The sequence below is a fragment of the Flavobacterium sp. genome (genome assembly GCF_047602195.1).
Lineage (GTDB): Bacteria > Bacteroidota > Bacteroidia > Flavobacteriales > Flavobacteriaceae > Flavobacterium.
The window spans coordinates 461,373-661,552 of record NZ_JASGHW010000003.1 but is presented as its reverse complement, the minus strand read 5'-3'; the positions used below and the strand labels follow the sequence as shown (position 1 = coordinate 661,552).

Annotated in this window: 200 protein-coding genes and 2 pseudogenes (1 of these 202 only partly in view); 123 read left to right on the top strand and 79 right to left on the bottom strand. The window is 48.3% G+C overall.

Annotated features, from left to right (window positions below; genetic code table 11):
* Positions 1 to 191 precede the first annotated feature (191 nt).
* From QM717_RS06460 to QM717_RS06445, 4 genes are all read left to right on the top strand, one after another.
* Positions 192 to 1,055, top strand: a complete 864-nt coding sequence (locus QM717_RS06460) for a DUF5694 domain-containing protein (protein ID WP_415035993.1) — start codon at positions 192 to 194, stop codon at positions 1,053 to 1,055.
* Between the two features lie 114 nt (positions 1,056 to 1,169).
* Entirely contained in the window at positions 1,170 to 2,000 is an 831-nt protein-coding gene (locus tag QM717_RS06455; RefSeq protein WP_415035991.1) for an NYN domain-containing protein, read from the top strand.
* Between the two features lie 9 nt (positions 2,001 to 2,009).
* Positions 2,010 to 2,498: a hypothetical protein gene (locus QM717_RS06450; RefSeq protein WP_415035989.1), complete on the top strand. Its 489-nt coding sequence runs from the start codon at positions 2,010 to 2,012 to the stop codon at positions 2,496 to 2,498.
* 60 nt (positions 2,499 to 2,558) lie between these two features.
* Positions 2,559 to 4,226, top strand: coding sequence for a CocE/NonD family hydrolase (locus tag QM717_RS06445; protein WP_415035987.1), 1,668 nt, complete (start codon positions 2,559 to 2,561; stop codon positions 4,224 to 4,226).
* A gap of 53 nt (positions 4,227 to 4,279) precedes the next feature.
* Here QM717_RS06445 and QM717_RS06440 read toward each other — a convergent pair whose 3' ends face one another.
* Complete coding sequence (locus QM717_RS06440; RefSeq protein WP_415035985.1) at positions 4,280 to 4,516, bottom strand: hypothetical protein; 237 nt, start codon at positions 4,514 to 4,516, stop codon at positions 4,280 to 4,282.
* 327 nt (positions 4,517 to 4,843) lie between these two features.
* Here QM717_RS06440 and QM717_RS06435 point away from each other — a divergent pair, with 327 nt between their 5' ends.
* A complete protein-coding gene (locus QM717_RS06435; RefSeq protein ID WP_415035983.1) occupies positions 4,844 to 6,529 on the top strand; it encodes a zinc-dependent metalloprotease in 1,686 nt (561 codons plus the stop codon).
* Positions 6,530 to 6,610: 81 nt separating this feature from the next.
* On the opposite strand, the gene QM717_RS06430 is transcribed toward QM717_RS06435, so the two are convergent.
* Together QM717_RS06430 and QM717_RS06425 are read right to left on the bottom strand one after the other, a co-directional pair.
* Positions 6,611 to 6,976, bottom strand: a complete 366-nt coding sequence (locus QM717_RS06430) for a hypothetical protein (RefSeq protein WP_415035981.1) — start codon at positions 6,974 to 6,976, stop codon at positions 6,611 to 6,613.
* Between the two features lie 162 nt (positions 6,977 to 7,138).
* Positions 7,139 to 7,528 carry a hypothetical protein gene (locus tag QM717_RS06425; RefSeq protein WP_415035979.1) on the bottom strand — a complete coding sequence of 130 codons (390 nt, stop codon included), beginning with the start codon at positions 7,526 to 7,528 and terminating at the stop codon, positions 7,139 to 7,141.
* Between the two features lie 9 nt (positions 7,529 to 7,537).
* On the opposite strand from QM717_RS06425, the gene QM717_RS06420 reads away from it, so the two are divergent.
* The 3 genes from QM717_RS06420 (at position 7,538) to QM717_RS06410 (ending at position 11,802) form a co-directional block, all read left to right on the top strand.
* On the top strand, positions 7,538 to 8,359 hold the full coding sequence (locus tag QM717_RS06420; RefSeq protein ID WP_415035977.1) for an SDR family NAD(P)-dependent oxidoreductase: 822 nt from the start codon (positions 7,538 to 7,540) through the stop codon (positions 8,357 to 8,359).
* Between the two features lie 69 nt (positions 8,360 to 8,428).
* Complete coding sequence (locus QM717_RS06415) at positions 8,429 to 9,319, top strand: helix-turn-helix domain-containing protein (RefSeq protein WP_415035975.1); 891 nt, start codon at positions 8,429 to 8,431, stop codon at positions 9,317 to 9,319.
* Positions 9,320 to 9,516: 197 nt separating this feature from the next.
* Positions 9,517 to 11,802, top strand: a complete 2,286-nt coding sequence (locus QM717_RS06410) for a T9SS type B sorting domain-containing protein (protein ID WP_415035973.1) — start codon at positions 9,517 to 9,519, stop codon at positions 11,800 to 11,802.
* Positions 11,803 to 11,862: 60 nt separating this feature from the next.
* On the opposite strand, the gene QM717_RS06405 is transcribed toward QM717_RS06410, so the two are convergent.
* On the bottom strand, positions 11,863 to 12,006 hold the full coding sequence (locus tag QM717_RS06405) for a hypothetical protein (protein ID WP_415035971.1): 144 nt from the start codon (positions 12,004 to 12,006) through the stop codon (positions 11,863 to 11,865).
* A 126-nt stretch (positions 12,007 to 12,132) separates the two neighbouring features.
* On the opposite strand from QM717_RS06405, the gene QM717_RS06400 reads away from it, so the two are divergent.
* From QM717_RS06400 to QM717_RS06370, 7 genes are all read left to right on the top strand, one after another.
* Complete coding sequence (locus tag QM717_RS06400) at positions 12,133 to 12,993, top strand: archaemetzincin (protein ID WP_415035969.1); 861 nt, start codon at positions 12,133 to 12,135, stop codon at positions 12,991 to 12,993.
* A gap of 86 nt (positions 12,994 to 13,079) precedes the next feature.
* The gene (locus tag QM717_RS06395; protein WP_415035967.1) at positions 13,080 to 13,433 is read left to right on the top strand and encodes a hypothetical protein; all 354 of its coding nucleotides are present in this window, start codon (positions 13,080 to 13,082) and stop codon (positions 13,431 to 13,433) included.
* A 10-nt stretch (positions 13,434 to 13,443) separates the two neighbouring features.
* Positions 13,444 to 14,214 carry a class I SAM-dependent methyltransferase gene (locus QM717_RS06390; protein ID WP_415035965.1) on the top strand — a complete coding sequence of 257 codons (771 nt, stop codon included), beginning with the start codon at positions 13,444 to 13,446 and terminating at the stop codon, positions 14,212 to 14,214.
* Positions 14,215 to 14,235: 21 nt separating this feature from the next.
* On the top strand, positions 14,236 to 15,534 hold the full coding sequence (locus QM717_RS06385; protein ID WP_415035963.1) for a hypothetical protein: 1,299 nt from the start codon (positions 14,236 to 14,238) through the stop codon (positions 15,532 to 15,534).
* A gap of 10 nt (positions 15,535 to 15,544) precedes the next feature.
* Positions 15,545 to 15,895: an MmcQ/YjbR family DNA-binding protein gene (locus QM717_RS06380; protein WP_415035961.1), complete on the top strand. Its 351-nt coding sequence runs from the start codon at positions 15,545 to 15,547 to the stop codon at positions 15,893 to 15,895.
* Positions 15,892 to 16,419 carry a DUF4269 domain-containing protein gene (locus QM717_RS06375; protein WP_415035959.1) on the top strand — a complete coding sequence of 176 codons (528 nt, stop codon included), beginning with the start codon at positions 15,892 to 15,894 and terminating at the stop codon, positions 16,417 to 16,419. Before QM717_RS06380 ends, QM717_RS06375 begins: the two co-directional genes overlap by 4 nt.
* Before the next feature lie 21 nt (positions 16,420 to 16,440).
* Entirely contained in the window at positions 16,441 to 16,818 is a 378-nt protein-coding gene (locus QM717_RS06370) for an iron chaperone (protein WP_415035957.1), read from the top strand.
* Positions 16,819 to 17,098: 280 nt separating this feature from the next.
* Here QM717_RS06370 and QM717_RS06365 read toward each other — a convergent pair whose 3' ends face one another.
* A complete protein-coding gene (locus QM717_RS06365) occupies positions 17,099 to 18,025 on the bottom strand; it encodes a DMT family transporter (protein WP_415035955.1) in 927 nt (308 codons plus the stop codon).
* Positions 18,026 to 18,206: 181 nt separating this feature from the next.
* Between QM717_RS06365 and QM717_RS06360 the strand changes: the two genes are divergently transcribed.
* Complete coding sequence (locus tag QM717_RS06360) at positions 18,207 to 19,637, top strand: PLP-dependent aminotransferase family protein (RefSeq protein WP_415035953.1); 1,431 nt, start codon at positions 18,207 to 18,209, stop codon at positions 19,635 to 19,637.
* Positions 19,638 to 19,640: 3 nt separating this feature from the next.
* On the opposite strand, the gene QM717_RS06355 is transcribed toward QM717_RS06360, so the two are convergent.
* The gene (locus QM717_RS06355) at positions 19,641 to 20,123 is read right to left on the bottom strand and encodes a hypothetical protein (protein WP_415035951.1); all 483 of its coding nucleotides are present in this window, start codon (positions 20,121 to 20,123) and stop codon (positions 19,641 to 19,643) included.
* A gap of 69 nt (positions 20,124 to 20,192) precedes the next feature.
* Here QM717_RS06355 and QM717_RS06350 point away from each other — a divergent pair, with 69 nt between their 5' ends.
* Positions 20,193 to 20,732, top strand: a complete 540-nt coding sequence (locus QM717_RS06350) for a hypothetical protein (protein WP_415035949.1) — start codon at positions 20,193 to 20,195, stop codon at positions 20,730 to 20,732.
* A 2-nt stretch (positions 20,733 to 20,734) separates the two neighbouring features.
* Here QM717_RS06350 and QM717_RS06345 read toward each other — a convergent pair whose 3' ends face one another.
* A complete protein-coding gene (locus QM717_RS06345) occupies positions 20,735 to 21,274 on the bottom strand; it encodes a GNAT family N-acetyltransferase (protein WP_415035947.1) in 540 nt (179 codons plus the stop codon).
* A gap of 69 nt (positions 21,275 to 21,343) precedes the next feature.
* Between QM717_RS06345 and QM717_RS06340 the strand changes: the two genes are divergently transcribed.
* The 19 genes from QM717_RS06340 (at position 21,344) to QM717_RS06250 (ending at position 36,178) form a co-directional block, all read left to right on the top strand.
* Positions 21,344 to 21,808 (top strand): nuclear transport factor 2 family protein, encoded by a 465-nt coding sequence (locus QM717_RS06340; protein WP_415035945.1) that lies wholly within the window; start codon positions 21,344 to 21,346, stop codon positions 21,806 to 21,808.
* 372 nt (positions 21,809 to 22,180) lie between these two features.
* The gene (locus tag QM717_RS06335; protein WP_415035943.1) at positions 22,181 to 23,734 is read left to right on the top strand and encodes an SBBP repeat-containing protein; all 1,554 of its coding nucleotides are present in this window, start codon (positions 22,181 to 22,183) and stop codon (positions 23,732 to 23,734) included.
* On the top strand, positions 23,694 to 23,861 hold the full coding sequence (locus tag QM717_RS06330; RefSeq protein WP_415035941.1) for a T9SS type A sorting domain-containing protein: 168 nt from the start codon (positions 23,694 to 23,696) through the stop codon (positions 23,859 to 23,861). Before QM717_RS06335 ends, QM717_RS06330 begins: the two co-directional genes overlap by 41 nt.
* 62 nt (positions 23,862 to 23,923) lie before the next feature.
* Positions 23,924 to 25,123, top strand: a complete 1,200-nt coding sequence (locus QM717_RS06325; RefSeq protein ID WP_415035939.1) for a helix-turn-helix domain-containing protein — start codon at positions 23,924 to 23,926, stop codon at positions 25,121 to 25,123.
* Positions 25,124 to 25,211: 88 nt separating this feature from the next.
* On the top strand, positions 25,212 to 25,766 hold the full coding sequence (locus tag QM717_RS06320; protein WP_415035937.1) for a flavodoxin family protein: 555 nt from the start codon (positions 25,212 to 25,214) through the stop codon (positions 25,764 to 25,766).
* Positions 25,767 to 25,776: 10 nt separating this feature from the next.
* Positions 25,777 to 26,217: a DoxX family protein gene (locus tag QM717_RS06315; protein ID WP_415035935.1), complete on the top strand. Its 441-nt coding sequence runs from the start codon at positions 25,777 to 25,779 to the stop codon at positions 26,215 to 26,217.
* A 71-nt stretch (positions 26,218 to 26,288) separates the two neighbouring features.
* Complete coding sequence (locus QM717_RS06310; protein ID WP_415035933.1) at positions 26,289 to 27,686, top strand: pyridoxal phosphate-dependent decarboxylase family protein; 1,398 nt, start codon at positions 26,289 to 26,291, stop codon at positions 27,684 to 27,686.
* On the top strand, positions 27,674 to 28,096 hold the full coding sequence (locus tag QM717_RS06305; protein ID WP_415035931.1) for a hypothetical protein: 423 nt from the start codon (positions 27,674 to 27,676) through the stop codon (positions 28,094 to 28,096). The genes QM717_RS06310 and QM717_RS06305 overlap by 13 nt, the downstream gene beginning before the upstream one ends.
* A gap of 3 nt (positions 28,097 to 28,099) precedes the next feature.
* Positions 28,100 to 28,957: a PhzF family phenazine biosynthesis protein gene (locus QM717_RS06300; RefSeq protein ID WP_415035929.1), complete on the top strand. Its 858-nt coding sequence runs from the start codon at positions 28,100 to 28,102 to the stop codon at positions 28,955 to 28,957.
* Positions 28,958 to 29,006: 49 nt separating this feature from the next.
* A complete protein-coding gene (locus QM717_RS06295) occupies positions 29,007 to 30,197 on the top strand; it encodes an MFS transporter (protein WP_415035927.1) in 1,191 nt (396 codons plus the stop codon).
* A 25-nt stretch (positions 30,198 to 30,222) separates the two neighbouring features.
* On the top strand, positions 30,223 to 30,693 hold the full coding sequence (locus QM717_RS06290; RefSeq protein WP_415035925.1) for a LemA family protein: 471 nt from the start codon (positions 30,223 to 30,225) through the stop codon (positions 30,691 to 30,693).
* Between the two features lie 11 nt (positions 30,694 to 30,704).
* Positions 30,705 to 31,025, top strand: coding sequence for a hypothetical protein (locus tag QM717_RS06285; protein ID WP_415035923.1), 321 nt, complete (start codon positions 30,705 to 30,707; stop codon positions 31,023 to 31,025).
* On the top strand, positions 31,022 to 31,774 hold the full coding sequence (locus QM717_RS06280) for a hypothetical protein (protein ID WP_415035921.1): 753 nt from the start codon (positions 31,022 to 31,024) through the stop codon (positions 31,772 to 31,774). The genes QM717_RS06285 and QM717_RS06280 overlap by 4 nt, the downstream gene beginning before the upstream one ends.
* A gap of 13 nt (positions 31,775 to 31,787) precedes the next feature.
* The gene (locus tag QM717_RS06275; protein WP_415035919.1) at positions 31,788 to 32,333 is read left to right on the top strand and encodes an RNA polymerase sigma factor; all 546 of its coding nucleotides are present in this window, start codon (positions 31,788 to 31,790) and stop codon (positions 32,331 to 32,333) included.
* 20 nt (positions 32,334 to 32,353) lie between these two features.
* Complete coding sequence (locus QM717_RS06270) at positions 32,354 to 32,623, top strand: hypothetical protein (RefSeq protein ID WP_415035917.1); 270 nt, start codon at positions 32,354 to 32,356, stop codon at positions 32,621 to 32,623.
* Between the two features lie 2 nt (positions 32,624 to 32,625).
* Entirely contained in the window at positions 32,626 to 33,087 is a 462-nt protein-coding gene (locus QM717_RS06265) for a hypothetical protein (RefSeq protein WP_415035915.1), read from the top strand.
* The gene (locus QM717_RS06260; RefSeq protein ID WP_415035913.1) at positions 33,077 to 33,754 is read left to right on the top strand and encodes an MbnP family protein; all 678 of its coding nucleotides are present in this window, start codon (positions 33,077 to 33,079) and stop codon (positions 33,752 to 33,754) included. Before QM717_RS06265 ends, QM717_RS06260 begins: the two co-directional genes overlap by 11 nt.
* A complete protein-coding gene (locus QM717_RS06255) occupies positions 33,751 to 34,794 on the top strand; it encodes a cytochrome-c peroxidase (RefSeq protein ID WP_415035911.1) in 1,044 nt (347 codons plus the stop codon). The genes QM717_RS06260 and QM717_RS06255 overlap by 4 nt, the downstream gene beginning before the upstream one ends.
* A gap of 40 nt (positions 34,795 to 34,834) precedes the next feature.
* Positions 34,835 to 36,178 (top strand): YHYH protein, encoded by a 1,344-nt coding sequence (locus QM717_RS06250; RefSeq protein ID WP_415035909.1) that lies wholly within the window; start codon positions 34,835 to 34,837, stop codon positions 36,176 to 36,178.
* 71 nt (positions 36,179 to 36,249) lie between these two features.
* Here QM717_RS06250 and QM717_RS06245 read toward each other — a convergent pair whose 3' ends face one another.
* The gene (locus QM717_RS06245; RefSeq protein ID WP_415035907.1) at positions 36,250 to 36,783 is read right to left on the bottom strand and encodes a hypothetical protein; all 534 of its coding nucleotides are present in this window, start codon (positions 36,781 to 36,783) and stop codon (positions 36,250 to 36,252) included.
* A 6-nt stretch (positions 36,784 to 36,789) separates the two neighbouring features.
* On the bottom strand, positions 36,790 to 39,063 hold the full coding sequence (locus QM717_RS06240; protein ID WP_415035905.1) for a GH92 family glycosyl hydrolase: 2,274 nt from the start codon (positions 39,061 to 39,063) through the stop codon (positions 36,790 to 36,792).
* Positions 39,064 to 39,134: 71 nt separating this feature from the next.
* Between QM717_RS06240 and QM717_RS06235 the strand changes: the two genes are divergently transcribed.
* From QM717_RS06235 to QM717_RS06220, 4 genes and pseudogenes are all read left to right on the top strand, one after another.
* Positions 39,135 to 39,899, top strand: coding sequence for an enhanced serine sensitivity protein SseB C-terminal domain-containing protein (locus QM717_RS06235; protein WP_415035903.1), 765 nt, complete (start codon positions 39,135 to 39,137; stop codon positions 39,897 to 39,899).
* Positions 39,900 to 40,131: 232 nt separating this feature from the next.
* Positions 40,132 to 40,713, top strand: a complete 582-nt coding sequence (locus QM717_RS06230; protein WP_415035901.1) for a non-canonical purine NTP diphosphatase — start codon at positions 40,132 to 40,134, stop codon at positions 40,711 to 40,713.
* Between the two features lie 172 nt (positions 40,714 to 40,885).
* A pseudogene (locus tag QM717_RS06225) lies at positions 40,886 to 42,747 on the top strand (DEAD/DEAH box helicase).
* An 80-nt stretch (positions 42,748 to 42,827) separates the two neighbouring features.
* A complete protein-coding gene (locus QM717_RS06220; RefSeq protein WP_415035899.1) occupies positions 42,828 to 43,589 on the top strand; it encodes a carboxypeptidase-like regulatory domain-containing protein in 762 nt (253 codons plus the stop codon).
* Between the two features lie 74 nt (positions 43,590 to 43,663).
* Here QM717_RS06220 and QM717_RS06215 read toward each other — a convergent pair whose 3' ends face one another.
* A complete protein-coding gene (locus QM717_RS06215; protein ID WP_415035897.1) occupies positions 43,664 to 44,317 on the bottom strand; it encodes a TrmH family RNA methyltransferase in 654 nt (217 codons plus the stop codon).
* A 97-nt stretch (positions 44,318 to 44,414) separates the two neighbouring features.
* Between QM717_RS06215 and QM717_RS06210 the strand changes: the two genes are divergently transcribed.
* The 3 genes from QM717_RS06210 (at position 44,415) to QM717_RS06200 (ending at position 48,903) form a co-directional block, all read left to right on the top strand.
* Entirely contained in the window at positions 44,415 to 45,104 is a 690-nt protein-coding gene (locus tag QM717_RS06210; RefSeq protein WP_415035895.1) for an SIR2 family NAD-dependent protein deacylase, read from the top strand.
* 97 nt (positions 45,105 to 45,201) lie between these two features.
* A complete protein-coding gene (gene purB, locus QM717_RS06205) occupies positions 45,202 to 46,554 on the top strand; it encodes an adenylosuccinate lyase (RefSeq protein ID WP_415035893.1) in 1,353 nt (450 codons plus the stop codon).
* A gap of 117 nt (positions 46,555 to 46,671) precedes the next feature.
* A complete protein-coding gene (locus QM717_RS06200; protein ID WP_415035891.1) occupies positions 46,672 to 48,903 on the top strand; it encodes a cation:proton antiporter in 2,232 nt (743 codons plus the stop codon).
* 1 nt (position 48,904) lies between these two features.
* Here QM717_RS06200 and QM717_RS06195 read toward each other — a convergent pair whose 3' ends face one another.
* The gene (locus QM717_RS06195; RefSeq protein WP_415035889.1) at positions 48,905 to 49,342 is read right to left on the bottom strand and encodes a DoxX family membrane protein; all 438 of its coding nucleotides are present in this window, start codon (positions 49,340 to 49,342) and stop codon (positions 48,905 to 48,907) included.
* A 117-nt stretch (positions 49,343 to 49,459) separates the two neighbouring features.
* A complete protein-coding gene (guaB, locus tag QM717_RS06190) occupies positions 49,460 to 50,932 on the bottom strand; it encodes an IMP dehydrogenase (protein WP_415035887.1) in 1,473 nt (490 codons plus the stop codon).
* A 154-nt stretch (positions 50,933 to 51,086) separates the two neighbouring features.
* Here guaB and QM717_RS06185 point away from each other — a divergent pair, with 154 nt between their 5' ends.
* A complete protein-coding gene (locus tag QM717_RS06185; protein WP_415035885.1) occupies positions 51,087 to 51,650 on the top strand; it encodes a TetR/AcrR family transcriptional regulator in 564 nt (187 codons plus the stop codon).
* 70 nt (positions 51,651 to 51,720) lie between these two features.
* Positions 51,721 to 52,812 carry an MBL fold metallo-hydrolase gene (locus tag QM717_RS06180; RefSeq protein ID WP_415035883.1) on the top strand — a complete coding sequence of 364 codons (1,092 nt, stop codon included), beginning with the start codon at positions 51,721 to 51,723 and terminating at the stop codon, positions 52,810 to 52,812.
* A gap of 27 nt (positions 52,813 to 52,839) precedes the next feature.
* Here the strand turns inward: QM717_RS06180 and QM717_RS06175 are convergent, their stop codons facing one another.
* Both QM717_RS06175 and QM717_RS06170 read right to left on the bottom strand, forming a co-directional pair.
* A complete protein-coding gene (locus QM717_RS06175) occupies positions 52,840 to 53,154 on the bottom strand; it encodes a nuclear transport factor 2 family protein (RefSeq protein ID WP_415035881.1) in 315 nt (104 codons plus the stop codon).
* Between the two features lie 19 nt (positions 53,155 to 53,173).
* Entirely contained in the window at positions 53,174 to 53,965 is a 792-nt protein-coding gene (locus QM717_RS06170) for an SDR family oxidoreductase (protein WP_415035879.1), read from the bottom strand.
* Between the two features lie 127 nt (positions 53,966 to 54,092).
* Here QM717_RS06170 and QM717_RS06165 point away from each other — a divergent pair, with 127 nt between their 5' ends.
* Positions 54,093 to 54,452, top strand: coding sequence for a winged helix-turn-helix transcriptional regulator (locus tag QM717_RS06165; RefSeq protein ID WP_415035877.1), 360 nt, complete (start codon positions 54,093 to 54,095; stop codon positions 54,450 to 54,452).
* Between the two features lie 17 nt (positions 54,453 to 54,469).
* Here the strand turns inward: QM717_RS06165 and QM717_RS06160 are convergent, their stop codons facing one another.
* Entirely contained in the window at positions 54,470 to 55,333 is an 864-nt protein-coding gene (locus QM717_RS06160; protein ID WP_415035875.1) for a hydroxymethylglutaryl-CoA lyase, read from the bottom strand.
* A gap of 30 nt (positions 55,334 to 55,363) precedes the next feature.
* Complete coding sequence (locus QM717_RS06155) at positions 55,364 to 56,386, bottom strand: quinone-dependent dihydroorotate dehydrogenase (protein WP_415035873.1); 1,023 nt, start codon at positions 56,384 to 56,386, stop codon at positions 55,364 to 55,366.
* 274 nt (positions 56,387 to 56,660) lie between these two features.
* On the opposite strand from QM717_RS06155, the gene pepT reads away from it, so the two are divergent.
* Both pepT and QM717_RS06145 read left to right on the top strand, forming a co-directional pair.
* A complete protein-coding gene (pepT, locus tag QM717_RS06150) occupies positions 56,661 to 57,941 on the top strand; it encodes a peptidase T (RefSeq protein WP_415035871.1) in 1,281 nt (426 codons plus the stop codon).
* A 63-nt stretch (positions 57,942 to 58,004) separates the two neighbouring features.
* Positions 58,005 to 58,586: a YdeI/OmpD-associated family protein gene (locus tag QM717_RS06145; RefSeq protein ID WP_415035869.1), complete on the top strand. Its 582-nt coding sequence runs from the start codon at positions 58,005 to 58,007 to the stop codon at positions 58,584 to 58,586.
* 85 nt (positions 58,587 to 58,671) lie between these two features.
* Here QM717_RS06145 and yajC read toward each other — a convergent pair whose 3' ends face one another.
* The 4 genes from yajC to QM717_RS06125 form a co-directional block, all read right to left on the bottom strand.
* Complete coding sequence (gene yajC, locus QM717_RS06140; protein ID WP_415035867.1) at positions 58,672 to 58,962, bottom strand: preprotein translocase subunit YajC; 291 nt, start codon at positions 58,960 to 58,962, stop codon at positions 58,672 to 58,674.
* Between the two features lie 2 nt (positions 58,963 to 58,964).
* Complete coding sequence (locus QM717_RS06135) at positions 58,965 to 59,516, bottom strand: DUF1573 domain-containing protein (protein WP_415035865.1); 552 nt, start codon at positions 59,514 to 59,516, stop codon at positions 58,965 to 58,967.
* Positions 59,517 to 59,528: 12 nt separating this feature from the next.
* Entirely contained in the window at positions 59,529 to 60,437 is a 909-nt protein-coding gene (nusB, locus tag QM717_RS06130; RefSeq protein ID WP_415036026.1) for a transcription antitermination factor NusB, read from the bottom strand.
* Positions 60,438 to 60,564: 127 nt separating this feature from the next.
* Positions 60,565 to 61,668, bottom strand: a complete 1,104-nt coding sequence (locus QM717_RS06125) for a Glu/Leu/Phe/Val family dehydrogenase (protein WP_415035863.1) — start codon at positions 61,666 to 61,668, stop codon at positions 60,565 to 60,567.
* Between the two features lie 198 nt (positions 61,669 to 61,866).
* Between QM717_RS06125 and QM717_RS06120 the strand changes: the two genes are divergently transcribed.
* Both QM717_RS06120 and QM717_RS06115 read left to right on the top strand, forming a co-directional pair.
* Positions 61,867 to 63,630, top strand: coding sequence for an ABC transporter ATP-binding protein (locus QM717_RS06120; protein WP_415035861.1), 1,764 nt, complete (start codon positions 61,867 to 61,869; stop codon positions 63,628 to 63,630).
* Positions 63,631 to 63,702: 72 nt separating this feature from the next.
* Positions 63,703 to 64,083: a PUR family DNA/RNA-binding protein gene (locus QM717_RS06115; RefSeq protein WP_415035859.1), complete on the top strand. Its 381-nt coding sequence runs from the start codon at positions 63,703 to 63,705 to the stop codon at positions 64,081 to 64,083.
* A gap of 111 nt (positions 64,084 to 64,194) precedes the next feature.
* On the opposite strand, the gene QM717_RS06110 is transcribed toward QM717_RS06115, so the two are convergent.
* Positions 64,195 to 64,530, bottom strand: coding sequence for a tRNA-binding protein (locus QM717_RS06110; protein ID WP_415035857.1), 336 nt, complete (start codon positions 64,528 to 64,530; stop codon positions 64,195 to 64,197).
* A gap of 148 nt (positions 64,531 to 64,678) precedes the next feature.
* Between QM717_RS06110 and QM717_RS06105 the strand changes: the two genes are divergently transcribed.
* The 3 genes from QM717_RS06105 to QM717_RS06095 are packed head-to-tail and all read left to right on the top strand — an operon-like array spanning position 64,679 to position 67,939.
* Positions 64,679 to 65,233 carry a thioredoxin family protein gene (locus QM717_RS06105; RefSeq protein WP_415036024.1) on the top strand — a complete coding sequence of 185 codons (555 nt, stop codon included), beginning with the start codon at positions 64,679 to 64,681 and terminating at the stop codon, positions 65,231 to 65,233.
* A 16-nt stretch (positions 65,234 to 65,249) separates the two neighbouring features.
* Positions 65,250 to 66,665: a glycogen synthase gene (locus QM717_RS06100; protein WP_415035855.1), complete on the top strand. Its 1,416-nt coding sequence runs from the start codon at positions 65,250 to 65,252 to the stop codon at positions 66,663 to 66,665.
* Positions 66,659 to 67,939 carry a glucose-1-phosphate adenylyltransferase gene (locus QM717_RS06095; protein ID WP_415036022.1) on the top strand — a complete coding sequence of 427 codons (1,281 nt, stop codon included), beginning with the start codon at positions 66,659 to 66,661 and terminating at the stop codon, positions 67,937 to 67,939. Before QM717_RS06100 ends, QM717_RS06095 begins: the two co-directional genes overlap by 7 nt.
* A 59-nt stretch (positions 67,940 to 67,998) precedes the next feature.
* Here the strand turns inward: QM717_RS06095 and QM717_RS06090 are convergent, their stop codons facing one another.
* The 3 genes from QM717_RS06090 to QM717_RS06080 form a co-directional block, all read right to left on the bottom strand.
* Positions 67,999 to 68,328 (bottom strand): cytochrome c, encoded by a 330-nt coding sequence (locus QM717_RS06090; protein ID WP_415035853.1) that lies wholly within the window; start codon positions 68,326 to 68,328, stop codon positions 67,999 to 68,001.
* A gap of 76 nt (positions 68,329 to 68,404) precedes the next feature.
* On the bottom strand, positions 68,405 to 69,337 hold the full coding sequence (locus QM717_RS06085) for a peptidylprolyl isomerase (RefSeq protein ID WP_415035851.1): 933 nt from the start codon (positions 69,335 to 69,337) through the stop codon (positions 68,405 to 68,407).
* A 62-nt stretch (positions 69,338 to 69,399) separates the two neighbouring features.
* The gene (locus tag QM717_RS06080; protein WP_415035849.1) at positions 69,400 to 70,557 is read right to left on the bottom strand and encodes an MFS transporter; all 1,158 of its coding nucleotides are present in this window, start codon (positions 70,555 to 70,557) and stop codon (positions 69,400 to 69,402) included.
* A gap of 180 nt (positions 70,558 to 70,737) precedes the next feature.
* Between QM717_RS06080 and trmD the strand changes: the two genes are divergently transcribed.
* The 8 genes from trmD to QM717_RS06040 all read left to right on the top strand — a co-directional run bounded on the left by trmD (position 70,738) and on the right by QM717_RS06040 (position 80,507).
* Complete coding sequence (trmD, locus tag QM717_RS06075; protein WP_415035847.1) at positions 70,738 to 71,415, top strand: tRNA (guanosine(37)-N1)-methyltransferase TrmD; 678 nt, start codon at positions 70,738 to 70,740, stop codon at positions 71,413 to 71,415.
* A gap of 150 nt (positions 71,416 to 71,565) precedes the next feature.
* Positions 71,566 to 71,934, top strand: coding sequence for a hypothetical protein (locus tag QM717_RS06070; protein WP_415035845.1), 369 nt, complete (start codon positions 71,566 to 71,568; stop codon positions 71,932 to 71,934).
* 72 nt (positions 71,935 to 72,006) lie between these two features.
* Positions 72,007 to 72,867 (top strand): HAEPLYID family protein, encoded by an 861-nt coding sequence (locus tag QM717_RS06065; RefSeq protein ID WP_415035843.1) that lies wholly within the window; start codon positions 72,007 to 72,009, stop codon positions 72,865 to 72,867.
* 488 nt (positions 72,868 to 73,355) lie between these two features.
* Positions 73,356 to 73,706, top strand: coding sequence for a 50S ribosomal protein L19 (rplS, locus tag QM717_RS06060; RefSeq protein ID WP_415035841.1), 351 nt, complete (start codon positions 73,356 to 73,358; stop codon positions 73,704 to 73,706).
* 197 nt (positions 73,707 to 73,903) lie between these two features.
* Positions 73,904 to 75,127, top strand: a complete 1,224-nt coding sequence (locus QM717_RS06055) for an NADP-dependent isocitrate dehydrogenase (RefSeq protein WP_415035839.1) — start codon at positions 73,904 to 73,906, stop codon at positions 75,125 to 75,127.
* Positions 75,128 to 75,327: 200 nt separating this feature from the next.
* A complete protein-coding gene (locus QM717_RS06050; protein ID WP_415035837.1) occupies positions 75,328 to 77,220 on the top strand; it encodes a T9SS type B sorting domain-containing protein in 1,893 nt (630 codons plus the stop codon).
* An 86-nt stretch (positions 77,221 to 77,306) separates the two neighbouring features.
* The gene (locus QM717_RS06045; RefSeq protein WP_415035835.1) at positions 77,307 to 79,679 is read left to right on the top strand and encodes a TonB-dependent receptor; all 2,373 of its coding nucleotides are present in this window, start codon (positions 77,307 to 77,309) and stop codon (positions 79,677 to 79,679) included.
* A gap of 3 nt (positions 79,680 to 79,682) precedes the next feature.
* Positions 79,683 to 80,507, top strand: a complete 825-nt coding sequence (locus QM717_RS06040) for a DUF4249 domain-containing protein (RefSeq protein WP_415035833.1) — start codon at positions 79,683 to 79,685, stop codon at positions 80,505 to 80,507.
* A gap of 94 nt (positions 80,508 to 80,601) precedes the next feature.
* Here QM717_RS06040 and QM717_RS06035 read toward each other — a convergent pair whose 3' ends face one another.
* Positions 80,602 to 81,267, bottom strand: a complete 666-nt coding sequence (locus QM717_RS06035) for a hypothetical protein (protein WP_415035831.1) — start codon at positions 81,265 to 81,267, stop codon at positions 80,602 to 80,604.
* A 98-nt stretch (positions 81,268 to 81,365) separates the two neighbouring features.
* Between QM717_RS06035 and nudK the strand changes: the two genes are divergently transcribed.
* The 5 genes from nudK to QM717_RS06010 all read left to right on the top strand — a co-directional run bounded on the left by nudK (position 81,366) and on the right by QM717_RS06010 (position 89,160).
* Positions 81,366 to 81,950, top strand: a complete 585-nt coding sequence (gene nudK, locus QM717_RS06030; RefSeq protein WP_415035829.1) for a GDP-mannose pyrophosphatase NudK — start codon at positions 81,366 to 81,368, stop codon at positions 81,948 to 81,950.
* 335 nt (positions 81,951 to 82,285) lie between these two features.
* A complete protein-coding gene (uvrB, locus tag QM717_RS06025) occupies positions 82,286 to 84,274 on the top strand; it encodes an excinuclease ABC subunit UvrB (RefSeq protein ID WP_415035827.1) in 1,989 nt (662 codons plus the stop codon).
* Between the two features lie 89 nt (positions 84,275 to 84,363).
* A complete protein-coding gene (locus tag QM717_RS06020) occupies positions 84,364 to 87,135 on the top strand; it encodes a response regulator (RefSeq protein WP_415035825.1) in 2,772 nt (923 codons plus the stop codon).
* A gap of 127 nt (positions 87,136 to 87,262) precedes the next feature.
* Positions 87,263 to 87,424 carry a hypothetical protein gene (locus tag QM717_RS06015; RefSeq protein ID WP_415035823.1) on the top strand — a complete coding sequence of 54 codons (162 nt, stop codon included), beginning with the start codon at positions 87,263 to 87,265 and terminating at the stop codon, positions 87,422 to 87,424.
* A 2-nt stretch (positions 87,425 to 87,426) separates the two neighbouring features.
* On the top strand, positions 87,427 to 89,160 hold the full coding sequence (locus QM717_RS06010; protein WP_415035821.1) for a hypothetical protein: 1,734 nt from the start codon (positions 87,427 to 87,429) through the stop codon (positions 89,158 to 89,160).
* Here QM717_RS06010 and QM717_RS06005 read toward each other — a convergent pair.
* Entirely contained in the window at positions 89,157 to 89,558 is a 402-nt protein-coding gene (locus QM717_RS06005) for an excinuclease ABC subunit B (protein WP_415035819.1), read from the bottom strand. The genes QM717_RS06010 and QM717_RS06005 overlap by 4 nt on opposite strands.
* 48 nt (positions 89,559 to 89,606) lie before the next feature.
* Here QM717_RS06005 and QM717_RS06000 point away from each other — a divergent pair, with 48 nt between their 5' ends.
* From QM717_RS06000 to QM717_RS05970, 7 genes are all read left to right on the top strand, one after another.
* Positions 89,607 to 90,410, top strand: coding sequence for an alpha/beta hydrolase (locus tag QM717_RS06000; RefSeq protein WP_415035817.1), 804 nt, complete (start codon positions 89,607 to 89,609; stop codon positions 90,408 to 90,410).
* 105 nt (positions 90,411 to 90,515) lie between these two features.
* Entirely contained in the window at positions 90,516 to 90,959 is a 444-nt protein-coding gene (locus QM717_RS05995; RefSeq protein WP_415035815.1) for a DUF1456 family protein, read from the top strand.
* 1 nt (position 90,960) lies between these two features.
* Positions 90,961 to 91,416 (top strand): YciI family protein, encoded by a 456-nt coding sequence (locus QM717_RS05990; protein WP_415035813.1) that lies wholly within the window; start codon positions 90,961 to 90,963, stop codon positions 91,414 to 91,416.
* Positions 91,417 to 91,538: 122 nt separating this feature from the next.
* A complete protein-coding gene (locus tag QM717_RS05985) occupies positions 91,539 to 91,910 on the top strand; it encodes a nuclear transport factor 2 family protein (protein WP_415035811.1) in 372 nt (123 codons plus the stop codon).
* Between the two features lie 63 nt (positions 91,911 to 91,973).
* The gene (locus QM717_RS05980; RefSeq protein WP_415035809.1) at positions 91,974 to 93,524 is read left to right on the top strand and encodes a hypothetical protein; all 1,551 of its coding nucleotides are present in this window, start codon (positions 91,974 to 91,976) and stop codon (positions 93,522 to 93,524) included.
* 35 nt (positions 93,525 to 93,559) lie between these two features.
* Positions 93,560 to 94,189, top strand: coding sequence for an SGNH/GDSL hydrolase family protein (locus QM717_RS05975; RefSeq protein ID WP_415035807.1), 630 nt, complete (start codon positions 93,560 to 93,562; stop codon positions 94,187 to 94,189).
* Positions 94,190 to 94,195: 6 nt separating this feature from the next.
* Entirely contained in the window at positions 94,196 to 94,666 is a 471-nt protein-coding gene (locus QM717_RS05970; protein ID WP_415035805.1) for an OsmC family protein, read from the top strand.
* Between the two features lie 140 nt (positions 94,667 to 94,806).
* On the opposite strand, the gene sucC is transcribed toward QM717_RS05970, so the two are convergent.
* The gene (gene sucC, locus QM717_RS05965; protein ID WP_415035803.1) at positions 94,807 to 96,000 is read right to left on the bottom strand and encodes an ADP-forming succinate--CoA ligase subunit beta; all 1,194 of its coding nucleotides are present in this window, start codon (positions 95,998 to 96,000) and stop codon (positions 94,807 to 94,809) included.
* 523 nt (positions 96,001 to 96,523) lie between these two features.
* Between sucC and QM717_RS05960 the strand changes: the two genes are divergently transcribed.
* Together QM717_RS05960 and QM717_RS05955 are read left to right on the top strand one after the other, a co-directional pair.
* Positions 96,524 to 96,964 carry a hypothetical protein gene (locus QM717_RS05960; RefSeq protein WP_415035801.1) on the top strand — a complete coding sequence of 147 codons (441 nt, stop codon included), beginning with the start codon at positions 96,524 to 96,526 and terminating at the stop codon, positions 96,962 to 96,964.
* A 24-nt stretch (positions 96,965 to 96,988) separates the two neighbouring features.
* On the top strand, positions 96,989 to 97,441 hold the full coding sequence (locus QM717_RS05955; RefSeq protein WP_415035799.1) for a hypothetical protein: 453 nt from the start codon (positions 96,989 to 96,991) through the stop codon (positions 97,439 to 97,441).
* A gap of 46 nt (positions 97,442 to 97,487) precedes the next feature.
* Here the strand turns inward: QM717_RS05955 and QM717_RS05950 are convergent, their stop codons facing one another.
* Positions 97,488 to 97,865, bottom strand: coding sequence for a T9SS type A sorting domain-containing protein (locus QM717_RS05950; RefSeq protein ID WP_415035797.1), 378 nt, complete (start codon positions 97,863 to 97,865; stop codon positions 97,488 to 97,490).
* A 171-nt stretch (positions 97,866 to 98,036) separates the two neighbouring features.
* Here QM717_RS05950 and lysA point away from each other — a divergent pair, with 171 nt between their 5' ends.
* The gene (gene lysA, locus QM717_RS05945) at positions 98,037 to 99,242 is read left to right on the top strand and encodes a diaminopimelate decarboxylase (protein WP_415035795.1); all 1,206 of its coding nucleotides are present in this window, start codon (positions 98,037 to 98,039) and stop codon (positions 99,240 to 99,242) included.
* A 16-nt stretch (positions 99,243 to 99,258) separates the two neighbouring features.
* Here lysA and QM717_RS05940 read toward each other — a convergent pair whose 3' ends face one another.
* Positions 99,259 to 100,494, bottom strand: a complete 1,236-nt coding sequence (locus QM717_RS05940; RefSeq protein WP_415035793.1) for a T9SS type A sorting domain-containing protein — start codon at positions 100,492 to 100,494, stop codon at positions 99,259 to 99,261.
* A gap of 144 nt (positions 100,495 to 100,638) precedes the next feature.
* Between QM717_RS05940 and QM717_RS05935 the strand changes: the two genes are divergently transcribed.
* Entirely contained in the window at positions 100,639 to 102,054 is a 1,416-nt protein-coding gene (locus QM717_RS05935; protein ID WP_415035791.1) for an alkaline phosphatase, read from the top strand.
* 781 nt (positions 102,055 to 102,835) lie between these two features.
* Here the strand turns inward: QM717_RS05935 and QM717_RS05930 are convergent.
* Genes QM717_RS05930 through QM717_RS05920 form a run of 3 tightly spaced genes read right to left on the bottom strand, consistent with a single transcriptional unit; the run spans position 102,836 to position 112,870 of the window.
* Positions 102,836 to 104,707, bottom strand: coding sequence for an OmpA family protein (locus QM717_RS05930; protein WP_415035789.1), 1,872 nt, complete (start codon positions 104,705 to 104,707; stop codon positions 102,836 to 102,838).
* 12 nt (positions 104,708 to 104,719) lie between these two features.
* The gene (locus QM717_RS05925) at positions 104,720 to 105,670 is read right to left on the bottom strand and encodes a type IX secretion system membrane protein PorP/SprF (protein WP_415035787.1); all 951 of its coding nucleotides are present in this window, start codon (positions 105,668 to 105,670) and stop codon (positions 104,720 to 104,722) included.
* A gap of 12 nt (positions 105,671 to 105,682) precedes the next feature.
* Positions 105,683 to 112,870 carry a gliding motility-associated C-terminal domain-containing protein gene (locus tag QM717_RS05920; RefSeq protein WP_415035785.1) on the bottom strand — a complete coding sequence of 2,396 codons (7,188 nt, stop codon included), beginning with the start codon at positions 112,868 to 112,870 and terminating at the stop codon, positions 105,683 to 105,685.
* Positions 112,871 to 113,178: 308 nt separating this feature from the next.
* On the opposite strand from QM717_RS05920, the gene QM717_RS05915 reads away from it, so the two are divergent.
* On the top strand, positions 113,179 to 114,264 hold the full coding sequence (locus QM717_RS05915) for a hypothetical protein (RefSeq protein ID WP_415035783.1): 1,086 nt from the start codon (positions 113,179 to 113,181) through the stop codon (positions 114,262 to 114,264).
* A 62-nt stretch (positions 114,265 to 114,326) separates the two neighbouring features.
* On the opposite strand, the gene QM717_RS05910 is transcribed toward QM717_RS05915, so the two are convergent.
* From QM717_RS05910 to guaA, 13 genes are all read right to left on the bottom strand, one after another.
* Entirely contained in the window at positions 114,327 to 114,758 is a 432-nt protein-coding gene (locus tag QM717_RS05910) for a hypothetical protein (protein ID WP_415035781.1), read from the bottom strand.
* A 30-nt stretch (positions 114,759 to 114,788) separates the two neighbouring features.
* Complete coding sequence (locus QM717_RS05905; protein WP_415035779.1) at positions 114,789 to 115,733, bottom strand: NAD(P)H-dependent flavin oxidoreductase; 945 nt, start codon at positions 115,731 to 115,733, stop codon at positions 114,789 to 114,791.
* A 21-nt stretch (positions 115,734 to 115,754) separates the two neighbouring features.
* Positions 115,755 to 117,362, bottom strand: a complete 1,608-nt coding sequence (locus tag QM717_RS05900; protein WP_415035777.1) for a S8 family serine peptidase — start codon at positions 117,360 to 117,362, stop codon at positions 115,755 to 115,757.
* A 119-nt stretch (positions 117,363 to 117,481) separates the two neighbouring features.
* A complete protein-coding gene (gene mnmA, locus QM717_RS05895; protein WP_415035775.1) occupies positions 117,482 to 118,669 on the bottom strand; it encodes a tRNA 2-thiouridine(34) synthase MnmA in 1,188 nt (395 codons plus the stop codon).
* A 135-nt stretch (positions 118,670 to 118,804) separates the two neighbouring features.
* Positions 118,805 to 119,500, bottom strand: a complete 696-nt coding sequence (locus QM717_RS05890; protein ID WP_415035773.1) for a hypothetical protein — start codon at positions 119,498 to 119,500, stop codon at positions 118,805 to 118,807.
* Between the two features lie 103 nt (positions 119,501 to 119,603).
* Positions 119,604 to 120,263 carry a toxin-antitoxin system YwqK family antitoxin gene (locus QM717_RS05885; RefSeq protein WP_415035771.1) on the bottom strand — a complete coding sequence of 220 codons (660 nt, stop codon included), beginning with the start codon at positions 120,261 to 120,263 and terminating at the stop codon, positions 119,604 to 119,606.
* A gap of 236 nt (positions 120,264 to 120,499) precedes the next feature.
* Positions 120,500 to 122,413: a membrane protein insertase YidC gene (yidC, locus tag QM717_RS05880; protein WP_415035769.1), complete on the bottom strand. Its 1,914-nt coding sequence runs from the start codon at positions 122,411 to 122,413 to the stop codon at positions 120,500 to 120,502.
* Between the two features lie 32 nt (positions 122,414 to 122,445).
* Complete coding sequence (locus QM717_RS05875) at positions 122,446 to 124,059, bottom strand: CTP synthase (protein ID WP_415035767.1); 1,614 nt, start codon at positions 124,057 to 124,059, stop codon at positions 122,446 to 122,448.
* A 316-nt stretch (positions 124,060 to 124,375) separates the two neighbouring features.
* Positions 124,376 to 124,609, bottom strand: coding sequence for a DUF3820 family protein (locus QM717_RS05870; RefSeq protein WP_415035765.1), 234 nt, complete (start codon positions 124,607 to 124,609; stop codon positions 124,376 to 124,378).
* Positions 124,610 to 124,697: 88 nt separating this feature from the next.
* Positions 124,698 to 125,099 carry an OsmC family protein gene (locus QM717_RS05865; RefSeq protein ID WP_415035763.1) on the bottom strand — a complete coding sequence of 134 codons (402 nt, stop codon included), beginning with the start codon at positions 125,097 to 125,099 and terminating at the stop codon, positions 124,698 to 124,700.
* On the bottom strand, positions 125,099 to 127,180 hold the full coding sequence (locus QM717_RS05860) for a LysM peptidoglycan-binding domain-containing protein (protein WP_415035761.1): 2,082 nt from the start codon (positions 127,178 to 127,180) through the stop codon (positions 125,099 to 125,101). The genes QM717_RS05865 and QM717_RS05860 overlap by 1 nt, the downstream gene beginning before the upstream one ends.
* Positions 127,181 to 127,211: 31 nt before the next feature.
* A complete protein-coding gene (locus QM717_RS05855) occupies positions 127,212 to 128,033 on the bottom strand; it encodes a LysM peptidoglycan-binding domain-containing protein (RefSeq protein WP_415035759.1) in 822 nt (273 codons plus the stop codon).
* 16 nt (positions 128,034 to 128,049) lie between these two features.
* Positions 128,050 to 129,579 carry a glutamine-hydrolyzing GMP synthase gene (gene guaA, locus QM717_RS05850; protein WP_415035757.1) on the bottom strand — a complete coding sequence of 510 codons (1,530 nt, stop codon included), beginning with the start codon at positions 129,577 to 129,579 and terminating at the stop codon, positions 128,050 to 128,052.
* Positions 129,580 to 129,801: 222 nt separating this feature from the next.
* Between guaA and QM717_RS05845 the strand changes: the two genes are divergently transcribed.
* From QM717_RS05845 to QM717_RS05805, 9 genes are all read left to right on the top strand, one after another.
* A complete protein-coding gene (locus QM717_RS05845; RefSeq protein WP_415035755.1) occupies positions 129,802 to 131,466 on the top strand; it encodes a tetratricopeptide repeat protein in 1,665 nt (554 codons plus the stop codon).
* A 121-nt stretch (positions 131,467 to 131,587) separates the two neighbouring features.
* On the top strand, positions 131,588 to 133,198 hold the full coding sequence (locus QM717_RS05840) for a T9SS type A sorting domain-containing protein (RefSeq protein ID WP_415035753.1): 1,611 nt from the start codon (positions 131,588 to 131,590) through the stop codon (positions 133,196 to 133,198).
* A 169-nt stretch (positions 133,199 to 133,367) separates the two neighbouring features.
* The gene (locus tag QM717_RS05835; protein ID WP_415035751.1) at positions 133,368 to 134,096 is read left to right on the top strand and encodes a MotA/TolQ/ExbB proton channel family protein; all 729 of its coding nucleotides are present in this window, start codon (positions 133,368 to 133,370) and stop codon (positions 134,094 to 134,096) included.
* A complete protein-coding gene (locus QM717_RS05830) occupies positions 134,086 to 134,478 on the top strand; it encodes an ExbD/TolR family protein (protein ID WP_415035749.1) in 393 nt (130 codons plus the stop codon). Before QM717_RS05835 ends, QM717_RS05830 begins: the two co-directional genes overlap by 11 nt.
* Before the next feature lie 115 nt (positions 134,479 to 134,593).
* The gene (crcB, locus tag QM717_RS05825) at positions 134,594 to 134,965 is read left to right on the top strand and encodes a fluoride efflux transporter CrcB (RefSeq protein WP_415035747.1); all 372 of its coding nucleotides are present in this window, start codon (positions 134,594 to 134,596) and stop codon (positions 134,963 to 134,965) included.
* Positions 134,966 to 135,026: 61 nt separating this feature from the next.
* On the top strand, positions 135,027 to 136,025 hold the full coding sequence (locus QM717_RS05820; protein ID WP_415035745.1) for a DHH family phosphoesterase: 999 nt from the start codon (positions 135,027 to 135,029) through the stop codon (positions 136,023 to 136,025).
* 7 nt (positions 136,026 to 136,032) lie between these two features.
* Positions 136,033 to 136,608, top strand: a complete 576-nt coding sequence (gene gldI / locus QM717_RS05815) for a gliding motility-associated peptidyl-prolyl isomerase GldI (RefSeq protein WP_415035743.1) — start codon at positions 136,033 to 136,035, stop codon at positions 136,606 to 136,608.
* Positions 136,609 to 136,620: 12 nt separating this feature from the next.
* Positions 136,621 to 137,739, top strand: a complete 1,119-nt coding sequence (locus tag QM717_RS05810; protein WP_415035741.1) for a peptidylprolyl isomerase — start codon at positions 136,621 to 136,623, stop codon at positions 137,737 to 137,739.
* A gap of 89 nt (positions 137,740 to 137,828) precedes the next feature.
* A complete protein-coding gene (locus QM717_RS05805) occupies positions 137,829 to 139,085 on the top strand; it encodes a peptidylprolyl isomerase (RefSeq protein WP_415035739.1) in 1,257 nt (418 codons plus the stop codon).
* Between the two features lie 47 nt (positions 139,086 to 139,132).
* On the opposite strand, the gene QM717_RS05800 is transcribed toward QM717_RS05805, so the two are convergent.
* Entirely contained in the window at positions 139,133 to 139,570 is a 438-nt protein-coding gene (locus tag QM717_RS05800; RefSeq protein ID WP_415035737.1) for a hypothetical protein, read from the bottom strand.
* Between the two features lie 197 nt (positions 139,571 to 139,767).
* Here QM717_RS05800 and QM717_RS05795 point away from each other — a divergent pair, with 197 nt between their 5' ends.
* Positions 139,768 to 140,208, top strand: a complete 441-nt coding sequence (locus QM717_RS05795) for a hypothetical protein (protein ID WP_415035735.1) — start codon at positions 139,768 to 139,770, stop codon at positions 140,206 to 140,208.
* Here the strand turns inward: QM717_RS05795 and QM717_RS05790 are convergent.
* Both QM717_RS05790 and QM717_RS05785 read right to left on the bottom strand, forming a co-directional pair.
* On the bottom strand, positions 140,205 to 140,801 hold the full coding sequence (locus tag QM717_RS05790; RefSeq protein WP_415035733.1) for a GNAT family N-acetyltransferase: 597 nt from the start codon (positions 140,799 to 140,801) through the stop codon (positions 140,205 to 140,207). The genes QM717_RS05795 and QM717_RS05790 overlap by 4 nt on opposite strands.
* A gap of 212 nt (positions 140,802 to 141,013) precedes the next feature.
* Entirely contained in the window at positions 141,014 to 142,192 is a 1,179-nt protein-coding gene (locus tag QM717_RS05785) for an AIR synthase related protein (protein ID WP_415035731.1), read from the bottom strand.
* A 268-nt stretch (positions 142,193 to 142,460) separates the two neighbouring features.
* On the opposite strand from QM717_RS05785, the gene QM717_RS05780 reads away from it, so the two are divergent.
* Complete coding sequence (locus QM717_RS05780) at positions 142,461 to 143,030, top strand: YdeI/OmpD-associated family protein (protein WP_415035729.1); 570 nt, start codon at positions 142,461 to 142,463, stop codon at positions 143,028 to 143,030.
* Positions 143,031 to 143,047: 17 nt separating this feature from the next.
* Here QM717_RS05780 and QM717_RS05775 read toward each other — a convergent pair whose 3' ends face one another.
* From QM717_RS05775 to QM717_RS05765, 3 genes are all read right to left on the bottom strand, one after another.
* The gene (locus QM717_RS05775) at positions 143,048 to 143,902 is read right to left on the bottom strand and encodes a hypothetical protein (RefSeq protein WP_415035727.1); all 855 of its coding nucleotides are present in this window, start codon (positions 143,900 to 143,902) and stop codon (positions 143,048 to 143,050) included.
* 177 nt (positions 143,903 to 144,079) lie between these two features.
* Positions 144,080 to 144,868: an OmpA family protein gene (locus QM717_RS05770; RefSeq protein WP_415035725.1), complete on the bottom strand. Its 789-nt coding sequence runs from the start codon at positions 144,866 to 144,868 to the stop codon at positions 144,080 to 144,082.
* Between the two features lie 5 nt (positions 144,869 to 144,873).
* Positions 144,874 to 145,767, bottom strand: a complete 894-nt coding sequence (locus QM717_RS05765; protein ID WP_415035723.1) for an OmpA family protein — start codon at positions 145,765 to 145,767, stop codon at positions 144,874 to 144,876.
* Between the two features lie 97 nt (positions 145,768 to 145,864).
* On the opposite strand from QM717_RS05765, the gene QM717_RS05760 reads away from it, so the two are divergent.
* On the top strand, positions 145,865 to 146,317 hold the full coding sequence (locus QM717_RS05760) for a T9SS type A sorting domain-containing protein (RefSeq protein ID WP_415035721.1): 453 nt from the start codon (positions 145,865 to 145,867) through the stop codon (positions 146,315 to 146,317).
* A gap of 3 nt (positions 146,318 to 146,320) precedes the next feature.
* Positions 146,321 to 147,439, top strand: a complete 1,119-nt coding sequence (locus QM717_RS05755) for a hypothetical protein (RefSeq protein ID WP_415035719.1) — start codon at positions 146,321 to 146,323, stop codon at positions 147,437 to 147,439.
* Positions 147,440 to 147,506: 67 nt separating this feature from the next.
* Here QM717_RS05755 and QM717_RS05750 read toward each other — a convergent pair whose 3' ends face one another.
* On the bottom strand, positions 147,507 to 149,693 hold the full coding sequence (locus tag QM717_RS05750) for a glutamine synthetase III (protein ID WP_415035717.1): 2,187 nt from the start codon (positions 149,691 to 149,693) through the stop codon (positions 147,507 to 147,509).
* Between the two features lie 203 nt (positions 149,694 to 149,896).
* On the opposite strand from QM717_RS05750, the gene QM717_RS05745 reads away from it, so the two are divergent.
* From QM717_RS05745 to QM717_RS05730, 4 genes are all read left to right on the top strand, one after another.
* On the top strand, positions 149,897 to 150,856 hold the full coding sequence (locus QM717_RS05745; protein ID WP_415035715.1) for a TerC family protein: 960 nt from the start codon (positions 149,897 to 149,899) through the stop codon (positions 150,854 to 150,856).
* A gap of 106 nt (positions 150,857 to 150,962) precedes the next feature.
* Complete coding sequence (locus QM717_RS05740) at positions 150,963 to 151,970, top strand: pesticidal protein Cry7Aa (RefSeq protein WP_415035713.1); 1,008 nt, start codon at positions 150,963 to 150,965, stop codon at positions 151,968 to 151,970.
* A 27-nt stretch (positions 151,971 to 151,997) separates the two neighbouring features.
* A complete protein-coding gene (locus QM717_RS05735; protein WP_415035711.1) occupies positions 151,998 to 154,355 on the top strand; it encodes a glycosyltransferase in 2,358 nt (785 codons plus the stop codon).
* A gap of 97 nt (positions 154,356 to 154,452) precedes the next feature.
* A complete protein-coding gene (locus tag QM717_RS05730; protein ID WP_415035709.1) occupies positions 154,453 to 155,328 on the top strand; it encodes a hypothetical protein in 876 nt (291 codons plus the stop codon).
* Positions 155,329 to 155,354: 26 nt separating this feature from the next.
* Here the strand turns inward: QM717_RS05730 and QM717_RS05725 are convergent, their stop codons facing one another.
* Entirely contained in the window at positions 155,355 to 155,882 is a 528-nt protein-coding gene (locus QM717_RS05725; RefSeq protein WP_415035707.1) for a hypothetical protein, read from the bottom strand.
* 100 nt (positions 155,883 to 155,982) lie between these two features.
* Here QM717_RS05725 and QM717_RS05720 point away from each other — a divergent pair, with 100 nt between their 5' ends.
* The 5 genes from QM717_RS05720 to QM717_RS05700 all read left to right on the top strand — a co-directional run bounded on the left by QM717_RS05720 (position 155,983) and on the right by QM717_RS05700 (position 157,998).
* Entirely contained in the window at positions 155,983 to 156,558 is a 576-nt protein-coding gene (locus QM717_RS05720) for a DUF1543 domain-containing protein (protein WP_415035705.1), read from the top strand.
* A gap of 62 nt (positions 156,559 to 156,620) precedes the next feature.
* Complete coding sequence (locus QM717_RS05715; RefSeq protein WP_415035703.1) at positions 156,621 to 156,995, top strand: SET domain-containing protein; 375 nt, start codon at positions 156,621 to 156,623, stop codon at positions 156,993 to 156,995.
* Positions 156,967 to 157,221, top strand: coding sequence for a hypothetical protein (locus QM717_RS05710; RefSeq protein WP_415036032.1), 255 nt, complete (start codon positions 156,967 to 156,969; stop codon positions 157,219 to 157,221). The genes QM717_RS05715 and QM717_RS05710 overlap by 29 nt, the downstream gene beginning before the upstream one ends.
* Positions 157,222 to 157,239: 18 nt before the next feature.
* Complete coding sequence (locus QM717_RS05705) at positions 157,240 to 157,698, top strand: low affinity iron permease family protein (RefSeq protein WP_415035701.1); 459 nt, start codon at positions 157,240 to 157,242, stop codon at positions 157,696 to 157,698.
* An 81-nt stretch (positions 157,699 to 157,779) separates the two neighbouring features.
* Positions 157,780 to 157,998, top strand: a complete 219-nt coding sequence (locus QM717_RS05700) for a hypothetical protein (protein ID WP_415035699.1) — start codon at positions 157,780 to 157,782, stop codon at positions 157,996 to 157,998.
* Positions 157,999 to 158,028: 30 nt separating this feature from the next.
* Here the strand turns inward: QM717_RS05700 and QM717_RS05695 are convergent, their stop codons facing one another.
* Positions 158,029 to 159,594, bottom strand: coding sequence for a T9SS type A sorting domain-containing protein (locus QM717_RS05695; RefSeq protein ID WP_415035697.1), 1,566 nt, complete (start codon positions 159,592 to 159,594; stop codon positions 158,029 to 158,031).
* A gap of 230 nt (positions 159,595 to 159,824) precedes the next feature.
* Between QM717_RS05695 and QM717_RS05690 the strand changes: the two genes are divergently transcribed.
* Complete coding sequence (locus QM717_RS05690; RefSeq protein WP_415035695.1) at positions 159,825 to 160,415, top strand: TetR/AcrR family transcriptional regulator; 591 nt, start codon at positions 159,825 to 159,827, stop codon at positions 160,413 to 160,415.
* A 5-nt stretch (positions 160,416 to 160,420) separates the two neighbouring features.
* Positions 160,421 to 160,648 (top strand): hypothetical protein, encoded by a 228-nt coding sequence (locus QM717_RS05685; protein WP_415035693.1) that lies wholly within the window; start codon positions 160,421 to 160,423, stop codon positions 160,646 to 160,648.
* 35 nt (positions 160,649 to 160,683) lie between these two features.
* On the opposite strand, the gene QM717_RS05680 is transcribed toward QM717_RS05685, so the two are convergent.
* The gene (locus QM717_RS05680; RefSeq protein ID WP_415036030.1) at positions 160,684 to 160,833 is read right to left on the bottom strand and encodes a hypothetical protein; all 150 of its coding nucleotides are present in this window, start codon (positions 160,831 to 160,833) and stop codon (positions 160,684 to 160,686) included.
* Here QM717_RS05680 and QM717_RS05675 point away from each other — a divergent pair.
* Positions 160,775 to 161,945: pseudogene (locus tag QM717_RS05675) on the top strand (MFS transporter). The gene QM717_RS05680 and the pseudogene QM717_RS05675 overlap by 59 nt on opposite strands.
* 26 nt (positions 161,946 to 161,971) lie before the next feature.
* Here the strand turns inward: QM717_RS05675 and QM717_RS05670 are convergent.
* Positions 161,972 to 162,193, bottom strand: coding sequence for a hypothetical protein (locus tag QM717_RS05670; protein WP_415035691.1), 222 nt, complete (start codon positions 162,191 to 162,193; stop codon positions 161,972 to 161,974).
* A 218-nt stretch (positions 162,194 to 162,411) separates the two neighbouring features.
* Here QM717_RS05670 and QM717_RS05665 point away from each other — a divergent pair, with 218 nt between their 5' ends.
* The 3 genes from QM717_RS05665 (at position 162,412) to trhA (ending at position 164,330) form a co-directional block, all read left to right on the top strand.
* Positions 162,412 to 163,092: a hypothetical protein gene (locus QM717_RS05665; RefSeq protein WP_415035689.1), complete on the top strand. Its 681-nt coding sequence runs from the start codon at positions 162,412 to 162,414 to the stop codon at positions 163,090 to 163,092.
* Positions 163,093 to 163,176: 84 nt separating this feature from the next.
* Positions 163,177 to 163,560 carry a nuclear transport factor 2 family protein gene (locus QM717_RS05660; protein WP_415035687.1) on the top strand — a complete coding sequence of 128 codons (384 nt, stop codon included), beginning with the start codon at positions 163,177 to 163,179 and terminating at the stop codon, positions 163,558 to 163,560.
* A gap of 134 nt (positions 163,561 to 163,694) precedes the next feature.
* Positions 163,695 to 164,330, top strand: coding sequence for a PAQR family membrane homeostasis protein TrhA (gene trhA, locus QM717_RS05655; RefSeq protein ID WP_415035685.1), 636 nt, complete (start codon positions 163,695 to 163,697; stop codon positions 164,328 to 164,330).
* Here the strand turns inward: trhA and QM717_RS05650 are convergent.
* The 3 genes from QM717_RS05650 to QM717_RS05640 are packed head-to-tail and all read right to left on the bottom strand — an operon-like array spanning position 164,327 to position 165,342.
* Positions 164,327 to 164,533, bottom strand: a complete 207-nt coding sequence (locus tag QM717_RS05650; RefSeq protein ID WP_415035683.1) for a DUF4287 domain-containing protein — start codon at positions 164,531 to 164,533, stop codon at positions 164,327 to 164,329. The genes trhA and QM717_RS05650 overlap by 4 nt on opposite strands.
* Positions 164,534 to 164,578: 45 nt before the next feature.
* Entirely contained in the window at positions 164,579 to 164,908 is a 330-nt protein-coding gene (locus tag QM717_RS05645; protein ID WP_415035681.1) for an ArsR/SmtB family transcription factor, read from the bottom strand.
* Between the two features lie 2 nt (positions 164,909 to 164,910).
* Positions 164,911 to 165,342, bottom strand: a complete 432-nt coding sequence (locus tag QM717_RS05640) for an SRPBCC family protein (RefSeq protein WP_415035679.1) — start codon at positions 165,340 to 165,342, stop codon at positions 164,911 to 164,913.
* A 102-nt stretch (positions 165,343 to 165,444) separates the two neighbouring features.
* Here QM717_RS05640 and QM717_RS05635 point away from each other — a divergent pair, with 102 nt between their 5' ends.
* The gene (locus QM717_RS05635; RefSeq protein ID WP_415035677.1) at positions 165,445 to 165,933 is read left to right on the top strand and encodes a GyrI-like domain-containing protein; all 489 of its coding nucleotides are present in this window, start codon (positions 165,445 to 165,447) and stop codon (positions 165,931 to 165,933) included.
* A 39-nt stretch (positions 165,934 to 165,972) separates the two neighbouring features.
* Positions 165,973 to 166,794, top strand: a complete 822-nt coding sequence (locus tag QM717_RS05630; protein ID WP_415035675.1) for a hypothetical protein — start codon at positions 165,973 to 165,975, stop codon at positions 166,792 to 166,794.
* Here QM717_RS05630 and QM717_RS05625 read toward each other — a convergent pair.
* Entirely contained in the window at positions 166,739 to 169,738 is a 3,000-nt protein-coding gene (locus QM717_RS05625) for a COR domain-containing protein (RefSeq protein ID WP_415035673.1), read from the bottom strand. The two genes, QM717_RS05630 and QM717_RS05625, sit on opposite strands and share 56 nt — an antisense overlap.
* A gap of 434 nt (positions 169,739 to 170,172) precedes the next feature.
* Here QM717_RS05625 and QM717_RS05620 point away from each other — a divergent pair, with 434 nt between their 5' ends.
* The 3 genes from QM717_RS05620 to QM717_RS05610 are packed head-to-tail and all read left to right on the top strand — an operon-like array spanning position 170,173 to position 171,602.
* Complete coding sequence (locus tag QM717_RS05620; RefSeq protein ID WP_415035671.1) at positions 170,173 to 170,541, top strand: hypothetical protein; 369 nt, start codon at positions 170,173 to 170,175, stop codon at positions 170,539 to 170,541.
* Position 170,542: 1 nt separating this feature from the next.
* Positions 170,543 to 171,088, top strand: coding sequence for a hypothetical protein (locus QM717_RS05615; RefSeq protein ID WP_415035669.1), 546 nt, complete (start codon positions 170,543 to 170,545; stop codon positions 171,086 to 171,088).
* 13 nt (positions 171,089 to 171,101) lie between these two features.
* Positions 171,102 to 171,602 (top strand): hypothetical protein, encoded by a 501-nt coding sequence (locus QM717_RS05610; RefSeq protein ID WP_415035667.1) that lies wholly within the window; start codon positions 171,102 to 171,104, stop codon positions 171,600 to 171,602.
* A gap of 56 nt (positions 171,603 to 171,658) precedes the next feature.
* Here QM717_RS05610 and QM717_RS05605 read toward each other — a convergent pair whose 3' ends face one another.
* On the bottom strand, positions 171,659 to 171,961 hold the full coding sequence (locus QM717_RS05605) for a hypothetical protein (protein WP_415035665.1): 303 nt from the start codon (positions 171,959 to 171,961) through the stop codon (positions 171,659 to 171,661).
* 93 nt (positions 171,962 to 172,054) lie between these two features.
* Here QM717_RS05605 and QM717_RS05600 point away from each other — a divergent pair, with 93 nt between their 5' ends.
* From QM717_RS05600 to QM717_RS05585, 4 genes are all read left to right on the top strand, one after another.
* Positions 172,055 to 172,453 carry an energy transducer TonB gene (locus QM717_RS05600; RefSeq protein WP_415035663.1) on the top strand — a complete coding sequence of 133 codons (399 nt, stop codon included), beginning with the start codon at positions 172,055 to 172,057 and terminating at the stop codon, positions 172,451 to 172,453.
* A gap of 1 nt (position 172,454) precedes the next feature.
* The gene (locus tag QM717_RS05595; protein WP_415035661.1) at positions 172,455 to 172,853 is read left to right on the top strand and encodes a DUF4348 domain-containing protein; all 399 of its coding nucleotides are present in this window, start codon (positions 172,455 to 172,457) and stop codon (positions 172,851 to 172,853) included.
* A gap of 91 nt (positions 172,854 to 172,944) precedes the next feature.
* A complete protein-coding gene (locus QM717_RS05590) occupies positions 172,945 to 174,300 on the top strand; it encodes a PQQ-dependent sugar dehydrogenase (RefSeq protein ID WP_415035659.1) in 1,356 nt (451 codons plus the stop codon).
* A 104-nt stretch (positions 174,301 to 174,404) separates the two neighbouring features.
* A complete protein-coding gene (locus QM717_RS05585; RefSeq protein WP_415035657.1) occupies positions 174,405 to 174,920 on the top strand; it encodes an SRPBCC family protein in 516 nt (171 codons plus the stop codon).
* Between the two features lie 23 nt (positions 174,921 to 174,943).
* On the opposite strand, the gene QM717_RS05580 is transcribed toward QM717_RS05585, so the two are convergent.
* The 11 genes from QM717_RS05580 to QM717_RS05530 form a co-directional block, all read right to left on the bottom strand.
* Entirely contained in the window at positions 174,944 to 175,291 is a 348-nt protein-coding gene (locus QM717_RS05580) for a hypothetical protein (protein WP_415035655.1), read from the bottom strand.
* A gap of 15 nt (positions 175,292 to 175,306) precedes the next feature.
* On the bottom strand, positions 175,307 to 175,777 hold the full coding sequence (locus QM717_RS05575; RefSeq protein ID WP_415035653.1) for a hypothetical protein: 471 nt from the start codon (positions 175,775 to 175,777) through the stop codon (positions 175,307 to 175,309).
* Between the two features lie 54 nt (positions 175,778 to 175,831).
* Positions 175,832 to 176,164 carry a hypothetical protein gene (locus QM717_RS05570; protein WP_415035651.1) on the bottom strand — a complete coding sequence of 111 codons (333 nt, stop codon included), beginning with the start codon at positions 176,162 to 176,164 and terminating at the stop codon, positions 175,832 to 175,834.
* Positions 176,165 to 176,186: 22 nt separating this feature from the next.
* Complete coding sequence (locus tag QM717_RS05565; RefSeq protein WP_415035649.1) at positions 176,187 to 176,672, bottom strand: hypothetical protein; 486 nt, start codon at positions 176,670 to 176,672, stop codon at positions 176,187 to 176,189.
* 41 nt (positions 176,673 to 176,713) lie between these two features.
* On the bottom strand, positions 176,714 to 177,058 hold the full coding sequence (locus tag QM717_RS05560) for a hypothetical protein (RefSeq protein WP_415035647.1): 345 nt from the start codon (positions 177,056 to 177,058) through the stop codon (positions 176,714 to 176,716).
* A 21-nt stretch (positions 177,059 to 177,079) separates the two neighbouring features.
* Positions 177,080 to 177,559, bottom strand: a complete 480-nt coding sequence (locus QM717_RS05555) for a hypothetical protein (protein ID WP_415035645.1) — start codon at positions 177,557 to 177,559, stop codon at positions 177,080 to 177,082.
* Between the two features lies 1 nt (position 177,560).
* On the bottom strand, positions 177,561 to 178,628 hold the full coding sequence (locus QM717_RS05550) for a hypothetical protein (protein ID WP_415035643.1): 1,068 nt from the start codon (positions 178,626 to 178,628) through the stop codon (positions 177,561 to 177,563).
* The gene (locus QM717_RS05545; protein WP_415035641.1) at positions 178,582 to 179,679 is read right to left on the bottom strand and encodes a hypothetical protein; all 1,098 of its coding nucleotides are present in this window, start codon (positions 179,677 to 179,679) and stop codon (positions 178,582 to 178,584) included. Before QM717_RS05545 ends, QM717_RS05550 begins: the two co-directional genes overlap by 47 nt.
* Before the next feature lie 122 nt (positions 179,680 to 179,801).
* Positions 179,802 to 183,287 carry a hypothetical protein gene (locus QM717_RS05540; protein ID WP_415035639.1) on the bottom strand — a complete coding sequence of 1,162 codons (3,486 nt, stop codon included), beginning with the start codon at positions 183,285 to 183,287 and terminating at the stop codon, positions 179,802 to 179,804.
* 77 nt (positions 183,288 to 183,364) lie between these two features.
* The gene (locus tag QM717_RS05535; protein ID WP_415035637.1) at positions 183,365 to 184,063 is read right to left on the bottom strand and encodes a response regulator; all 699 of its coding nucleotides are present in this window, start codon (positions 184,061 to 184,063) and stop codon (positions 183,365 to 183,367) included.
* A gap of 459 nt (positions 184,064 to 184,522) precedes the next feature.
* A complete protein-coding gene (locus QM717_RS05530; protein WP_415035635.1) occupies positions 184,523 to 185,122 on the bottom strand; it encodes an FMN-dependent NADH-azoreductase in 600 nt (199 codons plus the stop codon).
* A 106-nt stretch (positions 185,123 to 185,228) separates the two neighbouring features.
* Between QM717_RS05530 and QM717_RS05525 the strand changes: the two genes are divergently transcribed.
* The 8 genes from QM717_RS05525 (at position 185,229) to QM717_RS05490 (ending at position 191,623) form a co-directional block, all read left to right on the top strand.
* On the top strand, positions 185,229 to 185,579 hold the full coding sequence (locus QM717_RS05525; RefSeq protein WP_415035633.1) for a winged helix-turn-helix transcriptional regulator: 351 nt from the start codon (positions 185,229 to 185,231) through the stop codon (positions 185,577 to 185,579).
* A gap of 100 nt (positions 185,580 to 185,679) precedes the next feature.
* Positions 185,680 to 185,955: a hypothetical protein gene (locus QM717_RS05520; protein ID WP_415035631.1), complete on the top strand. Its 276-nt coding sequence runs from the start codon at positions 185,680 to 185,682 to the stop codon at positions 185,953 to 185,955.
* Positions 185,956 to 186,156: 201 nt separating this feature from the next.
* Entirely contained in the window at positions 186,157 to 186,846 is a 690-nt protein-coding gene (locus QM717_RS05515) for a hydrolase (protein ID WP_415035629.1), read from the top strand.
* 135 nt (positions 186,847 to 186,981) lie between these two features.
* Positions 186,982 to 187,920 (top strand): ring-cleaving dioxygenase, encoded by a 939-nt coding sequence (locus QM717_RS05510; protein ID WP_415035627.1) that lies wholly within the window; start codon positions 186,982 to 186,984, stop codon positions 187,918 to 187,920.
* 1 nt (position 187,921) lies between these two features.
* A complete protein-coding gene (locus tag QM717_RS05505; RefSeq protein ID WP_415035625.1) occupies positions 187,922 to 188,563 on the top strand; it encodes an alpha/beta hydrolase in 642 nt (213 codons plus the stop codon).
* Positions 188,564 to 188,749: 186 nt separating this feature from the next.
* Positions 188,750 to 189,829, top strand: coding sequence for an alpha/beta hydrolase (locus QM717_RS05500; RefSeq protein WP_415035623.1), 1,080 nt, complete (start codon positions 188,750 to 188,752; stop codon positions 189,827 to 189,829).
* 61 nt (positions 189,830 to 189,890) lie between these two features.
* Positions 189,891 to 190,799: an alpha/beta fold hydrolase gene (locus tag QM717_RS05495; protein WP_415035621.1), complete on the top strand. Its 909-nt coding sequence runs from the start codon at positions 189,891 to 189,893 to the stop codon at positions 190,797 to 190,799.
* An 11-nt stretch (positions 190,800 to 190,810) separates the two neighbouring features.
* On the top strand, positions 190,811 to 191,623 hold the full coding sequence (locus tag QM717_RS05490) for an alpha/beta hydrolase (RefSeq protein ID WP_415035619.1): 813 nt from the start codon (positions 190,811 to 190,813) through the stop codon (positions 191,621 to 191,623).
* Between the two features lie 43 nt (positions 191,624 to 191,666).
* On the opposite strand, the gene QM717_RS05485 is transcribed toward QM717_RS05490, so the two are convergent.
* The 7 genes from QM717_RS05485 to QM717_RS05455 all read right to left on the bottom strand — a co-directional run.
* Complete coding sequence (locus QM717_RS05485; RefSeq protein ID WP_415035617.1) at positions 191,667 to 192,581, bottom strand: sigma-54 interaction domain-containing protein; 915 nt, start codon at positions 192,579 to 192,581, stop codon at positions 191,667 to 191,669.
* Positions 192,499 to 193,608 carry a response regulator gene (locus tag QM717_RS05480; RefSeq protein ID WP_415035615.1) on the bottom strand — a complete coding sequence of 370 codons (1,110 nt, stop codon included), beginning with the start codon at positions 193,606 to 193,608 and terminating at the stop codon, positions 192,499 to 192,501. Before QM717_RS05480 ends, QM717_RS05485 begins: the two co-directional genes overlap by 83 nt.
* A 23-nt stretch (positions 193,609 to 193,631) precedes the next feature.
* Entirely contained in the window at positions 193,632 to 194,162 is a 531-nt protein-coding gene (locus QM717_RS05475; protein WP_415035613.1) for a hypothetical protein, read from the bottom strand.
* Between the two features lie 10 nt (positions 194,163 to 194,172).
* Positions 194,173 to 196,470 (bottom strand): histidine kinase dimerization/phosphoacceptor domain -containing protein, encoded by a 2,298-nt coding sequence (locus QM717_RS05470; protein ID WP_415035611.1) that lies wholly within the window; start codon positions 196,468 to 196,470, stop codon positions 194,173 to 194,175.
* Between the two features lie 279 nt (positions 196,471 to 196,749).
* Positions 196,750 to 197,433, bottom strand: coding sequence for an alpha/beta fold hydrolase (locus QM717_RS05465; protein ID WP_415035609.1), 684 nt, complete (start codon positions 197,431 to 197,433; stop codon positions 196,750 to 196,752).
* Positions 197,434 to 197,435: 2 nt separating this feature from the next.
* Entirely contained in the window at positions 197,436 to 197,615 is a 180-nt protein-coding gene (locus QM717_RS05460; RefSeq protein ID WP_415035607.1) for a hypothetical protein, read from the bottom strand.
* A gap of 91 nt (positions 197,616 to 197,706) precedes the next feature.
* A protein-coding gene (locus QM717_RS05455; protein ID WP_415035605.1) for a methylmalonyl-CoA mutase family protein crosses the window boundary here: on the bottom strand, positions 197,707 to 200,180 show its 3' portion. The gene runs 955 nt beyond the window's last position; 2,474 of the gene's 3,429 nt are visible here — the last part of the coding sequence; its start codon lies off the right edge, out of view; it ends in the stop codon at positions 197,707 to 197,709.

The following is a 200,180-nucleotide window of genomic DNA, read 5'->3' as shown; positions in this document are numbered from 1 at the left end:
CTTTTTTTAGGAGCAATTTCCCGCTTTCTGCTGCAATCTTTTTTCGCCTTGCTGATCGCAGGCGATAAAAAGGATTTTCGCGACAATCGGGGCTAGGCTTTGGCAATAAAAACAAACCATTTTACCTCCAATTGTAACACTGCCAAACAATCGCAGTCCTTGAACCATCATCATCATCAAAAAATCAAATCATGAAGAAAATGCTATTGCTGTGCCTCCTGGCTTCAGCGGGCCTTACCGCCCAAAACAATCCCACTCGAGGCAAGGCCGAACAGGGCGAAGCTAAACCCGCCTCCGATTTTTTCCCCAAACAAAAAGCCCAAATTTTGGTCGTTGGCACCTTCCATTTCGATTATCCGGGTCTCGACGTGCACAAAACCTCCGATGACAATAAAATTGACGTATTGCGCGAACCCAAAAAATCTGAGGTCAGCGAATTGGTCGCCTACATCAAAAAATTCAAACCCACCAAAATTGTGCTAGAAGCCATGCCCGAATGGAAAGCGGGCGAAAAACTCGCACGTTACAAAAAGGGCGAATTCCGAAACGAACGCGACGAACGGTACCAACTCGGCCTACGCATCGCCACCGAAATGAACCTCGACACCGTGTACAGCATCGACGCGATTCCGTTCGACGATGAACTCTCGAAGCAAAACCCGGCGTACTTTGAAAAATTTTTCGACGGTTTCGACTTCAAGACCGATGATCCGTACGCTGCCAAGATTTTCGAGTGGTACAATTATGAGGAAAGCCTGTTGCCCAAAACCAATCTGCTGCAGTATTTCAAACGCTTCAATTCGCGCGAATCCCACCAGCTCACCTATGGCGCTTACCTCGTGGGCGATTTCAAACTCGACGACACGCGCGGCGCCGACATCCTTTCGATCTGGTGGTACAACCGCAACCTCCGGATTTTTAGGAAAGTGCAGCAAATCACCACGCCGCAGGACCGCATCCTGATGATTTACGGCAATGGCCACGCCGCCGTTTTGCGGCAATTGTTCGAATGCTCGCCTGAATATCAATTTGTGGAATTCGACAGCTTGAAATAATTCGAATAAACCACATTTCATCGAAAGTTCCTGCCGCGATTTCGATTGCATTTTCGTACATTTGAGCAAATCCAAGGTGCCCCGTTACTTAGGCACTCAGCTACTCAAAATAAAATGCAAAACAAAGAACTCAAACTCGCCGTACTCATCGATGCCGACAATGTGCCATATTCGAATGTCAAAGGCATGATGGAAGAAATCGCCAAATACGGCACCCCGACCACCAAGCGCATCTATGCCGACTGGACACGGCCCAACGCCAACGGCTGGAAAACCGTACTGGCCGAGCATGCCATCACGCCGGTGCAGCAATACGCCTACACCACGGGGAAAAATTCCTCCGATTCGGCGCTGATCATCGACGCGATGGACCTGTTGTATTCGGGCAAACTCGACGGTTTCTGTATCGTTTCCTCGGACAGCGATTTTACGAGACTGGCCGTACGCCTGCGCGAATCGGGCATGAAAGTGATCGGCATCGGCGAGAAGAAAACCCCGAAGGCATTCATCGCGGCCTGCGACCGTTTCATCTTCATCGAGGTGCTCGAAGGCGCCAAGAAAAAGAAACCGGCCAAGGAAGTGCCGGTACAGGGCGTTTCGATTCCCGAGCCGGTAGCCGTCGAAATGGAAAACAAGGCCAAACAAAAAGCGACCAAGAAGGCGACCGAAAAAGCCCCGCAGAAAGCACTCAACACCATCGACCTCAAGACCATCGAACTGATCGAATCGACGATCGAAGCTTTGGGAGACGACGACGGCTGGGCATTCCTGGGCGACGTGGGCAGTTTGATTTCGCGCAAGAAACCCGAATTCGATCCGCGCAATTACGGTTTTTCGAAACTCACGCCGATGCTCAAATCGATGAACGATATTTTGGAAATCGACGAGCGCGATTCGGAAAAAAGAGGCATCAAGCATGTGTTTGTGCGCATGCGGTTCAGTTAAATTCGGCTTATGAAAACGCTGCTGTTTTGTCTGTTGTGCATCCCAACCGGCTGGGGCCAAACCCATCCGGGTAAATTGAAAACGGCCATTTATGCCGGTATTTACACGTTCGGCAACGACACCGAAGCACCCAACGGCAGCATCATCATTTATCCCGAAACCGACACGAGCGTGTTGTTTTACATCGATTTGGCCAACGGTGCGCCGGCTTACCATGTGGGCGCGTTGTACGGTCGTGCCGAAGTCGAAAAAGGCAAGGGCGAATTCTTCCAGAAATCGGATGGAGCCGAAAACAACTGCCGATGGAAAATGGCGTTCGACAAGGACAAACTAACCATTGAAACAGTTGAAGGACAATACGATTGCGGTTTTGGACAGGCGGTTTACGCGGACGAAATTTACCTTCGGAAGAAACAGCAGATCATCGAATACTTCAATTCGGGGAAAAGCCGCAAAGTGTATTTTGCAAAGACCAGCCCGGAGTCGTACAAGCAATAAACCAAGGTTGGTAACATTCGGCAATGAGGCTCGTCATGCCAGCTAAACCACACGACCACCATGAAGAACATCTTGCTTTTCCTGCTTTTTATTGTGTTTTCGTCCCATGCGCAGACCATTCCTGACGATGACTTCCTTTATGACATTGCCGACAGTGTCTGGATTCCGCTTCCCGATGGTCAAAAAATATCGGCTACCGTTGTCAAAAAAAACAATGTTGATGCGGCTTTGCCCGTTGTCCTTTTTTACACGACCTATTCCCAAGGCCGGAATGACCGAAAAATCGCCAAACGGTTGGCCGACAGGGATTATGTAGGTGTCATTGCCTACACACGCGGCATCAGGGGAAACCTGGCTGAATATGTGCCTTACGAAAACGAGGCAACCGACAGCTATGAAATCATCGATTGGATCAGCAAACAAAAGTGGTGCAACGGAAAAGTCGGCATGTACGGCGGCAGCTATACCGGCTATTCGCAATGGGCGGCTGCCCGAAAACTACATCCCGCGCTCCAGACAATTGTGCCGCAGGTGGCCGTGATGCCGGGCTACGATTTCCCGATGGAAAACGATGTCCCGATTGCAAACATCCTGCAATGGCCCAACGACATCCTCAAATTTCCACCGTTGGATCGCGGCCTGGTATTCCAATATTTCGACAACGGTGTGGCCTTCCAAAAACTGGACAGCCTGGCCGGACAGCCCAACCGGTTGTTCCAGAAATGGCTCCGGCATCCGGCTTACGATTCGTATTGGCAATCCTTGGCGCCGACCCCGAAAGAATACGCCGAAATCGACATCCCGGTGCTTACGACGACCGGTTATTACGACGGTTGTCAAATCAGTGCCCTGCGGTATTTCAAACAGCACATGCGGTACAACAGGAATGCGAACCATTATCTGGTCATCGGGCCTTATGACCATTGGAGCGGCCAACGCCACGCCGCACCCGAATTGATGGGCTACAAAATCGACCCCGTCGCCCAGATCAGCATGCAGCAATTGGCATTCGACTGGCTCGATTACATCCTCAAGGATGGAAAAAAACCGGCATTGCTCAAGGACAAAGTCAACTATGAAGTCATGGGAAGCAATCAGTGGAAAAGTGCGCCCTCGATCGAAAAAATGAGCAACCGCAGCTTGACTTTTTACTTCGACAACGGTTTGCTTTCGCAGAAAAAACCCAGAAAAAACAGCCCGTCTTTGCAAAAAGTCGATTTCAAAAACCGCGAAGATCAAAATGCCTATTACACCCCAAACATTGTATTCGATACGCTCGATGTGAGCAACGGATTGGTTTTTAGATCGGACATTTTTGAAAAGGAATTTTCGATCAACGGTGCTTTCGAAGGAAAACTTTACGCCACCCTCAACAAAAAAGACCTCGACGTTTCGATGGCGCTTTACGAGCAGACGCCAGATGGCCGTTACTTTTTCCTGACCCGTTACGTGGGCCGCGCGAGTTATGCCCGAAATCCATCGAAGCGACAATTGCTCAAGCCCGGCAAAAAAGAAACAATTCCTTTCAGCAATACGCGTTTGGTGAGCAAGCAAATCAGCAAAGGCAGCCGGTTGGTGATACTACTCAATGTGAACAAACATCCGTTCGAAATCATCAACTACGGTTCGGGTAAAGAACCTGCCGTAGAAACCGTCAAAGATGCCGGGGAACCGTTGCAAATCCAGTGGCACAACGACAGCCGCGTCCAGATCCCCATTTGGGAATAAAAAAACGCCGGGGCAATTGCATACCCCGGCGTCCTGAATATAAAAACTAAACGTTATATAAACATCGCGTCGCTGTCATCGGCGTGGCGGTTGGGCGCACGGAACCAGCTCGGGTTGATGTGTTCGGGAATGTCTAGGTTGAGTTTTTTCGAACCCGGGATGAAATCGGAATCGAAAACCAGCTCGTCATCGTTGGCTGCGGCATCGCGTTCGACGTTGATGAGACGTTTGGCGATGACCATCAGAGCAGCTCCTGCAAATCCGAGCAACAAAAGTTTGGAAATTTTCATAATGATTGATGTTTGTGTATTTATACTGCGATTTCGATAATTTGAACGCCGAAATCTGGTATAAAATTACACTTTATATCGCAATCAGAATCGCCTTTAATAGAACTTTAATACAACGATAACAGCGATTTAACAGAATCAAAATTTCGTTACAAAATTCTGCTGTTTCACTTCAAATTGACAGTCGGTGTGGCGTTTCCAGGTCATGCCCTGAGCCTATTTACAAAAATAGTGTACATTAGCCAAAAACAAGGATTTAATATGAAGACCTTCCTAACGTTAGCGGCTTATCTATTGGTTTTGGGAAATCTTTACGCCCAAAATAAAATGTCTTTTACAGCGATCACCCAACCAGAAGTGGATCTAAAAGAACGCTTTCTCGACTATAAAATTTTTGCGCTCGATGACGACAACCTGTCGATTGCCGACGGGCAGCAAATCCAGATAGACTGTCAGGGTTCCTATCGTTTTGTATTGGATGAAAGCCGTTTATTGGCCGATCGGTACAAGACCATCATCAAAACAAGTAAAGATACCGAAATGGAAGGCCCCAACGCCCAGGAATTTGAAGGAAAGTATTACCTCAATAAAAACTTGGCGCCCGATCATCAAGTGGCATTTTCGGTATTCAAAAAGCAATACCTGATCTACATCAAAGAAAATGGTAAAGCGTTTTTTCTGGAACCGCTCAACAGGTTCCAGAAAAATTTGGGCGATGACCTGTATGTATATTATGAAGAAAAGGACATCATTGACAATGGATCCAGCATTTGCGGTACCGATGAAAAAAACATAAACGGAAAGACGTCGGAAGAAAATAAGCGGGCGTCAACAACAATACCCAACGCCTGCAAAACGTGGTACCTCAACTTTGCGATGGACTATTCATTTTATACACAGTACAATTCGCCGGATGTGGCACTTAACCGTACACTGGAAATTTTAAATTTATCGAGGCTTAACTACAAAATAGCCAACGGACTGGCATATGATGTGGATTTTCAGGTATTGCAAAGCTTCATCCTGACCTGTGAAAACTGCAATTATTGGCCGACGACCAATGATATGTCGATAAATGGAACCCAAATGCAATATTCTCACCAATACACCAAGATGTTTTCGGAGGTTTCGGACTCGCATGTTTTCTGGCAGGGTAATGTGGGGGCAGCAGATTTCGACGGGCTTGGACAATTGCCGATCCCCCATGTGTGTCCCAGCGAGTACCAGGATTTTAAGTCGCGTATGGCGATTCTAAAAAATTTCACGGATAATACCAATAGAACCCGGTTTGTTTTATCGCATGAATTGGGCCACAACATGAGTTGCAGCCATAGAGTAGGTACGAACATCATGGCCGCAGGGTCACCCCCAACTACGACCAACTGGCATTCTATTTCCATTAATGAACTCAACACTTTTCTGGGTACCTATACCTGTATCTATGACTGTATCGACATCGCCTGCCACAGTGTGCCGGTCCAAAACTTTAATTATGCTGTCGACACCACCGATTTTACCGTTAACCTGTCGTGGGTTCCGGAAGAAAACCTAACCTACAAAACCCGGTTGTACAACTACACCACCAACCTTTGGTCTGACTATTTAACGCATGAAAATACTGTGGACCATGTCAATTATAGTTTGGATGCCACCCCGTCGTCTACTTGCAGTACAAAATATAAAATCCAGATCGTTCCTTATTGCGACGACGTAAGCGGAATCGTGCAGACTACCGTAATCAATGTCCCGGAGGCGTGCAACCTGTCAACGGATCATTTTTCTGTTCCGACAGTAAAATATTACCCTAACCCTGTTGGACAATTATTTCACGTCAGCGCACCAAGTTTGATGGACAAAATCTGCATATACAATATCGTTGGGCAGAAATTATTGGAACTGGAAGTCAAGGACAACAACTACACGGTAGATTTTTCAAGATTTGAGGCAGCGACCTATTTCTTGAGAATAGACTTTCCGGGCGGCACGAGGAATATTAAAGTTGTAAAAGATTAGCATTAGGCGAAACGCGATTCAAACGGGCCGCTTTCTTTCTGCCAAGATATTGACTTTCCGATCAAGAACCAATAAATGAACTCAGCGGCGGATGCTGTTGCCTTCATTACGCCAATCGAGTCCGCAAAACCTGCATTGCTTTGCCGATGGAGTTCTCGCCAATTTACCGCATTTGGGACAAACATTGAGGAAAACTTCTTCAGGGAAATTTTGGAGTATTCTTTGGGCCGTGCTGCGTTCAAAATGATCATATCCATTTTCCAATAAGACTAAAATTTCCCGGTCTTCGCTTATCCAGCCTTTTCTTTTACACATTTCGAGCAATTCGGGATTGTTGCTTTCTGCAAGCTTGCTTGTTGTTGAGAAATGTTTCCAAGCCATTTTCTCCTTATCAGACATCAGATTAGGATAGTAAGTGATAATATAATGTGCGGTTTGCTGGTCCATAAATTTTGCCAAATGATGCGTTTCTTAGACAGGTCGTTCTGTAATTGCATAGCTACGAATTTTCACGCAATCGACCATTGTTACAGCGCTTCAAAAACAGATTGTTTCACTATATTTGAATCGAGCACGCAGGGATTGCCAATGCCGTGTCGACAAAATCTATTATTCGATGGATGAAGGCGATCTGTACAAAGCCACCGAACGCATCAAGTGCAGCCCACTCAAGTTGTCCAAAAAATAACCCTTTGATTTGAATTTATGCCTCTTGCCGCCTTGATTAATTTTATTTTCGACTTGGGTTGCCTGTTTTTGGTCGCCTTTCTGCTGATGAAAATTTTCCAAAAACCGGACAAGTTTTCCTTCTCCGGATTTCTCGGTTATCTGGTTGGCACCGGATTGGTACTGTTTTGCCTCTACTGGATTAACGGCCCAATCGATTGGTTTGCCATTTTTATTTCCCGCTGACCTTCGTAAATCCGTATCAGCATTCCACACTTTTGTATAAGACGCAACGCTTGTACCCGGCCTAACTTTGTCCTGTAATTTAATCATCACACCATCATGTCTAAAACCATTTTTATTACAGGAGCCTCCCGCGGATTTGGGAGAATTTGGGCCGAAGCCTTCTTGAAACGCGGCGATAAAGTGGCGGCCACCGCCAGAAATCCAAAAGATTTGGAAGCACTCACCCAGCAATACGGCGATGCAGTGCTGCCGATCAAACTCGATGTCAACAACCGCAGCGAAGCGTTCTCGGCGATCCAAAAAGCCAAAGACCATTTCGGTACCATCGATGTTGTCATCAACAATGCCGGCTACGGCGTATTCGGTACCATCGAGGAAACCAGCGAAACACAGGCGCGCGAACAGATCGAAACCAACGTATTCGGTTTGCTTTGGGTAACCCAGGCCGCGCTTCCGGTCATGCGCCAGCAAGGCCACGGCCACATCATCCAGGTATCGAGTGTTTTGGGTATCGCGACGCTTCCGGTGCTTGGGGTGTATAATGCCTCTAAATTTGCCGTGGAAGGACTCAGCGAAACACTTTCACAGGAAGTCAAGGATTTCGGCATCAATGTAACCCTCGTCGAACCGAACGGTTTTGCCACCGAATGGGCCAGCGTATCAGCACAGCACGCCGATCCGATTGCCGCCTACGACCAAGTCAAGGCTAACTTCCAGGAAGGATTGAAAGATCCGGATGTTTTTGGCGTACCCGAAGCGACCGCCCATGCGATCCTCCAATTGGTCGATGCCCAAAATCCGCCATTGCGCCTGTTCCTCGGGAAAGTCGCCTTGCCGTGGACACAACAAGTCTATGCCGACCGACTCCAAACCTGGGAAGACTGGAAAGAAATTTCAGCCGACGCCCATGGTAAATAATCCTTATCTTTGGGTATCATTTTCAATAGCCCTGCGCCTTCAAAAGCGCAGGCTACTTTTCTAGAAACCATGCTACATTTCAACAGCCTGGCCGATATGCATCGCGCCAACAATTATCCAGCCCCCGAAATTCCTTTGCTGAGCCTGATGCGCTGCACGCAGAGCTGTCCTTCGGGCGCCACCGAATTTACGGGCGATTTTTATATGGTGTCTTTCAAGAAAATGAAATCGGGCACCATCACCTATGGCCGAACCCGCTATGACCACCAAAGCGGCTCGATGTTTTTTACGCGTCCGAGGCAAACGCTCGAGATGCGCAACATCGAACTCGAGGAGGAAGGTTTCGGGATTTATTTCCACGACGATTACCTGAGCGGACATCCTTTGCATGCCGAAATCAAGAAGTATGGCTTTTTTGATTATGAAACCAACGAGGCGCTGCATCTGTCGCCCAAGGAGGAACAGACCATCTGGGAACTGTACGCCAAGATCGAAAACGAATACCACAACAATCCCGACGAATTCAGCCGCGGCATTATTCTCGGCCACCTCGATTCGATACTCAAATATTCCCAACGGTTCTACAAACGCCAGTTCCTGAACCGCATTCCGATGGCGGGAACCACCGTCACGCGTTTCAACGATGCGCTTTCGGCCTATGCCAAGGATGGAAACCTCAGCGAAAAGGGATTGCCCAGTGTGGCATCGATTTCGAAAGAAATGCAGATGTCCCCGCGCTACCTGAGCGATTTGCTCAAACAGGAAACCGGAAAGACGGCCATCGACCTGATCCATATTTTTCTGGTATCGGAAGCCAAGAACCTGCTCGCGGGCGAAAACCAGACGGTTGCAGAAATAGCCTACCGGCTCGGGTTCGAAAATCCGCCGTACTTTTCGAGGCTGTTCAAGAAAGAAACGGGGCTGAGCCCGAATCAATTCAAGCGCGAAATCCTCAATTAAAGCCCAAAAGTTTTTACGCAACCCAATTCATGGTTTGGCATCATAGGATAACCAACTGACATCCAATGATTCCAAGCCATTTGTTTTATCATTCCCCAAAACGATTCCGCTGCGAAAGAACGGCTTTCATACGCCTAAAAAGCACCTTCATTACATTGCTTTCCACATACAGGAGCAACCACTGTTATTTTTGGGTGATGAAATTCATTTCCCTTTTTTCCTTTCGGATGGTGTTGCTCGTGTTGTTGGGCTTTTCAGTTGCTGCCCATGCACAACACGACCACCTGTGGTATTTCGGCAACCGCGCAGGGCTCGACTTTGTCTCTGGCGTACCGACCGCACTGACCGACAGCCAGCTCAACAGCATGGAAGGCACGTCGACTGTTTGCGATCAAACCGGCCAACTGTTGTTTTACACCAACGGCATACGCGTCATGAACCGCAACCACCAACCCATGCCCAACGGAGGCGATCTGCACGGCGGTAGTTCCAGTACACAGCCTGCCGTCTCGTTCCCCGATCCAGGGAACCCCAACCGGTATTATCTCTTTACGGCCGACCAATTTGCGGGACCGGCCGGCATCAAATATTCGATTGTGGACCAAACCGCCGACGGTGGTCTCGGTGATGTGGTCATCAGGAATATTCCGCTCATGACACCTGCCTGCGAAAAGCTCGCGGCTGTTTCGCATGCCAATGGCAATGATGTCTGGGTCATCGGGCATCAATGGGACAACAATGCGTTCTACGCTTGGCGGATCACCGCTTCTGGGGTAAATGCTCCCGTGGTCAGTACTGTTGGCAGTGCCATTACCGGTATGGAGATGCGGTCTTTTGGCGAAATGAAGGTTTCGCCGGACGGAACGCGTTTGGCCATGGCCAACAACGACATGAACCTCCAACTGTTCGATTTCGATGCGGCCACCGGAACAGTCAGCAACCCGATTACGCTGTCGAGCAACAGCAATTTCGGAACCCAATTTTCGCATACGAGCAATGTACTCTACGGTACTGAAATCAACCGGGTGTACCAATACGACCTGACAGCCACCGACATCCCTGGATCGCGTACCTTGATCAGCGACATGGGTTTTCCGGTCGGCAGCATGGCATTGGGCCCCGATTCTAAAATTTACCTCACTTCTTATGCCGCGACCCGGCTCTCGGTCATCAACAAGCCCGAGATCGTCGGCACCGGTTGCGACCTGGTTCCGCTGACAGCAGACCTGATGGGCCGCCGGACTTTCTGGGGCCTTCCGGTCATTTTCCAAAGTGCGCTTTACATCACCGGTGTGACGGCGCAGGACGACTGTACGGGCAATCCCATTTCCTTTGCGATGCAAACGACGATTGCGCCCGACAGCGTGCACTGGGATTTTGGCGACGGCGGTTTTTCGGACCAACCCAATCCACAGCATACCTACACGATTCCGGGATCGTATCGGGTTTTGGCCAAGGCGCGCAAGGGCGGCTACGAGCGGTATTTCCTCAAGGAAATCACCGTTATGGAAACCCCAGTTGCGGTCCAGCCACCCGATATGATGGCCTGTGATGAAGCCGAAAATGGCCAGCAGGTTTTCGATTTGTCTTCGCAGGACAACGCCATCCTGGGCGGATTGGCCTCTACGCTTTTTACGGTGAGTTACCACCTGTCTTTGGCCGAGGCACAAGCCAACAGCAATGCGCTTGCTTCAAATTATACCAATGCGACAAATCCGCAGGCGATTTATGCGCGGTTGACTTCGCCCCAGGGCTGCCATTCGGAAACCTTTTTCAACCTTCATGTGGTTCCGAAACCCCAAATCGATATGCCGCTCGACCATTGGATCTGCAGCGGGGCTACGCTTACGTTGACCGCTCCTGCTGGTTTCAGCAGTTATTTGTGGTCGACTTCAGAAACCACGCGATCGATTGCAATCACCACAGCGGGTGTGTATACCTTGACCATAACCGAGTCCATGGGTGCGCTGAATTGCGAAAAAACCTTGACCTTTGTGGTGCGCCAATCGGTTGCACCGGTTATCAAACAGCTTCAAGTGCAAGACTGGAGCGACGCACACAATTCGATTGCCATACTGATGCAAGATGAAGGCAACTATGAATTTTCGATCGACGGGATCCATTACCAGGACAGCGCGGTATTCACCGGATTATTTCCGGGAAAATATACCGTATTTGTTCGGGACAAAAATGGTTGCGGCCAGACTTCACAGGAAGCCGTATTGCTCATGTACCCGAAATTTTTCAGCCCGAATGGCGACGGTTACAATGACCGTTGGGCGATTGAATTCGGTGCCTTCGAACCCGAAATAAAAGTGGCCGTTTTTGACCGCTACGGCAAATTATTGGCTTCATTTACCGGAAACTCACCGGGATGGGACGGACAACACAACGGCCGCCCCTTGCCTTCTACCGATTATTGGTTTGTCGTTACACGCCGTGACGGCAAACAGTACAAAGGCCATTTTTCGATGGTTCGCTAAATCAAAAAGCCCGGCAAAAAACCGGGCTTCCTATATGGATTGGAATACTCGTTTGAATAATCAAGCCTGTGGTTGCAAGACTTCGGTTGTGGGCTGCTGGTAGACGAACCTGGCCGTCCGCCAACTCTTGTTGCCGCAGTGCGACGCGCAGGATTGCAGCAGCACCGTCAGGGCAAGGACCAATAAGGTGATTTTGGCTTTCATAGGATTATCGATTGAACATACAGAACGCCACCGTTTTGCGATTATTGGCCCCAATCCTTTATTTAACAGAAGTTTGTGACCCGATTCTATCTGCAATAAATAAAACCAGGCCCGCGTTATTTTTTTATGAAAAGATATTTACTGTTACTGGCCATTGTATGTTTGAGTTGCCAACCGCAACCAAGGGATTATTTCGACCATGTCGCCCCAAACGACCTGAAGATGCCCAAACCCAAACCGGGCGAATGGCTCGATTCGCATCACGAAAGTGGGCAAAACCTGATGATGTTCAAATTGTCGAACCCATTGGTTCCTAACGACAGTGTCAACATGATTCACATCAAACCCATCGGCATTTTTAATGCACTCCAGCAAAAGCAACTCGATCTGACGTGCGAATATCTTTCGCTTTTTTTCCAGCTCAATACCGAAATAGGAAGCGAAATTCCCGAATCGGCCATCCCTGAATCGGCACGCCGCATAGGATTGGAAGGCCACGAACAAATGCTGGCCGGTTATATTCTCGACAGCCTCTTGAAGAAGGAGAAACCGCCCAAAGCCATTGCCGTCATGGGACTTTCCAAATTCGACTTGTATCCCAAACCCGAATGGAATTATGTGTTCGGATTGGCGTCTTACCAAGACCATGTGGGCGTGAGTTCGATTTTCAGGTTTCAGGACGGCCAACTCACCGAAGCCAATTTCAATCTTTGCCTGTTGCGACTGATCAAGGTCAGTTCGCACGAGATTGGACACATGTTCGGCCTGCACCATTGCATCGACGCGCAATGTGTGATGAACGGCACGAACAACATTAACGAAACCGACCAAAATCCCGTACGGCTGTGCTCCTATTGCCAAAGAAAACTGCATTCGTCACTGCAATACGACCACCGCAAAAGGCTGCTCGATCTGGAGGCTTTTTTCAAACGCAATAAACTTGAGGAAGCGGCCGATTTGATGCGAAAGGATTTGGACGCGATTTGATAAATAGCTATTTTCGGGAATCGAAAAATGTATTTTCTGACGATAACAAAATGAGGGTCAATTTCCGCAAACCATAATCCAAAAAAATGAAGAACACCTTTTCCCTGCTCCTGCTGCTTTGTTTGTTTTCCTGCCAAAAGGAAGGCGATTTGAAACAAACCCTTACCGGCCACCAATGGGGCTTTGTCAATGGTCCGACGGTACCCAAAAGCATGGATTTTGTCTCCGGGCTCATTTTTGAAACCGATGGAAAATGCTACAATCAAACTTTGAATTCGAAAGAAAAAACGGGATTGGGCGATTGGTCCTACACCGAGAAAGACAGCACACTGACGCTCTACGGACAGGTTTTCAAGATCGATTCGGTAAAAACAGACCGCATCCTGATGCACGGCAAGCAAAACTCGAATCGCGCCCTGTTGTTGCAGATCAATCCTTAAATCCTCTGATATGGAAATCAAAAATCCGGCTTTCAATTATGACCAGTTTGGCCAGACGTATTCGGGCCATCGGCAGACCGACCCGCGCATTGCGGCCCAGGTCAACCATTTTTTAAGCCCTGCCCAAACCATACTCAATGTCGGGGCCGGCGCCGGTTCCTACGAACCCTCAGACAAATATGTCGTTGCGGTCGAGCCGTCCTCGGTCATGCGCGCGCAACGCCTGCAAAATGGCAAAGTGCCGGCCATCGATGCCAAAGCGGGAAACCTTCCGTTTGACGACCAAACATTCGATGCCTCGATGGCGATGGTCACCGTACACCATTGGCCCGATATTGCCCAAGGGCTTTCGGAATTGCGTCGCGTGACCAAAGGACCGGTCATTGTCATGACGTTCGATCCCGATGCGCTCGACGATTTTTGGAATGCGGCTTATTTTCCCGAACTCATTGCGGTGGAGAAAGCGCGTTACCCGAAAATCGATACGATTGCAAATGCCTTGGGCGGAAATTGCGAAGTGGTCGCGGTTCCGATTCCGCTTGATTGTGTCGACGGTTTCCAGGAAGCCTTTTACGGCCGACCCGAAGCTTTCCTGCAAAAACAGGTGCGGCTTTCGCAATCGGCCTGGGGATTTTTGCCCGATGGATTGGAAGCCGAATTGGTCGGTCGCTTGCAATCGGATTTGGATTCCGGGGAATGGGACCGCAAATATGGCCATTTCAGGCAACTGCCGACCTTTACTTGTGCACTTCGGCTGATTGTCTCCAACCCAAATAAATGATCAACAACCGAAAGAAAACACGTGGATACAACCAACAGCATCGATCGCTTGGCCGATAAGGTCGACGAATTAAAAGCGCATCCGAATTTCTCGGTAGAACTCGATTTTATCGATCCGCCGAAAACCGACAAGGAATTGGCCAAGCTCCTTAAAAAAACTGCTTTACCCCAAGAATTGCTTGCGTTCTATGCCTTGAGCGATGGGATTTTCATTACGACCGAAACCAAAGGATTGCCTCAAAAAATGGCTTATGCTTTCGAATTGCGGTCGGCTGATTTGGTTGGAAATCCCGAAGTTGGACTCAGTGACGACCTGTCGGATTTGGATCTGCCTTACGGGAATTTTTGGGTCATCGATATTTTAAACACGCCCGGAAATTACGTCATCGCCCATGAAGTGGACGGTTTGCTCGAATTGCAACTGATTACGTTCAGCAAATACTACAACAAATTGAACCTTTCTTTTGCCGATTACCTCGAGAAATCGATCCAATATTTGGGCATCGATTTATGGCAGCAATTTTACATCGATGATCCCGCCAAAATTTCGGATCATTACATTTACGATCCGTTGTATGACTATTTCATGGCGCAAGGCATCGCCGGTTTCCCTTTGGATAAAATCGCCCTGGCCAAAAAATCTTGCCCATTGGTTGCCACCAGGGAAAAATTCGATTTTAAAAATCGGTTGGGCCAAAAACTTAAGCACCTCAAGGAAAAAGGCGCCGTGGTGCAAACCGAGGGCGCTGTGGCGGGTGCTTCTGCCGGTCTTTTGATCAAAGCGCGCGAAACATTGGGATTCCAACTTTCAGATTTCGTGCTGGCCTTTTATCAGCAAATCGACGGCCTTGAAATCGACTGGTCGCATCCCGATGGCCCCACCGGGCAAATCAACCTGGCCCCGATCACGGTAATGTTGGGCGGCGCCGATGGGGCGTTTAGCCAAAAATGGGGCGGCCCGGACATCCACAAAAAAGTCATCTGGACGGGCGAAGAAGACAACCTGGCCTTTTTGAAACAAAACTTCCTGCTGGAAAAATACAGCGGCGACTCGGGATTTACTTCCTTTTGTATCGATGGCCAGGACAAAGCATTGGTCAACTATGCCACCGGACGTTCTATGATCAACCGGACGGCGATGACTTTGGAGGCATACCTGCAAACCCACCTCGAACTGATGGGTTGCTGGCATTGGCTCAGCATTGTTGGTGAGGGCAAAGAGGCAAAAGTAGGCCGCAATCGGGTCGCCGCTGAAATCAACACGGTGTTCCCTGACTTTGATACCGACAGCCTGTTGTCCGATTCCATTTCGATTCCTTAAATTTCAAGATATGACCATCGAAAAACTCCGCGAATTTGCCCTTTCGCTTCCCGGTGCCACCGAAGACATCAAATGGGAAAACCATCTTTGTTTCAATGTGGGCGGCAAAATGTTTCTCGTGACCAGCCCCGACAGCGTCCCCATTACGGCTTCGTTCAAAACCGACGATGACAATTTTGATGCGCTCACCACGCGCGACGGCATCATCCCTGCCCCCTATATGGCACGCAACAAATGGGTTTTGGTAGACGATCTCAAACGATTTTCTGAGGCCGAGTGGAAGCAACTTGCGAGGCATTCCTATGAACTCGTCTTTTCTAGGCTGACCAAGAAACTGCAAAATGAAATCAGCGGACGATGATTGACTTTTCCAATACCGATTACCTCAAAACCGGCAACGACAAACAACGCCGGGCGCATGCGGTGTTGGGAAAAATCCTGCCGTTGCTCTCGGATTATTCGCCTGTACTGGTCGGGACCATACCGATTGCCATCGACATCGATTCGAGCGACCTGGACCTTGCGTGTTGTTACCGCGACAAATCTGAATTTGTGAACACCTTGATTGCGGCATTCAACCATCGGGACGGATTCCATTTGCAGCAGACCACAACCAATGGACACCAAACAATCGTATCGGCTTTTTCGATCGGCGGATTTGAAGTTGAAATCTTTGGCCAACCGATTCCCGTGCAACAGCAAAATGGTTACCGGCACATGCTCATCGAATACAAAATACTGCAACGCAAAGGTGAAACGTTTAGACGGCAGGTCATTGCACTCAAGGAATCGGGATATAAAACCGAGCCCGCGTTTGCACATCTGCTCGGTCTCGAAGGCGACCCGTACCAAAAACTGCTTGATTATGAATCGGTTTTGGAGTAACTTAGCGTCAAACGCCTGACCATGACTGCCAAACCTGAAAATATTGATGCCTACATCGCTTTTTTCCCCGAAGCGACACAAAAAATCCTGCAACAGGTTCGCCAAACCATCCAGAAAGCGGCGCCCGGGGCCAAGGAAAAAATCAGCTATGCGATGCCGGCTTTCGAGCTGAACGGCAACCTGGTTTATTTTGCGGCCTATGACAAACACATCGGGTTTTATGCGCTGCCTTCGGGAAATGCGGCATTCCAGAAAGAACTTTCCCGATACAAAATGGGGAAAGGCTCGATCCAATTTCCGATAGACCAACCGATGCCGCTCGCGTTGATTGCCAAAATCGTCGCATTCCGTGTACAGGAAAATCTCGAAAAGGCAAAATCGAAGAAGAAACAAGGATAAATGGGAATCTTGAAACCTTTGGGCCAAATCCTATAAACCGATGCCTTCAAATACATACTAAGTTTGCCAATGTTGTTTCTGTTGAAGCAACAGCTACACACCAATTTTTTTCATAAAGAAGTGTCTGGATGCACAGGGATGATACAGGTTCAATGGAGTTTTCCAAAGCAAAGTAATCCTTTACCGGTAAGGCGCAACACAAAACCGGATGCGCACGAGACACGAAAGAGAAGCTTTTACACAAAGCTTCTCTTTTTTTATGGTTGATCCCAAATTGCCGTTAGGCTTCGGCGGGTGCTATTTTCGATTTCACGGGTGCCGACCGATAGCCCGCATTGATCAGGAACACGCCGTATAAAGTCGTCGCAAGCGCGAGCACCGTGAACCAAGTAATTTTTTCGTTCAAAATCGCCACACCTAGTAAAATGGCGATTACGGGATTGACATAGGCATAAGTCGATACGACCACAATCGGCAAATGCTTGATCGCATAAAGGTAGCTCATGTACGCGAGCAATGACCCGATCAAGGTGAGGTACAACAAGGCCCACAGGCTTTCGGAGGTGATGAATTCGAGCCTGCTGTAATCGTCAAAACACAACGAGAACAGGAAACAGCCGATACCGCCGCTCGTAAACTGAATAGCCGCATTCGAGTAATCGTTCGTATGGAACGTATTGCTCTTGATGTAAATGCTGCCGATTGCCCAAAAGAAACAGGCCGCAAAAGACGCGAGCACGCCCCAAAGGTATTCGGGTTTGCCCAGATCGCCCAGGTTGTCCTTGAAAATGAGCACAATCCCGATGCAGCCCAGCGCAAAACCCGCAATGGTCTTGGCATTGAACTTTTTCTGCTCCTTGCCCGAAATGAGATTGATGACCACGATATAAATCGGCATGACCGAAACGATCAGCGCAGCCAGTCCGCTCGGGATGTACAATTCGGCCCAACCGATGATGCCGTTGCCCAAGGTGATGAGCAATATTCCCGGCAAGGCTTGGCGCAGCACATCCTTGACCGACATTTTCTCGAGTTTTCCGAAAAAATACATCCCGATAAACAATAGTAAACCGGCCGAAAATTGGCGAATGCCCGAAAACAAGAACGGTGGAAAGTCTTTGACGCCGATGCGCAGCGCAAGGTAAGTCGTACCCCAGAAGAAACAGACGATGAACAGGGCAAGGTAGGCTTTTGGATTTGATTTCATTGGATTGGATGTGATTGAATGTGATTGATTGATTTTCTACGCTGCGCTCCGAACAGTTCGGCTGCGCCTCGAGTGATGATTAAAACTCCTGATTTGGATTTTCAGGACAAATTTCCATAAAAAAAACAAACCAATACAGATACAATTTTATTAATTTTGACCAATACAATTTTAAACGGTTATGCAAGATTTAAAATCGGAATACATTTATTGTTCGATTGCCGGAAACATTGAAAAGCAAATCATCAGCGGTGTGCTCAAGATGGGCGACAAATTGCCGTCGGTACGCCTGATCAGCCGTGAGAACGGCGCGAGCATCAGCACCATTTTGCAGGCTTATTATGTTTTGGAAAGCAAGGGATTGATCGAGGCGCGTCCGCAATCGGGCTATTATGTCACGCATTGCAGCCGGTTGTTGCCAAGCATGCCCTCCACGAGCCAGCCCAACAACAATTCGCGTGACAACGACATCGACAGCATCATCGCACGCGTCTATGCTGAAATGGGCGGCAGCGACAATCTGATTTTCTCGCTTGGCGTGCCTTCGCGCGATTTGCTCCCGACCGCCAAACTGAGCAAGGCCATAACCCAAGCCGTACGCGAACTCGACGATTGCGGCACGGGTTACGAACCCGTCGCGGGAAACAAGCGGTTGCGCCGCCAGATTGCGCGTCATTCGTACACTTGGGGCGGAAACCTGACTGAAGACGATATTGTAACGACCGCGGGCTGCATGAACGCCTTGGCCAACTGTATGGTTTCGCTGGCCTCGAAAGGCGATACGATTGCGGTGGAAAGCCCGGTGTATTTCGGCATACTGCAATTGGCCAAAAGCCTCGGACTCAACATCCTTGAACTACCGACCAATGCGCGTACCGGGATCGAAATCGAGGCGCTCGAAAAAGAACTGCAAAACAACAAAATCAAATTGTGTTTGCTCGTGAGCAATTTCAGCAATCCGCTCGGTAGCTGCATGCCCGATGAGCACAAGAAAAAAGTGGTCGACCTGATGGAATTCTACAATGTGCCGCTCATCGAGGACGACCTGTACGGCGATGTCTATTTTGGCAGCCACCGCCCCAAATCGTGCAAGAGTTTCGACGAAAGCGGCAACGTATTGTGGTGCAGTTCTTTTTCGAAGACACTCGCACCGGGTTACCGTGTGGGTTGGGTCGCACCGGGCAAATTCAAGGACCAGATCATCAAAACGAAACTGTTTCACAACATCACCTCGACGACAATCACGCAGGAAGCGATCGGCAGTTTTCTCGAGAACGGACGTTACGAAAACCACTTGCGCAAAATGCGGCATACCTTGCACGCCAACTGCCTCAATTTCCTGCGCACGATCAGCGAACATTTTCCCGAAGGCACCAAAGTGAGCCGTCCGCAAGGGGGTTTCATCCTGTGGGTCGAATTGCCGCACTCGGTCAATACGATGGAACTCTATGAGCTGGCCTTGCGGCATAAGATCAGCATCGGGCCGGGCCGCATGTTCACCTCGAAACAGCAATACAACAATTGCCTGCGGCTCAGTTTCGGAATGGATTGGAACGATACGGTTCGCAGCGGTCTTGAGAAATTGGGTTTTCTGGCCAAGACATTGGTTTAAAACCTACATTTCGCCCGCATCGAATATTCTGGTGTAATTGCCGAATTCGGTGGCTTTGAGGTTTTCTTCGATCACGCGTTTGGCCGTATCGAAATCGACGACGAGGCAGCAGATTTCCATGGTCCCGGAGCCCATGCTTCCGCCATCGCAATGGCCCAATCCGGTCCAGCCCAGGGTTTCGTTGAGCCGGCTTTCGAGTCGGTTTCGCTTTTCCAGATCTGCGGCATTTCCCATTGCGTCGACGGCATATTCGATCAGCAGCAAGTGGTGGTCATCGGGGTCGATTTCATAAAAACCATCTTGGCAGGCCCGGTCGACTTCTTTTTGGATCTGTTTGTGAAAACTCGAAAACAATCCCGATTTGACTTCTTTGTAATTGCCTTTCTGACCAACGATTCCGCTATGGACGGCGCCCGTTTTTTGGTTGACCTCCCAGGTTTCCCAGTAAAAAATCTGATGGTCGACGCGTTTGTATAATTTGAGCATAGCAGGTTAATTTTTATGCACGCGAAGATAATTTTAAAGCCCCTAATTTGAAAATTTTTATATTCGCCTATGCCAAGAATCCAGCGATCCATTTCAAAAGAAAATTACGACTACCATTTCGTGGGCAAACGCAATTCATTGCGGCGCTACGATGCCATCATATGGTTGTTGCTCCTCGTTGTAATTTTGGTCAGCTTCAGTGCCACAACCTATAATTATTGGATCATTGCCGGTTATATTTTGGTTCCGGTGCTGGCCATTGTCCTGTTGCGCAAATTCAATCCAGAGGAAGATTTGCTGCTGTTTACCGCTGATAAAATCATCCACCTGCGCAAGAAATCGGTCGCCGAATACGACTATGCCGACATGGTCAAAAATGAATTCTTCCACCAATCCGAATGGCCCAATTTTGCACGGCTGACGCTCAAAGGAAAAAAATTCACTTACATTCCGGAAGCCAAGGACCAGCATGGTTTCGATCTGCCGGCATTCGTCGATTTACTGCTGACCAAAAACGAAAAGGTGCTCGTGACCAAACGCGAAAGTCTTTTCGAAACCTATAAATATTTCAAATTGCATGGCGAAGTGAAACGCGTACTGATGAAGTAAATCTATTGCCCGTATTCGGTTTTGAGCAATGAGAACACCAGCGAATCCTCATATTTTCCGTCCTTGAAATAATGGCTGCGCAAATGGCCTTCCCGGGTAAAACCGAATTTTTCGACCAACTTTAACGAAGGTACATTCTCGGGCGAAATCATCGCCTCGATGCGGTTCAATTGCATTTCGGCAAAACCATAATCGATGATTTTGGCCAGCGCCTCGGTCATGAAACCCTTGGCCTTGACCGCCTCGTTGCTCATCCCGTAACCGATTTCGGCGCGATTGTGGTCACGGTACCAAGTGTGGTAACCGCACCAGCCGATGACCGCATCGCTTTGTTTATCGATCAATTGGAAAATGAGCAGCGATTTGTTGAACGTGCCGAATCCCTTTTTTGCTTTGGCCCTTTCCTTGCCCAAATCTTCGGGTCGGATGGCCAGGATTTGCACGACGATTTCGTCTGAAGCATTTTTGAGCAATGCCTCAAAGGTTTCGTCGGTCAATTTCCGGAGGTAAAGTCGGTCGGTGGTAATGATTTCGAAATCCATCGGTTACGTTTTCGGATTGTGTGCGACCAATATACGTTTTTTGGTTCACTCATTCCAATCCTGACCGTCATGAAATCCATCAAAATCCTATTTCTTTCGTTTCCGTTTTGGGCATTTTCTTGCCAACATACCACAGAGTTCAACCCCGAAACCGAGAAAGCGCAAATCTTGCGGCTCGAAGCCCAGGCGCGCCAGCACCATTTCCGCAAAAACGCCAAGGGTTTGGTGGACGGATTCTCCAACGACTTCCTGTCGATTAACCGTGGTATGATCGAACAGCCGCCGTATGACAAAAGCCTCCAGAAATTCGACGCCTATTTCCACAGCGTCCATTTTGTCAAATGGGACGATGCCGCACCGCCGATCGTGCGTTTTTCAAAAGACGGATCGGTGGCCTATGTTGCCGTCGATAAATGGGTCGTTGTTGAAAGTGCCGAAAAAACTTTAGACACGACGCACTTCGCCTGGCTTTCGGTCTATAAAAAAGAAAACGGCAAATGGTCGTTGGATGCGATCGCTTCGACCAACAGATGATCCATTCCTCATAAATTGTGTACGCAATTTCATTGCAACTGTAACTTTTCTTTGGGTATGCAGACCAATGGCGCAATCATCACTCGAGGCACAACCGAACTGTTCGGAGCGCAGCGTAGAAAATCACCCGAGGCATTTGATATTAAGGGGAGATTGTCCAGTGGACATTCTGAAAATTAAGTCAAACGCAGCGGAAAAAAAATCATCAATCAATCAATCAATCAATCAATCAATCAATCATGTCTTCCAATCATTTCCCTGAGCCTTAAAAACGCCTCGACTTTCCAAATTAACAGGTCTCAACGGACGCAATAAGCCGTTTGGGCGCCTTTTTTATCCTTATTTCGCATCAATAATTTAATCAATCAAAAAATGATCAAGAAAATCTACTGTACCACTGTACTCTTGTGTTCCATCGCACTGGCTTCGGCCCAGTCGACCCAATGGAGCGGAAAATTTGGCGGCGATGGCGAAGACGTCGTGCTCGCCATGCATACCGACGCCAACGGAAATACCTACACCACGGGCTATTTCTCGCTGAGCTGCGATTTCGACATCGACGCGACCAGCGAAGTTTTCCTGCACACCAACTCCGATTTTGAATGCTTTGTCCAAAAAACCGGGCCCGATGGCAATTTCCTTTGGGCCAGAGGTATGGGCGGCGTATTGGGCGATTACGGCACCAAGATCACAACCGATGCCGAAGGCAATGTTTATGTGACAGGCGTTTTCCAGGACGTCGCCGATTTCGATCCGAGCGATGGCATCGTAACGCTGACCTCAGCCGGAAGCCTTGATATTTTTGTGGTCAAACTCAACGAGTACGGCGATTTCGTATGGGCCAGGAGTTTCGAGGGAACCGAATACGAAGAATCGAACGGCATCGGTGTGGATTCCGACGGCAACGTTTATGTATCGGGCTATTTCTACGCCCCACTCGATTTCGATCCGGGCGAAGGCGAACACATCCTGACTGCCGTTAGCGGTGACGGATTCCTTGTAAAACTCAATGCCAACGGAAGTTTTATCTGGGCCAAGCAATTCGGCGGAAGCGATTTCGACCTCGCCACCGGGATGAAAACACTGCCCAACGGCGATGTATACATTTCGGGGAACTTTACGGATACGGCCGACTTCGATCCTTCCCCAACCGAAACCTATAACCTGACCGCCGATGCCGGAACAGGCGGTATTTATCTCATGCAGCTCAAAGCCAACGGCGATTTTGTCAAGGCGGTGAAAATCGGACAGGTCGTCAATGGCGGCTATGGGTTGTCGGTCGATCTGGACAGCACCGGTGCGGCCTATGTGACTGGTTACCTGACCGGAGTCGGGACTTTTGTGACCGATGGCGGCACCGTTACGATGACCCCATCCGAATACCTCAACGGTTATGTGGCCAAGATCACCAACGAAGGAACGGTTGCCTGGGCCAAACAACTCACGAGCGACATGCTGTCTACCGGATATGCCGTGGCGGTCAACAACAACGATGAAGTGTTTGTTTCGGGTTATTTCAACGGCAACCTTTCATTGGGCGACACGACGCTGACCGAAGTGAGCGAACTCGATTCGGAGAATTTCGTCACCAAAATGGACACCAACGGCAACTTCATCTGGGCGCGTCAATTCGGCGGCATCAATACGGTAGATCGTTTTACGATGTCGGTCGACAACGACAGCAACGTTTATCTTTCGGGCGCTTTTGAAGGAACGGTCGATATCGATCCGGATGTTACCGGTGTCAATACGGTCACGCCATCTGCCTTCAGGGACAATTTCCTGATCAAGATGAACGGAACCAACCTGTCGGTAACCGATCACGGAACGAAAAATGCGATCGCACTGTATCCGAATCCGGTCAAGAATGTTTTGTCTATTTCGGGTGCAAAATCTTTTCGAAGGTCAGCCGTTCCGCGTCTATGATTTGGCCGGACGTGAAGTGAAAAGCGGCAAAATCGCCACGGGCAATGCGATCGACCTTTCGCCATTGCAGACCGGTTTGTACAATATTGCGATCGACGGCCAGAATTTCAAGATCGTCAAAGAATAAAGCCTGACATTTTTCCGGCGATTGGATTTGTGTTTCTTCAAATTATGTTCTATTTTCCGCTCATGGAAGCATGGACCATGTTTGTCGATTTCATCCTGATCGCCGGAATCTCTTTTCTGGCGCTGGTCATCTTTTTTCTGGCCAAATCCAAATCGGCTTTTTCGCAAAAAATGCTAATCGTATTTTTCGCGAATGCCATTTTTTTCCTGCTCTATTACTACTCTTTTGTGCACCGTTCGCGCATTTTGGGGGCGATTGCGGTGTTTTTCGGACACGGTGTCGGGTTTCTGCTCGGACCGATGTTGTATTTCCTGCTCAAATCGCTGATCCTGCCCAAGGCGCAATTCATCCGTTCATTGTACAAACAACTGATCCCGTTCGGGTTGGTTTGGTTTTTTATTTCGATTCCGTTGGCCTTGAGCATCGCGACGCCTTATTTCAGCGCGTTCGGCGACTGGTATGCGGCGCACGATTATGTGGTGAACCTGCCCGAAAATCTGTTCTTTATGGTGTATGCGGTGCTGTCGCTGCGTTTGCATCGCAAAATCAAGACCGCGATCCAGGAAAGTTCATCGGCCGACAAGAACAACTTGAATTGGTACAAGCATTTATTGATCGGCTTGGCTATGATCGTGATTTTTGATACGCTGTGTACGATTTACGAATTGATTTTTCCGGTCTTGTCGTGGAATATCGGTACACTGATTGCCTTCAGCATGGTCTTCATGTACATTTACCTTGGCTACAAGGGTTTGTTCCAATCCCATATTTTGATTCCCGATTTTCTGTTGGCCAAATTTGAAATCGCCCCAATGGCCGAAACGGTTGAACCCGAGGAACTGCCCATCGCCAAAACTGCCTTGCGCGCGCTCGACAATTATACCGAGGATGAAATCGAAACACTCAAACAAAAGCTGTTCGACACCTTGGAAAACCGCAAACTGTACCTCAACGATTCATTGGGACTTGGCGATCTAGCCGACGAAATGGGCATCAGCACCAAAAAACTGTCGGAATTGCTCAACCAGCACCTCAACACCAATTTCTACAACTTCATCAACCAGTACCGCGTCAACGAAGTCATCGCGCGACTGGCCACGCCCGAAGCACAAAAGTATACTTTGCTCGCCGTGGCCTACGATTGCGGTTTCCAATCGAAGGCGAGTTTCAACCGTATCTTCAAGCAAAAGACAGGACAGTCGCCATCGGATTACCGCAAGAAAATCGTCGGTGTCGCTGAATGGGCCGAAGTCGAGGACTAATTTTCACCCCGAAAGACTTTATTAAACTACTTTAATTTTTATCGTTTTCATTCGCTGTTACTTTGCCCCGTCATCCAGTAATCAGCAAATGAAAATCGTCATCATTTACCACAGCGGTTACGGCCATACGAAAATCGTAGCCGAACACATCCAGCAAGGCGCCCTTACCGTGGTTCCCGACGTGGCTTTGCTTTCTACCCTGCAGGCCGAGGACAATTTCAGTGTTTTGCACCAAGCCGATGCGCTCATATTCGGTTGCCCGACCTTGATGGGCGGCGTCTCGGTAGGCTTCAAGAAATTCATGGAGGCGACGGGAAAATTCTGGTATGCCCAACCGTGGAAAGACAAATGGGCCGCGGGTTTTACGGTTTCCTCGACCTTGAACGGCGACAAACTCAATACCCTGCAGCAACTTTCAATTTTTGCCGCACAGCACAGCATGCTTTGGATCTCGACCGGAATTTTACCAAAATTCTCTAACGATGTCCAAACCACCGAACCCAATGGACTGGCCTCCTATCTCGGGCTCATGGCACTTTCCGACAACAGTACCAGCAAACTCAATCCACCGAAAGGGTTGGAAACCGCGGTACTTTTTGGTCAACGCATCGCACAACTCACGAAACAATTTAATAATCAATAAATCAATCAAAATGAAAAACAACATCTTTCAAACAAACAACGACTGGGCGGGATTCATCACCCGCGTCACGGCAGGAATCGTACTTTTTCCGCACGGAGCCCAAAAATTGCTGGGCTGGTTTGGCGGTTATGGATTCAGCGGAAGCATGGATTATCTGACCGGAACCGTACAGCTTCCGTGGCTCATTGCCTTTGTGGTGATTGCCATTGAATTTTTTGGCGCACTGGCTTTGATCTTAGGGTTCGCGAGCCGGATTTGGGCGGCATTGTCCATTGTGCTCATGCTCGGGATCATTTTTACGACCCATGGCCACAACGGCTTTTTCATGAACTGGTTTGGCAACCAAGCCGGCGAAGGATTCGAGTACCACCTGTTGTTCATCGGGCTTGCCATGGCCACCTTGGTCAACGGCAGCGGAAAGTTTTCCATTGATAGCGCGCTGTCAAAGTAAATCGAAAGGAGGTTTTATTCGATCCAAAACCTCCTTAACTTTAGCATCATTAATCATCAATCATCATCCAAATGCATCCATCACTCCAACACGACTCGGATCACATCGGGCACCTGCTCGAAAATATCCGCCAATATGCGGTCCATTATCTTGAAAACCTCGATGCGCAACCGGCTTCCAGGAATCTTCCCGAAATCGATCATTCAGGGCTTCCTGCAAACGGGCTTGGGCTCGAACGAACCTTTCAAACTTTTCTCGACAGGCATTCCGATAAAATGGTGGCCTCCTCTGGCCCACGCTATTGGGGCTATGTGACGGGCGGTACCACGCCTGCGGCGATTGCGGGCGATTGGCTTGCGAGCGTATTCGACCAAAACACACAGGCAATCAACAACGGCGGCGATATTTCTGCCCTTGTTGAAATCGAAACCATCAACATGCTTGTGCAAATGTTGCAACTCGGCGAAGGCTTCGCGGGCGGTTTTGTCACCGGAGCGACGATGGCCAATTTTACCAGCCTGGCCGTGGCGCGCCAATGGGCCGGAAGAAAGCAGCAATACGACATCGCAACCGAAGGCTTTCATTCTGAAATCATCGTACTGAGTGCCAATCCGCATTCGTCTGCCCTCAAATCGCTCGCGATGCTCGGCATGGGCAGCCAATCGGTGGTTCCGGTCGCGACAATAGCCAATCGGGAAGCCGTCGATACCGATGACCTTATCGCCAAACTCGAACAATACAAAGGCGTTCCCGTGATTTACATCGGCAGTGCCGGAACGGTCAATACAGGTGATTTCGACGACATGCAGGCCATCCGAAAATTACGCGAGCAATACAATTTCTGGTGGCATATCGATGCGGCCTTTGGTGGTTTCGTGGCCTGTTCACCCGATCACCACCATCTGGTCAAGGGCTGGGAATCGGCCGACAGCATCGCGCTAGACGGACACAAATGGCTCAACGTACCCTACGACAGCGGCATTTACCTGATCAGACAACAGCACGCACAGTTGCAATTTGAAAGCTTCCGAAACGGCAATGCGCCTTACCTGGGTTCGGCAGAAAATTTCAATTACCTCAATATGGGACCCGAAAACTCGAGGCGTTTCCGTGCGCTTCCGGCCTGGTTTACGCTGATGGCCTACGGAAGCGAGGGTTACCGCGATATCGTAGCATCGAACATCCGCAATGCACAACAGTTTGCTGAACTTCTCGAAAAAAGTGCAGCATTTAAACTTGCCGCCCCGACTTTACTCAATGTGGTTTGCTTTACGCTTTCGGAAAAACCCGAACAACTGCCGGATCTCCTGGAAGCCATCCGAAATGAAGGATATTTTTTTGTAACACCTACCGTTTTTAAAGGACAAATGGCTTTGCGTGCGGCCTTCGTCAATTGGCGTACGACCGAACACGACATTCAATTATCAATCGAAAAATTAATCAACTGTTACCACAAATGCATCGTTTAAAATCAATCTTCATCGTTTTGGTGTCCGGCTTATGGATGACGGCCTGTTCCAAAAGCAATTCTTTTGAATTCCGTAAAAGCCAATCGGAAACCATCTTAGAGCTCCGAAAAGACGGCTATCTCGAATACAGCACGCCGTTCAATGCCCAAGCCCAATCTGTTTTGGACGCCACGGTATTTCCAAAAATCCTCTCCGAAAATGACCGACGTGAAATCGACAAAATCGCCGAAGCACTTTCAGAATCTGAATTCCCGATGTCGTGTTTCCGCAAATCCGCGCACCATATGGGCGACAACCAGCACATCGATTACGTCATCGTGATGGACCAAAATCCGGAGCACGGCACGATTATTCGGTTTTTCTCACGCGACGAAAAATTCATCCAACTGTTTCCCAACCAGTCTTTTTAAAACATGGAAGTCAAAGTCACCATCGTCAATGCCTTTACCCAAAACGGTACGGGCGGCAATCCCGCAGCCATTGTTACCGATGCGGGCCGGTTCACATCGGCACAGAAACAACAAATCGCCAAACAGGTCGGTCTGTCGGAAACGGCTTTCATCAGTGATTCAGATGCAGCCGATTTCAAGTTCGAATTCTTTACGCCCACGCGCCAGATTGCACATTGCGGGCACGCGACGATCGCGGCATTTGCCCATCTGAAGCAACAAGGAAAAATTACGGGCGACCGTTCGAGCAAGGAAACGATAGACGGCAACCGACAGATTATTTTCATCGGCGAAAAACCGTTTATGGAACAATTGGCTCCGAAATTCACCGCTCCAGATCCCGAAGATGTACGGCTGATCGAAAAATCCTTGGGGCTTTCGAAAACCGATTTGGCCCATCCGATTTCGATTGTCAATACCGGAAATTCATTCCTGATCGTCCCGCTCAAAAAGGCCCAAACCTTGCAAAACCTCGAACCCGATTTCGAAACCATCCACCAACTTTCGGAGCAATACAACCTGATCGGCTACTATGCCTTTGCGACCGACACCGATTATGACGCCACGGCCCGCATGTTTGCGCCTTTGTACGGCATCGAGGAAGAATCGGCGACGGGAATGGCGGCCGGGCCTTTGGCCTGTTACCTGTACGAATTTGTGCAGCCGGGCCATCGTTATGTGATTGAGCAAGGCCGTTTCATGAAAGCCCCTTCGGCGAGCTTGATCGAAGTGGAATTGGAATTGAACCAAGGCCAAATCGGTTCGTTGATGGCGGGCGGCAATGCCACTTTTGCCAGCGAACAATGGATCCGCATCGACTGAGTCATTTCGGTTGAAGAAACAAAAATAATTGCCTAATTTTGCAGCCGAAATGCAATCCACCACTCAGCCCAAACACCCCATCTACAACCTCCAGTTCGGATTGTTGTGCCTGAGTTCGCTGCTTTTTTCGGCCAGTTTCAACATGCTCATTCCCGAACTACCGGCCTATTTGAGCAGCATGGGCGGCAGCGAATACAAAGGGTTGATCATCGCGCTTTTTACATTGACCGCGGGGATTTCGCGTCCGTTCAGCGGCAAACTGACCGATTCTTTGGGGCGCGTTCCGGTCATGGCCATCGGCTCGATCGTGTGTTTCGTCTGTGGTTTTTTGTATCCTGTTTTGGGTACCGTCGCCGGATTTTTGTTCCTGCGGCTCATCCACGGATTTTCGACCGGTTTCAAACCTACGGCTACGGCGGCTTATGTTGCCGATATTATTCCACGCGAACGCTGGGGCGAGGCGCTTGGTCTGCACGGCATCTGTTTCAGTACAGGCATGGCGATTGGACCGGCGATCGGCAGTACCATTACGCTGTATTATTCGATTGACATTTTGTTTTATGTTTCTTCGTTGTTCGCGCTGCTTTCGATCGCCATTTTGATGAACATGAAGGAAACGCTAGCGACACCGCAACGGTTTACGATGTCGGTCTTCAAACTCTCGCGTTCTGATATTTTTGCGGTGGAAGTCTTGCCTTCGGCCATCGTGACTTTTCTGTCCTACCTGCCCTACGGCATCATCCTGACATTGATTCCCGATTTCAGCGTCCATCTCGGTATCGCCAACAAAGGACTGTTTTTTATGGTGTTTACCTTGGCTTCCTTGCTCGTGCGTTTTGTCGCCGGGAAGGCATCTGACCGCTATGGAAGGGTCAATGTGATCAAAACCGGGTTGGTGCTCATGGTCCTCTCGTTGGGCCTGACGGGCTATGCCCAAAATTTCGCCGGACTCATGGCCGGAGCTGCCGCAATCGGGATTGCCACGGGCGTACTGTCGCCTGCGGTCAATGCCTGGACGATCGATTTGAGTTTGCCCGAACACCGCGGCAAGGCCATGGCCACGATGTATATTGCATTGGAAGCGGGCATCGGGCTCGGCGCGCTTGTGGCGGGTTGGTACTACCAGGATGTGGTCACACGGATTCCGGTGACTTTGTACGCTTCGGCGGGAATTGTACTTTTGGCGTTGATTTATATGCTGTTGCGTCGTCGGTCGGAACGAAATTTTGATTTATCTTAGCCAAACGCTATATAAATCAAACCACATGAATCTGTCTTTCAAAATCAAAACCGTACTTTCTTCTTTGCTATTATTCGTGTCCATTTCGTTGGCGGCACAAGACCAATCCGTTGCAAATCCGGAATGGGGCAACCTCAAAAAATCACTTTCTGCGCGTGTGGTGCTCATCCAGCAACTGACGCTCGAACTCCAAAAATCGGAAGCCATCGACCGGGTAGATGCCAAAACCACGCAGGTCAAGTCGGAGGCGTTGCAATCGCTGCTCAAAAAATCGGAGGTGTTGACGCCCGAAATCAAGACCACGAACCGAGATATGACCCAATCGTTTACACGGCTTTTGGTCCAGATGGAACAAGATCCGATGCTCAAGGCCAACCAGGACTTTGGTCGATCGGTCAAGGAACTGAACCAATTCGAAGAAAAATTCACTTCGGTCGTCAAAGCCTACAATGACGAATGCACCAAGATGAAACGCGAAGATTTGCGTTTTGAATAACACTTTCGACCATGTGGATTAATTTTTTGATTCCCATCCTGCTGTTTCTTTTCCAAGGTGAGCCCCAAAAAATAACGGTCTCTTATGCCGCGCTTTCGTGCAGTTGCGCACAGTGGAAAATGCCGGACGGCGAGCACATCTACCTCGAAAGAGCCAATGCCAAGCTGCCCGATGCCCATACGCTTTGGGATGGCGAAAATTTGCCGCTCGTTGTTGCCGTTACGGGCACTTTCAGGAACAAACCCGGATGGCCCAAGGGATTAAAGTTCAAGGGAAATCCAGAGCCGGCCAAAGTGTTTGTGTACGACAAAATTGAAACCCTACAGCCATGATGCGGCGGTTGCTGTTTGCATTGTGCATCGCGGGGTTGCTGGTGGCTTGCCAAAAACAGCGCATGCCCAAATCGTACCTCTATGTTTACAATTCCAAGAATCAGGTGGTCGATTCCATTGCGTCGGTCGATGGCACTTTGGATGGCGTCTTGCCGTTTTATGAAGACCAGGACTCCATCAGCCGCATGATTGCCAACGCAGGCTATTTTTGTATTTTCACCTTGCATGAGGAAAAGTTTGCGGTGGTCATCGATTCGGTTACGAAAGTGTACCGATATACCGCCGATGGATTTAAAAAATCACTGCAACTGCCCTATTCTATCGGTACTTCAAAGGTTAGTTTGCGTACGGTCGATGTGAACCGCGACCACCGCAGGGATGTCTTGTTTAAAATTCCAAGCGGCGGTTCGGCGGGCGATTTGCACCTGTGTCTGTTTTATGATCCAGACCAGAAAGAATTGGTTTATGATGCCCGGCATGAATTGTGGAACGCGCAATGGGAATTCAAGGAAAAGATCGTACATACCCAAAACCGTTGGTCATCGGCGCTTTACTGCATCGACCGTTATGGATTTACCAAATTGCAACAGATGAATCCGTTGAAATATACTTCGACCGACCAGCGACAGCACGACCTCGTGGAAATCATCACCTACGATCCGAAGGACGGCCATATCGTGCGCAAGGATACGTCGACAACCCAAAACTGCACCGTAGCCGTAGACTTTAGCGCAATCCGAAAAAAATAATTACTTTTCCGCCATGCAAAACCGGCAGGCTTTCGAGGAAATCTACAAGCAATACCATTTGATGGTCTACAACCTGTCGCTGCATTACTTGCAGAATGTGGAAGATGCCGAAGAAATTACGCAGGATGTCTTTGTCAAACTGCACCATTCGCTGGACAAGTTCGAACAAAAATCGGCGCTAAAGACCTGGATTTACCGCATCACGATCAACGCTTGCCTCGATAGCCTCAAACGCAGGAAAAGCAAGAAACATTTTTTTGTCTTTGGTCAACGAAGCGGTGATGAAAACCAGGCCGAACGCATTGCCACGTTTGAACATCCCGGCATTTTACTCGAGAACAAGGAAAAAGCCGAGTTGCTTTTCGCCCAAATCAATACGCTTCCCGAAAACCAGAAAACCGCCTTCATCCTGTCGAAACTCGACGGGCTCAGCAATCCCGAAATCGCGGCGGTCATGGACACCAGTGTTTCGGCGGTCGAATCGTTGGTTTTCAGGGCCAAGTCGGCGCTGCGGGAAAAACTCGCGCAAAAATTCGAACAACAGCACAAGAAAAAATAACCCTTATCGTCTAACCCATTATGGAAAAAGAAAACTGGATCAACGAGATTTTAGACAGCACCGACGGCCTGCAACCTGCCACGCCCGATGCTGCGCTTTTTTCGCGAATCGAAATGAAAATCGGCAACCGCTTGGTATCGACCCAAACGATTTGGCTCGCCGCCGCCTCGATTGCCGCGTTGGTCGCCCTGAACCTGGCCGTCATAAATCAATCGTCCCAGAAAGTCCAACCCGATGCGGCCGCTACACTCGCCGCCTCGATCGATCATTCGAACCAATTCTACCGATAGCCATGGAAAAAACAAGATTACTGACGCTGTGTGTCATCGGATTGATCCTGCTCAACCTGGGTTTGCTCGGCTTTATGTTTACGCGCAAACACGGTCCTCACCACATCCGCAAACGCGACATCGTGATTGAAAAATTGCATTTCGATCCAAAGCAAGTCCAGCAATACGACCTGTTGATTGCGACCCATCAACAACAAATCAGGCAAATTGAAAGCAAGATGCATACGGTCAAGAACAAATTGTACCTGCAATTGCTGGGGGATCATCCCAATGAAAAAGTCAAGGACAGCCTTATTGGCGTGCTCGCCGATTACCAGGCATTGGCCGAGCAGACGCATTTCAACCATTTCGAAGGCATCCGCGGGCTGTGCCGCAAAGACCAGATGCAGGATTTCTATGCGCTGACCGAGGAACTTGCCCGCTTGTTTTCCAAACCGCCCGGACCGCCGCCGCATGAACGTTAAGGCTACATATTGCTGGGGCTTGCTGCTATTGGCTTCGGTTGTTTTCGGACAGGCCGATTCGACGCGGATTGGTTTTGATTTGAAATTCGGCAAGCAACCTTTGCGGTTGCATCAAAAATACATTTCGGGCAAAGATACTTTGGAGATCGGCGCATTCCGGTTCTACATCGGCCACTTCGAATGCCAGCTTGAAGACGGCAGCACCATCAAAGATTCGCGTGATTACCATCTGCTCGATGCCGAAAAACCCGAATCGCTGCAAATTGCACTTCCTCTGTCTTCCCAAAAAATAAAGGAAGTATCGTTTTGCATCGGTGTCGACAGTACGGCCAGTGTTTCGGGCGCACTTTCGGGCGCACTCGATCCGGCCAATGGCATGTATTGGGCTTGGCAAAGCGGATACATCAACCTAAAAATCGAAGGCCAGAGCAAAAGTTGCCCGACGCGTAAAAACGAATTCCAGTTTCACATCGGTGGCTATTTACCGCCGCATTACGCCATCCGTCAAGTAAAACTTCCCATGGTTGGGCAAAATCCAGTGATTGCGGTCGATCTTGCGCATTTCTTTTCCCCAATCGCACTCTCCAAAACCAACCAGGTCATGGTTCCGGGGAAAAATGCGATGGCTTTGGCCGATCTCAGTACCGAAATGTTCCGAACAGAATGAAGCCAACTGTTAAAATCGTTCTTTCGATCATAGCCTTGTCGCTGTTGGATTTTTCCGTCCGAAAAACGACTCCGGTTTATTTCGACATTCCCAAAGGCTGGCCCAAACCGCAATATGATTTTACCCAAAACCCGCTTACCGAAGAAGGCTTTGCACTCGGGCGCGAATTGTTTTACGACCCGATTTTGTCGCGCGACAACACCATTTCATGTGCGAGTTGCCATTTACAGGCGAGCGCCTTTACACACATCGACCACGATTTGAGCCACGGCATCGACGGCCGCATCGGTACACGGAATTCGAAAGCGCTCATGAACCTGGCCTGGCGCAAGACTTTGATGTGGGATGGCGGCGTGAACCATCTCGACGTGCAACCGCTCAACCCGATCGAAAACCCGAATGAAATGGACGAAAAACTCGAAAATGTCGTCCGGAAATTACAGCAAACCGACCCATATCCCGCGCTGTTTGCGGCAGCCTTTGGCGATGAGAAAGTGACCGGACAACGCATTTTGAAAGCCTTGTCGCAATTCGAATTGCAACTGGTTTCGGCCAATGCCAAATACGACCAGGTCATGCGCGGTGAAACGACCTTCAACACAAGCGAGCAAAATGGCTACCGTCTTTTCAAAACCCATTGCGCTTCCTGCCACAGCGAACCCTTGTTTGAAAGCGAACGTTACGCATACAACGGTCTCGAACCCGATCCGACGCTGGCCGAAAACGGTCGCCTGCGCATTTCGGGAAATGCAGATGATTACTATAAGTTTAAAGTGCCGACGCTGCGCAACAGCCAATACAGTTTTCCGTACATGCACGACGGTCGGTTCAAGACGTTGACCGAAGTCGTGCGCCATTACAATTCCGGGCTTTCGAATCGACAGCCACTTCCCAAAGAATTGGCCCAGCCGATGAATCTTTCCGATGACAACCGCGTCGATCTGGTCGCTTTTCTCAAAACCTTGAGCGACAAAAGTTTTGTCACCGATCCGCGTTTCGCCTATCCGCGAAAAAAATTACAATCCGAGCGCAAGAATTAAAAAAAAGGAGCGTCTAAGCACAAAACCAATCCAAACCACTATGAGAAAACTGGTCCCGTTGGCGCTTTCGCTTTGCGCTTTTTCGAGTTTCGCCCAAAATCCCGCCATCAGTTCGTGGCTCATCAACAACACCAACATTATGGGCCGCCATTACGTCAACGGCAATTCTACGCCGATCAATGATGCGGTGCTGGCCAATGTACAGACGGTGCAGTATTCGGCCAATTGGGTGTATGTTTCGACCAAAGGCATCCCGGCCTATGTGACCGGGCCGTTCCTCGACGGCAATCCTTCGCAAGCCACGAACCAAAATGCGATTTTCAAATTTCCATTGAATCCGACCCCGAATACAGGAACACCGACGACAACAACCTTGGGCAACATCGGCGTATTCAAGAATGGTGTGGCACTTTTTGATTACCGCGATGGGGTTTCGTATAAATCCTCAACTGGGCAAAATGCCGGCGGACCGCTTGGCGGCATGGGCGACGGGGTTTGGAACCGCGATGCCGTGGTGGCCGAGCGCATCGGATTCGACTGTTCGAAAGGGCATCCGGCCATGGGGAATTACCACCACCATCAGAACCCGAGCGCATTCAATCTGGATCTGGTCGTGATTTCGAATGTATGTAACCTGTATCTGTCGGATGGATTGTATGTGATCAACCCCAATGAACATTCGCCTTTGATCGGTTTTGCCTATGACGGTTACCCGATTTATGGGGCTTACGGCTATGCCAATGCCGATGGAAGCGGCGGCATCACACGCATGAAATCGAGCTATGCGCTGCGCAACATCACCGTCCGGACGCATTATGCCGATGGCTCGAATGTGACCGACGGCCCGGCAGTTTCGACAACCTTTCCGCTCGGGATGTACCGCGAGGATTACCAATACAACCCAACATCGGCGGCGACACCCGATTATTTGGACGAACACAACGGCCGCTTTTGCGTGACGCCCGAATATCCGCAAGGAACGTATGCGTATTTTGCGACGGTCGATGCGAACCACAATTCGGCTTATCCGTATGTCGTTGCCCCTACTTTCTATGGCGTAAAGACCGCGGCCAAAGTGACCTCGATTACCGAGCCGACGACCATTTTCCTGGCGTCCCAATCGTTCACCTTCGACAAACTCCAATTCAAGGTATATCCAAATCCGGCGGCTGAATTGATTGCGATCCAAGCCAGCGAAATGATCAGCCACAATTTAACCGCAGATTTGATCGACGCCCAGGGAAGATTGGTCGAAAGCAAAACGTTTGTGCAAGGTACGACGATTTGTTATTTCGAGACCGATACGGTGTACAACGGCGTCTATTTCCTCAAGATTTCGGACGGAAAAAACACGCAGACCTTCAAGGTCGTCATCGATAAATAAAGCATTGATGTCGGGCGTTGGCCAAGGTTTTGAGACACCTAACCGGCGCCTGCACATCGCTTTCATACTTTTTACCGGATTTCGATCTTGACCAGTGAATCGTTTTGGATCAGCAGCGAATCCTTTTCGATGCGCAAGTAGCTATTTTTGAAAGAAATATCCTCCTGAATGTAGACCTTGCCGATTCTCTTTTCAAAAAACAGCCACTTGGGTGCCGTCAATTCGTAAAGACAGCAGGCGGACAGCATACCTTGGTAAGTCTCGCGTACGCTTATTTTTTCGTTTTTGTATTGGGTTGTATTGGGGTAAATCGGAAACACCAAAATAGCCGTCATCATCCCGAATATAAAATTGGAAAAAAGCCCAAACAAACCCAATGACAACGACGTCAACAGATAATAGAAGTAGTAAACGGCCGCTTTTTTAAAGGGTTTGAGGCTAACGAAAAACAGAAAAATTCCGGTCGTGTAAATGACAATTTTGAATCCAAAAATCAGATCATAATTCAGTCCATAGCCGGTGACCGAGCGCAGCAAAAAATTAACCATCACCGTCAAAAACAGTCCGAAATGCAAACGGGTTGCGTATATCTTTAGGCGTTCCATGACCAATTAACGCGAAGGCGAAGCCGACAGATAAAACACCAATTTTCCCCCATTGACAATATCGCTGTGCCTGATCGTGAAATCGGTAATGGGTTTTCCATTGAGCAATACCTTTTTGACGTAGACATTCTTGTCGCCTTGGTTGACCGTTTCGACCGAAAATGTCTTGCCGTTCTCCAAATGGATTTGTGCATTTTTGACCGCTGGGCTTCCGAGCGAATACATATCCGAACCCGGTGCCACGGGATAAAATCCAAGCGACGAGAAAATATACCACGCGCTCATTTGACCGCAATCATCGTTGCCGCCCAAACCATCGGGGGCATTTTTGTACTGCATTTTGAGGATCCTGCGGATTTGCGCCTGCGTTTTCCAAGGCGTATCGCTCCAGTTGTACAGATAAGCGACGTGGTGCGCGGGCTCATTGCCGTGCACATAACCACCGATGATGCCGTCGCGCGTGATGTCTTCGGTTTCGGCAAAAAAGGCGTCGGGCAGGTGCATCGTGAACAAGGTGTCGAGTCGTTCGCCGAATTTTTTCCTGCCGCCCATTGCATCAGCCAAAGCCGCAGGATTTTGCGGTACGAAGAAACTGTAATTCCATGAATTGCCTTCGATGAAGCCCTGTCCGTGCGTGCTCATCACATCGGCCTTGGGTTTGAAATCGCCGTTGTCCAACCGTTCCTGCATGAATCCGGTTTGCGGATTGAACTGGTTTTTCCAGTTTTCGGAACGTTTCAAAAACTGGGCAGCGAGGTCTTTTTTCCCCAGTTTGTCCGCCAATTGCGCAATCGCCCAATCGTCGTACGCGTATTCCAAGGTATTCGAAACCGAAATCCCGCTCTTTTCGGCAGGAATAAACCCTTTGTCGATGTACGATCCGATACCTTCATAATTGCGTTTGTTGGCCGTAGCGACGCAGGCTTCGAGTGCCTTATTGGCATCGCCGGTATAAACGCCCTTGACCGCGGCATCGGCAATCACCGAAACGGCGTGGTATCCGCTCATGCACCAATTGTCGTTGGCATAGTGCGACCAGATCGGCAGCATCTTCAAGGCACTTTGGTCGTAATGCGCGAGCATCGACTGTACCATGTCGGCGTTGCGTTTGGGCTGCACGAGGTTGAAGAACGGATGCAGTGCGCGGTAGGTGTCCCAAAGCGAGAAGGTTGTGTAATTGGTGAATCCATTGGCCTGGTGCACATTCTGGTCGAGTCCTTTGTACTGGCCGTTGATGTCGGTATAAATCGTCGGGCCGAGGAAGGTGTGGTACATCGAGGTGTAAAAATTGACCTTGTCGTCCTCGGAGGCGTCGATGTTGATTTTGGAAAGTTCCTTGTTCCACGAAGCCTGGGCATCGTTTTTGACTTTTTCGAAATCCCAATGCGCAATTTCGGCTTGCATGTTTTCGAGCGCATTGTCCTGACTCACGGGCGAAAGGGCGAATTTGATCTTGATTTTTTCATTTTCGGAAGTCGCAAAATCGAAATGCATGCGGATTTGCTTACCGGCTATCTCCGGGAAATTATCATCTTGGTTGAACTTGCGCCAAAATCCGCGGTAGGTTTGCTTGGCATCGAAGTTCTTTTGCCCATAAGACCGAAACGGTTTCGAAAAGGACATCGCAAAATACACCGTACGCGTACGCGCCCAACCATTGGTCTGCCGGTAACCCGTGATCAAGGTATCGTTGACCACACGCACATAGGTCCAGACATTCTTATCCGAATAATTGTAAATCCCGCTCATCAGATCGAGAATAATATGCGATTGTTCCGACTTTGGAAAAGTATATTGGTGCATGCCGACGCGTTGCGATGCTGTCATTTCGGCCCATATTTTATCATCATCCAACAGCACTTTGTAGTAACCTGCCTCGGCAGTTTCATTCGCATGCGAAAATGCCGAACGGAAGCCGCCTTTGGGATTAGTTGCGACACCCGGATTCATCTGTAACGCACCAACGGTCGGCATCACAAGAAAATCCCCGAGATCGGAATGCCCGGTCCCGCTGAAATGCGTGTGGCTGAACCCAACAATGGTTTTGTCGTCATATTGGTAACCCGCGCAATATTTATACACTTCGCCGTTGTATTTGCCGTTGCGTTCGTACGGAATCGTATCGGTGTCAGGGCTCAATTGTACCGCACCGAAAGGCACCGTCGCTCCCGGAAACGTATGCCCCATTTTTTGGGTACCGATGATGGGTTTGACATATTTGACCGGGTTTTGTGAAACGGAAATCAGCGGAAACAGTAGGAAAAGTGCAATTTTTCTCATCGGGAAATTTTAAAGCACGAAGATAACATTTTGATCGCTCTGAATTGTATATCTTAGCACAAAACAACCACATGAGTTTTTTCGATTTTTTCAAAAAGAAACCCGAGACGCAACCTTCCGAACCACTTTCGCTCGAGGCGTTGCTGCAAAAAGCCGCCACCGAACCCGCATTCCGGGCTGAATTTTCCAAACGCCTGCCCAATGAACAGCTCATCATCATCACCGAAGGTTCCGATCGGCAAGGCGAACACACGCTCGAGGCTGATACTACGGTCAACATCTTGAGCTTAAACGACGGTCGGTTACCGGTATTTACCTCGAACGACCGCATTTTCGACCAAAACGTCATCAAGGAAGAAGTGCACATGGTGCAGATCAAGGCTTCGGATTTGTTTGTGATGACAAAAGGCGCGACATTGGTCATCAATCCTTTTTCGCAATGCGGAAAGGATTTGTTGCCGCATGAAATCGAACAGATGCTCGACGGAGGTCTGCGCACCTCCAAGAAAATCACCATCGAGAAAGAGACCCAGGTCCAGATCGGGCAACCGGCCAAATACCCTGATGCATTGATCGCCTCGCTGCAGAAACTGTTTGCCGAAAGACCCAATGTGAGCAAGGCTTATATCGGCTGGCTGTACAATCCAAAAAGTAGCGACCCGCCGCATTATCTTTTCTCGATTGAGGTAAATGGCGACTTTCAATCCCTTTTCGATGAAGTCGGTTTTACCGCCGAAGAATACCTCGAACCAAAGGAAGTAATCGATATTGTGCGCTTTGGCGTGGGCACGCTTGATGATTATTTCGAAAGTACAGAACCGTTTTACAAACGCTGATCGAATCGTTTGCTTTTAGAAGAATACAATAAGTTGATTTTTTTCTAAAATACAGTTTATCTGTAAGTGCCGTACGTTTAAAAAATGTATTTTCGCTTCATAAGGGAAGGGGGCAATGAAGGTATTCCCTACTGAATAGTTGGAACACTTGGTTACAGAAAATCTGTACTTTTTGTTAAACTTTAATTGGACTTCGACAATTTTTTAATCTTTCAATCTTTCAATTCCACCCATGCAACTCGTCTTCGCCTCCAACAACAAAAATAAAATCCTCGAAATCCAAAATATGCTTCCCGAAAGCATCCGAATTTTAAGTCTCGGGGACATCGGTTGCCACGAAGACATTCCCGAAACAGCCGATACCATTGAAGGCAATGCAATCCTCAAAGCCGATTACGTCGCCCAAAATTACGGCTACGATTGTTTTGCCGATGATACGGGATTGGAAGTTACCGCCTTGAATGGCGCACCCGGCGTCATTTCGGCGCGTTATGCGGGCGAGCACAAAAATGCCGATGACAATATGGCCAAACTGTTGTCGGAGCTCGAAAACAAATCCGACCGCAGCGCGCAATTCAAAACGGTCATCGCCTTGAACCTGAAAGGCCAGCAGCATTTGTTTACCGGAATCGTCAAGGGCGAAATCATCCGCGAAAAAATTGGCGACCAAGGTTTTGGTTACGACCCGGTTTTTAAATCGCAAGGACACGAGCGTACTTTTGCCCAACTGTCGCTCGAAGAAAAAGCAGCAATTAGTCATCGTGGTATTGCTGTCCAAAAATTAATCGGATTCTTACTTTCTGACGCAAAATAATCAGCCTCAGACGGTTCTGCCAGCCGTTTTTTTCACATGCAAAATCCGGCGTACAAAACCAACATTTTGCAATCGATTGATTTTCAATTAATAATAAAATCCCAAATCTTCTAAAGCGATTAGGTTTAACGGTTTATTCACCGTACTTTTGCACCAAATTTTTAAAACCTATATGAATAAATTTGAACAATTGGGTCTGAATGAATCGCTACTGCTGGCGGTAAAGGACCTCGGATTTGAGAATCCATCGGAAGTACAGGAAAAAGCGATTCCACTCTTATTAGAAGAAGACACAGACCTGGTTGCACTCGCGCAGACCGGAACCGGAAAAACAGCCGCCTTCGGCTTTCCGCTGATCCAAAAAATCGACGCGGGCAACAGAAACACACAAGCACTCGTCTTGTCGCCGACGCGCGAATTGTGTTTGCAGATTACCAACGAATTACGCAATTATTCCAAATACGAAAAAGGAATCAATGTCGTGGCCGTTTATGGCGGCGCGAGCATCAACGAACAGGCCCGCGAAGTCAAGCGTGGTGCGCAGATCATCGTCGCTACTCCGGGAAGGATGCAGGACATGATCAACCGCGGATTGGTCAACATTACACAGATCGATTATTGCATCTTGGACGAAGCCGATGAAATGCTCAACATGGGCTTCTACGATGACATCGTTTCGATCTTGTCGGATACCCCGGATGAGAAAAACACCTGGTTGTTTTCGGCAACGATGCCCGCCGAAGTGGCGCGTATCGCCAAGAAATTCATGGAAGCGCCGAAAGAAATCACCGTCGGGGCGAAAAACTCGGGTTCGGCTACCGTATCGCACGAATTCTATCTCGTACAGGCGCGTGACCGTTACGAAGCCTTGAAACGTTTGGCCGATGCCAACCCAGACATTTTCTCGGTGGTATTTTGCCGTACGAAAAGAGACACCCAGCACGTAGCTGAAAAATTGATTGAGGACGGCTACAACGCCGCGGCCTTACATGGCGATTTGTCGCAGGCACAGCGTGATTCGGTGATGAAATCGTTCCGTGGACGCCAGATCCAGATGCTCGTGGCAACCGACGTGGCCGCTCGTGGAATTGACGTGGACAACATCACACACGTAGTGAATTACCAATTGCCCGATGAGATCGAAACCTACAACCACCGTTCTGGTCGTACCGGACGCGCTGGACGTTTGGGAACTTCGATTGTGATCGTAACCAAGAGTGAAATCCGCAAAATCCACGCGATCGAGAAAATCATCAAGCAACAATTCGAGGAGAAAACAATCCCATCGGGAATTGAAATCTGCGAAATCCAGTTGTTGCACTTGGCCAATAAAATCAAGGACACCGAAGTTGACCACGAAATCGACAACTATTTGCCGGCAATCAACAACGTGCTCGAAAGGTTTGTCCAAGGAAGAACTCATCAAGAAAATGGTATCGGTCGAATTCAACCGATTCATCAATTATTACAAAAAGACACGCGATTTGTCGGCCCAATCGTCGAAAGGCGAAAAAGGCGAACGCGAATTCAAGGAATTCAACGGCAGCGCGGTGCGTTATTTCGTCAACATCGGTTCGCGCGACGATTTCGATTGGATGTCTTTGAAAGACTTCCTGCGCGACACACTCGAACTCGGCAAGGAAGACGTGTACAAGGTCGATGTCAAGGAAGGTTTCTCTTTCTTCAACACCGATCCTGAGCACACCGACAAGGTCATGGAAACGCTCAACAACATCACGCTCGAAAGGACGCCGCATCAATGTCGAGATTTCGAAAAACGACGGTGGCGGACGACGCGACCACAACAACCGCCACGGCGACCGTGACCGCGGTTTCAAGGGCGGATTCAAGAAAGAAGGCGGATTCCGCAAAGACCGTGATTTCAAGGAGGGCGGTTTTGGCGGCAAAAGAAGAAGCGAAGGTTTTTCTTCGGATCGCCCAGCCAGACGCAGCGAAAGCTTTTCGGAAAGAGCCCCGAGGCGTTCGGAAAACTTCGGTGACCAATCGAGGCCAAGACGTCCGAGAAAAGGTTAACCGTTAATTTTCTTATAATTTATCACAGACTGCAAAATATCTTACTGCGTTTTACTACTTTTAGCCCAACAAAACGCGCCATGAGATATTTTGCAGTCTTCTTTTTTGTCTTGGTTTCCACTTTGGTTTCGGCCCAAGAGCTGTCGCAGACCGTATCGGGAACCATCACCAACAACGACACCCAGGCGCTGCTTTCCAATGTCAACATCATCAACCTCAACAAAGTGCGCGGCACCATTTCGGATGAGAAAGGAAGATTTGAAATCGAGGTAACGACGGGCGACACCTTACACATTTCCCTGATTGGTTTCCAGTCGATCCGCATCCGCGTGACCAACGACTGGATCAAGAACAAGACCACCGCAATCAAGCTCACCGAAAAGGCGATTGCACTCGAAGAAGTCAACATCATGCCTTATCAACTCACGGGTTATCTCGAAGTCGATTCGAAACTGATCCCGATCCGTGAAAATTACCGCTACAGCATTTCGGGATTGTCCACCGGTTATGAAGCGGGTGAATATTCGCCGAATGCGTTCGGACGTGTGTTGGGCTCGATTTTCAACCCCGCCGACATGCTTTACAACTTCTTCTCCAAGAAACCCAAGGAACTCAAGAAACTCAAACAATTGCGCAAGGACGACACCGTCCGCAATTTGCTCGAATCGAAATACGACCGCGAAACCGTTTGTGTTTTATTGGGCATCGAGAAAAACGAAATTCCAGAAATCTTGCAACGCTGCAACTACTCCGAAGCGTTTGTCAGGACCGCGAACGATTTGCAGATTTTGGATGCAATCAGCCAGTGTTATGAGGAATACAAGGTGTTGAAAAGGAATTGATTTTCAGATTATCGGATTCTCAGATTTTCAGATTTTCCATCCAAAGGCGCAGCCATTTCTAAAGCGAAGCGTTTCTAAGAATAATACCGCGCCTCAATCCGCTTAATGTCCTTAATCGAATTCCGCGCCCAATCCAAGCGTTTTTCCAAAATCTCCTCCTCCGACAACTGCCAAAGAATCTCAGATTTATGGAGTCGGTTCATCAAATTCTGGATGATGATCGCCGCCGAAACCGAAATGTTCAAGCTTTCGGTAAAACCCACCATCGGGATTTTCAGGAATCCGTCGGCCTGCGCAATGACTTCTTCCGACAAACCGTTGCGTTCAGTCCCGAAAAACAACGCACTTCGTTGTGAAATATCAAAATCGTCAAGCAAGCAATCGTCGTGGTGCGGTGTCGTCGCGATGATTTTATAGCCTTTGCTTTTGACACTCGCGATACAATCAGAAATGCTCTCGAAGCGGTTCACATCGACCCACTTTTGCGCACCCATCGCAATTTCCTTGTCGATGCGCTTGCCGAATTTTTCCTCAACCACATTGAGTTGCTGCACGCCAAAAACTTCACAACTGCGCATCACCGCACTGGTATTGTGCAATTGGTACACGTCTTCGATCGCCACCGTAAAATGGTTGGTGCGTTGGGCCAAAATCTGTAAAAACTTGGCCTTGCGGTTTTCGGTCAGGAATTGGCTTTCGAGGTAATGCAGGTAATCGAGGTCGACCATGGGAATTTCAGATTTGTGATTTCAGATTTTAGATTGTTTTAGAAATTGTAAATTTATCGAAGTTTTTCAATCTGAAATCTAAATTCTAAAATCTGAAATGAAAAAACTCGTAGTCCTTACCGGCGCCGGCATTTCCGCCGAAAGCGGCATCAAAACCTTCCGCGATTCCGATGGACTTTGGGAAGGCCATGACGTACAGGAAGTCGCCACGCCCGAAGGTTTTCGCAAGAATCCCGCGCTCGTGCTCGAATTCTACAACCAACGCCGACGCCAGTTGCACGATGTCGAACCCAACGCCGGACATTTCATTTTGGCCGAACTCGAAAACCATTTCGACGTGCACATCGTCACGCAAAACGTCGATAATCTGCACGAACGCGCCGGAAGCACCAAAGTATTGCACTTGCATGGCGAACTGCTCAAGGTGCGCAGCACGCGCGATGAACACCACATCCTCGACTGGACCACCGATCTGGTTCTCGGCGACACCGACAAAAATGGCCACCAACTGCGTCCGCACATCGTGTGGTTTGGCGAGGCCGTTCCCGCTTTGGAAGAAGCCATCGATCTTGCCGAGCAGGCCGACTTTTTTGCGGTCGTTGGAACGTCATTACAGGTTTATCCCGCGGCCGGATTGTTGCATTACGCCCAACCGAATGTGCCTGTGTTTTATATCGATCCCAAACCAGCCATCATTTACGATTTGCGCAATCCGCTTGAGGTGATTTCGGAGCCGGCTTCGACGGGAATGGTGGTTTTAAAAGAACGCTTGTTAGCCAAAAGCTGATGTTTTAGGATAAAATTATGATTTAATGAAATGAATCGTTTTCATTTTTAAATCGTAAGGGCTATATTTGCTTTTATCCCGAAAACAACACACAAACATGCAAAATCTGACCGAACTAAACGCCATTTCCCCCATCGACGGACGCTACCGCAACAAGACCGTTTCGCTCTCCAAATTTTTCTCCGAGGAGGCGCTGATCCGCTACCGCGTACTGGTCGAAGTCGAATATTTTATTGCGCTTTGCGAGATTCCGCTGCCGCAATTGCAAGGCGTTGATGCTTCACTTTTCAAACCAATGCGCGCCCTTTACGAGAATTTTTCCGCCCAAGACGCGCAATGGATCAAAGACACCGAAAAAACCACGAACCACGATGTCAAGGCCGTCGAGTATTTCATCAAGGACAAATTCGACCAACTCGGGTTGTCGCAATACAAGGAATTCATCCATTTTGGGTTGACCTCGCAGGACATCAACAATACCGCGATTCCGTTATCGACCAAAGACGCTTTCCAGGAAGTGTATCTCAAATTGTTGGTCGAATTGGTCGCCCGATTAAAAGAACTCAGCATCGAATGGAAAGATGTGCCGATGCTTGCGCGTACCCACGGCCAACCCGCTTCCCCTACCCGACTCGGAAAGGAAATCGGGGTTTTTGTGGAACGCCTCGAGGAACAGATGCGCTTGTTGTTCAACATTCCATTCGCGGCCAAATTTGGTGGTGCGACGGGCAATTACAACGCGCATTTCGTGGCTTATCCGCAAACCGACTGGAGACAATTCGGGAAACATTTCGTCGAGGACATTTTGGGATTGCAGCATTCGTTTCCGACGACGCAGATTGAACATTATGACCATTTTGCCGCGTTTTTCGACGCGCTCAAACGCATCAACACCATCATCATTGACCTCGACCGCGACATCTGGACGTATGTGTCGATGGATTATTTCAAGCAGAAAATCAAGGCCGGGGAAATCGGTTCGTCTGCGATGCCGCATAAAGTAAACCCGATCGATTTTGAGAATTCGGAAGGGAATTTGGGCATTGCCAATGCAGTTTTCGAACATTTGGCCGCGAAATTGCCCGTGTCAAGATTGCAGCGCGATTTGACCGACAGTACGGTTCTCAGAAATATTGGTGTACCGATCGGGCATACGCTGATTGGTTTTGAAGCGACCTTGAAAGGATTGAACAAATTGCTGCTCAATGCCGACAAATTCGCCGAAGACCTTGAAAAGAACTGGGCCGTCGTAGCCGAAGCGATCCAAACGATCCTGCGCCGCGAAGCTTACCCGAATCCGTACGAAGCACTCAAGGGATTGACGCGTACCAACACGACGATCGACAAAAAAGCCATCCATGATTTCATCGGAACGTTGGAGGTTTCGGATGCAATCAAAACGGAATTGTTGGCCATCACCCCATCGAATTACCTTGGAATCTCTATTTAACCCCGGAGCGTTTTTAGCCCCGATTGAAGCAAAGTAGCTGCGCAGCACTACTGCGGAAAGCGGGACCCGAGCGTCAGCGAACTGGCGCAGCAAACAGCTCCTCAAAAAATACAAGCCATGTCACCCGCAGAAACCGCAACACACCATTTGTATCCGCTGATTAGCGACCTAGGTCTGATTCTCATGACCGCGGCCGTCGCCGTATTATTGTTTAAGGCCATCAGGCAGCCGCTCGTTTTGGGTTACCTCATTGCAGGCTTTCTCGCGGGCAACCATTTCGATTTTTTCCCATCGGTGCAGGACCACAAGAGTGTGGAGGTTTGGGCCGAGATTGGCGTGATATTCCTCTTGTTCAGCCTTGGGCTCGAATTCAGTTTCAAGAAGCTCATGAAAGTGGGCGGAACGGCTTCCATTACGGCCATTACGCAAATCGTCTCGATGGTTTTCATTGGGTTTTGGGTGGGCCAATGGATGGGTTGGGCCAAGATGGACAGTATTTTCCTGGGCGTAATCCTGTCGATTTCGTCGACGACGATCATCCTGCGCGCCTTCGATGAATTGGGCGTCAAGGGCAAGAAATTCGCGGGCATCGTTTTTGGGGCGCTCATTGTGGAAGACATCGTCGCGATTGTGATGATGGTACTCTTGTCGACCATTGCGGTGAGCCAGCAATTTTCGGGTTACCAGTTGATTGAATCGGTGCTCAAATTGTGTTTCTTTTTGACATTATGGTTCTTGGGCGGGATCTTTTTCATCCCGACTTTGCTCAAGAAAGCCAAAAATTTACTCTCGGACGAAATGCTCTTGATTACCTCGTTGGCCTTGTGCCTGATGATGGTGATCCTGGCATCGAATGTAGGGTTTTCGCCTGCGCTCGGGGCTTTCATCATGGGCTCGATCATCGCCGAGACGACCCAGGCCGAACACATCGAGCATTTGGTCAAACCTGTCAAGGATTTGTTCGGCGCGGTGTTCTTCGTATCGGTCGGGATGCTGATCAACCTCGATACCTTGGTCGAATACGCGATTCCGGTGGCGATTATTACGCTGGTGACGATCTTCGGAAAATCGATCAGCTCGACGATTGGCGCGCTGCTTTCGGGCCAACCGCTCAAACAGTCGGTACAAACGGGGATGAGTTTGGCGCAGATCGGGGAATTCTCGTTCATCATCGCCACGCTTGGCATGACGCTCAAGGTGACGAGCGATTTTTTGTATCCGATCGTTGTGGCGGTTTCGGCTGTGACGACTTTTACGACGCCGTTCCTGATTAAATTTGCGACGCCTTTTGCCGAAAAACTCGAACAGAAATTGCCGCGCAAATGGATCAAACGCATCGAGAAATACAGTTCGAATGCGCAGGCGATCAAGACCGCGAGCAACTGGCAGATCGTGCTTCGCGCGTACATTCTGCAAATCATCATCCACTCGGTGATCATTACGGCGATTATTTTGCTGTCGGCGCGTTATGTGTTGCCGATGACCGAGGGCTCGAAATTCGGGAACATCCTGGCCGCTTTGGGCACACTCATCGTATTGTCGCCATTTCTTTGGGCATTGTCGCTGCGCCGGGTCGCCGTCGAACAGGTCAAGGCGCTCATGGTCGAGCGCAGGCACCGTGGCCCGATCGTGATGATGGTGTTGTTCCGATTTGTGTTGACGTTGTTTTTCCTCGGATTTTTGCTCGACAATTTCTTCTCGGCCGAAGTGGCCTACATTACCTTCTTTGTATCGGTGATTCTGTATGCGTTGTTTCCGCGGAAACTCAACCGACAATACCACCGCATCGAGACCCATTTCATGCGCAATTTCAACGCGCGCGAAATCCTCAAGAGCAAGAGCCAGCGCAGCGACCTGACGCCTTGGGAAGGCCACATGACGATTTTTGACATCGCCAAGGAATCGAACATCGCGGGCAAAACCTTGAAGGAGCTCAAGCTACGCGAAAAGATGGGAATCAACATTGCGTTCATCAAGCGCGGCGACGTTTCGATCAACATCCCGAACCGAAACGAACGCCTGTTCCCGGGTGATGAGATCTGCGTCATCGGTACCGACGACCAGGTATTGGCGTTCCAAAAATACCTTGACCAGAACGAAATCGAGCCGTCTGAAAATGTAACCGAAGCCGAAATCGTATTGCAGCAATTCGAATTGCGCGATGAGGATTATATCGGGAAAAGCATCCGCGAATCGCAGTTGCGCGAGAAAACCAATGGATTGGTCGTGGGCATCGAACGCGGCGGCAAACGCATCCTCAATCCCGATTCGCTTTTGGTGCTTGAGCCTTACGATATTTTGTGGATCGTGGGCGAGAAGAAACTACTGACGAATTTGAACACCAAATAAATTACGGCAATCTTTCATCGAGGCTGTACGCATAACGGTCGATTCCAGCCAATACAAAGGCCGCGGCCGCAGCGGTAAAAACCGAATAATCGAGCGGTGACTTGACGCCAAAACTGATGGTCATCGCCAAACCGAATCCGGACAATAAACAACCGGAAATCCATGCCGCCATCTTGGTTTTGTATCCAAACAGCAAAAAAACAGGCAAAACTATTTCCAATATTGTCGCGGCAATTGCCAATGGTTCGGCTAATGCGGCAGGAATAAAACTGTTGACCTGGTTCGAATAATCGAGAAAATTTTGCCAATTTCCCCAGACGACATTCGGACTTCCGGGATTTCCCCAGAAACCGAAACGGTCGGCCACCGCCGAAAGAAACGAAACCGAAAGCGCGATACGCAAAAACAATTGCGCCAGTTGTAAAGTATTTGATTTCATGATGAAAAATTTGTTGCTCAAATTTCGAGTGAAAAACCAACAAAAAACTTGAAGTAGTTCAAGAAAACAAAAAAAGCAGCCCCGAAAGACTGCTTGTTATTTCATTTTTTTTAAAGATTAACGCGAGTAATTCGGTGCTTCCTTGGTAATGGTCACATTGTGCGGATGGCTTTCGGTGATGCCGCTCGAGGTGATACGGACAAACCTGCCGTTTTCCTGTAAGGTCGGGATGTCTTTGGCTCCGCAATAGCCCATTCCGGCACGCAATCCGCCGATGAACTGTTGCATGCTTTCGTTGAGTTCGCCTTTGTATGGTACGCGGCCCACGATTCCTTCGGGAACAAGCTTTTTGATGTCGTCTTCGACATCCTGGAAATAGCGGTCTTTCGAACCTTCCTGCATCGCTTCTACCGAACCCATGCCGCGGTAGGATTTGAATTTCCTGCCTTCGAAAATGATCGTTTCACCCGGCGATTCTTTGGTTCCGGCGAGCAACGAGCCCATCATGACACAGTCGGCTCCGGCAGCGATGGCTTTCGGGATGTCGCCCGTGTAACGGATTCCACCATCGGCGATGACCGGGATTCCGGTGCCTTTGATCGCAGCGGCTACTTCGAGTACGGCCGAAAATTGCGGGAAACCTACACCGGCTACGACACGTGTGGTGCAGATGGAACCCGGACCGATTCCGACTTTGACACCATCGGCGCCATTTTCGACAAGGTATTTTGCCGCTTCAGCGGTGGCAATATTTCCGACGATGACGTCGATTTTAGAAAATTTTGACTTGACTTCTTTGAGGACATTGACCACGCCTTCGGTATGGCCGTGGGCTGTATCGATGATGATCGCATCAACCCCGGCATTGACCAAGGCTTCTGCCCTTTTGACCGCATCATGCGTTACGCCAATCGCAGCCGCCACGCGCAAACGTCCGAATACGTCCTTGTTGGCAATGGGTTTTTGGGTCAGTTTGGTGATGTCGCGGAAAGTGATGAGCCCGACCAAAACATTATCTGAATTGACGACGGGCAGTTTTTCGATTTTATTGCCCTGCAAAATGACTTCGGCTTCTTGGAGCGAAGTGCCTTCGGCTACAGTCACGAGGTTGGCGCCGGTCATGACTTCGACGATTGGGCGGGTGTTGTTCTTTTCGAAACGCAAATCGCGGTTGGTCACGATCCCCTTGAGCTTCTTATTTTCGTCTACAATCGGGATGCCGCCGATGCCGAATTCTTTCATCACGCTTTTCGCATCGGCTACGGTCGCCGTCATCGGCAGGGTCACCGGATCGATGATCATGCCCGATTCGGCACGCTTGACTTTCCTGACCTTGGCCGCCTGTTGATCGATCGTCATGTTCTTGTGCAACACGCCGATGCCGCCTTCCTGGGCCATCGCAATCGCCATGGCGCTTTCGGTTACGGTATCCATGGCCGCAGAGACAATCGGCACATTGAGCGTGATGTTTTTGGAGAATTTAGATTGGATGCTGACTTCGCGTGGAAGTACGTTGGAATAGTTTGGGACGAGCAGCACGTCGTCGTATGTTAAACCTTCGCCTATAATCTTGGAGTTGTGTGCAATCATTACAAAAGGTGTTGTAGTTAAATTGCGTGCAAATATAATGAAAATTAACGACGCATGAAACCAATCGGCCATCAGAAATTTAAGTTAAAAAAATGCGAACCGTTTTGCGGGTCCAAAAAACAGTTTACCTTTGCTGACTGATTAGTCAATCTAAATGATGGATAAGCAAAAAGAACTCCTTTCCGCAGCACTCAAACTGTTTGTCGAAAACGGTTTCCACGGCACGCCCACGAGCAAGATTGCCAAGGAAGCCGGCGTGGCCAACGGGACGTTGTTTCATTATTATCCGACCAAGGACGATTTGATCGTGTCGCTGTATATTTCGATTAAATTGGAAATGGCGGCTTTTGTGGAAAGCCAGACCGATACCGAAGGTGATTTCAAAATCCGTTTTAGGAATTATTTTGTCTATGCCTTGCATTGGGCGCTCGACCATCCGGATGAGTTCCAGTATTTGCAACAGTTTTACGCCTCACCTTTCGCTTCGCAAATGCAATCGGAGGTTTTGCAAAAGCAGCTTGAGAAAACCTGCATCGAAATCCAAGAGGCCATCGATGCCAAAATCATTAAAAATCTACCTGTCGATTATATTTTCACGATGATCAGCAGCCACCTCAACGGCATCAACCAGTATTTACGCAAAGCCAATTTGAGCCAGACCAAACAAAAAGAAGTGATTTCGGAGACCTTCGATTTGCTATGGGACATGCTTTCTTAATTTTTTTAAATCAAATAGAGTGATTAGTCAATCAATATATACAATCTTTCAAATCCTAAAACGCATTACCATGTATTTTTTAATCGCAATCGCATCGTTGACGCTTATCGTTTATTTATTCATGCTTCAACCTGTATTTGGTCGTCAACCATCGGGTGAGCGGCTCGAACGGATCCAAAAATCACCGCACTACAAAGACGGCAGTTTCCAGAATTTGAGCCCGACGCCAAGCTTGGCAGAAGGCCATAGCCTGTATTCGGTGATGAAAAAATTCCTGTTCGAAAAGAAAGAACGCAACAAGCCCATCGACAGCCTGCCTTCGCAAAAAACCAATTTGCTGCACCTGAACCCTTGGGAAGACGTACTCGTTTGGTTCGGGCATTCCTCCTATTTCATGCAGATTGACGGAAAGAAAATCCTCGTCGATCCGGTGCTCAGCGGTGCGGCCTCACCGATTAAAATGACGACGCGCAGTTACACCGGAAGCGACGTTTACACTCCCGACGATTTCCCAGAAATTGATTATTTGTTCATTTCGCACGACCACTACGACCATCTTGATTATGAAACGGTTGTCGCATTGAAATCCAAAATCAAACGGATCATTACCGGCTTGGGCACGGGCGAACATTTCGAGCGTTGGGGGTTTCCACAGTCGCAAATCATCGAGAAAGATTGGTACGAAAAAGTCGATTTGGGTGACGGTTTTGAAGTCAACCTGGTGCCGACACGCCATTTCTCGGGCCGTGGTTTCTCCAGAAATAAAGCGCTGTGGACGGCATTTGCCTTTAAAACCCCTACCAAAAACATCTACATCGGTGGTGATTCGGGTTACGATACCCATTTTGCCCAAACCGGCGAAAAATTCGGTCCGTTTGACTTGGCGATCCTCGAATGCGGACAATACGACGAAGCCTGGAAGTACATCCATACTTTACCCAATGAAATTGTCCCGGCGGCCAAAGATTTAAAGGCAAAGGCGCTGATGCCGGTGCATTGGGGGAAGTTTTCGCTGGCCAACCATGCCTGGGACGAATCGATTTCGAAGGTGGCTGAATTCGCCAAAGCCGAAAACCTGCCATTGGTGACGCCGATGATCGGGGAAAAAGTCAACCTTAATTCGACTAAAATCTACGAAGGTTGGTGGAAAGTCTTGCAGTAAACCATGCACTGTTTCCACCAACTTTTATCAGACAATTTTGAGCGATTGGATTAATCCATCCTCGAATTCATAATGATACGTCATTGTGATCGGACTTCCGGGAAAGTTTCCTGAGACTTCTGTTGTCAATGTCTGTTCGGTCTCTGAATATCCAAGCGGTTTCATCGTTGCCTGATATGCCTTGTTTGCTTTTTCGATCCAATTTTCTATTTCCTTTCGTCCGTTGTGCGTTTTGCCTTCGTCAAAAACCACGGCGGTTTCGGTAAAACAATTGGCATAGGCGACGCTGTCAAAGTTGTTTTGTGTTTGTACTAATGCTGCTACTACTTTCGGTAAGTCCATTGTATATTTTTTAAGATTATTAAATGGTTGGCACGGTACCGCCATCTATTACATAATTGGTCCCCGTTAAATAATTGGCCCTTGGCGATACCAAAAAACCAACGAATTCGGCCACTTCTTTCGGGTCGGCGGGCCTGCCGTAAGGTATTCCGCCCAATGCATCCATCACACTTTGCTGGGCTTCTTCTACAGTACTGTTTGCATTTCTTGCAATCTCACCCAACCAAGCTTCCGATGCGGTTGTATTGATCCATCCTGGTGAAACAGTCAGCACGCGAACCCCTTTTGGCGTCACTTCATTGGACAAACTTTTGCTGTAATTGATCAATGCCGCTTTGGCAGCAGCATAGGGTAAAGTAGAATCGTACAGCGGCAATTTGCCTTGGATGGAAGCGATGTGAATGATAACCCCGCTTTTTTGCGCAATCATCTGCGGTAAAAATCCGCGGTCTAAACGAACCGGGGCCAGCAGATTGGCTTGCAAGGTCGATTCCCAATCTTGATCGGTTAATGCGACAAAACCACCGGCAGGCGTTACTGAAGAACCCAGGTTGTTTACCAGAATGTCTAGTCTTCCATGCGTCGATAGTACTTCACTGACTACTTTTTGTGCCTCATCTGCCTTGCTCAAATCGGAAGGAATGAAATGCAGTTTGCTGTTTTGTTCTTCCGGTGCGTTTCGGGCGGTAACGATGACTGTAGCACCAGCTTGAATGAGTCGTTCTGCAATCGCTTTCCCTGCCCCTTTTGTACCTCCGGTTACCAAGGCAATCTTACCCGATAACTCATTGTTGAAATTAAATTGTTCCATTTGTTCAAATTATTTTAGGCAAAGTTGAAGCATATGTACGCTTCTCACAAGTACGGAAATACGAATTGCATAGGGCTAAATTTTTCCCCTATTGCGCAATTTGGAACATAGCCCTAAATTTGCTTTTATGTATGAAAGAAAGATTTTACCGAACCTGAATTGCGGATTGGATTTGATTGGCGAAGTGCTCTATGGAAAATGGAAAATCCGCCTGCTGTGGTTCATCAACCAAGGCCACCAACGCCCCAGCGAATTGCAACGAAAAATCCCCGATGCCTCGCGAAGGGTTTTGAATATTCAATTGAAAGAGCTGGAAGAACACGACCTAATCAAACGAAAAGTCTATGCCGTTGTACCGCCAAAAGTGGAGTACAGCCTGACTGAATTCGGAAAGACTTTAATTCCCGTGATTTCGGTTTTGGGAAATTGGGGCGATGACAACCAAGAAAAGCTGCGTTCGGTTATTTTAAAACGCTTGACGCCCTAAAGTAGTATTTTTTCTCATCAATGAAATTCCCCAAATAATTTCGAAGCCTCATTGTAAGCACTTTCGAAACTCATCGGGCTCGTGGAAGTCGATTCTTTTTGTGCGGTGAAATACGACAGCAATCTTTCGGTCGGCATATTTCCGGTCAAATCATCCTTGGCCATCGGGCAACCGCCAAAACCTTGGATCGCACCGTCGAACCTGCGGCAACCGGCTTTGTAGGCCGCATCGATTTTCTCGTGCCATTTGTCGGGCGTCGTATGCAGATGCGCACCGAATTCGATGTTGGGATATTTCGGAATCAGGTTCGAAAACAAATACGTAATCACATCGGGCGTCGAACTGCCGATCGTATCGGAAAGCGACAAGATCTTGACGCCCATCGAAGCCAATTTTTCGGTCCATTCGCCTACGATTTCCACATTCCATGGATCGCCATACGGATTGCCGAATCCCATCGACAAATAGGCCACGACTTCCTTATTGGAATTGTTAGCAATATCGAGGATTTCCTGCAAGGTCACCAAAGATTCCGCAATCGTTTTGTGCGTGTTGCGCATCTGGAAGTTTTCTGAAATCGAGAACGGAAACCCGAGGTATTGGATTTCCTTGTACTGCGAAGCCGAAACCGCACCCTGCGTATTAGCAATGATCGCGAGCAATTTACTCGTCGTTTTTGACAAGTCGAGCCCGGCCAAAACTTCAGCCGTGTCCTGCATCTGCGGAATCGCTTTCGGGGAAACGAAACTGCCAAAATCGATTGTGTCAAAACCCACGCGCAACAGCGATTGGATGTAGGTAATCTTGCGGTCGGTCGGGATGAAAGGCTTGATGCCCTGCATGGCGTCGCGCGGACATTCGATGATTTTGATTGGCTCCATAGAACGCCAAATATAAGAAAGTATTGGTTTTTACGAAATCGTTTTCAGCAACTTTTTGTTGATGTCGCGAACCAGTGCCGGCCCTTCGTAGATAAAGCCCGTATACAGTTGAACGAGACTCGCGCCCGCCTTCAATTTTTCGATCGCATCCTCAGCCGTATGGATGCCGCCTACACCAATGATCGGGAACGATTGATTGCTTTTTTCGGACAGGAAACGGATTACTTCGGTCGAACGTTTCGTGAGTGGTTTTCCGGATAATCCGCCCATTTCGGCTTTATTTTCGGATTGCAGACCGTCGCGTGAAATGGTCGTATTGGTGGCGATGACGCCCGCGATTTTGGTTTCGTTGACGATGTCGATGATGTCGAGCAATTGCGAATCGGTCAAGTCGGGCGCGATTTTTAAAAGAATCGGTTTTTGTTTGGGTTTTGCGGCGTTTTTATTCTGTAATGTTTGCAGCAAATTCGTGAGCGGTTCTTTGTCCTGGAGTTCGCGTAAGTTTGGCGTATTGGGTGAACTCACATTGACCACAAAATAATCGACGTGCTCGTACAACGCCTCGAAACAGATTTCATAATCGGAAACCGCTTCTTCGTTAGGCGTGACTTTGTTCTTGCCGATGTTGCCGCCGATCAATACATTTTTGTTTTTCTTCAAACGCTCGACCGCTGCATCAACGCCGCCATTGTTGAAACCCATTCGATTGATGATGGCCGAATCTTCGCGCAAACGGAACAGTCTTTTCTTCGGATTGCCATCCTGTGGCTTGGGCGTCAGCGTGCCAATTTCGATAAACCCGAAACCGAAATCAGACAATTCCTGGTACAGTTTGGCATCTTTGTCGAAACCCGCGGCGAGCCCGACCGGGTTCTTGAATTTCAAGCCGAAAACCTCGCGTTCCAATCGTTGGTCTTTGACTTCATACAGCGAGCGAAACAAGGCCGAAAATCCTGGGATTTTAGACAAATTCCGAATCAATGAAAATGTAAAGTAATGGATTTCTTCGGGGTCGAACCAGAAGAAGATGGGACGAATGAGGAGTTTGTACATGGTTGTTGTGTTGTTGGTGCAAAAGTAATTCTTTGCACACAAACTTCAAAGTTCGGTATTCGTTAATCGACATTCTGCGGTTCGAAAAATTGAATGTCGATTAACGAATTCCCAATATTGAAGGGGAAGCCCTAGCCCCGATTGCAGCAAGTAGCTGCGCAGCACTACTGCGAAAAGCGGGAACAAGCTCCTAAAAAACCTTCCCAACTTTGCGAAATCCTTTGCAAACTTTGCGGTAAAATCAACTTATATTTGTGTCTCAAAATTTAAAATCATGCAACACCTCATTGACCGCTTTATTTCCTACGTGACGATCGACACCGAATCGGATGCGAATTCCAATACCACGCCGAGCACCAAAAAACAACTCGTGCTGGCCAACAAACTGGCCGAAGAACTCAAGACCATTGGCCTGACCGAAGTGACCATCGACCAAAACGGTTACGTGATGGGCACGCTGCCATCGAATGTGGAAGGAAATGTTCCGACGATCGGATTTGTCTCGCATTACGATACTTCGCCTGATTTCACCGGGGCGAACGTCAAACCGCGCGTCGTCCCGAATTACGACGGCGGCGACATTGTGCTCAATGAAAAGCAGAACATCGTTTTGTCGCCTTCTTATTTCAAGGATTTATTGTTGTACAAAGGCCAGACGTTGATCGTGACCGACGGAACGACTTTGCTCGGCGCGGACGATAAAGCGGGACTCACCGAAATCGTTTCGGCGATGGAATACCTCGTCAAAAATCCGCAGATCAAGCACGGAAAGATTCGCGTAGGATTTACGCCCGATGAGGAAATCGGACGTGGCGCGGATTTGTTCGATGTCGAACAATTTGGCGCGGACTGGGCCTACACAATGGATGGCAGTCAAGTGGGCGAACTCGAATATGAGAACTTCAATGCGGCCGGCGCGAAGATTACCTTCAAAGGGAAAAGCGTGCATCCGGGTTATGCCAAAGGCAAGATGATCAATTCGATGTTGATCGCGCAGCAGTTCCTGAACAAATTGCCGAAGGGCGAAACGCCACAGGAAACCAAAGGCTATGAAGGATTTTTCCACGTCGTGGGATTGTCGGGCAGCATCGAGGAATCGAAAGTCGAGTTGATCATCCGCGACCACGACATGAAATTGTTCGAGAAGCGCAAGAAACGCATCCACAAAATCGTCAAGAAAATCAACAAGCAATACGCCGAACAATTTGGCGAAGACATCGCAATTGCAGAAGTCAAGGACCAATATTACAACATGAAGGAAAAGGTCGAGCCCGTGATGTACATCGTCGATCTGGCCGAAAAAGCGATGAAAGATTTGGGCATCAAACCTTTGATTAAACCGATCCGCGGCGGAACGGACGGCTGTCGTCTGTCGTACATGGGATTGCCGTGTCCGAATATTTTTGCGGGCGGACACAACTTCCACGGCAAATACGAATACGTTCCGGTGGAAAGCATCCAGAAAGCCGTAGACGTGATCGTGCGTATCGCCGAATTGACCGCGACGACCGATTTTTCGAAACCGGTTGCGGAAAAGAAGAAAAAAAAGAAATAATTTGGAGCAAAGACCGCTGCGTTGTTAGAACCAAGAGCCAAGACTTTCTAAAACCGTATGATCATGGAAAAAGAGAAGAAAAATTGGAACAGCAATGATCTCTGGGAAAAGGAAATCGAAATGCTCAAAGACATCGTTGCCCAAACCGAACTGGTGGAAACCGTCAAATGGGGTGGCATCGTCTATACAGTTGGCAATAAGAATGTACTCGGGATCGGCGGCTTCAAGAACTTTTTTACCTTGTGGTTTTTCAACGGCGTGTTCCTGACCGATCCGAAAAAAGTGCTCGTCAATGCCAATGAAGGCGTGACCAAATCGCTGCGCCAATGGCGTTTTTCCTCGATCGATGAGATTGATGAAAAGGCAATTTTACTTTACGTCAACGAGGCGATCACGAACGAAAAAGCGGGAAAATCGATCAAGCCCGAAGCCAAATCGAAGAATTTTGAAGTGCCCGAAATTTTGATTTTGGCGCTCAAGGAAGCAAAACTCGAAAGTCGGTTTTTTGAATTTACGCCTTTCAAACAACGTGAATTCTCGGAATACATTTCGGAAGCGAAACAGGAAAAAACCAAACGCACGCGCATTGAAAAAATCCTGCCGATGATCAAGGACGGCATCGGACTCAACGACAAATACCGATAAAAAGTTTAGCCACGATTCACAAATTAAATTCGTGAATTCGTGGCCAATAAAAATTAGAAAGCTTCCTAAAATTGGAGGCTTTTTTTTATTTGTCTTTCTTTTCTTCTTTCTTGTTGAGCGCAAGCGTCATTTCGCGAGAGATCGACGAGCGTTCCATCTTGAGTTTGCCCGACATCGTTTCGATGACAATCGTCGTTTCGCCGAGTTCTACAAGCTTGCCGTGCAATCCGCCTTTGGTGATGACGCGGTCGCCAACTTTAAGCTGCGCTTCGAATTCCTTTTCCTGTTTGGCCCTTTTCTGTGCCGGCATGATCATGAATACAAACATGACCACGATGATCAATCCGATTTGGAGTATCAGTGTGCTATTTCCCATAATTATTTTGAAATGATATTTGCTTTAATGGTCAAGGTTTCCTTGCCGCTTTCGGTGTTGGCCGCGACGGTTACCGTTTTTTGTTGGTTGCCGAATTTGCCCGCCGAATTGAACGATACTTTCATATCGGCCGATTCACCCGGTTTGATCGGCGTTTTTGGATATTCGGGAACCGTACAGCCGCAAGAACCGACGGCGTTCGAGATGATCAAATCGGAACCGCCCGTATTCTTGAACTTGAAGGTGTACGTCACCACATCGCCTTGCTTGATCGTACCGAAATTGTGCTCCTTTTTGTCGAAAGTCAAAATCGCATATTTCCCGTTGGCCGGTTTCTCGGTTTTGGTTTCGGGCATCGGCGCGGTCGCCCCGATGGTGACCATTCCCGGATCTTCTTCGGGTTGCTGTGGCGCAGCGGCCTGTTGGCGCGGTACCGGAAGTACGGCATCGGCGCCTCCGCTCGATGGATCGCTGTTCGACAATTCCTCGGTTTTCTTACAGGACACCGTCAGGGCCAGTGTCCCCATTAGGCTGAACAAAACTATTTTCTTCATGTGATTGGTTATTTACATCAAACCCCTGCCGGTTTTGAGGAGTTTTTTGTTGGTTTCGAATTCCTTGACAAGGTTGTCGAGGATTCCGTTGATAAAAATGCTGCTTTTTGGGGTCGAATATTCCTTGGCGATTTCCAAATATTCGTTGATCGTTACCTTGACCGGAATCGACGGAAATTTGAGGAACTCGCAAATGGCCATTTTGAGAATGATCGTATCGATTTCGGCAATCCTTTCGGTGTCCCAGTTCGGGGTTTTGTCGATGTATTCCTTTGACAATTCGGCCTCGTTGAGCACGGTCTTGCGGAACAGGTTCGATACGAATTCCTTGTCCTCGGTGTCCTTGTACAATTTCGGCACGCGGAACGAATCGTCTTTCTCCGATTTGATCGCGCGCAATTGCTTGATGATTTGCGTGTTCACGAGCGGAATGTCATCCACGAAAGTGAGGCGGTAATCTTCGAGGTAATCATAGAGTTTATCATTGGCCGCAATCATCTCGAACACATCGGCCACGAAATCGCGGTCTTCCTCGAAAGTGTTTTTGCGGTTGGACATGTACTTTTTATAGAGGTCGCTTTGCTTGAGTTCGCCGAGCAAAATCAGGATGTAATCGTCATTGAGGTGCCAATTGTTGATCTTGCGGTTCTCGAGTGCGATGCTGAGCGAATTGTTCTCAGACAACATGTCAAGAACAACGTTATTGACGAACTTGCGGTTGGGATTTTTGTCTTCGGAGGTGGCGATGTGTTTCTTGGCCGAAATGTCGAGGAAATCGATTTCCTTCTTGCGCATCTCGATCAGCGCCGACAACATAATCAGGTACAGATCCTGGATATTTTCTATACTGAACAACAGGAATTTTTCTTCTTTTTCCAGGCTGTCAGACCCATTTTGGTGCATCGCATAGATCGATTGCATCACTTTTACACGGATATGTCTTCTGTTTAACACTCGTAAGAACTTTTAAAAATTAAAGGAGCGAAAAGATGACCCTTTCGCTCCGCAAAAATAAAAATATTATTTTGAAACCTTTGTTATTTCAAAGTTATTTCGACATTTCTTTTTTCCTGTCGGCGATGCGCTTCTCGGCCAGGGCCAATGCCGCCTGATAGGTGGTCAATCCTTGGCTGTCGGCCAGGTTGAAGATGTCGAGTGTCGTGTTGTAGATGTTTTCGGTTCTGCGCATCGCCTCGGCTTTGTCGTATTTCACGATTTCTCCGTATACGTTGATGATGCCACCGGCGTTGATCAAGAAATCGGGTGCATACAAGATGCCTTTTTGCTGCAGGATTTTTCCGTGAACCTGTTCGTTGGCCAATTGGTTGTTCGCGGCCCCGGCGATTACTTTGGCTTTCAGTCTGTCGATGGTTTCGTCGTTGACGGTCGCCCCGAGTGCACATGGTGCGTAGATGTCAACCTCGGCGCTGTACAAATCTGAACCAGTATAAACGGTTGCGCCGTATTTTTTGGCGACTTCTTCCATACGACTTTGACTCAAATCGGCAATCTGCACGAGCGCACCTTCTTCGGTCAAATATTTCACCAAAGTCTCGCCCACGTGGCCGATGCCTTGTACCATGACTTTCTTGCCCGAAAGGTTGTCGCTTCCGAATTGGTATTTTGCCGCAGCTTTCATTCCCATGTACACGCCATAAGCCGTTACCGGCGATGGATTGCCCGATCCGCCAAGCGATTCAGAAATCCCGGTTACTGAGCTGGTCACTTTGTGGATGCGGTCCATGTCTTCGGTGGTTGTGCCCACGTCTTCGGCCGTGATGTATTTGCCGCTCAACGAACCGACGAATTCACCGAACTTGGTGATCATCTCCGGTGTCTTGTCCACTTTGGAATCACCGATGATGACGGCTTTTCCGCCACCGAGGTTCAAACCCGAAATCGCTGACTTGTAAGTCATTCCGCGTGACAAACGCAACACGTCGTTGAGCGCTTCCCATTCGTTGGCATATTTCCACATACGCGTACCGCCGAGTGCAGGTCCTAAAACTGTGTTATGGATTCCTATTATTGCTTTTAAACCAGTATCTTTGTCGTTGCAAAAAACGATTTGTTCGTGATTGTCGAAAGACAGTTGTCCAAAAACAGGATCGATTTTGTGGAGCTCTGCTGCGGTGGTGATTTCTGTAGTCATACTTTTTAAAATTTTAGTTTGTCACTTTATCAAAAAAGACTTCGCAAAAGTAAGATTAAATTTAAATTATAGTGCTAAATTTATGTTTAATTACAGATTTGTTAATAAATCGTGGATATGCTGAGAAATCAGCAAATTAATATTTCAAGCACATTTTAACCGAATCACTCATTTTTAAGCGCACATTTTCCCAATAAAATGAAAGAATTACAATATTTGAATAAATATTTCATCAAATACAAATACCACTTCCTTCTCGGTATTGTCATCACCATAATCGCACAAATCTTCTCTTTGTATACGCCCAAGCTGATCAAGGATTCGATCGAGTCGATTGAAGCCTACACCGCCGCTGGCAAAACAGTCGATGCCGCGGTCGTCAAAACCCAATTGATCCACAACATTTTACTCATTATCGGTACGACAATCGTTGCCGGTTTCCTGACGTTCCTGATGCGACAAACCCTGATCGTGATGTCGCGCCACATCGAATTCGACCTCAAAAACGAAGTCTTCCGCCAATACGAAAATCTCTCGCAGAATTTCTACAAACAAAACCGCACCGGCGACTTGATGAACCGCATCAGCGAGGATGTCGGCAAAGTACGGATGTATGTCGGACCGGCGGTGATGTATGCAATCAACACCTTTATTACGTTTGTCGTGGTCATCGGTTATATGTGGGCCGTTTCGAAACCGCTGACGATTTATACGTTGTTGCCATTGCCGATTCTGTCGTATGCTATTTTCAAACTGAGCACCGAAATCAACAAGCGCAGTACGGTTTTCCAACAGAACTTATCGAAAGTATCGAGCTTTACGCAGGAGATTTTCTCGGGAATCCGCGTCATCAAAGCCTATTCGCTCGAGGAGCAGCACCAGAAAAACATGGCCGACCTGTCCGAAGAAAGCAAAACCAAAAGCATGAAACTGGCCAAGGTACAGTCGCTTTTCGGGCCGCTCATGATTGCGCTCATTGGTGTCAGCAACCTCGTCGTTATTTATGTCGGCGGTGTGATGTACATCAACGGACAAATCAAAAGCCTCGGTACGATTGCCGAATTCATTTTATACGTGAACCGATTGACCTGGCCGGTCGCCTCGTTGGGCTGGGTATCGTCGATGGTACAGGAAGCCGAAGCCTCGCAAAAACGCATCAACGAATTCCTTAAAATATTACCCGAAATCGTCAACAAACACCCCGAGCCTTCCGAAATCAACGGCGAGATTACTTTCGAAAATGTCACTTTTACCTATGACGACACCAACATCACCGCGCTCAAGGATGTTTCGTTTACGATCCACAAAGGCCAGACCTTGGCGATTTTGGGCAAGACCGGTTCGGGAAAATCGACCGTGTTGTCATTGATCAGCCGATTGTATGACGTGAGCAGCGGGCACATTCAAATCGATCGCAGGGAGATTTCCCAGGTCAATTTATATGATCTGCGCAACAGCATAGGGATTGTGCCGCAGGATGCGTTTTTGTTTTCGGATACGATCAAGAACAACATCAAATTCGGCAAGGAAGACGCGACCGACGAGGAAGTCATCGACGCAGCCAAGAAAGCGGTCGTGCACGACAATATCGTCAATTTCAATTTGCAGTACGAAACCATTTTGGGCGAGCGCGGCATTACTTTATCGGGCGGACAAAAACAACGCGTTTCGATTGCACGCGCCATCATCAAAGACCCCGAAATCCTGTTGCTCGATGACTGTCTTTCGGCCGTTGACACGGAAACCGAAGAAACGATCCTCAATAATTTGCTCGAATTCTGCAAGGACAAAACGACAATTATTGTGAGCCATCGCGTCTCCTCGGCACGCAACGCCGACCAGATTATTATCCTCGACGAAGGCCGTATCATCCAGCAAGGTTCTCACAATCAGCTTGTAAATCAGGACGGTTATTACAAAGAATTGTACCTCAAACAACTTTCGGAAAAAGAATTAAGTTAACTGTTGTTTTATAATACTTTTTTTACCATTTTTGGAAGGTATTTAAACCAAAAAAACTAACCGAGAAGGATTATGAGAGAAAACGACATGCTGGAAAAAGAGGAAATTTTTTCCAAAGTTTTAAGAGCCGGAAGAAGGACTTACTTCTTCGACGTAAGAGCCACGAAAGCCGACGATTACTACATTACCATCACCGAAAGCAAGAAATTTACCGAAGAAGACGGGTCGTTCCATTTCAAGAAACACAAGATTTATCTGTACAAGGAAGACTTCGCCGCTTTCTCGGAAATCCTCGAAGACATGACCTCGTATGTCCTCAACCACAAAGGCGAGGAAGTGATCTCGGAAAGACACCAAAAAGACTTCAAGAAAGAATACCATACCTCGGAAAGAACACAGGAAACCGAAGCGCCGGTCAGCAGTTTTACCGATGTTGATTTTGATGATATTTGATCGGAACGATTATAAATTTGAAGAACGGAAATCGAAAGGTTTCCGTTTTTTATTTCCCAAAGTCTTGGCTCTTGCAGCGCAGCGGTCTTTCCTCTATCAGCGAAGCGTTCTCTACGCAATCCGCAAACCATTTTCAACCTTAAAATCAGGCGACAACAAAACCACATCGCCTTCCGCACCTACCGCGCCGAGCACGAGGCATTCGCTCATGAATTTACCGATTTGTTTCTTCGGGAAATTGACCACGGCCACAATTTGGCGGTCCAACAAATCTTCTTTGGTGTAGCGCTTGGTGATTTGCGCCGATGATTTTCGGATGCCGATCGCATCGCCGAAATCGATCGTCAATTGGTAAGCAGGTTTGCGCGCTTCGGGAAAGTCGTTGACTTCGATGATCGTGCCCACACGCATGTCGGTTTTTTCAAATTCTGCCCAGGTCAGTTCCATAGTGTATTGATAAAATGAGAACACAAATTTAAAAAAAAGAAAAGTTTGCATTTACAGCGGCTTGGCGTGTGTTTTTGTTAATTTTATTTGCTATTTTAGATTTTGAATGTTGAACGCCGAACGTCCAACAACGAATCTTGAACCGATCATGGCGCAAACCCCATCGAATATGTTAGCACTCGGAACGCTCGCACCGGCATTCCGGCTCAAGGACACAAATTCCAATTACCATTATTCCTTCGACGACCTCAAAGGCAGCAAGGGAACGCTTGTAATGTTCCTCTGCAACCATTGCCCGTTCGTACACCATGTGCTCAGTGAGATTTTGATGATCGTGAACGATTACCGCGTACAAGGCATCGGTATTATTGCGATATCGAGCAACGACGTGGTCAAATATCCGCAGGACGGCCCCGAGGAAATGACCGAATTTGCGTTCCGGAACAAAATCGATTTCCCGTATTTGTATGATGAAAGCCAGGAAGTCGCCAAGGCGTTCGACGCGGCCTGTACGCCCGATTTTTATTTGTTCGACAACAACGACAAACTGTTTTACCGCGGCCAACTCGACGATTCGCGTCCAGGCAACAACATCCCGCTCAGCGGAAGCGATCTGCGCAGCGCCATCGATGCCGTGATCTACAACCGCGTATTGGCCTGGCCTCAGAAACCGAGTCTGGGCTGCAACATCAAATGGAAATAACTTTTAAGAAACTACGATGAACCTATTTCATATCAGTGCCGAATGTTACCCGGTCGCCAAAGTGGGTGGTCTTGCTGACGTTGTTGGCGCTTTGCCCAAATACCAGAACGAACTCGGCCATGACGCCAAAGTGGTCGTGCCGGGTTACGACAATAAGTTCACCAACGAAAATGTGTTCGACACGGTGCACCAAGGCAAGTTGCGGCTCGGGCAGTTTATTTTCGATTACACGGTGCTTCGGGAACAGACCAACAAACTCGGGTTTGAATTGTACCTGATTGCGATTCCCGATTTGTTCAACCGACCGAATGTATATTCATACGATGATGATACGGAACGATTTACCGCGTTCCAGATCGCTTTCCTGAATTGGCTCACCGAAACCCAACAGCGTCCTGATGTATTGCATTGCCATGACCACCACACGGGACTCATTCCGTTTATGGTTGCCAATTGCTACAATTACCAGCAACTGCAAGGTACGCCGACGGTTTTGACGATTCATAATGGCCAATACCAAGGCTGGTTCGGGTTTGACAAATTGCATTATGTACCCGACTTCGATCGTTCGCGCACCGGGTTTCTCGAATGGAACGGCATCATCAATCCGCTGGCTTCGGCGATCAAATGCGCCTGGAAAATCACGACGGTTTCGCCGAGTTACCTCGATGAGATCAGCGAAAATGCCAATGGTTTGGAAAATTTATTAAGATACGAGCGTCCAAAATCCATCGGAATCTTAAATGGAATCGACACGATCGTCTGGAACCCAAAAACCGACCCGATGCTCGACCACCATTACGATCTCAAGAATTTCAAGGCCGGAAAAGCCAAGAGCAAAAAATTCCTGTGCGAGCAATTCGATCTCAATCCGGACAAACCCTTGTTTACGTTTATCGGCAGATTGGTCGGTGAAAAAGGCGCCGATTTATTGCCGCAGATTTGCAGCGTCGCGCTCAACTACAACCCGGGCGAAATCAACATCCTGATTTTGGGCTCGGGCGATACCGGAGTCGAAAACGCGCTCAACGGGCTCAAGCATTTCTATCCCGGTTATTACAATTGCTACATCGGCTACAACGAAAAACTCGCGCATATTTTCTATGCCGGTGCCGATTTCCTGCTCATGCCTTCGCGTGTCGAACCTTGCGGTTTGAACCAGATGTACGCCTTGCGTTATGGCACGGTCCCGATTGTACGACGGACAGGCGGACTCAAGGACACCGTCCTCGACATCGGCGACGGCGGATTTGGGATTTGCCACGACCAGACGAGCGTGCACGACGTGAATTATTCAATCACACGCGGCATCGATTTGTTCAACGACAAGAAACATTTTGACGAAGTGCGCCAGACCGCGATGAAAATAGACCATTCGTGGGACAAGGCCGCCGAGCATTACATACAACTCTATCAATCCCTAACATATTAATTATGAACAACGATATTTTAGCCATTATTTTGGGCGGCGGGCAAGGATCAAGGCTCGCGCCGCTTACCGAAAGCCGTTCGAAACCTGCCGTACCGATTGGCGGGAAATACCGCCTCGTCGACATCCCGATCTCGAACTGTATCAATTCGGACATCAAGCGCATGTTTGTACTGACGCAATTCAACTCGGCCTCGCTCAACCAACACATCAAGAACACCTATTTGTTCAGTACGTTCAGCCGCGCGTTCGTCGATATCCTGGCCGCCGAACAGACACCCGACAACCCGACCTGGTTCCAGGGAACCGCCGATGCCGTACGCCAATGCATGCAGCATTTTATGAACCACCAGTTCGATTATGCGCTGATTCTGTCGGGCGACCAGTTGTACCAGATGAATTTCAACGAAATGATCCAGGCACACAAGGAGAGCGGCGCGTCGATCACGATTGCAACCCTGCCCGTAACGGCCAAGGAAGCGCCTGAATTTGGCATCCTCAAGACCAACGAAGACAGCATCATTACTTCATTTATCGAAAAACCGCACCGTGATTTATTGCCACAGTGGACTTCTGAAACAAGCGAGGAAATGCAACAGGGCGGCCGCAATTATTTGGCCTCGATGGGAATCTACATCTTCAACCGCGATTTGCTCGTCCAACTCATGTCGAATCCCGACACCAAGGATTTTGGCAAGGAAATCATCCCGCAGTCGATCGACAACCAGAAAGTGCTCAGTTTTCAATACGAAGGCTATTGGACCGATATCGGGAACATCGATTCGTTCTTTGAGGCCAACCTCGGCCTGACCGACGAGATCCCGCAGTTCAACCTGTTCGACGACAAGAACCGCGTCTACACGAGATCGCGCATTTTGCCGCCATCGAAAATCACCGGAACCACGACGGTCAAACAATCGATCGTTTCGGAAGGATGTATTCTCGACCATTGCACGATCGAAGATTCGGTGATCGGCATCCGTTCACGTATCGGCAGCGATTCAGTCATCCAGAAATGTTACATCATGGGTAGCGATTTTTACCAGAATATCGACGAATTGACGGCCAATGAAATGAACCAGGTCATCAACATCGGGATCGGCCAGCGTTGTAAAATCAGCTACACGATCGTCGACAAGAATTGCCGCATCGGAAACGATGTCACGCTCAACGGCGGCCCGCATTTACAGGATGTCAACACGCCGTTGTATACGGTCAAGGATGGCATTATCGTCGTCAAGAAAGGCGTGACGATTCCCGACGGATTTACGATTTGATCATTACAGCCATAAAAAAAGCACTCCGATTGAGAGTGCTTTTTTTATCGCTTTTGAAGTTAATTCAAATTGGAAACGATGTAATTGTGGATACTCGCCGTTGTGGCGTCATCGATACGTGCCTTGGGCTGCATGCGTTTGATGATCGGCCCCCATTGTTCCTTGGTGAAATCGGTGGGCGCATACAGGTCATGGCATTTCGCACAATTGTTTTCGTACAGTGATTTTCCGGCGGCCAGGTCGTTGGAAATCGGTTTTTCTTCTTCGAGTGAAGCGACTTTGGGCGGCACCTGGACCGGATCGGGTTTCGTGGCGGAGACGCTGACTTTGGGCGCACAGGCGTAAACCAATATGCCAAAGAAAGCAGCGCAGATTATTTTTGACTTCATATCGTTGTTTTGCGTAAAAATAAAAAAATCCCGGGAACATCGCTGCGCCCGGGACTATAATTTACAATGTTTACAGTTATTTTACATCCATCAATTCGACGTCGAAAATAAGCGTCGCGTCAGGCGGTATTACTCCTCCGGCGCCACGTGAACCGTAGCCCAAATGCGAAGGGATCACGAAACGCGCCTTGTCACCTACCTGCAACAATGCAATGCCTTCGTCCCAGCCTTCGATCACGTGTCCCATGCCGAGCGGGAATTCGATCGGTTTTTTTCTTGAATACGAATTGTCGAATACTTTTCCGTTTTCGAGCGAACCCGAATAATGAACCGAAACGGTACGGCCTTTCTCGGCTTTCTTTCCGTTTCCTTTCTGGATGAATTTGTAGCGCAAACCACTATCGGTCTTATCGAAACCAGCAGCGAGTTCCTCCATTTTCTTTTCGGCGGCCTCGCGGACTGCGGCCTCGCGTTTGGCACGTGAACCTTCGAATGTACGGAAGGCTTCGACCGCATTCCATTTTTGTGCCTCCTCACCTACGCGGAGGATTTCTACCGAATCCATCGTATCGCCCTGCGCCACCGCATCGACCACATCCTGTCCTTCGACCACATTCCCGAAAACGGTATGCTTGTCATCAAGCCAAGGCGTGGCGACATGCGTGATGAAAAACTGCGAACCGTTGCTGCCCGGCCCTGCATTGGCCATCGACAAAACACCCGGGCCATCGTGGCGTAAATCTTGGTGGAATTCGTCGTCGAATTGGTAACCCGGCCCACCTGAACCCGTTCCGTTCGGGTCACCGCCCTGGATCATAAAATCGGGGATGACACGGTGGAATTTGAGTCCGTTGTAATAAGGAGTTCCTTGTGGCTTGGCGCTGTTCTCGAGGTTTCCTTCGGCCAAAGCGACAAAATTACCGACAGTTCCCGGTGTGAGATCGTGCGTGAGTTTGACCAAAATCGAACCTTTTGTGGTGTTGAATTTGGCGTATATTCCGTTTTCCATGGTTGTCTTATTTTAAAGTTTGAAGCTGCAAAGATAGGGATATTTGCCCGATTGCATGCGTCTTATTTGCGTTTGTACGTCAAGGCATAAACCACAAGGGCAAGTACCGCCAAAGTAGCACAACCCAAACTTACGCCATGCCATTTCCCAACACTCCACAACCAAAGCCCAAAAGCCGATCCCGCGGCTGTACCGAGAAAGCTAAACGACATATAGACGGTGTTCATGCGGTTGCGCGCTTCGGGCAAAAGGGCATAGATGCGGGTTTGGTTTGAAATGTGCACGCCCTGCAGCCCAATATCGACCAGGACGATGCCGATGACTACACCAACGACGCTGGCCGCCGAAAAATAAAAAACGACAAAACTGAGCAGCATCAATACAATCCCGTAACCGATGGCCACACGCGGATTGCCGTTGTCGCCCAATTTCCCGACGAGCGGTGCAGCCAAAGCACCAGAGGCACCGATAATCCCAAACATCCCAATCGTGGCGCTGTTGTACTGAAACGGCTGTCCCGAAAGCAGCAACACCATCGTCGTCCAGAACGCACCGAACTGGGCAAAACTGAGCGCATTGATCAGGGTCGCTTCGCGCAATACCGGTTGGGTTTTGATGAGCTGGGTGAGCGAATGCAGCAATTGGCCATAGCTTCCGGCAAAGGAAGGCTGGCTCAATGGAAATATTTTTTTGATCAATAAGGCGATGCCCAGGCAAATCCCGGCGGCGATCCAGAACATGCTGCGCCAACCGAACAGTTCGCCCACGACACCGCTCAGGGTGCGCGAAAGCAAAATACCGACGAGCAGTCCGCTCATAATCGTACCGACCACCTTGCCGCGGTTTTCGGGCTGGGTCAGCGAGGCGGCCAATGGTAAAATGAGTTGCGGCACAATCGAGGTGGCCCCGATGAGCAAAGAGGCAATCTGCAACAACAGAAAGCTCTGGGCTGTGGCGGCCAAAATTAGCGCAACCACCGACGCCAACAACGTCAATAAAATTTGTTTCTTGCGCTCGATTTTGTCGCCGAGCGGCACCATGAAAAACAAACCGATCGCGTAACCGCCCTGTGTAAAATAGGCGATCGTGCCGGCTTGGCTTTCGGGGATTGAAAATTCGTTGGCAATCAAAACAATCAGCGGCTGGCAGTAATACAGGTTGGCTACGATAAGCCCCGTGCAGGCCGACATAAACAGGACGATGGATTTGGAGAGATTCATGCGGCAAAAGTACGGTTTTCTTACACGCTGCCCTAGCCCCGATTGCAGTGAAAATCCTTTTTGTTCTTTAAGAACAAAAAGATTGCAACGGAAAGCGGGAATCAGCTCCTAAAAATAATTATACTTTGTAACTTTGCAACCAAGCTCAGGCACTAAGGCACTCAGCTACTCAGGCACTCCATGAGAATCGACATCATCACCGTACTTCCCGAATTACTGCGCAGCCCGTTCGAGGCTTCGATCATGAAACGCGCCATCGACAAAGGCTTGGTCGAGGTGCATTTCCACAACCTGCGCGATTACACCCTGAACAAGCAGAAAAGCGTGGACGATTACCAATTTGGCGGCGGCGCGGGCATGGTCATGATGATCCAGCCGATCGACGATTGCATCGCCAAACTCAAAAGCGAGCGCGCGTACGACGAAATCATTTACATGACACCCGACGGCGAAACGCTGAACCAACCGATGGCCAACCGCATGTCGTCGTATGAAAATATCATTATTTTGTGCGGCCATTACAAAGGCGTCGACCAGCGCGTGCGCGACCAGTTCATCACGAAAGAGATTTCGATTGGCGATTATGTGCTCAGCGGTGGCGAATTGGGCGCTTTGGTGTTGAGCGATGCGCTGATCCGATTGATTCCGGGGGTTTTGAGCGATGAGACTTCGGCCTTGACCGACTCGTTCCAGGACAATTTATTGGCTCCGCCGGTGTATACCAGACCAGCCGAATACAAGGGCTGGAAAGTCCCCGAGGTTTTGACGAGCGGCCATGCGGCCAAGATTGAAAAATGGCGCGAGGACATGGCGTATGAACATACGAAAAACCGTAGGCCGGATTTGCTGGGAGAATAAACTTGTTTAGACCGCTTCGCTACTAGAACCAAGACCGCTTCGCTGCCAGACGACAGACCACTGTCTTGATTCTGGGCTCTTGGCTCTTGGTTCTTGGCTCTTGATTCTTGGCTCTTGGTTCTTGGCTCTCAAAATCTTTATCTTTACCCCGTGAAATCCTTCTTACTCAAATACACCTGCCTGTTTATGGCGCTGCAGTTGCTCAATTGCAGTGTCGATGCGCCCGATGCCTCGAACATTTGGGCGACTGAAGATTTGGGTTACAACGAACAGGAAAGCGTCGTGGAGATTTTATTGGAACAAGTCGCCGATCTCGGTGATGTGATTGCCGAATACGATGACGACGATGCGAGCGATGAGACGTCGGGTAAAAAAATCGCCGTCGATTATTTTATCCTTCCGCATGATTTTGTTGCCGGGTTGACTTTGGAACCGGTTGCAGGAAATCCCTACTTTTTCAGGCCGACTTCCTGGCCGCAAACCACCAACCGCAACTTTTCGCCCCCACCGGAAGCCTGATTGTCTTTTTGAATTTAAAGTCTTTGCCTTTGGCGAAGCAATCCTTTATTCATTCATTTTAATTCAACAATCATGAAATTCATAATATACGGAATTCTTCCGATGACCTTGCTGTGCTTTGGCGCCAAGGCTTTTTCCCAAACCGAACAACAACAAAATGCGATCGAGGACAGCCTTTACATCGCCGAAGTCCAAGACCAGAAAGAACCGCTCAAGATCCTGCACGCCGAACCGTTGTACATCGACCTGATCCGCGATTTGGGTGCGCGCAAGGGCGAACGCGAATGGAACGTCGGGCTCGGCATCACCGACCACAACGACCATGACGAATACACCGCACTGGTCGAATATGAATGGGCACCAGCCGACCGGCTCGGGCTCGAGGTCGAATTGCCATTTTCGTTGTATTACCCGACGACCCACGGAGCCGAAGCGCCGGGCAGCCGCCTCAACAGTTTGAAGCTTGCGGCGCAGTATACCTTTCTCGTATCGGAGCGATGCAAGACCTCGATGGCTTTGGGTTACATCCAGGAATTCGAGCTCAACGACTTTGACCGATATGGCGATTCGAAGCTTTTTACGGGAAATGTGTACAACCCTTTCTTGGTCGCGGCCAAACGCTGGGGCAGTCATTTCCATAGCTTGTTGTATACAGGCCCACAGTTCATCCAACATTTTGGTCATCATGCGCTGGAAACCGTCTGGCAGATCAACAGCAATTTCCATTACATGATTCCGGGGACACGCAATTTTATCGGGGTGGAATTCAACAAGGAATTGCACAAAAGCGATTTCGATATGACGATTCGGCCGCAGATGCGTGTGGGCGTGACCGAAAAGATGATGATCGGGATTGTGACCGGGATTCCGATCAGCCGCGAAAATGAACGGTTTAGTACGTTTTTGCGTTTGATTTATGAGCCGGGACATTGATAGACCGCTGCGCTGCCAGAACCAAGATCGCTGCGCTGCCAGACGACAGACTACTGTCTTGATTCTTGGCTCTTGATTCTTGGTTCTTGCCTCTTGGTTCTTGGCTCTTGGTTCTTGGTTCTCCAAAATTTGAATGGAACAACAATGCCCTAGCCCCGATTAGGGCCGAGCGTTAAAAATCAGTCCGGTGGACTGATTTAGCGATGGAGCCAGGCGGCGCGTTGGCCTTGTATTGAAATATTTGAATAGTAACGACGAAGCCCTAGCCCCGATTGCAGTGGAAATCCTATTACGGCCACAGCGCAGCGGAGGCTGTAAAAGATTGCAACGAAAAGCGGGATGAGCTCTTGAAAATGAATAATTTAGATTTTTTTCAAATTATCCATTGTTAATTATCAATTATTAATTACATTTGCGCCCACATTTGGACCAACCTCTGACGAGATCCGTGAAAGTTGCTCTATCTTAAAACTTTTAAACCATTAATCATGGCAGATTTAATGAAATTCGTTCAGGACGAATTAATCGTAAAGAAAGATTTCCCGGAGTTTGGAGCCGGAGACACCATCACCGTTTACTACGAAATCAAGGAAGGTGAGAAAACAAGAACGCAGTTTTTCAAAGGCGTTGTCATCCAGAGAAGAGGTTCAGGTGCTACTGAGACTTTTACCATCCGTAAAATGTCGGGTTCAGTTGGCGTGGAGCGTATCTTCCCGATCAATTTGCCTGCCTTGCAGAAAATTGAGATCAACAAGACAGGTCACGTTCGCAGAGCCCGTATTTTCTACTTCAGAGAACTTACTGGTAAGAAAGCGAAAATCAAAGATAAGAGACGTTAATCAATCGCTCTTGAAAATGGAAGTCCCGACATTGTTCGGGACTTTTTTTTGACAAAATTTTTCTTTTAAATTGACAATTTGTTATTTAAAATCGGCTATTTTACGAAATCCGCAAATCAATCGTTATAGTTGATAAAGTGGGTTTGCCAATGCCCTATTTTCTTATCTTTGTTTCCGCAAACAAAAAATATGTAACAATGGCAAAGATCAAAGTAGCCAATCCGGTTGTAGAACTGGACGGCGATGAAATGACGCGCATCATCTGGTCGTTCATCAAAGAAAAACTCATCCTTCCTTATTTAGACCTCGACATCAAATACTACGATTTAGGCATCGAAAGCAGAGAGGCCACCAAAGACCAAATCACGATCGATTCGGCCGAAGCCATCAAGAAATACAACGTCGGCATCAAATGCGCGACGATTACACCTGACGAAGAACGCGTCAAGGAATTCAACCTTTCCGAAATGTGGAAATCACCCAACGGCACCATCCGCAACATCGTGGGCGGAACCGTTTTCCGCGAACCGATCATCATGAGCAACGTACCGCGTTATGTACAGGGCTGGACCAAACCGATCGTCATCGGACGTCACGCGTTCGGCGACCAATACAAGGCGACCGATAAAGTGATCAAAGGCAAAGGAACGCTCACGATGTCGTTCACGAACGAAGCCGGCGAAACCACCGAGTGGAAAGTGTACGATTTCAAGGGCGACGGCGTGGCCATGTCGATGTACAACACCGATGAGAGCATCTACGGATTTGCGCATTCTTCATTCCAGATGGCACTCACCAAAAAATGGCCTTTGTACCTTTCTACGAAAAACACCATCCTGAAAGCCTACGACGGACGTTTCAAGGACATTTTCGAAGAAGTATACCAGCAGCATTACAAAGCCGATTTCGACAAGAACGGCATGGTATACGAACACCGACTCATCGACGACATGGTCGCTTCGGCGATGAAATGGAGCGGTGGATTCGTTTGGGCTTGTAAGAATTATGACGGCGACGTACAGTCGGATACCGTAGCGCAAGGATTCGGTTCTTTGGGACTGATGACATCTGTTTTGGTGACGCCTGACGGAAAAACGGTCGAGGCCGAAGCGGCCCACGGAACCGTAACACGCCACTACCGCGAACACCAGAAAGGACGTGCGACGTCGACCAATCCGATTGCGTCGATTTTCGCCTGGACCAGAGGTTTGGAACACCGCGGCAAATTGGACGGCAACAACGAACTGATCCAATTCTGCAACACCTTGGAGCAGGTCTGCATCGATACCGTCGAAAGCGGCAAAATGACCAAGGATTTGGCCATGCTTGTCAAACCAGAAGGATTGACCGCAGATGATTATTTGACCACCGAGAATTTCCTCGCGGCCATCAAGGAAAACCTTGACAAGAAGCTCGCTTAAAATTTAGAATCCGAATAAATAAGCTGCCAATATTAGTATTGGCAGCTTTTTTTATTTACAAAAGCCAGTTTGAACATTACAGTTTTGAACCAGACAGCCAAGAAATTCGGCCGATTTTAGTTTTTAACTATAATTTAACTATATTTGACTGCTGTTAGCGTTGATACTGGCGGCATTTTCGAACATTAAAGCTGGCATAAATGAAAAAAATATTCCCCATATTTTTGTTGTTTTTAACCTACGCAACTTATGGCCAATTGAGCTTTTGCCCTGGCAGCAAAGGCATCCCGATTTTTATGGAAAATTTCGGAAGCGGCAATACCCAAGGACCTGCGCTCCCCGCAGGAACCATTACCTATACTTACACGACGGGAATGCCGCACGATGGCGAATACAATTTGTATTACCATACCAACCTGAGCAGCTCGTGGCACAACTCGCTTGACCATACGCCCGATACCGAACCGGATGGTTTCGAAGGCAAATCACTGATCATCAATGCCGGTTTGACGCCCGGACAGTTCTACCGCAGGGTGGTCAACGGCCTGTGTGTCAACACGACGTTCGAATTTTCGGCCTGGATCATGAACTTATTGGACATCACCGCCGGTTCATGCGGCGGAACGGGACGTCCGGTAGACGTGACCTTCGAAATCTGGAATTCCACCGAAACGGCGCTCATCGCCTCCGGAAGCACCGGCCCGATCAACGGAACGGCCACCGCCATCTGGACCCAATACGCGATCACCTTTACGATGCCCGCGGGACAAACCGGCGTCGTACTCCGCATGCGCAACAACGGCGTGGGCGGTTGCGGGAATGATCTCGCACTCGACGACATCAGCTTTTCGGCCTGCGGCGATGTGGTAACGATTACCTCTCCATCGGTGGTCGGAAGCACGTATACTTCGCTTTGCGTCGACAACAATCCGGTCAACATTGTGCTCAACGCGAATTCGGTCAGCACCCTGCCGCATGTCTATCAATGGCAGCAAAGTACCGATAATGTCAACTGGGCCGATATTCCTGGCGCAGTCGGGCCATCCTACACCACTCCAAACATCATCAGTACCCGATATTACAGGACCCGCGTGGCCGAAGATGCAGCGAATCTGTCGAATCCGTTGTGTTCGACGCTTTCGGATGTATTTACCGTAAATTTTCTTCCGAAACCACAACCGCCGGTCAGCAATGGCGACATCTCGATTTGCAACAACCAACCGATTCCAGCCCTGGTGGTCACCGTCGGCACAGGCGAACACGTAAATTGGTACAGCGCGCCGACAGGAGGTACCTTATTGGCCGCCAATACCACTACATACGCTCCAGCGACAACCGGAACTTATTATGCCGAAGCCTATACCGCACCGGGTTGTACCAGTGACACCCGCACACCGGTGATGCTGGACATCAAAACCTCGGTGACACTTCCGGCGGACGAAACCATACATCTTTGCTCCGGGCAAACCGCCATACTCGATGCGGGCGTTGCCGGATTGACGTACAATTGGTCTCCGGGTGGCGAAACCACACAAACCATTACGGTTTCGGGAACCGGAAATTATTCGGTGACGGCCACTACAGCAGACGGTTGCAGCGACACGAGAAATTTCTATGTGTATTCGCATGAAGTACCAGTCATTGCAGGGGTTCAGATTGACGGTACAATCGTAACGGTCTTGACACAAGGCGACAGTTTTTACCAATATTCCTTGGACGGAGCGAATTTCCAGGATTCGAACATATTCTACAATGTCCATGGCGGAATGTATACCGTCTATGTCAAGGACATCAACAATTGCGGCGAGGACGAATATGAATTCCTGCTTATTTTCATCCCGAAATTCTTTACGCCGAATACCGATGGCTACCACGATTTGTTCGAAATTGAAGGCATGGCGTTTCTCGATGATCCGAAAGTGGCGATTTTTGACCGCTATGGCAAATTGATCACGATGCTGACCCCGGCCAGACCGACCTGGGACGGCAATTACCACGGCCGACAATTGCCCTCAAGCGACTACTGGTACCTGTTCACAAGCAAAACGGCTGAATACAAAGAAGTAAAAGGCCATTTTTCTTTGAAAAGATAATTGACTTATTCGTAAAATAAAACTTACTTTGCACCGTTAACTTTTTCGTTAACGGTATTTTTTTACTAATCATCAATCAATTATCAATGAACAAATTGCAGCTTACCCTGCTGATGTTCCTGATTGTCATATCGTCAGGATTCTCGCAGGAACGGTTTACCTTAAGTGGTACCATCACCGACCTAAAAAGCAATGAAACCCTAATCGGCGTCAATGTCTTTATCCCGGAAATCAACGCCGGAACCACCACCAACGAGTACGGCTTCTACTCCATCACCATTCCGAAAGGGACGTACAAAGTCCAAATCAGCTACCTCGGCTACCTCACTTCGGAACAGGAAATCACGCTCGACAAAAACATCAAGAACAACTTCAGCCTGTCTTCGGAAGAAGAAAAAATCGAAGAAGTGACCATCAACGACGACCGCAAGGCGACCAACATCCGCAAGGCCGAAATGAGCGTCAACAAACTCTCGATGGCCACGATCAAGAAAATGCCGGTCGTATTGGGCGAAACCGACGTGCTCAAATCGATCCTGTTGTTGCCCGGCGTGACCAATGCGGGCGAAGGTTCTTCGGGGTTCAACGTACGCGGCGGGGCGGCCGACCAGAATTTGATCTTGCTCGATGAGGCTTCGATCTTCAATTCTTCTCACGTATTTGGGTTCTTTTCGGTGTTCAATTCGGATGCGATCAAGGACATGAAACTGTACAAGGGCGGCATCCCGGCGCGTTACGGCGGTCGTGCTTCCTCGGTACTCGACATCTACCAGAAAGACGGCAACAGCAAGGAATTCCACATGAATGGCGGAATCGGATTGATCTCGAGCCGCTTGCTCGCCGAAGGCCCGATCGTCAAGGACCGCGGTTCGTTCCTGATTGGCGGACGCGCGTCCTACATGCATCTGTTCATGAAACTGTCCGACAACAAGAACAGCGCGTATTTCTATGACCTCAATGCCAAGGCGAGCTACAAACTCAATGAAAATAACAGTTTGTATCTGAGCGGTTATTTTGGGCGCGACGTGTTCAGCATCGATGGCAGTTTTGAAAACATCTATGGCAATTCAACGCTCAATTTGCGTTGGAACCATTTGTTCTCGGACCGTTTGTTCTCGAACCTTTCGTTGATTTACAGCGATTATTATTATGGTTTGGATTTGGATTTCATCGGATTCACCTGGGATTCGGGGATCAAGAATTACAACATCAAATACGATTTCAAATACTACGCGACCGACGATTTCAAGCTCAATTATGGCGTCAATGGGATTTACTACGATTTCAATCCCGGAACGATCAAACCTTCGGACGCCAATTCGGGCATCAATTACGACCAGCTCGAAAAGAAAAAGGCTTTCGAACCGGCGCTCTATCTCGACGCCGAACACGATTTGGGCAAGCGCATCTCGATTTCCTACGGCATGCGTTACAGCCTGTTCTACCGACTCGGGCGTTCGACCGTAAACACCTATGCGAACGACCAGGCCGTGGTGTTCAACCCCGAATTGCAGATTTACGAAAAGGCCAAGCCGACCGGAACCGTTACTTACGACAAAAATGAAACGGTGGCCGATTTCAGCAACCTCGAACCGCGTGCGGCGATTTCGTTCCAATTGAATGAAAACCAATCGATCAAGGCAAGCTACAACCGACTCGTGCAGTATTTGCAGTTGATTTCGAACACGGCCTCGCCAACGCCGCTCGACATCTGGACGCCGAGCGACAATTTCATCAAGCCGCAGAAAATGGACCAGGTCGCCTTGGGGTATTTCCGCAATTTCAAGGACAACGAATATTCGCTCGAGGCCGAAACGTTCTACAAGAAAGTCAAGAACCGTCTCGATTACATCGACGGCGCCGATTTGATTGCCAACGACGCCATCGAGCAAGTGGTGCTCAACGGCGAAATGCGCGCCTACGGACTCGAGATTTTGTTCCGCAAAAACGAAGGCCGACTCAACGGTTGGGTATCGTATACGTTGTCGAAATCACAGCAACGCACCAAAGGCCGCAACGAGTTTGAGACAGGAATCAACGATGGCCAATGGTACAATTCAGGTTACGACAAGACGCACAACGTAGCGGTAACCGGTTCGTACAAATATACCGACAAATGGACTTTCGGCGCCAACTTTGCCTTGCAGACCGGCCAACCGGTGACCTATCCGAACGGATCGTACCAATACCAAGGACTGACAATCGTCAATTACGGATTGCGCAACCAAGACCGATTGCCGCTCTACCACCACTTGGATGTCTCGGCCACTTTTACCCCAAAACCGAAATCCAAAAGACGTTGGCAAAGCGAATGGGTGTTCAGCATCTACAACCTGTACAACCGCCAGAACGCGGCCTCGATCAGTTTCCGCCAGAATGTGGACAACGGTTCGAACGAAGCGATCCGCTTGTCGATTTTCGGGATTGTCCCGGGCGTAAGTTATAATTTCAAATTTTAAGACATGAAAAAATTACCTCTATACCTCATGATTTTGCTTTCGGTAATCTTTACCGGATGCGAGGAAGCGGTCGATATCGATACCGATACGGCACCGCCAAAATTGGTCGTGGACGCTTCGATCGTCTGGCAAAAAGGAACCACCGGCAACGAACAGAAAATCAAGCTGACCACGACGACCAGTTACCAGAACACGAATCCGCCGCATGTTTCAGGTGCGACGGTTTCCATCAAGAACAGCGCGAATACGGTTTTTGATTTTACCGAAACACCGGGCACGGGCGAATACATCTGTACGACATTTGTCCCCGAGGCCAATGAAACGTACACGCTCACGATCGTTTACAACGGCCAGACCTACACCGCCACCGAATCGCTCAAAATGACGCCACCGATCGATTATGTGACACAAGAATTGGCAGCCGGTGTCGGCGAGGAAGAAGACCGGATTGACGTCAAGGCTTATTTTACCGATCCCGGGAATACGCGCGATTATTACCTGTTCCGTTTCCAGTCGACCACCAGGGCCGTACCTGAATATGGCGTAACCGATGACGAATTCTTCAATGGCAACCAGGTGTTTGGTTTGTACTTCAATGAAGACCAGAAACCGGGCGATTTGGTTGAAATCAAGCTTTATGGCATTTCTGAACGCTACTATTATTACATGGAAAAACTCATGAACATCGTGGGCGGCAACGGTCCGTTTGGTGTGCCAGCAGGTGTTTTGCGCGGCAATGTGGTCAATACGACCAATCCGGCCGATTATCCGTTGGGGTATTTCAATGTGTCGGAAATCGATACACAGGTGTATACGATTACACCTTAAAAATAGTCTGTCGCTAACCGTAAAATAAAAATGATTGGCATGTTCATGTGAAAATGCCAATCATTCTATTTTTATCAAGTCCCTTTCGAAAAGGTTATTTTTTGTCAATATTGATGACCGCTTTATAGCCTACATCCAAAGCCCACATGCTTTCAGTGAGTACATTTCCAAACTCGTCTTTGACATAAAATGCTGCCGTGTTGGGTGCGCTAGTTCCGATATTCATTGCTTCCATTGCGATAACATTCCTGCCTTTGTGCAGATAAATCCGCAACCCTTTGCCGTATACATCACCCAAAAGTATGGCATCGTCGATCACAAACTCATCATGCCAGGCCCTGACATAATCACCATCAACAGCTTCGTAATCTCTTGAATACACAGTAACATATTCAGAGGTGGTTTCAAATGTACCCAAATCCATATTGCGCTGGTATTGCACCAAAAGATCCTTTAAATCTGCTTTGATTTTGTCATTGAGCTTGTCCTTGTAGATATCATTGCCCGGGCTCTCGAATTGATTATGGGCAGTCATATCGACCTTCTTTTCTGGAATTACACTGCTTTTTGACGTCTCGGTTTTGGGCGTATTGAAGACATTCGGTGTATAAACAGACGGAGAACTGCTGCCCGAACTCGGATTCATGCTGCCTGCTGAGTTCAAAGGCTTGATCGAATTGTTCTTATTGAGGAATTCGTTCTGTGCCGATATTTTCACAGAAACCAACAACAACAAAAGCAAATAAAAAGCGTTCTTCATGCGGAAGTATTCGATTGATGCGATAAATTTAAGGCATTTAACGAGACACCGACCCATTTTATTATTTTTTTATCAATTCTGAAATTCCAATCATCCACATGAACGACAGCCGAATCAAGATCACCCAATCTGAACTTTTATCCGACAACTGGTACATCCTCAAAAAAATCACCTACGACTACACCAAAAAAGATGGCAGCGTCGAATCGCAGGTGCGCGAAGTCTACGACCGTGGCAACGGGGCGACGATTTTGCTGTACAACAAAACCGGCCAAACCGTTATCCTGACACGCCAATTGCGCATCCCGACTTACCTCAATGGCAACGAAACCGGCATGATGATAGAAGCCTGTGCGGGGCTGCTCGATGCCGAAAACGCCGAGGAATGCATCCGCCGCGAAACCGAGGAAGAAACCGGCTACCAGATTTCCGAGGTCAAGAAAATTTTCAAGGTTTATATGTCTCCGGGTTCTGTGACGGAAACGATTGACTTTTTCGTCGCCGAATATTCCAAAGACATGAAAGTCAACGAAGGCGGCGGGCTCGACCACGAACAGGAAAATATTGAAGTGCTCGAACTGGGTTTTGACCAGGCAATGCAGATGATTGAGACGGGCGAAATCCGTGATGCGAAAACGATCATGTTGTTGCAATATGCCAAAATCCATGGGCTGCTGGGCTAAGCCTGTCACATCCTGAAATCAGGCTTGTAATTTTGCAGTCTTCGAGTAGATTTATAGTTTTTCTGTAAAGCCTATGGGATAAAAAAATGTAGCTTCGCTTTAGGGAAGGGGGCAATGAAGTTATATCCCAACGGATTCCCAGTGACACTTCAATACAGAAAATCTGTAGATTTTGTTAAAGTTTTCAGTAGAGATCAATCGCGCAACGAATCCAATTTTGTATAAAGTACAAACTTGAAACGGCATTGCCTACGACCAAATCTTAAGACATTTTTACAATTTCAGGCATGGGCATCAACCCATTATCGCGTATATTTGTGTAGCAAATCCGCACTATGAAATTCCAAGTCATTTCCGAATACCTGCCCAAAGGCGACCAGCCACAAGCCATCGAAAAACTCGCCCAGGGCGTGAAAGACGGCGAAAGATTCCAGACCTTGCTCGGTGTGACCGGTTCGGGAAAAACGTTTACCGCCGCCAATGTGATCCAGGAAGTGCAGCGCCCGACCCTCGTTCTGGCGCACAACAAAACGTTGGCCGCGCAATTGTATGCCGAGTTCAAGGAATTTTTCCCGAACAATGCCGTCGAATATTTCGTGTCCTACTACGACTACTACCAGCCCGAGGCGTTCATGCCCGTGACCGGCGTCTACATCGAAAAGGATTTGGCAATCAACGACGAGCTCGAAAAAATGCGACTCAGCACCACCTCTGCCCTGCTTTCTGGACGTCGCGATGTGTTGGTCGTGGCTTCGGTGTCGTGTCTGTACGGTATCGGGAACCCGGTCGAATTCCAGAAAAATGTGATTTCGCTCAAAAAGGGCCAGGTCATTTCACGCACCAAATTGCTGCACCAGCTCGTGCAGAGTTTGTATGCGCGTACCGAAGCCGAATTTACGGCCGGAACCTTCCGCATCAAGGGCGACACCGTCGAAGTATTCCCGAGCTATGGCGATGAGCCGTTCCGCATTCATTTCTTCGGGGACGAAATCGAGGAAATCGAGGCGTTCGATGCGACGACGGCACGTGTGATCGAAAAATACAATTTGCTCAACATCTATCCGGCCAATATGTTTGTGACTTCGCCCGAAGTCTTGCAGAATGCCATTTGGGAAATCCAGCAGGACCTGGTCAAGCAGGTCGATTATTTCAAGTCGATCGGCAAACATTTAGAAGCCAAACGCTTGGAGGAACGCACCAATTTCGATCTCGAGATGATCCGCGAACTGGGTTATTGCTCCGGGATTGAAAATTATTCGCGTTACCTCGACCGAAGATTGCCCGGTACGCGCCCGTTCTGCCTGCTCGATTATTTTCCGAAAGATTACCTGATGATTGTCGACGAAAGCCATGTGACCGTTTCCCAGGTTTCGGCCATGTACGGCGGCGACAGAAGCCGAAAGGAAAACCTCGTCGAATATGGTTTCAGATTGCCAGCGGCGATGGACAACCGTCCGCTCAAGTTCGAGGAATTCGAGTCGATGCAGAACCAGGTCATCTATGTTTCGGCGACCCCGGCCGATTATGAACTCGAAAAATCGGACGGTATTTATGTCGAGCAGATCATCCGCCCGACGGGACTCATCGACCCGGTCATCGAAATCCGTCCGAGCCTGAACCAGATCGACGACCTCATCGATGAAATCCAGCAACGCGCCGAAATCGACGAACGCGTCTTGGTGACGACACTGACCAAGCGTATGGCCGAGGAACTTGCCAAGTATTTGACCAAAGTCGCGATCCGCTGCCGCTACATCCATTCGGAAGTCGACACGCTCGAACGCATCGAGATCATGCAGGATTTGCGCAAGGGCATTTTTGACGTGTTGATTGGTGTGAACCTTTTGCGCGAAGGATTGGATTTGCCCGAAGTCTCACTCGTTGCCATCCTCGATGCCGACAAGGAAGGTTTCCTGCGAAGCAACCGTTCGCTCACGCAAACCATCGGTCGTGCCGCTCGTAACCTCAATGGAAAGGCAATCATGTATGCCGACAAGATTACGGCGAGCATGCAGAAGACCATCGACGAAACGAATTACCGCCGCGAGAAACAACTCAAATACAACGCCGACCACAATGTAATTCCGCAGGCACTCAACAAAAAAATCGACAATGTGTTCACGCGCTACAAACTGGTGGACGAGGAACTGAGCCTGATCGAGAAAAAAACCGCAGAACCCGATACGACTTACATGGCCAAGGTAGACATCGAGAAAATCATCCGAGACAAACGCAAGGCGATGGAGAAAGCGGCCAAGGATCTCGACTTCATGCAGGCGGCCAAATTGCGTGACGAAATCAAGGTTTTACAGGAAAAAATCTAAAAAGATGTAACACATCGATGTTACAATCCTTATAACGAAAGTTTTTCCGGATTTGTAAAAATTGCTTTACTTTTAGCAAAAGCTTACGCATGAAAAACGCAATACTCCTCTTTTTACTCGGAACCTTATTCTGTATTGCACAGCCAACCCAAAAAGGCGCCACCGAAAAAGCGCTCGAAACTTCAAAAGTCCTGCTCGAAAAACTGCAGTACGACAGTGCTTATGTCTATGCCGACAAGGCGCTTTGGCTCGCCAACCAATCGAAGGACAAGAAAATGCAAACCCGCGCCAATTTGAGCGTGGCCGAAGCCCTGTACAAGCAAGGCAAAAAAGTGAACGGGATTCCGTTTGCCCAAAAGGCACTCCAATTCGCGCAACAGACCGCAGACAAGGAAGGAATCACCGAAGCCTGGCTGATGCTCGGCAACATCCACCACTCCCAATATGAGGACGACCAATCGATTGCGTACTACCAAAAAATCGATGCGTTTTGCACCAAAAATAAATTCGAAAATGCGGCTTTGGTCAAGTCGATCATGGCTACCGGACTGATGTTCCTCAGGGGCTATGAAGACGGCAGCAAACCACCGATGGAACGTGCCGCCGAATACTTTACCCGCGCTTCCGAAATCGCCAAAAGAATCAACCTGAAAACCGAAGGTTTTATCGCCGACAGCTACCTGGGCGCTGTGCTCATCAGCGGCGATCATCCCGATTATGACAAGGCCGTGGCGCTTTACAAGGGCGGTTATGAGTATTTCAAGCAGACGGGAAACATTCCGCAACTGAGTTCGATCCTGTGGGCCTATGCGACGTTGTACCGCAACATGAAACTGTACAAGGTCGCCGAAAAATACTACCTCGAAAACATCAAGATCAACAACATTCCCGGAAATTTGACCGGTTCGGCACGTGCCCATTGGCAATTCGCGGCTTATTTCTACACGACGGGACAATTCAAAAAAGCCATTCCGGTCTATGAGACAGCCATCCGTTTGTTCAAGATGCAGCAAGACCCCGAATTGGGACCTTTGAGCGCTTGCCTGTTCGAGCTTTCGGACAGTTACGCCAAAACGGGCAATATGAAAGGCGCGTATCTTTATTTGAGCCAATACAAATCGATTGACGATTCGCTCGCCGTTCGCCAGAACAAGACCGAGTTCGCCGACATCGAAAGCAAATACCAATCGGAGAAAAAAGCACAGCAGATCAAATTGCTTTCGGTGGAAAAACAACTCGCAGAAAAACAGAAAAACACCCAGATGATTGTTTTCGGGGCCATACTGTTGCTGATGATTGTGGCGGCTTACGTGATGTATTCGGCGTACAAGAACCGCATCCGCACCGCTGAAAAATTACGCGAAATCAACGACATGAAATCGAAATTCTTTGCCAACATCTCGCACGAATTCCGTACACCACTTACGCTCATCAAAAGCCCGCTGCAAACCCTAGAGGCGTCCAAAATTGACGAGGACCAAAGAAAGCAGCTTGCGCTCATCGACAAACATTCCGATCGCATGCTCGAACTCGTGAACCAATTGCTGGAACTTTCCAAAATCGACAGCGGCCATTTCAAGCTCATCCTCAAGGAAGGCAAGCTCGACGATTTCCTGCATTCGATCATCGAACCTTTTGCATTCCAGGCCAAGGAAAATGACATCCAGTTGATTGCCAACATCGAGAAAACCACAGCAATGCATCATTTCGACAAGGATGTGATCGAGAAAATCGCGACCAACCTGCTGTCGAATGCGTTCAAGTATACGGCGCAAAAACAACCCGTGTATTTTTCGGGCACGATTGAGAAAAAGGAATTGCACCTGCGCATTTCGAATTCGGGCACGGACCTCAAAAAAGAAGATTTGCCGAAATTGTTCGAACGTTTTTACCAGAAAAATGAAACCCAGAACAGTTCGGGGATCGGATTGGCCCTGGTCAAGGAATTGGTTGAATTGTACAACGGCTCGATTGAAACCGCGCTCGACGGACAAACGTTGCGTTTTTTGATCCGCCTGCCGTTAGACCAGAATAATCCCAACGCGCTCAAGACCGAAACGCAAGAGGCGGTGCTTGCCCCAGAGCCCCAAAAGCCCGAAAACAAGGAATTGCCGATCTTGCTGGTTGTGGACGACAATGTCGAAATCCGCCAGGTCATCGCCGGAATTTTTGCTTCGGAATACAAAATCCTCGAAGCACCGAACGGGGAAAAAGCGCTCAAAATGGCGCAAAAGGAAATCCCGGATTGCATCATTTCGGACATCATGATGCCCAAGATGGATGGACTCGCCTTTACGCATGCGCTCAAAAACAATGAACTCACTTCATTCATTCCTTTGGTTTTATTGACGGCCAAGACGTCGCAGGAAACCCATCTCGAGGCACTCAAAAGTACCGCCGATGCCTTTCTGACCAAACCGTTCAACCATGAAATCCTCAAAGCGACCGTGGCCCAACTGATTGCCGAACGACGCAAACTGCAGGAACGCTACAGCCAGGAATTGGTGTTGAAGCCGGTGGATATCGTCATCAATTCGGTCGACGAGAAATTCCTCGACAAATTGCAGAAAGTGCTTGAAATAGAATTGCCGAACAGTAATTTCTCCACCGATGATTTTGCCAAGGAACTCGGGATGAGCCGCATGCAATTGCACCGCAAACTCAAAACACTGATCGGGGTTTCGGCTACCGAATTTTTGCGCAACGAACGGCTCAAGGCCGCAGCCGAATTACTCCAGAAAGGCAATGCCAATATATCAGAGATTGCCTATACGGTTGGTTTTAACGACCTCTCCTATTTCTCCAAATGTTTCAGGGAACGCTACCAGATGACCCCGACCGAATACATGGAGAAAAGCTGATTCCAAACGGAATCCCTTTATTTTTCTGGCTTGTAACATCATGTTACATATCTCATAAGGTCTGTTACAATAGTCACAGGCCAGCGGTTTCCCATGCGTTAATTTTACTTCAAACCATGTTGAAACCGTGACGCCCAAGAAGAAACCTTCCCATCATGAAGCCCGGCTGGATCATTTTCCGCAGAAGAAAATTTACATCAATGTGACCCATCTGGAAAAAGGCGACTACGAACTCAACATTGTCCACAAGAACAAATTGATTTCGAAAACCACTTTTAAAAAATCATGATCATGAGAAAACGAACTACGCTAACCAACTGTGTGATTATTTTTTTATTTCCGCTATTGGCATGGGCACAGGTGGGCCTCAATACGACCACCCCCAATGCCATGCTCGATGTTTCTTCTTCCAACAACGGGATGCTGATTCCAAGGGTTTCGCTGGGCTCGGCAACCGATGTGGCAACGGTTATCAATCCGCAAGGCGGTGCACTGGCCATTTCTACCTTGGTTTACAATTCGGCTACCGCCGGTGTTTCGCCCAATAATGTGACGCCGGGCTTTTACTATTGGGATGGCAGCAGATGGGTCGCCATCAGCGGCACCAAAGACTGGACGCTCAATGGCAACAGCGGCACCGTACAACCGGCCACTCCTGCCACCTATGGCACTTCTGCGATCGCCGCGACCGAAAATTTCATCGGGACCACCGACGCACGCGATGTCGTACTGGGTTCGGCCAATATCGAGCGGATGCGCGTATCCAACACCACGGGGAATATCGGGATTGGGACGGCTGCCCCAACCGGCGGCAAACTGCATGTCAACAACCCGGCCGCCGGTGGCATATCCAACTATAGCGAAAGTACTTTTGCGGGAAACGCCGACGGAATCGGCGTGGTGGGAACATCGGTCAATGCCCCTGGCTATGGTTACGGCGGACAATTCACGGGTGGTTATCGCGGTATCGTGGTAAGCAATCCAGCCACCAACTATAACAGCACCACTTACGGGCTCCAGTCCTATTCGACGGGTACAACCGGCGTAGGTTCTCGGATTGCGGGTTATTTTTCGGCCTCGGGCGCGGCAAACAATTATGGTTTGATTGTACCACCGGCCGGCGGCAATGTAGGTTTTGGCACCAATGCTCCCGATTTGGCCAAACTTCAAGTCGAAGGAATGATCGGCAACACCAGCGCCATTTTCAAAGGAGCAGCCAACAGTCAGGGCATCGCGATGATTGCCGATTGGCCAGCCATCCACTTCAATTCCTATTTCAACGGCAGCATCCGCAGCATGTCCAACGGCGGTTATGCCTCGATCATCAACACCGACCAAGCCAGCGGCGGTATAATGTTCCAAACCACCAACGTCGCCAATACGACGGCGGGAAATGCCGTCACCGTACCCGAGCGCATGCGCATCACCGGTGCCGGAAATGTAGGCATCGGCACTACCGCTCCCACCAACACCTTGCATGTCAATGGCAGTTTCCGCCTCGTAGACGGGACACAGGGCTTGAATAAAGTACTTACTTCTTCGGCCACCGGTGTGGCGAGTTGGCAAAGTCCGGCCATCGATAATGTGGTAGGTGTTTTGGGAGGTGCAGGCGCAACCATCCCTTACAATCAAGGCCCGTATCTGCAAACTGGGGCTTACATCATATTGCCACCGGGCAAGTTCGCCGTCAATGTGACGATGCTGTTGTCTAAAGCCGTTTTGACCTATTCGCCCAACAATTCCTTCTTTTGGGTACGCAGCACGTTTTCGAATTCAGGTGGGCTCAATCCAACGCCTTCGCCGGACATTGTCGGGTCGAATTTGGCGAGCGGGAATTTTCCGGGAACCAGTGTGTATGCTTTGCTGACCGGTACGATCATCATCAACAATACTTCGGGGACAAACCGTACTTATTTTTATGTGGCGGGCAGCGTCGTTTCGACCAACACTACCGAGACATTGTCTGGTTTTGGCGGATCGGTTTGGGCCGAAAACAATATCATCGCCTACCGGCTCAGCAATTAATTGTATTGTTCGCGGAAAGCGTTGTAAAGTAAATCGGGATCGATGATGGCATTGGGCGCTTCTTCCATCGCCTGCAGGATTTTTTTGGTCGCCGCCGGATTGAGTCCCATGTTGATCCCGATCTGGCGGATGGCGGCCTGCTCGCGGTCGTGCAAAACGCCGTCGATGTGCATCAGCAGCGCCAAACGATAGAATTGCTGGATACGGCGCGGTTCTGATTTGATGACTTGTGTGGGCAATTCGGTATGGAACAACTCGTCGAACGTTTCTTTTGCGATACCGAGTTCTTCGGCTACCAAAGCCAAAAATTCATACTCCCTTTCGTGCAGCCGTCCGTCAACAATCGAAAAGGCAATCATTTCGGACAAAAGGCTTATTTTTTCTTCATGGGTATTCATCAAATCGCTATTTTTAGCTAAAATATTATTTTTAATCAAAACAGCAAAATGAGGAAACTTTTGAACGGGTTGCTCTTGGTCTTTTTGTCGTTTTCTTTGGTCATGCAGGCGCAAAGTACCGCTTCGGCGCAGGTTTCCATTTTTACCATCGAGGCACCGCAACTGAACGCCCCTAAAAAAATATGGATGTATCTTCCCAAAGGTTATGCAACTTCTTCCCAAAAATACCCGGTGTTGTACATGCACGACGCACAGAATTTATTCGATGCCAGGACCTCGTTTGTCGGCGAATGGAACGTCGATGAAACCCTCGACAGCCTGAATGCCAAAGTCATTGTCGTAGGAATCGAGCACGGCAACGACAAACGCATCGATGAGCTCACGCCTTATAAAAATGAAAAATATGGCGGTGGCAAGGCCGATGCTTATCTCGATTTCATCGTCAACACCTTAAAGCCCGAAATCGACAAGAGATACCGAACGAAAACCGATACCCAAAACACCGCCATCATGGGCAGTTCTTTGGGCGGATTGGTCTCATTTTATGCCGTTTTGAAATACCCGAAAGTCTTTGGAAAGGCCGGTATTTTCTCGCCTTCATTTTGGTATTCCAAAGACATCTATCAGTTGGCGCAGCAAGCCCCGATGATAAAAGCCAAACTGTACTTCCTGTGCGGCGATGACGAAGATGCTGAAATGGTGTCCGATATGCAACGCATGGAACTAATCGTTTCCGAAAACCAAAGACACTCCAAAAAACTATTCCGAAGCGAGGTGATCAAAGGCGGCAAACATAATGAAAAATTATGGCGGGAACATTTTGCAAAAGCGTACCTTTGGTTGATGAATTAATTTCTCAGGAACTCAGGAACTCAGGAACTCAGGAACTCAGGAACTCAGGAACTCAGGAACTCAGGAACTCAGGAACTCAGGAACTCAGGAACTCAAAACAAAAACATGAACAACAACGATATTTTCAAAAAACTACGTGTGGCGCTGCAATTGCGCGACGAACAAATCATCGAAATCCTGCAACTGGTCGATTTCAGAATGTCCAAAGCCGAACTGGGTGCCCTTTTCCGCAATGTGGACCACCCCAATTACATGGAATGCGGCGACCAGGTGTTGCGCAATTTCCTGAACGGATTGGTGATCCATTTGCGCGGTACCAAAGAAAATCCGAAGAATGCGATGGATGTGATCAACCAGAACCGCGAGGCCATTCAGGCTTCCGAAAAGAACCGTTTTCCGAAGGACCTCAATACCAAGAATGGGCCGGTTTCGAAAAACCAACCGGAACCCAAAACGAAAACCACGCAGAAACCTTTCAAAAAACCTGCCCCGAAAAAGCCCGAAATCGTAGAGAAAGTAAAATTCAACAACGGAAAAAAGAAAAAATAAGATGAAGAAAATCGCATCATTCCTTCTGCTGTTATTTGCATTGCAAGTTTCGGCGCAAACAGATAACCCGAATTACGACAGGGAATTGGCCGCCAAACTCGGGGCCGACGATTACGGCATGAAATCGTATGTACTGGTCATCCTCAAAACGGGCAGCAACAAAACCAACGACAAGGAACTGGTCAACAAAATGTTCCAAGGACACATGGAAAACATCGGAAGGCTCGTCAAGGATGGCAAACTGATCGTGGCCGGGCCATTGCAGAAAAACGACAAGAATTACCGCGGAATTTTTATCCTCAATGTCAAAACGATCGATGAGGCGCAGCAATTGCTCCAGACCGATCCAGCCGTGGCTGAAAAATTACTCGAGGCCGAATTATATGGTTGGTACGGATCGGCAGCATTGCCCGAATACCTCGAAACCCATAAGAAAATAGAACTCAAAACCCATTGATGGTTTGCGGTTTGCAACAATATTTTCCCGGCCCTTTTGGCCGGGATTTTTTTTGGAAATGTTAAAGTAGAAATCCCTTTTGAAGGATTATACTTATATTTACTTTCCCAATCCCGAATCACATGAGCAAATCACACCAACAGGTCATCGAAACCGTCGAATCGCGCTTGCTGAAAGCCATGACAAACTGCGACAAAGGCGAACTGTACAAACTGATCCACCCCGATTTTGTATTTACCGACGAAAACGGGGCCATTTTTTCAGGAATCGAGAGACTCCAGATCAGCGAACCCAAAACGCAACGCATCAAAACCACCGAAATCCAGCAGCGCAACATTACTTTCTTCAACAACGTCGCCATCGTCAATTCGTTCGAAAAACGCACCGGCGATGTCAAGGGCAAATCGTTTGAACGCCAGTACCGCATCACACGCATCTGGAAATTCAACGGCCGCGGTTGGTGCATCATCGGCGCGAGCCGAGCCCATTCTTAAACCGATTGAAATCGGGGCAGCATTTGCTTTTTTAGCTATATTTGGGAAAAACAAACATTCCCGATGACCCGAACCGTATTTTCTTTGGCCATGGCTTTTATGGGTTTCCAACTTGCTGTTGCGCAAACCTATGAATTAAAAAAGACACTCACTGCCGATGACAAAAAGCAATTGATGGCGACGCTGCGAGAAGAAACATTCAATCTGACGCCCAATATAGCGTTCAACATCAGTACCACCGACTTGGAGCCAACTTTCGAAAAGATGTCGGAGTCGAATTTTACTGAAACTTTCCTCAAAACACAACAGGAAAAACTCGCCAAAGATTCACTTAATCCCATATTGCTGAACAATATGGCCGAATATTACCGCAACAATGGCGACTTGGCGCTAGAGGCCAAATTCAGGAAAAAATCATACGCCCACATCGATTTTCGTTATTTCGGCAAAGACAGTGCTTTTTACTATTCGTTCCGGGCCATTTTAAAGAACAACCTCAAGCTCGAAGGTTCTTTTGACGATATGGATCATTCGCTGCGCATCAACCCGAATGATTCAATCGGCACGCTGATTTATCCGCTATTCTTGATCGGCGAAGGCAAATTCGAGAAAATGAAGGAAATTGGCTATCGCTCACTCGATTCCAAAAAGGCCAAGCATGTAGGTTTTACCCTGTTTTTTGTGACTATGGCCGAAATGTGTGAGAAAAACAAAATCCTTTTAAGCGGCAATGCCGATGAAGCACTAAAGAAAAAAATACGCCAAACGGATTATGACAGCACTTTTGATTATCAAAACATTGCGAAATATACTGCGCTCTATCCCAAGGATGTCGAAATACGCAACCTGAAACTGCTGGAATTTACCCACTTAATGTTCAAAATGATCGCTTTCGAAATGGATGATGACGGTTTGCCGATTTTTGAATTTTCTGCAAGGGAAAAGCAAAAAATGAAGGAAATGGAGCTCTGGATCCAAGAATCCTTATCGAAGAAAACGCTCAACCCTTACACCGCATACAAGAGTTTGGCGGTGTTGGCCTTCTTTACGCAAAACCACAGCAAGGCAATTGAATTTGGTAACAAGTCGATTGCAGTCTTCCCGGCTTCCAAGCGCACAGCCGATTTCAATTCGAATGAAAGTTATGAGTTGCTCCAGACGGTTTATTACCTCAAGAAAGATTTTGTGAATTACCAAAAAATTACCGCCGACAAAATCAAAGCGATGCCGCTTGGAAAACCTGCCGCCATTGATTATGTAAGTTTGGCCAAATGTGCCTTGCGCAACAATGACCTTGACGCCGCCGAAACCAATGCCAAAAAAGCACGCGAATTGCAGCCGCAAAGCGAATCGTTCCGAGTGCTGTCGTATGTGTATTTCGTTCAGGACATGGGTTCACTCGCGCAACGCTATGTGGAGGAAGCCCAAAAAAACCTGACCACCGATAACGAATCTTACAAACTGGTCATCCAATTTGCGATTTACTTAATTGCCATCAACCAAGCCGACCAGGCGATGGCGATGTTTGACCAAGCGGTTAAAGTACCTGGGTTCGAAGATTGTGAAATCTGTAAAAAATTGACCGACACCTACATCCAAAAAATTCAAAAGTAAATTCGTATTTTTGGTGGTATCCCAATCGTTTACCGATGAAGAAAATCCAATTGCTGCTTATCCTTTTGCTTTTCACCGCCATGTCTGAACACGACACACCCGAATCGTCCGCTAGCCGCATTGTCATGATGGGCGATTCCATCACGCAAGGCTGGCCGCTGACCGACCCGGCCTTTTTTGAGGGCAAGAATATAACCAACAAAGGCATCGGCGGACAGACCACGCCGCAAATGCTGGCCCGTTTCGAAAAAGACGTCCTTGCACTCCGGCCCAAAATCGTGGTCATCATGGCCGGAACCAACGACATTGCGGGAAATACCGGGCCAATGACTTTGCAGATGACTTTGGACAACATCGTGAAGATGACAGAAATGGCCAAAGCCAATAAAATTAAAGTCGTACTGTGCTCGGTGCTTCCGGCTAATGGCTTCCCATGGAACCGCAGCATCCAACCGGCCGACAAGATCATCGCGCTCAACCAGATGATCAAGGCTTACGCCGACAAGAACAAAATCGTTTATGCCGATTATTACCGTGTGACGGTCGATCAAAACAAAGGACTCAAAAAGGAATTCTCGGGCGACGGCGTACATCCGAACAAGAAAGGCTATCAGGCGATGGAACCCGTTTTGGAACGGGCGATCGCTGCGGTATCCAAAAAATAATCCGATATGAACAACGAACACCACTACCAACTCCACATGCAATGGACCGGAAACCGCGGTACCGGAACCTCACATTACCGTGACTACGACCGCAACCACACCATCAATTTTGAAAACAAGCCCGAATTGCTGTGCTCGGCCGACCCGACCTTTCGCGGCGACCCGACCAAATACAACCCCGAAGAATTATTGCTCGCGGCGCTCTCGGGCTGCCACATGATGAGCTTTTTGCACGTTTGCGTCAATGCGGGTGTGGTTGTGACCGCCTATGAAGACCATGCCACCGGAACGATGGTGCTCAATCCGGATGGCAGCGGCCATTTCACCGAAGTCATACTCAACCCGATCGTCACCGTGGCAGAGACATCGATGCTCGAAAACCTCGATGCGCTGCACCACAAATCCAACCAATTGTGTTTTATTGCGAATTCGGTTAATTTTCCGGTGCGGCACAACGCCAAAGCCCAAACCGCATAAATAAAAAATCCCGACCAAAAGTCGGGATTTTCATTTCAAGTATCATCATCCAGTATCAGTAATAATTTTGAACACTATAACTAATACATCTTATAGGTTGGAAATTATCTAATTATCTAATTCCCTCATTTTCCAATTGATTAACTCAAGGCTGCTTTGACTTGGTCGGCTGCTTCCTGGAATTGTACCGCCGACAAAATCGGCATGCCTGAGTTGTCGATCATTTCCTTGGCGAGCTCGGCATTGGTTCCCTGCAAACGAACGATGATCGGCACTTTGATCGAATCGCCCATGTTCTTGTAGGCATCGATAACACCTTGCGCCACACGGTCGCAACGAACGATTCCACCGAAAATGTTGATCAAGATTGCTCTTACGTTCGGGTCTTTCAAGATGATGCGGAACGCGGTTTCCACACGCTTGGCATCGGCGGTTCCGCCTACGTCGAGGAAGTTGGCCGGCTCGTAGCCTGCGTATTTGATCAAGTCCATCGTCGCCATCGCGAGTCCGGCGCCGTTGACCATACAGCCTACGGTTCCGTCGAGGTCAACATAATTCAAACCTGCCGCCTTCGCTTCCACCTCGATTGGGTTTTCCTCACGGATGTCACGCATTTCGGCATATTTCGGATGACGGTACAAAGCGTTGTCATCCAAGTTCACTTTCGCATCGACTGCAATGATTTTGTTGTCTGAAGTTTTCAAAACGGGGTTGATTTCGAACATCGTCGCATCGCAACCCACATAAGCGTTGTACAAAGCCGGAACGAACTGTGTCATTTCCTTGAATGCCGCACCCGACAATCCGAGGTTGAAAGCGATTCTTCTGACCTGGAACGCCTGCAATCCAACAGCCGGATCGATTTCTTCGGTGAAGATCAAGTGAGGCGTTTTTTCGGCCACTTCCTCGATATCCATACCGCCTTCGGTAGAATACATGATCATGTTGCGGCCTTTGCCACGGTTGAGCAAAACCGACATGTAAAATTCGGAAGTTTCGCTTTCGCCTGGATAATACACGTCTTCGGCGATGAGCACTTTGTGTACTTTCTTGCCTTCTGGCGGGGTTTGCGGCGTAATCAATTGCATCCCGATGATCTGCTCAGCCAATTCCTCTACCTGTTGCAGGTTCTTGGCGAGTTTCACACCACCGCCTTTTCCGCGGCCTCCAGCGTGCACCTGGGCTTTGATCACATGCCATCCGGTTCCGGTTTCGGCAGTGAGCTGCTTGGCCATCGCCACGGCTTCCTGCGCATTGTTGGCCACGTGACCGCGTTGTACTTTCACGCCATAGCTGGCCAGAATTTCTTTTCCTTGGTATTCGTGTATATCCATTGTTAGTGTGTTTGACTTTAAAAAGTGTCACAAAAGTAACAATTTCGGTTCAATCGGGAAAAGGATTTTGGAGATTTTGTTCGGGGAATTTTATGGGCAAAATTTATTGGGGCGTTGCCGTGCCGGCCGGGCTATCGGCTGCACGCGGTGCATGCCTCTATCCCTAACGCGGCAAGTCAAAAGCTACAAGATTTGTGTCTTGTTCAACGTCTTTATACCTGAAGTCCACTGGCTTCCTCCTTTTAATTTCAAATGCTGCAATCTTTTGCTTCCATCCCACACGAGCGAAGCGGCTGCCAAAGGAAACGCAGGCGATGCACGTTCGCGTTAGGGATGGAAGCAAGGTGCCGTGCACCGCGGACAGCCCGGGCCGCAGGCAACGCCCGCCCGAGGCGTAGCCGAACTGTTGAAGCGCAGCAAAAAAAAAGGAAAAATAACAGACCGATTAGGACAACTTGCATTTCTGAAAGCAACCTTTCCAAAAACAACGCATCAAATAATTATCAACAAAAAACATCAAGCTATGAAAACTGTAAAATTACTTACCCTCGCGCTGTCGCTGGTTTTGCTTTCGTGCAGCGACAACGACGACAAGGAACCGACCCAACAAATCGTTACCCCGCAACCGACCGCCTCGATCAATGGCACTTGGCACCTGGTCAATGTCAACGGCGGTTTTGGCGGAACCAGTGACGACTTCCCGGTAGGCATGATCACCTGGGAATTCAACCAAGCCCAGCAAACCGTCACCGTGGTCAACAACAATACCGACCCGCAGGCTCAGGACATCCTGCCTTCGGGGACTTACGATTATGATTTTGTGGCCAATGAGGCGACGCCAGAGATTTGCAACACCAACATCAAGATTGGCAATACCAACCTGGGTTGCTACAGTATCGGGTCGCAGACTTTCGTGATGAGCCAGATCGAGGCCGATGGTTTCGAGATCCGGCTGCACCGCTAATTCACTAACCTAAACATAAATTCTATGAAAACATTAAAACTACTCGCACTGCTGGGCTTGTTTTCGTTCACCGGCTGCAACGACGACGACCGGCGCGATCCGGTGCTTGTGCCCGCCCCTGCCGTACCTGAAGTGGATGGCCAGTGGAATCTTATCCAAGTCATGGGCGAATTTACCGGAGGCAGTTATACGTATGCCGAAGGCGAAATCAGTTGGACATTTGACCCCGAAACACAAACGGTCGAAGTGGTCAACCTGAACACCGATCCGAACAAAGTGGATGTTTTTGAAAGCGGCACTTATGATTATTCGTTCGAGGCGAATCCGTCAACACCCGAACTGTGCGGCGAAATCATTAAGGTCGATGGACTGGACATGGGCTGCTACAACATCGGGCAGACACAAATGACGATGAGCCGCATTGAAGTCGATGGGCTCGCATTGACCTTGAGACGTCCGCAGGTCATCATTTTCTAAAGCACCAGGAAATGGATTGGGGACAGGCACTAATAAAAAAAGGAGCCTAGCTCCTCATCCATTTCTTTCGGTATACATTCGAACCCGACATGATTTCGATAAAATACAAATCCTTTCGCAGTCCCGAGACATCGACCATATAGGTGTTTTCGCGGCAGTTTCCGGTCGTAAACACGCGCTGCCCCGACTGGTTGTAAATCACGATTGATTTTTTCTCAGAAGCTTTTCCCGCCACCGAAATGAGGATGTGGTCGTTGGTTTCGTTGGGAAATACGGTCACCCCTTCTTTATCACCACCCATCAGGTCCAAACCAATCGGCGCCTCTGTATCCACCGACGCGATGTTGCGCGTATTGAAACGCTTGTTTTTTTGCGCATAGGTTGCCGTAGAAAGCAGGACAAGAAGAAGGGCAATTTTTCTCATACGTTTGACTTGACTGATGCAAATAAACGACTTTTTTTGCATTTCGTCGATAAAATTTACATTTTAACATTTTCGGGTTACAAAATTTCCATTTCGTATCTTTACGGTGTCCTTTCATTTGGAAGTGGCCGCAACGTATAATAGCTTTGCGAAAATTTTACACAACTACCCATGCAACCAACACCACTCGCCCATTTGGCAGAACAATTCGGGAGTCCGCTTTATGTGTACGACGCCGAAAAAATCGAATTCCAGTACAACCGTTTGCGCAACGCTTTCTCCAAAGTCAACAAGCTGCGCATCAATTATGCGGTCAAGGCTTTGTCGAATATTGCCGTACTGCAATTGCTGCGAAAGATGGGATCCTGTCTGGATACGGTTTCGATCCAGGAAGTCCAACTCGGATTGCATGCGGGTTTTTCCCCCGACCGCATCATTTATACCCCGAACGGCGTTTCATTCGAAGAACTCGAGGAAGCCGCGCGTTTGGGCGTACAAATCAACATCGACAATCTTTCCGTACTCGAACATTTCGGGCAGGTACACCCGACGATTCCCGTTTGCATCCGCATCAACCCGCATGTGATGGCGGGCGGCAACACCAATATTTCGGTGGGCCACATCGACAGCAAGTTCGGGATTTCGATCCACCAGTTGCCGCACATCCTGCGCATCGTCGAGAACACTGGCATGCACATCAACGGCATCCACATGCACACGGGCTCGGATATTTTGGACATTGAGGTATTCCTGTATGCCGCGGAAATCCTGTTCGACACGGCCAAACATTTCAAGGAATTGGATTTTCTGGATTTCGGCAGTGGATTCAAGGTGCCTTACAAAAAAGACGATATTGAGACCGATGTAGAAGAATTCGGCAAAAAACTCTCCAAAAGATTCAACGCTTTCGAAAAAGAATACGGGCGCGAACTCACGTTGGCCTTCGAACCGGGCAAGTTCCTGGTTAGCGAGGCGGGCTATTTCCTGGCCAAGGTCAATGTCGTCAAGCAAACCACCTCGACCGTTTTCGCCGGAATCGACAGCGGATTTAACCACTTGATCCGCCCGATGTTCTACGGTTCGCAGCACCACATCGAAAACATTTCGAACCCAAAAGGCAAGGAACGCTTCTATACCGTGGTGGGCTACATCTGCGAAACCGATACCTTTGCCAACAACCGGCGCATTGCCGAAATCAAGGAAGGGGATATTCTGTGTTTCCGCAACGCAGGCGCCTATTGCTTTTCGATGGCGTCCAACTACAATTCGCGCTACAAACCGGCCGAGGTCTTATGGCTCGATGGCAAAGCGGTGCTGATCCGCGAACGCGAAAATTTTGGGGATTTACTCAGGAACCAAGTGATGTTGGATTTGTAAGCGTCGATTTATTCGCTTATTTTTTGACCCATCGGGTTGTAGTCGTTTTTCCATCGGCAATAATCGAAATGAAATACACGCCGTTTTGCAAAGCAGCCGTTTCGAAAATCCTTTGGGAATTGTTCGGTTTGTCCCAGATGATTTTTCCCGCCGTATCCGTCAAGCGGATGCTGAACGTCGCGGGTAAATTTCCCGACAATTCGAAATTGCCGTTGCCCGGATTTGGGGAAACCAAAAGGAGTGAATCGGCATCAAACTGCTCGTTTGACAAAGGAACACAAGTCCCATCGGCGGCAAAAGGATTGAACCAACGGATGGCATCCTGCGCGATCGAAGTACTTTCATTGCTTTCTACATCGCGGCACAGGAAGGCACTTCCCGAAACAGCAGTATTGCATTTGGGCATGACCGCAAAACCTTCGATATTGACATTGCCGTCACCTGGATTGGCCATGAAATATTCGTTGACCGTCGTGAATTTCGTCTCTGAAACCGGCGCAAGACTCAAATCGGTTACCTCGAGGTAATTGGCGCCTACATTGTGCAGGATGTACAGCAAACCCGTCGAACGGTCAAAAGCCAGATCGCAACTTTCCGAACGGTTGCTCTTGATCTTGCCCACAAAAGCGAAATCGTTGTTGACATTCGGATTGAGGTCGAACACCCAGATGTAGCCTTCGTCCTGGTGCGCAATAAAAAACAAACCGCCCGCGCCTTTGACCGAAGTATAAGGCAAACCCGTCACCGGACTTACAAAACCGATGGCCGAAAGATTGGCATCGGGTACGAATGCGATGCCTTCTGGGCCGGTATTTCCGGTATCTTCCATCGGTGAGGGCGATTGCAGCAAATCCCAGTGTTTCGATTCGGTGACCGTAGAAAAAGTGGTATTGTGCGTGTATTTGCGGATTTCGTAATTGTTTTCATCGATGGTATAAAATTCGTTCGCACCGAGATTGGCGCCTTGCGTGATGCCTTCCGGCCCGCCCGAAATGGTTTTGTTCCCGATTTGCGAAAAACTATCCGACCCGGGGTTGTATTGCAACACGCGCAAACGTCCATCGCCGTGCACGACATACAATCGATTGGTTTCCGAATTCCAGTGCAAACCACTGAGTTCGAGCAATCCGCCCGCATTCATGACCGAAGTCAACGCCGCCGCATTGTTCCAACTTTCCGATGGCCAAGGCGATTGCGCCTGGACCAATCCATTTGCCATTAAAAAAAACAGGAAACCGATTCGCTTCATCATCACAATGATTGTTAAGGATTTGACGCGCCAAATATAGAACATTTATCATACGGCGGTGCATTTAATCGATAAAGTAAAATAATAGTCCGTTAACATTCCTGCGCGTGGAAGTTCTTTATCTTTGGAACGAAACTTTTACACAAAATGAACAGAAGAAAATTTTTCAGGAATGGTTCGCTCGCGGCCATCGGAACTGCGGTTTTGAGCCCGTTTGAATCCTTTGGAAAAACCACCGAAACCGATTTTTCAGGCAAAGGCAAAAAAGCCAAGAACATCATTTTCCTGGTCAGTGACGGCATGAGTACGGGCACGTTGAACATGGCCGATTTGTACCTGAACCGCCAATTGGGCAAAGGCTCCAATTGGATGCAATTGTACAAGGACAACCGCGTCTCGCGCGCGCTCATGGATACGGCCTCAGCGAGTTCGATCGTTACCGATTCGTCTGCGGGCAGTTCGTCCTGGGGCGGCGGTGTACGCGTTCCGAACGGTGCGTTGAATGTTGGCGCCAATGGTGAACAGTATTTACCGATCCTGCAAAAATTCAAGAAAGCCGGAAAAATGGTCGGTTGTGTAACGACTGTTCCGATTACGCATGCCACGCCGGCCGGATTCTGCGTCAACAGCGCGAGCCGCAACAGCCAGGAAGACATCGCGGGCCAATACCTCGATCTGCAATTCGATGTGATGATGGGCGGTGGCAACCAATATTTCGCCGCCGACAAACGCAAGGACAAAAAGGATATGTATGCCGCTTTTGCCGCCAAAGGCTATCAAGTGGCCAAGACGCGCAATGAAATGCTTTCGGCTTCGAACGACAAACCCGTTTTGGGTGTTTTTGGCGAAGATGCAGTGCCGTATTACATCGACCGCAACAACACCGATTTAAAAAATACCGTTCCGTCCTTGGCCGAAATGGCGCAGAAAGCCATCGAGCGCATGAAAAACCATCCCAAAGGTTTCGTGATGCAGATCGAGAGCGGCAAGGTCGACTGGGCCGCACACGCCAACGACATCGCGGGGCTCATCCACGACCAGATCGAATTCGACGAAGCAATCAAAGTCGCCATCGATTTTGCCCAGAAAGACGGCAATACCTTAGTAATCATCACCACCGACCACGGCAATGCCAACCCAGGGGTCATCTATGGAAAAAATGCCAATACCAATTTCGACTCGATCCAGAAATACACCAAAACCAACGAAGCGCTGTTGAACGAAATCCACGCGGGCGACTCAGTGGCCAAAGTACGCGAGATCATCGATGCCGGGAACGGCACGACGGTTTCGGAGGAAGATGCCAAAACCATCCTGTCCTATTACGACGGGCTGCAACGCGAGGAAGGCGGTCTCTACAACTACAAAAAAGTCCCGTTCAAGGCATTCGCCGAAATGCAGAAAAAGACCAATTCGGTGGGTTGGATTTCGATGGACCACTCAGCCGACTACGTCGAACTCGCGATGTTCGGGCCGGGCAGTGAGTTGCTCAAGCCGTTTGTCAAGAATACGGATTTGCATTATTTGATGCTGCAGGCTGCGGAAGTAGAAAATAAGTTTTAGGAGTTTTTTCCCGCTTTACACTGCAATCTTTTTAAATATTTTGACAAATATTTAAAACGGATTTTCCGTTGCACACGAGCGAAGCGACTGCCGAAGGAATCGGGGCTATCGCTGCCGCGAGGGCCTACTTTTGTCTGGCAACAAAAGTAGCAAAAATGCCCGGCGCGCGATTGTTCGGCGACCTGCTAGTTCTTGATGGCTAAATCGAAAAAACTCGCTTCGCTCAAACAAGTTTTCGATTTTTACGCCACCTTCAAACTGCAGGTACCCGCCTGCCACAATCAAAGCGCGCAACTTCACGAAGAACACAAATCTAAAAATTCGAAATCATTTTTCGCTCTGGACGTATTGATGGCATCAGTCGTCAATTTGAAGATGAATGTTCTATAGGAGGATTTTTGGCGCTTTGAAAAAAGCCAAAAATAAAACAACACTTTTCTACTTGGTGCGGCATTCACCAGATGAGCGTAAAAAAAATCGAATGAGAGCGCGTTAAAAGCCAGCCGCTGTTTGAGCCGTTAGGCGAGTTTGGCTGGCTTAGCAAACGAATTTGATTTTTAGCAAAGATGGTGTGCCGCTCCGCCTTTTTGCAATCCCGACGCTTCGGGACGGCGAGGCAAAAGAAGAATGCGTTAGCGATTGCAGCGGTTATCCTTTTTATCCCGCAGGGTAAAAAGATAATAGCGCAAAGCGCGACGCGAGGCACGAAGCGGAACGCCCACAAAAAAAGCCACTTCAAAAGCGGCTTCTTCCTTTTACAAACTATTTAAACTATATCAAATTATTTCAGGATGATGAATTCGCAGCGGCGGTTGATCGAGTGCTGCTGTTCGGTGCAATTGTCGCCGCACTTGACCAGCGGCACGGTTTCGCCATAGCCTTTCGAGCTCAGGCGTCCGCGTTTGATGCCATTCTTGACCAAATATTCGAGCGTCGAGGCGGCGCGTTTGTGCGAGAGCATCATGTTGTAGGTGTACGAGGCACGCGAATCGGTGTGGGCGCCGAGTTCGACTTCCATCTCGGGGTATTTCTTCAAGAGGTCGACCAGTACGTTGAGGATGGCGGCCGCTTCGGGTTTGATGTCCCATTTATTGAGGTCGAAATAGATGTTCTCGAGTACGATCTGGACTTTGCCGTCCTGACGCTTGGTAATGATTTCCTCGGCGTCGTCGTAGCATTCCATAAAGAGTTCGATCGTGTAGCGCAATTTGCCGTCTTCGTTGGTCGTGAATGTTTCGGAATGCGGGATGTAGAAATCCTTGACCGCTTCGAGTCGGTATTTCTTGTTCGGTTCGGTGTTGAACACATAATCGGCGTTCGCGCCCACGACCATCTGCCCGATGAGTTTGTCGTTTTCGTCATACAAAGTCACCTGTGTTCCCGGCAAGAAATCGTGGGTATTCTTGTCCTTGACTTCGCCTTCTACGACATAGCGCGATTCGTTTTCGACGCGTTTGAAACTGTACAAATTATCCGAGCCTTTGCGGTTCGAGGACAAATAACCTTTGTTCTTTTTCTCATCGACGACATATCCAAAATCGTCCATGTTGCTGTTGATCGTTTCGCCGAGGTTGAGCGGTTTGGCAAACACGCCTTCGTAGGATTTCGACATAAAAATATCGAGTCCGCCCATGCCTTGGTGGCCGTCCGAAGCGAAGTACAAAATCGTCCCATCGTCGGAAATGTACGGGAATTGTTCGCGGTGGATCGTATTGATCGTGTTGCCCATGTTTTGTGGCGTGCCGAAGGTGCCGTCTTGGTTGACATCGACGACATAAATATCGAACGAACCCAATGTCCCGGGCATGTCCGAAGAAAAATAGAGTTTCTTGCCGTCTTTCGAAAGCGCGGGATGATCGGTCGAATAATTGTCGGAGCAAAAAGGCAATTCGGTGATGTTTTCCCATTTGGTTCCGGTCCATTCGGCGCGGAAAATCTTGACCGAGGCAAATTTCTCCTCGCCCACCTTGACCTGTTTGTCGTTGGTGCGGTTGAAGTACATGATCTTGCCATCGGTGCTGAAAGTCGCGTTGCTTTCGTGGGTTTTGGTGTTGATTTCCTTCGGGAACGGTTGGATGTTGGTGAGTTGTTCGTGTTCGTCTACATTGGCGCTGAACAAATCGAGGTACGGTTTTTCGTTCCAACCATAGGCTTTGGTTTCGGCATTTCGGAGTGAGGCAAATGCCACTTTATCGCCGTAAAACGACATTCCAAAATCACCGTTACTCGTGGCTTTTGACATCGTCTGGATGGTGTAATTGTACGGCACGTTGGTATTGAGATTGGCGATAAATTTCAAAGTGTTGACCGGATATTTGAGGTATTGCCCCATGATTTCATCGGCCTTGACATAATCGGGTACGCCCATGAGCGCATGTGCATAGCGGAAATAATAGTCGGGCTTGACGCTGTCTTTGTGCGTCAGGAACAGTTTGCCGTAGACACGCACGGCGTCTTTCATCTGGAAATTGTTGTAATAGGAATCGCCGAGGTTCTGCAGGTTTTTCTGGCTCTCGGGCAATTGTTCGTACATTTCGGCGGCCTTCACATAAGATTTCTTCTCGAAGAGTCCGTCGGCTTTTTTGTCCGTTACTTTCTGGGCCGATAAGTTAAGGCTGCAAAAAACAAAAATCAGGTAGATGTAATTTTTCATTTTTTTTCCTTTTTAGAAGAACCTTGGTGATTTGTCGTATCCTTTCGAGCCACTCAGGTTGTTCCGGTCGAGGTCGAAAAGTAAAAATATCTCATGCGTCCCGGAGTTGTAATTGCCTAGATTACTTAGGGTATAATCGTAGGAATAACCGATCCGCAAATTGGGGGTTATATTGAAAGCGGCCAACCCCGAAACCGAATCGTCGAAACGATAACCGGCCCCGAGCTCGAAGCGTTCATTGATCAGGAAATTGGTCGTGACATCGAAAGCCATCGGCGCACCCGATACGGCCTTGGCCATGAACGCGGGTTTGAACTTGAGGCTCGCATTGAGGTCGAATACATAACCACCGGTAAAGAAGTAATGGATCGCCTCGACGCCCGTGGTTTGGATGCCATTGCTGCGTTCGATGTGTTTGGTCGTCAGCAGATTTGGCACTGAAAAACCGATGTAGTAGTGATCGGTAAAGAAATAAGTACCGGCGCCCACATTGGGGAAAGTCCTGTTGAGATTATTTGCGAACGCCGGATCTGCTTGTTCGTCGGTGTATTTGAAACCGCCAAAATCGGTGTTGAAGAAGGTCGCGCCTCCTTTGACCCCGAACGATATCTTGTGCTGGTCTGAAACCGGAATGACATAGGCCACATCGAGGTACACGTTGTTTTCCTTGACCACATCGCCAATGTTGTCGTTGATGAACGACAATCCCATCTCGACGCGTTTGGCAATCGGCGAATGTACAAAAACGGTCGCCGTTTTGGGTGCGCCCACTGCCCCAACCCATTGGGTCCGGTACAATCCGCCTACGTTGATGACGCCCTCGTTGTCGGTCGCATAAGCCGGGTTGATCACATTCATGTTGTACATATAATGTGTAAACTGCGGATCCTGCTGGGCATGCGCCAGAACCGACGTTAGAAAAATGCCGGCAAAAGTCAAATATTTTATCGTTGTTCTTTTCATCTGTTCCTCCTTTTACCTGCTTAAATACAAACGCCCTTGTTTCGGTTTGCGGATGCCATCGCCGAATTCGAGAATGTAGAAATACACGCCCGGCGGAACCAGGTTGCCGCCCATTTTGACACCGCCTTCAGAAGAAGTACCGTCCCAATCCGGGGTTCCGATATTGCCTTTGTACAATAGGTTGCCGTAGCGGTTGTAGATTTCGAGTTTGAAATTCGGGTACAATTCGCGCAGGTTCTTGATTTCGAATCGGTCGTTGATCTGGTCGTTGTTGGGCGAGAATCCGTCCGGGATCAGGATCTCATCGACGACGCATTGGGTCAAGTCGACCGTGACTTCCAATCTCACGGCGCTTTCGCAACCCGAAGCCGAACTGTAAGCGGCATAATAGGTATTGCCGTTGACCAATGGATCGTTGGCGTTGTAGGCCGTTCCACCCGTTTCGGCATCATACCAAACTACAGGATCTGTGCCCGAAACATTCGCGGACAAATCGGCGATGGTCGGATTATCGGTTGCACAGAATTCGTTTCCGTTTTCCTCCAATACCGGCGTTCCGAGTTGTTCGACGGTAAAAGTCACCGCATTGAACGTCACGCCCGAAATACCACAGGTACTCGTCGATAAGGTCAATTGCGTAATCGTGATGGTCGTCGTTCCCGGATTCTGTAAATCGGCAGCCGGAATATCGAAATGCGCTTCACCTGAAGCGAACGCAACCGAAACCGTAGTCGTTGCCGTATTGGATCCGGTCAAGGTATAATCGATGGTATACGTGCCGTCGGTCAAATTCGTCGCACCCGTAATCGTGACTTCGTTGTCGAATCCTTGGCACGCATTTGCGGCAGATACCGAGGCGCCCGTTGCATTCGGAACCGGATGTACGGTAAACGATGTCGATGCGTTTTCGGTATGGTTCTTACAACCATTTACCGTGAGAATCGCCGTAATGGTCAGCGTATAATTGATCGCCGTGGCAAACACCGATCCCGGAACCGTAAACGATCCCGCTCCGCCTGTAATGGTGACATTGGTCGCGCTTCCGTTGACTGGTGTTCCATTTGGAATGTCGTAGTTGAATTGGTAGACGCCTTCGGGCAAACCGCTTGCGCCAGCAATCGTTACCACCGCATTCGAACCGAGACAGATATTGGCAATCGACAAATTCGCACTGTCGAGATTGGCAATCGGGTTGATCGTGAAATTGGCCGTGACATCGGTCAACGTGGTCACACAGTTGGTCAGCGTGTTTCCGATGTTGAGGAAGGTAATGGTTGTAACCCCGGTATTCGGTACATCGGCAGCCGGAATCACGAAACTGCCCGTTCCGCCAGTTACCGTTACATTGGCCAGCGTATCCGGCAAGGTATTGCTGTCCGATAAGTTGTAAGTCAAAAGATAACTGCCGTCAGCCAATCCGGTCAAGTTAACCGTCACATCGTTGCCCAAACAATTCGGTGCGGCGATGACGATATTGGTACCGGACAAGGTCGGTGTAGGCACAATCGTGAATTGTACGGTTTCTGAATCGGTACCGCACGGATTGGTAATCTGATACGTGTAATTGTACGTTCCTGCTACAAAACCTGAAATGTCCAGGTTGTTGCTGACGACCAGATTGTTGCTGTCGACCCAATCGCCCCCGGTTTGATAACCTGTAAGCAAGGCAAACAGATTGATGGTACCGGTAGCGTTACAGAACGTCTGCGGACCGGTAAAAGTTCCCGCGTTCGGCACCGGATTGACAATCACGGTTACCGTGGCCGTATCGGTGGTACAAGGCGTCACGCCGCCGCTCACGGTATACGTAAAATGATAGGTTCCCGGAGCTACAGCAGAAGCATTGAACAAATTGCCGCTCAAGGCGCCCGTCGCGTCGTCGTCGTTCCAAGTGCCTACGCCTTGCGAACCGTTCAATCCCGTAAACAAATCGACGGCCGTATCGGTCGAACACGCATTGATCAATAAGGTTGCACCTGCCCCGCCCGCATTTGGCGATTGGACCACGCTGATCGTTACTGTAGCGGTATCGGTTGAACACAATCCACCGCCTACGGTATAAGTATACACGCCCGGCGCATCGACGAGTGGATCAAAAATACCCGTACCGCTGGCCAATGCCGGTGACCAGGTGCCGCCTGGTTGTGGGGTTCCGCCGAGACTCAGGAACAAATCGCTGGCCGGATAATTCGAACAGAAGAAAGCAGTACCATCGGTACCTGCATCCGGTACAGGATTGATCGTTACCGTTACCGTCGCCGAATCGTCGTCACACGGTTGGTTGCCTTCAAAAGTATAGGTATAAACCCCTGGCGGGTCAATCGCAGGGTTGAAAACACCGGTGCCGCTGGCCATGGCCGGAGACCAGGTTCCACCAACTTGAGGGGTTCCGCCGAGGCTCAGGAACAAATCCTGCGCCGGGCTGTTTTGGCAAAATGCCGCCGTTCCGGGTTCGCCTGCATTGGGTCCTGGCGTAATGGTAATCGTTACGGTCGCCGTATCATTGGAACACGGTGGCGTAGCTGTAATGGTATAGGTATAAACCCCAGCCGGATCGACCGACGGGTTGAACAATCCGGTACCGCTGGCCAGTGTCGGCGACCAGGTTCCTCCTGTCTGTGGGCTTCCGCCGAGCAAGGTAAACAAATCAACCGCATCGGCATTTGAACACAAATTCTGGCTGCCATCGGTTCCTGCATGGGCCGGAGGCGTAACGGTTACGGTCACCGAAGCCGTCGCATTCAAACAAGGAGGCGTACCGAGCAAAGTATAGGTATAGGTTCCAGATGGATCAACTGCAGGATTGAAAATACCACTTCCGCTCGCCAAGGCCGGAGACCAGGTTCCGCCCGGTTGTGCAGTGGATCCGAGCAACAGGAATAAATCCTGCGGATTGGCACTCGCGCACAGCGAGAAGGCGGCATTGTTACCTGCCACAGGCGGCTGAACGACTGTAATAGTAACCGACGCATTCAAAGGCTGGCTGCACGGTGGTGTTCCTGATGCGGTAACACTATTGAGCGTGATGGTAGTCGTGGCCGTATAGTTTCCGGTAATCGTTGCCGTTCCCGAAGCATTCAGCGTCACGTTTTGGGTACCGCCCGGATTCAGCGTATAATTCACGATGGCATTCGGTGTCCCGGTAATGGTAATCGTGGCCGAAGATCCTGAACATATCGTTGAAATCGTGGCAGCAATCGTCGCCGTTGGCAACGGCACCACAGTAATCGTAATCGAACCATTGACCGGTTGCGTACAGGCCGGTGTTCCCGACAAGGTGGCGCTGATCAAAGTGTAAACCGTCGTAACGGTGTAATTGGAAGTGACGGTGGCCGTTCCGGTAGCATCCAATACGATCGTTTGGTTGCCGCCCGGGTTCACATTGTAAGCAATGGTCGCATTGGGTGTTCCGGTAAAAGTGACTGTGGCCGAACCATTCGGGCACACACTGGCATTCGAAGAAATTGAGACCACCGGTGGTGGAATCACTGTAATGGTCACGGTGCCTGTTTGTGGCTGGCTGCATCCCGGAGATCCTTGCGAAGTCGCACTGGTGAGCGTATAAACGGTGGTAGTCGTATACGTATTGGTGATGGTTGCCGTTCCAGATGCGTTCAGGATGATCGTTTGGTTGCCTCCCGGATTGACATTGTAAGCAATGGTTGCATTCGGCGTTCCGGTGAAGGTTACCGTAGCCGATTGTCCCGAACAAATCGTCGCATTGGCCGCTATCGAAACCACCGGCAGTGGCGCCACGGTAATCGTGATCGAACCCGTAGCCGGTTGCGTACAGGCCGGTGTTCCTGAACTGGTAATACTGATCAAGGTATAAACTGTAGTGACGGCATAAGTTCCGGTCAAGCTCGCATTTCCGGATGCGTCGAGCACGATGTTTTGCGTACCGCCCGGATTGACCGAATAAGTTACGGTAGCATTCGGTGTGCCTGTAAAAGTCACAGTCGCCGTACCGTTTGGACAAACCGTCGTATTGCTCGAAATGCTGACCACAGGCAATGGGGCTACCGTAATCGTAATACTTCCGGTAACCGGTTGCGTACAGCTTGGCGTGCCTGGTGTGGTGACACTAACCAACGTATACGTTGTCGTCACGGTATAAACATTGGTAATCGTAGCCGTTCCCGATGCATTCAAAGTAATCGTCTGTGTTCCTCCCGGATTGGCCGTATAAGTCACCGTTGCATTGGGCGTTCCCGTAAAGGTTACCGTCGCGCTTTGGCCCGGACAAACCGTAGTATTCGAAGAAATGCTAACCGTCGGTGCCGGCAATACCGTGATGGTCACCGTCCCGTTTGCCGGTTGACTACAGCTTGGTGTTCCCGGAGAAGCCACACTCACCAAAGTGTAGGTAGTGGTCGTGGTGTAGGTATTCGTAATCGTTGCCGTGCCAGATGCATTGAGCGTAATGGTTTGCGTACCACCCGGATTGGCCGTGTAAGTTACGGTTGCATTCGGCGTTCCCGTAAAGGTTACCGTGGCGCTTTGGCCCGAACAAATCGTCGCATTGGCCGCAATGGAAACCGTTGGCAATGGCACTACGGTAATCGTAATCGAACCTGTTGCCGGTTGGCTACAACTCGGTGTTCCCGAAGAAGCCACACTGACCAAAGTATAAGTGGTCGTCGTGGTATAAGTACTAGTGATCGTTGCCGTTCCCGAGGCATTGAGCGTAATGGTTTGTGTCCCTCCAGGATTAACCGTGTACGTCACCGTTGCATTCGGTGTACCCGTAAAAGTAACCGTCGCGCTTTGCCCTGAACAGATTGTCGCATTGGCCGCAATGGCCACCGTCGGCAATGGACGGACCGTAATGGTAATCGAACCCGTCACCGGTTGGTTACAGGCCGGCGATCCGGGCGCAGTAACACTGACCAAGGTGTAGGTCGTCGTCGTCGTGTAGGTATTGGTAATGGTCGCGGTTCCCGAAGCGTTCAAAGTAATGGTTTGCGTACCGCCCGGATTGACCGTATAAGTCACCGTCGCATTGGGCGTTCCAGTAAACGTCACCGTCGCACTCTGTCCCGGACAGATGGTCGTATTGCTCGAAATATTGACAATCGGCAATGGAACCACCGTGATCGTAACTGTTCCGGTAACCGGTTGGCTACAGCTCGGTGTTCCAGACGAAGCGACACTAACCAGCGTGTAAGTCGTCGTGGTCGTATAATTATTGGTGATGGTTGCCGTTCCCGACGCATTGAGCGTAATGGTTTGTGTGCCGCCCGGATTGGCCGTATAGGTGACCACCGCATTCGGCGTTCCGGTAAACGTCACCGTCGCACTGCCGCCCGAACAAACCGTCGCATTGGCCGCAATGGTTGCGGTTGGCAATGGAACGACCGTAATGGTAATCGATCCACTGATTGGTCGCGTACAACTCGGTGTCCCAGAAGTTGTGATGCTGACCAAGGTATAAGTCGTTGTAACCGTATATATTCCCGTAATGGTTGCCGTACCGGAGGCATTGAGCGTAATGGTTTGTGTACCACCCGGATTGGCCGTATACGTAATCGTCGCATTCGGTGTTCCTGTGAAAGTAACGGTTGCCGTGCCTCCCGAACAAATCGTTGCATTCGCCGAGATAGAAGCCGTCGGTACCGGCAATACGGTAATAACGACTGTACCGCTAACCGGTCTCGTACAACTTGGCGTACCCGAAGAAGCGATGCTGACCAATGTAAAAGTAGTCGTAGCCGTATAGGTGTTGGTCACCGTTGCCGTACCCGCTGCGTTGAGCGTCACGGTTTGCGTACCGCCTGGGCTGACATTGTAAGTTACGGTCGCATTGGGCGTTCCGGTGAAAGTCACTGTTGCAGTTCCACCCGAACAAATCGTGGTATTGGCCGCAATCGTCACCGTAGGCAATGGCAGGACATTGATTGTAATCGAACCAGTCAAAGTTTGTGTACAACTCGGCGTCGTGGCCGATGAAACACTGACCAAGGTAATGGTTGTCGTGGTCGTATACGTATTGGTCACAGTAGCCGTTCCCGCCGCATTGAGCGTTACGGTCTGTGTGCCACCCGGATTGGTCGTGTAAGTCACGGTCGCATTGGGCGTTCCCGTAAAGGTGATGGTCGCGCTGCTGCCCGAACAAATCGTCGCGTTGGCAGCCACGGTTGCCGTAGGCATTGGAAGTACGCGGATGGTAACGGTCGAGGTCGCCGGCGCACAAGCCCCGCCACTCACGGTATAGGTAAACACATAAGGGCTTCCGGCTACGGTCATCGTCGAGACATTGACGGTACCCAGATGTCCGTTGCTGGTAGCCAGTGGACCGCTCCAGGTTCCGGTCGTTGCCGGTGTTCCTCCTAGTAAATTAAAAAGGTTGATTGGTGCCGTGGTCGGGATTTGCGAAATACAGATGTTCTGGCTTCCATTGCTGCCCGCATTGTTGGGCTGATCGAAAACCGCCATGACTTCGAGTCTTTCGAGGCTTTCACAAAAAGCATCCGAATCGGCGGCATAATACATCTGCCCATTGATCAATGGCGTGGACGGACTCAACTCCACCCCCGAACTCGGGCTCGGGTACCAAATGATCGTCGCCGTTCCGGTGGCCTGCAAATCGCCTACTGTTGGCGTTCCGGTCGTACAGAAATGCTGAACCGCCGGTCCAATCGGTGTCGGCAAGATGCGCACCGTGACGAAAACCCTTTGGCGCGAAGTCTCGCAGCCGGTATTCGGATTGATCTGGCTCGCCCAATAAAAGGTATTGTTGATCAGGATAGTCGATGGGGAGAGTGCGGTTCCGCTGGTTGCCGAAAGATACCATTGGATCTGGTTCCCAGTGGCCTGCAAATCGGAAACGGTCGATTCTTCGCAAAAACCTTGTTGCTGTGCCGAAACCGTAGGCTTCGTGTAGACGCTCACATTTACGACTTGACGCACCCCGCAAGCACCGGTGTTGTCATCTACATAATAATCTTCGCCATCGGTAAGTGCGGTAGACGGCAACAAGAAATTGGCCGCAGGCGTATTGATTTCGGGATACCAACGGATTCCTCCGCCGTTATTGGTCGCGACAAGACTCGCTATGGTCGGGTTTTCGGTGTCACAAAAAGATTGGTTGGCATTGGTAATCGTAGGACATTGCGCTGAAGATTGTGCCATCCCGGCGAGAAACACCAGGCAAAAGAAAAGAAATTGTATATTTTTTTTACCAAGAGTATTGATTCCCATAAGCAAGCGATTTGACAAATTAAGAAATTTAAACGCCTTGTAAATTAGGGCTTACAGGCGAAAACCTAATGTCTTATTCGCAGAACGGTGCTGTCAATTCCGAAAAGATTTTTCACAATAAAACACTCTCCGTACCACAACACTATATTACTTAATTTATCAAATCTGCAATTTTGGTCATTTTTAATGTTATGAACAAAGTAATAAACAATTTGTTTGGATTTTATTAATAAATAAAAACTTACTTTTCCAAGAATCAAATGCGAATTTATCTTAAATTGCGAATATTAATCACCAAACAATTTGATATGAAAACATTAAAAATCGCAATACTTCTATGTATTGCTGCAAATTTTGCGATTTCCTGTAGTTCCGATGAATTTTCGGAAAACACTCCACAATCTCCACAAAACTACAACACCCACAAAGCCGGCGGAGGCGGAAATCCACCGCAACCCGTTGCCAACAACGTCGTAACCATAGCCGGAAACCAACCGGGCTATGCCGACGGAACCGGAACAGCCGCCTTGTTTATGTTTCCACGCGGCCTGTGCAAGGACGCTTCAGGGAATGTGTATGTGGCCGATTATGCCAACCACAAAATCAGGAAAATCACGCCGGCCAATGTAGTGACTACTTTCGCAGGAAGCAGCAACGGCTATGCGAACGGTACCGGTACCGCCGCCCAATTTTCCTATCCGTTCGGGTTGTGTATGGACAGTTCGGGTAATCTTTTTGTTTCTGAAGCCTATGGCCGCATCCGCAAAATTACCCCGGCAGGCGTCGTGAGCACTTTTGTCTATCTCGTCGCGGCTTTGCCTCCGGGTATCGCCTATTCGCCGGACGATATCTGCATCGACAGCCTCGACAATATTTATGTGGCCGATGTCAATAACGAATTGATCCACAAAATTACACCGGCCGGGGTCGTTTCAACCTTTGCGGGAAGTACGCTGGGCTATGCTGACGGAACCGGAACCGCCGCCCAATTCAACAATCCGGCTGGTATCTGCACTGATAGTTCCGACAACATTTATGTGTCCGATGCCGGCAATGTCAAGGTTCGTGCGATTTCTCCCGCAGGCGTTGTCACTACCTTGGCCGGAAGCACGGCAGGCTACAACGACGGCGCTCCGGCATCGGCACAATTCAACAACTTGGCCGGGATGTGCGTCAATGGAAATGTCATTTATGTGACCGACGACCACCGCATCCGCAAAATCGCCATCACCAACGGAACTGTTTACACCATGGCCGGCGGCGCTTTTGCCGGAGATGTTGATGCCGTGGGCGCGAATGCACGATTCAATGCACCGCAAGGGGTCGTATTTGCCAATTCCAAATTGTATGTCGCCGACACTTTCAATAGCAAAATCAAGACAGTTACCCCGTAATTGAAAATTGCAATAAAAGCAAAAGCCTGACAATGTCAGGCTTTTTTTATGGATTTCTTGGTTTATTCTTTTTCGTCCTTGTGGATGTAGTTGACGATATTGTACACCACGATCACATCTTTTTGGGTGATGTAAAGCTGCTTGCGGTTGTCCTGTTTCTTGCGTGTGATGATCGAAATGGTAAACGGCATCCCGTTTTCATCCGAACAGGAAAAACTGTAGATCAAATCGTCGTCATTTTCCACTTCATCCTCATAGCTCACGATTTGGTACACCTGGATTTCCTGCGAATAGATGACCAGCCTGTTCTTGTTGGTGTCCAAAGTCACGACGATCGAGGCCGGTTGCAGTTCGGACCATTTGCCCCAATTTCCGCTGGCATCCTTTTCCATCACGCTGAAACCGGTGGTCATGAATTTATAGGTTTGTGCTTGAGATTGATGTAGCCCTAAGACCAAAAACAATAACAGCCATGCAATTTTCAACTTGTTCATACTTTCAAATATTTTCCAAAAGTAAGGAATTTATATTTCAATTTTTTGGAGTTCCGCTTTCGCAGATTCGAATTCAGAAACCACATCTGCAACAATCTGCCTGACCGGCTTGATGTCGTGGATCAAACCTGAAATCTGACCGATTTCGAGTTCGCCTTCTACCAGATCGCCTTCGAACATCCCGCGTTTGGCACGTGCCCTACCGAGCAATTCCTGTAGCGCTTCCACCGTTGCGCCTTGGGCATACAAAGCCTGCACGTCGTGGTAGAATTTATTTTTGATGAGCCGCACCGGCGCCAGTTCCTTCAAGGTGACGTGCGTTTCGCCTTCACCCAATTCCACGATCACTTTCTTGAAATCCGCATGCGCAGACGATTCTTCCGAAGCGGCAAAACGGCTTCCCATCTGGATGCCATCCGCACCCAGCACCATGGCTGCGAGCATTCCGCGCCCCGTGGCAATACCTCCGGCAGCGATGAGCGGGATTTGTATTTTTTCCTTGACCATTGGGATCAGGGTCAGTGTGGTGCTTTCTTCCCTGCCGTTGTGCCCACCGGCTTCGAAACCTTCTGCCACTATGGCATCGACTCCCGCTTCCTGCGCCTTGAGCGCAAACTTGGAACTGCTCACCACATGCACGACCGTAATGCCGTGCTCTTTGAGATAAGCCGTCCAGGTTTTGGGATTTCCGGCCGAAGTGAATACGATCTTGACGTCTTCCTCGACGAGGATTTTCATGATTTCCTCAATGTTCGGATACAACATCGGGACATTGACTCCAAAGGGTTTGTCGGTCGCTTTCTTGCATTTTTGGATGTGTTCGCGCAACACTTCGGGATACATCGACCCGGCGCCGATAAGGCCCAGACCTCCCGCGTTGCTGACCGCGCTTGCTAATTTATAACCGCTATTCCAGATCATTCCACCTTGGACAATCGGATATTGGATATTAAAAAGCTGTTTGATTCTGTTCATTAAAAATTTGGGGTTATGCGATTACTTTTTGATCAATTTACCGTTTTGCGTATGTCCGGCAGCTTCAATCGTGTACAGGTACATCCCTGAATGGAGCGCCTCCAAAGAGATAACGCTATTTTGGTCCGAAACGTATTGCTGCAACATTTTCTGTCCGATTGAATTGTACAGAGTGATGTTCCCCGATTCCGATGGAAGCGATACAGAAACCGTATTGCCGGCCGGGTTCGGATAAACGACATAGGTCGTCGCATTTATTTTGGGAAGCCCGAGGACATTGGCCAGCGCCTGTGCAAAATTCGGGATACCGTAACCCAATTCGTCGTTCGGGTTGTTGTAAAGATGCGCCGATTCCTTGACCATCTGCATGATTTCCTCATTGGTCGCATTCGGGAGTGCCTGCCAAAAACTAGCCACCATTCCTGCGATGATCGGACCCGAAAACGAGGTTCCATTGGCCGTGGTAATGCTGCCCGACGGATTGGAAACCACCGAACCCTGTCCTTGCGCCACCACATCGGGTTTCACGCGGCCATCGAATGACGGTCCGTGTGAACTGAATACCGCATAATTGCCATTTTCATCGACCGCGCCGATGGTGAGTGCATGGGTCGCATCGGCCGGAGCCGTAATATAGAACCAATCGTCATTGCCTTCATTGCCCGCCGAAACCACGCAAATCATCCCGCGGCTGTAGGCGATGTTGAGCCCACGTGAGATAAAGGCGGTCGTACCGTTCATGTCTTCGTAGGTATGGCTGTAATCTGGATTGTCGAAATTGGAATAGCCCAACGAAGTCGTGATGATGTCCACGCCCAAACGATCGGCTTCCTCGGCGGCTTCCACCCAAAGCGATTCCTCGAGCGGACCTTCGTTTTCGCCATCTTCGGTGATGTACAAATAATAAGACGCATCAGGCGCCGTGCCTACCAATTGGTTGTTTTTGTAGCCGCCCATGGTAGAAAGCACCATGGTGCCGTGGGAAATGCCGCTGTAGAAATTGGCATTTCGGTTCACGTAATCGTATCCGCCCAAAATGCGGTTGTTGTCGCGCAATCGTGCAAAAGTCGAAGCTGTATTTACGCCTGGAAAACCGCCGTCCATGACCGCAATGACTTTACCCAATCCGGTAAAGTTTTGTTGGTGCAGCAAATGCCCGTTGAGCATTTCAATCTGGTTTCCGGAATCGCCGTAGTTGAAATCGACCAAAGTCTCAAAAGTCTTGTTGACTTTCTTAAGTTTTTTCGGACTGGCCGTACGGCCGGCGATATTGAGGTCTGGATTGGCAAATTCGATGTGGTCCACGAACGCCAAATTGTCGAGCGTATTAATTTGCGACTGCGAGCCACGAACGTGCACCGCATTGAACCATTTCGATTTGGCCATGACCGTAATCCCGGTCGCCGCTTCCACTTGGTCTACATACGGTTGGTGAATGGGCACATCTTGAAAATCGAGTGGGATATTTTGGACCGTTCTTCTGTCGAGCGAACGTTGGGTGAGCATCGTCAATGGATTGGCCAGAAAAGTCGCAGAATTGGGTTTTGCATTGAAATACACCCAGGCATCTTCCTGCGAAAATACCGTCATTGCTGCAAAAACAAGCAGAAGGGTAAATACTTTCTTCATAGTAAGGTGGTTTTTAGGCGGTAAATCTACGAAATTACTCCCGAACCAACTAATTCATTTTCAACAGATACAAAGCTATTTTGATGTGATTGAAATTGCGACAAAAAAAGTCATTTTTTTTAAGAAATCACCCCGGAACCAACCAGTTCATCGCCAATGTGCCAAGCCACAAACTGCCCCTCGGTAATCGCCGACTGCGCTTGCTCAAAAGCGACATACATGCCATGCTCAAACTGATGCAAAACAGCCTCCTGCAATTCCTGGCGGTAACGGATCCTGGCCTTTACGTTCATCGTTTCGCCCGGAGCCAAGGCCAAATCAGGACGAATCCAATGCACTTCCGATTGGCCGATGTACAATGCTTTGCGGAACAAGCCCGGATGCTGGCTGCCTTGCCCGGTGTAAATCGTATTGGTTTCGACATCTGTCGCAATGACAAAAAGCGCTTCGGGTGTGCCGCCTACGTTCAAGCCTTTGCGCTGTCCGGTGGTGAAATAATGCGCGCCTTGGTGTTTGCCGACCACTTTTCCCATGTCGGGTGAATAATGTATTGGCGTAGCTTCGAACGAAAGCTGTTCTTCCAAGGAATCGCTTTGGGGTTTTCCGTTATTGTAGACCGGTTGGTTGGCGTTGATTTCGACAATGAGGCCGTCCTTGGGTTGCAATTTCTGTTGCAGGAATTCCGGCAGACGCACTTTCCCGATGAAACACAATCCTTGCGAATCTTTCTTTTCGGCGGTCACCAGGTCCATTTCGGCGGCGATGGCACGCACTTCGGGCTTGGTCAGTTCACCGATCGGAAACAGCGCCTTGGCCAATTGTTCTTGCGACAACTGACACAAGAAATACGACTGGTCTTTGTTCTTGTCGATGCCCGACAGCAATTGGTAAACGGGCGCACCATCGACCTCGATTTCGCCTTTGCGGCAGTAATGTCCGGTAGCGACATAATCGGCACCGAGCGAGAGCGCAATCTTCATGAACACGTCGAACTTGATTTCGCGGTTGCACAACACATCGGGGTTCGGTGTACGGCCTTTTTCGTATTCGGCAAACATATAGTCGACAATCTTTTCCTTGTACTGCTCGCTCAAATCGACAGTCTGGAATGGAATACCGAGTTTTTCGGCCACGAGCAAAGCATCATTGCTGTCCTCGAGCCAAGGGCATTCGTTGGATATGGTCACCGAATCATCGTGCCAGTTCTTCATGAAAAGACCGATGACTTCGTATCCTTGTTGCTGCAACAGATAGGCGGCGACACTCGAATCTACGCCTCCGGAAAGTCCGACTACTACGCGTTTCATTGTTTGGATTAAAAGATTGAAAAATTAAAAGATTGAAAGCTGTCCTTAAAATCGGCACAAAGGTAAGCGATATTTTAAAAGGGGAAAGTTAACGCGATTGTAATTTTAAATGACGGCATCGACTGTGGCCGGTTGTTATTGGTATGGATAAGTACATTTGCCTTTGTCCGGCCGGGTCGAATCAATATGCCTGAAAAGCGGCAGGTATTTTTTGGAGGGCACAAAGGTGATTTGATGCGCTCCCGAAATCGAATAGTAATCCGGATGAAAAATATTGACCACTTTAAAACCCAATTTACGGATGAAATTTTCGCAGGCCACAATATGGCTGTTTGCCCTTACAAAGGTCAGGGTGATTTCGTTGTCCGCATTGATGGTTCCGTACCTGTAAAAAGTGCCCGCGAGAAAAGAGACTTTTTGGTAGGCTTTCTTGAATTTTTGCTGTTTCAGGATCAAAAAATAATAGGCGTAGTCTTTGTTTTCGATGGTGTCGTAAAATCCGTAGTCCGGGATCAGTTCGCGTGTGTAAAATTCGTTGAAAAATGACGAAAGTTCTTTAGAGTAGATGGCGCCTTTCTCTACCTCAAGCTCGAATTTCACTTGGCCGATTTTACCGAGCGAATCCAAAATGATTTTCTGGTAAGGTTCTTCTCCACAGAAAATATAGGTCAGCGGCTCTTGGATCTTGGGATGGTCGTAAGGCGACATTTTACCTTCGTAATCGCCCAATATCCCCAATAAAAAACGGTTTAAATCGGATCGATTTTTTTTGGATTGTGCCGCAAGGATAGGGCAAAACAACAAGACGCCAAACAATAGCACTTTATTCATCGCAACCTTCTTAATTAATAATGGCCAATGGACGAACTGGCGAAACACCTCCTTTTAGGAAACGAAGACCAACGTGAAATTTCGGGTACGTCGCCTCAAAAAATTACTGGTTGGGATCCTTACGCGGTTTGCTTGGCTTTTTGCGTTTCTTGATGACTTCGTCGTTGTCTTTCTTGACCGGTTTGCCGTCTTTGAAATATTCCCATTTGCCCACCTTTTTGCCGTCCTTGAAAACACCTTTGGCCACGACTTTGCCCAGCGGATCCCAGTAAGTTGCCGGTCCGTCGAGCTGGCCATTCTTAAAATTGGAATCCTCGAGCAAGGTGCCCTTCATCGTATAGGACTTGTACGGCCCCTCTTTTTTCCCGTTGGCATAATTGGCTTCCTCGGCAACATTCTCCTCGCCCGCCACACCCGAGCCGCGGTAATAAACCGTGCGCTTGCCGTGCAGTTTTCCGGCTTTGTAGTTTTCGACCGTCATGATGTCGGGCAGGTTCTCGTGGTAGTAAATCCACTTGCCCTCGTAGAGCCGGTTGACTTCCTTGCCTTCGCTGACCTTGAATTTTCCGTCCTTGAAGAAAATCGTATAGGCCGAACCATCGGGTTTGAATTCGCGTGTGGCGACCACCGTTCCGGCTTTGGTATCATCGAAAAACCTGAACGTGCCGACTTCCTTGCCGTGCTCGAAAAGTCCCTTCGTAGCGCGGTCGTTTGGATTCGGTGTACACCCCTTTCCAAAGACCGTGCTTTTTGCCTTGGGCATCGAGTTGGTTGGTTTCTGTCTGTGCCCAAACAGAAAGGTTCAAAAGCAGGGCGGTGGCGATTCCGAAAAGTCTCATGTGGTGGCTCATTGTTTCCTTAATAACTATTGAAACGGATTTTTATTTCAGCAAAAATACATTTTTTGGCAAAGTACGAAAATGCATTAACGCCGATTTAGTAAAATGGCTTGACAAAAAATGCCATAAAAAAAGCCCCCGTTTAAGAGGGCTTTGGGATTTATTTTTTCTTGTTCTGGGCGGCTTTCTGTGCTTCGGCCTGCTCCATCATCTCCTGCATTTTCTTTTGGAACTTGCTTACCTTTTGCGGTTTCTGTTTGTTCTCCTGGATCTGTGCGTGGATTTTCTGTTCGTCGACGACATATTTCTTGATGACGATCATGATGCCGATCGTGATCAAGTTCGAAATGAAGTTGTACAAACTCAATCCCGATCCGTAATTGTTGAAGAAGAACAACATCATCAGCGGCGAAATGTAAATCATGATTTTCATGATCTTGCCCATATCCGGCATGCCTTCCTGCGGCGGTTGGCTCATCGCCTGGTCGCCCGTGGTCATTTTCATGTAGAAGAAAATCGCGATCGCAGCCAAAATCGGGAACAAACTGATGTGGTTTCCATAAAAAGAGGAAATCACCGGAATGTGTGTTTTCCAGGTAAAAATGGCATCGAACGAAGACAAGTCATCGGCCCAAAGGAAACTCTTTTGGCGCAATTCGATCGCCGCCGGGAAAAACTGGAACGAAGCATACATGAACGGCAATTGAATCAGCGCCGGAATACAGCCCGCCATTGGGTTGACGCCCGCCTTGTTGTACAATTTCATGGTTTCCTGTTGCTTTTTCATCGGGTCCTTCGCAAACTTTTCGTTGAGTTCGGCCAATTCCGGACGCAGCACTTTCATCTTCGCCTGCGACAGGAACGACTTGTACGTGATCGGTGACATGGCCACCTTGATCAAGATCGTAAACAGGATAATGGCGATTCCATACGCGATGAACGAACTCAGGAATCCGAACAACGGCACGAAAATGAATTTATTGATCCATCCGAAAATCCCCCAGCCGAGCGGAATGATCTCGTCGAGGTTGCGGTCGTAGGCATTGAGCAATTTGTAATCGGCCGGTCCGTAATACCAGTTCATCTTGTAATCGAGTTCGCCATTGGTGTAGGCCAGCGGCAATTTCGATTTGAACTGCTTCATGAAAACCGTATCTTTTGTACTGTCGTCCATGAGTTCGGTTGAATGCATTTCGGCTTTTTCAAACGGCTTCTTGGTCAATAAAATAGATGTAAAGAAATGCTGCTTGTACGCAATGTAACTGACTTTGTCCGCCACGGCATTCTTGTCTTTACCGTGCCCGAGGTAATCGTCCTTGCCGTCTTCGTATTCGTAGATCAATTCGGCAAAACGGTTTTCGTAGCTGATGCTTTTCTCGTTTCGGTACGTTTTCAAATCCCATTCGAGATCGGCCGGTTTGGCAGTGTTGAGCACGTTTTTCAACCCTTGCGAACGCACATCGAAATCGAGCATGTAGTCCGATTTCTTGAGTACATAACGGTATTCGAGGTATTGTTCCGGCCCGGCTTTGAGACGCATCGTCAGGACTTTGTCGGTACCCGAAGTCGTCAGCGTCGGCTCGAAATACATATTCTTCGTATCGATGATGCGGTTGTCGCTCGTTTGCAAACGGATGTTGAAATCGGCGTTGTTGTTCTTGATCAATTCGACCAATTCGCCCGAACCTTTCTGGAAACGCTCGAACTCCTTGAGTTTGGCCTCTGCGATATAACCACCGCGGTTCGCGATTTTCAAGACGACGAAATCATTCTCGATCGTCGTAAAATCTTGCTTGGCCGAAGGAAGCGATGCCGAATAAGCGAAAGCGCCCAAAGTCCCGCGCAATTTGGCAATCGTCGCCGAATCGCCGGCCGTCACGTTGGTCTGTACCACTTCGAGTTGCTTGGCCGCGGCCGCCTGGTCTTTCTTGGCCTGTTCGAGTTTTTCCTTTTTGGCTTTGTCGGCCGCGATTTGTTCCTCGGTTGGTGCATTCTGGTACATGATCCACATCAGGATACCGAAAATCAAAACAAAACCAACAATCGACCTAAAGTCTAACTTTTTTTCTTCCATTTGCTGTAGCCGAACAAGCGGCCGTTATTAAATTACTTCTTTTTTGCCTTAACCGTCGCCGCCACAAAATGGACGAACAACGGGTGCGGATTGGCCACCGTACTCTTGTATTCCGGATGGTATTGCACGCCGATGAAAAACGGATGTTTCTCGATCTCGATGACTTCCACCAAACCGGTTTCAGGGTTGATGCCCGATGCTTTGAGCCCGCCTTTTTCGAGCTTGTCGAAATAATCGCCGTTGTATTCGTAACGGTGGCGGTGGCGCTCCAATATTTGTTTCTGCCCGTAGATTTTCATCGCGAGCGTGTTGTCCTTGATGTCGCATTTCCAAGCTCCGAGACGCATCGTACCGCCTTTGTCGGTGATGGTTTTCTGTTCTTCCATTAAATCGATGACCGGATGCGCGGTGCCTTCGTTCATTTCGGTCGAATTGGCATCCTTGAGCCCGAGTACATTTCTCGAATATTCGATGACCGCCATCTGCATGCCCAAACAAATTCCAAAGAACGGGATGTTGTTTTCACGCGCATAGCGTACGGTCTCGATCTTGCCCTCAATGCCGCGTTCGCCGAAACCGGGCGCGACAAGAATGCCGTCGAGTCCTTCCATTTTTTCGGCTACGTTTCCTGCATCGATGTATTCCGAATGCACCGAAACCACATTCACTTTCGTTTCGTTGGCCGCACCGGCATGGATAAATGCTTCGAGGATTGATTTATAAGAATCCTGCAACTCGACATATTTTCCGATCAAGCCAATGTTGACGACGTGCTTCGGATTCTTCAAATGTTGCAAGAATACATTCCAGTTTTTGAGGTCAGGCGTATTCTTTTTCGGAAGGTTGAGTTTTTTCAAAGCCACGACATCCAATCCTTCTTCAAGCATCAGGTTCGGGACTTCATATATCGTCGAGGCATCGATCGATTGCACAACCGACTCACGGGTGACGTTGCAAAATTGTGCGAGTTTCGAACGCAACTCATCCGAGAGTTCGTGCTCTGTCCTACAAACAAGAATATCGGCCTGGATGCCGCTTTCCATGAGCGTCTTGACCGAGTGCTGTGTCGGCTTGGTTTTGAGTTCACCCGCAGCGGCCAGATAAGGAACCAATGTCAGGTGTACTACGATCGCATTTTCCTTACCCAAATCCCACAACAACTGGCGCACCGATTCGATGTACGGCAACGACTCGATGTCACCCACCGTTCCCCCGATTTCGGTAATCACGATGTCGTAATCGCCCGAGTTGCCGAGCAATTGCATGCGCTCCTTGATTTCGTTGGTGATGTGCGGTACGACCTGTACCGTTTTGCCCAGGAATTCACCGCGGCGTTCCTTTTCGATCACCGAAAGATACACGCGGCCGGTGGTCACGTTGTTGGCCTGGGAAGTCGGCACGTTGAGGAAACGTTCGTAGTGGCCCAAATCGAGATCGGTTTCGGCACCGTCATCGGTCACGAAACACTCGCCGTGTTCATACGGGTTGAGCGTTCCTGGATCGACATTGATGTACGGATCGAATTTCTGGATGGTCGTTCGGTAGCCCCTGGCCTGTAATAATTTTGCCAACGAAGCCGCGATGATGCCTTTTCCGAGAGAAGAGGTCACGCCGCCGGTAACAAAAATATATTTCGTTTGGTTCATTGTGATGTTGTTGTGTGTTGTTGCGTAAAAAAACGTCGCAAAAGTAGTGAAATTAATTAGATAATTGGACAATTAGAAAATGAGAAAATGTAAATTTTGGGTAAAAATTAGCGTTCCATTTTATAATTGTCACATTTTCCAAAATTGGACAATTAGAAAATGAGAAAATATAAATCCTGGGTAAAAATTAGCGTTCCATTTTATAATTGTCACATTTTCCAAAATTGGACAATTGAAAAATGAGAAAATGCAAATTTTGGGTAAAAATTAGTACTCTATTTTTTAAAATTTTCTAATTGGCACATTTCCTAATTTTCTAATTGCCCGGTTTTGGAAACTGCCGTTTAATGTTGCGCACCAATTCCTCCAATCCATTCAATTTAAGTTCGTAAACCAGTTGCAGTTGCTCGCCCAAAGCCCCTTTCGGAAACCCTTTGTTGTGGTACCAAACGACATAATGTTCGGGCAAATCAATGAGGTACCTGCCTTCGTATTTACCGAATGGCATTTTGGCGTGGGCAAGTTTGATGAGGAGTTCGCGGTTGTTCATTTTGATTGAGAATCAAGAGCCAAGAATCAAGACAAAAACCCATCTTGCAGCGAAGCGGTCTTGACCCTAGCAACGCAGCGGTCTAAAATTATTTCCAATTAAAAGTTACCTCTTTCTCAATGTCCGGATGCAGGCTCAAGAACACCGGACAGGTCATTGCGGCGCGTTCGAGGATCGTTCTCGTCTTTTCATCGGCGGCGACCGACATATTCAAAACCGCTATGATTTTGGCAATTTTTCTTGGTTCGGGCTGCATGATTTTGGTGATCTCGACCGTGGAGCCGATCAGGTCCACGTTCAAATCCCTCGACTTGATCGCCATGATCGATACCATGCAACTGCCCAGCGCGTTGGCGACGGTATCGGTGGGTGAAAACGCTTCGCCCTTGCCATGGTTGTCTTTGGGTGCGTCGGACAAAATTTCGGTGCCCGATTCGATGTGAACAGAAGATGTTCTTAAATCGCCGAGATAAGTTACTTTAGAGGTCATTAATTTACTTGTTTTACGGATAAATCTTCCTGGTATTCGAGAATGTACACGCCTTTGTTGATGTAACCTTCGGTTGGTTTTTTGTAGTATTCGAATTTGCTTTCGACTTGCTGCGTCCGGTCGTCCTTGGCCGATTCTTCGAACGATTTGCCTTGTGAAAGTCTCAGCATCGTATCGAACGTAATGTCAAATCCGCGCACGGCAAACTGGCTCGGGAAAATCTTGTTCTTGGCCTTATAGGCATTCTCAAACATTTGTCCTTCCAAGGTGTTGTTTTCGCGTGTCAATGACGGATACAACAATTTCAAAACGGTCAAACGCTTCATCGACACTTCCTCGAAATCAAGCGTTTCGTTTGGTTCGATGATCACGAGTTGGATCTGGAAACTCGCCATTTCGTTGAGCAAGGCATTGGTCGTACTCAGGATCATCCCCGTTTTTTCCGAATCCATCACGACATAATTCATCTTGTCTTTGCTGAATTGTGCCTTCATGTTTTCGATGTCGACCGCACCGGTTTCGGTGATGGTGACGAATTTGGCTTCGGGATAATTCTTGGTGATGAACTCCTTATTCGATTGGCGTTTCGGGTCGCTGACGACCAAAATGTTACCGCCTTTGGATTTCATGAAATCGAACATCGCCCCTTTGGTAAATTCGCTCGGCGGCATCGCCTGGTACAAATTCGGATAGGTTTTGCCATTTTCTTTTGATAAAGGAGAAATCACGGCGACGTTATTTTTGCCGAGCATTTCAGCCACTTTTTCTACATACTGCTGATAAAATGGCCCGATGATCGCATCGGCTTTGGCCAAATTGTTTTTCTCGACAATGCTTGCCACATTCGACGATACCTTGCTTTCTTCGGAATCGAAAATCTTGACATCGATGTTCAATCCCAAAGTCTTGGCCGAATCGATCGCCATCAGCGCACCCGAATAAAAGTCGAGCGTCATGTTCAGGAATGCATCCTTTTTGAGACGCGTGGCCATCGTCTTGACCGTATCGCCCTGGATTTTGGCCGCGTTGAACGGCAACAGCAACACGAGTTGTTTCTTGCCTTGCACCTTGATCGTCTTGGTCAAATCGGCAAACTTGCCATCGGAAACCGCAGGCGGATTTTGGCGCACCATCGATCCCTTGCCCGGCACTTTGAGGATCATCCCGACTTTCACGCCTTCTTTGAGTGTTGGGTTGAGCATAAGCAGTTCTTCCTGGGTGATGTCGAACATTTGCGACAGGCTGAACATCGTTTCTTTGGGTTTGACTTCGTAATTGGCAAAACCGCTGAAATGGGTCGTTTTAGTCGTTTCGGTTTTAGTCGTTGTGGGTTGGGCCACTTCAGTTACGACTGGCTTTGGTTTTTCAACAACAGGCTCTTGTTTCGGCTCTTGCTTGGCCGGAGTTCCAGAAATCGTGAGTTTATATCCAATCGGTAAATTGGCAACAATATCTGGGTTTTTGCGCTCGAGTTCGGCTACGGTAATGCCATATTTCTTGGCGATGCCGAATTTGGTTTCTTTGGGTTGCACGACATGGTAAACACCGAGCCCATTCGAATCGTTAACCTCTCGCGCCGTACTGGGTTTGCTTTCTGCTGGTTTGGGAGTTGTAATGACTTGCGGTTTCGATTCGACTGCAACTGTTCCGGGATTTCCCGTCGCCGGAATTTTAATCGTCTGCCCGATCTTGAGCCCGTCTTTCAAAACATCGGCGTTGAGGCTTTGCAGATCGGCCACGCTGACATTGTATTTTCTGGAAATGCTGTACAATGTTTCTTTGGGTTCGGCTACATGCGTCCTGGCCGAAGCAGATGTAGTAGCCGTTTTTGGTTTTTCGGTTTGGGCCACGGGTTTCGAACCAGTAGAAGAAGCGGGAATCAAGATGACATCGTTCTCTTTGATGCCGCCCTGGGAATCTGGGTTGAGCCGATAAATATCGTAAGGGGTTACTTTGTATTTGGCCGCCAACTGCGTGATGGTTTCCCCTTTGGTTACCGTATGCTTGGTGTAATTTTGTGCCGAAGCAACTGAACTGGCGGTAAAAAATAAAATACAAAAAGTAAGGATAATACGATTCATCTGGTCTCTTTTTAGTTGATGGCGGGCAATGCTAATTCTTCGTAATGGTTAAGGTCTGGCCAATTTGCAAGCCGTGTCTGGCGACATCCGGATTTTGCGTCTTGATGTCATCGACCGTTACCCCATAACGTTTGGAAAGGCTGTATAGTGTTTCTTTGGGTGCGACTTTATGCGTAAAAGTTCCGGCAGAAACGGTTTCGGTTGGTGCAGTTTCATTCACTTGGGTCGGTACCGTTTTTTCTTCGACCACTTCTTTGGTTGGCGTCACCGTAGAACCAATCGACGAATCGGTGCTGTCGATGCTTTTGGTCGTTGGAATTCTGACAATCTGCCCTACTTTGAGTCCTTTTTTCAAAGCATCGCCATTGCTCATTTTGATTTCATCGACCGAAATGCCGTATTTGCGCGACAGGCTGTATAACGTCTCGCCCGCTTCCACGGTATGCTCGGTTTCTGAATCGCGACTAACGACAGTAAGCGTTTGTTCCTTGGCAGGTGTCGGCTTAGCTTTCGCTGGCTTAGGCTTTTGCTTTACAGGTTCTTCGGCTGGTGGTGGATCGTTTTGCACCACTTCCTGCGGCGTTTCTTCCTGTACCGTTTCTTCCTGTTGGACGACAGGTTCTTTTCTTGGCACCGGAATCTGCAACACCATGCCCTGGCTGATGCCATTGACGGCAAACTTGTTCAAACGGTAAATTTCGGTGGGATCGACGAGGTATTTCTTGGAGAGCATGCGAACGGTTTCCCCGAGCTGCACGGTATGGCTGACAATGTCTACTTCCTGGTTTTTGTTCTGGGCCCATGTGGTCTGGAACAAAACCAACGCCACAAAAAGCAATACAATCTTTTTCATACCCATCGATTTAAATTTACTCCCATTCAATCGTTGCAGGTGGTTTCGAACTGATGTCATACACCACGCGGTTTACGCCCTTGACTTTGTTGATAATATCGTTGGAGACTTTCATCAGGAATTCGTACGGCAAATGTACCCAGTCGGCGGTCATCCCGTCGGTCGATTCGACGGCACGCAGAGCAACCACTTTCTCATAAGTGCGCTCATCGCCCATGACCCCTACACTGTTGACCGGCAGCAAAATAGCGCCCGCCTGCCAAACCTTGTCGTACAAGCCCCAAGACTTCAAACCATCAATGAACACGGCGTCAACCTCTTGCAATATACGAACTTTTTCTTTAGTTATATCACCAAGGATGCGGATTGACAATCCCGGCCCCGGAAACGGATGGCGTCCGAGCAATTCCGGATCGATACCCAAAGTCGCGCCGACACGTCTTACTTCATCCTTGAACAACATGCGCAAAGGCTCGACGATTTGGAGTTTCATGTAATCGGGAAGTCCGCCCACATTGTGGTGCGACTTGATTGTGGCCGATGGTCCCTTGACCGAAACCGATTCGATCACGTCCGGATAAATCGTGCCCTGCGCGAGCCATTTGACATCGGTGAGCAAATGCGCCTCGTCGTCAAACACCTCGATAAAAGTCTTCCCGATGGCCTTGCGTTTGGCTTCGGGATCGGTCAAACCTTCGAGCGCCGCCATGAAACGGTCGGTCGCATCGACGCCTTTGACGTTGAGCCCCATGCCTTGGTATTGGTTCAGTACGCTTTCGAATTCATTCTTGCGCAAGAGTCCGTTGTTGACGAAAATGCAATACAGATTTTTACCAATGGCCTGGTTCAGCAAAACCGCCGCCACGGTAGAATCGACGCCGCCCGAGAGCCCGAGGACGACTTTATCGTTTTGTAATTTTTCTTTGAGTTCAGCTACTTGTTCCTCGACGAAAGCATTCGGCGTGAAATTCTGCGGCACTTCGGCGATTTTGACGAGGAAGTTCTCGAGGATTTTCTTGCCGTCGGTCGAATGGTACACTTCCGGGTGGAATTGGATCGCAAAGGTCGGTTCGCCTTCAATTCGATACGCCGCATTTTCTACGTCATGTGTGCTGGCCAAACGGATGCCGTTGGTCGGCAACGCCTTGATCGTATCGGAATGCGACATCCACACCTGCGAATTTTCGGAAACGCCGTAGAAGAAATCTTCCTCATTCTTGATGTAGGACAAATTCGCACGGCCATATTCGCGCGTATTCGACGGTGCGACCTCGCCTCCTGAAAAATGCGCCAGATATTGCGCCCCGTAGCACACGGCGAGCAACGGCATCTTGCCACGGATCTGCGACAAATCTGGATGCGGTGCATCTTCGCCTCTTACAGAAAAAGGGCTTCCCGACAAAATGACGGCTTTAAAACTTGATAAATCACTCGGAAAATGATTGTAGGGGAAAATTTCGCAAAAGATGTTGAGTTCGCGAACCCTTCTCGCAATGAGTTGTGTGTATTGCGATCCGAAGTCTAGGATAAGTACGTTGTGTTGCATGCGCAAAATTAGTTTTAATTTTTAGATTTTAAAACAAGATTATCAGATTATCAGATTGTCGGATTGTCAGAAAAAAATAAGCAGTTCAAATCCAGTAAATTCAATCACATCAAATTCGAAAATCCATCGATTGAAAAATCTGAAAATCTGAAAATCCGACAATCTGATAATCTAAAAAACTGAATGCGTATCTTTACAGCTTTTCCAAAACGGCGCTTTTCGATGCAACACCAAACAAAATTCCTGCGGTTTTCAATCTTCTTCTTTTTGCTGTGGATTTTTTCGTCGGCGCCAACTCATGCCAATAATCCGCAGAAACAATGCGATTCGCTCATTGAAATTGGGATTGCCAAAATGCGCAACAATGAATTTGCACAATCGATTACATTATTGACGAAAGCGCATCAAATCGCCGAAAATAAACACTTTGACAAACAATTATTTCTCGCCAAAAATTACCTCGGCGGCAATTATTTCATGATGCTCGATTATGGGGAAGCGCTCAATTATTACCTCGCGGCCTATACGATTGCGGTCAAGTCGCATGATTCAAAATTCGAGATGATGGCGCTGAGCAATATCGCGATTTTATACGCCAAAGAAAAGAAACACGACAAGGCACGCGATTATTTTGAAAGGGCCTACCAATTGTCGATCGCCGAAAAAGATTTTGCGCAGGCCGGCGGTTACGCGCTCAATCTCGGATTGCTGCTCAATGAAATCGGCCAATACGACAAGGCACGTACGTACTTCAACAAAGCACTCGAATACGCCGCAAACAATACGCTGGTCAAACAAACGGCACAGACCGCCATGGCCGAAAACGATATGTTGCGCGGCCACACCCGCGAATCCATCGCTGCCGCCGAACAACTGTTGCCGCAAATCCGGGCGACCAAGGACGGCAACGCGATCAGCCTGTTGCTGGTCGTGGCCAAGTCTTACCTCAAAGAAAAGCAGTTCGGCCCTGCCATCCAATACGCACAACAGGCGCTCGAGGCCAACAACAATGTCGAGGTCAAGACCGCCATTTATGAAATCCTGACCGACATCCATACGCAGCAAAAAAACTATCCCGAGGCTTTGCGTTATAAGGATTCGGTGATGGCTTACCGCGAAAAGCGCAACGAAATCCAGAACGGCAGCCTGTTCGAAACCAGCAAGGCGCGGTTTGAAATCCAGGAATCCAAAAATCAATTGTCCTTGCACAAGGCCGAAGCCGCCAACCGGCAAAAAATATTTTATTGGATCATCATTGCCATGACGGTCGTATTGCTGCTTCTCATCGCGGTATGGCGCATCATGGTCCTGCGGCACAAACAACGGAAAATGATTGCCGAGAACAACCACCGCATCGTTTCGCTCGAACTCGCTCAAAAGAAAACCGAAGCCAAATTGCTCGAAAAACAATTACACGAAGAACAGTCGAATGCGCTGCTCGAACAGGAAAAACTGCAAAGCGAAATCGAACACAACAACCGCAAACTGTCGGTCAAGGCACTGTATCTTTCGGGCAAAAACCGATTGGTCGAAGATTTCCTGGCCGTGCTCGACCAGCAGCCCGAGGTGACCAAAATCCCCGCCATCCGCAGCCACATCAACTCGCTCAAGAAAAACCTGCGCTCCGATGAGGAATGGGAAAGCTTCCTGACGCATTTCGAGGAAGTCAACCAGGGATTCCTGATCCGGCTCAAGGAAAAACACAAGGATTTGTCGGCCAACGACATCCGTTTCATCTGTTATGTGTACATGAATTTGAGTTCGAAGGAAATTGCCTCGATGCTCAACATCTCGCTCGATGCCTGCCGCAAGCGAAAAGAGCGCGTGGCCCAGAAATTGGGACTTTCCGACAGCACATCGCTGTATGCTTATCTTTCCGGGATTTAAAAAATCACATATTTTCTTTGGGTTTGTCACAAATTTTCCGTCGGTCTTTCGGGTTGCTTTTTGGTGTTTTTCAAAACTTTGTACCGGCACTTTTGCCAGTTCTGTAACAAAATCAAAAAGCATGAAAAAAACACCACTACTCTTTTTATGTATGCTCGCGGCTTCGCTCATCGCACAGGCGCAGACCATCCACCAAACGGTATTTCCTTCGGGCGGCGCCCCGGCGGGTTGGACGACCGAAATCCTGCACGGGGAAACCAACTGGTATTTCGGCGACATCGTGTTGCCGGGCTCGACCATTTTTACCGCCCCGGCGGCTATTTTCAACGATGACATCGCCGAAAGCGAGGATTATAACGAAGCGCGTTTGCTGTCACCGGTTTTCAACACCAACGGCTACAACACGGTTTCGCTTTCGTTTGAATACGGCCTCAAGCAAATCAACGACCTCGGCACCTTGACCGTCGAAGTTTTTGACGGGACGGCCTGGCAGCAAATCCTGCTGGTTTCACAAACGGTCGAACCTGTGTTATCGCCTGTTTTCGACCTGACGCCGTATAAAAATCAACAGTTCCAACTGCGCTATACCTTTCACGACGGTGGCATCCAAGGAATGGGCGCCGGCATCACGCATTTCAAGCTCGAAGGCACTTATACGACGGCCCCGAACGACATCATCGAAAACGCCACGACGCTTAGCTGCGGGTATGCTGCAGCGGGAAGCACCGCGCTTTCTACGGCCGAAACCGGGCTTCCGGTGTGCAACGGCGTGGACGGCAATACCAAAGGCGTCTGGTACCAATACAGCGATATCTTGAACCAGACCCATGTGACGTTGAGTTTGTGCGATTCGCAAAGCGGATTGGATACGCGATTGAATGTATACCGCTACATCGATGCTTTCAATCTGGAATGCGTGGCCTCGAACGATGACAGTTGTGACGGTTACAGCAACCTGACTTTCCACAACGACGGGGTGTCGACTTATTACATTTTGGTTTCGGGTGCAGCCGATACCGAAGGTGATTTTCAGCTAAGCGTAGCCTGCCAGCCGGTTGTTCCTGTCAATGACGACATTGTCAATGCAATCGACATCGACCCAACGCCATTGACCTATACCGATTTTGCCGTGCCGCTGACCAAGGCGACCATGGAAGCCGAAACAGGCGATTTCGAACAGACGGGCTGCAACACCCTCGATCAAATCAATGTATTCTATAAGTTCACCGCAATAGCCGACGGAACAGCGAAAGTCCATTTCACGACCACGATCCCGAATATGTTCAGTCAAATTACGTTTTACACTGCCCCGAACGAAAATGCCGCGATCGCGAACCTGCAATGGGTCAACCAACCGACCAACACCTGTCATGTTTTGGTCGATCAACGCACCATCGATATTACCGCCGGCACGACTTATTATGCAGTGGTGATGAACGGCGAGCGCAATTCGGATGTGGTGTTTACGTTTACGCAAACCCTCGGAATCGACACGCCTGAATTTGCAACCTTGAACATTTACCCGAACCCGACCAACGCTAAAGTCAATATCAATGCGCCGGTAACTATTGATCGCCTATCGCTTTACAATGTACTTGGGCAACACTTGCAGACGCAAACTCCATCGGCAACGGATACCGAAGTAGATCTGTCGGCATTGCCTTCGGGAACTTACCTGCTCAAAGCCGTTTCGGGTGACCGGACGCTGATGCGAAAAATCATCAAAAAGTAAATCTGAAAGATCCCGGAAATCCACCGGGATTTTTTTATCGGTATAATTTAATGGGCAAAATGCCGTTATCCACAGTAAGTCCAAAATCCTGTTCATAAAAAATTGCAAAGGAAGATAGGGCTTATAAAAATTTACCTTTTTTTTGTAAACATACTTTAAAAAATAACCTATGCTATTTTACAATTTCCTGTTACAAGCCGCACCAGTTACCGATACTATCGCCAACGCCGCCAACACGGCCGCTGCCGCAACAACTGAGGTGAGCGTTACGGAAAACGTTTCCTATCTCGACTTCCTGCTCAAGGGCGGAATCATGATTTATCCCTTGATCCTCTTGCTGTTTTTCTGCATCTATGTGATTATTGAACGTTTCCTATCGATCCAGAAAGCGACCAAACAGAACGCGAGTTTGCTTTCTGAAGTCAAAATGCAGCTCAAGACCGGCAGGATTGACAACGCCTTGATGGTGTGCAGCCGCGAAAATACGGCTTCCGCGAATGTATTGCGCAGTGGCATCTCGATCATCGGACGTCCGATCAGCGAAATCGAATCGGTGATGGAACAGACGGCCAACGTCGAGATCGGTCAGATGGAAAAAGGGCTCGGTTACCTCGGACTCATTTCGGGTGTCGCGCCGATCCTTGGATTTATCGGAACGATTTCGGGGGTGATCAAGATTTTCCACACCATTGCCAATACCGGTAATTTGAACATCCAGACGATTTCAGGCGGTTTGTACGAGAAGATGATTTCTTCGGGCGCGGGACTCGTAGTGGGGGTTATCGCTTATTGCGGCTATCATTTGTTCAACATGATGATCGACCGTTTCACCTTGACGGCACAACGCCAGACACTCGAATTGATCAACGTAATCCAGGATCCAGGCCATGGCAATTAAAAGAAGCAGAAGATTTCATCCCGAGATCCCGACCTCGTCGATGAGCGACATCATGTTCTTTTTGTTCCTGTTTTTCTTGATTATCTCGACTTTGGCCAATCCGAACGTGATCAAACTCACGCTCCCGAAAGCCTCGAGCAACGAAACCACGAACAAAGACCACATCTCGATCTCGGTGACCGACGACAAACGCTATTTCCTGAACAAGGAAGAAATTCCGTTTGACCAACTCGAACAGGCGGTGTTCAACGAAACTACGATGCGCAACGACAAGACCGTCGTGGTGCGTGTTCCGGCCGACAACAAAGTACAGGACCTTGTCGATTTGATGCAGATGGGCGTTAAACTCAAACTTAATTTCGTCATCGCGACACAGAAATAAAATTTTACCGCGAAGCGCACAAAATTTTTCGCAAAGAAATAAAGTTATTTAGCCACTAATTGACGAATTATTTGTTTTAAATTCGTCAATTAGTGGCTAAATCTTTTTACAAAATATGCTTAAGACAATTACGTTAGTGGCCATCGGCGGCGCAATCGGTAGTGTGTTGCGTTACTTGACTTCGGTGGTGACACAAAAATATGTATCTTCTGTATTTCCGTGGGCGACTTTGATTACCAATATCATCGGTTGCTTCCTGATTGGCCTTTTGATGGGCTGGCTTTCCAAAAATCAAATGGAAGATTCTAATTTGAAATGGCTGCTCGTGACCGGTTTTTGTGGTGGCTACACGACTTTTTCGGCTTTTGGCTTTGAGAACATCTCGCTGCTGCAAAACCATCATTCGGCCATGGCTTTTGGTTATATTGCCTTGAGTATTATCGCAGGTCTGCTCGCGGTTTGGGGCGGACTTTTTCTGGTCAAATAATATGTTGCAAGAACTTGTTAAATTGTTTCCCGTTTGCGAAAAAAATGTAACTTCGCACTCTATGACAAATGCAGACCTTCAGGCCATTGGGGCCTTGCTTTCGCAGCCCAAAAAAATAGCCATCATTCCGCACCGCAGCCCCGATGGTGATGCCATGGGATCGACACTCGCGATGTACCATTTCCTGCGCAAATTGAACCACTCGCCTCTGGTCATCGCACCCAATGAATTTCCTGAATTCCTGGCATGGCTGCCGGCTTCCGAAACGGTTCTCGTTTACGAGAAAGACAAGGAAAATGTCGCACGGATTCTGGACGAACAGGAACTCATTTTTACGCTCGATTTCAATGCGCTGCACCGCACCGGCGAAATGGAATTTGTACTGAACAAACTCAAGGCGCCCTTCATCATGATCGACCACCACGAGCGCCCCGACAATTATGCGGCATTTACTTTTTCGGATACGGGATTTGGATCGACCTGCGAGATGATTTTTAATTTCATCTGCGACCTGGGCCACCGCGATTTGATTGACAAGACGATCGCCACTTGCATCTACACCGGCATCCTGACCGATTCGGGTTCGTTCAAATTTCCGAAAACCACCGGAACAACGCACCGCATCGTGGCCGACCTGATCGACCTTGGCGTGGAGAACACCAACATTCCGGCCTGGTTGTTTGACAACGGTTCGTTCGACAGCCTCAAACTACTCGGACAGGCGTTGCAGAACATGAAGGTATTTCCAGAACACCACACCTCCTACACGACGCTTTCGCAGGAAGAACTCAACAAATTCAACTATGTAAAAGGCGATACCGAAGGCATCGTCAATTATGGTTTGTCTATAAAAGGTATTATTTTTACGGCCATTTTTATCGAGCATGCCGAGGAAAAAATCATCAAGATTTCATTCCGCTCGCAAGGCGATTTCGATGTGAATCAATTTGCACGCGACCATTTCAACGGTGGCGGACACATCAATGCGGCTGGCGGAAAATCGACCTTGACGATGGAACAGACCGTCCAGAAATTCGAAAAAATCATTAGCGAAATTTAAATACACTATGAATCTCAAAAAAATAGCCGTCATCATCCTGATCATCCTGATGTGTGCCGCCATGATTTTAGGTTGTTCCCAGCAGCAGGCGCGCATGCCCATTTCGCATTCTTCGGGAACCTTCATGAAAGAATCGATTGCACGCAACAAGAAACTGGTGGCCGGCGAGGAAGGTAAGATCGACTCGATCATCAAAAGCAACCCGAATGTCAAATACCACGCCTCCAACAAAGGCTATTGGTACCGTTACGATGTGCGCAACACCCAGGACACCTTGCGTCCGAAGAAAGGCGATGTGGCCCAATTCAACTACGAAGTCAAAGACCTCGACGGCAATGTGATCTACTCCGAACTCGAGCTGCGTCCGCAAACCTATTATGTCGACAAGGAGCAGAAAATCATCATCGGCCTGCGCCACGGCCTCAAGCTCATGCGCAAGAACGAGACCGTGACTTTCCTGTTTCCATCGCATCTGGCTTACGGCTACCACGGTGACGACCGCCGCATTGGCCACAATGAACCGCTGATCTATACCGTGACCTTGACCGATTTCAAACCCGACAACAAAACAACCGCTGAATAATCACCTCTAAAAATGAAGAACCGATTTTTACTGTTACTGTTGGCCATCGTCACTTTGGCTTCATGCAAAGACGAGCACAGTAACCTCCCCGACGGCCTGTACGCCAACATCGAAACCAACAAAGGCAACATCATCGTGGCGCTCGAATTTGAAAAAGTGCCGTTTACGGTAGCCAATTTCGTCAGCCTGGCCGAAGGCAAAAACAATTTTGTCAGCGAGGAATTCAAAGGCAAGCCTTTTTTCGACGACATGAAATGGCACCGCGTAGAAAAAGGATTTGTGATCCAGGGCGGCGATCCGCTGGGCAATGGTTCTGGGGATGCCGGTTACCGTTTCCGCGATGAAATTGCACCGGGGTTGTCATTTGACAAAGATGGGATTTTGGGCATGGCCAATTCTGGTCCGGTGACCAACAGCAGCCAGTTTTTCATTACCCAATCGGCTACCCCATGGCTCGATGGCAAGCATACGATTTTTGGCCATGTGGTCGAAAACGGGATGGACATCGTGAACCAGATCGATGTCAACGACGACATCATTTCGGTGACCATCATCCGCAAAGGAGAAGCGGCAAAGAAATTCGACGCGGCCAAAGTCTTCTCTGATTTCTTTACCAAAGAGGCCGAAAACCAAAAGAAACAGGCTGCCATCGATGCCGAAAACAAACGCATCTACGAAGCCAAATACAAAGCCATCAAGGAACAGAAAGTAGCCGAATTTGGCGCTTTGAAAAAAGAAGCCCAGAAATCCGCTTCGGGCTTGCAATACAAAATCACCACCAAAGGCACGGGCAAAAAACCCGCCGAAGGCAGCCAGGTGTTCATTCACTATGCCGGATTCCTCGAAAACGGTGAATTGTTCGACACCAGTGTGGCCGAAACCGCCGCCGCTTTTGGCAAATTCGACCAAAACAGGGCCGCCCAGCATGGTTACGAACCGATTCCATTTATGGCCGGAAACAAAACCGGTATGATTCCGGGATTTGTCGAAGGCATCGAAAAAATGGGCATCGGCGACAAAGCAACCTTATTCATCCCGGCGCATTTGGCCTATGGTGCACAGGGTGCGGGCGGTGTGATTCCACCGAATGCCAACATCATATTTGAGGTCGAATTGCGCGACAAACCTTGATTTAGAAACCATACTATAACACTATAAGGGAATAAACCTGAAAGTCCCTGCAATTGCGAAATGAGTAAGGAAATTTTTAATCGATTCAAATGAAACTTAGAATTATCGCTTTATTATTTCTGGGAATGATTACCGCTCAGGCCCAAAATGCAAAAAAACCGGCCGCAGCCAAAAAACCCGCCGCAACAGCCAAGAAAACCCCTTCGGCCCCTGCTGCCGATGGCATGTACGCCATTTTTGAAACCAGCAAAGGAAAAATAACCGTCAAGCTCGAGTACCAAAAAGCCCCGGTGACCGTGGCCAACTTCGTATCGCTCGTCGAAGGAAACAACGCTTCGGTCAAAGAAGACATGAAAGGAAAGCGTTACTTTGACGGACTCAAGTTTCACCGCGTGATCAAGGATTTCATGATCCAGGGCGGCGACCCATTGGGAACAGGACAAGGCGGTCCCGGATACAGCTTCAAGGATGAGTTTGTACCGGAATTCAAATTCGACAAGGGCGGTATTTTGGCGATGGCCAATTCAGGCCCGATGACCAATGGCAGCCAGTTTTTCATCACCCACAAAGAAACGCCATGGCTCACTGGAAAACACACTATTTTTGGCTACGTGACTTCGGGACAAGAAGTGGTGAATGCGATCGAGCAAAATGACGTCATGACCAAAGTAACAATCGAAAGAAAAGGCGCCGAGGCCAAAAAATTCGATGCCGCCAAAGTGTTTGCCGCCTACATGCTGACCAAACCGGAAGAAGACAAGAAAATTGCCGAGCAAAAAGCCAAGGAAGCTGCCGAAAGAGCCGAAGCGCAAAAGAAACAAGCCGCAATCGATGCCGAAAACAAAAGAATCTACGACGAGAAATATGCACCGGTAAAAGCCGCCAAGGTAAAAGAATTGGCCACTTTGAGAGCCAAGACCAAAAAATCGGAAACCGGACTTGAATACGGCACACTCAAAGCAGGTGACGGTAGAAAACCAACCGAAAATACGACCGTTTATGTGCACTACGCGGGTTATCTCGAAGACGGCACCTTGTTCGACAGCAGCGTAGAGGACGTGGTCAAAACTTACGGAAAATATGACGAGAACCGCGCCAAGCAAAATGGCTACCAGCCGTTCCCGTTCCAGATGGGCAACAAGAGCGGCCTGATTCCGGGATTCCTCGAAGGATTGAACAACATGAGTTTCGGCGAAAAAGCGATTTTCTTCATTCCAGCCAACCTGGGATATGGTGCACAGGGTGCCGGTGGTGTGATTCCACCGAATGCCAACATCATCTTCGAAGTGGAAATGCTCGAGAAACAACCTACGCCAGTGGCTCCTACCGGCACAACCAAACAGTAAGTTTTATTACAAGCATAAAAAAGGGATTACAATCGTAATCCCTTTTTTTATCCCTTGAATTTCCAGTCGAATTCGTCCTTGTCGTTGATGATGGCGCCCATTTCAAACTTGACGACCACATCGAACTCGGTTTGCAGGACGGTCCAGTGGTCTTCGTTGAACCAATTCTCGTAAGTGTCGTAGCCTTCCTTGGTCCATTTCTGGAATCCTTTATCGCGCAATTCGTTTTGTACATCGAGTGCCTTTCGGCCCATCATTTTGATGCCCGTCAATTCGAGCCCGGGATCCGAAGCGATGATGTAACCCAGCTTCAGGTCTTCTTCCTGGTAAAAAGTAAGCCGGAATTTCTGCTCGTTGTACAACGCGATCAAGTTGTCGTCCTCGTCCTTATATTCTTTGTCCGGTTTGCCGTAAACGGCCGAAACATCGGCCAGTTTCATCCCGAAAAGCAATTTGTCAATGCCGTGTTTGGGGTTGATTTTCATGGTTTGTTTTTCGCAAAGGTAAATAATTTCGCTTTTGCCGCTTCGGGGTGCGCAACCCTTTTGCGCTTTCTTCATCCTAAAAATACTGTAATAATATTTTATTATTTGTTTGTTTATGTTTTGTGAAAAGCCTTTGCCTCTCTTCTGCGAAGGCTTTTTTCTTTGGAAATCTCAAATAATTTTGGGTTATTTGAAAGATGAAAACGGAAAAAATCCTCTTTGGCCTGTTCCTGGTCGGAATCCTTTTGAAGTGCCTCAATCTTCCCGGCGCAAGCATTTTAATCATTTTGACGCTCGGTATCTTATCCATTTTGTATTTCCCATTCGGATTTTATTTCCTTTCGGGCAAAACATTCAAGGAACAGAAAATAGGCTTGTCGGTCGTTTCTGGAATGTTTCTTTCGGCTCCGGTCTACGGCATCCTGTTCGCATTGATGCGTTGGCCCGGATCGGGAATCATGTTGCTGATTGGGATTATTCCTTGCGTACCGTTGCTTGTCGTTCAATTCCTGTTGCGCAAAAACAATCCCGATGCCAGTCTTGACCCTTATTACCGCAATTTATTGTTCCGGACAACCGTCATTACCGCAATCACTGCATTGTGTTTTTTTCTTCCCGAAGCGCCGACCGTTCGTTAAAGTTTCGCCTTTAGGTTCTGCCTTACTGTTGTAAACCATTCTTCTTTGAGGATGCTCAAGACGATGCTGTCGCGACGGCCACCGTCTAATTTGCGCATGTTGGCACGCAATACCCCGTCTACCTTGCAACCGATGGCTTTCATCGCGGCGATGCTGCGTGCATTGTTGTTGTCGGCGCGGAATTCGACGCGTTCCATGTCCATGAATTCAAACGCGAATTGCAGCAACAAATACTTGCAATGGCGATTCAATCCTGTGCCGTGGAATTGCTGGCCATACCAAGTATAACCGAGCTGCAGCGTTTGGTTTTGGAGCTGGATGTCGTAAAAACGCGTGCTTCCGGCATATTGGATCGTCCTTTTGTCGTAGACCGAAAACGCGTATTCGGTTTGCTTGTCGCGGTTGGCGAGCGCGAGTTCGATGTAGCTCGTGAAGTTTTCCCTGCCGATGACCGGAAGCGAGGAATATTTCCAGATTTCGGTTTCGTTTAAAGAGAAAGGCAACAGGTTTTCGATGTCGGCTTGTTTCAACGGGGAAAGCCTGACGACATCGTCTTCAAGGATGTAGTCTTGATTGAAATGGAATGTGCTCATGATTTTGATTTTGATGATGATTTATTTGAACGCCGATGAAGCGGACGGTCGCCGATTAACGCCGGTTTTTCTAGCCCGTCCCGACGTTTCGGGAGCTGTGGAAACCCTTTTTTGAGATTTGCTTCGCCAGTTCGCTGACGCTCGAGTCTCCCGTTGGTCGAAATGACAAACGTCACACAAAAAAGATTGCAACGGACAGCGGGAAAAAGCTCCTAATATTCAAAAACCCCAAACGCGCTTGTAATCGTAAGCTTTTTATTTTCCGAAGCCTCTACCCGACCCACGATTTGCGCATCGACGCCGAATGATTGGGAAATTTCGATGATGTCATTCGCGATTTCGGCCGGAATATACAATTCCATACGGTGGCCGCAATTGAACACCTGGTACATTTCCTTCCAGTCGGTTTTGGATTGCTGCTGGATGAGTTGGAACAACGGCGGAACCGCAAACAGATTGTCCTTGATCACGTGCACCTGGTCTACAAAATGCAACACCTTGGTTTGCGCGCCACCCGAACAATGCACCATGCCGTGGATGTCGCTTGGTGTGTATTTCGATAAGATTTTTTTGATGATCGGTGCGTAAGTCCGCGTCGGGGAAAGCACCAATTTTCCGGCGTCGATCGGGGAATTTTCAACGGCATCGGTCAATTTCGTTTGGCCCGAATACACCAATTCGTTCGGCACTGCCGCATCGAAACTTTCCGGGTATTTTTCGGCCAAGTATTTCGCAAACACGTCGTGGCGTGCCGAGGTCAAGCCGTTGCTGCCCATCCCGCCATTATACGATTTTTCATAAGTCGCCTGTCCGAAAGAGGCCAAACCAACAATCACATCGCCGGGCCGGATGTTCGCATTGTCGATGACATCGCTGCGTTTCATGCGCGCCGTCACCGTAGAATCGACGATGATCGTGCGCACCAGATCGCCCACATCGGCAGTTTCGCCACCGGTAGAATGGATCGTGACGCCAAAATTTTGGAGTTCTTCGATGAGTTCTTCGGTACCGTTGATGATGGCCGAAATGACTTCGCCCGGAACGAGATTCTTGTTTCTTCCAATGGTCGATGACAGCATGATGTTATCGGTCGCGCCCACACACAACAAATCATCAATGTTCATGATCAGTGCATCCTGCGCGATGCCTTTCCACACCGAAATATCGCCGGTTTCCTTCCAATACAGATACGCCAAGGACGATTTCGTTCCCGCACCGTCGGCGTGCATGATCAGGCAATAGGCATCGTCGCCCGTCAAATAATCGGGGACGATTTTACAGAAAGCCTTCGGAAATAAACCTTTGTCGATGTTTTTGATCGCCGCGTGTACGTCTTCTTTGGCCGCCGAAACGCCGCGCATCGCGTATCTTTTGGAAGTGTCTTGACTCATAGTAGTGTTGTTGTGGCGCAAAGATACGTTGGATTTTGGGATTTTCAGATTTTCGGATTGTCAGATTTTCGGTTTTTTTTAGGAGCTGGTTCCCGCTGTACGCTGCAATCTTTTTCAAGGATTGTATTTCCCGTCGCAAGCTCCGGGCAATCCTTAAAAAAGGATTTCCGCTTCCATCGGGGCTAGGGATTTTCCATTGCATCCAAATTTTATTTAAATTTGAAAACAGTCCTCATTCTGAAAATCCGACAATCCGACAATCCAATTAATGAATCCGCATTTCTTCAAAGACCAACACGAGCTTAGAAAATGGCTCGAAAAGAACCACGACAATCAAACCGAACTCATTGTCGGGCTTTATAAAAAAGGCACGAAAAAGGAAAATATGTCCTGGAGCGAACTCGTGGATCAGGTGTTGTGTTTCGGCTGGATCGACGGCCGCAGCAAATCGATCGATGACGAACGCTGGTGCATCCGCATCACGCCGCGCAAGGCCGACAGCATCTGGAGCGCGGTCAACATCAACAAAATGGAGGTGCTCACAAAAGCCGGGCTCATGCAACCCGCCGGACATACCGCCTTTGCCAAACGCAAGGAAAGCAAATCGAAAATCTATTCGCACGAAAGCCAAGCCAAGACGCTCGCCCCCGAATACGAGAAACAATTCAAATCCAACCCAAAAGCCTGGGAATTTTTCAATGCGCAACCGCCCGGATACCGCAAGGTCGTCATCCATCTGATCATGACGGCCAAACAGGAAAAAACGCGGATTTCACGATTGGAAAGCGTCATCGCCGACAGCGCTGAAGGAAAAAGATGGAAACAAGCGGCGCGGTAATTTTTTTAAATCCAATATTACTGTATCGGTTTTCTGGTCAACATGGCGATACCGATCCAATACAAAATCAGGAAAGGAATTCCGGGAATAAAAAATACAATTAGAAAGCCCATTTCTTTAGGCATTTCTATCCCAAATTTGAAATACGCAAATGTAGTGATGGAAGAAAGGATCCCTAATCCACAAAAGAATGCGGTCAGGATTGGATTCCACAAATTTATCTTTCTCATTTTATACATGCCAACCGACAACCATAAAATTAAACTGTAAATGGCCAAACGACCAACTGCACCGATACTTCCCACATCGTGATTGTCATAATTCTTATTAAAATCTTCTGCCTTGTGACCGCTTTCAATCCAAAGCTTGAGCCCTTCAGGATAATGATAATGGTGGTTAAATTCCCATAACATTTCAGCCATGGAAACAGCAAATAGTACAATCATCAACCCTTTCGAAAAGGCTTTAAGATTCAATGCCTGGCCAATGAACAAATTAATAAAATAGAAGCAAAATAAAAATGCACCGACAGACAGCAAAACATACCTGAAATGTTCTCTTTCAGGATGTTCGAGCATTTTTACACTCAAATCTGGCCCCGCCGCCAATCCTGCAATACCCAACATGATAACCCCGATGAAAAATAAGATAATGCCTGGTAATACAGGCTGAATAAAAGCATTCTTGAAACGAAAAGTAAGATAAAACAAGATCAGCGCAGCGACAATAATTACCGTACAATAAATGATGGCGTAATGCGCTACACTGTTGCCTTCTTTGTAAGGCGTATAACCACTGATCAATGCGCCTCCCCAAAAAGGAAACAATATCAAAATCAGCGTAAGCAATATTCTTAGCATTTTCCAAATCATGTGAAGCGATCTTGAGTGAAACAATTTACATCTTCAAAACAGAAATAAAAACCTAATCATCTGTATACAAACATATTGCATTTTCATACTCCTGCAATTCCATTATGGCCGAATTCCTAAAGTAGGACCGAGTAATGCCGATCTGTTCTATTGATATCTTACGTATTGTTTTATTTTTCAATGCTCCACAATCATGATCTCCACACGGCGGTTTTCATTTTGCTGCTGTTCGTTCTGCTCCGGAATCGGGTGGATGGGCTTGGTCACGCCAAAACCTTGATACGACAATCGTTTGCGGTTGATTTTGTTCGCAACCAAATAGCTGTAGATTGCCCTGGCCCGCATCACCGACAGGTTGTTGATGTCGCCTTCGGTCTGGCAGCAAATGTGCCCTTGGATGTCGATCTTGAGCTTCGGGTTGTCCTGCATCGCACACAGCAATTCATACAGGACCGGTTTGGATTTGGGTAAAATGCGCGGCGACATATTGAAGAAATGAATGTTCTCCAACGTGATGTAATCGCCGGTTTTGGCATCCTTGATTTTCTGTTGCAACGTCGGCGCTGCCGGAACAACCGGAACCGCTTTTTCCTGTTTATTGACTTCGTATACAATGACGACTTTTCTATTCTCGCCTTGGTTTTTCGATTGCACGAAATCTTCCCCGAAACCACGAATCTCATACCCTTCGCGTACTTTGATCTTGTTCGCGTTCATGTAATCCAACACCGTCTTGACGCGTTTGAGCGAAAGCGAATCGTTGTAAATATTCGTCCCTTTCCAATCGCAAAAACCGTAGATCTTGCCCACTTCGATGTGGTCGTTGTCGGCAATCCAGGAGTTGAGCTGCTGCACGGCGGTTTCGTTCAAATGGTATTGGTCGAAATCGAAATAAACCGTCAGCCGTTGCTGTGCAAAAGCGCTCAGCGTAAAGAACCAGAACAATATGACGGTTTGGATTCTCATCGGCGTCAATTGGAAACAATCGCGATTTCTACACGGCGGTTGGCCGCACGTTGCGGTTCGTCCTTTTCGGGAATCGGGTAAATGGGCTGCGCGCTGCCAAAACCCTTGTAGGTGATCCGGTCATTGGCGATGCCGTTCTTGACCAGGAATTGCTGCACCGCCTTGGCCCGTTTGGTGGACAAATCCTGTTTGTCGCTGGGCATGCAGCACAAATGGCCCTGGATTTCGATGACGAGTTTCGGGTTCATTTCCATGACGATCAGCAGTTCGTACAATTTGCGGCGCGATTCAGGTACGACGGCAAATGTATTGATCACAAAATTGAGGTTCTCGATCTTGAGCTTCTCGCCTACCTTGGCCTCCCCAATTTGCTTCATGAAATGGACATCAAGCTGGTATTCGGCTTTGGTACCGTCTGGGTTTTCCAGTACGATGCGCTCGGGATATTTGATTTCTTTTTTGGGCTCGGGCTCCGCGGGTTTTACCGGCTCAGGCTTTATGCCGAGGATTTCGTTCTCGCGCGGCAAATCCTTGGCAAGAATATAGTAAATCGTCACCTTGCGGTTTTCGGCCTTGTTTTTTGAAAGGTTGTGTTGTTCGCCAAAACTGCGCGTCTTGAAATCATCTCGGATTTTAATTTTGCCGTTGATGGCCCTGAATATCGTTTGTACGCGTCTTTGCGCGAGCGTGTCGTTGAATCCGGTCGTTCCGTCTTCGTCGGTATAGCCGTTGATGGCGACGATCTTGACATCGGGATACTGTTTCATCCAGGCTTGGAATTTGTCGTTTTCGGATTTCTTCAGTTCGAATTTATTGCTGTCGAAAAACACAGCGAATTGTTCCTGCGCGGACAAGCCAAAGAAGGTCAGGCAAAACAAGATCAGGGTGGCAAATTTCATTCGTTTGTTTATTGGATTACGAAAGTTACGCAAAATATGGTTTTTCTGTAACAGAATTTAGATTTTTATCGATATGTTTGTCTCAAACGCAAAACATATGAAACACAGACTATTAACTTTAATTCTATTGACCGCTTCGATGGGCTATGCCCAATCGGTGATACAAAGTGTCAATTCGGGCAGTTTGATCACGACGGCCTCATCGGTTTCGATCGGCGAGATTATAGTCAATTCGGTCAACGCGAACCAGTCGAGCTCGGGCATGATCGGGATTTTGGCCACGCACAATGCGACTTTGGAAGTAACCCGATTCGAACTGACCGAAAACATTACTGTTTACCCGAACCCGACTGCGGCCAAATTGTTCTTTTCCGGCAAAGACAACCTGGCCGGGAAAAAAGTTTCCGTTTATGACCAAACAGGAAAATGCGCCTTGCAAACGGCAGTTTCCGAAGCACAATCGATCGATCTGGAAACTTTACCGACCGGTATTTTCCTGATCCAATTCCAAGACAAGACATTCCAAACCTTTACAATCATCAAACACTAAGACATGAACAGACTTTTACAATTATTCGCAATTTTAGCTACGACGCTTTGTTGGGCGCAGGTGCCACAAGGCATTTCTTATCAGGCGATCGCCTTGAACGGATCGGGCAATCCAGTCGTGAATTCGAACGTGGGCGTACGCCTTTCGATTTTGGACAACTCAGCATCGGGAACGGTTTTGTATACCGAAACCCAGACGAAAACGACCAATCCGCAAGGGCTTTTCAATCTCGTGATCGGGCAGGGAACAGCGACTTTCGGCGTTTTTGCCGGCATCAACTGGAAAACCAATTTCAAGTTCCTCAAAGTGGAAATGGATGTGGCCGGCGGCACGAATTATGCGCTCGTGGGCACTTCGCAATTGTTGACGGTTCCTTACGCGATGGCCGCCGAATCGCTCGTCTTGAGTCCGGGCGAAGGGATTACGCTAATTTCACCAAACGGAACGCCTTATACTTTGTCGGTCAATGACGGCGGGACTTTGTCGTTGCCGACCTCGGGAAGCACATCGAATCTTCCGGCAACTTTATACGCTTATGGAACGTTCAACGGCTACAATCCATCGACGGCTTTGTTGATGGGTACCGATCATTTCTTTTTTACGTACAGAATTGGATACAAATATTTTACTTCCGGAACCGAAATCAAATTCCTTTCGCAAAACAATGCGGCATCTCCGGTTTATGGAATCAATGGCATGAACGATTTGGTAGTCAACGGCAGCGCGTACACCATTCCATCGAATGGTTTCTACCTGATTTCTACTGGGTATTCGGGCGGCCCAAACCCAATATATCATTTTGACACACCCGCGTCTATTTCGCCAAGCCTGTATTTTGAAGGCATGCCGATTAGCCCGACTTATAATGTAGGCACCAACATTTTTACTTACATCGTCAATGGTGTAAGTACTGCCACAGAAACGAATTTTCAATTTTCGATTCCAACCGCATCAACATCCGGAAGTGGCGCAAATGTAGGGGACAATCTTGCCGATGGCTCGATAGAATTTCAAGGGGCTTCGATCAATTTCCCGAACGTAACCGCCACACCAAAAAATTACAGGGTAGAACTCACGATCAATTTCAACGGTTCGGGAACCTATACCATCACACAGATTTAATCCGAAACCATTCAAAAACAAAAAGCCTGCTCCGAAAAGCAGGCTTTTTTTCTAATTCAAAATGGTATTATTTCGTGAACAACAGTTCGCGGTATTTGGTCAGTGTCCAAACCTCATCGTCCACAAGCAATTCGAGTTTGTCGCAGTGTTCGCGGATGACATCGAAATACGGTTTTACCTTCTCGCAATAGGCATCGGCCATTTTGTGTGCGTCGGTCAAGGCGTTGGCTTTTTTGCGCGCCTCGGTCATTTCGTCCACCTTGGTGTTGATGCCTTCGATGTGCGCCGAAATCTCCTTGATCAGGCTGATTTGTTCCTTGGCCACTTTCTCGAAGTCCTTGCCGAAGATTTCCTTCAAGCCCTTGACGTTTTCGATAAGCGTATTTTGGTAACGGATGGCCGTCGGGATTACGTGGTTTCTGGCGATGTCACCGAGTACACGTCCTTCGATCTGGATTTTCTTGGTGTATTCCTCGAGTTCGATTTCGTAACGCGCTTCCACCTCGACATGGTTCATGATGTTGAGTTCGCCGAACAAATCGAGTGCTTGTTTCGAAACTTTCGCCTTCAAAGCCGATGGGGTCGTCTTGAAGTTGCTCAACCCGCGTTTCTTGGCTTCTTTTTCCCAAGCCTCGCTGTAACCGTCGCCTTCGAACAAGATGTTCTTCGACTGCTTGATGTATTCGCGCAATACGTTGAAGACCGCTTCGTCTTTCTTGAGTCCTTTTTTATCGATGAGCGCATCGACTTCATTTTTGAAATCGCGCAATTGCTTGGCCACGATCGCGTTCAAAGTCGTCATCGCGTTGGCGCAGTTCGCAGAAGAACCTACGGCGCGGAATTCGAATTTGTTTCCGGTGAATGCAAACGGCGACGTACGGTTTCTGTCGGTGTTGTCGAGCAAAACGTCTGGAATTTTACCCACTACGTTCAACTTCAAGTCGGTTTTTTCTTCCGGAGACAATTTACCGGTAGATACGCCTTCGAGCTCCTCCAACACCTTGGTCAATTGCTGTCCGATGAATACCGAAATAATCGCAGGCGGTGCCTCATTGGCTCCCAAACGGTGGTCGTTTGAAGCCGTTGCAATCGACGCACGCAATAACGATTCGTATACATTTACGGCTTTGATCGTGTTGATGAAGAACGTCAAGAATTGCAGGTTGCTCATCGGAGTTTTGCCCGGAGACAACAAGTTGACGCCCGTATCGGTCGCCATCGACCAGTTGTTGTGCTTTCCTGAACCGTTGACGCCCATGAATGGCTTTTCGTGGAACAACACCTTGAAATCGTGGCGTTCGGCTACCTTTTGCATCACGTCCATGAGCAAAGAGTTGTGGTCGACCGCGAGGTTGGTTTCTTCAAAGATCGGTGCGAGTTCGTATTGGTTAGGCGCTACCTCATTGTGGCGGGTTTTTACCGGAATTCCGAGATACATGCATTCCTCCTCCAATTCCCTCATGTATTGCAACACACGGGTCGGAATCGAGCCGAAATAGTGGTCGTCCAACTGCTGTCCTTTGGCAGAAGTGTGGCCGAGCAAGGTTCTTCCGGTCATCAAAATGTCAGGGCGTGAATTGGCCAGGGCCTTGTCCACGAGAAAATATTCCTGTTCCCATCCCAAAGTCGCGGTGACTTTCTTTACGTTCTTGTCGAAATATTTACACACATCGGTTGCCGCTTCGTCAATCGAATGCAGCGCGCGCAACAATGGCGTTTTGTAATCCAAGGCTTCCCCTGTGTAGGAAATGAAAACGGTCGGGATGCACAAGGTCGACCCGAAGATGAACGCCGGGGAAGTCGGATCCCAAGCGGTATAACCACGCGCCTCGAATGTATTTCTGATTCCGCCGTTCGGGAAACTCGATGCGTCTGGCTCTTGTTGTACCAACTGTCCGCCGCCGAATTTTTCGACCGAACCGCCTTCGAAATCGGTTTCAAAAAACGCATCGTGCTTTTCGGCCGTCGTTCCGGTCAGGGGTTGGAACCAGTGGGTGTAATGGGTTACGCCTTTGGACAATGCCCATTCTTTCATTCCCATCGCGATGTAATCGGCTAATTTTCGGTCAATCTTGGTGCCGTGCTGGACTGCATCTTTCACGCCTTTGTAAGCATCAGAAGTGAGGAATTTCTTCATCGCTGCATCGTTGAACACATTGCTGCCGAAAATCGCTGATTTCTTATCGGCCTCTTCAAATTTTACCGGCTTTCTGTTGGATGCTTCCTTCAGTGCCTCAAAACGTAATGTTGACATAAAAATTAGTTTTTAAAATTAAACCCTGTGATTTGTTGGGGCAAATATATAACTTTTTATCAAAATAAAATATTACCCCCTATTTTTTCGGGGTAAATTATCATTTTATCGATTAAATGAAAAAATTATGTGAATTTTACAGGGGGTCAGTTTAAAAATCCGATGTGAAAACTTATATTTGTGTACCTTAAAAACCGCTTCCTATGCTTGTTTGGATTGTCTTTTTATCAGCCATTGTCTTTTTTCTTGCACTCGACCTGGGTGTATTCAACAGAAACCCGCACATCATCAGCATGAAGGAAGCGAGCATGTGGACCGGGATTTGGGTCACGCTTTCGTTCCTTTTTTCGGGCGTCATTTATTGGCTGTATGCGCACAACCACATCGAAAACCCTACGAATCTCAAGCCGCACCTGGCATCGGTCAAATTCATAACGGGTTATCTGATCGAATTATCGCTGAGCATCGACAACATCTTTGTAATTGCCATCATCTTTTCGTCCTTCAAGATTCCGCAGAAATACCAGCACCGCATTTTGTTCTGGGGGATTTTGGGCGCGGTCGTGTTCCGCGGGTTGATGATTTATTTTGGCGTGATTTTGATCAACAAGTTTAGCTGGATGACTTATTTGTTTGGTGCATTCCTGATTTTCACGGCACTCAAGATGTTGTTCAAGAAAGAAACCGATGAACATTTCGACCCGAAGCACTCCCTCGGTTACCGCATCCTCGGCAAAGTCATCCCGATCACGAGCCACCACGACAAGGAACATTTCTTTGTACGGATCCACAACAAATTGCACGCGACGCCTTTGTTTGTGGCCTTGATCGTCATTGAAGTGATGGACGTCTTGTTTGCGCTCGATTCCGTTCCGGCGATTTTGGCGATCACTTCCGACCCGTTCATCGTGTTCAGTTCGAATATTTTTGCAATCCTCGGTTTGCGTTCGATGTATTTCTTCCTGGCCAACATGCTCGAAAAGTTCAGTTACCTTGAATACAGTTTGATTGCGATCCTGACGTTTGTCGGTGTCAAAATGCTCGCGCACGATTACCTCGAAATCCCTGAATGGGGCTCGCTCGGATTCATCGCCTTGTCTTTATTGGTGGGCATTCTCGTATCGATGAGCAAAGCCAAAAACGAACCACCGGCAGGCATCTAAAAACCTTCCCATTCTTTTAACAGCCAATCCTGTAAACTTTTACCAATATCGTGTAAACCGATTTGTAATGTTTTGAAGAATTTTACAAAACATCAAATCAAGCAATATGGTAGCTGTAGAAAAACACGGAATCATTCTCGAAAAACGGGACATGGATTTCGAAATCGAGGGCGTGTTGAACCCGGCCGTGATTATGGAAGACGGCGAAATTCATATGTTTTACCGCGCGGTCGCCAAAGGAAACCGATCGACTATCGGGTATTGCCGGCTCAGCGATCCACTGACGGTGGTCGAACGTTACGACCATCCTGTCGTATCGCCCGAATACTTTTACGAAAACCACGGTGTGGAAGATCCGCGCATCGTCAAAATCGATGATACGTATTACATGTCGTATTGTGCCTATGACGGCATCAATGCGTTTGGTGCCGTGGCCACTTCGAAGGACCGCAAACATTTCGAGAAACAAGGGATTTTGGTCCCGCAGGTCGAAGGCGACCAGTTTCGTGAATGGCTGCATTTCAGCGGCAACATCAACCTCAAGTACTTCCGGCTCAACATGGGCAACAATTATGTGTGGGACAAGAATTTGATTTTCTTCCCGCGTCGCATTTACGGCCAATTGTTTTTTCTGCACCGCATCAAGCCCGGCATTCAGATGGCCTCGGTGGACAGCCTCAAGGATTTGAATCCGGCCTATTGGGAAGATTATTTGCAGAATCTTGAGGATTACATCGTGCTCGATCCGAAATACGAACACGAACTCAGTTACATCGGCAATGGTTGCCCACCGATCGAAACCGAACACGGCTGGCTGCTCATTTACCATGGTGTACACGATGTGGTTTCGGGCTATATGTACACAGCCTGCGCCTCTTTGCTCGATCTGGAAAACCCGGCCAAGGAAATCGGGCGTTTGCCTTACCCTTTGTTTTTCCCCGAAGAAGATTGGGAACTCAAAGGTTATGTAAACAATGTGTGTTTCCCTTCGGGCGCCGTCGTCATTGAAGATACCTTATATGTTTACTATGGTGCCGCCGATGAGCGCATCGCGGTAGCTTCGATGAAAATGAGCGAACTGCTCCAGGAATTGCTGCACCATAAAATTGTCTAATCCAACTATGCAACACCCTAAAAGAACATGAAAAATGATGCCGTAAAAAAGAACCGGATTCCAGGCTTTTTGCCTTTGCTTCCACAAAATATCGTCTTGGGGAATAAAGTTCAGGTCGATGGAAATGTATTGCCCGAAATTTTATTCATTTCCACCTATCCGCCCAGACAATGCGGCATTGCGACTTATTCGGACGATTTGATCAAGGCGCTGCAACACCAATTCGTGTATTCGTTCAAGATCAAAGTCTGTGCGGTGGTGAGCAACAACGACATGCACGATTATGAGGATGTGAACGTTCCTTACACCCTCAACACTTCCCTGCCTGAATCGTACGAAGCATTGGCACATAATATCAATGAAAATCCAGCGATCAAAATCGTATTGCTGCAGCATGAATTTGGTTTGTTTGCCGAAACCGAAACCGATTTCCAGCGCTTCCTGACCTTGGTCAAAAAACCAATCGTCTTTGTTTTCCATACGGTTTTGCCCAATCCCGATCCAGTGTTCCAACAGAAAGTACAACACCTGATCGACCATTCCAATGGCATCATCGTGATGACACACAGCGCGGCCGAAATTCTGCAACGCGATTATGTGGTGGCCCAACTCGAAATGATTGCCGTGATTCCGCACGGAACGCATTTGGTGCCGTACCTCGACAAAAAAATGCTCAAGGAAAAATACGGGCTCAAAGGCCGAAAAGTGTTGTCTACTTTTGGATTGCTGAGTTCGGGTAAAAGCATCGAAACCACATTAGATGCCTTGCCCAATATCATCAAGACTTCGCCTGATGTGACTTTTTTGATCATTGGGAAAACACATCCGACCGTTGTTTTGCACGAAGGCGAAAAATACCGCGAATCGTTGCAGCAGAAAATAATCGACCTTGATTTACAAAACCATGTGCGTTTTGTCAACAAATATTTGCCGCTCGATGAATTGCTCGAATACCTGCAGCTCACCGACATCTACCTGTTCACTTCCAAAGACCCGAACCAAGCCGTCAGCGGTACATTTTCGTATGCGATGAGTTGCGGTTGCCCGGTGGTTTCCACGCCGATTCCGCATGCAAAGGAAGTGTTGTCGGACGATTCGGGCCTGTTGTTCGATTTTGGGAATTCGCAGCAATTGGCCGAAGCAGTCAACCAATTGTTGTTCGATGTCAAGTTGCGCCACAACATCGTCCTGAACGGATTGCATAAAATTACCGGAACCTCTTGGGAAAATTCGGCGGTCGCACATGCCAAATTCCTACAGAAAATCGCCCACGAAAAAATCGAGTTGCACTATAGAAATCCCGACATCAACCTCGACCACCTCAAGAAAATGACGACCGATTTTGGGATTTTGCAATTCTCGATCCTGAACCAACCCGACATCAATTCAGGGTACACGATCGACGACAATGCGCGCGCACTGATTGCGATGTGCCAACATTATAAAATGACGCGCGACGAATCCGATTTGAAATACATCGGCATTTACCTCAATTTCATTGAATATTGCGAGCGCCCCGATGATTTGTTCATGAATTATGTCGATTACAACAACAATTTTACCGCGCAGAACAACGAGGTCAATCTGCACGATTCCACCGGACGCGCGATTTGGGCCTTGGGTTACCTGATTTCGCTTTCGCCTATTTTGCCTTACCGCATGACTGCCCAGGCCGAAGCGATTTTTGAACGCGCAATTCTTTGTGCGCACCACATCCATTCGCCACGCGCCATGGCCTTTATCATCAAAGGACTGTATTATTACAACCGCTCGGTCGAAAACGAAGACACGCCATTGCTCACGCGTTTGCTCGCCAACCGATTGGTACAGATGTACCTGCACGAGGCATCCGAGGACTGGCTGTGGTTCGAAAGCTATTTGACCTATGCCAACAGCGTGCTGCCCGAAGCCTTGCTGTGCGCATACACCATTACCGATGATGACGTTTATAAAAACATCGCCAAAGGTTCATTCGACTTCCTGCTTTCGAAAACATTCGAGCAGGATTGCATCAAGGTCATCTCAAACAAGAGTTGGCATTTGAAAGGACAGTTGTGCGAAAAATACGGTGAACAACCCATTGATGTAGCGTATACAGTGATTACGCTGCGCAAATTCCACGATATTTTCAAGGAGAAGAAATATTTGGACAAGATGGAAGTCGCGTTCAACTGGTTCCTGGGCAACAACCATCTGCAGCAGATTATTTACAATCCGTGTACGGGCGGCTGTTTCGATGGGCTCGAGGAAAACAACGTCAACCTCAACCAGGGCGCCGAATCGACGATCAGTTATTTGATGGCGCGCATGATGAGCTACAAATATTTCGGCAACGAGACCGACAGTTACCACCGCAAGAAATCGAAAACATTCAAGATGGCGTAATAAAAAAGGGAACCGATTGGCTCCCTTTTCTTAACATTTTATGCGTAAAATAATCTAATTCATGTGCGTAAATTCGTGTAGACTTAAATTATTTTATATGAAAAAAATGACAAAAACAATTTTATTTCTCATTTCTGCTTTTATAATAATCAGCTGTGAAAATGATGAGACCAATTTTCAGACCTCTAATAATGTAATTACAACAATCATTAAAAAAAAGACAGAAAATGAAAGTACTGCAAAAATGTCTGCTACTTCCTTTCCTATTAATATTCATTTTGATTATGGAATTACTGAAACAAATGGTGGTTGCCCAACAAACTGTTATGGCCCAATTCCACAAATTCAAGAACAAGGCTTTATAGTACGAGGATATGGGCAACCTGGCCATAATGCATCTTATAATTCATTAGTTCTAAGGGCTCGAAATAAAAGTAAAGTAACTTATTCCCCAAGAATAGGACAATTTATCAATGATAACGCACCATATGAAAGTGCAATATCAATTGAATACCCTTTTCAGGCTTACCTGACATATGAAATTAGAGTAGAAACTTTTTTCTTTGATAATAGAAAAAATATAGACAATGTATACAGTAATGGATATCCTACACTTAATGTCTGCTTAAAAGATGACGCTACTATCCCTGGAAATAATCCATGCTTAGGTGATGGAAGAATAGGTACTTGGGTTACTGAAAATGGTTATATCTACAACAAATCTATAAGCCTTGATAGTCACGCTTTAATTACCAGGACATTTGTTTATAATTTTTCCCCAACAACAACAAAAAGCGCATTATTGTTATGGTTAGAGCCATACATGAACCTAACCCCTGGACCCGGGGCATTAATTCCCTTGAACGACTATTCGATGAAATTACCTTTAATAACAGTGATAGCTAAACCATTTGACCCTTCATTTAATGTACCTCCTCCACCTAGAGGAGGAGGTACAGGAGGGCCACGATAAAAAAGGGAACCAAATGGTTCCCTTTTTTAATTCTGATATTTTCGACTCGCTTTCTTAAAGTCAGATTCTTTAATATTGAGCATTTCAACTACATCTTCATACTTCGTACTCATTGCAGATTTATTAGTAAACTGACCTGGTACAATCACAATCCTGAAAATTTGATTCAAACGATATTGATCTGTAATAGTTCCCAAATCCTGTCCCTCGAGGTAGATACTTGTATCATTTATCGTAGAATCATAATTGTAACCAAAATTCATCGTCCCGTCATTATAAAAATAATACTGCGGAATCAGTTGCCAAACATCATTTCCGCCATCAATGGCTGACAATCGATATACAAGTGCATGATCGGAATTTAAAGTTTGGAATCCGTAATTGAAAATAATTCCATAACTCGGTGCGGTAAAATTTACATTTGTAATTTCCATCACTTGGCTTTCAGCACTATAACCTGTTTGCCCAACCGGACCCTGTGGCCCCGGATCGCCTTCGCAGCCTTGCAAGAACGTCATTGCCACTACGGCCAGAAGTAAAAATATCTTTTTCATGGTTTTTATGTTTTAAGTTGTTCATAAAAGTATTCCCAAAAATTCAGCCAAAAAAATTTTTTAAGCTAATTTTAGTAATTATAATCGCCCAAACCGCCCTATGCAAGACAATCCCAAATTATTCATGGTTATTTTAGGCGCCACGCCCAAAGGCCGATTGACCGAACAGCACGACGTCTTTTTCGGGATCGGGCATTCACTGGCAGCGCTTGTTCCGCAGATGCAGACGTTCTGGCCCGAAGCCGAAGGCAAAATCCACATCGATTCGTGGCGCGAGGTGACTTCGGTCAATGGCTATTCGATTGCAGTGGTCGCGAAAAATGAAAAAACGGAACAACCACAATTGTTCTTCATCAATCTCGGCGGTTACAAGGAAAACGAACTGGAGGAATTCCATTATAAAATTTTGGCCGTGGCCGATAACATGGCCGAGGCGGTCAAGCAATCGAAAGCCACTACCTTTTACAAACATTTCGGCTTCAAGGGTGCCGAGTCGCATGTCGATGACAAATATGGCATCGATGTGGATGACATCCATAAAGTGAATGACATCCTTGCGGCCGATCTCAAACAGAATTATGCGCTGCGCATTGTACCGAACGCAAATCAGCCCGAAGACAGGCTGCACATCGGTTATGTCAAAATCGAAAAATTACTCAAAACTGTAACGCTTTAGAAAAATCCTGTAAATTCAGTTGTTCTTCATTTTCTAATTTTAGCTTTGAAAAAAAATAACACATGATCCATCCCGATACCGAAATTAGATTCATCAGCGAACAAGTAGGCTATGGCGTCGTTGCGACCAAATTGATTCCGAAAGGAACCATCACCTGGGTCCAGGACGAACTCGACCGCGTATATACTCCAGAAGAAGTCCAGCAACTCTCCCCGCTCATGCGCGACTACCTCGAAACCTATTGTTTTACCAACAACCGCGGCGAAAAAGTTTTGTGCTGGGATTATGCCAAATACGTCAACCACAGTTTTGTTCCGAGTTGTTTTTCGACCGCTTACGATTTTGAGATTGCCATCCGCGACATCCAACCCGGCGAACAACTGACCGACGATTACGGTTACCTCAACCTTGAGGCGCCTTTTCGAAGCGTTGGATGAAGGTGTGGAACGTAAAATTGTTTACCCCGATGACATCCTGACCTATCATGTGCAATGGGATGAACTGGTCCGTCAAACGCTACCGGCTATTTTTGGCACCACCGATCAGCCTTTGCTAAAGTTTGTTCCGCAAAAAACCTGGGAAGCCTTTGAAAAACTCAAAACCGATCCCTCCCAAATGGTCTCGTTGCTCAATTGCCATTACTATCCGATGAAAACGGTGTAACCCTAAAATCCAAATCAGATGAAAAATTCAAAAAAGAACAAAAACGCTTTCGAAACATTCGCCACACATGCCGCAAAAGCCAGCGGAAGCACGACGGCATTTTCATTGGCCGCGGCCGCAGTCATCCTTTGGGCCTGTACCGGTCCGATTTTCAATTTTTCGGAAACCTGGCAACTAGTCATCAATACCGGCACCACGGTCATCACTTTCCTGATGGTGTTCCTGATCCAGAAAGCGCAGAACAAGGATTCGTTGGCCATACAACTCAAGCTCAACGAACTGGTCGCCTCGCATGAATTCGCGAGCAACCGGCTGATCGATATCGAGGACATCACCGAGCAGGAAATGGAGACCATCAAGAAATACTACCGTCACTTGAGCAAGCTCGCCGAAAAAGACGATACGCTGCAGTGTTCACATACGATCGAGGAAGCCGAGGAACTGCACGAACTCAAAAAGAAAAAATACTTAGATTGATGCAAGATATTCCCAAAATCCTGTAATGGGTTCGCAGCATTTCGCGATACATTTGAAACATTAATTCAAACACGACGCATCATGAAAAAAGCAATTGTATCCGCAAGCCTGTGTCTGGCTGTCGGTTTTGCCGCTGCCACTTTCGTTTCTTGCAAAGACAAAGAAACCACGGTTGAAGAAACCACAGTAGAAACCACCACCGAAGAAATTCCACTCGATACAACCCAGGCGGAACCCGTCACACCGGCCGACACGACCGCGACGATGTCCAATGGCGGAACCCCCGTTCAAGCACAATAAAAAAGCCTTCCGGATGGAAGGCTTTTTTATTTATTCTTTTACGATCTTTTTCGTCAAAATTCCTTCCCCGGTGGTTATCCTGACCATGTAAACGCCAGCGGAATGATCCGTCAAATCCAATTGATTGGACACGAGCATGCCCAAGGCATTGTAAATTTCCACTTTGCTGATGGAAACATTGCGGCTCAATTCGAGCTTTCCTGAAGTCGGGTTCGGATACAAGGCCAAAGAGCGGCCAAGACCAAACGGATTGGTTTGCAACACCTCAACCGCCATGCAATCGGTGGTGCTTTCGCAACCATTGGTCGTAAGCAGGCACGAATAATTTCCGGAACTCACCGCCGTAAAACTCTGTGCGGTTTGGCCCTCGATCGGCAAATTGGTGTCGCAGTCGATCCATTGATAAGTTGTTCCGACCAAATTCCGGTCGGCGGTCAAAATAGATTCAGCAACAGTTACGTTGGTCGTGAAAGCATTCTGTGAATCGGTGATTTCGATTGGGATTGTGAGGCTGCCCGACTGGGCCGGTTGGCAGAAATTGTTGCTGATCGTGAGCGTGACCTCATGCATGCCCGGGCAAACGAATTCATGGGACGGATTGATCTCGGTAGACGTCCCGCCATCGCCAAAATCCCAAGAAACGGTATCGAAATTCGTACTCAGGTTCGCAAAACCCACCGTGGCCGATTGGGTTTCGGGATCGTAATCGGTGCCAAACGGAATGAGGTTGAACTGGGCCGAAGGCGACAAACATTGCTGTCCGTCGATGTAGGTCACCGATGTCGGGATAAAAATATTGAAAAATTCTGCCCCATCGGCCTGCAAAACCGGCTGTCCGTAATTTTTGTCGAACCATTTGTACGAAACCGTAGTCGAAGGGATCGGGATTTCGATGCCACCGATCGTGATGTGGTCCACGCGCTGCACCACCGTCTTCATCTTGAGCACATTGGGAAACGTCATGAACGGCGTGACCAATGAACCCCAACCCTGCACGGTATTGGTCCGCGTGATTTCGGCACCGTAAACGACATCGAAACCGAGGCCGCCCAGATTGAAATCGACGTTGAAGGCCGCATTCGACGTATGCGTGTCGCCATAGTTCATCGGGAACTGGTAAATGACATCGGGCGACTCATAATCGACGGCCATCGGCAAAGCCAACGCGCCAAAACCGATGTTCATACCGACCATCTTGGATTCGAGTGCGCCCGCGCTGAGCTTCGAATGCTCGATCATGTTCGTAATGCCGTAATCCTGCACTTCTAATCCGTCGGAAACCGGAAGCGACAGGTTGAAATTGTTGTTGAACTGGCTGTTGCAGTTGAACAGGTAGCCGTGCGAAAAGCACCAGGCCAGTTTGTAGCCCGAATCGTTGGGGTTGCCGTAGGAAAAAGTGGTTTGGGATTCGGCGGAAAGTCCGCTGTAATCCCACGCATGGTTCTCGCCCGTCACGGCAAAATTGAACAGGCCGATCGGTGCCTTGCTGATCGTAATGGCCTCGCCCGCCACCGCATAATCTGAAGAATCATAGGTAATTTGCGCCGAGGCAGTCAGTGAAAACAGCAGCGCTGTGAGTAAAGTAATTTTTGTCATAAGCTTTCATTTTTGGTTGTACTCGTTTTCATTCGCATCAGTTCCGAAGCATCGGATTGTGGTTTTGATCTTACTTAAATGTAGACAAATCGAAAGTAAGCGCCTACAAAATCCGACAAACACCTTGGTTTTCAGACCAAAAGCACAAACGCCATCTGAATTGGAAAATAAATTCCATATAAATAAACGAACATTCACTTATTGCATTATCTTTGCCCAAATAAATTTTCATGCGCACAAGAGACGAACAGAAAGAAAAACTGGTGATTGAAAAAGCCATCGAGCAAATTGTACAGGATGGCTTTCAAGGCTTTAGCATGAACAAATTGGCCAAGGCTTGCGGCATATCGGTGGCCACGCTGTATATTTATTACAGCCACAAGGACGACCTGATCCAGAAAATCGGGATTGAAGTGGGGCGCAATTTCCTACAAACCACCATGAAGGATTTTTCATCCGATATGGATTTCGAGACCGGTTTGTGGAAACAATGGGAAAACCGTTCGGCTTTTGCACTGCAGTTCCCCAAGGAAGTCGCCTTTTTTGAAATCATCCGGCACTCGCCGCACAGCGAGGTCATCCAACAGGAATTGCTGATTGGATTCAAGCAAAAGATGACCGATTTTTTTGCCAACGCGATCAAGAACAACCAGCTTATCCCGCTCCCGGTCGATGTGTTCTGGAGCATTGCCTACGGACCGCTGTACAATTTGATGCGTTTCCACCGCGAAGGGAAAAATATGGCGGGAATGCCTTTTACATTAACCGATGACATCAAGCGACAGGCGTTTGACTTGGTCATCAAAGCATTAAAACCATAAATCACATGGAAAACAATTTTGACCACATCCTGATTTTCCGGACCAACATCGGACCGGTTCAGAAAAATTCAGCCCTGCATGAAACTTTTGACAATCATCCCGACATATTGCACTGGAGTATCGATGCCGAGGACAGCGATTGTGTCCTGCGCATCGTCTCCCCGACCCTTACCGCCAATGAAATCAACGCCTTGGTCGGCCAGCACGGCTTTGACTGCTGCGAATTGGACTAACATCAATCTTTATAAATCATCATCAAAATGGACAATCAATCCACAGAAAGCATGGCTTTCACCCCGTACCAAAAATTCATCATCGCCATTTTGGCTTTGCTCCAATTCACCATCATCCTCGACTTTATGGTCATTTCGCCATTGGGCGATATCCTGATGAAGACGCTCGACATGACGACTTCCAATTTTGGGATGGTCGTTTCGGCCTATGCGTTCAGCGCCGGTATATCAGGGCTTCTGGCTGCGGGTTTTGCCGATAAATTCGACCGCAAGAAATTGCTTATCTTCTTTTACACCGGTTTTATTCTGGGCACCTTGTGCTGTGCGTTCTTCGAACAGTTATGCCATGTTGTTGGCCTCGCGTATCGTGACCGGAATCTTCGGCGGGGTGATCGGATCGATTTCGCTGGCCATCATGACCGATCTGTTTGCCATCAACCAACGCGGCCGTGTGATGGGATTCATCCAAATGGCCTTTGCCTCAAGCCAGATCTTGGGCATTCCGATTGGGCTGTATTTTGCCAATCTTTGGGGCTGGCACGCTTCCTTCCTGATGATCGTCGTCCTGGCCGCGGTCATTCTGTTGGCTGTCATATTTAAAGTGAAACCGGTCGACAAACATTTGGAATTGCAATCGGACAAGAACGCCTTTTTGCATTTGTGGCATACGCTGAGCAACAAAAATTACCGGATCGGGTTTAGCGCCGTGGCCATTCTTTCGGTGGGCGGGTTTATGTTGCAACCTTTCGGAAGTGCGTTTTTGGTCAACAACATCCACATTGCACAGGAGCAATTGCCGATCATCTTTTTCTGTACCGGGGTTTCGGTCTTGTTCATCATGCCCGTGATTGGAAAACTCAGCGACCGCGTGAACAAATTCCGTTTGTTCTCGGCAGGATCGATCCTGTCGATCATCATGGTCATCATTTATACCAACCTTCCACCGATCCCGATGTGGCAGATCATCGTCATCAACATGATTCTTTTCATGGGCATCATGAGCCGCATGGTACCATCGACCACGCTTAACACGGCCATTCCGGAGATGAAAGACCGGGGCGCTTATATGGCGATCACCTCATCGATGCAACAGATTGCGGGTGGCATTGCGGCTGTGGCTGCGGGTTACATCGTTCACCAGCAAACCAAGACGAGTCCGCTGGAAAATTATCCCGTATTGGGCTACATCATTGCAGCGGTGACGCTATTTTCGATTGTCCTGATTTGGCGCGTGGACCAAATGGTACAACAGAAACCCAATCCGGTCCCTGTCGCCGACAAACCAACAGATCATTAATACCAAGCCCGGCCTGTCCGGGTTTTTTATTCGACGGAATCCTTTTTGGCTATGTTGTGGAGCAAATGCAGGATTTGCTTTTCGATGATGGCCAATTGGGAAAGCGTGATGGCAGTGAGCTCTTTGGGTGTGGCGTAAGTGGCGATTTGCGGTAGAAACTCGTCCAGTTCTTTTTTTACACCAGTAGATATTGAGCAACTGCTCTTCGGTAGGGGATAATCCAGATATACCGATACGAGAAAAATCATCGGGTAGGATGTTATCTGTACTTTTCATGTTGAGTGATTTAGGGAACTGCAAAATACGTTAATATTGTGTTTTTGCGATTATAACAAACCGTTAATTTTTTACAAAATTGACATTTTAAGAAAATATGCTATTAACCTGTAAACTTTGTTAAAACACATTCGCAAATTGAGACTTAAGTTTGATTTTCATACCTTTACAATCCCTAATCTAATGAAAAATGAAACTTACAAGCCTTTTGTTTCTTGTATGTCCATTTTACCTGTACGCGCAGGTGGGCATCGGAACAACCAGCCCAACGGCTACACTAGATGTCAATGGTACGCTTCGCGTAAGGCAAACCGATCTCTACACGAGTGATACTTCGGCCAAAGATTCGGTTTTGGTGGTCAATAAAATTGGCGATGTGCGCCGGGTCAGCTCAAAAACCATTGTCAACAGTTACCTCAAGACCTTCGTAAAGGGAAGCTTCAATACCTCCACCGACAAAAGCCTCACGCTTTCTTCAGGTACCCAAAAAATCCCTTTTGATTATGAAGAATTTGACACCAACAATGAGTTCGATACTTCCAACAATACTTTTACGGCCAAGCAAGCCGGGATTTACGAAATCGGTGTGCAGATTAAGGCGACCAGTTCACTGAGCATCGCTTCTAATTTCGCGGTGGCCATCGTCAAAGTCATCACTTCGCCTGCGTCCACTACCGTTTTGGCACGCGCTGCATTTGCCAATGTGGGCGTGGCCACGGTCAACATCACCACCCCATTGCGCGCCACGCAAACCTTGGTACAGCTCAATTCGGGTGATACGATCCGATTCAATCTTTACAGCGACTTGGTCAATATTGGCGTGCTCGGCAGTCGTGAGGATTGCTTTTTTTACATCCATCAGGTGCGTTAACGGTTCGGAAATTTACCTGGATTTTATAGGGGAATTGTTGACTGTTCGCGTAAAAAATTGTACATTCGGGGAAATACTACACCAATGGCCCATTCCACGACTCCTTCCCTGACCGAACAAATACACGAAGCAGAAAACCGTTTACTCCAAGCGCAAAAAAACAGCGATGTCTCGGCATTGGACCGGCTGTTGCACGACGATCTGGTATTCATCGCTCCCAATAACGAAATCACGACCAAGAAATCTGACCTGGACATGCACCGTTCGGGCAACCTCAAAGTACTGGCCTCGCATGCCGAGGAGCCGCTGGTGAAAATCCAGGAAGATCTTGCCACTGTCGTCGTCGATGTGCACCTGCGTGTGGAGTTCTACGGGCAACCATTCGAAGGTTTGTACCGTTACATGAGGGTTTGGAAAGCCGTGGGCAACGATTGGAAAATCATTGCAGGGAGCTGCAGCCAGTTGTAAAACCGATTCTGTTTTGGAACATCAGGACAAATGAATGAATTTCAAATTTCACAATTTGCGAATTCTTTATTTTTGCATCCAATCCCATCCCTAAAAAATCATCGATTGCCTATCTTTGCGTGAAAAGCAAAACCATGGCCAAGAGAAACCGCAAACACGAAGAATTCCTCAACGTGCTCACACACGGGACAGGGCTTTTGCTTTCGATTGCCGCTTTGGCTACGTTGGTTTGGTTTTCGGCCTTGAATGGCACGCCGATGCAACTGATTGCCTCGGTGGTTTTTGGACTGAGCCTCACACTGCTCTATTCGGCATCGACCATTTACCACGCCATGACCAAACTGCGCTGGAAACGGTTGTTCCAGACCGTCGACCACCTGTGCATTTACCTTTTAATCGCGGGAACTTATACGCCAGTGGCATTACTCGGGCTCAAGGGCGTTTGGGGTTGGGTGATTTTTGGCCTCATTTGGATTTTTGCCGTGATGGGTTTTATATTCAAACTATCGCCTTTGCGCAGGTACGAAAAAATCTCGCTGGCCCTTTACCTCGTGATGGGATGGCTCATTGTCGTCGCGCTCAAGCCGCTTCTGCAAAGTATGCCCGTCGAACCTTTGTTGCTACTGCTCGCAGGCGGTTTGTGCTATACGGCCGGCACCTACTTTTTCGTCAAGGAAAACGAACCCTACTACCATACCATCTGGCATGTATTTGTATTGGCAGGCAGCGCTTTCCATTTCTTTAGTATCTTTCTGTACCTTGTGCCCTAGCCTTTGGTTTTGAGGTAGTGGGTCGTTAAGGTTCGTGCCCAATAGCGCGGTACATTGTATTTGGCTTGCAGGGAAGCCACGATCTCATTCGATTTCTTGGTCTTGGCTTCGAATTGGTCAAGGATCATGATCCAATCGGCGATGGGTTTTCCGGTTTTGTCGATGACCTGCGCATCTTCTACTTCCCAGTATTCTTTTTTCATGAGGATTTGTTTTTTTAACGTTGCATCCGAAAATTCGGCGGCGTTTTAGGTTGGTTTTTGTGCTTCACTTTCGAGTACCTTGGCAAAATGGGCCATTTTATCGGTCCAGAATTGCTCGTAGAAAGCCAGCCAATCGCGAACTTCGACAAATCCGGCCGGATCCAACGCACAAAACCGCTCGCGTCCCATGCTTGTAATCGAAACCAGGTTGGCCTGCTCGAGTGATTTGATGTGCTTCGAAATCGCCGGGCGGCTTACCGGAAAATGGGCGGCCAGTGCATTGATGCTCAACGAACCGGCCGTGAGCAGGAACAATATCTGGCGCCGTGTCGGATCGCCAATGGCGGCAAAAACATCAGGTTTTGTGTTTTCCATGATCAGGTATTTTTGGACAACAAATCTGCAAAATTTTTCGCAATCTGGCTTTTCCAACCGCTGCCCATCATATAACTCACCATCCAGGCTTTGAATCCTTTGAATCCGGTATGCTCGAGCAGGAGCCGCGTATTGTTGCCTTCGGGTTGCAGCGTCCAGGTCACCACCGTGTCGATTTGGCGCGAACCCGGCTTGTCGCCTGAAACCCAACTGTACGAAAGTTTCCGATTCGGTACAATTTCGAGTACTTCACATTCGACGATTCCGCTCCAACCGGGCATGGGTTTGGAACGAAATTGAAAACGGTGCCCCAGTTTGAGTTCAAAATTATTGGGCATGAGCCATTTTTCGATCAATTCGGGTGTGGTCAGGCAATGCCAAACATGCTCGGCGGTGTAGGGATGAACCCATTCCAATTTGAGGTCTCTTTTCATTATATGTAACTTAAAAGTTACACAATATTAATAACTCAAAAGTTACCAAACAAATAATTTGCTTGTTATTTTTGGAACAACCGGAAATGGTATCTTTAGGGCATGGAAATGAGATTTGCCTTTTTACCCTCGCAAAAATTGATCGGGCACTGCCAACGACAGTCGTTGACCGACGACCGTACCTTAGAACTTTGGCGAAAATTCATGCCCCGCAGGAACGAAATCGCCAAGGCCATCAATACCAACGAATTGGTCTCGATGCGCATTTACGGACCCGAATACGACTTCAACAATTTCAATCCTTCGGCCGAATTTGACAAATGGGCCGGTCGGTTCGTTTCCGATTTCGATCAGGTTCCCGACGGGATGCAAATCCACACCATCCCCGAAGGACATTACGCGGTTTTTCTTTACCAAGGATCACCCCAAAATGCCGCCGCTGCCTTCGGTTATATTTTTGAAAGTTGGTTGCCGCAATCCGGATACGAATTGGATGCGCGGCCCCATTTTGAAATCCTAGGCGAAAAATACCGCAACGACAGCGAGGACTCGCAGGAGGAAATTTGGGTTCCCATCAAGCGCAGGCCATAACATTGAATTTCCTACATTAGCACTTTAAAATGGCAACCCATGGGATGGAAAACCTCACTGATCATTATCGAAAACAAGCATCATTTCACCAACGACAATGCGCTCATCGAAGCCTTGGGTTTCGACAACCTCGTCTATAAAAGGGAAGCGACTTTTGAAGAAACGCTCCATCCCGAAAAAAACACTTTTGCCATCGGCTACCATCGTGACAACATCATCATCAGCGACGGACACCAACTGACAAACCGCGGTCTGGAGAAGACAGACGGGCTCAAACTTGCAAAATATGAGCAAAACCTTACCCAGTTATTTCCGGATGCCGAAATCCTGACGGTCGCCTGCTACAGCACTTCCAATTTCCATGGCTATTCGCTGATCCAAAACGGAGACAGGCAACGGCTTAAGATTGTCGGTGAAGGTTTCAAAAAAGAATGGGGCGTGCCATTGGCCGAAGAAAACCAACTCTATCAAAATGCTACCCAACAGGACGGTGAATGGGTTTGGCAAGACGATGACGACACCTTGACCGAGGACCAACTCATGGAAGATTTCACGTTTACCGTGGCCAAAAGACGGCTGGGCGTCCGGCTTGATGAAGCCGAAGGCGAAGATTTGCTCGAAAACACCCCATTCAAGGTATATGAATTTCTGGAGCTTCCGGTCAATGGGCTCGAAAGAAGATACACCGCGGCGCAAATGGGTGATTTATGTGATGATTGTGGTCGTGGCCTTGGCCTGGCAATTGATCCGCAGAATGAACGATTGAAAATCTCGATTTTATCTTTCGGTTGCAAGGCCGATTGGCTTACTGCCCATCCTGCGAAGAAGGATCTTTCTTGGCCTCGGGGTCTTTTTCAATGACTTTCTTCTGGTTGTCCCTGTGCTCCTTGACAAAGGCATCGAGTTGTCTTTTGAATTTCAGGTGCAGATCAGGTGTAGACGTATAGCTGGTATAGTAATGCTCCAGGCTCTTTAGCTTTTCCTTGAAGCGCAGCAACGAATTGATATTGGCCGTAATGTCTGCCGTGTTGATCAGCGCATTCTTGAAATAGGTCCAGATGCGGGGTTTGGTGTAAGCCTTGAAATGGTCATAGGCGGTATCGAATTCGGCTTCGGTATACCGGCCCGCTTCGGTAAAAAATAGGCAAACCGCCATATCCGATTCCCGGATCTTGTCGTTGTATTCGGCTTGTTTGCCGTTTTCGGAGATTTCATCGAGGAAAAACTCCCACTGTACGATCTCTACATAGACGCGGTCCTCGGGATTTTCATTGCGTTGGCTGATGTCGTTCTCCACACTGATGAATTGGCGGAATGCTTCCCTTTCCTGCTGCAGCTCGCGTGAAGAAGCCAAAAACAACCGAAGATTGGTCCCGGGTTTGCCTTCTTCCCTCTTGGGGTATTCCATCATCTTGAGCAGCAGTTCGGCCGGAATCGTGTCGCCGGTGGCATTGCACTGCGAACCGTTCCCATTGGCCCTGAACTTGAGCAATCGGTTGTAATCGTGGAATGCCGGTTTGTCGCTCGCCTTGCAATAGTTACAGATGCACGGCACATATTGTATGTACTTGAGCCTATGGAATGGCGCTAGGACTTCGGCAAATCGTTCCCGGATGATGGACAGCAATTCGATCTTGTTCTTTCCGGTGATGCGGATCAGGAACTGGTTGCTGCTTCCATAGCTTTCCACAATCTCGGCATGCGCCCCATTGGATTGGATATTGAAACCGCGGTGCCATACCAGATCGTGGTCGTCAATGTGGTGGTGCAACGCGACAATGAGCCGTGACATGATGCCGCGCGGCATGTACTGGTCGAATTCATAGATAAATTGCAGGATGTCCTTTTGGTCGTGGTAAGGCCACTTTTCGTAAGGCATTACCGTAGGCAGGTGTTCGGGGATCACATAACTGTCCTTGCCGCGTATGTGGTACATCAATCCAAATTTGTGCATGAGTCTCGAAAGCTTGTTGGCTTCGTATTGCAGGTCGCTCCTGCCCCATATTTTGCGGATGTCTTCATCGCTGATGCGCCCTTTGCGGTCAATGGCCGTTGGATTGTCGAGCACTTCATAGACGATTTTCACGAGCCAGTTGGAGTTGAGATAGATGCGTTCCTGCAACAACGCGTCATCGATGAAATGGGTAAATACCCCAATCCGGTTGAAATAATCGCTGAGCCTGGCCATCATCCCGTTTTCACGCACGCCATGGTCTTTGCAGATTTCCCGGAACGCGTCGAATGAAATGAAATTTTTATCAATAGAAAGCAAATGCTCCCGGATGGCCACCCATTCGGATGGCAATTCATCGCCTATGCCGGGCAGTTCCGCCAAATGCATCTTGATCTCGTTCTGCAGTTGTTTTATTTTCGGGACATCGTTGCTCAGGTCAAGGGCCGATACATTTTTGATCAGCTTGCCAAAATGGCCGCGATAGCCCGGTTCATCAAATTTGGATTCGCGACCATACATCTCATTGATGACAATCGCGACCATGCTGCCGTCTCCTCCCAATTGTTCCACCGTGTTGAGCCAATAGGAAAAATCTGTTTTTTCTTCGCGCGTATCGGCCAGGAGTACATAAAAGGATTTGTCGGTAAAGAAAATCTGGTGCGTGCCCTGGTATATTTTCTGTCCGCCGAAGTCCCAGAAATTGACCCTGAACAAGGATTTCTTTCCGGCTTGTTCCTCGATTTCAAATCGCCAGCTCCCGATATCGATTCCAAAAGTCGTGTCTTGCTGCTCGGGCATTTTGGCATGCGCATCCTGCACCTTCCGCACAAAACTCGTTTTGCCGCTTCCGCCTTGGCCGATGACCAGCAATTTGGCTTCATACAATTTTTGGGTCTCGCCACTGCCTTGCTCGATTTGCTTGAAATAGTCTTTGATGGTAGACAAACCACCCCTAATGATATTCATCGGGGGCCTTTTGAGGTTGTCATCCATAATGGCAAAACCATACTTCATGGGCGTGTCGGTCCAACTGACCGGAATATCTTCGTAGACATTGAGCGAGAAAATCCACGAAGGCAATTCCTCTATCGCATTGTTGATCAAGGCAATCGACCGCAGGTTGGCAAGGCTTTGCAAAGCCGATACATCAGATACAGCAGTTCTTTTAATCTGAAGTTCCTGCAAACTTGAAAAATCGCCCAAGACGCCAATGTCTTTGATAAGCGCTCCTTTGAGGATGAGTTCCCGCAGATTCGTGAGGTGTTTCAACGCATTGATATTGGTGATGCGGTCACTGTGAAATTTAAGCCGCCGCAGCGAATCGAGCCCTTCAAAAACCGAAATGTCTTCGATTTGCGTATCCTCGAGGATCAACGTATCGAGTCGTTCCAATCCGGCAATGGGAGAAAGGTCAGTTGCAGAGATGTCTTTCAGCCACAGGGTTTCCAGTTTTTGGAGCCCCGCCAGGAAATCCAGGTTCTTGATGTTCTTCCCGGACAGCGTGAGTATCGTCAATTCGGTCAAACCCGAAATCGGCGTATAGTCGTTGATTCCTAAGTTTTCCCTGATACTTAGGCTTTTTAACTGCGGAATGGTGGCCAGAAAACCCAAATCGGTCAAAGAATTGAAATCGAGATTCAAATCTTCCAAATATTCCAATTCCCTGAAAAAATCCGAAAAATGAACATCGAGTTTTTTTTCACGTTGCAATCCCAATGCACAAATGCGTCCATTGTCGTTGCGTTTGAATCCCGTTTCATTGATCAGCTCAAATTTATAGCCGCCTACTGACTTGAGTTCTATTCCATATTTATTCTGGAGGTATCGGATAACTGCTTCATCAACTGTCATGGAAAAATTGGTATTGGTTTGGACAATAGCCCTAAAGGCATGCGCTTTACAATCTTAACAAAAAAATGGCAACTTTTCGCGATTGCATTCAAATTAATCGCAGTGTGGCATGCCGTACTTGGCAAAGTCTTGTCTGCCAACGCAAACTGTCATAAAAGCGCAACCCCAATCTGTGCGCAACAGGGTTTCAGTATCTCGTCCAATACCGACCAACTGCTCCTTTTTTTAAGGTCACTTGCGTTTTTACATCACTTCTTGTTAAAATCCACAGACGTTCGTCGATTACAAAAAAATAACGTTGAATGGCTTTCGCCTTTTTGTTACTTCGTGTAAGATATATCTAACAAAAATGTTTTCCGTCCGCGCAAACGGAGAAAAATCAAATCAAACCGACTTAACCATTCCTGCAGTGATGCAGGTAAAAATCTAACACAATGAGAAAAACACAACTTCTGATTGCGGGTATGCTCACGCTCGCCATCACACTGACTTCGTGCAGCAGCGAAGACAAAGCCGTACAGCAACAGGAAAACGCCAGGACGGTCGAATTGGCCAAAACCACCGAAATGCTCGACTTCGAAAGCAGCCTCAAAGATTGGATGCAGGCCAAGCGTGAAAACGTTGGAACGACTTCCAGGGCAGCGGCAGACGAACAAATCGCTCGCCAAGCCAAAGCCTTGCTGGGCTCCATCGGGGAAAACGAGACCGCTTCGAAAGAACAAACCACCGATGAACTCGTACGGGCCACGATGCGCGCCTATTCTAAAAAACTGACGGAGCAATACCGTGCACAAAACCAATAGGATGAAAAAGTTATTCTCCCTTTTAGCCTTGCTGTTGGCCATTGGCGGTTATGCGCAAAAGACCGTCGAGATCTATAACTTCTCGAGCAAGACCGTTTCGTTGTCCATGGTGGTGACCAAACCTGCCTCGGGGACTTATCCTTGGTGTGCCAGTGTGGCGCCCTCGCCCATCTACATTGCCCCGGGTGACAGCTACATCTTGGAAAATACGGCCAACGCCTACCGTTTCCCATTCCATTCGCCGGGTTCTCCGACCTACATCACCAATTGGCGTAGGGTCACCGCACCGGCCAGTCCGGGCGCACCGGCTCCGTGGTCGAATATGCTCAGTACGGCAGTCTGGCCTTTGGGCAATGGGCAATACTTCGACTACATCAGCTTTTACATGAACAATGGCATGGCCGGCAGCGGCAACATTGGCGAACCGAGCTTTTGGGTAACGGCCAATCCGTTGATCAATACGGCCAACCAATGGCAGGTGGATTATTCGGGCGATTTCGTTTCCCCATCCTTGTATTTCAGCACCATCGTTTTTACTGACATTTAACCCCAATATACTTATGAAAAAAATACTTTTGCTTGCGATGCTGTTGTGCAGTATGCCACAGTTCGCACAGAAAACCTTTGAAGTGTACAACTTTACCTCGCAGACGGTACAATTGGCCGATATTGCGACCAAACCATCCGGGGCAACGGTTTATCCGGAATTCCACAGCAAACCTTCGGGCCTGATCAGCATCCCGCCGGGCGGAAGCTATACATTGGTGAACACGGCCAACCTGTACCGCTTTCCATTGTATTCGCCTTCGAGTTCCCCCGTCATCCCTACCTGGGAACGGTTGACATCGCCGAGCCCGGGAACCAACATGGCGAGCACCGCGGCCTGGCCTTTGGCAACCAGCCAGGTATTCAAGGAACTGTTTTTCTATGTAGGTTCGGCTTACAAATCCATCAGTGTCACAAGTCCGGTTGTTCCCTTGCAGCCGGGCGGGTGGCAGGCTGATTATGTGGAAGACAACCCCGCACCGAATGTGTGGTTCTACACCATCGTGATTTACTAAACCTTTTAGCAATAGGGTTATGTTGAAAGGCGTATCGTTTCGGCGGTACGCTTTTTTTATTGGAACGCGCGCAACAAATCGGCGATGTTGGCCGCAATAATAAGTCCGTACAAGAACAAAAAAGCAAGATTCACGAGCAATCCGATGATGGTTTTTACACTTCTGGCCTTGCGGATTTCCTTGATCGAATACACCAATCCGACATTGGAAAGTACGGCCACAACGATAAGCGCCACGGTAAAAATCGAAGATGCCGTAGCCGATCCCGAGTGGAACATCGACATTTGAAAAACGAAAGCGCAGACAAACAATGCCAATGCCATCAGGGCAAACCGGAACCCTTTGCTCGAATTCTTCATTCTTTTTTTAGCCAAGATACCATTTTGCAAAGAAACAGCAGCCTGATCGACCATTCCAAAAAATCTCTATCTTGCAGCAAACAAACCCAAACCATGAAACAATTGATCCTTGTGCCTTTCGCTGTCTTTTCCCAAAATCTCTTTTCGCAGGATTTGTCCATTCAAACCACGACCGATTCGATCTACAGCGACAAAGAGGTAGACCTCAAACCCGAAGCTATCGGCGGCAAAGACAAAATGAATTCCTACATCATGAAACATTACCAATTGCCCGACGAGCAAGGGCTCAACGGCAAGGTCATCGTATCTTTTGTCGTTGAAAAAGACGGCAGCGTTTCCGATTACCAGATCGTACAGGATGTTGGTTTCAATACCGGTACACAACTGCTCGAAATACTCCGGAAATTTGACCGGTGGAAGCCCGGCCAGAAAAACGGGATTCCGGTCCGGGTACGTTACCATTTTCCATTGAATGTCATGACCGCCCAATGACATGAAAAAGATCCTGTTCCTTTTGGCCCTGCCCATCTTTTTCTGCCAATGCAAGGACAAAAGGATTGCGCCCAAAAAAATCGATGAGCCATTCAATGCTTTCCTGCTGCATTTCAATACCGACACCGTCTTCCAGAAAAGCCGCGTGGTTTTTCCTTTGGTGACCATGCAAGCGGAAACCGAAAACAGCGACCAGCTTTCAAAGAAGTTCATCACAGAAGCCGATTACCAATCCATCGACCTGAGTTGGAACGATTCCTACACGCAGCAAGTCCTCCTCAACGACCGCAAGGCCACGATTCAGATACGCGGGGTTGACAATGGCATCCATACCGATGTGTTTTTTGAAAAGAAAAACGGCCAATGGAAATTGGTCGGCTGGACCGATTTATCGGATTGATCGATTGGATGTTAAATCAAGATGTTGTAAATCAATCATTTTTTAGTACATTCGTTTGTGTTTGATTGTCAATCATTTAAAAACGAAACCCATGAAAAAAGCTGTACTTCTTTTTTTAATCCCCTTCTTTTTCCATACTTCCTACGCCCAAATCAATCTCGGTACGACGATCTTGCAGAATACGGTGGTCGCCTCGAACCTCAACGTGCCCTGGGACATGACCTATGGACCCGACGGTTGGATCTGGTTTACCGAATTGCAGGGCAACATCAAGCGCATGCATCCAGATACATTCCAGGTACAGCAGGTCTTTGCCATTGGCGATGTCGCGCTTTTCGGTTTCAGCGTGGGCTTGCACTCGATCGTGCTGCATCCCGATTTCAATGCGAATCATTATCTGTATGTGCATTATGCGTATACGAATACGACTTCCAAAATTGTGCGCTACGAATATGATGCGGCCAACAATACCCTGGTCAATCCCACGATCATCCTCGGGAGCATTCCTGCCGGGATTTCCCACAATGGTTCCCGCATGGTCATTTTGGACGACAAACTGTTCATCTGTCTCGGGGACACCTACAACACACCGGCCGTGGCACAGAATTTAAGCTCGATCAACGGCAAGGTGTTGCGATTGAACCTCGACGGCAGCATTCCTGTCGACAACCCGATCACGGGCAGCTACATCTGGTCCTGGGGGCACCGCAATCCACAGGGCATGTGCTATGCCAATGGCCGACTGTACAGTTCGGAACACGGCACGAGCAACAATGACGAGGTCAACATCATCGAAACCAACCGCAATTACGGCTGGCCGACGGTGGAAGGCGTCTGCAATACGGCTGCCGAACTGACCTTTTGTGCCGAGAACAACGTAGCCGAACCGATCTGGTCCTGGTCGCCGTCGATTGCCCCGGCGGGTATCGATTATTACCAGAACCCGGCCATCCCGGAATGGAACAATTCTTTGCTGGTGGCCGTTTTGAAAGGCAAACAGTTGATCCAGCTCAAGCTCAACGAGGAAGGTACGCAGGTGGTCCAACAAAACATTTACCTGGCCAACACCTACGGAAGGTTGCGCGATGTACTGGTGCTTCCCGACGGGCGTGTGTTCTTGTGTTGCTCGAACCGCGATTATGCGGGCAGCCCGATTGCGGCAGACGACCGCATCATCGAACTCAAAAACCCCGATGCCTTGGGCGTAACGCAATATGATTCGAATCAAACGGTAGTGTATCCGGTTCCTTCAGACCATTTGCTGCACATCGATTCGGCCCCAAGTGCCGGCCATATTTCGATTGTCGATGCAAACGGCAGACAAGTCTATCTCGGCCAGTATACGGACACGGTCGATGTGGATCAACTGGCTGCGGGCATGTATGTATTGCAGTTGTTGGACAGCAATCAGAAAATAATCGGCCAAAAGAAAATCCTGGTCAAATAACTTGCTGTTTACTTCGCAAGAATTTCCCGAAATTCCATAAGACATTGCTTTTTGGCAATGCGTAGCTTCGAAGGAAAATAAAGTCCAACTTAAAATCGAAGACGATGAAAAGCAACCTGACCATGGATTTTTCCATAGACCAATCAAGCAACAGCGTCCATGTAAAAAAGGAATTCGACGCACCGCTCGCCACGGTATGGTCGGCATGGACCCAAAGCCAATGGCTCGACCAATGGTGGGCGCCCAAACCCTGGAAGGCCCAGACCAAATCGATGGATTTTACCGAAGGCGGCCGCTGGCTCTATGCGATGGTAGGCCCCGAAGGCGAAGAACATTGGAGCATCGCCGATTACAAAAAAATCGAACCGCATCAGTTTTTTGAAGGCGAAGATGCGTTTACCGACAGCCAGGGAAACATCAATCCCGGTATGCCGCGCATGAATTGGAAAGTCCGTTTTTCTAAAACTTCAGATTCTACACTTGTTGACATCCACATCACTTTCGACCAACCCGATGATCTCGAGAGCACCCTAAAAATGGGGTTTCAGGAAGGTTTTACGATGGGATTGGGCAATCTTGATGAATTGCTTGCGAAAGATGGCAACGGGAAGCAGTTGTAAACCGGGGATGCGTTTTTTGTATCTTACCACTCGGTGGTTTCGGCGGTGAAAGTGATTTCGGGGAAGGCTTCGTTTAATTTCTTGGCAATCGACACAAGCTGTTTTGCTTCATCCGCATGGACAAAACCGAACAATTCCTTGTCGTCCTGTGGGTTGCCTCCGTAATAGTATTCGCTCATCAGGACCACCAGTTCGCTCAGGTCCTCCCCATAGGCACAATCAAACTCATGGTTGAAATCCTTGCCGAGGCTGTTGGAATATTTGCCGTCGAGTATCATTTTCAGATTCGAGGACAATTCGGTTATTTCCTCTTGAGAAAAATCTTCCCCATTGTCTTTTGTTGCCGCAATCAAACTTCCAAAATCGCTCATCTGCTTTGTTTTAAGTTATTGGATATTTCTGACCGGCGTCAGTACATATTCCGGACTTAAGTTTTGGTAGCGCTGTTGTCTGGCAAACGAATCGCCAAGATTCTCCATGAGATCACCTCTTTCGACCGCGTTGAGCCAGTGTTGAATATCCATTGCCACCCAAGGATAATTGGTTCCGCCGTATTCCTCGATGCAGATGGCTCCGTAAGTGTCATATCCCTTGTGGGTTTCGAGCCGCCATTTGCCGCCAAAATGCCAAAGCCAGGCCGTCCCGAAATAAGCCTTGACCCTTTTGCGCAAATCGTCGAGCCCAATTTCGTCGAGTTTGGCGTAGTTGCGGTGGTAATAGAATTGCACCTCGTTGACTTCGTCGGACGAATAGCTGAGCGTATCCTTGCCCAGTATGGTCTTGACCTCTGAAATATACTGCGGGATATTGTCGAGGAATTGTTGGTATTCTTCTTTGAGTTGGGGTAGTTTTTTCATCGCCTTCGAAAAAGAGTCATTGGTTTTAAACAATGTACAAAGAAAAAGCCCGTATCACCAATCCTCAAACTTTGCTTCCATCTCAAAGACAAACCCCAGGCTCAATTCGAGTTTTTTGATGATGCGTTCGCATTCCTGCAAATCGTCCGCCTCTATGTCATCGCGCATTTCATCGACGTCCTCATCGTCGTAATATTCCGTGATCAGCACACAATAGACATTGTCGCCCAATGAACGGAGCTTCCGGAAGTTGCCGCCTGTGATGTTCGAAGGAAATTCGGAAGGAACGATTGCTTGTTCAAGCGCCCCGACAATCTGCTCCTTGTCGTCATCGGTCAATTCGCCTTCCTTTTTGGCAAAGGTTATCATGGATCCAAAATCACTCATGTTTTCAATTTTATAGGTTGTATTAATCTTTTCTGCATTTACCGCCCCATTCGTCCGAAACCTTGAAATAATTCAGTTTGTTGCGCCACGGCAGGCTCAACGGATCTTTATCGCCCGATTCGATGTTGCGGGCCCAATCTTTGGGACAGACACTAGTCCACGGGTATTCCGGCGGCCCCCACTGCACTATGATCGGGAAACCGTAATCGCGGTCGGCTTTCTGCAGGCAGATTTTCCAGTTGCCCCCTAAGTAACGCATCCAGGCTTCCCCACAGTAGGTCACGAACATTTCGAACTGCTCGTCGTGCCAGTCGCCCTTGACTTTTTTCTTCTTTACGTAGTCGCGGTAATTCTTGCCGATCTGGTCGATCTCGGCTATGGAATAATCAAGCGTCTGTTTACCGAGCATGGCCTTGGCCTTGGCCAGGTTATTTTGGATATGGGAAAGAAAATGGGCATAATATGCCTCGATTTGTTGCTTGGTTGCTTTTTCTTTGGGTTGTTCCATGGGTTTATTGCACCAAAAATTATCTGGCAGTCAATCTAAAATTACCACTCGGTGGTTTCGGCGGTGAAGGTGATTTCGGGGAAGGCTTCACTCAGCGCTTCCACTATTTCTTGTGCCAATTCCAGTTCAGTATCTTCAACGAATTCAAGAAGTTCTTTGTCCTCAATAGGATCACCTCCATAATAATGTTCGCTCAACTGAACAATAACCAGGGAACTTTTCGAAGTTCTGTTGAAATTGGCAGAGAAAGGTTCTCCCATCGTATCGGTATACATATCGTCTCCAATGATGGCCGCCAGTTTTTCCGAAAGCCCTGCAATCTCTTCTTCCGAGAAATCAGCCTCGTCTTTTTTTATGGCTGAAATGATTGTACCAAAATCGCTCATAAGCTTGTTCTTTTTACAGTTTTATTGAATATTTCGTATGGGCTCCAACGGATATTGCGGATGATTCTCGAAAAACCAAATATAGTTCTTGTAGATGGCACTGATGGGTTTGTCCAATTGGTTTTCCCTGGACATACTGACCCATCCGGACGGATTGATGGCCACTCCCCTATATTCCTTTCCACCAAATCCTGCAAGAAGCGGCACTCCGTATTCAGAGGCAGATTGATGCTTTACCATGAACCACTGTCCGCCAAAATGCCACAGCCAAGCAACTCCAAGATAGGCCACAACCATCGTATCCAATTGTTCAGGCGTGAGTCCCAACGATGCGGATTTTTTTTTGTGCTTTTTAAGGAATTTTTCAACCTGTTCAATCTCACTCAGTCCGTAATGGAAAGTATCGGTCTTAAAATAGGACTTCAATTGGTTAATGTAGTCGGGAAGATGGTTGATGAAATCTTCGTATTCCTTTTGTACTTGTTGGAGTGGCTTCTTCATATTAATATAAAATTACCTGGAATTTTTTTAAAGGTATTCCATTTGCCTTTAGCTTAGCTTGAATTTGATCCAATACGATTTCTTCTATACCATTAAAGGCATGCCATTCGATTTTTTTTGTTGAAAACCCTTTATACTTTATTTCTGCCTTTAAAATTTCAATATCCAAATCGATTTGTTTCATATAATTCATCGTAATGGGACCCGATTTTACTTCCCGCATCAGTCCGTTTAGAAAATTATCAGGATAACGCAAGTCGTAAATTATTTCCCCATCAGGCCCAATAGATGTCAATGTTATGCCTTCAACGGGTCGTTCAATTTTCCCTTTTAAGTGTTTTATTATTTTCGCTTCTGCTAATTTACCGACTTTTTTATTCTTTACCAGTTGAATGTATCTTTTAATATATACTTTTTCAGAGAGTTTTTTTCCAATTTTTTTAGCTTTATAAGCTTTATATTTTTCTATTGCTTCCTTCAGAACCGCTTCACTTTCTACTTCATCCAATATTTTTTGAATATCAATATCGAAATCCTTTTTGATTTTAGCTTTTCCTTTGGCAACTAATTTACCGTATTTTTTGCGGAGTGCTGCGTATTGAGGACTTCCTGATTTCCGCCCAATCCCAAAAGTTTCCTCCAACCATTTGACGATTTTTTGTACCATATCATCAATGGCTTTACGGACAGATTCAGTGCCGCTTTCGAACAATTCCTCCATTTTTTTGAGGCTCGCGAAAAAGAGATCGACCATTTCCGAGGCCGTCTTCTTGGCCGCCTTGGATGCCTTTTGGCCCACGGCCGAAACTTCTTCGAAAAAAACGGCCACCCGATCGAGTTTGGCGACTTTGGCGACTTTGGCCAGTTTGATCGGCGGGATGAGGAATTCGAGGATGTTGATGACCAGATAGCCGAAGTAATAGCATACCACGCTGCTGTTCATGTTCTGCACCTTTTCGAAGATTTCCTTGGGCAGCATGAACGTCAGATAAAAATACAGTTCCTGTATCGACTCGAAGCTTTTACTGATGATTTCGCCCCAATCGAGTTTGGCGATGTAGTGGATCATGTTGTCGATGCTCTCCCTGAAGATGCGGTTGTAATAGGCTTCGTCTTTGCGGTAAGTTTGGTGTGCCTTGACGCCTTTCGAAAAGAAGTTCGACCAGATTGACAATACCTACTATGAGATCGATGACCCCATTGATAAGACCACACATGTACGCCCATATGCCCTCAAGGACTTGTTTGTTCTCCTCAATAAAATCCAAAAGACCCGTAAAAATTTTTTGGGCGAACGCAATGATATTTTTGACGCCATCGGGTATCTTCTTGTTGTCCTTTATAAATTGCTCGAGTGATTGGGCCATGTCATTGAAAAACGCAATCACTTTGTCCTCTGATTTGCCAAACACATAGCCTTCGGCTTCGGAATTCCATGCCATTTCACTTAAGCGGACATTTTTCTCCAGAAATTCGGCCAATAATTTTGCGGCGGGCACCACCAAATTTTCGCCTGCTTTATCGATTAAATAACCCGGAGCCCGCATGACCATGGCCACGATTTCCTCGAGGAGGTATTTTCCCGTGGACATAGAACCCAGCAACTTCAAAACCTGTACTTTGCTCAGTGCAAATTTTTCACTTACCCATTCTGTTTTGAGTACTCCGAGCACATATTGGACGGTATTCTTTCCGGCCTTGACATACAATACCTGGTTCGAAAACACATCGCCATCGGGCATTTCCAGGAAAATGGCCATCTCGTCGTCGCGAACGATGGTCTTTTTGTGCATTTCCTCGAGGTACTTGCCGTCGTGCGAGATAAACAACCGCAGGTCGGCTATTTTTTTATCATACTCGGCGTCATAATGACGGTTGTTGTTTTTGTCTTCGAATAAGATGGCGGAAAACTCATTTTTAATGTATTGCTCGGTTTCTGCCTCGTTGAATCCGGGCCCGCCCGCATAAACGGTAAAATTACTTTGGATTTTCGCTTCCCTGAAATTGCCAAATTTATTGGCCGCCAAAGCGCCCAGCGTATAGCTCGACATTTCGGTATCGTATAAGTAATGGGGATAGGCAGGCGCAGGAGACTTCGCCAGTTTGTCTGCTAATGTCATACATTATCTTTTTAATGCATTTAGAAAATAATAAATAAGCATACGGCCGCAGTGCCAGAAATTTTTGCGGCCGTATAAAAAGGAAAGCCAAACGGTCTTGGACTTTCCTTTTATTTTTCCTGCTATTCCACTGGAGGTTTCGGAAGTTTGGCGGTACTGTTTCCGATTGGGTTTTCTTCACCTTCTTCTTCGCAATCGGGCGAGCAAGGCAGTCCTTCCCCAGCCAGCGACACGCCACTGCTCTGGATCGCGATCAGGTTGGTCGGCAATACGCTTTCCCAGGTTTCCTCAATCACGTATTCTTGTTCCCTGAGCTCGTCGACAATAGAAAGGTAAAGCGGATCCCCGAGTATCGGCAGCCTGCCACCATTCCAGATTTGTCCAAAAGTCATGTAGTGCATGACCGCATCTTCAAAGCCTGGTCTTACGGTAACCACGACGCGCGCCATACCGGCTTGCATGAAACTCCTGAAGATGGCATCGTTGCTTTCATACTGATAGAGTTCGCCCCAATCGGTACGGTTGCCCCAATAGAACGGATAGAAATTGTAACTGATGTTGTTCCATTCGAAAGCCTGCTCCATGAATTTGGCAAAGCTGCCATAATTGTCCATGTCCTTGTCCACGTTAACCTGATGGTTGCCAAAAGTAGCACCTTGGTTGTACATCAGTCGGCCAAACCTTCTCTTTGAATTGGTATTGGTATCGTCGATCAAATAGGAAATACAATTTTTGCGCAATACCAGTTGTTCGATCTGACGGTAGAACAATGGATTGGAATCGAGTATACGCACACCGTTGGCCTTGATCTCTGCCAATTTCTGGTTGTATTCGTCCATCTGTTGCTCATAACCTTCGAGAATGGCCTCGAAAGTTTCCTTTTTCCATTTGACAAGCCCTTCGTTGGTCAACTGGCATTTGATTGAAATGGCTACATTGTAACCAATATTGTTGAGCGATTGCAAACTCAATGAGATGGTTTCCCTGAAATTATCGAGTATCGGGTTGTCTGGTTTTTCCGTATTGAACCTTTTGGTCCTCGAATTGCCGTCCATCCAAGACTTGATGTTGCCCACACTCACGCCAAAAGAACGGTAGAAGGTATTGTCAAAATCCCTTGAGGCATCCATTTTGGCGTGTACCGTCTCGTATCCTTCCGGGATTTTGAGGTTGAAATCTTCCTTGACCGCCCCTCCTCTTTTAGGATCCCAAAACACTTCTACACCACCCGAAAAAGTCTTGTTAATGTAAATAAAAGCGGTCGGATAAATATTGACCTCGGCAGAATAACGGGAGGCATACTCCATATAATTTCCGCCATTTACTGCATTAAAATCGGGCAATCCGTTGGTGCGTGGATCGAGCGGGATACTCAATATCTGTGCGTTGATGTCCGAACTGCTTGCGCCTTTGCCCAATCGATGGAGCTTGCTGGGTTGCGGAATCATGAATTCGTACATCAGTCGCTTTCCGTAGTTGTAAACCTGATTTTTGTAAATCGCATTGATAAAACGGTACACCCCCGAAACGTGCTCATCGCCTTGGCGGTTGTCAAAGATGTGGCGGTTCGTATCTTTGAATGTTTCTGTAACCCGGACGGTTTTTTCCCTACGGATACGGGAAACAATTCTTTCTGTGGCGCGCTCGGTGATTTCCTTGGCCTGCGTCACGGCCTGTCTATTGCTTTCCTCCTTGGATACATTCGAGGCATAACTGCCCCCTGCGTCGAGTGTGGTACCGGCGCCCAACGAGGCGTGTACACTGGCATGGGCTTCGAACTGTTGCTGTTCCTGCAGGATTTTGGCAATTTCAGTTTGCATCTCAAACCGTTGGGTCGAACTGATGTCAGACAACGATTCTGTTTCTATGTCTTCAGCCTCAAAGGTAGTGGTTTCCTCGGTGGTGATCTTCTCGGTACTTTTCTCCTTGAACTCGCGTGCCATGATGTTTTCGATATGGGCTACTTCACCGGCACGGTAACAGCAAATTTCCTGTACGACCTTTTTATAATCTGAAACACCAAGCTGACGGAAACCAAACCCTTTGGGTACAAAGGCATCCAAATCGGCGCTGGTTTCGTCTCCTGGTTCGGCCGATTTATCGCCCAGGTAATTCCCGATGCAAGGATTGGTTTCTGGATGTGGGTTCTTGACGCCAAACGTTTTGACCACACCATTGGTAAAGGTAATCGTTCCTGAAATCTCTTTCATGTCTTCGGAAACCGAATTGGGCAGGCCGTGCGGATTTCCGAACAGCAATTCAATCTGTACCGAGCCCAAAAACTGGTGGGTCTGAATGTAGGTATTGACCGGCGTGGAGGAACCATCGTTAAAAAATACGACATAGCTGCAGGATGCAATCTCATAATTTTCGGGCAGCACAATGGTCATGTAAGGATAAAATCGTTCATCATCGACGATGTTGATGCAGAGTTTGAAAGGAATCTTGCCCACTTTTTCCCATTCGTTGACCGGAATGACCACACCCCCTACAGCCATGATGGTTTTGGAAGTAAAGGTTTGCGTATTGGCGATGAGCTTGTTGTTGTCTTGCATGGCTTCTTCAAGTGTCTCATAATATTCGGTGAACGATTCGGGATCATGATCGAAAAGTTCATCGAGCACCTTGTACAATCTCTTGGGCATTTTCTCTTTTATATACGTCGGTATGTGTAGCGGTTCGAATACAAAAACCGGTAAATTTGGCGGGATTACGTAAGGTTTTTTACAAAAATCAGGAGTGCCTTCCGGAGGTTTTGCCGCGCACATTTCGTGGGCCGTCTCAAAGTAATCCAGATCGTATGCCGCCATCAGCACCTGCTGTTCTTCCAGAAAAATATTGTAATTTTTGTCGTACTTTTTGCCGTTTTCGACTTTGTATTTTTTCTCGATCTTTTGAATTTCACGCAGACATTCCTCTATTTTAGAAACGTTTCGTTTGGCCTTAAAGGCATTGTAAACCGCGTCTAGTTTTGCCGAGTCGTGGAATTCTGCATCCTCCTCAGGCGCTTTGGCCAAGAGTCCACCCTCGCCCAGCCCAAAATCATCCCCAAAGAGCGACATCGGAAGGATGACCTTGGCATTGACCAATGACATGATCACGCTTTCCTTGTCTGCAGGAAGTGGATAATTGAGTAGTTTCTTTAAGGTGTTCTGGAGCACCAGCCATTCCAGAATCAGTTCCTTGACGTAAAACGATTTCTGGGTAACGATCTGATAAAAGAGGTTGTCCCAAATCAAGATTTCTTCGGTGTCGCTCAACGGATCGACCGGTTCGAGTTTCTCAAGGATTTGCTGTGGGGTGAATTTGGACCTGTTCCTGGAAAGCCACACCGCCTTGGTATTGAACGTATCATTGAAATCTTCGAGTTCTTTGGACGATTGGAAGGCCACGAAATCATCGATCGCGCCCACCAAGGCCGTCCATACGGGTTGGGTTGGCGGCTTGGTATTAACCGCTTCGATAAAAATCCCGGTCAACGATTCCTCATCGTCGGGATTGTAGGGATGAAACACAAACCGGATGTCCTGGTTTTGTTTGTCTGTTAATTCGGGACTTCTTAAGGTTTGAAAGCGAAATAACGTCGTTTGGTTTTTTGGACTGCTCATAAATTTACCATTTTAATTACACTAAAATTAGTGCAGCAATCCACTGGCAAACAATAAGTAAAACCACTGCTTTTGCGTTACGTAGAAATACTACAGGACAGCAACAAAAGCAATTGCATCAAGTCTTCAATCATAAGGTATCTGTTTTTGAGGGCATACAAAATCGAACCGAAAAAATTTCTAGAGTTGGTCTTTTTCATGATTCTTTGGCGATGTGTTTCAACGGTACGCACATTGATGAAAAGCAAGGCAGCTATCTCATTGCTGCTTTTTTCTTGACCGGCCATTTTGATGATCTCAATTTCGCGCTTGGTCAACGGTGTTCCACAGCACAATTGCTTTTGGGCATTCTTGCGATCCCAGACCAATAAATCGCGCAGGGCTACACCCATTTCGGGATCAAAATAATAGCCCTTTTGTACGATGCTCCAAATGGCATGCTCGAGTTGCTTGGGCTCCGATTTTTTACTAAAATAACCGTGGGCACCTGCTTCGATTATCTTTTTGAACGTTGCGTTGTTCTGGTGTTCAGATACGATGAGAATCTTCTGCTCCGGGAATTCTTGCCTGAGTTTGCAACAGGTCGAGAATCCATCCATTTCCGGCATTTCAATGTCGAGTAAAATAATATCCGGATTTTTGTTGGGAAGTATTTCCAATAATTTTTTGCCATTTTCCGCTTCGAGTACCACCTCAACTCCTTTGAAGGTACCCATCAACATGATCAGGCTTTTGCGAAACAGATTGTGGTCATCCACAACGGCGACAGTCAGCATGGGCGCTTGCTTTTTTTGTTAAACCTCTATCTATAAACTCACTGATGCCGACGTGCTCTTTTATAGGCAAACGGTTCCGGCATCAAATAAATATGGACAGATTCTGGCCAATCGCCCTTATTAAATGACCTTGAAAAGAAATCGTGTTGTGAATTACACGATCCGAAAAAGTAAATAATATTTCAACATAACGGCACCATACTAAAAAAATTATGACGGTGCTTTATTTTTGTTGCTTTGTATCTGAATAACAGTCTTACGCTTTTTTACCCGACCCAATCCTCCACTTAACCAATATTACCGCAATTTTCTTCCGAACCTAGAATTGGTAATTTTAGTGTAAGCGTTTGGGAAAAGGCACCCAAGAACCAGCCTCCCATTGGCGTGCATTGCTTTTACAACTGATTGGAATAAAAAAAGGGGCTTCAACACCCCTTTTTCAACTCCCTGAAATTTCAATCAAACGGCTATACTGCTGATACCTTTCTCGAGTGCAGTGCCCATATGGTCGGCCATCGAGGTTCCTTCGGCGCGTACGATTTCGAAATCGGTGACGCCAATAAAGTTGAAAACATTCTTGAGGTAAGGGCTCACCGAATCCATGAATTGCATCGGTCCGTGCGAATAAATCCCACCCGAGGCGAGCGCCACATATACTTTCTTGTCCTTGAGCAAACCTTCTACTCCATTGGCGGTATATCGGAAAGTGACGCCCGAGCGCACAATGTGATCGATCCAAGCCTTCAAGGCCGATGGCATACCAAAGTTATACAATGGAACGCCGATCACGATGATGTCTGCCTGTTGGATTTCGGCCACCGCTTCCTCGGATTCACGGATGGTCGAGGCGTGCGAATCGGTCCATTGTTCCTTTGGGGTGAAAAAGGAATCGAGGTGTGAAGCCGACAAATGCGGCAGGTTTTGCTGGGCCACGTTGCGCACCTTGACGGTACTTCCCGGATGCAGGCTGGTGATTTTGTCGATGATGGCGTTGCCAAGCCTGATACTGTAAGAGGCATCGCCACGCGGGCTCGAAATAATGTGCAATATATTCTTCATTGTATGTTGTATTAAATTACTACACAAAATTACTTACCTTTGCTTTTAAAAAGTTAGTAGTATACAAAAGGTAAGTAGTTACCTTTTGGTAAACACCTCCAATCCCATGAAAGAAAAAATAGACAACGCCACCTGCGAGAGGAAGCTCAATGCCGTGGGCGACGCCATGTATGTCATCGGCGGCAAGTGGAAACTGCGCATCATCATCGCCATCAAGGAAGGCCACAAACGTTTCAATGAATTGCAACGCACCATTGTCGGGATTTCGGCCAAGGTGCTTTCGAGCGAACTCAAAGACCTAGAACTGAACGGATTCATCCGAAGAAATGTCCAAACCGGAACACCTGTAATTGTCGAATATGAATTGACCGGGTACAGCGACACGCTCGAAGATGTGCTGGCTTCATTGAGCGCCTGGGGAGAAATGCACCGCGAAAAAATACGCGCCGAGCGATAGGCAAATTCATCCATCGAATGAGGCTAATTTTCTAATTTTAAACAGATTAAACATCATTGTGTCGTTTTTTGTTATCTTAGATGCAACAAAACGCCATTTGATGATCTTGATCAAATCCAAAAAAGACCTGCTCATAAAACTCCCGCTGGGCATCGTGATCATTGCGCTTTTCGGCATCAGTCCGATACTGGTCAGCATGGTGATGTCCCGGATTACCGAATTCCTGACCAACGAGCCTTGCCATGAGGGAAATTGCATCTGGGGCGGATTGGGTTGGTTATTTTTGCTGACCATCCCGCTTGCCGTCATCTTCTTCTTCCTTTTCTTGATCATCTGTCTGGTTGATATTTTAAAATTGGCACGGCTTAAAAATTAAATCGACAACCTGCCTTTTCCCAACTCGGTCAAGGCGTCCAAAAACGATATTTCAAATCATTCCCCTCCAGATTGACGATATTTAGCTATTTCCCAAAATCGTAAATGGCCAAACGTCCACTTTTTATAGGTCTGCCGCAATTGGCATGGGCTTGGCATTCCCAAACCAAACACCAATTTGTAATCTTAAAAAGCAGAAATCATGAAAAGAACAATCCTCTTTGCCGTCCTTGCGATGGCTTCGCTTGTGGCTTACGCCCAAAAACCGAGTCCGTCGTTGCTCAATCCCACCAACCACAGTCTGGTATTGATCGATTATGAAGGCCAGATGGCTTTCCCTGTGCAGAGCATTCCCGTAGACCAACTGCGCAACAATGCCGCGATCGTCGCCCATGCCTCAAAAATCTTCAACATACCGACCGTTGTGACCACCGTGGCCGAGAATTCATTCAGCGGTCCGGTGTTTCCCGAGATCCTCGAAGTCTATCCCAAGGAAACCTCGAACTTCATCGACCGTACGACCATGAATACCTGGGAAGATGTCAACGCGCACAAAGCAATCGTCGCCAAGGGAAAGAAAACCATCGTCATGGGCGGCCTGTGGACCAGCGTTTGTATCGTCGGGCCGGTATTGTCTGCCATCAGTGAAGGCTATACCGTTTACGTGATCACCGATGCCAGCGGCGATGTATCGAAAGAAGCACATGAAATGGCCGTGCTGCGTATGGTACACGCCGGGGCCGTTCCTATTACATCGGTACAATACCTGCTCGAACTGCAACGCGACTGGGCACGCAGCGGCACCTACAAACCGGTCAACGACCTGATCCAGAAATACGGCGGCGCTTATGGTATTGGGGTACAGTACGCGCGAAACATGCTCAAGCATTAAACAAGACCGGCCTGACATTTTTTTGACGGCTAACAACGGCAATAATGGGATGCCTCCATTTCTTGTTCTAGTTCAATGCGCAACGAATTGAACGGCAGTAATTTTACCTCATCAAAAACCAACACTTATATTCAAATGGAAAATAAAATTTTAGGCATCCACCACATCACAGCCATCGCCGGCGATGCCAAACGCAACTTCGATTTTTATTCAAAAGTACTCGGCTTACGTTTCATCAAGAAAACGGTCAATTTTGACGATCCGGGAACCTATCATTTCTATTTCGGTGACGAAGTGGGAAGCGCAGGTACCATCCTGACTTTTTTCCCATGGGGCGCCGGTTTGCAGCAAGGCCGAAAAGGTTCGGGCATGGCCACCGAAATTGGTTATTCCGTTCCGCAGGGCAGTCTTGAATTTTGGATCGAACGCTTCGAAAAATACAACGTCATCTACAACAAACCATCGGTCAAATTCGGTGAACGGTACTTGACCTTTCTCGATCCGGACGGTTTGAAACTGGAACTCATCGAATCCAAAACACCCGATAACCGCAAGGCTTGGGAAACCGATGAAGTCAAGGCCGATGTGGCGACCAAAGGATTCCACAACATTACCTTGACGCTCAAAAACATCAAACCGACTGCGGCCATTTTGACCGAAATTTTCGGTTACCAGTTAATGGAACAGGAAGTCAACCGTTACCGTTATGCCACTTCCGAAGTCGAAGGCGCCGCGATAGTCGACCTGGTCGAATTGCCCGATGAAAAACACGGCCATGTAGCCAATGGATCAGTTCACCACGTGGCTTTCCGCGTACCGAACGACGAAGTGCTGATGCATTTCCGCGAAAAAATCGAAAACTACGGCCTGAGCATCACGCCACAGATCGACCGCCAGTATTTCCACTCGCTGTATTTCCGCGAACCGGGCGGCGTATTGTTTGAAATCGCCACCGACAATCCCGGTTTTACGGTTGACGAAACTTTGGAAAACCTCGGAAAAGGATTGAAATTGCCACCGCGATACGAATCGATCCGCGAAGACATTGAAGCTAATCTTGTAAAAATAAATTAATATGGAATTTCAACCTTTAAAATACATTTATGAGGCTTCGGGCAATCCGGATGCCTACACACTGCTGCTGCTCCACGGGACCGGCGGCGACGAACACGATTTGATCCCGATTGCACAGCACTTTGGCAAAGACCTTAACGTGTTGAGCCTGCGCGGCAACATTTCCGAAAACGGCATGCCGCGCTTTTTCCGACGCATCGGCATGGGGATTTTCGACGAGAAGGACCTTGAATTCCGTACCCGTGAAATGATCCATTTCCTCAAGGAATTGGCCGCCAAGAAAAAATTCGATGTGACCAAAATCATCGCGCTCGGTTATTCGAATGGGGCCAATATTGCCGGTGCCTCGTTGTTCCTGCAACCCGATTTCCTGGCCGGTGCGATATTGCTCCGACCGATGCAACCGTTCCGCTATTCAGAAATCAGGCTCAGCGGCAACCATGTTCCGGTGCTGATTGCCTCGGGCAAAAACGACCCGACCGTGAACCGCATCGACACCGAGAATTACGTCAAGGTGCTCGAAGAAAACAAGTTCAACGTCACGCATTTCGAAGCCAACGCCGGGCACAACCTGACTTCGGCCGACCTCGATGAAGCCGTGACCTGGTACCGCCAAGCCTATTTGAGCAAACATTCTGCTTGATTATAATCCTCGTTTCTCTTTTTGGATCCTGAAATGTCCCCGCGATATTTCAGGATTTTTTTTTCGTTTAGCGACATTCGGCGAGTTGGCACCAATGCCATTTCAGGCCAAGTCAAGCAGGATAAGGCTTGGCCGATGCGGCACAAACTTTGGCTTTCGGTGGGTGACCTTAAAAAATTACGAATCATGAGAACCTTTATTTTTAAACCTGCCGCCATCGCGCTGCTACTTCTGGTAGGGGCCGGCTGCGACAACAAAGCCAAAATTATGACTGAAGTTACTACAACACCAACTACTGCGGTTGCCGATTACGCGACCGATACGCACATCGACCAGGGAACCAAGGCGTTCCTCAAAGTCCTCAATACCTCGGGGGGCAAACCGCTCAATGAATTGTCGAAAGAAGAAGCGCGAAATGTACTCGTCGGGGCGCAGGCCGCGATGAAAGTCGATCTTTCGGGCATCGAGGAGTCCGAAAAAACCATCACCGCCGACGGACATACGATCAAACTCAACATCTCGCGTCCTGCCGGAAAATCGGGAAAACTGCCGGCCTTTATGTTCATCCACGGTGGCGGTTGGATACTCGGCGATTACCCGACCCACCAACGCTTTGTGCGGGATTTGGTTGTGGCTTCTGGATTTACCGCCGTATTTGTCAATTACACCCCATCGCCCGAGGCCCAATATCCGCAAGCCTTGAATGAAATCTACGCCGCCACGAAATGGGTTTCGGAACATGGCGATGAAATCAATGTCGACCCAAGCAAGCTCGCCATGGTGGGCAACAGCGCCGGCGGGAACATGGCCGCCGCCGTGACGATGATGACCAAGGAAAAGAACGGCCCCGACCTCAAGATGCTGCTGTTGTTCTGGCCAGTGACCGATACGGGTTTCAATACCGAATCCTACGCCAAATACGCCAACGACCGATTCCTGACCGCACCGGTGATGAAATGGATGTTCGACCAATACACCACCGACGAGAAAGCGCGCAAGGATGCCCACATCTCATTGGTCAGCGCGACCAAAGAGCAGCTCAAGGGCTTCCCGCCCACTTTGATCCAGGTCGCCGAAAATGACATCCTGCGCGACGAAGGCGAAACCTTCGGGCGATTGCTCGACGAAGCGGGCGTAGACGCAACTACCGTACGCTACAACAGCATGATCCATGATTTCGGATTGCTCAATGCACTGGCCAATTTACCGACGACCAAAGCCCTTTTCGAACACGCAGGCGCAGCCTTGCAGAAAAACCTTAAATAAATTGACTCCGGCGCGGCACTGCTGGTGAGGTCATGGTGTCGCGCTTTTTAATCTCAAAATCATGAAAACAAAAAATATAAAAATCATAGGCATTGTGTTGGCCTTGGCTGCCGGGACAGGCGAAAGCCAAGCACAGGGTTCCGCTGCGGCCCAAACGCAATTTGCCGAAACCAGTGGGCGCAAGATCGCTTTCCGGTCGTTTGGCAAAGGCAACCCGATTGTATTGGTGAACCGCTTCAGGGGAACGATGGACAGTTGGGATCCGTTGTTTTTGGACGAACTCGCGCGGCACCACCGCATCATCATTTTCGACTACACCGGCATCGGCGAATCGACGGGTACGCTGCCTACTGATATCGTGGCCGTGGCCAAAGATGTAAAGGACCTGTGCGATTTTCTGCAACTCAAAAAAACAGCCGTCCTGGGATGGTCTTACGGCGGATTTGTGACGCAGGCTGCTTTGTTCCAATATCCGGACTTGGTGACACACGCGATTCTCGTGGGCACCAATCCGCCTGGGGCAAATCCACACGATCTAGAACCCATTTTCCTCGAACGCGCACTGATTCCGGTCAACAATTTTGACGATTTTACCGTGCTGTTTTTCGAACCCAAATCGGAGGTGAGCAAGGCCGCGGCCAAACGTTCCTACGACCGCATTGCCAAACGTTTCGATGTGTCGAAGGTGCCGGCCAAGCAGGAAATCTTTGATTTGTATTTCCAGGGAGGCGCTACTTTTAAAACCGACGCTTACCATTGGCGCGACCAGCTCAAAAAGACGCAAAAGCCGGTGCTCGCAGTATGCGGTGACCACGACATTTGCTTTCCGGTCGAGAACTGGTATGCGCTGGCGCGTGAACTGCCCAGCACGCAACTCATTGTATTTCCGCATTCGGGGCACGGGCCGCAGCATCAGTTTCCGGAACTCACGGCCCAATACATCACCAATTTTCTTCAGTTAACCCACTAAATCCAAAAAGTATGACATCGATTAACTCAAAAACCATCGTATTCATCACCGGAGCTTTCGTAAGCCATCTGGGATGGAACCATTGGATCGACTATTTTGAAAGCAAAGGTTACACCTGCTATGCTCCGCCCTGGCCCTACAAGGAAGGCACCGCGCGCGAGCTGCGCATGAAGCAACCCAACGATGAAGAACTTGCGTTGTCGAGTTACAAGGGCGTCGTGGACAGTTATGCGGACTTTATCAAAAAACTGCCCGAAAAACCAATCGTCATCGGGCATTCGCTGGGCGGATTGACGACGCAATTGATGATTTACCGCAACCTCGGGGCAGCCGGCGTGATGATCCATTCGGTGGCGCCGCAGGGAGTATTGTCGTTCGAATGGTCGTTCATCAAATCGATCTGGAAACCGTTGGGCTACTTTACTTCGCGCAAAAGGACGCATCTGATGAGTCTGTCCGAATGGCAATACGCATTCACCAATGGCCTGTCGCTCAAAGACCAACAGGAATCCTATGACCAAAGTACGATTCCCGAATCGAAAACGGTATTGCGCGATACGTTGACGAGCGTTTCCAAAGTCGACTTCAACAAGCCGCATGCGCCACTGCTGTTCATCTCGGGCAGCACCGACCACATCATGCCGGCTTCGCTCAATTACACCAATTACAAGAAATACAAAGACCCAGGCTCGATTACCGAATACAAGGAATTCGAGGGGCACAACCATTATGTGCTTGGTTTGCCGACCTGGAGAGAAGAAGCGGATTACATTTTGAATTGGATTGATAAATATTCCGCACCACGCGAACTGCGCTATTCATAATGTTAGTTAAGTTGGTTAAGCCGGTACTGAGTGCCGGCTTTTTTTATCCAAAGAAGTTGTTCTTGATGCCGAGTTTTTTGATTTTCGAATTGAGCGTCGAAGGCGGAATGTTGAGTACCTCGGCCGCACCGCCCACACCGGACACCTTGCCCTTGCATTTCTTGAGGATGTAGCTGATGTAGTCGCGTTCGTTTTCGTGGATGGTCTTGATCGAATAGGTCTCGCCTTCGGCTTTTTCTTTTTTGTGCAGCGATGGCAATTGGATTTCCTTGATCGTGTTGCCTTCCGAAAGCAAAATCCCGCGCTGGATGACGTGCTCGAGTTCGCGGATGTTACCGGGCCAGTCGTAAAAATCAAACTGCTGCAAAACGCCAGAGGAAACCGACAATCCCTTGCGGTCGGGAATCGCATACAATTTGAGGAAATGCGAAGCCAAATCGGGGATGTCTTCCTTGCGTTCGCGCAACGAGGGCACCGTAATCGGGAACACGTGCAAACGGTAATACAAATCGAGGCGGAACTTTCCGGCAGCCACTTCTTCCTCGAGGTTTCGGTTGGTCGCGGCGATGATGCGCACGTCGATACGAACTGGCGATTGTCCGCCGATGCGTTCGATTTCTTTTTCCTGCAACACCCGTAGCAATTTGACCTGCAATTCCATCGGCATCTCGCCAATCTCGTCGAGGAAAATCGTTCCGCCGTCTGCAAGCTCGAACTTGCCGATTCGTTTGTCGACTGCCCCCGTAAATGCTCCTTTTTCGTGTCCGAACAACAGCGATTCGGATAAATTGTCGGGAATCGCACCGCAATTGATGATCACCAGCGGTTTGTCTTTGCGCGATGACATGTGGTGGATCGATTGCGCCACTTTTTCTTTACCTGTACCGCTTTCGCCGAGGATCAACACCGAGGTTTCGGTAGGCGCTACCCTTCGGATCAGGTCGAACACCGAGCGCATTTTCTCGCTGTTGCCGATCATCGTTCCAAAAGCAGTGGGTTCGGTCCGTGCCGGTTCTGCAATGGGTCGGGCCAACGGAGTTATCGTGGGTTGGACAGGGTCGGCATGCAGCGCAACAAAACGCCGCAAGGTTTCTTTCGAGCCCGGCCAATAAATCGAGGTGTGCCGTTTCATAAACCACCGGCTGGCGGTTGTAAAAAAAGAAGTGGAAGATTCTGTCCTCCTTGACTTGCAGCGGAAAAGCCAAAAAGGATTTGATGCCAAAAGTCGTCGCGACCAAACGGCGGATGGGCGATTCGCGGCACAGCTCGGCCAGTTCCTGATGCCCACACAATTGGGGCGATTCGACTTTGGGCGAATGCTCGTACATGCGCAGCAATTCCTGCTTTTGCAGCCCCGCCGTTTTGGCGAGTTTGTCCGCAGTGATGATTTGGTATTCATCGAGGTTCCGGCGCAACAAACCAATCGACTGATTGTTTTCGGAAGTGCGATCGATAAAACCGCATTCCATGTAATCGAACGGGAGGTGCGGCTGGACGGCAGTTCCGAATTCGATGACTGCCTGCTCCCATTTGGATTCATTCCTGGCGATTGTTTCGATGCTTTTTTGCAGTAAATTCTGTTGCAGCAACAACGATTCGAGACTGTGCTTGTGCCGGTAGCAGGCGATTTCGAGCGTAATGATGACGTCCTGTTCGCGGAATGGTTTGACGATGAATCCGTACGGCTGTGTTTTTTTGGCTTCCTCGAGAATGCTTTTGCTCGAATTGGCCGAAATATAGACAAACCCAATGTGGTTTTCCTGCAGCCTTTTGGCCAGGTCGATCCCAGTTTCATTGCCCTTGAGGATGATGTCGAGAAAAACCAGGTCGGGTTTGACCTGCTCGAGCAATTCGACGGCCTGCGCCACCGAACGCGCAATCCCGACCACATCATAGCCCGCTTTCTCGATGATGAGTTGCAGGTCATGTGCCTCGATGAATTGGTCTTCTACAATGAGTACCTTTTTTTTGCTGTTGTGCTCCATGGTATCAAAATTCAATTGGACTATTAAATCCGGAACATCGGCAACGGACGCCACGGATGTTTCAAAAAATACCGCCCGCTTTGCCGCAATAAAAACGAATGGAACCCGCGGTTCGGAATTTCCTTTAGGATACTTTCGATGGTCGATCGGGGAATTCCAAATGTAAGCAATCCGCGCGAGACATCGATCCAATCGGCCTTGCGAAATGCCTGTACCGTTTGGGCGTATTCCCCGGTGTAGCTTTTCACTTTATGGTGGCAGTCGATCATCCGTTTAATTTCCGCTGCCCAAGCCGTTTGGCCGATGGTTTCGAGATAATCCAAAGCCTGGCCGACAGACGGATCCAAATAATCAAAAGTGCCGGCCGTCCAAATCCCGATGTCGTGGAAAGCCGCGGCTATGGCATATTTCGCTTCGTTTTCCTGAGTCGGGTCGAGCAATCGGCAAAACAGATAGACCCGCGTCGCGTGATTGGTATACCTTTCAAAATCTTCACCGATGGTGATCCTGTATGGTTCCAAAATAGACTCGAGCATTGTCTTTCCGCCTTCCATAATTTTCGATTTAAGAAACCGCCTTGATGTTTTCGAGCGTCTGGGTTTGTGCCTGGATCGTTTTGCGGTCCTGGACAAAAGTCATGCTGATGCGCAAACCGTTGTCGTTCTCGATGTTGAGTTTGGCGTCGAGGTCCGAGCTGAGTCCGTTGATGAGTTTCATACCGAGCGACGAATTGCCGCTGGGCACCGACTTTTCGGGTAAACCGGTTCCATTGTCCTTGATCGAAAGTTCGATGGTCGATTCGGAAACCTGTTTCAAAACGACAGTGATCGTTCCTTCGCCCTGCCCTGGAAACGCATGCTTGATCGCATTGGTGATCGCTTCGTTGATGATGAGCCCGAGCGGTACGGCCTGTGAGGTATCGAGTTCTATCGGCTGGATGTCGGTGACAAAACGGATGCGTTGGCCGGTGTCGAACGACTGCTTGAAATACTCGATGAGTTCGCAGATGTACACTTCCATATTGATCGCGATCACATTATCGGATTGGTACAATTTCTTGTGGATCAGCGACATCGAATGGATGCGGTGCTGGCTGTCGCGGATGGCCACCATGGCCGCCTTGTCCTTGAGGTAATGCGACTGGGTATTGAGCAAACTCATGACCATCTGCAAATTGTTCTTGACGCGGTGGTGGATTTCCTTGAGCAGCCATTCCTTCTCGTCGACGAGTTTTTCGAGCGTGCTGTTTTTCTGGTTGATTTCGTTTTTCTGTGACTCGAGGATGCGGTTGGTTTTCTGCTTGTTGCGATAGCCGCTGTACAAAAGCAACAGGATGATCACAAGCAATACAATACCGCCCACACTGATGTTCTTGATCTGCAAGGTTTGCAGCAAGCGACTCTGCTGCAGTTCGCTTTGCTTCTTGAGCAATTGATTGCTTTTTTCCTTGATGGCCAAATCTTTGTCTTTTTTGTCGGTCTCGTATTCGATTTTGAGTTGGGCAATCTGACGGTTCTTGTCGGCCGAAAGCAACGAGTCATTGATCATTTTTTCTTGTTTGAAATGCTTGAGCGCATCGTCGAAACGCAGTTGTGCCGAATCGATGCGCGCAAACATGCGGTGGATTTCGGCAATGGCCTTGGCATTTTTGATCTTTTCGGACATCAGCTTGTATTTTTCGCCATATTTGCGTGCCAGATCGTACTGCTTGGCACCAAAATGATAATCGGCCAGCGCGGGATAAAGTACATTTTGCCGCATGTCGTTCTCAGGAAATTGTGCAGAAAAATCCATCGCCTTTTTGCTGTATTTTTCCGCACTTTTGTAATCCTTGAAATAAGTGTAGCCCCTTAAAAGGTTGGAAACCGCAGTAATCTGGTAATTCGGCGGCAAACTGCCCAATTTCTTTTCGAGCCCTTTCATATAGAAAAGTGCTTCCTTCTCCTTTTTGAGTTTTATCGATACCAGAATGAGGTTGTTCTCGACTTGGATGATTTGTCCGAATACATCAAATTTCTTGTACTGCTGGTAGGCTTTCTCGAAATAGGAATAGGACGTCTTGAGATCACCGACGCTGTAATAGATCCGGCCACCGTGGTGGTAGACTTCGGCCGATTCAGCCGATTCGACCCCCAAATGTTCGACCGTTTTGATCGCCGACAGGATATGGGCAATCGCCTTTTCGTAATTGGCCATCTGGTTGTAGCCGACGGCCAGATAGCAATCCACGAGGTGCGTGCGCTCGTAACCGATTTGCTTTTGGATTTTGAGCGCTTCTTCCAGATGTTCCATTCCCGGCAGCATTTCACCCATGATGCCCATGCGCCACGCGCCCATTTCGGTCAATGCCGATGCCGCTTCCTTTAATTTCCCGCCGAGCTTGAAATTCTTCGAGGCATTTTCGAGCGCATCGAATTTGTCCTTGGGGATGCAATTCTGTGGAAGCGCAAAGGCCAGGGCCATATACGCTTCACCGAGGTCATTTTTGTTGCCCCATTTCGTAAAATAGTCAATCGATTTGTTCGCCCACTCGATCGCTTCCTTGGTTTCGCCTTTGTTGGCTTTGTAGCGCGACCATGACATGTAAGTTCCGCCGATACCGCGTTTGTATCCGATTTTTTCGCTCAGGCTTTCGGCTTTCGTGAGGTAAAACAGCGAACTGTCGAGCAGTTGGGCGTTTTCCGGACGCAGGGCCAATTCAGCGAAGTGGGCATCGAGGTCGAGCCAAGCGTCAATGCGTGTGGCATCGTCCTTTGCCAGACGCAGTTTCTGGTGCAGTTCCTTGTAGATGTTCGGGTTACTTTGCGCGAAACCGACCGAGGTGAAGGCCAACCCCAATAAAAGCATTGTAATTTTGTGCATGTGAAGAATTTTACTCAACTAATCCTTTGAAAAACAACCAGATAATACCCTGAAAGCCGATATAAATGTAAACAATATATGCGACAATCCGGTGCCATCGGCCGAATTCTTCCAACCAATACCGATGCCAATGCCAAAACGGCCCAGCCGATAGACAGCAAGTCCAGCGAATTAAAGTCTTTTGTAAATAGTTGTCCCTTTCGGCAGCCGGCAATCCCGCCTCCTTTTTTCGTGGATTAGCGAAATACCGCTAAAATTGCGACTGAAAATTTGCCTGGGTCAACCAAAGAAAATCCCGAGTTCCGAAACCAATCTTTCGACACTGACTTTCTCGATCGGGTGTTGTGTCTGGGGCAAAACCACCAAGCTTGCATGGGGCAGACTGCGGTAAACGGCAATCGTTTCCTCGAGTGTGACCATCTGGTCTTTGTCTCCGATGGCGATTCTCGTTGGGATTTGAATGGCTTGGTAATCTTCCAATTGCAATGGATTGTTGTCGCCCAAACCGATCATCATTTCGGCGGTTTTGGCCATCACGGTTTTCCAGTCGTTGGGTGCGTGGCGTTGCTGGAGCTCTGCGGCGAATGCGGGAATTTTCTCTGCGATTTTTTCGGGGTTGAGCATTTTGGTTTCGCGTGCGGCAATTTCGGGCGTCCATTCGAATTTGGTCGCCAAAGTAAAAATGCCGTCGATGCGTTGCGGATGCATTTTTGCCAGATACAGCGCCACATAACCGCCCATGCTGTAGCCAAATATTTTGATTGCATCGATTTGATTGGCATCAAGGTAATCGAGTGTTTCCGAAGCGAATTGCGCGATGGAAAAATCGTTACCGATCGCTGCGCCACCGTGTCCGCTAAAGTTGAGCGTATGGACTTTGTATCGCTTTTCGAGTGATTGCACCAGTGCATCGAATTGTTGTTTCGCCCCGATGGCACCGTGGAGTAGTAAAATATCCTGCATCTTTATACCGATTGGGATTCGCGCGACCGCATCGCCATTCGCCGTTCTTCTTCCTCAAGAAACAAACGTTTCTTCTTTTCCTGATTTTTCTTCGACCACATGGCCACGCCAATGATGATCGCAAATTTGGCGAAGATGATGAAACCGATGATGCACAATTCGATGATGCTTAAGTCGCCCATATTGTTTCTTTTAAGATTTTCTCAAATGTAGCTAAAATTCGATATGACTAAAAATAAAAAAGCCTCTCCGAAGAAAGGCTTTCCTTATCAATTACATATTTCTTCGGTACTGACCGCCCACTTCAAACAAAGCCGAGGTGATCTGCCCGAGCGAACACACTTTGGTCGCTTCCATCAATTTCTCGAAAATATTTTGGTTGTTGATGGCAGCCTCTTGGATCGCGTTGAGCTGTTCTTCTTCCTTGCCCGCATGGGTTTTGTGGAGTTGGTCGAGCATGTCGATCTGGTATTGCTTTTCTTCTTCGGTCGCGCGGATGACTTCGGCCGGAATCACCGTTGGCGAGCCTTTCGAACTCAAGAAAGTATTGACCCCGATGATCGGGAAATCGCCGTTGTGCTTCAAGGTTTCGTAATACAGACTTTCTTCTTGGATTTTCGAGCGTTGGTACATCGTTTCCATCGCGCCCAAAACCCCGCCACGTTCGGTAATGCGGTCGAATTCCTGCAAAACAGCTTCCTCGACCAAATCGGTCAGTTCTTCGATGATGAACGAACCTTGGATCGGGTTTTCGTTTTTGGCCAAACCGAGCTCTTTGTTGATGATGAGTTGGATTGCCATCGCACGACGCACCGATTCTTCGGTCGGCGTCGTAATCGCTTCGTCGTACGCATTGGTGTGCAACGAATTGCAGTTGTCGTAAATCGCATACAAAGCCTGCAAGGTCGTACGGATGTCGTTGAAATCGATTTCCTGCGCGTGCAGCGAACGCCCCGAGGTTTGGATATGGTATTTGAGCATTTGTGCACGTTCATTTGCACCGTATTTGTTTTTGAGTGCTTTCGCCCAAATCTTTCTGGCCACACGGCCAATCACCGCATATTCCGGATCGATACCGTTCGAGAAGAAGAACGACAGGTTCGGGCCGAAATCGTTGATGTTCATGCCGCGGCTCAAATAGTATTCTACATAAGTGAAACCATTGGCCAGCGTAAATGCCAATTGCGTGATCGGATTCGCCCCTGCTTCGGCGATGTGGTACCCCGAAATCGACACCGAATAGAAGTTGCGCACGTTCTTTTCGATGAAATATTCTTGTACGTCGCCCATCAATCTAAGCGCGAATTCGGTCGAGAAAATACAGGTATTCTGTGCCTGGTCTTCTTTTAAGATATCGGCCTGCACGGTTCCACGGACTTGCGCGAGCGTTTTGACTTTAATATCGGCATACACATCGGCCGGCAATACCATATCGCCCGTCACGCCGAGCAACATGAGACCGAGACCGTTGTTTCCTTCGGGCAATTTGCCTTGGTACTGCGGACGTTTCGTTCCTTTTTTCTTGTAGATTTCATCGATTTTGGCCTGGACCTCATCGACTAAATTATTGGCTTTAATATAGATTTCACATTGTTGGTCGATCGCGGCATTCATAAAGAAACCGAGCAACATCGGCGCCGGACCGTTGATCGTCATCGAAACCGAAGTCAGCGGATGCACGAGATCGAATCCCGAATACAATTTTTTCGCATCGTCGAGACAACAGATCGAAACCCCGGCATTCCCAATCTTTCCGTAAATATCGGGACGTAGGTGCGGATCGTTTCCGTACAAGGTCACCGAGTCAAACGCAGTTGACAAACGTTTGGCTGGCATACCTTGCGAAACGTAGTGGAAACGTTTGTTGGTTCTTTCCGGTCCGCCTTCGCCCGCAAACATACGGCTCGGGTCTTCGCCTTCGCGCTTGAACGGGTACAATCCCGATGCAAACGGGAATTCACCCGGAACGTTTTCCTGCAGGCACCAACGCAAAATATCGCCCCAGGCTTCGTATTTCGGCAAGGCCACTTTTGGAATCTGCGAATGCGACAGCGATTCGGTATGCGTAGCGATCTTGATTTCCTTGTCGCGGACTTTAAAACTGTAGATCGGATTTTTGTATTTGTTGACTTTGTCGTCCCAGGTTTGGATGATTTCCCAGTTGTACGGATCGAGATCCATTTTGACGCGGTCGAATTCTTTGACCAACAAATTGAGGAATTGTGCCGTCGTTTCATCTTTCGATTGCAAAATGGCATCGTCAATTCCAGATTTTGAAATCGTTGGAAGTTTGCCCGAAACGCTTTCAATCGTTTTGAAAATACCGTATAATTTCTGCGCGACTTTCTGTTGGGCCGCAGCGGTTTCGTCGTATTTGCGGTTGTTCTCCGAAATCTCCGAAAGGTAACGCGTTCTGTGTGGTGGAATCACGAAAATCTTCTCGCTCATTTCGCGTGTGATGTGGAAATCTGATTGCAAATCCGAATCGGTTTTTTCATGGATTTTGTCCATGACCGATTTGTAGAGCGTGTTCATTCCAGGGTCGTTGAACTGCGAGGCAATCGTGCCGAAAACGGGTAAAGTTTCCGGATCGGCGTCCCACAATTGGTGGTTTCTTTGGTATTGTTTCTTGACATCGCGCAACGCATCGAGCGAGCCGCGTTTGTCGAATTTATTGATGGCCACAAGATCGGCGAAGTCGAGCATGTCGATTTTTTCAAGTTGGGTTGCCGCACCGAATTCCGGCG

What these genes read in the sequence shown, in the direction of transcription:
- QM717_RS05575 (WP_415035653.1), bottom strand. Translation starts at nt 175,777, where the DNA reads ATGAAAAAACTACCCCAACTCAAAGAAGAATACCAACAATTCCTCGAC.
- sucC (WP_415035803.1), bottom strand. Translation starts at nt 96,000, where the DNA reads ATGGATATACACGAATACCAAGGAAAAGAAATTCTGGCCAGCTATGGC.
- QM717_RS06435 (WP_415035983.1), top strand. Translation starts at nt 4,844, where the DNA reads ATGTCTTTTACAGCGATCACCCAACCAGAAGTGGATCTAAAAGAACGC.
- QM717_RS06445 (WP_415035987.1), top strand. Translation starts at nt 2,559, where the DNA reads ATGAAGAACATCTTGCTTTTCCTGCTTTTTATTGTGTTTTCGTCCCAT.
- QM717_RS05545 (WP_415035641.1), bottom strand. Translation starts at nt 179,679, where the DNA reads ATGACATTAGCAGACAAACTGGCGAAGTCTCCTGCGCCTGCCTATCCC.
- yidC (WP_415035769.1), bottom strand. Translation starts at nt 122,413, where the DNA reads ATGGAAGAAAAAAAGTTAGACTTTAGGTCGATTGTTGGTTTTGTTTTG.
- QM717_RS05720 (WP_415035705.1), top strand. Translation starts at nt 155,983, where the DNA reads ATGCAAGACAATCCCAAATTATTCATGGTTATTTTAGGCGCCACGCCC.
- QM717_RS05830 (WP_415035749.1), top strand. Translation starts at nt 134,086, where the DNA reads ATGGCAATTAAAAGAAGCAGAAGATTTCATCCCGAGATCCCGACCTCG.
- QM717_RS05870 (WP_415035765.1), bottom strand. Translation starts at nt 124,609, where the DNA reads ATGAACAACCGCGAACTCCTCATCAAACTTGCCCACGCCAAAATGCCA.
- QM717_RS05645 (WP_415035681.1), bottom strand. Translation starts at nt 164,908, where the DNA reads ATGGAAAACACAAAACCTGATGTTTTTGCCGCCATTGGCGATCCGACA.
- QM717_RS06110 (WP_415035857.1), bottom strand. Translation starts at nt 64,530, where the DNA reads ATGGAACTGACCTGGGCAGAATTTGAAAAAACCGACATGCGTGTGGGC.
- QM717_RS06270 (WP_415035917.1), top strand. Translation starts at nt 32,354, where the DNA reads ATGGAAAAAGAAAACTGGATCAACGAGATTTTAGACAGCACCGACGGC.
- QM717_RS06195 (WP_415035889.1), bottom strand. Translation starts at nt 49,342, where the DNA reads ATGAAATCAAATACTTTACAACTGGCGCAATTGTTTTTGCGTATCGCG.
- mnmA (WP_415035775.1), bottom strand. Translation starts at nt 118,669, where the DNA reads ATGAAACGCGTAGTAGTCGGACTTTCCGGAGGCGTAGATTCGAGTGTC.
- QM717_RS06350 (WP_415035949.1), top strand. Translation starts at nt 20,193, where the DNA reads ATGCCAAGAATCCAGCGATCCATTTCAAAAGAAAATTACGACTACCAT.
- QM717_RS05535 (WP_415035637.1), bottom strand. Translation starts at nt 184,063, where the DNA reads ATGCTGACTGTCGCCGTTGTGGATGACCACAATCTGTTTCGCAAAAGC.
- QM717_RS05960 (WP_415035801.1), top strand. Translation starts at nt 96,524, where the DNA reads ATGAAAACTGTAAAATTACTTACCCTCGCGCTGTCGCTGGTTTTGCTT.
- QM717_RS05755 (WP_415035719.1), top strand. Translation starts at nt 146,321, where the DNA reads ATGAACAGACTTTTACAATTATTCGCAATTTTAGCTACGACGCTTTGT.
- QM717_RS05820 (WP_415035745.1), top strand. Translation starts at nt 135,027, where the DNA reads ATGACAAATGCAGACCTTCAGGCCATTGGGGCCTTGCTTTCGCAGCCC.
- gldI (WP_415035743.1), top strand. Translation starts at nt 136,033, where the DNA reads ATGAATCTCAAAAAAATAGCCGTCATCATCCTGATCATCCTGATGTGT.
- QM717_RS05615 (WP_415035669.1), top strand. Translation starts at nt 170,543, where the DNA reads ATGAAAAAGTTATTCTCCCTTTTAGCCTTGCTGTTGGCCATTGGCGGT.
- QM717_RS05530 (WP_415035635.1), bottom strand. Translation starts at nt 185,122, where the DNA reads ATGAAGAATATATTGCACATTATTTCGAGCCCGCGTGGCGATGCCTCT.
- QM717_RS05715 (WP_415035703.1), top strand. Translation starts at nt 156,621, where the DNA reads ATGATCCATCCCGATACCGAAATTAGATTCATCAGCGAACAAGTAGGC.
- pepT (WP_415035871.1), top strand. Translation starts at nt 56,661, where the DNA reads ATGCAACACCTCATTGACCGCTTTATTTCCTACGTGACGATCGACACC.
- QM717_RS05910 (WP_415035781.1), bottom strand. Translation starts at nt 114,758, where the DNA reads ATGAACAAGTTGAAAATTGCATGGCTGTTATTGTTTTTGGTCTTAGGG.
- QM717_RS05660 (WP_415035687.1), top strand. Translation starts at nt 163,177, where the DNA reads ATGGCCCATTCCACGACTCCTTCCCTGACCGAACAAATACACGAAGCA.
- QM717_RS05685 (WP_415035693.1), top strand. Translation starts at nt 160,421, where the DNA reads ATGGAAAACAATTTTGACCACATCCTGATTTTCCGGACCAACATCGGA.
- QM717_RS05750 (WP_415035717.1), bottom strand. Translation starts at nt 149,693, where the DNA reads ATGTCAACATTACGTTTTGAGGCACTGAAGGAAGCATCCAACAGAAAG.
- QM717_RS06230 (WP_415035901.1), top strand. Translation starts at nt 40,132, where the DNA reads ATGCAACTCGTCTTCGCCTCCAACAACAAAAATAAAATCCTCGAAATC.
- purB (WP_415035893.1), top strand. Translation starts at nt 45,202, where the DNA reads ATGCAAAATCTGACCGAACTAAACGCCATTTCCCCCATCGACGGACGC.
- QM717_RS06380 (WP_415035961.1), top strand. Translation starts at nt 15,545, where the DNA reads ATGACCATCGAAAAACTCCGCGAATTTGCCCTTTCGCTTCCCGGTGCC.
- QM717_RS05725 (WP_415035707.1), bottom strand. Translation starts at nt 155,882, where the DNA reads ATGAAAAAGATATTTTTACTTCTGGCCGTAGTGGCAATGACGTTCTTG.
- yajC (WP_415035867.1), bottom strand. Translation starts at nt 58,962, where the DNA reads ATGGGAAATAGCACACTGATACTCCAAATCGGATTGATCATCGTGGTC.
- QM717_RS06125 (WP_415035863.1), bottom strand. Translation starts at nt 61,668, where the DNA reads ATGACTACAGAAATCACCACCGCAGCAGAGCTCCACAAAATCGATCCT.
- QM717_RS06300 (WP_415035929.1), top strand. Translation starts at nt 28,100, where the DNA reads ATGGAAGTCAAAGTCACCATCGTCAATGCCTTTACCCAAAACGGTACG.
- QM717_RS05995 (WP_415035815.1), top strand. Translation starts at nt 90,516, where the DNA reads ATGAACAACAACGATATTTTCAAAAAACTACGTGTGGCGCTGCAATTG.
- QM717_RS05495 (WP_415035621.1), top strand. Translation starts at nt 189,891, where the DNA reads ATGAAAACAAAAAATATAAAAATCATAGGCATTGTGTTGGCCTTGGCT.
- QM717_RS05640 (WP_415035679.1), bottom strand. Translation starts at nt 165,342, where the DNA reads ATGAAAAGAGACCTCAAATTGGAATGGGTTCATCCCTACACCGCCGAG.
- QM717_RS06335 (WP_415035943.1), top strand. Translation starts at nt 22,181, where the DNA reads ATGATCAAGAAAATCTACTGTACCACTGTACTCTTGTGTTCCATCGCA.
- uvrB (WP_415035827.1), top strand. Translation starts at nt 82,286, where the DNA reads ATGAAATTCCAAGTCATTTCCGAATACCTGCCCAAAGGCGACCAGCCA.
- QM717_RS05475 (WP_415035613.1), bottom strand. Translation starts at nt 194,162, where the DNA reads ATGGAAGGCGGAAAGACAATGCTCGAGTCTATTTTGGAACCATACAGG.
- QM717_RS05800 (WP_415035737.1), bottom strand. Translation starts at nt 139,570, where the DNA reads ATGAAAATCAACCCCAAACACGGCATTGACAAATTGCTTTTCGGGATG.
- QM717_RS05925 (WP_415035787.1), bottom strand. Translation starts at nt 105,670, where the DNA reads ATGAAAAGAACAACGATAAAATATTTGACTTTTGCCGGCATTTTTCTA.
- QM717_RS05855 (WP_415035759.1), bottom strand. Translation starts at nt 128,033, where the DNA reads ATGAAAAAGATTGTATTGCTTTTTGTGGCGTTGGTTTTGTTCCAGACC.
- QM717_RS05485 (WP_415035617.1), bottom strand. Translation starts at nt 192,581, where the DNA reads ATGCGCTCGGTGTTCGACCTGATCCGAAGGGTAGCGCCTACCGAAACC.
- QM717_RS06175 (WP_415035881.1), bottom strand. Translation starts at nt 53,154, where the DNA reads ATGGACTTACCGAAAGTAGTAGCAGCATTAGTACAAACACAAAACAAC.
- QM717_RS06185 (WP_415035885.1), top strand. Translation starts at nt 51,087, where the DNA reads ATGATGGATAAGCAAAAAGAACTCCTTTCCGCAGCACTCAAACTGTTT.
- QM717_RS05790 (WP_415035733.1), bottom strand. Translation starts at nt 140,801, where the DNA reads ATGAGCACATTCCATTTCAATCAAGACTACATCCTTGAAGACGATGTC.
- QM717_RS06425 (WP_415035979.1), bottom strand. Translation starts at nt 7,528, where the DNA reads ATGATTAAATTACAGGACAAAGTTAGGCCGGGTACAAGCGTTGCGTCT.
- QM717_RS06320 (WP_415035937.1), top strand. Translation starts at nt 25,212, where the DNA reads ATGAAAATCGTCATCATTTACCACAGCGGTTACGGCCATACGAAAATC.
- QM717_RS05840 (WP_415035753.1), top strand. Translation starts at nt 131,588, where the DNA reads ATGAAAAAAACACCACTACTCTTTTTATGTATGCTCGCGGCTTCGCTC.
- QM717_RS06165 (WP_415035877.1), top strand. Translation starts at nt 54,093, where the DNA reads ATGTATGAAAGAAAGATTTTACCGAACCTGAATTGCGGATTGGATTTG.
- QM717_RS06345 (WP_415035947.1), bottom strand. Translation starts at nt 21,274, where the DNA reads ATGGATTTCGAAATCATTACCACCGACCGACTTTACCTCCGGAAATTG.
- QM717_RS05845 (WP_415035755.1), top strand. Translation starts at nt 129,802, where the DNA reads ATGCAACACCAAACAAAATTCCTGCGGTTTTCAATCTTCTTCTTTTTG.
- QM717_RS06215 (WP_415035897.1), bottom strand. Translation starts at nt 44,317, where the DNA reads ATGGTCGACCTCGATTACCTGCATTACCTCGAAAGCCAATTCCTGACC.
- QM717_RS05590 (WP_415035659.1), top strand. Translation starts at nt 172,945, where the DNA reads ATGAAAAAAGCTGTACTTCTTTTTTTAATCCCCTTCTTTTTCCATACT.
- QM717_RS06170 (WP_415035879.1), bottom strand. Translation starts at nt 53,965, where the DNA reads ATGGAACAATTTAATTTCAACAATGAGTTATCGGGTAAGATTGCCTTG.
- QM717_RS05860 (WP_415035761.1), bottom strand. Translation starts at nt 127,180, where the DNA reads ATGAATCGTATTATCCTTACTTTTTGTATTTTATTTTTTACCGCCAGT.
- QM717_RS05560 (WP_415035647.1), bottom strand. Translation starts at nt 177,058, where the DNA reads ATGAGCGATTTTGGTACAATCATTTCAGCCATAAAAAAAGACGAGGCT.
- QM717_RS06375 (WP_415035959.1), top strand. Translation starts at nt 15,892, where the DNA reads ATGATTGACTTTTCCAATACCGATTACCTCAAAACCGGCAACGACAAA.
- QM717_RS06100 (WP_415035855.1), top strand. Translation starts at nt 65,250, where the DNA reads ATGAACCTATTTCATATCAGTGCCGAATGTTACCCGGTCGCCAAAGTG.
- QM717_RS05935 (WP_415035791.1), top strand. Translation starts at nt 100,639, where the DNA reads ATGAACAGAAGAAAATTTTTCAGGAATGGTTCGCTCGCGGCCATCGGA.
- QM717_RS06415 (WP_415035975.1), top strand. Translation starts at nt 8,429, where the DNA reads ATGCTACATTTCAACAGCCTGGCCGATATGCATCGCGCCAACAATTAT.
- QM717_RS06250 (WP_415035909.1), top strand. Translation starts at nt 34,835, where the DNA reads ATGAGAAAACTGGTCCCGTTGGCGCTTTCGCTTTGCGCTTTTTCGAGT.
- QM717_RS05890 (WP_415035773.1), bottom strand. Translation starts at nt 119,500, where the DNA reads ATGAATAAAGTGCTATTGTTTGGCGTCTTGTTGTTTTGCCCTATCCTT.
- QM717_RS05770 (WP_415035725.1), bottom strand. Translation starts at nt 144,868, where the DNA reads ATGAGAATCCAAACCGTCATATTGTTCTGGTTCTTTACGCTGAGCGCT.
- QM717_RS05810 (WP_415035741.1), top strand. Translation starts at nt 136,621, where the DNA reads ATGAAGAACCGATTTTTACTGTTACTGTTGGCCATCGTCACTTTGGCT.
- QM717_RS05570 (WP_415035651.1), bottom strand. Translation starts at nt 176,164, where the DNA reads ATGAGTGATTTTGGATCCATGATAACCTTTGCCAAAAAGGAAGGCGAA.
- QM717_RS05795 (WP_415035735.1), top strand. Translation starts at nt 139,768, where the DNA reads ATGAAAACGGAAAAAATCCTCTTTGGCCTGTTCCTGGTCGGAATCCTT.
- QM717_RS06400 (WP_415035969.1), top strand. Translation starts at nt 12,133, where the DNA reads ATGAAAAGATATTTACTGTTACTGGCCATTGTATGTTTGAGTTGCCAA.
- QM717_RS05610 (WP_415035667.1), top strand. Translation starts at nt 171,102, where the DNA reads ATGAAAAAAATACTTTTGCTTGCGATGCTGTTGTGCAGTATGCCACAG.
- QM717_RS06390 (WP_415035965.1), top strand. Translation starts at nt 13,444, where the DNA reads ATGGAAATCAAAAATCCGGCTTTCAATTATGACCAGTTTGGCCAGACG.
- QM717_RS06045 (WP_415035835.1), top strand. Translation starts at nt 77,307, where the DNA reads ATGAACAAATTGCAGCTTACCCTGCTGATGTTCCTGATTGTCATATCG.
- QM717_RS05500 (WP_415035623.1), top strand. Translation starts at nt 188,750, where the DNA reads ATGAGAACCTTTATTTTTAAACCTGCCGCCATCGCGCTGCTACTTCTG.
- QM717_RS05635 (WP_415035677.1), top strand. Translation starts at nt 165,445, where the DNA reads ATGGAAATGAGATTTGCCTTTTTACCCTCGCAAAAATTGATCGGGCAC.
- QM717_RS06080 (WP_415035849.1), bottom strand. Translation starts at nt 70,557, where the DNA reads ATGAATCTCTCCAAATCCATCGTCCTGTTTATGTCGGCCTGCACGGGG.
- QM717_RS06090 (WP_415035853.1), bottom strand. Translation starts at nt 68,328, where the DNA reads ATGAAGTCAAAAATAATCTGCGCTGCTTTCTTTGGCATATTGGTTTAC.
- QM717_RS06005 (WP_415035819.1), bottom strand. Translation starts at nt 89,558, where the DNA reads ATGAATACCCATGAAGAAAAAATAAGCCTTTTGTCCGAAATGATTGCC.
- QM717_RS05900 (WP_415035777.1), bottom strand. Translation starts at nt 117,362, where the DNA reads ATGAAGAAAGTATTTACCCTTCTGCTTGTTTTTGCAGCAATGACGGTA.
- QM717_RS05805 (WP_415035739.1), top strand. Translation starts at nt 137,829, where the DNA reads ATGAAACTTAGAATTATCGCTTTATTATTTCTGGGAATGATTACCGCT.
- QM717_RS06305 (WP_415035931.1), top strand. Translation starts at nt 27,674, where the DNA reads ATGCATCGTTTAAAATCAATCTTCATCGTTTTGGTGTCCGGCTTATGG.
- QM717_RS05550 (WP_415035643.1), bottom strand. Translation starts at nt 178,628, where the DNA reads ATGATCCACTACATCGCCAAACTCGATTGGGGCGAAATCATCAGTAAA.
- trhA (WP_415035685.1), top strand. Translation starts at nt 163,695, where the DNA reads ATGGCCAAGAGAAACCGCAAACACGAAGAATTCCTCAACGTGCTCACA.
- QM717_RS06285 (WP_415035923.1), top strand. Translation starts at nt 30,705, where the DNA reads ATGTGGATTAATTTTTTGATTCCCATCCTGCTGTTTCTTTTCCAAGGT.
- QM717_RS05950 (WP_415035797.1), bottom strand. Translation starts at nt 97,865, where the DNA reads ATGAGAAAAATTGCCCTTCTTCTTGTCCTGCTTTCTACGGCAACCTAT.
- QM717_RS05460 (WP_415035607.1), bottom strand. Translation starts at nt 197,615, where the DNA reads ATGGGCGACTTAAGCATCATCGAATTGTGCATCATCGGTTTCATCATC.
- crcB (WP_415035747.1), top strand. Translation starts at nt 134,594, where the DNA reads ATGCTTAAGACAATTACGTTAGTGGCCATCGGCGGCGCAATCGGTAGT.
- nudK (WP_415035829.1), top strand. Translation starts at nt 81,366, where the DNA reads ATGAACGACAGCCGAATCAAGATCACCCAATCTGAACTTTTATCCGAC.
- QM717_RS06280 (WP_415035921.1), top strand. Translation starts at nt 31,022, where the DNA reads ATGATGCGGCGGTTGCTGTTTGCATTGTGCATCGCGGGGTTGCTGGTG.
- QM717_RS06315 (WP_415035935.1), top strand. Translation starts at nt 25,777, where the DNA reads ATGAAAAACAACATCTTTCAAACAAACAACGACTGGGCGGGATTCATC.
- QM717_RS05540 (WP_415035639.1), bottom strand. Translation starts at nt 183,287, where the DNA reads ATGAGCAGTCCAAAAAACCAAACGACGTTATTTCGCTTTCAAACCTTA.
- QM717_RS05735 (WP_415035711.1), top strand. Translation starts at nt 151,998, where the DNA reads ATGAAAAATGATGCCGTAAAAAAGAACCGGATTCCAGGCTTTTTGCCT.
- QM717_RS05510 (WP_415035627.1), top strand. Translation starts at nt 186,982, where the DNA reads ATGGAAAATAAAATTTTAGGCATCCACCACATCACAGCCATCGCCGGC.
- QM717_RS05585 (WP_415035657.1), top strand. Translation starts at nt 174,405, where the DNA reads ATGAAAAGCAACCTGACCATGGATTTTTCCATAGACCAATCAAGCAAC.
- QM717_RS05465 (WP_415035609.1), bottom strand. Translation starts at nt 197,433, where the DNA reads ATGCAGGATATTTTACTACTCCACGGTGCCATCGGGGCGAAACAACAA.
- QM717_RS05765 (WP_415035723.1), bottom strand. Translation starts at nt 145,767, where the DNA reads ATGAAATTTGCCACCCTGATCTTGTTTTGCCTGACCTTCTTTGGCTTG.
- QM717_RS06220 (WP_415035899.1), top strand. Translation starts at nt 42,828, where the DNA reads ATGAGATATTTTGCAGTCTTCTTTTTTGTCTTGGTTTCCACTTTGGTT.
- QM717_RS05775 (WP_415035727.1), bottom strand. Translation starts at nt 143,902, where the DNA reads ATGATTTGGAAAATGCTAAGAATATTGCTTACGCTGATTTTGATATTG.
- QM717_RS05605 (WP_415035665.1), bottom strand. Translation starts at nt 171,961, where the DNA reads ATGAAGAATTCGAGCAAAGGGTTCCGGTTTGCCCTGATGGCATTGGCA.
- QM717_RS06325 (WP_415035939.1), top strand. Translation starts at nt 23,924, where the DNA reads ATGGAAGCATGGACCATGTTTGTCGATTTCATCCTGATCGCCGGAATC.
- QM717_RS05600 (WP_415035663.1), top strand. Translation starts at nt 172,055, where the DNA reads ATGAAACAATTGATCCTTGTGCCTTTCGCTGTCTTTTCCCAAAATCTC.
- QM717_RS05905 (WP_415035779.1), bottom strand. Translation starts at nt 115,733, where the DNA reads ATGAACAGAATCAAACAGCTTTTTAATATCCAATATCCGATTGTCCAA.
- QM717_RS06290 (WP_415035925.1), top strand. Translation starts at nt 30,223, where the DNA reads ATGAATCTGTCTTTCAAAATCAAAACCGTACTTTCTTCTTTGCTATTA.
- QM717_RS05780 (WP_415035729.1), top strand. Translation starts at nt 142,461, where the DNA reads ATGAATCCGCATTTCTTCAAAGACCAACACGAGCTTAGAAAATGGCTC.
- QM717_RS06405 (WP_415035971.1), bottom strand. Translation starts at nt 12,006, where the DNA reads ATGAAAGCCAAAATCACCTTATTGGTCCTTGCCCTGACGGTGCTGCTG.
- QM717_RS05785 (WP_415035731.1), bottom strand. Translation starts at nt 142,192, where the DNA reads ATGAGTCAAGACACTTCCAAAAGATACGCGATGCGCGGCGTTTCGGCG.
- QM717_RS06420 (WP_415035977.1), top strand. Translation starts at nt 7,538, where the DNA reads ATGTCTAAAACCATTTTTATTACAGGAGCCTCCCGCGGATTTGGGAGA.
- QM717_RS05505 (WP_415035625.1), top strand. Translation starts at nt 187,922, where the DNA reads ATGGAATTTCAACCTTTAAAATACATTTATGAGGCTTCGGGCAATCCG.
- QM717_RS05470 (WP_415035611.1), bottom strand. Translation starts at nt 196,470, where the DNA reads ATGCACAAAATTACAATGCTTTTATTGGGGTTGGCCTTCACCTCGGTC.
- QM717_RS06120 (WP_415035861.1), top strand. Translation starts at nt 61,867, where the DNA reads ATGAAAGAATTACAATATTTGAATAAATATTTCATCAAATACAAATAC.
- QM717_RS05740 (WP_415035713.1), top strand. Translation starts at nt 150,963, where the DNA reads ATGGTAGCTGTAGAAAAACACGGAATCATTCTCGAAAAACGGGACATG.
- QM717_RS06085 (WP_415035851.1), bottom strand. Translation starts at nt 69,337, where the DNA reads ATGGAAAACGGAATATACGCCAAATTCAACACCACAAAAGGTTCGATT.
- QM717_RS05695 (WP_415035697.1), bottom strand. Translation starts at nt 159,594, where the DNA reads ATGACAAAAATTACTTTACTCACAGCGCTGCTGTTTTCACTGACTGCC.
- QM717_RS06295 (WP_415035927.1), top strand. Translation starts at nt 29,007, where the DNA reads ATGCAATCCACCACTCAGCCCAAACACCCCATCTACAACCTCCAGTTC.
- QM717_RS05670 (WP_415035691.1), bottom strand. Translation starts at nt 162,193, where the DNA reads ATGATTTTTCTCGTATCGGTATATCTGGATTATCCCCTACCGAAGAGC.
- QM717_RS06200 (WP_415035891.1), top strand. Translation starts at nt 46,672, where the DNA reads ATGTCACCCGCAGAAACCGCAACACACCATTTGTATCCGCTGATTAGC.
- QM717_RS06115 (WP_415035859.1), top strand. Translation starts at nt 63,703, where the DNA reads ATGAGAGAAAACGACATGCTGGAAAAAGAGGAAATTTTTTCCAAAGTT.
- QM717_RS06105 (WP_415036024.1), top strand. Translation starts at nt 64,679, where the DNA reads ATGGCGCAAACCCCATCGAATATGTTAGCACTCGGAACGCTCGCACCG.
- QM717_RS05665 (WP_415035689.1), top strand. Translation starts at nt 162,412, where the DNA reads ATGAAACTTACAAGCCTTTTGTTTCTTGTATGTCCATTTTACCTGTAC.
- QM717_RS06275 (WP_415035919.1), top strand. Translation starts at nt 31,788, where the DNA reads ATGCAAAACCGGCAGGCTTTCGAGGAAATCTACAAGCAATACCATTTG.
- QM717_RS05920 (WP_415035785.1), bottom strand. Translation starts at nt 112,870, where the DNA reads ATGGGAATCAATACTCTTGGTAAAAAAAATATACAATTTCTTTTCTTT.
- QM717_RS06340 (WP_415035945.1), top strand. Translation starts at nt 21,344, where the DNA reads ATGAAATCCATCAAAATCCTATTTCTTTCGTTTCCGTTTTGGGCATTT.
- QM717_RS06240 (WP_415035905.1), bottom strand. Translation starts at nt 39,063, where the DNA reads ATGAGAAAAATTGCACTTTTCCTACTGTTTCCGCTGATTTCCGTTTCA.
- QM717_RS05975 (WP_415035807.1), top strand. Translation starts at nt 93,560, where the DNA reads ATGAAGAAAATCCAATTGCTGCTTATCCTTTTGCTTTTCACCGCCATG.
- QM717_RS06235 (WP_415035903.1), top strand. Translation starts at nt 39,135, where the DNA reads ATGAGTTTTTTCGATTTTTTCAAAAAGAAACCCGAGACGCAACCTTCC.
- QM717_RS05580 (WP_415035655.1), bottom strand. Translation starts at nt 175,291, where the DNA reads ATGAGCGATTTTGGAAGTTTGATTGCGGCAACAAAAGACAATGGGGAA.
- QM717_RS06355 (WP_415035951.1), bottom strand. Translation starts at nt 20,123, where the DNA reads ATGCTCAAATTATACAAACGCGTCGACCATCAGATTTTTTACTGGGAA.
- QM717_RS06255 (WP_415035911.1), top strand. Translation starts at nt 33,751, where the DNA reads ATGAAGCCAACTGTTAAAATCGTTCTTTCGATCATAGCCTTGTCGCTG.
- QM717_RS06440 (WP_415035985.1), bottom strand. Translation starts at nt 4,516, where the DNA reads ATGAAAATTTCCAAACTTTTGTTGCTCGGATTTGCAGGAGCTGCTCTG.
- QM717_RS05730 (WP_415035709.1), top strand. Translation starts at nt 154,453, where the DNA reads ATGAAAAAAATGACAAAAACAATTTTATTTCTCATTTCTGCTTTTATA.
- QM717_RS06365 (WP_415035955.1), bottom strand. Translation starts at nt 18,025, where the DNA reads ATGAAATCAAATCCAAAAGCCTACCTTGCCCTGTTCATCGTCTGTTTC.
- QM717_RS06210 (WP_415035895.1), top strand. Translation starts at nt 44,415, where the DNA reads ATGAAAAAACTCGTAGTCCTTACCGGCGCCGGCATTTCCGCCGAAAGC.
- QM717_RS06430 (WP_415035981.1), bottom strand. Translation starts at nt 6,976, where the DNA reads ATGGACCAGCAAACCGCACATTATATTATCACTTACTATCCTAATCTG.
- QM717_RS05700 (WP_415035699.1), top strand. Translation starts at nt 157,780, where the DNA reads ATGAAAAAAGCAATTGTATCCGCAAGCCTGTGTCTGGCTGTCGGTTTT.
- QM717_RS06370 (WP_415035957.1), top strand. Translation starts at nt 16,441, where the DNA reads ATGACTGCCAAACCTGAAAATATTGATGCCTACATCGCTTTTTTCCCC.
- QM717_RS05865 (WP_415035763.1), bottom strand. Translation starts at nt 125,099, where the DNA reads ATGACCTCTAAAGTAACTTATCTCGGCGATTTAAGAACATCTTCTGTT.
- QM717_RS06040 (WP_415035833.1), top strand. Translation starts at nt 79,683, where the DNA reads ATGAAAAAATTACCTCTATACCTCATGATTTTGCTTTCGGTAATCTTT.
- lysA (WP_415035795.1), top strand. Translation starts at nt 98,037, where the DNA reads ATGCAACCAACACCACTCGCCCATTTGGCAGAACAATTCGGGAGTCCG.
- QM717_RS06155 (WP_415035873.1), bottom strand. Translation starts at nt 56,386, where the DNA reads ATGTACAAACTCCTCATTCGTCCCATCTTCTTCTGGTTCGACCCCGAA.
- QM717_RS05915 (WP_415035783.1), top strand. Translation starts at nt 113,179, where the DNA reads ATGAAAACATTAAAAATCGCAATACTTCTATGTATTGCTGCAAATTTT.
- trmD (WP_415035847.1), top strand. Translation starts at nt 70,738, where the DNA reads ATGAGAATCGACATCATCACCGTACTTCCCGAATTACTGCGCAGCCCG.
- QM717_RS06260 (WP_415035913.1), top strand. Translation starts at nt 33,077, where the DNA reads ATGAACGTTAAGGCTACATATTGCTGGGGCTTGCTGCTATTGGCTTCG.
- QM717_RS06460 (WP_415035993.1), top strand. Translation starts at nt 192, where the DNA reads ATGAAGAAAATGCTATTGCTGTGCCTCCTGGCTTCAGCGGGCCTTACC.
- QM717_RS06455 (WP_415035991.1), top strand. Translation starts at nt 1,170, where the DNA reads ATGCAAAACAAAGAACTCAAACTCGCCGTACTCATCGATGCCGACAAT.
- QM717_RS05955 (WP_415035799.1), top strand. Translation starts at nt 96,989, where the DNA reads ATGAAAACATTAAAACTACTCGCACTGCTGGGCTTGTTTTCGTTCACC.
- QM717_RS06265 (WP_415035915.1), top strand. Translation starts at nt 32,626, where the DNA reads ATGGAAAAAACAAGATTACTGACGCTGTGTGTCATCGGATTGATCCTG.
- QM717_RS06020 (WP_415035825.1), top strand. Translation starts at nt 84,364, where the DNA reads ATGAAAAACGCAATACTCCTCTTTTTACTCGGAACCTTATTCTGTATT.
- QM717_RS05490 (WP_415035619.1), top strand. Translation starts at nt 190,811, where the DNA reads ATGACATCGATTAACTCAAAAACCATCGTATTCATCACCGGAGCTTTC.
- QM717_RS06055 (WP_415035839.1), top strand. Translation starts at nt 73,904, where the DNA reads ATGGCAAAGATCAAAGTAGCCAATCCGGTTGTAGAACTGGACGGCGAT.
- QM717_RS06050 (WP_415035837.1), top strand. Translation starts at nt 75,328, where the DNA reads ATGAAAAAAATATTCCCCATATTTTTGTTGTTTTTAACCTACGCAACT.
- QM717_RS06180 (WP_415035883.1), top strand. Translation starts at nt 51,721, where the DNA reads ATGTATTTTTTAATCGCAATCGCATCGTTGACGCTTATCGTTTATTTA.
- guaB (WP_415035887.1), bottom strand. Translation starts at nt 50,932, where the DNA reads ATGATTGCACACAACTCCAAGATTATAGGCGAAGGTTTAACATACGAC.
- guaA (WP_415035757.1), bottom strand. Translation starts at nt 129,579, where the DNA reads ATGCAACACAACGTACTTATCCTAGACTTCGGATCGCAATACACACAA.
- QM717_RS05930 (WP_415035789.1), bottom strand. Translation starts at nt 104,707, where the DNA reads ATGAAAAATTACATCTACCTGATTTTTGTTTTTTGCAGCCTTAACTTA.
- QM717_RS05970 (WP_415035805.1), top strand. Translation starts at nt 94,196, where the DNA reads ATGAACAACGAACACCACTACCAACTCCACATGCAATGGACCGGAAAC.
- QM717_RS05885 (WP_415035771.1), bottom strand. Translation starts at nt 120,263, where the DNA reads ATGCCCAAGGCAAAAAGCACGGTCTTTGGAAAGGGGTGTACACCGAAT.
- QM717_RS06395 (WP_415035967.1), top strand. Translation starts at nt 13,080, where the DNA reads ATGAAGAACACCTTTTCCCTGCTCCTGCTGCTTTGTTTGTTTTCCTGC.
- QM717_RS05565 (WP_415035649.1), bottom strand. Translation starts at nt 176,672, where the DNA reads ATGGAACAACCCAAAGAAAAAGCAACCAAGCAACAAATCGAGGCATAT.
- QM717_RS05835 (WP_415035751.1), top strand. Translation starts at nt 133,368, where the DNA reads ATGCTATTTTACAATTTCCTGTTACAAGCCGCACCAGTTACCGATACT.
- QM717_RS05875 (WP_415035767.1), bottom strand. Translation starts at nt 124,059, where the DNA reads ATGAACCAAACGAAATATATTTTTGTTACCGGCGGCGTGACCTCTTCT.
- QM717_RS05940 (WP_415035793.1), bottom strand. Translation starts at nt 100,494, where the DNA reads ATGATGAAGCGAATCGGTTTCCTGTTTTTTTTAATGGCAAATGGATTG.
- QM717_RS05985 (WP_415035811.1), top strand. Translation starts at nt 91,539, where the DNA reads ATGAGCAAATCACACCAACAGGTCATCGAAACCGTCGAATCGCGCTTG.
- QM717_RS05625 (WP_415035673.1), bottom strand. Translation starts at nt 169,738, where the DNA reads ATGACAGTTGATGAAGCAGTTATCCGATACCTCCAGAATAAATATGGA.
- QM717_RS06035 (WP_415035831.1), bottom strand. Translation starts at nt 81,267, where the DNA reads ATGAAGAACGCTTTTTATTTGCTTTTGTTGTTGTTGGTTTCTGTGAAA.
- QM717_RS06160 (WP_415035875.1), bottom strand. Translation starts at nt 55,333, where the DNA reads ATGGAGCCAATCAAAATCATCGAATGTCCGCGCGACGCCATGCAGGGC.
- QM717_RS05555 (WP_415035645.1), bottom strand. Translation starts at nt 177,559, where the DNA reads ATGAAGAAGCCACTCCAACAAGTACAAAAGGAATACGAAGATTTCATC.
- QM717_RS05620 (WP_415035671.1), top strand. Translation starts at nt 170,173, where the DNA reads ATGAGAAAAACACAACTTCTGATTGCGGGTATGCTCACGCTCGCCATC.
- QM717_RS05690 (WP_415035695.1), top strand. Translation starts at nt 159,825, where the DNA reads ATGCGCACAAGAGACGAACAGAAAGAAAAACTGGTGATTGAAAAAGCC.
- QM717_RS05480 (WP_415035615.1), bottom strand. Translation starts at nt 193,608, where the DNA reads ATGGAGCACAACAGCAAAAAAAAGGTACTCATTGTAGAAGACCAATTC.
- QM717_RS06450 (WP_415035989.1), top strand. Translation starts at nt 2,010, where the DNA reads ATGAAAACGCTGCTGTTTTGTCTGTTGTGCATCCCAACCGGCTGGGGC.
- QM717_RS05760 (WP_415035721.1), top strand. Translation starts at nt 145,865, where the DNA reads ATGAAACACAGACTATTAACTTTAATTCTATTGACCGCTTCGATGGGC.
- QM717_RS05525 (WP_415035633.1), top strand. Translation starts at nt 185,229, where the DNA reads ATGAAAGAAAAAATAGACAACGCCACCTGCGAGAGGAAGCTCAATGCC.
- nusB (WP_415036026.1), bottom strand. Translation starts at nt 60,437, where the DNA reads ATGCAATCGATCTATGCGATGCACCAAAATGGGTCTGACAGCCTGGAA.
- QM717_RS06000 (WP_415035817.1), top strand. Translation starts at nt 89,607, where the DNA reads ATGAGGAAACTTTTGAACGGGTTGCTCTTGGTCTTTTTGTCGTTTTCT.
- QM717_RS05980 (WP_415035809.1), top strand. Translation starts at nt 91,974, where the DNA reads ATGACCCGAACCGTATTTTCTTTGGCCATGGCTTTTATGGGTTTCCAA.
- QM717_RS06010 (WP_415035821.1), top strand. Translation starts at nt 87,427, where the DNA reads ATGAGAAAACGAACTACGCTAACCAACTGTGTGATTATTTTTTTATTT.
- rplS (WP_415035841.1), top strand. Translation starts at nt 73,356, where the DNA reads ATGGCAGATTTAATGAAATTCGTTCAGGACGAATTAATCGTAAAGAAA.
- QM717_RS06145 (WP_415035869.1), top strand. Translation starts at nt 58,005, where the DNA reads ATGGAAAAAGAGAAGAAAAATTGGAACAGCAATGATCTCTGGGAAAAG.
- QM717_RS05745 (WP_415035715.1), top strand. Translation starts at nt 149,897, where the DNA reads ATGCTTGTTTGGATTGTCTTTTTATCAGCCATTGTCTTTTTTCTTGCA.
- QM717_RS05705 (WP_415035701.1), top strand. Translation starts at nt 157,240, where the DNA reads ATGAAAAATTCAAAAAAGAACAAAAACGCTTTCGAAACATTCGCCACA.
- QM717_RS06410 (WP_415035973.1), top strand. Translation starts at nt 9,517, where the DNA reads ATGAAATTCATTTCCCTTTTTTCCTTTCGGATGGTGTTGCTCGTGTTG.
- QM717_RS05990 (WP_415035813.1), top strand. Translation starts at nt 90,961, where the DNA reads ATGAAGAAAATCGCATCATTCCTTCTGCTGTTATTTGCATTGCAAGTT.
- QM717_RS05650 (WP_415035683.1), bottom strand. Translation starts at nt 164,533, where the DNA reads ATGAAAAAAGAATACTGGGAAGTAGAAGATGCGCAGGTCATCGACAAA.
- QM717_RS06310 (WP_415035933.1), top strand. Translation starts at nt 26,289, where the DNA reads ATGCATCCATCACTCCAACACGACTCGGATCACATCGGGCACCTGCTC.
- QM717_RS05630 (WP_415035675.1), top strand. Translation starts at nt 165,973, where the DNA reads ATGGGATGGAAAACCTCACTGATCATTATCGAAAACAAGCATCATTTC.
- QM717_RS06065 (WP_415035843.1), top strand. Translation starts at nt 72,007, where the DNA reads ATGAAATTCATAATATACGGAATTCTTCCGATGACCTTGCTGTGCTTT.
- QM717_RS05595 (WP_415035661.1), top strand. Translation starts at nt 172,455, where the DNA reads ATGAAAAAGATCCTGTTCCTTTTGGCCCTGCCCATCTTTTTCTGCCAA.
- QM717_RS06360 (WP_415035953.1), top strand. Translation starts at nt 18,207, where the DNA reads ATGCAAGATTTAAAATCGGAATACATTTATTGTTCGATTGCCGGAAAC.
- QM717_RS05515 (WP_415035629.1), top strand. Translation starts at nt 186,157, where the DNA reads ATGAAAAGAACAATCCTCTTTGCCGTCCTTGCGATGGCTTCGCTTGTG.
- QM717_RS06245 (WP_415035907.1), bottom strand. Translation starts at nt 36,783, where the DNA reads ATGGAACGCCTAAAGATATACGCAACCCGTTTGCATTTCGGACTGTTT.
- QM717_RS06135 (WP_415035865.1), bottom strand. Translation starts at nt 59,516, where the DNA reads ATGAAGAAAATAGTTTTGTTCAGCCTAATGGGGACACTGGCCCTGACG.
- QM717_RS05520 (WP_415035631.1), top strand. Translation starts at nt 185,680, where the DNA reads ATGATCTTGATCAAATCCAAAAAAGACCTGCTCATAAAACTCCCGCTG.